Genomic DNA, 223,976 nt, shown 5'->3' on the forward strand with positions numbered 1-223,976 from the left:
CCAGCACAGCCAGTCGATCAGCCGCGACGAAGCCGTTGCGCTCACGGCCAACCTGGCCTGGCGCGGCATCGGTGGCGGCTTCCCGCTCAAAGAGGGCTGAGTTGTCCCCGGTCGTCGTGGCCGTCCCCGGCACGCTCTGCAGTCCGGCGGTCTTCGGCCCGCTCGCACACGCGTGGCCTGGCGTGGTGCACGCGGTCGACTGGATGACCGCGCCCGGGCCGTGGCGCATCGAGGACGTGGCCGCGCGGATCGCTTCCCGCATCGACCGGCCGGCGCTGCTGGCCGGGCACTCGACGGGTGGCTGCATCGCGGCGCACCTCGCGGCCACGCGGCCAGAGCTGGTGGCCGGGCTGCTGCTGGTGAACACCGGCGCCCACATGCGCGGGCACGGCGACGTCGACCGGATCCTCACGACCATCGAGACGGCGTGGGGTCCCCAGCTGCACGCGGCGGTGCTGGACCGCTCGTTCGCTTCGCCGGTGCCGGACTCGTTCCGCGCCGAACTCCTCGCCTACGCCGCGCGCGTGCCGCGGGCTGCCGCGCTGGAGGTGCTGACGAGCCAGCGCGACCTCGACCTCACGCCGGCGCTCGCGTCGATCCGCTGCCCGGTGCGGGTGCTGCACGGTGTCCACGACCGCGCGCGCTCACTGGCGGACGCGCAGTACCTCGCCCGCCACCTGCCGACGGCGGAACTGACCACAGTGGACACCGGGCACACGCCCGTGTGGGAGGACGTGCCGTCGACCGTCGAGGCACTGGAATCCCTTGTCCCGCAACGGCTTTCCTAACGTACGGCCACCCGCAGCAGCGCGCCGATCCGCGCGGCCACCTCACCCGCGCGTTCCTGCGGCAGCATGTGGCCGGCGCCGGGGTAGCGGACGAACTCGGCGTCGGGCAGCTCTTCGGCGATGACCTTCGCGTGCGGGAGCGGGCACAGCCGGTCCTTCTCCCCCACCAGCACCACACCCGGCACGGTGCGCAAGGCCCGCAACGCCAAGCGGCAGTCGTGCACGGAGATCGCGTCCTGGAACTCGCCGACCGAAGCCGGGTGCGCGCACAGCAACTGGTCGGCGACGCTCCGGACGTCGGCCCGCCGCGGTTTGTCCCCGAACACCAGGAACCGCGCACCGCAGCGCACCATCGCCGGGTTCAGCGGCAGCCGCTCGCCCCCGCGGTGGGCCAGCGCTTTCGCCAGCTTCCGCTCGAACCGCGCGCACATCGAGCCGGCGAGCCCCGGCAGGCCCAGCGTGATCCGGTCCATCCGGCCCGACGACGTGGCCACGAACGCAACGCCACGCACACGCTCTTCCACCAGTCGCGGATGCCGTTCGGCGAGCGCCATGATCGTCATCCCGCCCATCGAATGCCCCGCCAGGACAACGGGTCCGGTGGGTACCCGGTCTGCGATGAGCTCCGCGAGGTCGTCCGCGAGGCGCGGGATCGTCGCCGTCCCGCGTCGAGCCGGCGACGATCCCCCGTGGCCGCGCAGGTCGTAGCGCACGACGCGCGGGCCGGGTCCCAGGTGCTCCAGCACGCCGTCCCACGTGCGGTGGTCCTGCGTCCAGCCGTGCACCAGCACGAGCGTCACCGGCGCGTCGGCAGGACCTTGTGATTCCACGTGCAGCGCGGCACCGTCGCCGGCGACGAACCGGTGCTCCCGCGAGGGGTGCCGGCGCCGTTCGAGCGTGGTCACTTGCCCTCCGGCATGAGGAACGACTTCTTCCAGAAATACCGTCCCGGCAGCCCGACCAGACCGGACTCGCGCAGGAACGGCATGATCTTCTCCCCGGCCCACGCGATCGTGGCGCGCCAGTGCGGATTGTTCAGCGCCGCTTCGACACCCTCGCGCGGGCGGATGCCGACGGCCTTGTACACGTTGGGGTTGATGAACGCGCGCGTCACGAAGTACGAGATCAGCGCGAGGATGAACTGCTGGTAGGCGATCTCGTGCTTGCCCAGCTCGGCCATCCCGCGCGTAACCTCTTCGCGGGCGAAGGTCACGTGCCGCGCTTCTTCGAGCACGTGGATGCGGTTGACCATGCGCACCAGCGGCTGCACGTTCTCGTCCACCATCTGCTCGCGCTGCAAGCGGTCCAGCACCTCCTCAGCCACCAGGATCGCGCCGTAACGCGCCGGGCCGTAGGAGATGGTGGGCATGAGCTTCGCGAACTTGCGCAGCGCCGGCACCGGGCCGTAGGCGGGGCAGCCGATGCGCGCGGCCATGCGCGCGAACATCGTGGAGTGGCGGCACTCGTCGGCGATCTCGGTGAGCGCGAACTGCGCGTGCGAGCTCGTCGGGTCCTCGTCGTAGACCTCCTTGAGCAGCATCTGCATCAGGAGGATCTCGAACCACAGGCCGGTCGTGGCGACGCTCGCGACCTCGTGCTTGCCGAGCTCGATGCGCTGCTCGGGCGTGAGCTCGTCCCACAGCTTCGTGCCGTAGAGCGACGAGCGCTCCGGGAGGATGTAGGTCTTGCCTTCGACGAGCGGCGCGTCCCAGTCGATGTCGACGTCGGGGTCGTAGAACTTGTTCGCCGAGGACTTGAGCAGCCGGTCGGCGGTCTTCTCCCGGTCGGTCTCCTTGAGCGTCCGCGTCATCGCTCGCCCCTTCCTGCACTTCGTCTTGAGCTGAAACCCATAACTGTTACCACAGGTAACAGTTACCTCTGGTAGCATGACCGCCGTGATCGAACGTGTCAAGCGCTCCGGCAAGCAGGCCGTGACGGAGGCCGCGACGGGTGATGCCCGGCGGGACCGGTGGCGCAAGCACCGCATCGCGCGGCGCGCGGAGTTCGTGGAGGCCGCGCTGCGGGCGCTCGACACACACGGGCCGGACCTGGGCATGGAGGACGTCGCGGCGGAGGCCGGCGTCACGAAACCCGTGCTGTACCGGCACTTCGAGGACAAGGCCGACCTGTACGTGGCGCTCGGCCGGCGCGGCACGGAGATCCTCTTCGAGCGGCTGATCCCGGCGATCAACGCGGAGCTCGCGCCCGTGCCGCGGATCCGGATGGCGCTCGATGCGTTCTTCACCGTGATCGAGGAGCACCCGAACCTGTACCGCCTGCTCGCGCACGGGGGCCTGCAGGAGAAGGTGGTGGACTCCGACGTCGTCGCGGAGGACAAGGAGGTCATCGCGACCGCGCTGACCGCGCTGCTCGGCGACTACATGCGGATGTTCACCATGGATTCGGGTGCCGCGGAACCGTGGGCACACGGGATCGTCGGCATGGTCCAGAGCACCGGCGAGTGGTGGCTCGACCGCCGGTCCATGAGCCGCGACTCCGTGGTCGAGTACCTCACACAGATCATCTGGGCGGCGATCGACGGGCTGACGCGCCAGCACGGCGTGGTCATCGACCCGAACCTGCCGCTGGAGGAGAACAAGGTCGTGAAGCTCGGCCGCAGCAAAGCGGCCGAGTCCGGCGCGGGTTGAGTTTCGACGTTTCCGACCGTTGCGACCAGGGAGGACCTCTGATGAGCGAGCACGACGAAGACGGCTACGCGGGCCCCGCGACGCTCGTCGTCGACGACGCGGAGCTGGCGGTCGAAGTCGACCTGCGCGGCTACTTCCAGCCCATCGACGGCTACTACCACTGGTACGGGCGCGTCGCGGTGTCCCCGGAGCTGGCTTCGGCGGTCGGCGGGCGCAAGAAGCCCTGCACGATCCGGGTGGGCGCTCTCACGGCCTCCGGTCAACTGTCCGATCCGGACCCGTGGGGCCGCTACCGGATCACGGGCACGTCGACCCCGCCGTTCTCCGTGCCCAAGACCCTGGCCGAGGTCGAAGCGGCGACTGCCTGAGTTCTTCGGGGCGCTGACCTGACGGTGTGGAACGCGAACGGGCCGCTCCGGGGGATCCCCGGGGCGGCCCGTTCGGCGAGCGAGCGTCAGGCGCCGACGCCGAAGCCGACCTTGCGCACGTCCGACGGCGCGATCTCGACGTACGCGATCCGGTCGGCCGGGACGATGTACTTGCGGCCCTTGTCGTCGTTGAGGCGGAAGAGCCCGTCACCGGCGTTGAGGGCCTCGCTGACCAGTTTCTCCACCTCGTCGGCGGTCTGGCCGCTGGACACCACCAGCTCGCGCGGCGTGTCCTTGATGCCGATCTTGACCTCCACGTGGGACCTCCGCTGGAAATTCGTTGTGACTACGCCCGGCAAGGCTAGCCGAAGCTCCGCGCTGCGGTGTCGCGCCACCGCGTGGTGAACGCGCACCTCAGCCCAGCCCGAGCGCCTGCATGCGCTTTGTGTGCCCCTGCTGCAACCGCCGGAACAAGGCACCGATTCCCGACAGGTCGCCCGACCCCGCGACGATGAGTTCGGCCAGGCCATCGCGTTCCGCGACCACGTACTGGGCCTGCGTCAGGGCCTCGCCGAGCAGCCGGCGGCCCCACAGGGCGAGCTTGTCGCGCGTCTTCGGGTCGGCCTTGATGCCCGCGGCGACTTCGCGCTCGGCGAACGCGGAATGACCCGTGTCGGCGAGGACGGTGAGCACCAGGTCCTTGGTCTCGGAGTCGAGCCAGCTCGCGATCTCGCGGTACAGGTCCGCCGCCAGCCCGTCGCCGACATACGCCTTGACCAGGGATTCCAGCCACGACTTGGGCCGCGTGGAGGCGTGCCAGGCGTCGACTTGGGCGACGAAGGGACGCATCGCGTCGTCGACCGACACGCCGTGGGCGGCCAGGTGGGCCGACAGCAGGTCGAAGTGACCGATCTCCGCCGCGGCCATCGAGGCGAGCGCGGCGCGCCCGGCGAGCGTCGGCGCGCTGCGGGCGTCCTCGGCCATCCGGTCGAAGGCCGAGAGCTCGAGGTAGGCGATCACGCCGAGCAGGTCGACGACGCCTTCGGTGATCTCTTTCGGGTCGGTCACGGCGACGAGGGTATCGCCGAACCCGTGGTCGACGTCGTGAAGAGACCGATCCCACGCCGCACCGTCGCGCCCGGTAGTGTTGAAAAACTCCTGACCAGGTACACTGCGGGAGAGATCGATAAAGCTTCCGCACGCCGTCTGGCTGCGGGAACACAGGCGGGCGACCGGTGCCACCAGGGCGGCCGGGGTTCGCCGAAATTGTGCGTGCACGCCTCCAGCGGCATTCCCGGGAGGGCGGCTGCGGCGCCGAGTGGAACCCACGGTGCCCGCCAGATCCCCCGGTCGAGTGTCGAGTGACAACCGGCCTGTGCGCGCTGGTCACGAGAGAGGCGATCACCCTGACCGCAGAACAGTCCACAACCGAAGAGACCACCGCCGCAGTCGCGCTGGAGCACAGCGAAACCGGCCCGGCTGCGCTCGACACCTCGCACCCGCTCCAGGCGGGCGCACCGGTGACGGAGGAGTCGCCGACCTTCGAGTCGTTCGGCGTCAAGCCGGAGATCGTGAAGGCGCTGGCCGAGGCCGGCATCGAGCGGACGTTCGCCATCCAGGCGCTCACATTGCCCCTGGCCATGGCGGGCGACGACCTGATCGGCCAGGCCCGCACCGGCATGGGCAAGACGCTGGGCTTCGGCGTCCCGCTCCTGCACCGGCTGCAGGTCCCCGGCGACGGCACCCCGCAGGTGCTGGTCGTCGTGCCGACGCGCGAGCTGTGCATCCAGGTCGCGAACGACCTGAAGGGTGCCGGCAAGCACCTCGGCATCCGCACGCTCGCCATCTACGGTGGGCGCCCGTACGAGCCGCAGATCGAGGCGCTGCGCAAGGGCGTCGACGTCGTCATCGGCACGCCGGGCCGCCTGCTCGACCTGGCCGAGCAGCAGCACCTCGTGCTGGGCAAGGTCCGCGGGCTCGTGCTCGACGAGGCCGACGAGATGCTCGACCTGGGCTTCCTGCCCGACATCGAGCGCATCCTGCGGATGGTGCCCGACGAGCGCCAGACCATGCTGTTCTCCGCGACGATGCCGGGCCCGATCATCACGCTGGCCCGCACGTTCCTGCGCCGGCCCACGCACATCCGCGCCGAGGAGAACGACGCCGGCGCCGTCCACGAGCGCACCACGCAGTTCGTCTACCGCGCGCACTCGATGGACAAGCCCGAGGTCATCGCCCGGATCCTGCAGGCCGAGGGCCGTGGGCTCACGATGATCTTCAGCCGCACCAAGCGCACCGCGCAGAAGGTGGCCGACGACCTGGTGGAGCGCGGGTTCGCGGCCGCCGCCGTCCACGGTGACCTGGGTCAGGGCGCCCGCGAGCAGGCGCTGCGCGCGTTCCGCTCGGGCAAGGTCGACGTGCTGGTGGCCACCGACGTCGCGGCCCGTGGCATCGACATCGACGATGTCACGCACGTCATCAACTACCAGTGCCCCGAGGACGAGAAGACCTACGTCCACCGCATCGGCCGCACCGGGCGGGCGGGTCGGACCGGGGTCGCGGTCACGCTCGTCGACTGGGACGAGGAACCGCGCTGGAAGCTGATCTCCGACACGCTGGGGCTGGACAAGCCGGAGCCGGTGGAGACGTACTCGTCATCGCCGCACCTGTTCAGCGACCTCGGCATCGCGGAGGGCACCACCGGCCGGCTGCCGCTCGCGAAGCGCACGCGCGCCGGGCTGGCCGCCGAGGAGGAAGAGGACCTGGGCGGCAAGCGCCGCGGCCGTCGTGGCTCCGGCTCCGGCTCCGGTTCGGGCTCCGGTCAGGACGACGCGCCGCGCAAGCGTTCGCGGACCCCGCGCAAGCGCACCCGCGGTGGTGCGCGCTCGGCCGCCGCGATCGAGGCGGCGGATGCCGCTGCCGCCGCGTCGTCCCCGTCCGAGTCCGCACCGGCCGGCGAGGAGCAGCCGCGGTCGCGGTCGCGCCGCCGCACCCGTGGCGGCGGTGGCGAGTCGACCGGTCCCGCCGGCGCAGCGTCCGCGACCGCGTCCGCACCGGGCGAATCCGGTGAAACGGGCGAGCGTCCGGCGCGTCGGCGCCGTCGTCGCCGCCCCTCCGCGACGTCTGATACACCTGCGTCGGCAGACTGAGCGGACCAGCGGAGCCGACGGGCGGGAGTCAGGTACGTGAGCGACCACGAGGACAGCGCACGGCGTGACACACCGTCCGAATCGGACAACCGGGCCGAGGAGCACGGAGTCACGTCGCAGCCGCCCGGCGCCGAGGAACCCGACGAGGTCCCCGCCGGTGCCGGCGGCTCGCGCGCGGCCTCGACCGGTGCCGAAAGTCCGGCCGGCGGCGAGGGCCCGCGTGGGACGGAGACCTCCCGCTCGGCTGAACGCTCGACCGGCACCGAGGCTGCGTCCGCCACCGAAGGTTCAGCGGCCGGTCCTGCCTGGGCCGAGGCTGATCACACGACCGGCGGCACCCCCGACCCTGAGCACTCGACGCACGCTGAAAGTTCGGCTCGCGATGACGTACCGCAGTGGGCGCAGACCCCGGACGCTGGGCGCACGACCGACAGCGGAGCCGCGTCCGGCGGCGAAGGTCCAGCCGACGGTCCTGCGTGGTCCGAGACTGATCACACGACCGGCGGCGCCTCCAGCGCTGAGCACGCGACTGACGCCGAAAATCCGGCTCGCGATGACGTCGAGCAGTGGGCGCCGACCTCGCGCTCGGCTGAACGCACGACCGGTACCGAGGCTGCGTCCGCCACCGAAGGTCCAGCCGACGGTCCTGCGTGGTCCGAGACTGATCACACGACCGGCGCCTCCAGCACTGAGCACGCGACTCACGCCGAAAATCCGGCTCGCGATGATGTCCCGCTTTGGGCGCAGACCGGCACCGCGGCCTCGCACGAGACCGGAATCTCGAGTGGCGCCGGGGAATGGCCCGGGGCTGCGTCGTCGCAGGGAACTGGGCTCTCGCGTGAGGCCGCAGCCGGCGGTGAAGTCTCGCGTGCCGGTGAAGATTCGTACGGTGCCGAAGACGTGCTGGCCTCACCGGGGCCCGTGGCCGCAGCGGGGCATCGCGCTCCGCCTGCGCGGGTGCGGCGGTCGCCGTGGAACCGGGGGCGCGATCGGGTGATCGCCGCGGTGATCGCGGTGGTGGTCGTGGCCGTGGGCCTGGTCATCGCGTTGACCAGCGACAACCTGCACACGAGCCGTGCGCTCGCCGACCCCCCGCCGGCCTTGCCGGCGGCCCCGGCGGCCGTGCCGGGGTCGATGTCGCAGCTGTGGCAGGCACCCAGCTCCGCGACGCCGGTACCGATCGGCGAGGACGACACCGTGACCACGGCCGACGGCGGTGAGGTCGCGGGCCGCGATCCGCTCACCGGCAAAATCCGCTGGCACTACACGCGCGAGAACCTGCAACTGTGCACTGTGGACACCGCGTGGGGACGCGTGAACGCCGTGTACCACAAGTCGATGGGTTGCAGCGAGGTCACGCAGCTCGACCCGTCGACGGGCCACATCACGGCGCAGCGCAACGGCGACGCGGAGCTCGGCACTCAGCTCGTCAGCGACGGCGCGCACGTGACCACCACGGGCAAGCACCTGCTCGACACCTGGCGCGATGACCTGGTGAAGAGCATGGAGTACGGCAAGGTGCCGTTCATCGTCAACCCGAACAAGCAGCCGCGCACCGGCTGCACCTACGGCACGGTCGCCGCGGCCGCCGAGAAGGTCGGCGTCATCGAACGCTGCCCCGGCGACCCCCACGACCGCTTGACCGTGTACCGCGCCACGGCCGAGCACGAGGACCAGCCGGTGGTCGTCTTCAGCACCGTCCTGGCCGGTTCGCGCGCCCGCGTCGTCGCCATGTCGGGGGATTTCACGGCCGTCCTGCTGCCCGACCGGAAACTCCTGGTCATCTACGGCCCGGACGGCTCGGAGAAGTCGGCCTACCCCATGGACCTCCCCGCGTCCGACCTCGCCGCCGACCCCGCGGGCGGCGTGGAGCAGACCAGCCGCACCGACAGCGCCGTCTATTGGTTCACAGGCACCAAGACGATCGCCCTCTCCCGCGACGACCTCACCCCTCGCTGGACCCTGTCCGGCACCCTGGGCCCGGGAATCACGTTCGCGCACCAGCTCGTGGTGCCCATCAAAGGCGGCCTGGCGGTCCTCAACGAATCGGACGGCTCGACGATCCGCACGGTTGGCGTCGACCGGGGCGCGTACGAGGGGGTGGTCCGCCTGACCGCACTGGGCCCCGTACTGCTCGAACAACGCGGTCCGGTTGTCGCCGCACTGCGCTGACGCACGCGGACGCGGGTGACACGCCCGCTGCTCCGGACCAGCCAACCTCGACGAACCGCACGGCAACCGTCACGTCAACGATCGCGTGGCCGGCGTTCAAGCCACTGGTCGGACCATGCCCCGGCGGCTACCTCCGTCAGGGGATCCGCCTGCCCGCGCCTGATTCGAACCGCGAAAGCGCCGCCCACCCGGGACAGTCGACCGCAACCGCCCCAGTCCGCCCCGGCGTCCTTTGCGCATGGGCCCACTCGCGCAGCCCCCACTCTCTCGAGGCAGGGGACCGGCAAAGTTGTTGTGGTGTTTAGGGCCAGAAAGCCGAGCGGGGTGAGTGGGCGGCTGGTGTGTCTAGTCACGTGGCGTATTCCGGCGGCGATGTTGGTCCAGCCGGTGTGGCGGGGTGCGCTGGTGGCGATGTGCCAGGCTGGCCATGACGCGGGGGCGGTGCCGGCGCGGACGGGAGTGGTTTCGGGCAGGTGCCGTCGCGGGTCCAGTGGAGGGTGTTTTCCATGTGCCAGTGGTTGCGGATGTAGCCGCTGATGTGGCGGTGGTGGCGTGCAGGGCGTCGGCGGTGACCACTTACCTGGTCAGATCGAGGGGCCAGGCTCGGGCCACTGAATGGGGTGTGCCGCGCAGGTCTCGCGGATCTCGTACTTGACGAAGGAGTTCACGCGGTCCGTAGCCCATTCCGGATCGGTGTGGGGGTCAGCCGGGGATCACGCACGATTGCGCAGCGGCCACGGCTCTCTCAGACGATCATGGGACTTGGACACTCGCATGATCAATCGCGGCCGTGCCCGCCCAGCAACCAGGCGATAAGACTTGGCCGGAACCCTGCCCTCCTTGGGGGGCGTCTCCGCTCCCATTCTACCGGCCACCACCCACAAAATTCGCACAAGCCGTTGGTTGCCCACAGGCCGGGCCAGTTGTGGACAAGGCGTGTTTCCCTTGGGGGAGAACAACTTCTCAGCGCAAGGAGTTCAGGACCTCGCGCAGTTCGGCGACTTCGGCGTCCGACCACGGCACGTCAGGCGAGCCAGAAGACGGCCAGCACGACGATCGCCACCACCAGCACCGCGGCGCCGGCCAAGCCAGCCGCGCGGCCGTAGCGCCGGTCGGCGAAGCGCTGCAGCAGGAGCGCGACGACGGCCGCCACGGGGTGGCCGATCAGCATCGGCAGGCCGGGACCAGGGGCGTCCGTGACGAGGCAGACGACCTCGACCCCCAAGACGCCGACAGCCAGCACGGCCAAGCTCGCGGCCACCGACCCCGTGAACCCGCGCCACCACCGGCCCCGCGGCTTCTCCGGCGCGACCGTCTCTGCCCGCTCCGGTGTGGCGACCGGGACCGGCTCAGTGGTTGCGTCATCGGCAGCAACCCCGGTCGACAGCGCCGAATTGCCAGCTTCGAACGGCTCGACGGCTGCCGCGCCGCTGGTTGAGGCCGAGTCACGAGCCGGAGGGGCCGGCGAAACGGCTGGGGCGAGTCCGGGTGCGTCGGAAGTCGGCCCGGCCTGCAGCGATGCGGCAGGGGTAAGTCCTCGCTCCGGCGAAGTCCCAAGTGCAGCGAACTCGGCCGGCCCTGGCGCACCGCCAGCGCCCGGCACCGCAGCGGCGGTCGCCGACACCGCACCACCGTCCGCTCCGGCAACCCCAGACACGCCAGGGGTACCAGGCACCTCACTACCGTCTACACCGGCAACCCCAGGCACAGCACACTCATCCGCCCCTGGCGCAATACCGGCGTGCGTCGCCGCCGCCGCAGCGATACCCCGTAACTGACCGCCGTCCACTCTGACAACCCCAGGCACAGCACACTCAACCGCCGCTGGCGCACCGCCTTCCGCCGGCACCGCAGCAGCAGGCCCCAGCACCTGACCACCGTCCACGCCGCCAGCTCCAGACACGCCAGCGACCCTCGGCACCGGCGAAGCGTCAGCTCCGCGAGCCTCAGCCGCAGCCGCCTCCTCCAGCACCTCGCCGACCTCGGTTCCGGCAGCGTCGTCCGCGGGTGGGGCGGGCGGCGGGACGATCGCCAGTTCCTGGGTGTCGGGTGAGGCCACGTGGGGTCCGTCCAATCGTCGTCGGGCGAAGGAGCCTGGGTCAGGGGGCGAGCAGGTCCCAGGGCTGGGCCGCGGGCGCCGCCTGCTGGCCCTCGGCGCAGCTGGGGCGGAAGTCGCACCAGGAGCAGCGGCGCTCGGGGCGGGCGGGGAACAGCGTGTCGCCGTCGGCGCCCGCGTCCAGGGTATCCGTCGCGAGGCGGAGGTCGGCGGCGGTCTCCTCGGCGCGTTGCAGGTGGCGGCGCAAGGAATCCGGCGTGTGCTCGGCCGCGGCGACCGTGCCTGTGGGCAGGTGGTGCAGCTCGACCTTGGTGCACGGCATGCGCAACGTCCGCGCCGACGCCACCGCGTACATCGCCAGCGCTTGCGACGCCCGCGCCTCGAACTCGTCCGGCTCCCGCCGGCCCGTCTTGTAGTCCACGATCACGAGCTCACCGCCGCGGCGGTCGATGCGGTCGGCGCGCCCTTCGATGATCAACGTGGGCGCGCCACCCGTGGTGGAGACCGGCGCGGAGACCCAGCGCTCGAGGCCGATGGGGTCGTCGCTCACGTCGTGGTCCTCGACGTACTCCCCGACCCAGACCTTCGCCCGCGCCCGGTACCGCGCCGCCTGCTCGGCGTCGGCGAACCCGGCGTCCTTCCAGTGCTCACCGACGAGCGCCATCGCGCGCTGCGGCGTGCGCTTCGCGGCCGGCAGGTCGAACAACGCGCGCAACGCGTTGTGCACCACCGCGCCCAGCGTGCTGTGCGCCCACGGCCCGGTGCGCTGCGGGGTCGGCCGGTCGAGGTAGGTCAAGCGGTAGCGACGCGGGCAGTCGTCGAACGTGCTCAGCCGCGCCGGCGACACCTTGGTGAGCCGCTGCGGCTGCTCGGTCCCGAAGTCGAACCCCAGCTGTTCCTTCACGCAACCCCCGTTCGGTCGGCGTCCACGCTACGCACCACCACCGACACTTTCCGGCGCGGGGGCGGCCTAACCGGCGCCGGAGATGAAGCCCTTCACTGAGTTGGCCACTAGCTCCACGGCGATGGCCGCGAGCAGCAGGCCGGCGATCTTCGCGACGAGCGTGATGCCGCTTTCCTTGATCAGCCGGATGACGACGCCGGAGAAGCGCATGCACGTGTAGATCACGAAGTGCACGGCCAGGATCGCAAGCCCCAGCGCGATGTACGCGCCGAGGTGCCCGTCGGCCTGGCGGACGAACACGATGGTCGCCGCGATGGCGCCCGGCCCGGCGAGCAGCGGGGTGCCGAGCGGCACGAGGGCGACGTTGACGTCGTCGGCCGCTTCGGGCTCGGCGCCGCCCTTGCCGGTGAGCAGCTGCAACGCGATCAGCAGGAGCAGCAGACCGCCCGCGCCCTGCAGCGCCGGGATGCCGATGCCCAGGTACGCGAGGATCGCCTGTCCGGCCACGGCGAACAGCGTGATCACCAGCAGCGAAACCAGCACGGCCTGCCGCGCCGCCCGGACGCGCGTGGCCATCGGCTTGCGGCCGACCAGGCTGAGAAAAACGGGCACTGTGCCCGGCGGGTCCATGATCACGATCAACGTGATGGTGGCGCTGATGAACAGCTTGGCGTCGAAGTACTGCGCGATCCCCAACGTCAGCCTTTCACCACTGAGGAACCGGTGGCCCGGGAGATCAGCTCCTCGAGCTGGCCGGGCTCGGTGGTCTCCTGGCCGAGGCCGATGGTCTTGTTCGTGCCGTGGTAGTCGCTCGAGCCCGTGCGGATCAGGCCGAGCTCGTCGGCCAGCTCGCGGGTGCGCACGCGCGTGGCCGGCTCGTGGTTGGGGTGGTCGACCTCCACCCCGGTCAGCCCTCGGCGCGCGAGGTCGCGCAGGGTGTCCTCGCTGATCGTCGCGCCGCGGCTGAAGGCGAACGGGTGCGCGATGACCGTGACGCCACCGGCCGCGACGATCATGTCGATCGCCTCCTCGACGGGCGTGTCGTGGCGCGGCACGTAGTAACCGCGGCGGCTGCCGAGGTACTCGGCGAAGGCCTCGTCGACGCTCGACACCAGGCCGGCGCGCACGAGCGCCTGCGCGAGGTGCGGACGGCCGGCGGGCGAGTCGGCGGGCAGCAGGCCCATGATCTCGTCGGCGTCGACGGGGAGGCCGTCGGCGGCCATGCGGTCGGCCATCGCGCGCAGGCGGGTGCGGCGTTCGGCCCGCAGGCGCGTCTGCTCGGCGACGAGCGCGGGCGCCGCCGGGTCGAACAGGTACGCGAGCAGGTGCACGCTGATCCGCCAGCCCGTGTCCGGGTCGACGGACACCGTGGAGAGCTCGGCTCCGGGGACGAGGGTCAGGCCGGGCGGGACGGCCTCCGCCGCCGGGCCCCATCCGGCGGTGGTGTCGTGGTCGGTGATCGCGACCACGTCGAGACCGGCCCGGACGGCAGCGTCAACCAGCCCGGAGGGGCTGTCGGTGCCGTCGGAGGCGGTGGAGTGGGCGTGCAGGTCGATGCGCATCGGGTCCATTCTCGACGATGCGCTACATCACAGCGATGCCGGTACCTGGCAAAACGCCCGCAGGTCACCCGACGGGCTTCTTGCCCCGCGCGGCCCGCTGCGCCTTGATCATCGAGAAGCGCTCGGCCTGCTTCTGCTTGTCGCCGAACACCAGCTCCGAGATCGTGTCGTAGAACTCCTCGGGTCGCGGCAGGTAGTCGATGCGGTTGAGCGCCTGGATCTGACCGGCCGACTCGACGATCATCGTGCCGTAGCCGAGCAACCGGCCCCAGCCGGGCCGCTCGTAGGTGAGGTCGGTGACCTTCGTGATCGGCATCATCAGCACCTTCGTGGTGATGACGCCCTTCGTCAGCACGAACCGCTTGTCCGTGACGACCAGCCGCTCCACCCACCACTGGACCACCGCGTAGGCGAACCGCAGCACCACCAGCAGCGCGACGTACCAGAGGATGTTCTGAACCACCCACAGCGAGGGCGGCAGCAGGTACGAGACGAGCACGCAGACGGCGAGCAGGGCCGCCGCTTCGAACGTGTCCCAGAGGAGCACTGCCCAGTGGCGGCGGATCCTGATGACCCGCCGCTCGGTGTCGAGGAGGTACTCGTCGGGGTCGCGTGGCGCGAACATGTCTCGACGCTATCCCCCGTCAGCCGTTGAAGACGTTGCTGACGAACGAGACCACCGATTCGGCCGAGCTACGCAGGAACTCGACGATGTTGCCGACGAGACCAGCGGCCTGGTTCGGCTGGGCGATCACGAAGAACAGCACCAACGCGATACCCACGAGACCCGCAAGCTTCTTCGCGTTCACAGCGATCAATCCCGTCTCTAAACGTGGCACCGGAAAACTGACTTTCTACGTTGTACCGCACCAACCACCCCTGCGGCGGGAAAGTCCCGCGCATGGGTCAGCAGGCGGTCCGAAGTGTACCGTATGGCTACTCTCCGTGTACAGCGTGACGGTTTGGGGTTGAGGAGCATGGCTTCCCGGGTGCCCTGCGTGGGCGGCATCGTGTTCGACGACCAGGGCCGACTGCTGCTGATCCAACGCGGCCACGATCCCGGCCGCGGGCTGTGGTCCCTGCCCGGAGGCCGGATAGAACCGGGCGAAACGGACCTTGAGGCGGTGGTTCGGGAACTCCACGAGGAAACCGGCCTCGACGTGACTCCGCACACATTCGTCGGCGCCGTCTCCCGCGGGGTTTACGACATCCGGGACTACACCTGCACAGTCACCAGCGGCACCCTCACCGCCGGCGACGACGCGGCCGACGTCCGCTGGGTCGACTCGGCCGAACTGGTGGAATTGGAGTCTTCGGGGCAGTTGGCGGAACTGCTTTTCGTGACACTGCGTGACTGGGACATGTTGCCGCGAACGTGAATCGAATAACTCGAATTTGCGGATAAGGCGCGCTCGAACGCATCCGGCTTCGAACTTGGTCAATGGCGTTACCCCGTCGCCCGCCGACTGGTGAGCACGGGAAATGCCGGGGTTGAGCGATTTCCTATCAGCAACTGTGCATCGGAACGCGCAGCTGCATTCGGCACCCGGATGGGCGGGTGTGACCGATGGGGTGATTGTGACGTGTGTGACAGAGCGTGGGTGTGCTGCCCGGTGTCCGGCGCGCTCGACGGGTCTGTCCACAGGGCAGCCGAGTTGTGGACAAGTGGGGTCTCCCGGCAGCTTGAGCAGCGGTTTTGTCGGGGGAGGCCGATAGAATGGACGTGGGACGCCCCCTGGGAGGGTGGGGGTCTGCCTGGCCGGGGTCTGCCTGGCCGGGGTCTACCTGGCCGGGGTCTACCTGGCCGGGGTCTACCCGGCGCGGGTCTGCCCGGGTCGTGGACTGCCGAACCGGGTCTGCCGGCCGGAGTCCGACTGGCCGGGTCAGCCCGCCGAAGGTCAACCCAGCGGAAATCTGGCCGGTGGGTCTGCCCGGTCGTGGACTGCCGGACCGGGTCTGTCCAGCCGGAATCCGACTGGCCTGGGCCAGACTGGCGGCCTGCCGGACCGTAGCCCGCGCGACGGGGTTAGCCCGGCGCTTGCCTGCGTGGCCGGGATCGGCCCGGCCTGAATCAAAGTGGCCGGCGTCTGCCTGGCTGGCATGTGCCCGGCGCGGGCCCGCGTGGTCGGGCTCTGCCCGGCCGGGTTTGGTGGACCGAGTTTGCCGGACCGGAGTCTGCGGGGCGGGGATCAGCCCGGTGCTTGCCTGCGTGGCCGGGGTCTGCCCGGGCGGAATCAGACTGGCCGGGTCCGCCTGGCTGGCATGTGCCCGGCGCGGCCGGGGCGGCCGGCGTCTGCCCGGCCATGGTCAGCCCGGCCGTAGTCTGCCCGGCCGTGGTCTGCGCGGCCATGGTCAGCCCGGCCGTAGTCTGCCCGGCCGCAGTCTGCACGGCCGTGGTCTGCACGGCCATGGTCAGCCCGGCCGTAGTCTGCACGGCCGTGGTCTGCCCGGCCGGAGGTCCGCTCGGTGGGTCAGGAGGGCAGCCAGGTCATCCGCTGCCCGTGGGGCGTCGTCCGGGCGAGGACGCGGGCGGTGGGCGCGCCGGAGGACCACGTGACCAGGCCGAGCACGCTCGTGTCCGAGGAGCCCGGGGCGGTGGCCAGGTCGGTGCGGTCCGGGAGGATCACCTTGAGCCCGGCGGCGTAGAAGCCCACCGTGACCCACCACAGCGGACGCGTGGCGGCCAGCGCGCCGAGGGCTTCGACGAAGTCCGCGCGGCGGTCGCCGAAGTAGCCGAGGGCGTGGCTGGTCAGGACGACCAGCGGGAGGTGTTCGGGCAGCGAAGCAGCAGCCGAGGCGAGGTCGTCCACGCCGTCGCCCGTGATGAGGTCCGGGGCGTGCTTGCGCTGTTCCGCGGCGGCCGTGCGCAGGAGGCGGATGCGGTCCGGCTGGTCGGCCCAGACGCAGGCCTCCAGCCAGGCCAGTTCTTCCTCGTCGGAGAGGTCCACGGGGGCGCGGTCCAGGCCAGCGCGGGCGGCGACGGCGACCTTCTTCGGCAGCTTCGGCAGCGTGGCGCCCGGCGCCAGGTCCAGGGCGCAGTGCAGGCCGACGGCCGCCTTGGCGGGGCCCGCGACGAGCTGCTCGCCGCCGTCGCACTGGTAGCGGTAGGAGAAGCGGTCCAGCCCGAGGAGCAGCCCCGCGCTGCAGCCGACCTCCAGCAGGGCGATCTTGCCCCCTGCTTCCTTCGCGGCCGCGGCGATGGCGGGGTAGACCAGCGACGCGCGGCGGACCTCGTTGGTCTGGGTGTAGCGCGACCCGATGATCGCGCGGGCCTTGTCCGCGCGCTCCAGCAGGAACTGCCTGAACAGGGGCCACGTCTGCGCGTCCACGCCGTCGAAGCCGCCGAGGGACGGGTAGTAGCGCGAAAGCGGGTGGATGGGGTCGGCCTGGATGAGGCGGTGGGCGGTGGCCAGCAGCAGCGTGCCGCGGGCCTCGCCGCCGCGCGCGTCGGTCAGCAGGCCCGCCACGTCGTCGTCCTCGGCCGCCTGCGTGGCGAGGTGGTCGTACAGCGGCGAGACGTCGCGGCACTCGACCTCGGCGAACCTGCGCAGCCGCTGCTTGATCTCTTCCAGGGCGATGGCCACCCGCACTCCTCCTCGCACGAACCACCGGCCGGGTAACGCCGCCCGAGCCACTTGCGACACTCACCGGTGGTGAGGAGTACCCTCGACCATTGGTGTTCGTGCGTCAACGCGAGCCCCGTCTCACGATCGCGCCGGCCCGAAGGAGGTGAGGAACGCCTTATGAGTAGTGGCGATAGTCCGCTCCCTAGTAGTCCCAGCGTTCCCACGTCGTCGGCCGGCCGAATCCACTCCTGGTAGGCGACGATCCGAGAACGCCGGTGATGCCGGACGGACGCTGAAGTCCGCCTGGCCGTCGTCTTCGTGTTCCACGACGTCAGCCCAGGAGATCCCATGCCTGCCATCCCTTCGCTCGGAGGCCTTCGCGGTCGCGGCACCAGCCGCACCAAGCCGTCGGTCGAGCGGCCGATCCCGGTGCCCTTGTCGGCGTATGTCGTCGACTGCGCGGTGTACGTCGACGGCAAGCGCCTGCCCGGCCGCTGGACGCACTCCGAAGCCATCAAAGAGGTCCGGAAGCGGCACGCCGGGTTCGTCTGGATCGGCCTGCACGAGCCGGACGCCGAGCAGATCCAGGGCGTGGCGGAGACGTTCGGCCTGCACGAGCTGGCGGTCGAAGACGCGCTGGAGGCGCACCAGCGGCCCAAGCTGGAGCGCTACGACGACACGCTCTTCCTCGTGCTCAAGACCGTCCGCTACGTCGAGCACGAGTCGCCGACCACCGCCAACGAGATCGTCGAGACCGGCGAGCTCATGGTGTTCCTCGGCCGCGACTTCGTGATCACCGTGCGCCACGGCAACCACTCCGGGCTGGCCCGGCTGCGCCGCGACATGGACGACGACCCCGAGCGCCTCGGCCTCGGCCCGGCGGCCGTCGTGCACGCGATCGCCGACCACGTCGTGGACCACTACCTCGAGGTCACGAGCCGCATCGAATCGGACATCGACGAGATCGAGGCGCAGGTGTTCGCGCCGCGCTCGCTGGTGAGCGCCGAGCAGATCTACCTCATGAAGCGGGAAGTGCTCGAACTGCGCCGCGCCGTGCTCCCGCTGGCCACGCCCGTCTCGCGGCTGGCCGAGGGCTACACGCGGCTGGTGCCCGACGAGGTCCGCTCGTACTTCCGCGACGTCGCCGACCACCTCGTGACCGTGTCCGAGCGCGTGGCCGCGTTCGACGAACTGCTGAGCACCCTGGTCGACGCCACTGTCGCCAAGATCTCGCTGCAGCAGAACACCGACATGCGCAAGATCACCGCGTGGGCCGCGATCATCACCGTGCCCACCATGGGCGCGGGGATCTACGGCATGAACTTCGACTACATGCCCGAGCTGCACTGGAAGTTCGGGTACCCGATCGCGGTCACCGTGATCTTCGCGATCTGCCTGCTCCTGTACCGAATATTCCGGAAGAACGGCTGGCTGTAGCCGTCTCGAGGTCCCCTTCCTCCCTCCGGAACCCCTGCAGGAGTACTCCCATGCCTCGTCTGCTGACCAACCTCAAGTTCTGGGCCCTGACGCTCGGGATCGTCTGGATCCTCGGCATCGTCACCGTGATCAGCCTCAACCCGGGCTTTTCGCACGGCCTGAAGTGACCTCACGAGGCCGTACCCTGGGTGCGTGCCGAAAGCGCTGGTGGTGGCCGACGAGGTCGACGAGCGACTGTGGACCGGCGCGGTCCGCTCGCTCGCGGTCGACCTCGACCTTGTCATCGGTGCCGGCGACCTGCCGTACGAGTACCTCGAGTTCCTCGCCGGCGCGCTCGACGTGCCGTGCGTGTTCGTCCCCGGCAACCACGACCCCGACCTGAGCGGCTTCACCCGCTCCGGCGGACTGTCCATGAAGGACGGATTCCCGACGGAGTGGCCGGGCCCCGCGGGCGGGATCAACGCCGACGGGCGCGTGCTCGACGTCGCCGGGATCCGCTTCGCCGGCCTCGGCGGTTCGATCCGCTACACCGACGGGCCGAACCAGTGGACGCAGCGGCAGCAGTCGCGCCGCGCCCGGATGCTGGAACTCCGCGCGAGGTGGCGCCGCCGGCGCGACGGACGCGGCGTCGACGTGCTGCTCACCCACTCCCCGCCGCTGCGCCTCGGGGACCGCGACGACCTACCCCACCGCGGTTTCGCCTGCCTCCACCGCACGATCGCCCAGCTGCGCCCGCAGTGGCTGCTGCACGGCCACATCCACCCGCACGGCGAACCGGTGCCCGACCGCGTGGCCGGCTCCACCCGCGTGCGCAACGTGGTGGGCCACCGGATCATGGAGTTCCCGCGATGACCAGACCCACGGGTTTCCCGCGCGCCGACGCCGAACACGACTTCCTGCGCGCCCGCCGGCGCCAGGTCCTTTCGCGACTGTCCACGTGGCTGCGCCGCGAACCCGACGACGTGAACATCATGCTGCCGTTCCACGAAGTCGTGGACGCACTCGGCTTCGCGGGCGAATCGCGGCTCGGGCTGCGGGTGATCACCTTGGACTCGATCGTGGGCACCGTGGACCGCAGCCGCGACTTCGACCGCCGCTTCCGCCCGACGTCCGGGCGCGTGCGCGAACGCTGGGAACGCCTGGCGCTCGCCGCGCGCCGGGGCGAGGCGATCCCGCCGATCGAGGTGTACCGCGTGGGCGAGCTGCACTTCATCATCGACGGGCACCACCGCGTGTCGGTCGCCCACGCACATGGTCTGTCCACAATAGAGGCTCAGGTCACCGTGGTGCGCACCGAGCTCGACCCGGCCGGGATCCGCTACCGCGGCGACCTGATCGTGAAGGACTACCGGCGGCTGTTCCTCGAACGCGTGCCGCTGACGGGCCACGCGCGGGCGTCGGTGGTCATGTCGGACCCGTGGAACTACGCGCGGCTCGGCGAGCACGTCGAGGCCTGGGGCTTTCGGCTCATGCAGGACGAGGGCCGGTTCATCGACCGGGCGGGGATCGCCCAGCGCTGGTTCGACGAGGAGTTCACGCCCGTCACGGGCATGCTGCGCCAGGCCGACCTGATCGGCGACCGCACCGACGCGGAGGCCTACATCCGGGTCGCGGCCGAACGCTACCGGATCATCCGCACGCACCGCTGGGACGACGACGTGATCGAGGCGCTGCGGGCCCGTCGCCCGTGAGCCGGTCAGGACGGCTCCGACAGTCCGGCGAGCCGGGCCTCAAGCCAGGACGTCGTGCAGCCAGCTGTACACCACACCCGTCCAGACCTGCTGGCCCATACCCGCGCAGTGCCCGTCGACGCCTTCGGTCTCCGTGAGCCGCACGAGGCGGACCGGCGCCTTCATCGCGTCGCGCAGCACTGCGCCGCCGCCGGCGGTGAAGTCGTGTTCCGACTCGATCAGCAGCGTGGGACACCTGATGTTCGCGGCGTCGGCCAGCATCGTGTAGCGGCGCATTTCGGCGAAGTACTCGCGGACCGACGAAATGCCGTGGGCCGCCATGCGGGAACCGAAGAACTCGGCGCGGTTCGGGTTCCGGCGCATCTGCGCGCGCACCAGGGGCACGGCGAAGAGACCGGCCGGGCCGGTGGGCACGCGGGCGCCCAGGTCCGGTTGCGCGGGATCGCAGACGAGCGCGGCGAGGCGGTGTTCGGCCGTCGCGGCGCGCGGCGCGAGGTAACCGGCGAAGGAGCGGCCGAAGAGCACCACCTTGGCCGGGTCCGCTTCCGGACGGGCGAGCAGCCAGTCGAGTACGGGCGAGAGCACGTGCTCGAAGTCCGGCCGCAGGAACCGGCGCTGGGTGTAGAGCGTTTCGCCCTGACCCGGACCGTCGAAGACGAGCGCGTTGCAGCCGCGGGCGATGGCGGCGGGCACGTCGAGCCACCCGGCCTCCGAGGTCGAGTCGTAGCCGCACGGTAGGACGACGGTGGGCTGCGGCGTCCTGGAGGCGTGCGGCGCGAAGAGATAACCGTGCAGAGTCGTGTCCGCATACGGGATCCGCACGGCTTCGGCGGGGTGGTCGAGGAGTTTCGCGGCTTCCGCGAACGCTTCGACGTGGCCGCGGTAGGCCGACTGCAGCCGCGGGTCGTCGAGGTCCGAGCGCAGGAAGAAGTACGCCTGCCGGTGGTACTCGCTCGCCCGCAGGAACGCGTGCCGCGCGCTGACCCGATCTCCCGCGGTCAGCGCGGAACCCGCGGCCGCACGGGCACGATCGGCCGTGGCCGACCACGCGTCGTACCAGCCGACGCCGGTGAGCTTGCCGACGCGGCGCGCGGTCGCGAACGCCTCGCCGAGGTCGGCCGCGTGCACCACGGCCGCGTTGAGCGTGCGCGTGAACTGTCCGTCGTAACCGCGATCGCGGAAGAAGACCTTCGCCGGGTCTGCCATGTCGGGTGAGTCGGGTGGCCCGGACCACTGTTACGGCGGGTGAAAAAGGCAGTCCCTCCCCGGCCGCGCCGGGAAGGGACCGTACACCCCGGTCAGGTGGCTAGACGTGCACCGCCGGCACCACGGCTTCGCCCCGCGGCGCGCCCGGGCGCAGCAGCAGGCCGCTGATCGCCGCGCCGGCCGCGAAGATCGCCGCGGCCCACGCGAACGCGGTGGTGCAGCTGTGCACGGCGGCCTGCGCGGCGAGCTGCGGCGTCGGCGCGCGGCCGGCCAGGAACGACGTCGCGGCGTTGCCGGCCAGTGTGCTCAGCAGCGCGGTGCCGATGGACCCGCCGACCTGCTGCATGGTGTTCACCGTCGCCGACGCGACACCGGCCTCGTGCAGCTGGACGCCGAACGTCGCGACGCTCATCGCGGGCGCCATCGACCGGCCGATGCCCACGCCCATCACCATGAGCGGGCCGAGCACACCGTCGGCGTACGTGCTGCCGAGGTCGATCGCGCTGAGCCACCACAGACCGGCGGCGGCGATCAGCATGCCGGTCGGCACGAGGGGTTTCGGACCGAAGCGCGGCAGCACCACGCTCGTCGCGGTGGTCGCGGCGGCCAGCAGCGTGGCGACCATCGGCAGGAAGCCGAACCCGCTCTGGATCGGTGTGAACTCCAGGTTCTGCTGCACGTAGAACCTGAGGAACAGGAAGATCGAGAACATCCTGATCGCGAGCAGGAACATCGCGAAGCGGATGCCGTACGCGCTGCTGCAGCACGGTGAACGCCACGAGCAGCACCACCCCGCCGCCGAGGAAACCCCACACCGTCACCGATCTCCACGAGTTGTGTTCGGCGTTGGAAAAGCCGTAGACCAGTGCGAACAGACCGGCCGACGCGGTGATCGTGCCGGGCAGGTCGAGTTTCCGGCGCGGGCCGTTCGCCTCCTGGCGGCGCAGCAACAAAGCGCGACCGACGAAGGCGATGACCGCGAACACGATGTTCACGTACGTGCACCAGCGTCAGTCGAGGTATTCGGTAAGCACCCCGCCCAGCAGCAGGCCGATCGCGGCACCGCCACCGCCGATGGCACCGAACACGCCGAACGCGCGGCCGCGTTCCTTCGGCTCGGTGAACGTCGTGGTCAGCAGCGAAAGCGCGGCAGGCGCGAGCAGCGCGCCGAAGATGCCTTGTGCCGCACGGGCGATCAGCAACATCTCGATGCTGCTCGCCGCGCCGCCGACGGTGGACACGGCGGCGAAACCCGCGAGACCGACGAGGAACGCGTTCTTGCGGCCGAACAGGTCCGCGAGCCGTCCGCCGAGCAGCAGCAGGCTGCCGAACGCGAGCGCGTAAGCGGTGACGACCCACTGGCGCGCGTCGTCGGAGACGCCGAGGTCGGCCTGCGCCGATTGCAGCGCGATGTTCACGATGGTGGCGTCGAGCACAGCATCAGCTGCGCGAGCCCGATCATCACGAGGATGGCCCAGCGTCTGAAGTGGTGCGGATTGGCGGCGTGGCTCGGTGCGTCTTCCCCAGGACGCAGGAGCGTGGCCGTGGAGTCGGGCATGGATGTCCCTCACGGTCGGCGGTCGGAGCACTATGTGGAGTAGGTCCCTCCCATTCCGCGAACCACCGCACACAAGAAACGGAGATGGTGCCTCGACTTCTTTTGGTAACCTGGGCGTCATGACACGGGACGCTGCTTCCGCCGCACCGGCGCGGCCGCTGCGGCGCGACGCCGAGCTCAACCGCCGGCGCATCCTCGAATCGGCCCGCGCCGTCTTCGGCCGCCGCGGCCTCGAGGCGACGCTCGACGACGTCGCCCACCACGCCGGCCTCGGCGTCGGCACGGTCTACCGGCGCTTCCCGAGCAAGGAACACCTGGTCGAGGCCTTGTTCGCCGAGCAGCTCGCCGACGTCGCCGACCTCGCCGAGGAAGCGCTCAAGGCCGACGACCCGTGGGACGGCTTCACGCAGTTCGTGTGGCGCACGGTCGAGCTGCACTCCGCGGACCGCGGGCTGCGGGAGATCATGCTGTCCAAGGCGTTCGGGCACGAGCACGTTGCCGAGGTGAAGGCCCGGATGGTGCCGCTCATCACGCAGGTCGTCGAACGGGCCCAGGCCTCCGGTCAGCTGCGCCCCGACGTCGTGCCCACCGATCTGCCGCTGCTGCACCAGATGATCGGCTCGGTGATCGAGTACACGCACGTCGTCGAGCCCGACCTGTGGCGCCGTTACCTCCCCCTGCTGCTCGACGGCCTGCGCGCCCACCCGGGCCGTTCGTCGGACCTGCCGCGGCCCGGCCTGGACCAGGACGAGATCGACCAGGCCATGTGCGCGTGGCGGCAACCGAAGCACCGCACCGAAAACACGTGAAGGGCCCCTCGGCGACCGAGGAGCCCTTCGGCGAAGCCGGTGCCGATCACTCGCTGGGGATGATGGCCCAGAGGATCAGGTAGGCCACGAACTGCGGGCCCGGCAGGAGGCAGGACAGGAGCGCCAGCAGGCGCACCTTCCCCGGCGTCGTGCCGAAGCGGCGGGCCAGACCGGCGCACACGCCGCCGATCATGCGGTCGTGGCGAGGCCGGCTGAGTCTCTGGGCGACTGGTGCGGTCATCGTCTTTCCCCTCCCGTTGGGTGCGTGGCTCCATGGCACCACCAGCGCCGGGCCTGCCGCATCGCGCGGTGGGACGATTCGACCCCCTAAGGGATCAAGAGCCGAAGCCGGGCAGCGGACGCCACGCGCGGGATCCGCCTCGGGGTTCGGTGAGCTGACCTGCGCCAACGAGCACACCCGGTGTGGGATTTCCCTGTCAGGGCTGATTTTTCGCGCGATTCGTGGTGATACTGCACCCCGTGCCTTCCCCACTCGGTCCCCTCTTCGCCGCACTCGCCCTGGTGCTCGCGGGCTGTTCCACTGACCCGGCACCGGCGGCCGCGCCGGCGGCGCCCTCGCCGATGACGGCGTCCTCGGCGCTCGGCGACTTCACGACGCTGGACTACTGCAGCCTGCTGGACGTCTCGCGCCTGCGGGGCGCGACGGCCGACGACCCCGACTCGTCGTTCACCGACTGCCGCACCGACTTCCTGCGCGGCGGGCGCTCGCACACGGTCGCGGTGGGCCCGCTCGCGGCCGACGCCGACCCGAACGTCAAGCCGTACCAGTACTCCGGTCCCGTGCCCGACGGCGTCTCCGTGCAGCAGGCCGGCTTCACGCCCGACAAGACGTGCTCGCGCGCGGTGACGTTCGCCGACGGCATCCGGCTCTCGGTGTCGGTGTCCGACGGCGAAGGCGCCGGCGCGAACGGGGATCGGTGCAGCGATGCCGATGCGGTCGTCGGCGGGGTCCTGGCCGCCGTGAGCGGCGGACGGGTGAAGCACCACGAGTTCCCCGACCGCTCGTGGGGCCGCGTGGACCCGTGCGCGCTGCTGGGCACCCACGACCTCGACGCGATCAGCGGCGCGGGCACCCAGCCGACGGCCGGGTTGTCCGGGCACTCGTGCATCCGGGGCACGGTGAGCATCGACTTCGCCGTGCAGAAGCAGGCCCCCACCGGGGCGACGGAAACCCTCGGCGGCCGCACTGCGCGGCAGGCCACCGACGGCGCGTTCTGCCGCATCACCACCACGCAGCCATCGCCGTCGACCCCGGGGCGCGGTGAGCAGGCCGTGGTGAGCGTCGTGGACACCACGGGCTCGAGCGGCGCCGCCGCGTGCCCGGCCGCCCAGCAGGTGGCGGCACTGGTGTTCGCGAAGATTCCCTGACGACAGCGAAGGTCCCCGCCCGCCGTGAGCGAGCAGGGGCCTCCGTGAACCTGCGCTATTCGCTGTAGGTCAGGTTCCGCCCGTTCGACGGGTCGAACAGCTTGAGCTTGTCGGCGTCGAACCACAGCTCGAGGTCCGCGTTCTCCTGCGCCCGCGACTCGGCCGAGAGGCGGGCCACGATCAGCGATTCGGCACCCGGCACGTCGGCGGAACCGCTGTCCGCGGCCAATTCGGCGAGCTCGGTCGACGTGGCCACCTCGCCTTCCACCGTGAAGTGCGCGAACTTCTCCGAGCCCATCGACTCGAGCACGTCGATGTGCGCGGTGAACGTCGAGCCCGACCCGCGCTGGGCCTGCTCGACGAGTGCGGCGTCCTCGAAGTGCTCCGGGCGGATACCCAGGATCACCTCGCGCGGCGCGTTCGCGGCCTCGGCCATCCGCCGGATCCGGTCGGTGAGCGGCGTGGTGCCCAGCGCGCTGCGCAGCTCGCCGTTCTCCAGCGTCGCCGGGATGAAGTTCATCGACGGCGAGCCGATGAACCCGGCCACGAACAGGTTCGCCGGATTGTCGTAGAGGAACTGCGGCGAGCCGATCTGCTGCACGTACCCGGCCCGCAGCACCACCACGCGGTCGCCCAGCGTCATGGCCTCGGTCTGGTCGTGGGTCACGTACAGCGTGGTCGTGCCCAGCTGCTTCTGGATCTTCGACACCGACGTGCGCATCTGGCCGCGCAGCTTCGCGTCCAAGTTGGACAGCGGTTCGTCCATGAGGAACGCCTTGGGGTTGCGCACGATCGCGCGCCCCATCGCCACGCGCTGCCGCTGCCCGCCGGAGAGGTTCGAAGGCTTGCGGTCGAGGTGCGCGGTGAGGTCGAGGATCTGCGCCGCCTCCTCCACCTTCGCCTTCACCGTCGCGTCGTCGACCTTCGCCAGCCGCAACGGGAACGCCATGTTCTCCCGCACGCTCATGTGCGGGTACAGCGCGTAGGACTGGAACACCATCGCGATGTCCCGGTCCTTCGGCGACTTCTCGTTCACGCGCTGCCCGTCGATGCGCAGCTCACCGGAGGAGATGTCCTCCAAGCCGGCGACCATGTTGAGCGTGGTCGACTTCCCGCAGCCCGACGGGCCGACGAGGATGATGAACTCACCGTCGGCGATCGTGATGTCCACTTCGGACACCGCGAGCGCGCCGTCGGGGTAACGCTTGGAAACCTTGTCGAGGACGATTTCAGCCATGGCTCAGCCCTTCACCGCACCGGACGTCAGCCCCGCCACGATGCGACGCTGGAAGAACAACACGAAGATGATGATGGGGATGGTGATCACGACCGCGGCCGCACTCACCTGCCCCGTCGGGTCCTCGAACTGCGAGGACCCCGTGAAGAACGACAGCGCCGCCGGCACCGTGCGCGACGCCGTGGTGGACGTCAGCGAGATGGCGAACAGGAAGTCGTTCCAGCACAGGATGAACACCAGGATCGCCGTGGTGAACACGCCCGGTGCGGCCAGCGGCGCGATCACCTTGCGAAACGCCTGCGCCGGCGTCGCGCCGTCCATCTTGGCCGCTTTTTCGAGCTCCCACGGGATTTCCCGGAAGAAGGCCGAGAGCGTGTAGATCGACAGCGGCAGCGCGAACGTGATGTAGGGCAGGATCAGGCCCGGCCACGTGTCGAACAGGCCCAGGTTGCGTTCGATGTTGAACAGCGGCGTGACGAGCGAGACCTGCGGGAACATCGCGATCAGCAGCGAGAGCCCCACCAGCAGCCGCTTGCCGGGGAAGTCCAGGCGCGCGACGGCGTAGGCCGCCATCGTGCCGAGCACCACCGCGATCACCGTGGAGATCACCGAGATGCCGATCGAGTTCACCAGCGCCCGCAGGAATTCCGAGGTCTGGAAGATGTCGGCGTAGTTCTTGAGCGTCCACTGCTGGGGCCAGAGGCTGCCGTCGGTGAGCGTGTCCTTCGTCTTGAACGACAGCGAGAGGATCCACAGCACCGGGATGAGCGCGAATGCGATCACCAGGATGTCGAGCACGCCCCACGTGACCTTGCGGCCGGTGGTGGCCGTTGCGGTAGCCATCAGCGTTTACCCCCGTCGTCGCTCCCCGGTGCGGCGGTGCCGAACACCTTGATGAAGATGAACGCGATGATCGCCACCGTGATGAAGATCAGCACGGCCATGGTCGACCCGATCCCGAGGTTCAGGCCCTTCACGAGGTTGTCGTAGGTCATCATGGACACCGATCCGGTGTCCTGCGCGCCGCCCGTGAGCACGTAGATGTTGTCGAAGATGCGGAACGCGTCGAGCGTGCGGAACAGCAGCGCGACGAGGATCGCGGGCTTCATCACCGGCAGCATCACCTTGGTGAAGCGCTGCCACGCCGAAGCCCCGTCCATCGCCGCGGCCTTCAGCAGGTCTTCCGGCACGAGCGCGAGTCCGGCCATCAGCAGCAGCGCCATGAACGGCGTGGTCTTCCACACCTCGGCGAGGATGATGATGAACAGCGACGGCCACTGCTCCGTGAGCGGAGCCGCGCCGGACGCCAGCGCGTTGGCGAGGTACCCGGTGTCCGGCGTCCACGCGAAGTACCACGAGAACGCCGCGACGACCGTGACGATGCCGTACGGGATCAGCGCCACGGTGCGCACGAGCCCGCGGCCCACGAGCGTGCGGTGCATGAGCAGCGCGAGCGCCATGCCGAGCACGAATTCGATCGCCACCGACACCACGGTCAGGAACAGCGTGGTGCCGAACGCCGTCCACCAGTAGGAGTTCGTGAGCACGGCCGCGTAGTTGGCGAAGCCGATGAACTGGTGCTGCGCCGGGAACCTCAGGTCGTAGCGCTGCAACGAGAGCCAGATCGAGTAGACGATCGGGTACCCGGTCACCGCGATCATCACGATGAACGCCGGGGCGCACAACCACAGCCCCAGCCGCCGTTCGGCCTTCTTCCCCTCGCTCAGCGCGGGCTTGGGCTTGCGGTGGCTCACGACCTCGTGGGCGGCCGGTGCGCCGGTTTCGGTTTCGGCCGAGGGGTTCTGCACGGTCACGGGATCACTCCCTTCGACTGGAGCGCGTCATTGAGCTGGTCCCGCAGCGTTTGCGCGGTCTGCTGCGGGTCGATCTCCGACGGCGGCGACAGGACCTTGGAGATCACCGTGGACGCGTTCTGGTACGCCGGCGAAAGCGGCCGCACGGCGGCGGTCTTCAGCGCGTCGAGGATGGTGTCGCGCATCGGGTACTTGATGGCCATGTTCGGGTTGTCGTTCGACGCCGGCTTCGACGGGTCGAGCGGCACGTCGTCGTGGTACACCGACTCGATGGTCGGCGGCACGCCGTCGTTGATGGCCGAGAACTTCTGGTTTTCCGCGCTGCGCAAGCACAACGCCGCTTCGAAGGCCTCGGGCTTGTGCTGCGAGTACGTGCTCACCGCGAGGTCGTAACCGCCGATGGTGGTCTTCGCGGGCATCCCCGCCTTGGCCTCCGGGTAGACCGCCCACTTGAAGTGCGACAGGTCCTGCGGCTTCTCCTCGGCGTAGGAGGCGTAGACGAACGGCCAGTTCAGCTGGAACGCGGCGGCACCACGCTGGAACGCCTGGCGGACGTCGTCCTCCTTCTGGTTGGTCAGCGACGGGTCGGTGATGCCCGCCGACGTGACCTGCTTGAGCAGGTGCAGCGCCTGCACCGCGCCGGCGTCCATCACCACGGACTTGCCGTCGTCGGAGAGGATGTGGCCGCCGAGCGATTCGACCAGCGTGTTGTAGAAGACGACCAGGCCTTCGTACTGGGCGCCGGTGAACACGATGGCGTAGGGCTTCTTCTGCTGTTTGAGCTGCTGCGACATCTGCATCATCTCATCCCACGTCTTCGGCGGGTTCGGGGTGATGCGATCGTCGTACCAGAGCAGCTGCACGTTGGTGTTCTTCGGTGCGGCGTAAAGCTTCCCGTTGTAGGTGGCCGTCTCGAGCGGGCCCTGCAGCACGCCGGCCGAGGCCGCGGCCTTGTTCTGCCCGGTCCACTCCTCGGCCCAGCCGGCCTCGGCGAACTCCGGCACCCACGTCACGTCGAGCCCGAGGACGTCCATCGAGGTGTCGCCCGCGGCGAGGCGGCGCGCCATCTGGATTCGCTGATCGTCGGCACCGCGCTGGAGTTTGTTGTAGACGATTTCGTAGCGCCCGTTCGCCGCTTTGTTGCAGTTGTCGACAACGGTCTGGAAATTGTCCTCGGGCGCGTAGTAGACGTTGATCTTCATCCCGGAGTCCGTGCCGCACGCGGCGAGCAGACCCGTGGTCACCAATCCCGCCGCCAGCAGCGCGCCCGTCCGGGCGGGCGAGCGACCCCGTAGCCTCTTCTTCCCCATCGAACAAAAGCCTCCTCACCCGCGTGCACGCCGGTACCGTGAGGCCCCCAGGCATCACGGCGCGATGAGGCGAGTTCGCGCCAGCACCTCGACGTGCCAGTGCTCGGCCGGGCGCGCCGCAGGACGCGTCCGCCCGACTGGTGTCGGACAACCTATGCCGGGCGATCACACCCCGCAAGCATTATCGGTAACGATTAAGGCCCGTGCAGCGCGAAACGCCGGAATAAACGGGGTGAAGGGGTGCTGCCATTCGGGTGAACTGGCACGAATTCGGGGCGCGCGCGACCGCAATTCGGCCGACAAGGGACCCCCGCCGGTCAGGCCGTGGCGGGCGGCGGCTTCAACGCGAGTTTCGAAAGGAGTTCACGGCCCTGCTCGGCCGTGCGCGGTTGGCACAGCACGTCGTAGCGGCCCGCCACCAGCTGGCTCGCGGACGAGAAGTCGCGCCGGCCACGGGACATGCGGTACCCGATCGCGGAGAACAGCAAACCCGAAAGGACACCCAGCACGAGCCCGGTGAGCAGTTGCAGCGCGAAGCCCTGGTTCACGAACAGTCCCAGCAACAGCCCGGCGAACAACCCGAACCACGCCCCGGACATCGCACCGGCGCCCAGGACGCGGCTCCACGTGAGCCTGCCGATCACGCGCTCCACGAGCATCAGATCGACGCCCACGATCGTCACGTCGGTGACCGCGAAGGCATTCTCCGCGAGGAAGTCCACGGCCCGCTGCGCCTCTTCGTAGGTGCCGTACGACCCGATCGGCCAGCCCGTGGGCGGCGTCGGCAGCCGCGGCGGCCCCGCCGGGCGCCCGCCACCAAAAGGACTGCTCACCATCATCACCTGCACACTCGTCCGGTCCGAGGGGTCCATCTTGTCAAGAACCGGCGAACCGTGCGAACCGCGTACTGGTGAATGCTGTTCACTGCCGGTGGCGGGCGCGGCCAGGCCGCCGGTCGGTCAGACGTCCAGTCCCTTCGCGAACTCCACGACGGCGCCGGCGAAGGCCGCCGGTTCCTCCAAGTGGCCGAAGTGGCCGCTGCGCTCGAAGATCACCAGCCGCGAGCCGGCGATGCCGTCGTGCAGGGCCTCGACCCAGTGGACACCGCAGATGACGTCGTAGCGGCCGACGAGGACGAGGGCCGGCACGGAGATGGTGGCCAGCACCGGGCGGTCGTCGAAGAGTTCCGGGACGCCGGAGGCGGCGTTGCCCGAGATGTAGACGCCGCGGACCTGGTGCTGGAGCGGGCCGAACTCGGCGACGCGGCCGCGGAAGTCCGCGAAGTACGCGGGCAGGATGCCCCGGACGGCACTGGTGACGTCCTCATCCGACGAAGCGAGCCGAGGGATTCGAAGGCCGCGAGCACGGCAGGCAGCCCGGGGTCGCCTTCGCAGCGGCGGACGTACTCCTGCAGCTGCCGCGCGAGCTCGGCGCCGTGCTCCGGGCCGACGACCGGAGCGCTGTCGTAGAGCACGATGCCGGAGATGCGGCCGGGGTGGGTCAGTGCGAGGCGCTGCGCCACGAACCCACCGTGCGAGTGGCCGAGGAACAGCGGCTTCTCGAGCCCGAGGTGGTCGAGCAGCGCGAGCACGGCCCGCACGTACCGGTCGCGCGTGTAGCCGTCCGGGTGCGTCGCGAGCCGGCTGGAGCCGCCGGTGCCGATGGGCTCGACGTACACGACCGTGAGGTGCTCCTCGACGGCCGGCATCCGCAGGTAGTCCCACAGGATGCCGGGGCCGCCGGAGTGGGCCACGCACACCGGGCCGGTGCCGTGGACGTGATAGCGCTGCACGACGCCGTCGAGTTCGACGGTGTGGGTGCCGGGGGTCAGGATCACGGGTGGTTCCTCTCGGGGGAAGGCATGAGAACACCCGCACGATGCGCACCGGCCGCGGTTAGTTCGCCGGGCCTGCCGTGACGGTGGCCACAGGCGCGTGGTGCAGCCGCAGTTCTGTCACGCGCCCCTGGTCGCGCGTCATCAACCACGCGACGCCGGGCGGGCAGTGCGCCGGGTCGTCGGCCGGGTTGATCAGGTCCATTTCCCACACGACGACGTCGCGGCCGGCCAGCACGTGCACGGGCCGCTGGCGCACCCCCGCCGCCAGGTCGCCCTCCATGCCGCGCAGCAGGAAGTCGTGGCCGGCGCCCGTCACGCCCGACGCGGTCAGCACCACGTCGTCGGACCACCGGTCGGCGAGAACCTTCGCGAAGTCGCCGCGTTCGGCCGACGCCAGGGTGTCGAGCGCGTCGAGCCGGCTGGCGGCGGTGAGCGCCCCGGCGTCCGCGTGGGCCGAGGCGGCCGTGGCGCGCAGGGCCTCGGCGAGCTGGGCGCGGCCCTGGCTGAGCCGGCTGCGCACGGTGCCCACCGGGATCCCGCACGCCCGCGCGATCGCCTCGTACGACGTGACGCCCAGCGAGAAGTGCCGCAGCAGCACCACGAGCCGCACGGACGGCGACAGGAGGTCGATTGCCTGCCACACCCAATCGCGCAAGGCGTGGTCGTCCAGGAGCTGCTCGGGTGTCGCGAGCGCCGACGCGGTGAGGTCCCAGCCGTCGGCCACGGGAATGTCGCGTGTGGACCGGAGACGGGCCCGGCACGCGTTGCGCACCACCATCTTCAGCCACGCGCCGACCGCCTCTGGGTCGCGGATGTCGCTGATCCGCCGCACCGCCACGACGGCCGCGTCCTGCACGGCGTCGTCGGCGTCGGGCTGGTAGCCGAGGATCGCCAGCGCCACGGCGCGCATCCCCGCTTCGTGGCGCGCGAGCAGCACGCCGAGCGCTGTGCCGTCGCCGGACTGCGCGGCGCGCGTCAGCTCGGCGTCGGAAAGCTCGCTCACCCGTCCAGAGTACGAGTGGCTCCCGGACGCACCCACGTGAATGCGACCACTCAGGACTTCGCCTTGTATTCGCGCAGGAGCCCGCGGCTGATGATCGTCTTCTGGATCTCGCTCGTGCCCTCCCCGATCAGCAGGAACGGCGCCTCCCGCATCAGCCGCTCGATCTCGAACTCCTTCGAGTAGCCGTAACCACCGTGGATGCGGAACGCGTCCTGCGTGACCTCCGCGCAGTACTCCGACGCGAGCAGCTTCGCCATGCCCGCCCCGACGTCGTTGCGGGTTCCGGAATCCTTGAGCCGGGCCGCGTTGACCATCATCAGGTGCGCCGCCTCGACCTTGGTCGCCATCTCCGCCAGCTTGAACGCGATCGCCTGGTGCTCGGCGATCGGCTTGCCGAACGTCCGGCGCTGCTGCGCGTACTCGATCGCCAGCTCGAAAGCGCGGATCGCGATGCCGCACGCCCGCGCCGCCACGTTCACCCGCCCGACCTCGACACCGTCCATCATGTACGCGAACCCCGCGCCGGGGGTGCCACCGAGGACCGTGCCGGCGCCGATCCGGAACCCGTCGAACACCGCCTCCGTGGTGTCGACGCCCTTGTACCCCATCTTCTCCAGCTTCGCCGGGATCGTCAGGCCGGGCAGCACCTCGCCGTAGCCCTCCGGCTTCTCCACGAGGAACGTCGTCAGGTTCCGATGCGCCTTCTCCGCGCCTTCATCGGTCTTGACCAGGAGCGCGATCAGGTTCGACGTGCCGCCGTTCGTGAGCCACATCTTCGCGCCATCGATCACGTAGCCGTCGCCGTCGCGGCGGGCGCGGGTCTTGATCGCGGCGACGTCCGAGCCCAGATCCGGTTCCGACATCGAAAACGCGCCCCGCACCTCCCCCGTGGCCATTCGCGGCAGGAAGTGCTGCTTCTGCTCGGGTGTGCCGTGCCGGGCGATCATGTGCGCCACGATGAAGTGCGTGTTGATCACCCCCGACACGCTCATCCACCCGCGGGCGATCTCCTCCACCACCAGCGCGTACGTCAGCAGCGACTCGCCCAGCCCGCCGTACTCCTCGGGAATGGTGAGCCCGAACAGGCCCAGCTCCTTCATCCCCTCGACGATCTCCGCCGGGTAAGTGTCCGCGTGCTCCAGTGCCTGCGCGTGCGGGATGATCTCCCGGTCCACGAAAGAACGCACCGTCGACAGGATCTCGGACTGTACGTCGGTCAAGCCGGCGGTCTGGGCGAGGCGGGCCATCGGAGCTCCCTTCCGCGGGTGTTACCGGGGAGTATTCACGGCTGAGCGGGTGCGCGCCTATGAGGGTGCTCACGAATGCGCCGCGTTTCCCCCGTTAAAGTGCGGATCCGGACAACCCGTGGTGGGGAAGGAGCGTGATGAGCGAGGGTTACGAGCACCCGTCGTTCGAGCACCAGCCGTACCCGCCGCAAGGACCGCCGCCCGGCGCGGGCCTCGCGATCGGCTCGCTGGTGTGCTCGATCGCGGGCCTGATCGTGTGCGCGCCCGCCGCGATCGCCGGGATCGTGATGGGCCACATCGCCTACCACCGTTCGCGCCACGGCCGTGCGACGGGCGGTGCGGTGGCGATCGCCGGGTTCGTGATCGGGTACCTCGCACTGGTGGTGTGGGGTATCACGATCCCGCTCGTGGTCCACGAACTCGCCCGCCTCGGCGCGTTCGACTGAGCAGGCGCGCGGTGCACAACCGCCAGAACCGAGGGGGAATCCCATGACCAACCCGTCCGGGCCGCAGGACCGGCCTGCCGACAGCACCGGCGGCACGGCGGGCTACGAACCGCCCGCCACCGCCGAACCCACGGCCGACGAGCCCCCGGCCACGGCCGACCCCACGCCCTACGACCCGCTGCTGACCGACGCGACGGCCTTCAGCTCGCCCGAGGCGGCGACCGAGCCGGGCTCGATCAGCACCACCGGCGGGTCAGGCGACCAGGCCGGGCCGGGTGGTCACACCACTGCGGCGGGCGGCGGATTCGCCGCACCCGGCGGCTCCCCCGGCTTCGCCGCGCCCGGCGCGTCCCCGGACTCCGGCGGTTTCGCCGCGCCCGGCGGTTTCGCCGCGCCCGGCAGCCAGCCGTCCGGTGAGTTCGCGGCGAGCGCGTACCAGCCGCCGGCCTACCCGGGGCAGCCGTACCCGGGCCCGACCGCCTCGTACCCCGGTGCCCCCGGTGTGCTGGGTGTTCCGGCGGCTTCCGGCACCCCCGGAATCCCCGGAGTCCCCGGAGTCCCCGGAGTCCCCGCGCCGATGCCGTACGGCCAGCCGTACCCGCAGGCCCCCTACGGCCGGCCCTACGCCGCCTACGGGCCCAACCAGCAGGCGAGCGGCCTGGCCATCGGCGCGCTGGTCTGCTCGCTCCTGGGCCTGCTGACGTGCCTGATCGCGATCCCCGGCATCGTCATGGGGCACATCGCGCTGGCCAAGGCCAACCGCGGCGAGGCGGGCGGCCGCGGCATCGCGCTGTCGGCCGTGGTGATCGGGTACGTGATCGTCGCGCTGTACGTCGGGTTCTTCGTGACGATCGTCGTCCTCGGGGTCAACGGCTACCTCGACAACTGATCAGCTGATCAGCGCCCACGCGCAGCCCCTCGACGAGCAGGTCGAGCATGCGGGACGCGCGCGTGCGCCAGTCGGACGTCGGGTCGATGCGCCAGAGGAACTCGGTGATGAGCAGGACGTCGTCGGGGTCGAGGCCGGGGCGGACGGTTCCGGCCGCTTCGTTCGCCTCCAGCAGCAGGCGCAACGCGCCGATCACCGGCTCGTGGGTCTCCGCGGCGAGCCCCTCATGGGTCGTGGTCGCCGTGTACAGCGCTTCGCCCAGGCCGGCCTTCGTCATGCCGTGGTGGGCGAGGTTGTCCAGCCACTCGCGCAGCGCGGCGAGCGGCGGCCGCGACGCGAGCAGGCGCTCAGCGGCGGCCGCGACCTGCCGCACCTCGTAGCGGTAGACCTCCAGAACCAGCGCGTCGCGGTTCGGGAAGTGCCGATACAGCGTGCCCGCGCCGACGCCCGCACGTTTGGCGATCGAGTTCAGCTACGCCCCGGGCGATTCCGTGAACGCCGCCACGGCCACGGCCAGGATGCGCTCGCGGTTGCGCACCGCGTCCGCGCGTCCCGCCCGTCACCAAGGAGCCCCGGAACCCCGGTAACCGGCAACCGGAGAACGCTCCGATTGCATTCGCGACGGCTCACTCGGCGAGCGCGTCCCCTTCCCGGCGCGGCTGCGGCGGACCGGCGTGGCCGTTGCCCCCGGGTTCGCCCAGCAACGGCGCCGGCGGCCCCTCGACCAGTGACTCGGAAGGCAAGTCGGACGCCGGCTCGTCGGCTGGTTCGTCAGCGGACCGCTCGGCCCGCTTCGTGTTCGCGTCGAGGAACCGCAGCAGCTCGACCGGGAACGGCAGCACCAGCGTCGAGTTCTTCTCCGCCGACACCTGCACCACCGTCTCCAGCAGGCGCAGCTGCAACGCACCCGGGTGGTCGCTCATCGCCGCCGCGGCCTGCGCGAGCTTGTTCGACGCCTGCAGCTCACCGTCGGCCGAGATCACGCGGGCGCGGCGCTCGCGCTCGGCTTCGGCCTGGCGCGACATCGAGCGCTTCATCGACTCCGGCAGTGCCACGTCCTTGATCTCGACGCGGTCGATGTGGATGCCCCAGTCGATCGCGGGGCTGTCGATCATGATCTCGAGGCCCTGGTTGAGCCGTTCCCGGTTCGACAGCAGGTCGTCGAGGTCGCTCTTGCCGATGATGGACCGCAACGACGTCTGCGCCACCTGCCCGACGGCCGCGCGGTAGTCCTGCACGTTGATCGCCGCCCGCACCGGGTCGACCACGTTGAAGTAGACGACCGCGTCGACCCGCACCGTCACGTTGTCCCGCGTGATGCCGTCCTGACCCGGCACCGGCATGGTGACGATCTGCATGTTCACCTTGTGCATGCGGTCGGCTCCGGGCACCAGCAGCGTCAGCCCCGGTCCGCGCACCTCGGGCCGCACCCGGCCGAAGCGGAACACCAGACCTCGTTCGAACTGCTTCACGACGCGCACGCCCGACGCGAGCCAGACCCCGCCCACGATGACCACAGCACTCAGAATTTCCGCGATCATGGCCGCTCCCAGGATCGAAAACCCCTGGTTATTCACTGTACGCGCGCCTCGCGCCAGGCGAAATGCGCTCGACGGGCCTGCCACGATGGGGATCATGGCCAGACTCGTCGTGCCCGAGCCGTTCGCCACTCGCGCGCCCCGGGTGCTCGGCCCGGAATGCCTGCCGTGGCTGGCGGCGGTGCCCGGCCTCGCCGACCGGTTCGCGCACGAGTGGGACCTCACGCTCGAAGGCCCGGCGTGGCACGGGCTCGTCGGCGTCGCGCAGCCCGTGCGCCGAGCCGACGGCACCCCGGCTGTGCTCAAACTCGGCTGGCAGGACGAGGAAACGCGCGACGAGCCACTCGCACTGTCCACATGGGCCGGTCGCGGGGCGGTGCTGCTGCTGGAGTCGGCACCGGACGAGGGCGTGCTGCTGCTGGAGCGCCTGGACCACACGCGGACGCTGCCGGGCGAGCCGGTGCTCGAGGCTGTCGGCGTCATGAGCGACCTCGCCCGGAGGCTGGCGGTGCCCGCTCCCCCGCAGTTGTCGCGCACGCTGCCGGGTGAAGCCGAACGGCTGCTGGAGGCGCTGCCGAAGAGCTGGCACGACCTCGGCGGCCCGTTCCCGCGCCGGGAACTCGACGCGGCGCTGGAGGTCTGCCGCGACCTCGGCCCGGGCGCCGGGGGACTGCTCGTGAACGAAGACCTGCACTACGAAAACGTGCTCGCCGGCCGGCGTGAACCGTGGCTCGTGATCGACCCGAAACCCCTCGCCGGCGACCTCGAGTACGGCGTGTTCTCCTTGCTGTGGAACCGGTTCGGTGAGTCCACAGTGGAGGACAAGCTCGCGGCCGCCGGATTCGACGCGGACCGCGCGCGGGCGTGGACGCTCGTGCGCGCCGTGCAGAACCGGTTGTGGTTCGAAGCGGATCTCGCCGGCTACGCCGAGCTCGGCGACGAACAGCCCGCCCGCGAGGCTCTGCCCGCTTTGGTCGCCTGGGCCGTGGCATCCTGACTGAGAGAACGCTGGCAAGACACGGATCCGCGGCACGGGCGCCGAGGCCCGCCAGCCGATAGTGTCAGCCCCATGGCTGGCGTGAACAGGGTTTTCGTGGCTCGGCTGGCGGGCCTGCCGGTGTTCGGGCCCGACGGCGAGTCGATCGGCAAGGTCCGCGACGTGGTCGCGGGCTTGCGGCTCGACGCGCAGGCGCCCCGCATCCTCGGCCTCGTGGTCGAGCTCGCGACGCGGCGGCGCGTGTTCGTCCCCATGCTGCGCGTCACCTCCATCGAACCCACGGCCGTGACGCTCGCCACCGGTTCGGTCAACATGCGTCACTTCACGCAGCGTCCGAACGAGGTCCTCGTGTGCGGGCAGTTGCTCGACGCGCACGCGACGCTCATGGGCACCGACAAGCGCGTGACGGTCGTCGACGCCGCCATGGAGCTCACCCGCACCCGCGACTGGGTGCTGGCGAAGCTCGCCATCCGCGAGCGCTCCACGCGCCTGGCCCTCGGCCGCCGGCGCACGCCCATGCAGGTGCTGCCGTGGGACGAGGTGGCCGGGCTCGGCCTCACCGACCTCGCCGGGCGGGAACCCCAAGGCGCGGGCAGGCTGCTGATGCTGTTCGACACGATGCGCGCCGTCGACATCGCGGCCACCGTGCGCGACCTGCCGCTCAAGCGCCGCCACGAGGTGGCCGACGCGATGGACGACGAGCGCCTCGCCGACGTGCTCGAAGAACTGCCCGACGACGACCAGAAGGAGCTGCTCGCGTACCTGTCGGAGGAGCGCGCGGCCGACATCCTCGAGGCGATGAACCCCGACGACGCCGCCGACCTGCTGGCCGAGCTCGCGCCCGCCGACCAGCACCGGCTGCTGGCCCTGATGGAGCCCGAGGAGTCAGCTCCGGTCAGGCGGCTGCTCGCGTACTCGTCGGACACCGCGGGCGGCCTGATGACACCGGAACCGGTGGTCCTGACACCCGACGCGACCGTGGCCGAGGCCCTCGCGCACATCCGCAACGCCGACCTGCCCGCCGCGCTCGCGAGCATGGTGTTCGTCTGCCGGCCGCCGACGGCGACGCCGACCGGCCGGTTCGTGGGCGTCGTGCACTTCCAGCGCCTGCTGCGCGAGCCGCCCGCCGAGCTGATCGGCGGCGTCGTGGACACCGACCTCACTGCACTGCGCCCCGCAGCGTCGCTGGCGGAGGTCACGCGCTACTTCGCCGCGTACAACCTGGCGTGCGGCCCCGTGGTCGACGCCGGGGAGCACCTGCTGGGCGCCGTCACCGTCGACGACGTCCTCGACCACCTGCTGCCCGACGACTGGCGCGAGACCGGCCTGCACGACGTGGCCGACGGCGCCGACGTCCACCCCGAGGAGGCCGGACGTGCCTGAGCTCACCAGCGGTCGCCGGCTCGACCAGCCGCGCGGCCAGAACCGGTTCCGGCTGAACATCGACCCGGACACCTTCGGCCGCTTCACCGAGCGCGTCGCGCGCTTCCTGGGCACTGGGAAGTACCTGTTCTGGCAGACGCTGATCGTCATCGTCTGGATCGCGCTGAACCTCGCGGCGACGACGCTGCGCTGGGACCCGTACCCGTTCATCCTGCTCAACCTGGCCTTCTCGACGCAGGCCGCGTACGCGGCGCCGCTGATCCTGCTCGCGCAGAATCGCCAGGACGACCGCGACCGCGTCTCGCTGGAAGAGGACCGCACGCGGGCCGCGCAGACCAAGGCGGACACCGAGTACCTGGCGCGCGAACTGGCGGCGCTGCGGCTCGCGATCGGCGAGGTCGCGACGCGCGACTACTTGCGCAGCGAGCTCGACCGGCTGCGCGAGGACCTGGCCGGAAGCGGCAAGGCGCGCAAGGTGAAGCAGGCGGCGAAATCGGACGTGCCCACCGGTACGTAACATGGGATGCGTGACGAGTACACAGCAGCTCCCCAGCGTCGAGGACGTCCGCACAGCGCTGAAGGACGTGTACGACCCCGAGATCAAAAAGCCGATCACCGACCTCGGCATGGTGAAGGACGTCGCGGTCGGTGAAGACGCGGTGGTCACCGTCGGCATCTACCTCACGGTCGCGGGCTGTCCGCTCAAGGCGACGCTGACCGAGGACACCACGAAGGCCGTGAAGAAGCTCCCCGGTGTCGCCGACGTGCGGGTCGAGCTCGACGTGATGAGCGACGAGCAGCGCACCGAGCTGCGCAAGTCGCTGCGCGGCGACGCGGCCGAGCCGGTGATCCCGTTCGCGCAGCCCGGGTCCATGACGCGCGTGTACTGCGTGGCGTCGGGCAAGGGCGGGGTCGGCAAGTCGTCGGTGACGGTGAACCTGGCCGTGGCGATGGCCGAACGCGGTCTGTCGGTGGGGGTCGTCGACGCGGACATCTACGGGCACTCGATCCCGCGCATGCTGGGCGCGCGCGAGAAGCCGACCAAGGTCGAGACGATGATCATGCCGCCGCAGGCCCACGGCGTGAAGGTGATCTCCATCGGCATGTTCACGCCGGGCAACGCCCCGGTCGTCTGGCGCGGCCCGATGCTGCACCGCGCGCTGCAGCAGTTCCTCGCCGACGTGTTCTGGGGCGACCTGGACATCCTGCTGCTGGACCTGCCGCCGGGCACCGGCGACATCGCCATCTCGGTGGCGCAGCTGGTCCCGAACGCGGAGATCCTCGTGGTCACCACGCCGCAGCAGGCCGCCGCCGAGGTGGCCGAGCGCGCTGGCGCCATCGCGCTGCAGACGCGCCAGCGCGTGGCCGGCGTCATCGAGAACATGTCGTGGCTCGAGACGCCTTCGGGCGAGCGCATGGAGATCTTCGGCTCCGGCGGCGGCCAGACCGTGGCCGACTCGCTGTCGAAGTCCGTGGGCTCTGCCGTTCCCCTGCTGGGCCAGGTGCCGCTCGACCCGCGGCTGCGGGAACAGGGCGACGAAGGCACCCCGCTCGTCCTGGCCGAGCCGGAGGCCCCGGCGTCGAAGGTGCTCAAGGAAGCGGCGCAGAAGCTCACGGTCCGCGCCCGCGGCCTGGCGGGCATGATGCTGAACGTCAGCCCCGCCGGTCGCTGACCCGGACGCGACCCGGGCCGGGCGGGAACTCCCCGCCCGGCCCGTTTCACGAGGTCCCTACGCGGCGTGCACCGTCACCAGGAGCGTGCCGGCGGTGCCCAGCGTGACCTTGGTGTCACCGGCCTTCGCGACCGTCCAGGCGACGTCCTGGGGGGCGCCCGGGCCGACGTCGGAGGAGGCGTTGGCCATGTCCTGGACGTCGATGGTCTCCTGTTTGTCCGACGTGACGCGGACCTTGACGCGGTCACCGACCTGGACGTCGACGACACCGGCGGGCGGGGTGACCTTGCCGGCGCTGTAGTCGACCGTCACGAGGACGTCGACGTCGGCCTCACCGGTCTGGGCGCCGCGCTTGACGTTGGCCTGGTCACCGGCCGGCGGGGCGCTCGAAGACGGCAGCACCGACGGACCGCCGATCGTCACGGGCGCGGGCACCGAGGTGAACGTGGCCGGAGGCGCGGTGCTCGGCTCGTCGTCGGCGGTGCAGCCGGCGGCGAACAGCGCCGCCGCGGCGATCGTTCCGGCCAGCGCACCCGCACGGCGTGACATGAGAGACCTCCTGGGTCGTTATGGGCGGTTTGCCCGAGGTTACCCAGCAAGATCACTCGTACACACCACGGGCCCGCCACAGCAAACTCGCCGGGCCACCGCGGTGCAACTCGGCACGCGCCTCCCGGGCCAACCGCCGGTGCACGTCACACCCGGACGGGCAACAAGCGGACGGAACCGGCTCAGGTGGCGTCCGGGTCCACCGGCGGGCGCTCGCCCGGCTTCAGCGGATCGGCCTGGGGCGTCACACTTTGCGGCTTGACGCCGTTGGATCCGTTGGAGCCGTTCGTCCCGTTCGAACCGTTCGACGAGAACCCGTTGAGCCCCAACGGATCCGAGTCGCCGTCGAACAGGTGCTGGGTCACCACGCGCTTGGGGTCGAAGTTGCGCAGTCCACGAAGGTCCTCCAGTGGCTTGCGGAGCTGGTCGAACTCCGGACCCATCTCCTCGCGCAGCTGGTCCCGGGCGCCGTTGGCGAACTCCCGGACCTTGCGCACGCTCTTCGCAAGCCACGACGCCGCTTCCGGAAGCCGTTCCGGACCGAGGATGAAGAGACCGGCGACGATGAGCACGAGGATCTCGCCCCAGCCGATACTGTCGAACACCCGTGGACCTCCGCTCGTGCTTCCCCGGTCAGACTACCCGGGCCGCCCCGTGTCCCGGCAGGCCCGAACGCGGAAGCGGGGCTCCTGCGCCATTCGTTCCCCCACCGGCCACAGTCACGGCGGAAACCGTTAGCGCAACGCTGGCCTCCAGTTGGTGTGCGCCTCCTTGTGGCCGCCTCGGGAAGGCCGGTGCCGTCAGTCGGCGCCGAGGGTCACGTCGACCACGAGCAACGCGCCGTCGCGGGCGAGCTGCACGGGCACGACTTCACCGACGTTGTGGTTGCGCACGGCCACGGTCAGCTCCGCGGAATCGCGCACGAGTTGGTCGCCGACCTTCGTGATCACGTCGCCCTCCTTGATCCCGGCCGCGGCGGCGGGACCTCCTGGTTCGACGTTCTTCACCTGCGCGCCCATCGTGGTCGAGCCCGCGACAGTGGTGGAGGCGTTGATGCCGATGTCGGCGTGGGCCACCTTGCCGTCTTTGATCAGCGCCTTCGCGATCTTCATCGCGTAGTCGCTCGGGATGGCGAAGCCGATGCCGATGCTGCCCCCGTCGGCGCTCGACGAGCGGATGGACGAGTTGATGCCCACCAAGGCACCCGTGGAGTCGACGAGCGCGCCGCCGGAGTTGCCGTGGTTGATCGCGGCGTCGGTCTGGATGGCCGCGTACGTCACGGGCGGCTGGCCGCTGTCGCCGCCGGCGGTGATGGGCCGGTTGAGGGCGCTGACGATGCCCGACGTCACGGAGTTCTGCAGCGCCAGCGGCGAACCGACGGCGATCACGGCGTCGCCCACCTGCAGGTCCGACGACTTGCCGATCTGCATCACCACGGGGTTGGTCACGTTGACCTTCACCACGGCGAGGTCGGTCTTCTGGTCGGAGCCGACGATCTTGGCCTCGGTTCGCGTGCCGTCGTTGAAGATCGCGGTGACCTTCACGGTCGGGTCGGCGACGGCGGTCGTGACCACGTGCTCGTTGGTGAGGATGTAGCCCTGCGGGTCGATCATCACGCCGGAGCCCTGCTCACCGGAGTCCGCGCCCGGCTTGAACACCTCCAGCGACACGACCGCGGGTGACACGCGCCGCGCGATGTCCGCGATCGAGCCCGGTGGGCGCTCCTTCGCCGCTTCGGCTTCGGAGATCGTGGCGCTGCCGGTGAGCGCCGAACCGGTGTCGGCGATCCACCAGCCCACGAGCCCGCCGACCGCGCCCACGAGCAGCGCGACGACGCCGAGCAGCGCCAGTGCCCGCGGCTTCACGCGACGGCCGAACAGGACCTCCGGCAGGCTCAGCAGTGCGCCCGACGGCCGGTCACCCGGCTTGTCCTCGTCCTCGGCCGCCACGGCCGGGCCGGCCAGCACCGCGCCGGCGGTGGGGTCGCGCCACGGGTCGCGCGGGTCCGTCCACAGGGGATCCTCGCGCGGGGGCGGCTCACCGGTCGCTTCGCGCGGCCGCTCCAGCACGACGTCCTCGGCACCCGGCGGACGGCGGAAGGCCTCCGCGAGCGATTCGGGCGTCGGCGGCGCGAGTTCGAGGTTGCGGCTGCCGTTGGGTGCCGGGGTGTAGAGCTTGTCGAACGCGCCCTCGACGCCGCTCGGCCGGCCGAACACCGCTTCCTGCGCCGGATCCACCGCCGGGCGGTCGAGCGGCCGGGGACCCAGCCGGTCGTCGCCCGCGGCGGGGGGCTGTGCGGAGTTCGCGTTCGGCTGCTCGGTCATCATTCCCCGGGGCTGAGATCAGGTGGCTGGGCGTGACGATACCCAAGCCTCGACGTCCGAGTGTGCCCAGACGACGGTGAAATGGCTGTTGCCCACCGCGTTCGGGCGTCAACCGAACCGCACCACGGCCTCCCTCTCGCGCCGTGGTGCGGTGGCTCAGCGGGCCGGTGCCGGCGACAGGCGCTCGTCGTCGACCGGCGTGACGGCCGGCCTCGTCGGCTCGGTGGGCGACGTGGACACGGTCGGCTCCGATCGCGGCACGGCCATCTGCGCGGGCAGCAGGTTCGCGTTGGGCTGCGGGACGTTGCCGGAGTCGCCGGCGCCCTCGCCGTTGTCGGCCGACGTGCCGACCAGGGCCAGCGCGCTCAGCACCAGCCCGGACACGACCACGCCGGCGCCCTGGGCCGCGCGCTTACGGGTGAGGGTGAAGCGGCCGCCGCCGAGCACGTGGGGCGAGTGCCCGAGCGGCGTGGACGATCCCAACGGCGGCGGACCTCCGAGCACTCCCGCCTCGCGCAGGCCGGCCACGCGGTCCGGGCGCTGGATGGCGACGAGCTGGCCGTCGGCCGTCACGGCCAGGTTGTCCGGGGCGCCCGGCAGGTCGGTGTGGTCCGGGATCGAGCGCAGGCTGGCCAGGAAACCGTCGGACATCGACGGCGCGCCCGCGTGGCGGACGGCCTCGACGGCTTGCCGCTGGGCGGACACCTCGGCCGCGCACATCCCGCAGCGGGCCAGGTGCGCCGTCGCGCGGTCGTGCGCGCCCGGCGAAAGCTCGCCGTCGACGAGTGCGACCACGACATCCGGCAACAAGTGCGACTCGGAAAGGCCCCAACCTCGCGCAGCGGTCATACCGACACCTTCGCAGTCTCGTCGCGCAGCGCCCGGCGCCGCTCGAGCGAAGCCCGCAAGGCCTGGCGGCCGCGGTGGATGCGGCTGCGGACGGTGCCGAGCTTGACACCGAGCGTCGCGCCGATCTCCTCGTAGGACAAGCCTTCGACGTCGCACAGAACCACGGCGGCCCGGAACTCCGGCGGCAGCTCGTCGAGCGCCGCCTGCAGGTCGGGGTCGAGGTGGGTGTCGCTGTAGACCTGCTCGGGGCTCGGGTCGTCGCCGACGATGCGGTCGGTGTCCTCCGGCAGCCCTTCCATGCGCACGCGCGAACGGCGGCGCGCCATGTCGAGGAACAGGTTCGTGGTGATGCGGTGCAGCCAGCCCTCGAAGGTGCCCGGCTTGTACGACGCGAGCGAGCGGAAGACGCGGATGAACGTCTCCTGCGTGAGGTCCTCGGCGTCGTGGGTGTTACCGGTCAGGCGGTAGGCCAGCCGGTAGACGCGGTCGGCGTGCTCGCGCACGACCTCGTCCCAGGACGGCGGCGTCCAAGCCGCTTCGCCCGAGTCCACGGTGACCGGCTCCGGCTCGGTCGTGTCGGCGTTCTGCATCAGGGGAGCAGGCACCTCCATCAGCGTGTCTCCTCTTCTGCTTCGGCCAACGCTACTCGGGAGCACGGTGTTCCCGTGCGCTCGAGACCCAAGTCTGTCCGGCCTCCTTATGGTTCTGGTGAGACGCGTCTGAGAACAGGCTGAGAAGTTATTTCGGCGGGCTTACCAGGGAGCCTTCGCGGTTTTGTCGACACCCAACGCTAACCTTCGCGCGTGAGTTCCGGGACGCATGCGGCCTCGGCGGCCGAGCCGGTCGGCGCGGAGTACGTCGACGGGTACCTTCCCGACGACGAAGTACTGGCCGCGGCGCGGGCGCGCGCGGCCGATCTGGGCTGCCACCCGCTGGCCGCGGGAGCGGGCGCGACCTTGCGTTTCCTCGCCGCGACGCTGGGCGCGCGGGCCGTGGTCGAGGTCGGTACGGGCGTCGGCGTGAGCGGGCTGCACCTGCTGCGCGGGATGGCCCCCGACGGCGTGCTGACGTCGATCGACCTCGAGCCCGAGTACCAGCGGGCGGCCCGCAAGACGTTCCTCGAGGCCGGCATCCCGCCGGGGCGCACGCGGCTCATCGTCGGCCGTGCGCTCGACGTGCTGCCACGGCTCACGCCCGGCGGCTACGACCTGGTGTTCATCGACGCGACCCGCATCGAGTTCCCCAGCTACTACGAGAAGGGGGTCTCGCTGCTGCGCCGCGGCGGCATCATCGCCTTCCACAACGTGCTGGCCGGCGGCCGGGTCGCCGACCCCTCGCGCCGTGATCCCGAAACGCTGGCCCTGCGGGAGGTCGCGCGGGCCATGCGGGAGGACGAACGCCTGGTCCCGGCCCTGCTGCCGGTGGGCGGCGGGCTGCTGGTCGCGGCGGTCGGCTGATCGCCTTGCCCGTGGTCGTGCCCCGCGGTCAGGAGTGCGCCAGCTCGCGCGGGCGCGCCCGGACCGCGGTGCCGGCCCCGACGGCGACCGCGGCGAGCGTGAGCCACACCGCCACGGCGACGATCAGCCAGGCCCAGCCCGCCGTGCCGTAGATGACCGCGCCGACGGCGCCGCCGATGCTGCTGCCGAGGTAGTAGAGCAGCGTGTAGAGACCGCCGGTCTGACCGCGCGCGTTCTCGGGCGCCTCGGCGGCGGCCCAGCTGTTCGCGATGGCGTGGGTGGCGAAGAACGAACAGGTCAGGAGCACGAAACCCAGGGCGAACAGGAGCACGGAGTCCGGGATCGTCAGCGCTCCCCCGACGGCCATGGCCAGCAGCGCGCCGAGGATCGCCCTCCGGCGGCCGACGCGGGCGCACAGGCGGCTGGCCAGCGCCGAGGAGACGGAGCCCAGCGCGTAGGCGAGGAACACCAGCGACGCGAGGGCTTCGGACAGGTGCAGCTCCCCGGTGAGCCGGAAGCCCGCGGCGTTGTAGAGCGCGACGAACGAGCCCATGGCCAGCAGTGCGACCGCGTACTGGGCGAGCAACACGGGCTTGCGCACGGCGTGGAGCACGCCGACGCAGACGTCGCGCACGTGCTGTCGCGGTTCCTCCGCCGCCCGGTGGCTCGGCGGCAGGGTGACGACCGTGACGATCGCGCAGACCAGCGAGATCCCGGCGACCACGTACAGGGCGCCCCGCCAGCCGAACGGACCGGCGGTGAAGCCCGTCGCGAGCCGGCCGGTCATGCCGCCGATGGAGTTGCCGGCGATCATCGCCCCCACCGCGGCCGCGACGCCGACCTTGCCGAGCCGTTCGACCAGGTAGGCGGTGGCCACGCCCGGGAAGCCCGCGATCGCGACGCCCTGGATCGCGCGCAGCACCAGCATCAGGGAGTACGAGGGGATCAACGGCAGCAGGAGCCCCAGCACGGCCGACACGATGACCGACGTCAGGATCACCGCCCGGCGCCCGACCACTTCCGACAGCGCCGCGATGGGGAGCACGGAGATCGCCAGCGCACCCGTCGCCACGCTCACCGCCAGCGACGCGCCACCCGGGTCGAGGTGGTACTGCTGCGCCAGCTGCGGCAGCACGGCCTGCGGCGCGTAGAGCAGCGCGAACGAGGTGAAGCCGGCCGCCGTGACGGCGACCTTCACACGAGCGGTGGTGGTCACGTACGCCGAAGCTAAGGAACGCTAACCAATACGTCCAATACGGTAGTGCGCGATAATCCATACCGTGCCGTATGAAACTCTGACTTCCCAGCTCGCGCCCCACCTGCAGCTCCTGGCGACGCTGCGGAGCACGAGGAACGTCACACGCACAGCCGAGCTGCTCGGGGTGCCGCAGCCCACAGTCAGCCGGAGGCTCGCGGCGCTGAGTGAGTCGCTGGGGGCGCCGCTGACGGTGCCGGACGGCCGGGGGATCCGGCTGACGCGGGCAGCCGAGTTGCTGGCCGAGGCAGCGGAGCGCGCGCTGATCGCGGTGGACGCCGGCGCGCGGCTCGCGCGGGAAGAGATCGAACCGGACAGCGGGCGGGTGGTGCTGGGGTTCCTGCACCTGCTGGGGCGGTCACTGGTGCCGGCGCTGCTGCGCGACTACCGGGCGGTCGCGCCGAGGGCGCGATTCACGCTGGTGCAGGGATCACGGCAGGAGATGGTGGACCGGCTGGCCGAAGGGCAGCTGGATCTGGCGTTGCTCGCGCCGGTGCCGGACGAGCCCGGGTTCGAGACGGCGGTGCTGGCGAGGCAGCCGATCTTGCTGTCAGTGCCGGCTGGGCACCGGCTGGCCGGCCGGCACGGGGTGCGGATGGAGGAGCTGGCCGGGGAGGAATTCGTGTTGCTGGAGCCCGGGTACGGGTTGCGGCGGATCACGGACGAGTTGTGTGCGGCGGCGGGGTTCGAGCCGAGGATCGCGTTCGAGGGGCAGGAATCGGACACGGTGCGGGGGTTGGTGGCGGCTGGGTTGGGGGTGGCGTTGTTGCCGCATTTCGAGCCGGGGGCGCCGGCTGGGGTGGCGGAGGTGCCGATTGTGCCGCCGGTGGGCAGGACGATCGGGTTGGCTTGGCGGAGGGGGGAGCCGGTGTCGAGGAGTGTGGGGGAGTTTCGGGAGTTTGTGCTGGGGAGGAGTTCGGGGAGGGTGTGAGGGGTTTCGGGTTGGGGGTTTTGGGTTGGGGCCTGGTGTTGTGGTTGGGATGTGGGCCCTCGCGGGGGCGCGTTGGGGGGCGTTGGGGGATGCGGGCCCTCGCGGGGCGTATGCACCCCGAAGCGCGAGTGTGACTACGGGGCTTCGGATCGAGGTGCCGGGCGGGGACTGGGTGCAGGACTATCTGCGTGGTTGGGCGGCGGTTTCGTAGCGCGGTGCGTCGCCTTGGGTGGGTGGTCGTTCGGGAGCCGGGTTGCCTGGCTCGTCGGGTTGGGCTGGGGGGTGTGGTCAGGTGGTGAAGGAGGCGGCTAGTTCGACCAGGGTGCGGGCGGCGAAGCCGGAGGCGCCGGGGACGATGTCGTCGTAGGTTTTGTCGGCGCGGGCGGGGCCGGCGATGTCCAGGTGGGCCCACGGGAGGCCGGCGGTGAACTCGCGGAGGAACAGCGCGGCCATGATGCCGCCGGGGCCGCCGGGGGCCTGGCGGACGTCGCCGAGTTCGCCTTCGACGCCGGTGGCGTAGTCGTCGACCAGCGGCATGCGCCACCAGGCTTCCCCGACGCGCGCGCCGGCTTCGAGGACGCGGGTGGCGAGGGCGTCGTCGGTGGCGAAGAGTCCGCCGGTGCGCAGGCCGAGGGAGACCTTCATGGCGCCGGTCAGGGTGGCGGCGTCGACGACGAAGTCCGGCTTGTGCTTTTCGATACCGTAGGCCAGCGCGTCGGCCATGACCATGCGGCCCTCGGCGTCCGTGTTGCCGACTTCGGTGGTGCGGCCGCCGTAGTGGCGCACGATGTCGCCCCGGCGGTACGAACCACCCGAGACGTGGTTCTCGGCCGCGGGCACCAGCGCGCTGACGCGCACCGGCAGCTTCAACGCGGCGATCGCGCGCACCGCGGAGATCACGGCCGCGCCGCCCGCCATGTCGGTGCGCATGAGGTGCATGCCATCGGCCGGCTTGATCGAGAGGCCGCCCGTGTCGAACGTGATGCCCTTGCCCACGAACAGCACGTGGGTCTTCGCGCCGCGCGGACGGTACTCCAGTTCGATCAGCCGCGGCGGCGACACCGAGCCGCCGCCCACGGCGAGCACGCCGCCGAACCCGTTGTCGGCGAGCCACTTCTCGTCCCGCACGGTCACGGTCACCGCGGCCGAGCCGACGACCTTCGCCGCGGTGTTCGCGAGCCACGCCGGGTTCTTGACGTTCGAGGGCGTGTTGGCCAGATCGCGCGTCAGCGCCGCGGCGGCGGCCAGCTCACGCACGCGCGCGACCTCGTCCGCGTACGCCGGCACCGCCCGCCCGTGCCCGGTCACCAGCCGCACGGTCTGCAGCGCCGGCTTCGGGTCCTCTGTGGTCACCAGGAACCGGTAGCCGCCCAGGAACAGGCCCATCGCCAGCTCGCCGACCTGCGCCGCGGTGACGTCTTCGGGCAGCTCGACCTGCACGGCCTTCGCCGGCTCGTCCACAGAGGTCACTGCCCGCGCCACGGCCGCGCCCGCCCGCCGGAACTCGCGCGGCTCCCCGTCGCCGATCCCGGCGACCCAGCCGCCGGCCGGCACCTGCTGCACGTCGCCGGCCTTGCCGGTCGGCTTCACGCCGCCCAGCTCCAGCTCGGCCGACTTCAGCGTGAGCACCACGTGCGGCGCCGCGCGCCGGAACGATTCGGCGACCTCGATCTCGGGCAGTTTCGTCGGAACAGGCGGTAGCGAGTTACGCACAGTGAGCAACCTTCGGGCGCAGATGAACCGCGACCCCGGCCTCCAGCAGGAGACCGGGGTGCGAATTGGACAGTGGGAGAGCCGGGATCAGCCGGTGACCTCCTGCAGTGCCGCGCCGAGGTCCTTCGCTTCTTCCGCGGAGAGCTCGACGACGAGCCGGCCGCCACCTTCCAGTGGCACCCGCATCACGAGGCCCCGTCCCTCCTTGGTCACTTCGAGGGGACCATCTCCGGTCCGGGGCTTCATGGCCGCCATAGCGTGCTCCCTCCGTCTCAACCGGCGCGCCCGGGTCGCGCACTCCCATGCCAGCCGGGTCTTGACCCCCATTGTCCCTCATCAGCGGCCGGGCGCGAACGCGGACCGATCATTTGCCGCCACATCGGTGCTGGTATGCGCCACGCGGTGCTGAAAGACTCGGCGGAACACCCACGATTACGCCAAGAGGAGCACAAGTGACCACATCCGACGTCCTCCTGACCGCCGACGCCGACGGCGTGCGCACCCTGACCCTGAACCGGCCGGAGGCGTACAACTCGCTGACCGTCGAGCTGAAGGAACGGCTGCTCGCCGAACTGCGGGCCGCGGCCGACGACGCGGACGTGCGCGCGGTCGTGCTCACCGGCGCGGGCAAGGCGTTCTGCGCCGGTCAGGACCTCAAGGAGCACGTGGGCCTGCTCCAGGCGGGAGACCCGGCGCCGCTGCACACGGTGAGCGACCACTACAACCCGATCGTCAAGGCCATCGTCGACATGCCGAAGCCGGTGATCGCCGCCGTCAACGGCACGGCCGCCGGCGCGGGCGCCGCCTTCGCCTACGCCAGCGACCTGCGGATCGCCGCCGAATCGTCGTCGTTCCTGATGGCCTTCGCCAACGTCGGGCTCGGCCCCGACTCGGGCGCGTCGTGGACGCTGCAGCGGCTCATCGGCCTCGGCCGCGCCGCCGAGCTGATGCTGCTGGCCCGCACCGTCGACTCCGCCGAGGCGCAGCGCATCGGCCTGGTCGGGGAGGTCGTGCCCGACGAAGAGCTGGGCGCGCGGGCCCAGGCCGTGGCCGCGAAGCTCGCCGCGGGCCCGACGGTGGCGTACTCGAAGATCAAGCACGTGCTGTCCGTCGCCGCGCAGTCCTCTCTGGACGACGCGCTCGCGGCCGAGGACGAGGCCCAGACCGCGCTCGGCGCGACCGCGGACCACACGGAGGCCGTGGAGGCGTTCGTCGGGAAGCGCAAGCCGAACTTCCGGGGCAAGTAGCCGCGCAGGGCTGCTTCCGGCCGGGCTCAGCCCGCCCGGAAGCAGCCCGCGACGTGATCGTCGACGATGCCGGTTGCCTGCATGAGCGCGTAGCAGGTCGTGGGACCGAGGAAGACGAAGCCGCGCTTCTTGAGCGCCTTCGCCATGGCCTTGGACTCGTCGGTCACCGCCGGCACGTCGGCCATCGTCTTCGGCCGCACGTGCTTCTCGGGGGCGAACGACCACAGCAGCTCGTCGAGCGGCACGTCGAGCTGCGCGATCGCGCGCGCGTTGCCGATGGCCGCGAGGATCTTGGCGCGGTTGCGCACGATGCCGGCGTCGGCCATCAGCCGCTCGACGTCGGCGTCGCCGAAGCGCGCGACCTTCGCCGGCTGGAACTGGCGGAAGGCCTTCCGGAAGTTCTCCCGCTTGCGCAGGATCGTGATCCACGACAGACCCGACTGGAACGACTCGAGGCACAGCCGCTCGTACAGCGCGACCTCGCCGTGCAGCGGCGTGCCCCACTCCTCGTCGTGGTAGGCCGTGTAGTCCACGGTCGAGTTGCCCCACGAACAGCGCGAAACGCCGTCTTCGCCCAGCAGACCCGTCATCGGCCGCCCACCGTGTAGTCCTGGACGAACTTCGCGAACCGCTTCATCGAGTACCGCAGCCCGAGCGAGAACGCCGGGCGCACCACCGGCCAGCCGACGCGCCCGAGAAGGCCGAACGGCAGGTCGAGGTGCTCGGCCCAGACGAACGTGGAGCGGGCCGGCCCGTTGGCCACGACCTGGAACGCCGCGGTGCCGCGCACGAGGCTGCCGACGTGGCGCATCGTCACGCGCAGCGGCGGCTCCCAGGCGGTGACCTCCATGGTGTCGGTGAAGAGCCCGACGCCGGCGATCCCCGTGGTCGCCGCGATCTTCGAGCCGACGCTGCGGCCGTTGCCTTCGAGCACCTCCACCGTGGTGCCGAGGATCCACTCGTGCTGCCGCGGCCAGTCGGTGAGCGCGAGCCACGTCGTCCCGGCCGGGGCGCCGACCTCGACCGACAGCACCAGGTCGCTACTCACCCGCAGGCCTCGGTTCCCGCCCGGCCGCCTCCAGCTCCGCGACGCGGCCGCGCAGCTCGTCGAGCTCCACCCCGAGCCGGCGCATCACCCAGTCCACTTCGGACATCTTGTAGCCGCGCAGCACGAGCTGGTAGCGCACCTGCCGCACGTCTTCACCCGTGATGTCCTCGGCGGGCAGGCGGGTGGGCGAGCTGCCCGGCGGCAGCGGGGCCAGCTCCTCGCCCCGGCCGAACACCACGGCGGCGAGCAGGAACACCACGGCGGCCACCAGCAGCATGACTACGAGGTAGATCAGCGCGGTCGTCACGCCACGATCGTGGCACACCGCGCCATCGAACGTCGCGCGAGCACAACCAGACGCACCGACAGCAGTACGTAGGCCACCATCAGCAACACGCACGGAACGGACAGGAACAACCGCGAAACGTCGACGAAGCCCGTCGCCACCACGAGCGTGAGCACGGACGCGAGGTTGATGCCGACGGCGCCGGCGATGAAGAACCCGCACGTGCGCGCCAGGCGGATCCCGTCGACGCGCCGGCTCAGCCAGCGAGCGCACACCAGCGCGACGAGCCCCACCGCGGGCACCACGAACACCGCGCCGTGCGAGAAGTGCGTGGCGAGGCGGTACCACTCGGGCGTCGGGGTCGACAGGCGCGTCCAGTCGCCGAAGGTGAGGATCCGGGCGAAGTCCCATGAAAGCTGCATCGCGGGCACCCCCAACACGAGCTTCCACAGCGTGCGCACGCCACTGTGCATGGACAGCTCCGCCTGGTAGTCGCCGGCGATCACGTCGACGCCGCCGAAGTCGGCCACCGCGCGGCGCTCGGCTTCGTGGCCGGGCAACCCGCCTTCGCGGTACGCGGCGGCCGCGTCGTGCAGGCCGTCGCGCGCCTCCGCCAGCAGGTCGTCCTTCGTCGACCGGCAGCCCACGAGGCGCCGGTCGAGGTCCGCGAGGTACCCCTCGATCACAGTCATGCCCGCTCCTCCCCCACCCCGCGGTCCGGCGAACCGCGGACCCGCGCTCACGCTCCCGCCTGGAGGACGCCGCCGATCACCGTCGTGAACTCCCGCCACTCGGCCCGCTCAGCGGCGAGCGCCTGCTGCCCGGAGCGGGTGAGCCGGTAGGTGCGGCGCTTGCGCCCGGCCACCACGTCCCACTCGCTGGCCAGGTAGCCGGCCCGCTCCAGCCTGCGCAGCGCCGGGTACACGGTCCCGGTCGGCAGGTCGAGCGCACCGTCGCTGCGCAGCGCGAGCGCCTCGATGATCGCGTAGCCGTGCAGCTTCCGGCCGTCGAGCACAGCCAGCAGCAGCGCGTCCAGGTGCCCGCGCAACGTGTCCGCCTTCATAGGTGGGCAGTCTACTCATGCCAACGCCGGAAGGGTAATCCCCGGTTCAGCGGACGGGATACCGGGGATGACCCTGAGATGACCCGGATCTCATAGATTTCTTTGCTACATGTAGCCGAGCTACGTATAGACTCCGCGGCCATGGACCCACTACCGATCGCGAGACTCCAGTTCGCGACGACTACGTCGTTCCACTTCCTGTTCGTGCTGCTCACCCTGGGTTTGGTGACCGTCGTGGCGATCACCCAGACCCGGGCGACCATCAGCGGCACCCCGCAGCTGCTCCGGATGACCCGGTTCTGGGGCCGCCTCTACGTGATCAATTACGCGCTCGGCATCGCCACCGGAATCGTCATGGAATTCCAGTTCGGGCTGACGTGGACCGGGCTTTCCGCATTCGCCGGTGACGTTTTCGGAGCGCCACTGGCGATCGAGACGCTCGTGGCGTTCTTCCTCGAGTCCACATTCCTGGGCTTGTGGATCTTCGGCTGGGGCCGGCTGAACAAGTGGGTGCACCTGGCCACGATCTGGCTCGTCACGCTCACCGCGTACGCGTCGGCGCTGTTCATCATGGTCGCCAACTCGTTCCTGCAGAACCCGGTCGGCAGCCACCCCGAGAACGGTGTGCTGCGGCTCGACGACTTCGGTGCCCTGCTCACGAACCCGGCGCTCGTCGCGTCGCTGCCGCACGTGCTGGCAGCCGCACTGGCCACCGGCGGCTTCTTCGTGGTCGGCGTGAGCGCCTACCACTTCATCAAGCGCACGCCCGAGGTCGACTTCTTCCGCCGCTCGATGCGAACCGGCGTGGTGACGGCACTGGTCGGCAGCATCCTGGTGATCCAGCAGGGTTTCGCGCAGTTCGGCGAACTGGCCAAGTACCAGCCGCACAAGCTCGACGGCAACAGCACCGGGGTCGCCACGCCACTGGGTGTGATGGTGACCATCGGGTTCGTCATGTTCCTGTGCACGGTGATCGGCACCGTGCTGCTCTACCGCAACTGGCTGATGCGCGCCCGCCCGCTGCTCTACCTGATGGTGCCCGCGATCGCGCTGCCGTTCGGCGCGGCGATCGGCGGCTGGCTCGTGCGGGAAATCGGGCGCCAGCCCTGGCTGGTCTGGGGGAAGCTGCGCACGGCCGACGCGATCTCCGGGGTGAGCGCGGGGAAGATCCTGTTCTCGTTCGTCGCGTTCGGTGTGCTCTTCGCCGCCCTCGCCGTGGCCGACTGGGTGCTTCTGTCGCGGATCGCGCGGCGCGGCCCCGAGCCCGAAGAGGCGCCGGCCGAGCCCGAACTGCCCGTGCTGAGCGGAGTCTGATCATGGTGACGATCTGGTGGTGCGTGCTCGGCCTGCTGCTCGGGGGCTACTTCGCGCTCGCGGGCTACGACTACGGCGTCGGCTTCCTGCTGCCCGGCCTCGGCCGCGACGAACCGCAGCAGCGGCGCGCGCTGGGGGCGCTCGGGCCGTTCTTCCTGGCCAACGAGGTGTGGCTGATCGCCGCGGTGGGCGTGCTGTTCGGCGCGTTCCCGCATCTGGAGGGGCGGGTGTTCGCCGGCGCCTACGTGCTGGTGGTGACGCTGCTGCTCGGGCTCGTCGCGTTCACGGCCTCGGTGCAGCTGCGCAGCCGCCGGCCCGAAGCGCGCCGGGGGCCGTGGACGTTCGGCATCACGGCGGGCGCGCTCGTGACGACGGTGTCGTGGGGCCTGTTCCTCGGCAACCTCGTGCTCGGCCTGCCCGTGGATTCGCGCGGCAACCCGGTCGACGACGTCCTCGCGCTCTTCGACCCGTACGCCGTGCTGTGGGGGCTCGGGTTCGTGGCGCTGTTCGGACTGCAGGCGGCGGTGTTCCTCACCGTGCGCGGTCCGGCGGAGCTCGCGGGGCGCGCGGCGCGGTTCGCCCGGTCCTTCACGGCACCGGCCGGCACGTTCCTGGTGGTGGCCACGGCGTGGGGCGCGCTGGCCGTGCCGGGCGCGTCGTGGCTCGCGATCGTGGTGACGGCCGTGGCGCTGGCCGCGTTCGGCGTTGTCCTGTTCGGACTGCGGACGCGCCGGTTCCGGCTCGCGCTGCCCGCCGCCATGCTGCTGTCGGCGACGCCGGCGCTGCTCGTGGGCGTGCTGCGGTTCCCGACGGTCCTGGTGTCCACTTCGGACCCTTCGTACGCGCTGACCGTTCAGGACGCCGCCACGGCGCCGGAGACGGCCGCGCTGCTGGGCTGGTTCGCGGTGCCCGCGCTCGTGGTGCTGGTCGTCGTGCAGTGGCTGACCTGGCGCGCGAACCGCGGTCCCGTGGACCGGCAGTCGCTGCTGCACTTCTAGAGGGGGAACGGGAATGCCGTCCTTGCCCGGCTTGCGCCGGTACCTGGCCGTGCTCGGGGTGCTCGGCGCGCTGACCGCCGGCGCCGTCCTCGTGCAGGCCGAAGGCCTCGCGAAGCTGCTGACCGGTGGTGGCGTCGGGGTCGCGCTGCTCGTCGCCGTGGCCGCTCGGGTGCTGCTCGCGCTCGCGCAGGGGGTCGTCACCGGCCGCTTCGCGGCGGGCGCGCAGGCCGGGCTGCGGCGCCGGCTGCTCGGCTCGTCCGCCGACGCCGGCGTGGTCACCACGCAGGTCACCAAGGGGGTGGACGCGACCACGGGTTACCTCACCGGGTACCTGCCTGCGCTGGTGCTGTCGGTGCTCGTGCCGGTGGCCGTGGTGGCGCGGCTGTTCACGACGGACCTGACGTCGGCGTTGATCGTGGTCGCGACGCTGCCGCTGATCCCGGTGTTCGCCGCGCTGGTCGGCGCGCGGGCTAAGGCGCGCACCGAACGACAGTGGGCGCTGCTGACCCGACTGGGCGGGCACTTCCTCGACACCGTGCGCGGTCTGCCGACGCTCAAGCTGTTCGGCCGGGCCCGCGCCCAGGCGGACACCGTGCGGACCATGGCCGGCGCCCACGCGGACGCGACGCTCGGCACGCTGCGCGTGGCTTTCCTGTCCTCGCTGGTGCTGGAACTGGTGGCGACGATGTCGATCGCGCTCATCGCCGTGCCGATCGGGTTCCGCCTGCTCGAGGGCTCGCTCGACGCGCACACGGCGATGCTCGTGCTGGTGCTCGCGCCCGAGGCGTACCTGCCGCTGCGCGCGGCCGGGGCGAAGTTCCACTCGGCGGCCGAGGGGCTCACTGCGTTGCGGGAAGCCCTGGCCACGCCGGTGCCGGCTCGGCGAAGTGGCGCGCTCACGCGGCCGGCCGGGCCGCCGGAGCTCGTGGTCGAGGGAGTTTCGGTGCACTACGGCGAAGTGGTGGCACTGTCCGAAGTGGACCTCGTTGTCGGGCGGGGTGAGCACGTGGCTCTCACCGGGCTGAGCGGATCGGGCAAGTCGACGCTGCTGGCGGTGCTGCTCGGTTTCGTCACGCCGACGTCGGGCCGGGTGCTCGTGGACGGCGTCGATCTGCGCTCGCTCGACCACGCGGCCTGGCTGCGCGACACGGCGTGGCTGCCGCAGCGGCCGACGCTGTTCAGCGGCACGGTCGCCGACAACATCGCGCTCGGCTCCGCGTGCGACGTCCCGGCCGCGGCGCGGGCGGCCGCGCTCGACGACGTGATCGCCGGGCTGCCCGCGGGTTACGCGACCCGCATCGGCGAGCTGGGCGCGGGATTGTCCGCGGGGCAACGGCAACGCGTCGGCTTGGCGCGCGCGTTGGCCCGGACCGGCGCGGGGCTCGTGCTGCTCGACGAACCGACGGCGCAGCTGGACCTCAGGACGGAACAGGCGGTGCTCGACGGCACGCGGCGGTTGCTGCGCGGGCGCACGGCCGTGTTCGTCGCCCACCACCCGGCGCTGGCCGACTTGGCCACGCGCACGATCACGGTGGTGGGCGGGCGCGTGCCGGAGGCGGTCCGGTGAACGGCACGCGGCTGATCCGGGCGGCGCTGCTGGCCGCTGGGGCCGAACTGGCCGGGCTGGCGCTCACCGGCACCGCGGCCTGGCTGCTCATGCGCGCGGCCGAACGGCCACCACTCGCCGCGCTGACCGTCGCGATCGTGGCGGTGCGCGTGTTCGCGCTGGCGCGCGGGGGGTTGCGCTACGCCGAACGCCTGGCCGGGCACGAGGTCGTGCTGCGGTACCTCGGTGCGCTGCGGGCACGGGTGTACGAAGCGCTCGTGCCGCGGCGCGTGGCGGAGCACTCGGGGGCAGACCTCGCGACACGACTGGTGTCCGATGTGGACTCCGTGCAGGACGCGGTCCTGCGGTTGGCGCTACCGGCTGTTGTGGCGGGGATCGTCGGAGTGGCGGTGACGGTCACGGTGGGCCTGGTGAGTCTTGCGGCCGCCGCCGTGGTGGTGGCCGGGCTGGCGGTCGCCGGGGTGGTGCTGCCGTGGCTCGCCGCGCGGGTCACGGCGAAGAGCCAGGCGCTGACCTCACCGGCGCGGCAGGAGCTGGCCGAGCGCACGGTGGAACTGGTGACGGGCCGGCGTGAGCTCGTGGCATACGGCGCGGAAGCCGAGGCGACGGCGGCCGCCGGCTCGGTGATCGACGGGATCACCGCGCGGGTGCGCGGAACCTCGGCGTGGCTCGCGGTCCTGACCGCGGCGGGCGCGTTGGTGCAGCTCGCTTCGATGGCGGCGGTGGCGCTGCTGGCCGGCGCGAGCGTCCCCGTCACGGCGGCGCTGACCCTGGTCGTGCTGGCGCTGTTCGAGATCGTCCTGCCCCTCACGGCCGCCGCCCAGCGCGTGCCTGAGCTGAGGGCCTCACTCGGGCGCGTGCGGGAACTGCTGGCGACCACCCCCGCCGAGCCGCCGGAGCGGACCGGGCCCGGGCACCTGCGGCTGACCGGCGTCGGCGTGCGGCACCCCGGCCGCGTCGCGGCTCTCGACGGCGTCGACCTCGACCTGCCGCCGGACACGCGGCTCGGCGTGCTGGGCCCGTCGGGCGCGGGCAAGACGACGCTGCTGCACGTCCTGCTCGGGTTCACGGCGCCGACGTCGGGCCGCGCCACGCTCGACGGCCGGCCGATCGAGGGCCCGAACCCGCGGGTCGTGTCGGGCGCGCTCGCCGATGCGCACGTGTTCGCCACGACCGTCCGCGGGAACCTGCGGCTCGCCGCGCCGGACGCGGGCGAGGAAGAACTGCTCGCCGCGTGCGCCGTCGCCGACCTGGACGTGCCGCTCGACCGCGCCGCCGGCACGCTGTCGGGCGGCCAGCGTCAGCGGCTGGTGCTCGCGCGCGCCGTGCTCGCCGCGCCACCGGTGCTCGTGCTGGACGAACCCGTCGAAGGCCTCGACGAAGCCCACGGCGCCGAGGTCCTCGCGCGCGTGCTCGCGGCCGCGAAGGGGAGCGTCGTGCTCGTGACGCACCGGCCCGAGCACCTCGCCGGTTTCGACCGCGTGCTCAGCCTCGAGGACGGGCGGCCCGCACCTCGCGCATCGGCGGCCGGTCCAGCACCGGGACCTCGGTGACGTCGGGCAGCCACTCCCCCGACACCTGCACGAACTGGGTGAACCGGGCCGCTTCGTCGATCGGCCCGCCGCAGCGGGCCAGTGCCGTACCGAGGATCTGGCGCGCCATCACGCCCAGCTGCAGCAGCGAGCGGTTGCGGTGCTTGCGGACGCCGAGGTTGACCTGGGCGAGCCCGTCGAGGCCATAGCGCTCCTCGGCGTCGAGCAGCAGGCCGATCTCCACGCCGTAGCCGCCTGCGAAGGGCACGGACTCGAAGAACTCGCGCGTGCCCGCGTACTCGCCGCCGAGGGGTTGCACGAGCTCGCCGAGCGCCGGGCGCAGCGCGGAGAGGACCGGGCGGGCAAGGAGTTCGGTGACGCGGCCACCGCCCGTGCTCTCGAGCCGCAGCGGACGGCGGTAGAAGCCCTTGACCAGGTGCACACCGGATTCGGTGAGCAGCGGGCCGAGCAACGCCGGCACGAACGCCGGGTCGGGGTCGACGAGATCGGAATCGAGGAACACCACGACGTCACCGCTGGTGGCCGCGAGCGACCGCCACAGCACCTCACCCTTGCCGGGCCGCGGCGCCACGCCGGGCAGCACGTCCTCGCGGTGCACGACGCGGGCGCCCGCCCGCTCGGCGACCTGAGCTGTCGCGTCGGTGGACCCGGAGTCGACGACCACGAGCTCGTCGACGACCGAGCCCAGCAGCGGGCGCACCGACGCGACGACGGCACCGACCGTCTGCTCCTCGTCCAGCGCCGGAAGCACCACGGAAACCGTGCGGTCACGCTTCGCCGCGAGGATGTCCGCGGGCGTCCACGCGGGTTCCTGCCAGGTGCGATGTTCGAACCAGCTCATCGGGCGATCGTGCCATGCTGGACCCGGCGACCTGTCCACCGGAGGGAGACCCCGTTGCTGCCCCTGCTCGTCCGTTTCGTGCTCGGCCCGCTGGTCCGCGCGCTCTACCGCCCCGAGGTCGAAGGCGTGGAAAACGTGCCGGCCCACGGTCCGGTCCTGCTCGCGGCCAACCACCGGGCAGCGCTGGACACCGGCGTGATCACGTTCACGACGCCGCGCCAGGTGCGGTTCCTCGGCAAGGCGGAGTACTTCACGGGCAAGGGCCTGAAGGGCCGCTTCATCGCCAAGTCGCTCGACGCGCTCGGCTACATCCCCGTCGAGCGGGGCAACGCGTCCGCCGGCCTGGCCGCGCTGGAGGCCGGCCGCCGCGTCCTCGAGGCAGGCGGCACGTTCGCCATCTACCCCGAGGGCACCCGCTCCCTGGACGGGCGCCTGTACCGCGGCCACACGGGCGTCGCCGCATTGGCACTGTCCACCGGCGCCAAGGTCGTCCCCGTCGCCCTCTCCGGCACCGAAGCCATCCAGCCCGGCGGCGCGAAGGTGCCGCGCGTGTGCCCGATCCGCGTCAAGTTCGGCGAACCGCTCGACTTCTCCTGCTACGAAGGCCAGGACTCGTCATCGGCCATCCGCCGCTCCGTGACCGACGAGATCATGTACGCGATCTTGGAGCTGTCGGGGCAGGAGTACGTGGACACCTACCACAAGCGGCCCAGCGAAGGCGCCGCCTGATCAGGACCACTGCTACCTCAAGACCACTTGGGTGGCGCCGGCGGCTCGTACTCCGCGAACCGGTCCAGCAGCGCCGAAACGTCGGCGTCCACCAGGAGCAGGTCGCGGTAGCCGGCGCCCAGGAAGCCCTCCGTGACCATGTGGTCGGCGAAGTCCACCAGGCCGCGGTAGTAACCGGCGACGTCGACGAGGCCGATGGGCTTGCCGTGCAGGCCGAGCTGGGCCCAGGTCCAGACCTCGAACAGCTCCTCCAACGTGCCCGCCCCGCCCGGCAGGGCGAGGAAACCGTCCGACAGGGCGGCCATCTTGGCCTTGCGCTGGTGCATGTCGGCTACGACGTGCAGTTCCGAGAGGCCCCCGTGGGCGATCTCCACGCTGGAGAGCGCCTCCGGGATCACGCCGATCACCTCGCCGCCCGCGGCGAGGGCGGCGTCGGCGACCGCGCCCATCGTGCCGACACTCGCACCGCCGTACACGAGGCCGATCCCGCGTTGCGCGAGCAGCTTGCCCAGCGCCGCGGCGGCCTCGGCGTAAACCGGTGACAGGCCCATGGAGGAGCCGCAGAAGACGCAGACGCGGCGCATCAGTGGGAGTCCTCCCAAGCCTGGTAGGAGTCCTCGACCACGCGCACCGCGTCGTTGATGTCGTCGGTGAGGTGCAGCAGTTCCAGGTCCTTCTCGCCTATCTTGCCGCCCTCGAGCACGGCCTTCGAGATCCAGTCGTAAAGCCCGCCCCAGTACTCGGTGCCGAACAGCACCACCGGGAACTTCGTCACCTTCTTGGTCTGCACCAGCACGAGCGCTTCGAACAGCTCGTCGAGTGTCCCGAAGCCGCCGGGCAGGCAGATGAAGGCCTGCGAGTACTTGATGAACATCGTCTTGCGCGCGAAGAAGTACCGGAAGTTCACGCCCAGGTCGACCCACGGGTTCATGCCCTGCTCGAACGGCAGCTCGATCCCGAGGCCGATCGAGAACCCGCCGGCCTCCGCGGCGCCGCGGTTCACGGCCTCCATCGCGCCCGGGCCGCCGCCGGTGATCACGGCGAAGCCGGCGTCCGCGAGCGCGCCGCCGATGTTGCGGCCGAGCTCGTACTCGGGCTCGTCGCGCTTCGTCCGCGCCGAGCCGAACACAGTCACCGCGCGCGGCACCTCCGCGAGCGCGCCGAAGCCCTCCACGAACTCGGCCTGGATGCGCAGCACCCGCCACGGGTCGGTGTGCACCCAGTCGCTCGGCCCGCGCGAGTCCAGCAGCCTCTGGTCGGTGGTGCTGCCCTGGTCACGCCGGTCGCGCCGCAGCACCACCGGGCCCTTGTGGCGCTCCACCGGGCGCTCGGGGTACTGGCCGTCCGGAAACTCAGACTGTTCGCTCACCACGCAAGCGTACGGGCCGCCGCGACCGGCATTTCCCCAGCGTCCCGCCGCCGGTGACGCCCGGGCGACCCCGTTGTGAACGGTCCCTTGTGGACCCCCGATTCATTGACGACTACTGCGGGTGAAGATATAGTCACTCACCGTTCGATGCGGTGAGTGACGCGGTGTTCGACACCTCCCGCGCGGCCGCCGTCCCACCGGGCCAGCTGACCACAATGGACAGTGTGGTCCGCCCTCGCCGACTACTTATCCAGACCACTCATTCGGTTCATCAAGAGGTACGCCGACAATGGCCGTCTGAGGTGGCTGAACACGCAGTACTACAACGGATCCAGGTACGGCCGCAGCGGCGGCACGTACGACGCCGGGACCGTGCCGGCGTCGTCACCGGGCAGCCCGACATTCTCGTCACGGGCTTGTTGCGCAGGGCATCGCGATCAAGGTCGCCTCGACAAGCAGGTGCCGGGCCTGCCCGCCCAGTCCGGCGCCGGCTGCGGGTACCTGGCACCGAGCCTCGTTTCGCGAGCCTACCGCTCGGTATCGACCTGAAAGGCCCGATGACGTGGTCGCTGAACTGGGACGGCTCGAAGAACCGGACCTTCGGCGACAACGTGAAGTCGTTGCAGGACCGGTGAAATCCGGGGCCCGGGTCCGGGACGCCGGACGCCGGCCCGGAAACTTCCGCAGCGGCGCACCACACCCCGGCTCCATTGACATCGCTGATACCGTGCCCCGACGAAGTCGACCGAAGGAGACGACGTGCTCGGGCGCAAGCTAAGAACAGGACAACGTGGCGGACCCGTCACCTTCAACGCCGAAGCCGGCCTCCTCAGCGTGCGGCTGGGTGACCAGAACGGCCGGCCGCTGGCCGGGGCGCACGTGGTGATCCAGCACAAGCGCACGCAGCGGCAGACCAGCGCCACCTCGGACGACTTCGGCCTGGCGGTGAGCACGTTGACGGCCGGGACCTACACCGTCTCCGTCAGCGCGGGCGGTTACCTGGCGCAGACCCGCACGGTCGAAGTGGCCAGCGGCGACCACACCGCGATCGAGGACCTCCGGCTCGAGCCGGACGGCGACCTCCGGCTGCCCGACCCCGGTGAGTGGGTGCTCGACCCGGACCACACGGGCATCCGGTTCATCGCGCGGCACATCGGGCTCTCGGAGGTGCACGGCCGGTTCACCCGCTTCGACGGCAGCATCAACGTCGGCAGGCGGATCGAGGACTCGACCGTCGAGGTGGTCATCGACGCGGCGAGCATCGACACGGCGGCCGAAAAGCGCGACGCGCACCTGCGGTCGCCGGACTTCCTCGACGTCGAGCGCTTCCCGGCGATCCGGTTCCACGGCACGCGGTTCCGGCGCGCCCCCGGTGACCGGTGGGCCATCGACGGCACCCTAAACCTCCACGGGGCCAGCCGCGGCGTGCAGCTCGACGCCGGTTACCTCGGGTTGCGGACGTGGAACGGCGACCGGCTCGGCGCCGTCGCCACGACGCAACTGCACCGCGAGGACTTCACCATCAACTGGCAGCAGACGCTGGCCAAGGGCCTGGTCATGGTCGGCTCCACGATCGAGATCAAGCTCGACATCCAGGCGGTCCGCGGGGGTGCCTAGACGCGTCAGCCCAGGAACTTCCGCAGCACGTCGGCCACCTGGCGGATCTCCGCGACGCGCACGTGTTCGCCCTGCGTGTGCGCGAGGCTCGGGTTGCCGGGGCCGAAGTTGAGCGCCGGCATGCCCAGCGCGGCGAAGCGGGCGACGTCCGTCCAGCCGAGTTTCGCCGCGGCGCGGCCCCCGGCGGCGGCCACGAGCTCGGCGGTCGCGGGGGCCGACAAGCCCGGCAGGGCGCCGGGCGAGACGTCCGTGAGCGTCACGTCGTGGCCGTCGAAGACCTCGCGCACGTGGGCTTCCGCCTGGGCCGGGCTGCGGTCCGGGGCGAAGCGGTGGTTGACCGTCAGCACGGCGGCGTCGGGCACGACGTTGCCGGCCACACCGCCGGAGACCTTGGTGGCCTGCAGGCCCTCGCGGTAGGTCAGGCCGTCGATGTCGACCACGCGCGGCGAGTACCCGGCGAGCCGGCGCAGCGGCTCGGCCAGCGCGTGGATCGCGTTCTCCCCCATCCACGCGCGTGCGGTGTGCGCGCGGGTCCCGCTCGTGCGGACCTCGACACGCAGCGTGCCCTGGCACCCGGCCTCGATGACACCGTTGGACGGCTCGCCGACGACCGCCAGATCGCCCGCGAGCCACTCCGGCAGCTCGCGCTCGATCCGGCCGAGGCCGTTCTTGACCGCTTCGACCTCTTCGTGGTCGTAGAAGACGAACGTGACGTCGTGCTTCGGCTCCGGCAGGGTCGCGGCGAGGTGCAGGAACACCGCGTCGCCGCCCTTCATGTCGACGGAGCCGAGGCCGTGGATCAGCTCCTCCTCGCCCGAGCCGCTGCGGCGCGAGGGCAGGTTGCCGTTCTCGGGCACGGTGTCGAGGTGCCCCGCGAGCACCACGCGCGAGCCGCGTCGGAGGTTCGTGCGGGCGAGCACCGCGTCGCCGTTGCGGACGACCTCGAGGTGCGGTGCCTGTTCGCGCAGCGCGGCTTCCACGGCGTCCGCGAGTGCCCCCTCCTGCGCGGAGACGCTGAGCACGTCGACGAGGGCGGCGGTCAGGTCGGCGGGGTCGGCACGCAGGTCGAGCGAGGTCATACCCGCACCGTACCGACCCGGCCCGGGGGCTACCGTGAGGACGTGCGCACGCGAAGCTCCCTGGTCGCTCTCGGCGGCGTCGTCCTCACCCTGGTGCTGGCCGGCTGCGGTTCCGAGGCGGGTCCGACGCCCGGCCCGAACCCCGGCACCCCGGGTCTGGACGCCCTGCCGATCAAGCTCGACGCGCTGTCGGCCGACGCTTGCTACGTCAGCCCGCAGACGCAGCTGCCGAAGGGCTGCGAGAAGTACGTCACGGAGGTCGGCGGCACGGCCGCGGCCGTGCACCAGCGCGCGGCCGCCGGCAAGACGCTCGACGTCGCGCTCGACCACGCCGCAGCCGCGCTGGACCAGGGCGTCGGCGCGTTCCGCGGCGCCGGCTGCACCACCGTGCCGAACGCGGGCGGACCGTGCACGGAGTCGCTGATCAGCATTTCGGCGGCGCTCACGTCGGTGAAGAAGCTCGTGGACCAGCAGGCCACCACGGGTTGAGGCGCGTCACTCGACTACCGTGACCGGCGTGAGCGAGCAGACCCCTGACCCCGAAACGACCGGCGCCGTCGGCGTCGGGCTGGCCACCGTCGCCACCGACGGCACGGTGCTGGACACCTGGTACCCGCACCCGAAGCTGACCGGGACCGGTACCGGCGGAACCGAGCGCCTCACGGCCGCTGAGACCGCCGAGCTGCTGGGCGAAGCGGCGGCCGCACTGGTCGGGCCCGACACCGATCGCGGTGTCGAGGTCGTCGCGGTGCGCGTGACCGTCGGCAGCCTGGCCGAAGCCATCGCCGACGCGCACGACGCCTACCTGCGCCTGCACCTGCTGTCGCACCGCCTGGTGCAGCCGCGGGGGCAGAACCTCGACGGCATCTTCGGCAAGCTGGCCAACGTCGTGTGGACGAACCACGGCCCGTGCCCCGTCGAGGGCTTCGAGCAGACCCGGCTGCGGCTGCGCCCGCGCGGCGCGGTGGCCGTGTACGGAGTCGACAAGTTTCCCCGCATGGTCGACTACGTGCTGCCCGGCGGCGTGCGCATCGCCGACGCGGACCGCGTGCGCCTGGGCGCGCACCTCGCGCCGGGCACGACGGTGATGCACGAGGGCTTCGTGAACTACAACGCCGGCACGCTCGGCGCGTCGATGGTCGAGGGCCGCATCTCGGCCGGCGTGGTGGTGGGCGACGGCAGCGACGTCGGCGGCGGCGCGTCGATCATGGGCACGCTCTCGGGCGGTGGCAAGGAGGTCATCTCCATCGGCGAGCGCTGCCTGATCGGCGCGAACGGCGGCGTCGGCATCTCGCTCGGCGACGACTCCGTGATCGAAGCCGGTCTGTACATCACCGCCGGGACCAAGGTCGTCATCGACGGCAAGACCGTGAAGGCGCGGGAGATCTCCGGCGTTTCCGGCGTCCTGTTCCGCCGCAACTCGGCGACCGGCGCGGTCGAGGTCGTGTCGCGCACGGGCGCGGGCATCCAGCTCAACGAGGCGCTGCACGCGAACTGATCCTTTTCCGGCTGTGCCAGGTGCCGACGAGGGCGCGCTCCACGTGGGGCGCGCCCTTTTCGTCACACGGGATTCCCGCACTGCCAGCGAGTTCACTTACCATTCATGTCGTGACCACCGAAGCGGTGCCCTCCTCGACCCGCCGCCGCGCGCCTGAGCCGACGACCCCGGCCGAGCTCGGCCTCCCGGAAAAACCCGCCACGGCGAGCCCCCGGGACCCGGCGGCCACGCACATCCGCGCGAAGCTCGATCACGAGCTGCGCGAGCTGCTGGCCCGCGAAGCCGGCACCCGCAGCGGCGCGGATCCCGAAGACCTGCACCAGATGCGCGTCGCCCTGCGGCGCATGCGCAGCGTGCTGAAGACGTCCGGCTCGCTCATCGGCCCGACGGCCGAGCCGGTGCGCGTGGAGCTCGGCTGGCTCGGCCAGTCGCTCGGCGAGGTGCGCGACTACGACGTGCTGATCGGCCACCTGCGCGAGGTGATCGCCGGGTTCGACGTCCGCGACCAGGCCGCGGGCCGCCGGCTGGTGTCGAAGTTCGTCACCGAACGCAGCGCGGCCCGTCGGCGCCTGACGCGTGCCCTGTCGAGCGCCCGCTATTCGGCCCTGCTGCAGAGCGTCGCCCAGCTGACCCGCACGCCGGACCACGAGATCGACTCGGCGCCGATCGCCTCGGGCGACCTGGCGGCCGACGTGCGCAAGCCCTTCCGGCGCCTCGACAAGGCCGTGCGGACCCTGCCGGCCGACCCGCCGGACGATGACCTGCACACCCTGCGCATCTACGGCAAGAAGCTGCGCTACACCGCCGAACTGGCCCGCTCGTCGGCGAAGAAGAAGCAGGCCCTGCGCCTCGCCGACCTCGTCAAGGCCACCCGCAAACTCCAAACGGTCCTCGGCGACCACCAGGACGCCGTCGTCGCCGCCGACCGGGTCCGCGGCCTGCTCCCCGACGCAGACGGCGAGATCGGCTTCATCGCGGGCCGCATCGCCGAACACGAGCTCGCCAAGCGCGCCGAAGCCCGCGCCGCCTGGCCCGCCGTGTGGTCCCAGGTGGCCAAAACGGCCGACGCCGCCCTCTGACCCACCGGGCGGACCACGGCCCCTCTCTGGCCGACCGGACCGGCTCGTGCCTTCTCCGACCCACGGGGTCCGACCCCCTCGTTCCACCCGCCGGGCGGGCCGAGCCCCGCTGACCTACCGGGCGGGCCGAGTCCCTCTCTGACCGACCGGGCCGGCTCGTGCCTTCTCTGACCGACGAGGCCCAGCCCCTCGTTCCACCCGCCGGGCGGGCCGAGCCCCTCCGACCTACCGGGCGGGCCGAGCCCTCCTCGTTCGACCCGCCCGGTGCTCACACGTCCTCTTGACCGGCCGCGCGCCGCGGCACTTCTTACCCGGCCGCCTGTGCGGCTGCAGTCTTTCCGGTGCTGTCTTGCTCCAACCACTGACCGCTGTCAACCCGGATCAGTCCGACTGGCTCGGCCACTCCGCGGTTCTCGCCGTGCTCGCCTCGGTGCCCTCGTTCCCCAGCCCGGCAGCTCCCTTTGCCCGGCTTCTCACTCCCATGTGGTCGGCCCTCAGCTAAGCCACTCCACGGCTCTACTTCCGGGCCTCTCGCACCCGCGCGATCACGGCCCCGACTCGCCACTCCGCGCTTCTCGCCGTGCTCGCCCCCGTGCTCTCGTGTCCAGCCCGGCGGCCCCCTTTGCCTGGCTTCTCACTCCCGTGTGGTCGGCCCTCAGCCACTCCCCAGCTTTCTTGCCGGCTTCCCAGTCCTGCGTGGTCAGCCCTCAGCTGCGCCACTCCGCAGCTCTACTTTCCGGCCTATCGTTCCCGCGTGATCAGGGCCGCCGGTTCGCCACCCCGTGCCACCCTGGCCGCGTCAATGCGCCCTGGCCCGCTGAGTTCCGGGCGCGGCCTCGCCAGTTCCAACCGGTGCGGGTTTTCGTGCAGGCTGCCACCGCGCCCGCTGAAATAGCCCGCCGCCGTGCGCGCCACGGGCCGGCCACCTGCCATCGACCGCCACGCACGGCCCGCCCTCCCAGGGGGCTGCCCCCGAACCCATTTTATCGGCGGCCACCCACGAAACTGCGGTTCAAGCCCGGCCGAGGACCGAGCTGCCACAAGTCGACGACGGCTGTGGACAAGCCCCGGCGAGCAGCCAAGCCAACCCACCGGACCGGCCAAACCGGCGGAACCAACCCACCGGACCCGACCCGCGGGACCCACCACACCGGCGAAGCCGACACGCCGCCCCGGCCCCAACCGGCGAAGCCAGCCCACCGGCCACACCAGCGAAAGCAGCTCACCAGAGCGGGCCGAGCCCCTCGCTCGACCCGCCGGTGCTCACTCCCCGGTGCTCACTCCCCGGTGTTCACTCCCCGATGTTCACCCCTCAGCTCAGCCGCCCCACCACTCACACCCCCAAGCCCAGCGCTCACCCAGTCCCCCCGCCAGTGATCAGGCCTCCGAGATCGACCACACGTAGCCGTCCGGGCGGATCACCACGCGGCGGCCCGGCGTGGCCTCGTAGGCGGCGAACGCGTGCCCGCCCGCGTCCACCAGGTCGGAGCCCGAGGCGGTGGCACCGACGGGCAGGATCCGGAACCCCGGCATCGAGCCGGCCGGAGAACCGGCCCCGAACACCAGCTCCGTGGCGTGCGGGCCCCGGAACAGCTCGAACAGCCGCACCGCCTTGCCGTTCGCGTCCGCCAGGGGCGCGTCCGGCGCGCGGTCCCCGGCGCGCAGCGCGCCGGCCGAAACGGGGGCGAGCGGTCCGCCCCGGTACCCGACGTCGAGTTGCTTCGTCTCCTCCCCGCGCCGGTGGGCGTCCTCGTCGCCGTCCGCGTACTTCTCCATGATCGCCGTGGAGACGCCGAGCACGCGAGCGGCGACGGCGCGGCGCTCCGCTTCGTAGGAGTCGAGCAGGCAAGGCGAGCCGTCGGCCAGTTTCCAGCCCAGGTTGTACGCGTCCTGCACACCCGTGTTCAGGCCCTGCCCACCCGTCGGCGGGTGGACGTGGGCGGCGTCGCCCGCGAGGAACACGCGGCCCCGGCGGAACGCGGCCGCGAGGCGGACGTTCGGGCGCCAGACGGTGGACCACGCGAGGTCGTGCAGCCGGATCCCGCCGCCGGAGACGGCGTCGAGGCGGGCCTGCAGGGCGGGCAGGGAAGCGGCGGCAGCCTCGTCGCCCAGCGGCGCGCCGAACTGGAAGTGCGGCGTGCCGGCGAGCGGGGTGAAGATGACGCCACTCATCGGGTTTTCGGCGGTCGCGAACCAGTAGGCGGAGTCGTGGGCGAGGCCCTCGGCCTGGACGTCGCCGAGCAGCATGTGGATCGTGTCGTCGGTGGTGCCCTCGAACGGGATCCCCAGCGCCTTGCGCACGAAGCTCTTGCCGCCGTCGGCGCCCACCAGGTACTCGGCGCGCACCGTCTCGCCCGTCGACAGCTGCGCCGTGACCCCTTCGTCGTCCTGCGTCAGCCCGGCCATTGCCGTGCTCAGCTCCACGTGCACGCCGAACTCCGCGAGCCGGTCGCGCAGGATGCCCTCGGTCTGCGACTGGCCCAGGAACCAGGCGTTCGGGTACGGCACGGCCGGCGTCGGCTCCACCGTTTCGGCCATCGTGCGCTCCTGCGCGAACCGGCCCCCGAGGTACACCTTCATCCGGAACGGCGGCGCACCCGCGGCCAGCACCGCGTCGAGCACGCCCAGGTCCTCGAAGACCTCCAGCGTGCGCGGCTGCAGACCGTCACCGCGCGAGCCGGTGAAGTACTCGTTCGCCTTGTCGACCAGCCGCACGGCGACGTCGCGCCGGGCCAGCTCGATCGCCAGCGTCAGCCCGGTCGGCCCCGCGCCGGCGATCAGCACCGTGGTGTCCATGTCCCTCCAGTGAATTGTAATTCAGTGAACCTCAATTCAGCATGTGCGCTGCTAGCGTTCCTGTCAAGGGAGGTGGGGGCATGACGGCGACGAGCCGCAAGGAGAAGGCCGCCGAGACGGAGACCGCGCTCAAGGAGGCGGCCAAGCGCGTGTTCGCCCGGAAGGGCTACCTGAACACGAAGATCACCGACATCACGGCGGAAGCCGGCCGCGCGGCGGGCTCGTTCTACAACCACTTCGCGAGCAAGGAGGAGCTGCTCGAAGCGCTCCTGGGCGACCTGGCCGCGGCGAGCGACGAGGACGCGCTGGCCGAAGACCACCTCACGGATTTCAGCGACCCGGCTGCCGTGCGCTGGCACGTGCGCCAGTACTGGAACTTCTACCGAGCCAACGCGCCGACGATGCAGGCACTGCGACAGGCGGCGATGGTGAACGACGACTTCGCGCGTACGTTCACGAATTTCGGCGTGACGCAGGCGGCCGACCTCGACGGGCACCTGGCCCAGGTCACGGCCGCCGGCTACCGGTTGCCCGCGTCGGCGCAGCTCAGCATCGCGATGATGTACCAGCTGATCGACAGCGCGGCGCAGATGTGGCTGACCGGCCCACAGCCGTCGGACCGGAGCACGCCGGGCGACGACGAGGCGATCGAAGCGCTGACCCGGTTCGTCTACCGCGGGTTCACGGGACGCGACGTCTGAGCGGGCGCGCGAGGCGCCCGCTCAGCGCTCAGGAGCTCAGCCGCTCGACGGCCGCGTCGATGCGCTCGTCCGTCGCGGTGAGGGCGACGCGCACGTGCTTGCCGCCGGCCGGGCCGTAGAACGTGCCCGGGGCGACGAGGATGCCGCGGTCGGCGAGCCAGGCCACGGTGTCCAACGCGGGTTCGCCGCGCGAGGACCACAGGTACAGGCCCGCTTCGGAGTGGGAGATCTCGAAACCGTTGTCCTGCAACGCCTTCCGCAGCACGAGCCGGCGGCGGGCGTAGCGCTCGCGCTGCGCGGCCGCGGCTTCGTCGTCGGTGAGGGCGGCGACCATGGCCTCCTGCACCGGCCGCGGGACGATCATGCCCGCGTGCTTGCGGATCTCCAGCAGCCGCTTGACCAGCTTCGGGTCGCCGGTGATGAACCCGGCGCGGTAGCTGGCGAGGTTCGCCGACTTCGAGAGCGAGTGCAGGGCCAGCAGCCCGTCGAGCCGTCCACGGTGGACGGACGGGTGCAGCACCGACACGGGCTCGGCGTCCCACGCGAGGGAGAGGTAGCACTCGTCGGAGGCGACGATGACGTCGCGCTCACGCGCCCACTCGACGACCTTGCGCAGGTGCTCGACGGGCAGCACCTTGCCGGTCGGGTTCGACGGCGAGTTGAGCCAGATCATCGCCGGGCGCTGCGGGCCGAGCTGCGTGAGCCCGTCGGCGCGCACGACGTCGGCACCCGCCAGGAGCGCGCCCACCTCGTACGTCGGGTACGCGAGCTCGGGGATCACCACCAGGTCACCCGGACCGAAGCCGAGCATCCGCGGCAGCCAGGCCACGGCCTCTTTCGACCCGATGGTCGGCAGCACGGCGTCGGTCTCGAGGCCCGTGACGCCGTACCGCCGGCCGAGCGACTCGACCGCGGCGGCCCGCAGCGCGGGCGTGCCGTGGGTGGCCGGGTACCCCGGGATGTCCGAAACCGAGGCCAGCGCTTCGCGGATTCCGGCCGGAACCGGGTCCACGGGCGTGCCGACGGAGAGGTCGACGATCCCGCCGGGATGCGCCTGCGCGCGGGCTTTGACTTCGGCGAGCGAATCCCAGGGGAAGTCGGGCAGTGCGCGAGTCGTCATTCGCCCTGCGGGGGCAGCGCCTTGATGAAGGCGGGGTCGTGATCGGTCTTGCCCACCTTGGAGGCACCGCCCGGCGAGCCGAGCGTGTCGAAAAAGTCGACGTTCGCCTTGGTGTAGTCGGACCAGTTGTCGGGGACGTCGTCCTCGTAGTAGATGGCCTCGACCGGGCAGACCGGTTCGCAGGCGCCGCAGTCGACGCACTCGTCGGGGTGGATGTACAGCATCCGCTCGCCCTCGTAGATGCAGTCCACGGGGCACTCGTCGATACACGCCTTGTCGAGCACGTCGACGCAGGGCTCGGCGATCACGTAGGTCACTGCGCACTCCTGCTTTTCTCTAGAGCCAGTCCCTCTGGGACATTACGCGCTTGCCGCACCGCAGGTCCTGCTTAGGCAACCCTTAGCCATACCCCCGGTATGGCCCTGAATGCCCCGCTCAGCGGTCCCGTCGCCGGGGCTGCGGAGCATTGCGCGCGTCGCCGGTGATCGTGAAGCCGGGACCGGCGGGCTTCGCGGTGCCGTCCTCGCTCTTCTTCGTTTCCTTGATCGTCCTGGCGAAACCGTCCGCGATCTCGTTGACCAGGTCGTCGTTGTGCCGGTCGTCCTTGCGCGCGTAGCTCATCGGTTCTCCCTGCGAAAATGGGGCCGCGGCCGCGGTGCCGCCTCCGACACAATCTAACCGTGAACGACTCGGAAATGCTCGAACTCGTGTGTGCGCGGGCCTGGCCACCGGTGGTCGACGAACCCCTCGGCGAGTGGCGGCTGCGCTGGGCCGACGGCTTCACCGGGCGCGCGAACAGCGCACTCGCCGTGGGCGACCCCGGCCGTGGCGTGCCCGCCGCGTTGGCGGCCGTCTGTGACTTCGCCCACGATCGGAGGATCCCGCCGGTCGTCCAGGTGATCCAGGACAGCGACCTCGAACGCGCGGTTGCCGCCGCGGGCTGGGCCGAGTGGACCGAACACCCCGCGGGGTACCAGGTGTCGGTGCTCGTCGGGCCGTTGCCAGACGGGCCCGCGGGTGCGGCCGAGGTGCTCGACGAACCGACGTCCGGCTGGTGGGAACTGACGGCCGAGCACCCCGAGCCGGGCGCGGCCGAGCGCCACGTGCTGGCCACGGGGAAGATCGGCTACGGCGTGGTGGACGTCGCTGCGGGCGCCACCGCCGGAGCGGTGCGGGGCGCCGTCGTGGACGAGTGGCTGCACGTCTCGCGGCTGGCCGTGCGGCCGGAGTTCCGCCGCCGCGGGCTCGCGTCGGCGCTGATGAACGCGCTGGCCTCCTGGGGCCGCGAACACGGCGCGGACAAGTGGGTGCTGCAGGTGGCCGTCGGCAACGAGGGCGCGTTGCAGCTCTATTCCGCGCTCGGCTGTACGGAGCACCACAGGTACCGCTACTGGGGTCCGGGACCCGGCGCGTGCGAGGATGCGCAGTCGTGAAGATCGTCGTTCTGGTCGGTGGAGTGGGCGGGGCGCGCTTCCTGCTCGGGGTGAAGACCGCGCTGGGCCTGCCCGCGACGGGCGAGCCGGACGAGCCGTCGCCACACGAGGTCACCGCGCTGGTGAACACCGGTGACGACGTGTGGATGCACGGCCTGCGCATCTGCCCCGACCTCGACACCTGCATGTACACCCTCGGCGGCGGCATCGACACCGAACGCGGCTGGGGCCACGAGGGCGAGACGTGGGTGGTCAAGGAGGAGCTCGCCGCGTACGGCGCAGAGCCGACGTGGTTCGGGCTGGGAGACAAGGACATCGCGACGCACCTGATCCGCTCGCGGATGCTGCGCGCGGGCTACCCGCTCTCGGCCGTCACCGAGGCGCTGTGCGACCGCTGGCGCCCCGGCGTGCGGCTGCTGCCGATGACCGACGACCGCGTGGAGACCCACGTCGTCATCGACGACCCGGACCAGCCGGAGCAGCGGAAGGCGATCCACTTCCAGGAGTGGTGGGTGCGCTACCAGGCCGGCCCGCCGGCGCACTCGATCGTCGCGGTCGGCAACGACGAGGCGAAACCGGGCCCGGGCGTGCTCGAGGCCCTGGCCGAGGCCGACGTGGTGCTGTTCGCGCCGTCGAACCCGGTGGTGAGCGTGGGGACGACGCTGGGGGTGCCGGGCGTGCGCGAAGCACTGCGGAAGTCGCCGGCCAAGGTCGTCGGGGTGTCGCCGATCATCGGCGGCAAGGCGCTGCGCGGCATGGCCGACGCGTGCCTCACCGCGATCGGTGTGGAGACCTCCGCCGAAGCCGTCGGCCGGCACTACGGCGCGCGGTCCGAGGGCGGGGTGCTCGACGGCTGGCTCGTCGCCGAGGAGGACCACGACGTGACGGTGCCGGGCGTGTCCGTGCGCGCGGTGCCGCTGCTGATGTCCGATGTGGACGCGACCGCCGCGATGGTGCGGGCGGCCCTGGATGTTGCGGGAGTACCCGGTGTCTGAGTTCAAGGACCACGCTTCGGCGAAGGTCGAGATCCTGCCCGTGACCGGGCTGCCGGAGTTCCGGCCAGGCGACGACCTGACGGGTGCGCTGGTGGCCGCGGCGCCGTGGCTGCGCTCCGGCGACGTCGTGGTGGTGACCAGCAAGGTCGTGTCGAAGACCGAGGGCAGGCTCGTGCGCGTGCCGAGCGAACCGGAGGCCCGCGACGCCGCGCGGCGTGAGCTGATCGAGCAGGAGACCGTGCGGGTCGTCGCGCGGGTCGCGCGCACGGTGATCACGGAGAACCCGCTGGGGATCGTGCAGGCGGCGTCGGGCATCGACGCGTCGAACGTGCAGGGCGACGAGGTCGCGCTGCTGCCCGCGGATCCGGACGCGTCGGCGCGGGCGCTGCGCGGCGGGCTGCGCGAACGCCTCGGTGTCGAGGTCGCCGTGGTCATCACCGACACCATGGGCCGCGCGTGGCGGATCGGCCAGATCGACGCGGCGATCGGCTCGTCGGGCGTGCGCGTGCTGCACGGCTACGCCGGCCAGGTGGACTCGCAGGGCAACGAACTCGCCGTCACCGAGATCGCGGTGGCCGACGAACTGGCCGCCGCCGCGGACCTCGTGAAGGGCAAGCTCGGCGGGCTGCCGGTCGCGGTCGTGCGCGGGCTGGACATCGCCGACGACGGCTCGACCGCGCGTGACCTGGTGCGGCCCGTCGACGAAGACCTGTTCCGCCTGGGCACCGCCGAAGCCCTGGCGCAGGGCCGGCGCGAGGCGGTGCCGAACCGGCGCTCCGTGCGGGCGTTCTCCGACGAGCCGGTGGATCCTTCGGCACTGCGGCGCGCCGTCGCATCGGCGCTGACCGCGCCCGCGCCGCACCACACGCACCCCGTGCGGTTCGTCTGGTTGCGCGACCACGGCCTGCGCACGAAGCTGCTCGACGCCATGCGCGAGTCGTGGCGCGCGGACCTCTCGGGCGACGAGTTCACGCCGTCGCAGATCGAGAAACGCTTGTCGCGCGGGGACATCCTGTACCGCGCGCCGGAGGTCGTGATCCCGTTCCTCGTGCCCGAGGGCGCCCACACCTACCGCGACGAGCGGCGGAACGCTTGTGAGCACACGATGTTCACCGTCGCCGCCGGTGCGGCGGTGCAGGGTCTGCTGGTGTCCCTGGCGGCCGAGGAGCTGGGCTCGTGCTGGATCGGGTCCACGATCTTCGCGGCGGACCTCGTGCGCTCGACGCTGGGGCTGGACTCGCGCTGGGAGCCGCTCGGCGCCGTCGCGATCGGGCACCCGTTGGAAACGCCGCCGATCCGTGAGCCGGGCTCGCCAGGGGAAGGACTCGTGGAGCTGTGACCTTGCACGCGGACGCCGTCGCGACGCTCACTTCGTGGACGCCCTCGGCGCCTTCACAAGAGTCCCTGCGCCAGGCGTACCTCGGTTTCTTGGCCGCACGGGACGATTCGGTTCAGCGCTCATGCGCGGCCGGGCACCTCACGGCGTCGGCGGTGGTCCTCGACTCGACGGGCACGCAGGTCCTGCTGACGCTCCACCCGCGCGTCGGCCGCTGGCTGCAGCTGGGCGGGCACTGCGAACCGTCCGACCCGTCGCTCGCGGCCGCGGCCCTGCGGGAGGCGACGGAGGAGTCGGGCATTCCGGACCTGACGATCGGTTCCGCGCCCGTCCACCTGGACGTCCACCCGATCACGTGCTCGCTGGGCGTCCCGACCCGACACTTCGACGTGCGCTACGCGGTCACCGCACCGGCCGGCGCCACCCCCGTGCGCAGCTCGGAGTCCGACGACCTCCGCTGGTGGCCGATCGACGCGCTGCCCGCCGGGTCCGAGGATCTGACGGAACTGATCACAGCAGCCACTTCGTCCCGTTAGGGTGGCGGGCGTGTTCCACGAACGCCCGCACCTGCACCTCGGCGACGGCGGCTTCGTGAGCGGCTGGGTCGTCGCCGTCGGATTCGCGCTCGCGTTCGTGCTGGTCGTCGTGGGTGTCGTGGTGAGCCTGCGCCGGAAGCGCCGCAAGTGATCTCTGGAGGTTCCCGGTGACCGTCAGCTACGACAGCGCCTCCCCCGTGCCCCCGTACGAACAAGTCCGGTCGTCCATCGCGGCGCAGATCAACGACGGGACGCTCGCGGTCGGGGCGAAGCTCCCGACGGTCCGCGCCCTCGCCGCCGAGCTGGGCGTCGCGCCGAACACCGTCGCGCGCGCCTACCGCGAACTCGAGGAGGCCGGGCTGCTCGAAACCCGCGGCCGGGCAGGCAGTTTCGTGGGCGCTTCGGGCGACGAGTCCCGCTCACGGGCTCGCCTCGCCGCCGCGGACTACGCCACCGTGACGCGGCAGCTGGGATTGCCGGCGGAGGAAGCGCTGGCCATCGTCGAGGCCGCTCTCCGCTGACGTCGCGCGCACTCCCCTCCGTCCCCCTACGATGACCTTCAGCCCGGGGAGGGAGCTTTCCTGTGTACGCCATTCGACCTTGGCACGTGCTCGTCCTGCTGCTCCTGGCGGGCGTCACCGTGGCGGTCGTGGTGGCCGTGCAGGCGTCGAACAAGCGGAAGCAACCGCCGGTTCCGCCGCCGTGGCAAGGGATGCAGCCGCCGGGATATCCGCCGGGGTATCCACAGCAGCCCGGGTATCCGCGGGGGTATCCACAGCAGGGTTTTCCGCCCGGTCAGCAACCGCCGCCGGGATATCCGCAGCAGCTTGGGCAGCCGCCACAGGATTTCCGCCGGGGCCAGCCGTACGGTACGTACCCCGGGCAACCGCCGATGGCGCCAGGTCAGAACCCGGCGCCGCAGTACGGGCAGTACTCGCCACCGCAGCACTACGGGCAATATGCGCCACCGCAACCGCCGGCGCAGCCGGGCCGGCCGCAGCCGATGCAGCCGGGTCAGGATCCGCCGCAGTCGAACCAGCCGCTCGGCGGCGAGCCGGAGCACCTCCCGGCGCCGGGCGTGTCGGGTCCGCTTGGCTCCGAGAACGGGCAGGAGGCGCCATAACGTGTTGCACCTCTTGATCAGGGTGCTGGTGGTCGCTGCAGTCGTGGCTGGGGTAGTGGCTTTGGTCAAGTACGTCGATCGGAAGCCGAACCAACCACAGCCGCCGTACTACCCGGATCCGCAGCAGTTCCAGCCGCAGGTGTTCCCGACCCAGTAACCGGCACAGGAGCAACCTGGGCAATCCGGGCAGTATCCGGCTCCGCCGTTCTCGATGGCGCCGGGCCAGTACCCAGGGCAGCAACCGATGCCACCGGGCGAGTACCCGCCGCCGCAGTACGGGCAGTAGTCGCTATCGCAACAGCCGACGCGAACGGGCCAGCAGCCGATGCAGCCGGGTCAGGATCCGCCGCGGCCGCCGGCGGGGGCTGACCGCGGCGAACGCCGAAAGGAACCTTCATGAGCATTACCAACCTGATCATCCCGATCGTGCTGGTCGTCGTGCTGGTGGTGATCCTCGTGCTGAAGTTCGCCGTGGGGCGGAAGCCGAACGAGCCGAAGCAGCAATTCCCGGCGCAGCAACAGTACCCGGCGCAGCAGCAGTACCCGCCGATGCAGCAGCCCGGACCGTACCCGCAGCAGCGGGCGGCGCAGGGGTGGCAGCCGAATCCGTCGCAGCAACAGCCGATCCCCGGCCAGTACCCACAGCAGCAGCCGGCGCCGCAGGTGCAGTACCCGCAGCAGCCAAGCCAGGAACCGCAGCAGCCGGCCGCGCAGGACCAGCAGCCGCCGCGGTAAGACCTACATCGCGCGGTAGTCGCGGAGTTCGATGCGGGGCCCGAACCTCGGCGCCCGCGCGCCGCACGCCTCCAGGTAGCGCACGGCGCGTTGGCGTTGCGGGGCGTAGGGCGCGAGCAGCTCCGCCATCTCCTCGTCGTCGATGCGGCGGCCCAGCAGCGTGTGGCCGACCATGTTCGGGATGTTGTAGTCGCCGAAGCTGACCGCGTCCGGGTCGCCCCAGGCGCGCTGGGCGATTTCCGCCGCGGTCCAGACGCCGATGCCCGGGACCTTGCGCAGCAGGGCTCGGCCGGAAGAGCCCCGCAGGGCCACGGCTTCCTCGAGGCGGGGCGCGACGCGGGCGGCGTTGATCAGCGCCGTCCGCCGTTTCAGGTCGACGCCGATGCGGTGCCAGTTCCAGTCCACAATGGAGCGAATCGCCACCGGCGACGGGGGCACGCGCAGAAAGGCCGGCCCCGGACCCGGTGCCCGCGTGCCGAACCACCGGCACAGCTCCGCCCACGAGCGGATCGCCTCCTTGCCGGACACCTTCTGCTCCAGCACGGCCAGCACGAGCGAGTCCCACACGCGCCGCGTCGAGCCGAGGCGCAGGCCGGGGGTTGCTCGGCGCGCCGTGGCGACCGCGGAATGGTGGGCGACAAAACCGGAGTCGTCGTCTTCGGCGCCCAGCAGCGAGGGCACGCCGTCGAGCAGGAAATCGGCGCCGGCGCCCCACGCCTCCGCTTCGACCACACCGTCGGGACGGCGCAGCAGAGCCAGGGTCCCGGCTCCGGAAGGGGTGTTGGCGGCCAGCCACCACACGCCGCGCTCGCCGCGGAAGTTCAGCGAGCCGCGGCCACGGCTGAGCGGACTGAGCACGGCGGCCAAGTCCAGCGCGAAGGACGGGCGCCACTCGATCATGCGTCGCTCGAGAACCGGATGGCGCCGTCGGCGAGGCTGACGCCGGGCCAAACGCGGGCGCCGTCGAGGAGTTCGCAGCCCGCACCGACGGACGCGCCGTCGCCGATCACCACGCCGCGCAGCACCGCGTCGGCGCCGACGCGCGCGCCGCGGCCCAGCACCGAACGCTCCACAATGGCCCCGGCGTCGACCACGGCTTCGTCGAACACGACCGAGCCGTCGACCGTCGCCCCGGCACCGATCACGGCCTTCGCACCGACGGTCGTACCACCCGACAACACCGCCGAGGACGCGACGGAAGCACCGTCCAGCACCAGGGACGAGCCGGTCGGGCCCACGAGCGCGGATGTCGGCGCGATCCCGCGCACCAGGTCCGCGCTCCCCCGCACGAACGCCTCCGGCGTGCCGACGTCGAGCCAGTACGAGGAATCGACGAATCCGTGCAGGTGCGCGCCGTCGGCGAGCAGTCCGGGGAACGTCTCGCGCTCGACCGACACGCGCCGGCCCGCCGGAATGGTCTCGACCACCGAGCGGCGGAAGACGTAGCAGCCGGCGTTGATCTGGTCCGTCGGCGGGTTCGGCGCCTTCTCCAGGAACGCCTGCACGCGCCCGTTCTCGTCGGTGGGCACGGACCCGAAGCGGCTCGGGTCGGGCACCCGCTGCAGGTGCAGGGTGACGTCGGCGCCGGAGTCCACATGGGTCCGCAGCTGTTCGCGCAGGTCGGCGCCGGAGAGGATGTCGCCGTTGAAGATGATCACGTGCTCGGCGCGCAGCTTGTCGTACACGTTGCGGATCGCGCCACCCGTGTCGAGCGGTTCGTCCTCCACCACGTATTCGAGCTCGAGCCCGTGGGCCGACCCGTCGCCGAAGTACTCCTCGAACACCTCCGCGCGGTACGACGTGCCGAGCACGACGTGGCGGATCCCGGCCGCGCGGATTCGCGAGAACAGGTGACTCAAGTACGGAGTGCCGGCCGTCGGCAGCATCGGCTTCGGCGCGGACAGGGTGAGCGGCCGCAGCCGGGTGCCCTTGCCCCCGACCAGCACGACGGCGTCGACCTCGAGCTCGGACGTCACGGAAACTCCTCAAAATTCTGTTGTATCACGCACCGCTGGGCGACAAGCCGCGGGAAACGTGGGCGGCGACGCCCCCGAGGGCCTACCCTAGACACGAAACAGGTGGGCCTTTCCCGAGAGGCCCTGGGTCAGTCGGGAGGCCGAGGGGAAATGGACCCCCGCGATCGCGCGGACGCTTTGCTCGCACGCGCTCGTTCCCGCGGCGCCTTCGTGGTGACGCCGGACAACATGACGTCGCCGATGGACGCCTCCAACACGCAGCAGATCCCCAGAGCCGTGGTCAAGGAGCTCGACCAGCAAGATCCCGACACGACCACGCAGCTGCCGGCGTCGCTGATCGAGGAGAACGACGAGCACCCGCTGGCGAAGCAGACGTCGACGCAGCCGCTCGCGACTCCCGCTCCGCAGGTGACCACGCCGCTCGTGCCGCGACCGCAGGCCGCGCCGGTGGCGAGCCCGCTCAAGGAGCAGGCCGACGAGGAGCTGACCGGGCTGGTCCCGACGATCAAGCAGAACAGCGGCCGGTCGAACCTCTCCCGTCGGCTCGACGGGCTGTGATCAAGCGCCTTCGAGCTTGACGCGCACAGCCAGGCCGAGTTTCACCGCCGCGAGCACGGGCTTCCACCGCAGGCCCGGGTGCCGATCGGCGAGGTAGCGGTAGGCGCTGGCGTGGTGCGCGCGCAGCATTTTCTTCGACACGCGCGCCGTCGACACGCCGCCGATGTGCATGACGCTCGACGAGGGCGCGTAGACGTTCAGCCAGCCGGCCTTGCCCAGGCGGTCGCCGAGGTCGACGTCTTCGAAGTACATGAAGTAGCGCGTGTCGAAGCCGCCGACGGAGTCGAACGCCTCCCGCCGGAACAGCTGGCACGACCCGGACAGCCACTCCGACGTGCGCTCGACCGGCGTCGCGTTCTCCTGGCGGTACTGGCGCGTCCACGGGTTACCCGGCCAGACCTTCGAGAACACGGCGTGGCCGATCCCGCGCCCGAACGACGGCAGCAGCCGCGCGGACGGGTAGACGGTGCCGTCGAGGTCGTGGATCAGCGGCCCGAACGCGCCCCCGCGCGGCCACCGCTTCGCGACCTCCAGCAGCGCGTCGAGCGACCCCGGCTCCCACTCGAGGTCCGGGTTGACCACCACGACCCACCCGTAGCTGTCGTCGAGCGCCGCGACGCCCCGGTTGGCGGCCGTCCCGTACCCCACGTTTTCGCCGATGCTGACCAGCTGCACGTTCTCCCGCCCGGCCGCCTTCTCCGGCGCGCCGTCCGTGGACGCGTTGTCGGCGACCACCACGCGCACGTCCCGGTCGGTCGCCTTGTCGAGCGTGTCGAGGAACTTCTCGAGCGTCTCGCCGGCGAAGTACGTCACGGTCACGACGGCCAGGTTGTCGCCGTAGCTGCGGGGCTCAGTCACCGCGCCATTGTCCCCCGCTCACCCACGGCAACGGAGACCGATCGACCCTGTCACCGAGGGTGACGCAGGAGCCGCGAGAATGATCGGATTTCAGTGCACGCCTTCGTCGACGAATCGCCCCGCAACCGCCAGTTTCTCCTCTGCGCGACCGCCGTCGAACCAGCCGCCTCGGCCTGACGCGGCGCGCGTTGACCGGACTGCTGCTCCGTGGTGCACGCGAACTTCACTTCAAGAAAGAGAAGGACCCGCGGCGAAGGCAACTCATCATCAGATCGCGAAGCTGCCGGTCTCGGTTCGGATATACACCTCGTCGTGCATGCCCAAGACCGAAGAGGCCGTACGCCGGCGATGCCTGCGCCGCGTTGCCGCGGACTTGCTCGATCCGGCGCGCACCGGCTGGTGCCGGACAGCCGTGATCACCGAGACGCACACGATCACCGGACGCCATGGCGAACCCTGGGAGCGAGGCCGTCGAAAACCGAACTGACCTACGAACACCTCGACTCGACGCTGGAACCCATCCTGTGGATCTCCGACGCCGTGGCCTGGTGCTTCGGAGCGGGCGGCGGCTGGGCACAACGCGCCGCGCGGCTGGCGGAAGCGCACATCAAGCCCGGAAAAGGCGAAGAGCCTGCGAGACGACCGTCCGGACGCGTCTCAGGCTCTCATACTCAGTCCTACGGGGACCTCGCATGATCACGCTAGCACGAGTCGTAACAAACCCGGGCCCGGTCAGCGGGTGCGGAGGTGGCGGTCCCAAGCCTTCGCGTATGCCTCCCGGTGCCGTTCCGCCGTGGTGGCCCACGAGAACTCCTTCGCGCGCTCCTGGGCGGCCGCCGAGAGGAACGCGCGGCGGGTGGGGTCGGCGAGGAGTTCGGTGATCGCCGCGGCCACGTCACCGGCGCCGACGCCGCAGTAGGCGACGGCGTCGCCGCCGACCTCGGGCAGCGACAGGCGGCGAGTGGTCAGCACGGCGGCGCCGCAGGCCATGGCTTCGAGCACGGGCAAGCCGAAGCCCTCGCCCAAGGACGGGTAGGCCACGAGTTCAGCCCCGCCGAGGAAACCGGCCAGCGTGCCGAAGGGCAGGTACCCCGCCCGGATCACGCGCAGCCGGTGCGGCACCGCGTCCAGGGCGCGCTCCACCTGCGTGTCCCAGCCCGGCTGGCCGGCCAGCACGAGCGCCGGCGCGTCACGCTGACCGGCGACGGCCCGGGCGTAGCCGCGGATCAGCGCCGGCACGTTCTTGCGGGGCTCGAGTGCCCCGAGGAACGCCAGGTACGGCGTGCGCCCGATGCCGACGGCCGCGCGCGCCGCGGCGATCTCCTCGGGCGACGGCGGGTGAAAACGTTCCGAGTCGACGCCGTGGTGGATGATTTCCAAATCCGCGTGCCGCAGCGGGCTCACGCGGGCCAGCTCCACGGCCGTCGCCTGGCTCGGGACGACGCAGAGCGTCGCGCGGCGCAGGGCGGCCACCGTCCACGCGCGGAAGAAGCGGGCCTTCACCGACGAGTGCAGCACGGGGTCGGTGAAGAACGTCGCGTCGTGCAACGTCACGACCGACGCAGCACCGCTCGCGAGCGGCATCGTGTAGTGCGGCGAGTGCACGACGTCGGCGGCGAGCTTGCGCACCAGGCGCGGCAGCGTCGCTTGTTCCCAGGTCAGGCGGGCTGTCCGGGTCGACGTCGCGGGTGACGCGGGCACCACCCGGGCCCCCGGCGCGAGCCGGTCGTAAAGCGACAGGTCCCGCGGCTGGCACACCACCGTGAGCCGCGCGCCGTCCTGATCGAGCGCCGCGACGAGCGAATCCACGTACCGGCCGACGCCACCCCGGTCCGCGGGCACCGCGGTCGCATCGATCAGCACACGGGGATCACCGGTCACGTGAGCAGAGTACGGCGATCACCCAGCGCGCCGGTGAGGAACTCTCCAATTCCTGCCTCGGCTTGCTCTTTCTGGCTGTGTTATCGGCCTCGGCTGTGTGTTATGGCCTCGGCCGTGCTTACTGCCTCGGCTCCGCCGAGGCGGCGAGATCGCTTCGACCCGGCTTCTTCCCTCCCGATCCCCCCCGGCCCCGGGGGCCGAGGACATCGCTCAGTCCAGAAGCCGGCGCGATCTCGCACGGGGTGCAACGTCGCCGCCAGCTCACGCCGTTCCCAGGGCAAAGCCACCCCCACGTCCGCCGACGGTGAGCGGACCACACCGCTGCCGCCGAGAACGCAGGACCGCTGCGCTTACTGCCTCGGCTCCGCCGAGGCGGCGAGATCGCTTCGACCCGGCTTCTTCCCTCCCTATCCCCCCGGCCCCGGGGGCCGAGGACATCGCTCAGTCCAGAAGCCGGCGCGATCTCGCACGGGGTGCAACGTCGCCGCCAGCTCACGCCGTTGCCAGGGCAAACCACCCCCACACCCGCCGACGGGGAGCGGACCACACCGCTGCCACCGAGAACACAGAACCGCCGCAAGCCGGCGAGATCGCGGCGCACAAAGCCGAGGGCAGCGCTCACACCGAACCCTCCAACACGCGGCCCGCACTAGGCCGGCGCTGACATCACGTCCGCCGCCCGCGGGCAGCCCACACCGCTGCCACCGAAAAGGCAGGACCGCCGCAACCCGACAACATCGCGGCACGCACGGGCGAGGGCGGCACAAGGATCGAGACCTCGAACACACGATCCGCACCGGGCTGGGCCCGACATCACGGACGCCCCCGCTGGGCGAACCACACCGCTGCCACCGAGAAGGCAGAACCGCCGCAAGCCGGCGAGACCGCGGCGCGCGAGGCCGAGGGCGGCATCAGGGTCGAGCGATCCAACGCACGGCGCACCGGGTCGTCGCCGACATCACGTGCGCCGGCGGTGGGCGGACCACACGGCTTCGGCGGCGGCGCGCCAGGTGAACTCGCGCGCCCGTTCGCGGCCGAGGCGCACGAGCTCCGAAGCGCGGTCACGAGATCCCAGCACCTCGCGCAGACCGGCCGCGAGCGCCGTGGCGTCCCCGCGCGGCACGACGACCCCCGCGCCGCCCGCGACCTCGACCAGCGCCGGAACGTCGGTGTGCACCACCGGGACCCCCGACGCCATCGCCTCCAGCAGCGGCAGGCCGAAGCCCTCCGCGAGGCTCGGCACGGCCAGCACGCTCGCGCCCCGCAGCGCGGTCGCCAGCTCGGCGTCGGTGACCTTGCCCAGCACGTGCACGTCGGTCAGCCCGCGCGACGCGGCCAGCCGCACCGGGTCGAGGCCGCCCCAGCCGGGCTGGCCGGCCAGCACCAGTGCCACGTCGCCGACCTCGGCGACGGCGTCGATCAGCACGTCGATGCCCTTGCGCGGCTCGATGGTCCCGACCGCGAGCACGTACTTCGACGGCAGGTCCAGAGGAGCGTCACCCGTCGGCACGGTCACGCCGTGCGGCACGACGCGCACCGGCACCGTCACGTCCACCAGCACGGCCAGCTCGTCGGCCACCGCGCGCGTGGGCACGATCAGCCCCGACGCCCGCCGTGCGGCGCGCGCGATCATCGACCGGTGCCAGCTCACGCCGCGGGTCGTCAGGGTCTCCGGGTGCGTCCACGGCACGGTGTCGTGCACGGTCACCGTCATCGTCTTGCCCGCGGGCGGACGCGGCGGCGCGAACGGCGTGGGCGCGTGCACGGCGTCACCGCCCGGCCACCACGGCAGGCCGAGCTGCCACAACCCCACGAGAACACGCGGCGGAAAGGGCAGCACGTGCGGTCCGTCGACGCCCTCAAGCCGGGCAGCGGACACGTCGCGGTGGCGCGCGACCACGCTCGACACGGTCCACCCGGGTGGCGCGGTGCGCGCCAGCGCGGGCAGCAGCTCGGCGGTGTAGCGGCCCGTCCCACCGGGGACGGGGGCGAGCAGCTGCTCTGCGAGCACGACCAGTTGGGGCACGCCGCTATTGTCACCCAGGTGACCAGCGCGGAACCCGGCACCACCGTCGTCGTGGTCACCTGGCGTGGGGCAGCTCACGTCACGGCCTGCCTCGACGCCCTCGCCGCCCAGACCCGTCCACATCGGACGCTCGTCGTCGACAACGCCTCCGACGACGGCACGGCCGCCCTCCTCGCCGCGCACCCGTCGCGGCCCGAAGTCGTGCGGCTGAGGCGGAACACCGGTTACGCGGGCGCGATGGCCGAAGCCCTCCGCCGCGTCGAGACGCCGCAGATGGCCTGGCTGAACGACGACGCCGCGCCCGAACCGACGTGGCTCGCCGAGCTCGAGGACACCTTCGCCGAGCAACCGCTCGCCGCCGCCGTGACCTCGCACCTGGAGCTGGCCGACGGCACCACGCAGTCCACGGGTGTCCGCCTCACCGCCGACGGCCACGGCGCCGATCTCACCGAACCGGCCGTCGAGGTGTTCGGCTTCTGCGGCGGCGCCGCCCTGCTGCGGACCGAGGCCGTGCGCGCGGTCGGCGGGGTGCCCGCGAGCTTCTTCTGCTACTACGAGGACACCGACACCGCGTGGCGGCTGCGGCTGGCCGGCTGGCACGTCGTGGCGGCGCCGAAGGCCCGCGTCCGCCACCTCCACGGCGCCAGCACGAAGCCCGGCTCGCCGCTGTTCCACCGGTGGAACGAGCGCAACCGCCTCCTCATGCTCCTGCGCTGCGCGCCGGCGGCCGTCGCCGCGCGGGAGGTCCTGCGCTTCGCCGTGATCACGGCCCTGCTGCCCCTGCGCCGCCGCAAGCCCGGCGCGGCCAACTTCCAGGTCGGCCTCCGCGTCCGCGTGCTGGCCGAAGTGCTCACGCGGCTGCCGTCGGCGCTGCGCGAGCGCAAGCGCATCGACGAGGTCACAGCGCTCGGCCGAGGGGCGATCTGGGACGCGTGGGCGGGCCTTTAAGCTGGGCGAGGCCCGACATCACGGACAGGAGCTCGTCTTGGCTCAGGGGGAACCGCTGCCGCTCGTCTCGGTGATCGTCGTGAACTACCGCGGCGCCGAAGACACGATCACCTGCCTGCGGGCGCTGTCCTCCGACCTGGACTACGAGCACGTCGAGCTGATCTGCGTCGACAACGCGTCCGGTGGTGACGACGCGGAGCGCATCCGCGCCGCCGTGCCGGGTGCAACCGTGCTCGAGTCGCCGGTCAACCGCGGCTTCGCCGGCGGTTGCAATTTCGGCGCGCGGCACGCGAACGGCACCGTGCTCGCCTTCCTCAACAACGACGCTCGCCCGGCGCCCGCGTGGGTCTCCGCGGCCGTCGCCCAGCTGCAGGCGCAGCCGACCGTCGCCGCGGTGGCGAGCAAGGTCATCGACTGGGAGGGCACCGGCACCGACTTCGTCGACGCGGGCCTGACCTGGTTCGGCATGGGCTACAAGCGCCACGCGGGCAGCCCGCTGGCCGACGTGCCCGAGGCCGAGCGCGACGTGGCCAAGGACGTGCTCTTCGGCACCGGCTCGGCGATGTTCGTGCGCGCTTCGGTGTTCGCCGAGCTCGGCGGGTTCGACGAGCGGTTCTTCATGTTCTACGAGGACGTCGACCTCGGCTGGCGGCTCAACCTCCGCGGCTGGCGGGTGCGGTACGTACCCGAGTCACTCGCCTACCACCGCCACCACGGCACGATGTCGGCCGTCGACGCGCCGGAGACCGGCCGCGAGACGTTCCTGCTCGAGCGCAACGCGCTGGCCGCGCTGTACAAGAACCTCTCGGACGAATCGCTCGCCAAGGCGCTGCCCGCGGCGCTGGCGCTGGCCGTGCGGCGGGCCACCGCGCGCGGTGGGCTGGACCCCGAGCAGCTCAACCTCGAAAAGGGCGTCGGGCCGGTGGAGACGGACGACGTCGCGGTGCCGCGGACGACGCTGGCGGGCGTGCTGGCGATCGACCGGTTCGTGGAGCTGATGCCGTCGCTGGCCGAGTCGCGCGCCGTCGAGCAGGCGGCGCGCACTCGCTCGGACGCCGACCTGCTTCCGTTGCTGCGCAAGGCTTTGGAGCCCGCGTACCCACTGCCGGACTACCTGCGGGCCCACGAGATCCTCGTCGAAGCGTTCGGCATCGAGGAGGTGTTCGGCCAGCGGCGCCGGATCCTCGTGCTCACCGGTGACTCGATCACCGAGCGCATGGCCGGCCCGGCGATCCGCGCGTGGAACATCGCGGCGACGCTCGCCGCCGAGCACGACGTGCACCTGATCACCACGAACCCGCTGCTGTCGGCGCCGCCCGCGGCGTTCAAGGTCAGCTCGGGCAAGTTCCGCGATCTCGAAGCGCCCGTCGAGTGGGCCGACGTCGTGATCCTGCAGGGCCACGTGCTGGAGCTCGCGCCGACGCTGAAGCGCCGGCACGCGAACAAGATCGTGGTCGCCGACGTCTACGACCCCATGCACCTGGAACTGCTCGAACAGGGCAAGGGCGTGGCCGACGACCAGCGCGCGCTCGACCTCGCAGGCGTCACGAAGGTGCTCGACGCGCAGCTGGAGCGTGCCGACTTCTTCCTCTGCGCGTCGGAGCGGCAGCGCCACTTCTGGCTCGGGCACCTCGCCGCGCTGGGCCGGCTGTCGCCGCGCCTCTACGACGCGGACCCGACCACGCAGTCGCTGCTTGCGGTCGTGCCGTTCGGGTTGTCGCCGCAGGCGCCCGTGCGCACCGGCCCCGGCCTGCGGGCCTCGCTGGGTCTCGGCGAATCGGACAAGGTGGTGCTCTGGGCCGGCGGCGTGTACAGCTGGTTCGACCCGCTGACCCTGATCCGCGCCATGGATCTCATGCGCCGGAACCGGGACGACGCGCGGCTCGTGTTCCTCGGTATGAAGCACCCGAACCCCGAGGTGGCCGAGATGGACATCGGCGCTCGCACCATCCGCCTGTCCGACTCGCTCGGGCTCACCGACAAGCACGTGTTCTTCAACGAGCAGTGGGTGCCCTACGGCGAGCGCCAGAACTGGCTGCTCGACGCGAACTGCGGTGTGACCACGCACTACGAGCACGTCGAGACCACGTTCGCGTTCCGCACGCGCGTGCTCGACTACCTGTGGGCAGGGCTGCCGATCGTCACCACGGACGGTGACGCGTTCGCCGATCTCGTTAGGACAGAGCGGCTCGGGGTAGTCGTGCCGGCCGAGGACGCCGAGGCACTGGCCGCCGCGCTGGAGAAGGCGCTGTACGACGAGGAGTTCTCGGCGGGCTGCGTCGAGCGGATCGCGGAGGTCGCGCGCCGGTACGCGTGGCCGGAGGCGCTGAAGCCGCTGGTGGAGTTCTGCCGCGACCCGCGCCCGGCCGCCGACCGGCTGCCGGGCGGCGCGGACCTCACCACCACGGCGCCGGTGCGCGGCGGCGCGCTGGTCCGCCGCGACCTGGACCTCGTGCGTGAGTACCTCGCACAGGGCGGTCCGGGTGAGCTGGCGCGGCGCGTCGGCGGGCGGGTCGTCAAGGTCGCGCGGAACCGGCTGAACCGTGGCTGACCGACCGCTTCGCGTGCTGCTCGACGGCACCCCGCTCCTCGGCTCCCGCACGGGCATCGGCCGCTACACGGCCGCGCTGAGCGAGGAGCTCGCGTCGATGTCCGAAGTGGATCCCCGCGCGGTCGCGTTCACCTTGCGCGGCTGGCGAAAGCTGCGCGGTGTGCTGCCCCACGGCGCGCGGGCCCGCGGCATGCCCGTGCCCGCGCGGCTACTGCGCCGGGCGTGGCTTCGTTCGCAGCTGCCGCCGGTCGAACTGTTCGCCGGCCCCACCGACGTCGTCCACGGCACCAACTTCGTGCTGCCCGGCCGGTTCCGGGCAGCCGGCGTGCTGACGATCCACGACCTGGCTTTCCTGGACGCGCCGGGGGAACTCGCGCCGTCCGACCGCTCCCTGCCGGAGCTGGTGCGCCGCGGCGCCCACCGCGCCGACGTCATCTGCACCCCGACGGCCGCCGTCGCCGACTCCGTGGCCGAGCGCCTGGACGTCTCCCGCGACAAGATCGTGGTCACCCCGCTGGGCGTCAATCCGGCGTGGTTCACCGCCCGCCCCCCGGACGACGGCCAGCGCGCGAAGCTGCGCCTGCCCGACAAGTACCTGCTCTTCGCCGGCGCCGCCGGCCCGCGCAAGGGCCTCGACTGGCTCGCCCGCGCCCACGCCTCCGCGCCCGACCTGCCACCCCTGGTCTTCGCCGGCCCCGGCCCGTTCCCCCGCCTGCCCCGCTCGGGCCAGACGGGCTACCTGTCCGATGTGGACCTCCGCACCGTCGTCGCCGGCGCCGCCGCCCTGGTCCTGCCGTCCCGCGACGAAGGTTTCGGCCTGCCCGTCCTGGAAGCCATGGCCTCCGACGTCCCGGTCGTCTGCACCGACATCCCCGCCCTGCGCGAGGTCGCCGGCCCCTGCGCCACCCTCATCCCCTACGACGACGTCGACGCCCTCGCCGCCGCCCTCCGCCAGGCTGTCGAAGACCCCCACGCCACCGCCACCTCGACAGCCCGCCGCACCCACGCATCCGGCTTCACCTGGCGCCGCTGCGCCACCCAAACCGTCGAGGCCTACCACCGCGCCGCCAACCGTTAAGCAGACGGCACACAGCGGCACACCGCGCACAGCGCACAACCACACGTCGACGGCCACCGCACCACCACTGCTGCTACTGCACAAACACCGCCAGCGCACCACAGCGCCACACCACCAGCGCACCAACACCGCCACAGCACCAAGGCGAGGGAACCACCCAGCCCCCTCCCTGCACCTCGATCCCCGCCCTCCACACGGCACGGAACCCCTTGTCAAGGTACGTTTTCCCGCCTTGACAAGGGGTTCCGTGCCGTAGTGACAATCAAAGATCGGGGTGTGTCTCCCCAGCCCCCAGCGCAACATCGCCCCAGGGCGACGAGCCGCCCGCGCCCCGACGAACCACCCGCGCCCCAGAGAACATCTCCCCGAGAACGACGAACCCACTCACTCCGCAAAATACGCGGACAACGCCTCCCGCCAATTCCTCAACGGCTTCAACCCCGCCGCCCGCCAGGAAGCATTCGACAACACCGAATACTTCGGCCGAGGCGCCGGCCGCGGAAACTCCTCCGTCGTACAAGCCCCGACCCGCTCCGGATCCGCCCCGATCTCCTCGAAGATCGCCCGCGCGAACCCCCACCACGAAGTCTCCCCAGCCCCGGTGCAATGCAGCACCCGAGACTCCGGCCCCTCCCCCGCAGCAATCCGCCGGGCCAACTCGACCAACCCACCGGCCAGATCAGCAGCCCACGTCGGCGAGCCCACCTGATCGTCCACAACGGTCAGCTGCTCGCGCTCCCCCTCCAGCCGCTGGATCGTCTTCACGAAATTGGCCCCGTGCTTCCCGTAAACCCAGCTGGTCCGCACCACCCAGGCCGACGCCCCCGACCCCAGCACCGCGTCCTCCCCGGCGGCCTTGGTCCGCCCGTACGCGCCCAGCGGCCTCAGCGCATCCGTCGCCTCGTACGGCGAGGAACCATCACCGGGGAACACGTAATCCGTCGAGACGTGCACCAACGGCACCCGCCGCGACGAACAGACCGCGGCCAGCACCCGGGGCCCGTCGGCGTTCACCGCGAACGCACGCACCTCGTCCGCCTCAGCGGCATCAACCGAGGTGTACGCCGACGCGTTCACCACGATCGGAACCGCACCGGAGGCGGCCGCGCGCGAAACCAGCGCGTCCACCGCGACCACCACGGATCCGGCCGACCGCACATCCAGCTCCGCCGAAGCCGGCGCGACCACCTCCAGCTCGGGACCCGCGAGCGCCGCCAGGTCCCGGCCGAGCTGACCGGAACCGCCGGGTACGAGCAGCGCCAGCCGCACCGTCGTCACCTCCACGTGAAAAGACTTCAGGACGTCCCGAGCGAGGCGCGGCCCTTCAGCGGCTCCCACCACGCGCGGTTGTCCGCGTACCAGCGCACCGTACCCGCCAGACCGTCCTCGAAGGACACCCGCGGAGCGTAACCGAGCTCACCGCTGATCTTGGTGATGTCGACGGAGTAGCGCCGGTCGTGGCCCTTGCGGTCGGTCACGGGTTCCACGCGCTCCCAGCCGACCCCGACGGCCTCCAGCAGCCGGCCGGTCAGCTCGCGGTTCGTGAGCTCCGTGCCGCCGCCGATGTTGTAGATCTCGCCGGGCCTGCCGCCGTCGGCGACGAGCTGGATGCCGTGGCAGTGGTCGTCGACGTGGAGCCAGTCGCGCACGTTCAGGCCGTCGCCGTAGAGGGGCACTTTCAGGCCGTCGAGGAGGTTGGTGACGAACAGCGGGATCACCTTCTCCGGGAACTGGTACGGCCCGTAGTTGTTCGAGCACCGCGTGACGCACACGGGCAGCCCGTGCGTGCGGAAGTACGACCGCGCGATCAGGTCTGACGACGCCTTCGAAGCCGAGTACGGCGAATTCGGCTCCAGCACGTGGTCCTCCGACCACGAACCGTCCTCGATGGACCCGTAGACCTCGTCGGTGGACACGTGCACGAACTTGCCCACGCCCGCCTCCAGCGAGGCCTGCAGCAGCGTCTGGGTCCCCAGCACGTTGGTGAGCACGAAGTCGGCCGACCCGAGGATCGAACGGTCCACATGCGACTCAGCGGCGAAGTGCACGACCAGGTCGGCACCGCGCACCAGGTCGGTGACCAGCGGGGCGTCGCAGATGTCACCGCGCACGAAGCGCAGGCGGGGGCTGTCGGCGACCGGCGCGAGGTTGGCCTCGTTGCCCGCGTACGTGAGCTTGTCGAGCACCACCACCTCGGCGTCACCCAGCGTCGGGTAGGCACCCGAAATCACCTGCCGGACGTAGTGCGATCCGATGAACCCCGCACCGCCCGTGACCAGGACCCGCATCCTCTTCCGCCTTCCTGCCCGTCTCCCGTGCCCGACCGGGCAATCAGACCACCAGCCTACGGATGGCTCACACGAGACTCGGTACAGTCTCCAGCAGGCACGCTGGTGCCCAGCGGGGCATGGTCGGGGGAGGAACGCGTGACCGAGTGGCCCGGGTCACCGATACCCGCACAGCGCGGCCGCGTCGTGGTCGTCGCACTGCGCCGCGGTGGCAAGGTCTTCCTGTCCCTCTTGTCGATCGTCATCCTCGCGCTCACGTGGTACGGCTGGCAGTTCATCGGCGATCCGCAGCACGGGTTCACGACCACCGAGATCTTCGACCAGCCGCAGGTGCACGCGAAGCCGCTCGACGGCGCCGTCGACATCCTCCTGGTCGGCCAGGACAGCCGCACCGACGCGCAGGGCAACCCGCTGCCGCGCGAGGTGCTCGACATGCTCCACGCCGGTATCGCCGACGGGGAGAAGCAGACGGACACGATGATCCTCGTGCACATCCCGCAGAAGGGGGAGCACGCGATCGCGATCTCGTTCCCGCGCGACTCCTACGTGGAGATCACCGGCGGCTTCGGCAAGCACAAGCTCAACAGCGCGTACGTGTACGCCTACAACGACACGTTCAAGACGCTGCAGAACCACGGCGACACCGATCTCATGGACGTCGACGAGAAGTCGAAGGTCGCCGGCCGCAAGAACCTCGTGGCCACGCTCGAGAAGTTCATCGGCAAGCCGGGCATGATCGACCGCTACGCCGAGGTGAACCTCGCGAGCTTCTACGAGATCACCAAGGCCATCGGCGGCGTCGACGTGTGCCTCAAGGCGCCGGTGAAGGAGAAGAAGTCCGGCGTGGACCTGCCGGCGGGCCGGCAGACGATCCAGGGCGTGCAGGCGCTCGCGTTCGTGCGTCAGCGCTACGGCCTGCAGGGCGGCGACCTCGACCGCATCGCGCGCCAGCAGGCGTTCCTGTCGGGCCTGGCCCGCAAGGTGCTCTCGAGCGACGTGCTGGCCGACCCGGTAAAGATCGCCCAACTGGTCGACGCGGTGAAGAAGTCCGTGGTGCTGTCGGCGGGCTGGGACCTCACCGAGTTCGCGGAGCAGATGCGCGGGTTGACGGGCGGCAACGTCGAGTTCCACACCATCCCCACGCAAGGCGACGCGGTGATCGGGGGCGCGGACGTGCTGCGCGTCGACCCGGCGCAGGTGCAGGCCGAGGTCGGCCGGCTGACTTCCGACGGGGTGCCCGCTTCGTCAGCCACGCCCACCGCCTCGACGCTGCCCGGCGCGAACGCCGTGACGGTCGAACTGTTCGACGGCAGCGGCACGGGTGTCGCGACGCAGACGCACACCCTGTTGCAAGGCAAGGGTTTCACGCTCACGAACGACACGCGGCTGGCCACCCGCTCGGCCACGGTGCTGCGCTACAACCCGGCCGACGAGAGCGCGCTCGCGCTCGTGCGCCAGGCGCTCGGCGGCGACCTCCAGGCCGAGCCGGACTCCGACGTCGCGGCCGGGCACGTGCGGGTGCTGCTGGGCAAGGACCGCGCCGGGACGAACGCCGGCCCGGGCTCCGCGGTGACAACGACGTCGAACGCGCCGGTTTCGAAGCCGGTCTCGCCGCCGCCGTCGACGGCTCCGCCGATCACGGCCGGCGGAGTGCCCTGCGTCAACTAGAGTCGGGCACTCAGCGTGGTGGCCGGGGGCGGCCTCTAGGCTGGGCACGGGGAGGTACGTGGGGTGGCAGAGCACAGCGACGAGCACCGGGGCGAGCCGGAACGGGAGACCGAGGCCCCCGAGCCGACGTCGGAACCCGAGGTCGACGAGGCAGCCGGCGAGGCTGAGCCGGTCGACGACGAACCAGTCGCCGGCGAAGGTGCGGCCGACGACGAGCCAACCTCGGAACCGGGTACGGACAGTGACGAACCGGGCGAGTGGAAGCCCTCGCCCTACCCCCGGATGGACCTGCCGCAGCCGACCCCGCGCACCGCGGGTGCCCACCGCCGCCCCGGCCGCGCCGGGCGCATCACCCGCCGGATCGCGCTCGGACTGGTGTCGGTGCTCGCGCTGGGCGTCACCGGCTACGCGTGGGCGACGAAGGACCAGCTGCAGAGCAAGGTCCCCACGACCGACGTCCTCATCCCCCGCGCCGGGGAACCGCCCGCGCCGCCGGCCGACGACGGCGCGACCGACATCCTGCTCGTCGGCAGCGACGCGCGCACCGACGCGCAGGGCAACCCGCTGCCGACGAGCGTGCTGAAGTCGCTGCGCACCGAGGAGAAGGCGGGGATCAACACCGACACGATCATCCTGCTGCGCTTCCCCAAGGACGGCGGCAAACCGTCGGGCGTCTCGATCCCGCGCGACAGCTGGGTCACCATCCCCGGCCGCGGCCAAGCCAAGATCAACTCGGCGTACGGCGTGGCGAAGGCCCAGTTCGCGAACGCCGAGCGCGCCAAGGGCGAGCGCGACCAGGCCAAGATCGAGCGCGACTCCGACGCGGAGGGCCGGCGGGTACTGGTCCAGACCGTGCAGGACCTCACGCGGGTCCGCGTGGACCACTACGCCGAGATCAACCTGCTGGGCTTCTACCTGCTCACAGAGGCGCTCGGCGGTGTGCAGGTGTGCCTGAACCACGCGACGTCGGACAAGGACTCGGGCGCCGACTTCCGCCGCGGCGTGCAGAAGGTGTCGGGCGGAGAGGCGCTGTCGTTCGTGCGCCAGCGCAAGAACCTGCCGCACGGCGACCTGGACCGGATCGTGCGGCAGCAGGCTTTCCTTTCCTCGGCGCTGCACCAGGCGCTTTCGGCGGGCACCCTGACCAGCCCGGGGACCATGGGCAACCTGATGGACGCCGTGCACCGCTCGATCGTGCTCGACGACGGACTCGACGTGCTCGACTTCGCGCAGCAGGTGAAGGGCGTCGCGTCGGGCGACCTGTCCTTTTCGACGGTCCCGGTGATCACCGCGAACGGACGCAGCGCCGACGGGCAGAGCATCGTCGAGCTGGATCCCGCCGCGGTGCGCACGTTCGTGGCCGGCCTGGTCGGGCGCGCGCCGGCGGGTGGCGGTGGGGCCGCCGCCGGGGCGCCTGTGCTCCAGCTGCAGTCGGGTATCCCCGGTGTGCCCTGCGTCAACTGACTAGCCTGGCACCATGAGGGAGCTTGCGACCGAATCATCCAACACAGCGTCTTCGGCGCACGGCGCACCGAGCGTCAGCGAGGTGGGCGCATGAGTTTGACCGAAGAGCTGTTGCGGCCTCTGCTGGCGTCACCCGCGAAGCCGCTGGTCACGCACTACGACGACCAGCTCGGCAGCCGGGTCGAACTGTCGGTGGCGACCACGCTGAACTGGGCCGCGAAAACGGCCAACTGGCTCGTCGACGAGTTCGACGTCGAACCGGGAGACGACGTCGCCGTGCGGCTGCCCGCGCACTGGCAGACCGCCGGCGTCCTGCTCGGCGCCTGGTGGGCCGGCGCCCGCGTGGTCGCGGCCGATGACGGCGCCCGCGTGGTCTTCGTCGGCCCGGACGACTCGGTCGACGCGCCCGCCGTCGCCGTCGTCTCGCTCGACCCCATGGGCCGCGGCCTCTCGACGCCCCCGCCCGGCGGCGCCCTGGACTACCTCACCGAGGCCCGCTCGTCGGGCGACCAGTTCACGTCGCTGTCCCCGATCCCCGGTGACACCCCCGCACTGGGTCCGTCCACAGTGGACGAAGTGCTGGCCGAAGCGCGTTCCCGCGCCGAGAAGCTCGGCCTGACCGCCGCGGACCGCGTGCTGTCCACCCTGGACTGGACCGTGCCGGACGGCGTGCTCGACGGGCTGCTCGTACCGCTCGCCGCGAGCGCCCACCTGGTGCAGGTCACGCACGCGGACCCGGAGAAGCTCGCCCGCAAGCGCGAAGCCGAACGCACCACCGCCGACCTGACTTAGGGCGTGTTCGACAAAAGTTGCGGCTGGGGAACGCGGCTGGGTGTGTCGCGGTTCGAGTTGCTGTCGGATGAGCAGTGGGTGTTGATCGAGGACTTGTTGCCGGTTCGCTCGGGTGAGCGTGTTCGCCCGTTCTCCGATGCACGGGCGCGATCTCGGTCGACTCCACGATCGCGCGGGCGCACCGGCACACCACCAACATCACCCGCCGCACAAGAGGATCGAACTACACGGATCCCGCTTGATCATGCGATTGGCCGTCCCGTGGCGGTGGGAGCACGTCCGCGGGAGCAAGGCCTACTGCTCGCGCGCGGTCCGCGGGCACCCAGCCGACAGCGGTGAGCTCGACCCGAGCCCGCCGGCACCCGAGGTCAGGCCGTTCTCAGCGCCCGACCCGCGCCTGCCGCCCGCGCAGTTGCGCCGGAACAGCACGTGGTCGAGCGAGAGACGGCCGCCGTTGAAGCCGAGGGCGAGGGCGGCGAGGCCGAGCACCAGGACGAGCTCGCAGCCGCCCCGTGCCGGTGAGGCCGTGGGGGCGTGGACCGAGATCAGGGCGCCGGCCGTGTGCACGACGTGGCCGAGCACGACGAGCGGCAGCAGGAAGCCGGCGACGAACGCGACGGAGCCGAGCACCTCCAGCACGATCACGAAGACCGCCGCGACGCCGGGCAGAGTGATCGACAGGAACCGCGGAAATACTCACTGTACGCGTCCGGCACCGATGGGTATGGTCCCGAAATCCACGACGGTGAGGAGACCCCGATGCGCCGACAGACCGATCGACCCCAGTTCGGCCTGTCCCCCGCACCGATGGGACCTCACCCGCGTATGCACACCCTGACCCTTGGCATCCTCGCGCACGTCGACGCCGGTAAGACGAGCCTGACCGAGCGCCTGCTCTTCGAGACCGGCGTGATCGATCACCTCGGCAGCGTCGACGGCGGCGACACCCAGACCGATTCGCTGGACCTCGAACACCGCCGCGGCATCACGATCAAGTCCGCTGTGGTCGCCGTGACCACGGACGAGCACCGGCTCACGCTCGTGGACACCCCCGGCCACTCCGACTTCATCGCCGAGGTCGAGCGCGTCCTCGGCGTGCTCGACGGCGCCGTGCTCGTCGTGTCCGCAACCGACGGCGTCCAGGCCCAGACGCGGGTGCTGATGCGCACGCTCAGGCGGCTCGGCATTCCCGTGCTCGTGTTCGTCAACAAGATCGACCGCGCCGGCGCGCAAGAGGCGACGCTGCTGCACGCGCTGCGCACCCGGCTCTCGCCGCGCTGCGTCGCGCTCGACACGGTCACCGGACTCGGCACCCCACAGGCGAAACCCGCGCCCCTGCCACCCGGTCCGGCCCTCGCCGACGCGCTGGCGGACGACGACGAATTCCTGGCCTCCTATGTGGACGGTGGTGAGCCCGACTACCAAGCGGCCCTGGCTCGGCAGGTCGCGCTTGGCGCCGTGCACCGGTGGTCTTCGGCTCCGCGATCACGGGCACCGGCGTCGCTTCGCTGGTTTCCCGGGTGCGTGAACTGTTCCCCGCGCGGGAACGAACCGATGCCGGCCCGCTGTCCGCCACCGTGTTCAAGATCGAACGCGGCCCCGGGAAGATCGCGTACGTCCGCGTGCGATCCGGCGCGCTGGCCGTGAGGCGACCGCTCTCGTACCACCGCCGCACGGCCGAAGGGACCGTCGAGCTGACCGGCCGCGCGTCCGCTGTGCGCGTTTACGAACACGGCGCCCAGCCGGTGGACGACATCGCGTGCGCGGGCGACGTCGCGCGCGTTCGGGGGCTGAAGGACGTCCGCATCGGTGACCGCCTCGGTGCGCCGCCGGACCCGGACGAAGGCTCGGGGTTCTTCGCGCCGACCACCCTGGAAACCCTGGTGCGCCCGAAGAACCCGGACGACAGCATCGCCCTGTACGCGGCACTGGAACGACTGTCCGAACAGGACCCGCTGATCAGCGTCCGCCGGCACTAGCAGGACCTCTCCGTGCAGCTCTACGGCGAAGTGCAGAAGGAAGTCCTCCGCTCGACGCTCGACGAGGAGTTCGGCCTGCGGGCGGTCTTCGAGGAGTCCCGCATCCTGCCGGCCGAGCGCCTGTGCGGCTGCGGCCACGCCGTCCGCCGCCCGGCTCCCGACGAACGCGTCTTCTTCTGGGCGACGGTCGGCCTGCGCGTCGAGCCCGGCCCGCCCGGCTCCGGCGTCGACTACCGGCTAGAGGTCGAACTGGGTTCGCTGCCGCCGGCGTGCCACAAGGCCATCGAGGAGACCGTCCGTGAGGCTCTCCGCCACGGTCCCACGGTCACCCGGTGATCGACTGCGTGGTCACCCTCACCGACACCGCGTTCTACCCGCCGCTGTCCACCGCGAGCGACTTCCGCGGCATGATCCCGCTCGTCCTGCGCGCCGCCCTGCGCCGCGCCGGCACCCGCGTGCACGAGCCGGTGCACCGCTTCGAGGTCGACGCCCCGGCCGGCGCGCTGAGCGGCCTGCTCCGCAAGCTCGTCGACCTCCGCGGTGTCCCCGACGAGCCCACGGTGACGCCCACTTCCTGCACTCTCACGGGCACGATCCCCGCCGCAACCGTGCCCGCGTTCGAGCAGGCGCTGCCCCCGTTGTCCCATGGCGAGGGGGTGTTCTTCAGCGAGTTCACGGAGTACCGCCCGAAGTGACGCTCACCGCCGCTGCGCCCACGCGGCCCCGCCGCAGTACCCGCCGAACGCGGCCAGCCCCAGCGCGACGACCGTCAGCACCACCGGTCCCAGCGGCTGGTCGGCCAAGGTGCGCAGTGCTTTGTCGAGACCGCCGGCCTCGTGGGCGTCGGAGCGCAGGCCCGAGTACGCGAGGAGCGCTGCCACCACCGCGAACACCACACCTTTCGCGAGGTAGCCGCCGGTGCCGAGGCGCGTCACCCACCGCCGCGTCGCCGGCGGCAGCTCGACGATGTTCAGGTCCTCGCGGAACGTCTGCCGCACGCCCTTGACCCCGGACGCGACGGCGACCACGGCGACGCAGATCGCGACGACCACCACGATCGCCGGCCCCGCCGGCAGGGCGAGAAGCCTCGCCGTGACCTCCTGCTGCTTCTGGTTCCCCCCGGCGGTGCCGGCCCCGAGTGCGATGCGGATCGCGCTGTAGCCCAGCGCGAACACGACGATCGCGCGGCCGGCCGAGCCGAGGCGCTTGCGCACCCGCTCGCCACCGCGGGTCCACTCGTACCCCGTTGCGGTCATGAGCACCTGCCACAACCCGAAGGCGATCAGCCCGAGCGCGAGCACCCACAGCACCACGCGGCCGAACGACGTCGAGCCGACCTCCTGCAGGGCGCCGGTCTGGTCCGCGGGCGCGCGGCTGCCGCCGAACGCGATGCGCAGCGCGAGGTAGGCGACGACCAAGTGCACCAGGCCGTAGCAGACCAGCCCGGCGCGGCCGAGCGCCTGTGCCACTTTGCTGCGCCGGGGGTTCTCGACGCGGGGTCTCTCAGCGGGGCCGGCGTGGGGAGCGGGCGAGTTCATCGGGCACCTCCGTGCCCTCGCTCTTACCCGCCCGAACCGGCGGTTATCCGCACGCGGCGGCGAACTGGGCCGTTCGGCGCAAGCCGCTCAGGCCGGTCGGCGGCGCACCGAATCCAGCGCGGCCCAGCCGCCGTGGGTGGCGAGCAGCGTGAGCACCTGCTCGGCGTGCGCGGCGAAGCGCTGCAGGTCCTCGTGGAGTTTCGTCGCGCGGTCCGGGTCCAGGGGTGCGTAGTCGTCCCACCAGAGGCCGATGACGGCGCTCGCGCAGAGCACCAGTCCCTGGATGACGTGCACGAACTCCTCCACCGGATCGGCGCAGGACTGGCGGTAACAGGTCTCGATGTCGTCGCAGGCTTCGAGGAGGTCCCGGAGCTGGTCGACAGCGTCGGCGGGCGTGCCGTTCCACGCGGCGCTCGGCCAGGCGCGATCGCTCAGCTCGAGCCACAGGCGCCAGCCGGCGACCAGCTCGGCGTCGTCGCGCGGCTTCCAGGTGTCAGGGACCGGCCAGAACATGCCGACGACTGTGACACTCGCCGAGCGGCCTGCACAACCGGAATGGCCCAACGGGTCGAAAAGACTTCGCGTTCGTACCCTCTTTCCGCGATCCTCGAAGCGTGCTCATCCGCGACGCGACGGGCGAAGACTGGCCCGCCATCTGGCCGTTCCTGCACGACATCGTCGCCGCCGGCGAGACCTACACGTTGCCGCGCGACCTGCGCGAACAGGACGCGCGAGCCCTCTGGTACCAGAAGCCGCCCGGCCGGACCGTGGTCGCCGTGGCAGAGTCCGGAACCGTGCTCGGCTCGGCGAAGGTGTGCCCGAACCAGCAGGGCCCGGGCGCGCACGTCGCCAATGCCAGCTTCATGGTCGACCCGGCGCGGTCCGGTCAGGGCGTCGGGCGGGCGCTCGGCGCGCGCCACGGGCTACCGCGCGATGCAGTTCAACGCCGTGGTCGAAACCAACACCCACGCGGTGGCCCTGTGGAAGTCACTCGGCTTCACCGTGGTGGGCACGGTGCCCGAAGCGTTCCACCACCCGGTGCACGGCTACGTCGGGTTGCACGTGATGCACCGGTACCTGTAACCGCTGGTCCCACGGGATCAGCTGAGCACCGGCGGCACGAACACGCACTTGGGGGTCCGTGCGTGCGCCGGGTCGAGCGCGTTGAGCACTTCGCGCTGGGCGATCGGGTCGTACGGGATGCCGAGGTGGTCGGTGAAGTCCTGCGCGCAGATGTCCTGCAGCACGATGTTCTCCACGTTCGGCGCCGACTTGAGGAACGCGTTGGTGTAGGGCGTGACGACGTCGTCGAACTTCGTCTGGATCACGGTGTAGGCGATGCCGGGCACGGTGTCGCCACCCGCGTTGAGGTCGGCGAGGAACGCCGAGCCCGTGGACTGCTCGTTGCAGGCCGCGCACGCGACACCCACGAGGTCGCGTGCTGGCGGGATCGCCTGGACGGTGCTCAGCAGGCCGTATAGGCTCGTGCCGTGGTTCGACGGCGAGAGCCCGATGAGCTTGTCGATCTTCGCGGCGCCGCCCAAGTACTTGATCCAGTAGCGCGGGTTCATGCCGCCCTGCGAGTGTCCGACGATGTCGAGCTTCGCCGCGCCGGTTGCCGCGAGCACCTCGTCGCCGAACTGCGCGAGCTGCGCCGCGGTACCTGCGACCGGCCCGACGGTCTGCAGGAAGCTGCCCGGCGAACCGCCGAAGTTGCCGGCGAACACGCAGTAGCCTTCGTCGGCGAGGACCTGCGAGAGGTTCGCCCAGTTCTCGTACGCGTTGGCTGTGGTGCCGTTGGACAGCAGCACCGGGTACGGGTGGTCCACGGTGGGCTTGCAGTTCCAGTCGTTGGCGCCGGGTGGCGCGATGGTCGGCTGGACGACGGAGTAGATCGCCGCCGAGATGATGTTCGGCTGGACGGGACCCGTGGGTTCCTGCACCGCCGCGCCGGCAGTGCCGGTCCCCAGAGCCGCCGCCCCGAGTGCCACCGCGAAGACCACCAGCCGCCGTCCGAACGCGCGCACGCCCATCCCGCTCCACCTCTCTGTGGGAACCCGATGATCACTCAACGGGTCAGCGGGGGAACGGAAACTCGCCCGAGTGGGTTACTTTCCGGCGGCGTTCGCTTCGAGAAACTTCTTCAGGTGCGGGTTCACGTCCGCGGCGTGCGAAAGGCTGAGGAAGTGCGCGCCGCTCACGACCGTCACCAGCGGTTCGGCGTTGGGCAGCGCGGCCACGAGCGTCTCGGCCCTGGCCATCGGGTACTCGCTGTCGCCGCTGCCGTGCAGCACGAGCACGGGCGCCTGGATCTCGCCGGCGCGTTCGAGCACGCTGTCGCGGCTGATGAGCGTCTCCATGATCCGCTGGAAGTGCTCGCCCGAAACCCCGAGCCACTTCTGCTTCCACGCTGAGGCGTCGTAGTCACCGAGGCAGAACACGGCCACGCCGTCGACCAGCGGCTCCGGCCCGGCCTCCAGCCAGGCCGCGATCAGGTGCCGGTAAACGGTGCCGGACCCTTCGGCCTCCGCCTCGGCGGACGTGCCCAGCACCGCCATCGCGGTCACGCGCTCGGGCTCGAGCAACGCCATCCGCAGCGCGATGAAGCCGCCCTGGCTCGTGCCCACGACGGCGGCCCGTTCGATGCCGAGGTGGTCCAGCACGCCGAAGGTGTCGCGGGCGACGTCCCAGTAGTCGAAGTCCGCGTCGGCGGGCGTGCCGCCGTGGCCGCGTTCGTCGACCGCGATCAGCCGGAAGTCCGCGCCGAACGCCTCGACTTGCGGCTCCCACATGTCGAGGTCCATCAGGAAGCTGTGCAGGAGCACGACAACCGGACCGTCGCCGCCGTGGTCGACGAAGTGGACCCGCTGCCCACCGTTCACGGTCACTGTGGCCATCCGCACCTCCGCGTCGCGCGTCGACCGGCATTTTCTCGCACGGGGAGCACGGTTTGGCAAGGGTCGTGGGGCCGGAGCAGAGGTCGGCCTGGCGCCTGGAGACCTGGTCGAGCGCGGCGTCGCCGGCGAGGCCGGGGCTACCTTCCGGCGACGTGCGTGGCGAGGAAACCCTTGGGGTGGGGGTTGACCTGTGCGGCGTGGGTGAGGCTGAGGAAGTGGGCGCCGTCCTCGATCGGCACGAGGGGTTCGGCGTGCGGCAGGCCGGCGACGAGCGCTTCGGCCTGCGCCATCGCGTACGCGCGGTCGGCGGTGCCGTGCAGGACCAGCGTCGGCGCCTGGATCTCGCCGAGCCGGTCGGCCAGGCTGTCGCGGCCGGTCAGGACGTGGATGAGCATGCGGGCGTGGTCGCCCTGCACGCGTTCGCGCCACCGGGCTTTCCAGGGACCCGCACCGGCGAACCCGTCGCCGAAGCAGATCGCGGCCACGCCCTCGATCACGTCGTCGGCTCCACCCTGCGCGAAGACCTCGCCGATCTGCCGGTACACGGCGGCGTACTCCGGGGTTTCGGCGTCGGCGGAGGTCCCCAGCACCGCCAGCGCCGTGATCCGCTCCGGCGCGAGCAGCGCCATGCGCATCCCGATGAACCCGCCCTGGCTGGTGCCGATCACGGCGGTGCGCTCGACGCCGAGGTGGTCGAGCACCGCGAAAGCGTCGCGGGCCACGTCCCAGTAGTCGAACGGCCGGTCGGCCGGGGTTTCGCCGTGGCCGCGCTCGTCGATCGCGATCACGCGGTAGTCGGCGCCGAGGGCCTCGATCTGCGGCTGCCACATCTCGTGGTCCATCAGGAAGCTGTGCAGCATCAAGACAGCCGGGCCGTCGCCGCCGTGGTCGACGTAATGCACCTGTTGTCCGCCCGGCACCGTCACCGAAGTCATGCGTACCTCCACCTGAGACAGACGAAGAATTTGTCTCACGCCGGTCGTGGTTTGGCAAGCCGCGCCCGTTGTCAGCCACAATGCCCGGATGACCGGCTCGCCCTCCACCGACGACGTCGTCCGCGCGGCGACCGAGGCGTACCTGCGCGGCGAGTCGATCGACATGTCGGCACTGGCCGCCGAGCTCGGCCTGAGCCGCGCCACGCTGTACCGGCGCGTCGGCAACCACGAGCAGCTGCTCGGCCGCGTCCTCGCCGACAGCACCGAGCGGACTTACCGCGCGGTCGAGGCCGGCGTGACCGGTCCCCCCGGCCTCGCGACGACGCTGGTGGTCGTCGAGCGTTTCATGCACACCGTCGTCACCCTGACCCCACTGCGGCAGCTCGCGACCCAAGACCCGGCGCTGTTCGCGAAGGTGATCATGGCGCCGGGAGAGGTCGAGACCCGGGCGACGCAGCTGTTCACAGAGCTGCTCGAGCGCAACGGCCTGCGCTTCGACGTGCCGGCCGCGGCGGTCGCGCAGGCCGTGGTCCGCATCGGCGATTCGTTCATGTACTCCCAGCTCCTCGGCGGCGAACCGCGGCTCGACGACGCGGTGCAGGTCATCGGGCTGCTGCTCGCCACCGCGAAGTGATCACCGGCGGCGCAGGCGCTTGTCGAGGATCGCCGGCGTGGGACTGATGTAGAAGTCGCCCGAGTGCACGTCGACCCCCGGGGCCACGATCTCGTCGATCCGGTCGAGCACGGCCTCGTCCAGCACGACGTCGGCGCCGGCCAGGAGGTCGGCCAGCTGCTCGGGCCGGCGCGGCCCGATGAGCACCGACGTGACGGCCGGGTGGGCGCGGACGAACGCGATCGCCAGGTGCGGCAACGAGATCCCCGCGTCGGCGGCGACGCCGGTGAGCTGTTCGACCGCGGCGGCCTTGGCTTGCACGCCGGGCCGGGAGAGGTCGAACATCTGGGCGCCGCGGCCGGCGTTGCGGTGCCCGGTGGTCGGGTCGGCACGGCCGGAGAGCCAGCCGGCGTTGAGCGGGCCGAAGGTCAGGACGCCCATTCCGTAGCGCTGGGCCGTGGGCAGCACGCGCTGCTCGACCCCGCGCGCGAGGATCGAGTACGGCGGCTGCTCGGTGCGGAAGCGGTGGTGGCCGCGGCGCTCGGCCGCCCACTGCGCTTCGACGGTCTCCTCCGGCGAGAAGAACGAGCTGCCGATCGCGCGGACCTTGCCCTGGCGCACGAGGTCGGACAGCGCGCCGAGCGTCTCGTCGATGTCCGTCGCGGGGTCGGGGCGGTGCAGCTGGTAGAGGTCGACGTAGTCGGTGCCGAGGCGGCGGAGGCTGTCCTCCAGCGCCCGCTTGACCCACCTCGGTGAGGCCCCGCGGTGGTTGGGGTCCTCCCCCATCGGCAGGCCGAACTTGGTCGCGAGCACGACGTCGTCGCGCCGGCCGGCGATCGCCTTGCCGACGATCACCTCCGATTCGCCGCCGGAGTAGACGTCGGCCGTGTCGAGGAAGTTGACGCCCGCGTCGAGCGCCGTGTGGATCATGCGGACCGACTCGTCGTGGTCGGTGTTGCCCATGGCGCCGAACATCATGGTGCCGAGCGCGTATTCGCTCACCGAGATGCCGGTGCCGCCGAGAGTTCTGCGTTCCATGGCTTCCAGCGAACACCGGGCGGGCCGGGGCCGGAAGGACCGGCCGTACCGGGGGTCCAGCAGAACCCCTCTCGCGTGCGTGATCGGCTCTACGCTGGACGCATGAGCGAGCAACTCCGCGAGTTCCTGCGCTCCCGGCGGGCGAAGATCACGCCCGAGGAAGCGGGTCTCACTCCACACCCCGGCCCGCGGCGCGTGCCCGGCCTGCGCCGCGAGGAGGTGGCGCAGCTGGCGGGGGTGAGCGTGGACTACTACGTGCGTCTGGAGCGGGGGCGCAACCTCAACGTCTCCGAATCGGTGCTCGACGCCGTCGCGCGGGCCCTGCGGCTGACCGACCTGGAGCGGACGCACCTGTTCACGCTGGCCAAGCCCACGCGGTCGAAACCGCGGGCGCTGCCACCCCAGCGCGTGCGACCGGGGCTGCAGCTGGTGCTGCAGAGCCTGACGCACGTGCCGGCGCTGGTGCTCGGCCGGAAGATGGACGTGCTCGGGTGGAACCACCTGGCGTGCGTGCTCTACACCGATTTCGCCGCACTGCCGGCGCGCTCTCGCAACATGGCGCGCCTGACGTTCCTGGACGAGGGCGTGCGCTCGCTCTACGTCGACTGGGAGGGCGCGGCGCGCGGCATCGTCGCGTCGCTGCACCTCTACGCCGGGCGCTACCCGCACGATCCGGCGCTCGCGGAGCTCGTCGGCGAGCTTTCGGTGCGCGACCAGGACTTTCGCCGCTGGTGGGCCGACCACGACGTGTTCGAGCGCACCCACGGTGTGAAGCACTTCCGCCACCCGCTCGCCGGCGAGCTGGTCCTGGGCTACGAAGCCCTCACCCCCGCCGGCGATCCCGACCAGACGCTGGGAATCTCCACAGTGGAACCGGGCTCACCGTCGGAGGAACGGCTGCAGCTGCTGGCGAGTTGGACGACACAGGCCACTTCGGACAGTCAGGGTTCCTGAGCCGCGTAGTGCGCGTCGAACCCGGCCTGTCCGAGCTTTGCGACCAGCCGGGTCCGCAGTGCTGCCGCTTCGGCGGCGTCGTCCGGGTCGAGGACTTCGCCGCGGGTGCGCAGGGCCGCCTCGGCCTGCACGAGCAGGCGCGCGGCCCCGGCGGGCTCCCCGTCGGTCTCGGCCAGGACCGCTCGGGCGAGCCCGGCGTACGCCAGCAGGTCTCCCAGGTCGTGCTCGGTCGCGTAGTTCCACACGACGCCGAACAACTCACGGGCCTTCTCCGGGTGGCCCGTCCGCAGTTCGAGGTGGCCGAGGTTGAGCTGCTCCCAGACCACGGCCTCGGCCGGCCCCAGCTCGTGCCGCAGCGCGATGCTTTCGACGTACCCGGCCCGCGCCGCGTCGAACTCGCCGGCCATGCGGGCAATGGCCGCGAGGATGTGCACCGGCGACTTCTGCAGCGCCCGGTCGCCGGCACCGCGAGCCAGGTCGAGGGCCTCGGCCGCGAGCGTCCCGCCCCGCGTGAGGTCGCCACCCCGCACGGCCACGCGCGCCAGCATGCACAGCGCATCGACCTGGCCGGCAACGTCGCCGGCCTCCCGCGCGCGGGTGAGCTCGGCCCGGCTCAGCCGGCCCACGCGCTCCGTCTCCCCACGCCGGAAGGCGGCGAACGCCTGCTCTTCGAACGTGGGCAAATCCGGGTGCTCTTGCGACCGGTTCCCGGGGACCTGCGGGTCAGGCTCGAAAATGTCCTCTGAGCTGTTGTCATGCCCCTCGTCAATGCTGGGCAAACCTGGATCTTCTCCGCACTCGACGGCCTGATCTTGTGCATTTGCAAGCGCCCGCGTACGCACCGCCGCCAACCCCATGATCCTTACCGCACCTTGGCACGCAGCGTGGCGTCAACCCGGAACCCCGATCCTGGGCTCGCGCCCACGACTACGTACAGTGCCCGACTCGTCGAGGCTGCCCATGCCGCCTCGACCACCAAAAGGGCGATCACGAGTCACGCGTTGGGTTTCTCTCAGCATAGCGGCCGCCGCGATTATTGCCATCAGCATTACCTGGGGGTCATTTTTTCCGCAACGAACCTCGGGGGCGGCGCCAAGGATTCCTCAGATGAAGCGTCCGACAAATACAACAATTCCGATTTCAACGATTGTTCGCGTTTTGCCGGCCAGAGTTCGAAGCTTCCCCTACAGCCCATCAGGTGACGCCGCACCTACGACAGCAGTGACACCAGTCCGGTAGATCTCACGGCCAGGCGAGAAGGCGCATTGGCTTGACCTGGCGAGCGACGGGCCCTGCGCCCTGGCCGTTCTCGATCGCAATGCCACCTTTGAAGTGCACTACACGCCGCCAGGCCCGGGCGTGAGCCCCGGCTCCGAGACATGCAACCAGGGCAGCTCCGCAAGATCACGCAGGGGCTGTACGCCGTTGCTCAACCAGGGCAGCGCCGAGGACGAGCCGGCATGTCCGCCGACATCGCTGTCAGGCTGCCGCCAGCGGACACATTTCTGGCTCCAGGGCCATGCGATCGGCCGGCCCGGCAAACTGTCCGGAAAGCTTGAGCGGCAACCCACCATTCGAACCGACACGGGGTTCGAGCGGCCTGATCATGTGGAGTACCAGAGCCGCCCGAACCACCGGGTCAAGATCTCTCTAGTGGTCTGTGTTTGAAGTGGTCTGACGGTTGGACTTCTTGAGGATCTCGTCGGCGGTTTTGGTCCAGATGAAGGGGTGGCAGCGTTCGTTCCAGCCGTCGATGAAGGCGCGGATCTTGGCGTTGAGGTCGTGGACGGAGCGGAAGCTGCCGCGGCGGATGGTTTGGCGTTCGATGATGCCGAACCAGACCTCGACCAGGTTGAGCCAGGAGCCTGAGGTCGGGTGAAATGGACGTGGATTCGCGGGTTCGCCGCGAGCCAGTCGCGGATCTCGGGACGCTTGTGCGTGGCGTAGTTGTCCATCACCAGGTGTAGCTCGTCGTCGGGGTAGGCGCGGGCGAGCTGTTTGAGGAATACCAGGAACTCCTGGTGCCGGTGCCGCGGTTTGACTGCGCCAGTGACCTTGCCGGTGGCGATTTCCAGCGCGGCGAACAGGGTGGTGGTGCCGTGCCGGACATAGTCGTGGGTGCGCCGCTCGACCTGTCCAGGTTGCATCGGCAGCATTGGCTGGGTCCGGTCCAACGCTTGGACCTGGGACTTCTCGTCGACACAGAGCACGATCGCGTTCTCCGGCGGCGCCAGATACAACCCCACCACGTCGGTGACCTTGGCGACCAGCTCTGGGTCGGTGGAGAACTTGAACGTCTCGCTCCGCCAAGGCTGCACCCCGTAGTCCCGCCACGCGCGGGCCACCGTGCCGTTGCTGATCCGCAGCCGGGCGGCCAGCAGCCGGCTCGACCAGTGCGTCACGCCGAGCTTCTTCGGCGGCGGCTTCAGCGTGGCCGCAACGATCTCTCGATGGTCCACCAGCCGGGGCCGCCCCGAGCGCGCCTCGTCGTGCAGGCCGTCGATCCCACCACCCTCATAACGTTCCCGCCAGCCGATCACGGTCGGCCGCGACACCCCGACCCGTTCGGCGATCACACTGTTCGCCACACCCTCGGCGGCCAGCAGCACGATCCGCGCCCGCTGCGCCAGGCCCGCCCGCACCGACGAACTCCTGGTCAACGACAGCAACCGCTCACGATCACCATCACGAAGAGACAGCGCGGCAGCCGGTCGATTCGCCATACCGCATTCTGACACCCACCCAACCGTCAAACAACTAACGACACGCGACACTAGCCCTTGAGCAGTGCCCGAGCCATGACCATGCGCTGGATCTGGTTGGTGCCTTCGTAGATCTGGGTGATCTTCGCGTCGCGCATCATGCGTTCGACCGGGAAGTCGCGGGTGTAGCCGGCGCCGCCGAAGAGCTGGACGGCGTCGGTGGTCACGGACATGGCGATGTCGGAGGCGTAGGTCTTCGCGGCCGAGGCCATGAAGCCGGCGCGCTTGTCGCCGCGTTCGGAGGCGGCGGCGGAGGCGTAGACGAGGTGGCGGGCGGCCTCGATCTTGGTGCCCATGTCGGCGAGCATGAACTGCACACCCTGGAAGTCGGCGATGGCCTTGCCGAACTGCTTGCGGTCCTTCACGTAGGCGATGGCCGCGTCCAGCGCACCCTGGGCGATGCCCAGGGCCTGCGCGCCGATGGTCGGGCGGGTGTGGTCCAGCGTCGCCAGCGCCGTCTTCAGCCCGGTGCCCGGTTCCCCGATGATCCGGTCGGCGGGGATGGTGCAGTTCTCGAAGTAGATCTCCCGCGTCGGGGAGCCCTTGATGCCGAGCTTGCGCTCCTTCGGGCCCACGGAGAAGCCCGGGTCGTCCTTGTGGACCACGAACGCGGAGATCCCGTTGGACTTCTTCTCCGCGTCCGGGTCGGACACGGCCATCACGGTGTACCAGGTGGATTCACCCGCGTTGGTGATCCACGCCTTGGTGCCGTTGAGCACCCAGTGGTCCCCGTCGAGCTTGGCGCGGGTGCGCATCGAGGCGGTGTCCGAACCGGCCTCCCGCTCCGAGAGCGCGTAGGAGGCCATCGCCTCGCCCGACGCGATCGAGGGCAGCACCAGCTTCTTCACGTCCTCCGACGCGGACAGGATGATCGGCTGCGTGCCCAGCTTGTTCACCGCCGGGATCAGCGACGCCGACGCGTCGACCCGGGCGACCTCCTCGATCACGATGCACGCGCCCACCGCGTCGGCCCCCTGCCCGTCGTAGGCCTCGGCGATGTGCACCGCGTTGAACCCGGACTTGTTCAGCGCCTCCAGCGCCTCGACCGGGAACCGCTCCTGGTCATCGACCTCCGCCGCGTGCGGGGCGATCTCCTTCTCGGCCAGAGCCCGGACCGCGGCCCGCAGCTCCTCGTGCTCCTCGGCAAGCTGGTACAGGCCCTCGGCCACTTCCGTCACCTCTTCTGCAGCAATGGGGGAGAGTTCCGTCGATGTTAGCGCTCGTTCACGCCGGGCGCGCCAGTCGTTCTTGTGTCCTTGACCGCACTCTTCGTAAGGTCGGGTGATGGCCATCACCGCGTCGACGCCGCCGCCCGGATTGCCCACTTCCCTCGACTACCCCGATGTCCCGGTGGGTTCGATACTCGCCGGATCGGCAGCCCGCTTCGGTGATCGCACGGCGTTCGCCATGGGCGACGAGAGTCTCACCCACAACGAAACGTACGCAGGTGCCCGCAAGTTCGCCAACGCGCTGCTCGCCCGAGGCATCGGCAAGGGCGACGTGGTCGCTGTGCACCTGCCCAACTGCCTCGCCTACCCGGTCGCCTACTACGGGATCCTGCTGGCCGGGGCCACCTTCAGCCCCACGAACCCGCTGCTCCCGCCCGACGACCTGGCCTTCCAGCTGACGGACTGCGAAGCCGCCGCCGTGATCACGTTCGGCCCGGTCGCGGGCGCCGTCGCGGCGGTCGCCGACCGGATCCCGGCGCGGCTGACGATCGTGGTGGCTCCCGGTGAGGACACCGTCCCGGGCTCGGTCGAGTTCCGCGAGTTCTTCACCGACGCGCCGGCGACCCGTCCGGACGTCGACCTCGAGGTGCGGACGGACCTGGCCCACCTCGCCTACACGGGCGGCACGACCGGCCGGTCGAAGGGCGTCGAGCTGACGCACCGCAACATCGTCACCAACACCCTGCAGGCCGCCTGTTGGAACAGCGGCTCCGTCCCCGCGCTCGACGCGAACGGCGACGTCGTCCTCGACCAGATCGGCAGCGAGCAGGAATGGCCCGGCCGCCTCGGCACCGGCACCGCGATCAACCTCACGCCCTGGTTCCACGCGATGGGCGTGATCGCCGGCCTCAACGCCGCCCTGCTCAGCGGCACCACGACGGTGCTGCATCCGCGCTTCGACCCGGCCGCGTACGTCGCCGACGCGGAACGCCTGCACGTGACATCGCTCGGGGGCGCGCCCGCGCTGTTCGCCGCACTACTGGCGACCCCGGCTTTCCACACGGCCGACTTGTCGTCCGTCCGCAGCATCGGCTCCGGTGCGGCGCCGATGAACCACGAGATGATCCGAGCTCTGCACTCGCGGTTCCCCGGGGTGGTGATCAGCGAGGGGTACGGGCTGACGGAGATGACGATGGGCGCGGTGATCGCGCCGTCGTACCGGTCCGGACTCCGGAAGGTCGGGTCGGTCGGCGGGCCGATCTTCGACACCGAGGTGAAGATCGTCGGGGAGGGCTCCGAGGAGCCGCTCGGCGCCGGGGTTGAGGGCGAGGTGTGCCTGCGGGGTCCGCAGATGATGCGGGGGTATCGGAACCGGCCTGAGGAGACTGCTGCGGCGCTGGTGGACGGGTGGTTGCACACCGGGGATATCGGGGTGCTGGATGAGGATGGTTATCTGTCCATTGTGGATCGCAAGAAGGATATGTTGCTGTACAAGGGGTACAACGTGTTTCCCCGGGAGCTGGAGGAGTTGCTGATCGCCCTGCCGGGGGTGTTGAGTGCGGCTGTGGTGGGGCGGGCCCGGGATGATGTCGGGGAGTTGCCGGTGGCGTTCGTGGTGAGGGAGCCGGGGGCGTCGGTGGTGGCTGAGGGGCTGATATCGGCGGTGAATGAGAAGGTGCTGCCGTATAAGCGGATCCGGGAGTTGTACTTCGTGGATGAGATTCCGGTGTCGGCGGCTGGGAAGGTGTTGAAGAGGGAGTTGAGGAGTCAGCTGCCTCGGTTGGTTTGATGCCTTCGGCTCGTTGCGCTGGCGCGCAACATCGCCGGGCATAGGTTGCGAGGGGCACCCCGATCTTTGAGTGTCACCACGGTCTGGACCACGGAGAAGGCGGGGACCGAGGTGCAGGGCCAGGGCTGGGTGCACTGGTGAGTGGCGGAGATAGGCGACGGTTTCAAAGCCTGGGGAAGCTTGGGTTTGTGCCTCACTTTGCAATTGGAATGGCTACCGCACCCGGCAACACCCGGCAATGCCTCTCGACAACCACGCAACCCTCCCGCCGTACGAAAGGTCACCGATACGCCCGACAAGACTTGCACCCAGACTCCGCCCTGCACCTCGATCCGCAGCCCCCACGCGGTCTGGATCACCTTGTCAAGGCACGCTTTCCAGCCTTGACAAGGTGATCCAGACCGTCGTTACCATCATCGGCTTCGGGGTGCAGGACGAGTCCCCAGCGCAACGTCGCGCCCCGAGGCGCGACGAGCCGCCCCGTACGAAACAACCACCCCGGTACTCAACCCGACCCGTACGAAACGCGACCGTCCGCAACCCCACCGGTACGCAACAATCCGCTACTCAACGCAGGTGGTGACGCAACAAACCGGACCAGGACGACAACCGCCCTACTGCCCAGCCTTCTCCTTCAAAGCAGCGTCCTTTTCCAGCACCATCTGCTGCAGCCCCTGGTGGAACTCCTCGAGCTTCGACTGCAACTGCAGATCCGAAGCCGCCAGCATCCGCACCGCCAGCAGGCCGGCGTTCCGCGCCCCGCCGACCGAAACGGTCGCCACCGGAATCCCCGCCGGCATCTGCACGATGGACAGCAGGGAGTCCATCCCGTCCAGGTACTTCAACGGCACGGGGACCCCGATCACCGGCAGCACCGTCGCCGAGGCCACCATCCCCGGCAGGTGTGCGGCTCCTCCGGCGCCGGCGATGATGGCGCGCAGGCCGCGGGAGGCGGCGGACGTCGCGTAGTCCAGCATGCGCTGCGGGGTGCGGTGCGCGGAGTAGACGCCGACCTCGTACTCCACGCCAAACTCCGTCAGGGCGTGGGCGGCGGCCTCCATGACGGGCCAGTCGGAGTCGCTGCCCATGATCACGCCGACCTGCGGTGCCATGTGTTCCCCTTCAGTGGATCTCGTAGCCGTCGAGCCAGACGGCGTGGGACAGCCAGTGCGCCGACAGCAGCGCGCGCTTGCGCAGGTCGTCCATGCGGTCGCCGACGAAGTTGACGTGGCCGAGCTTGCGGCCTGGCCGGTCTTCCTTGCCGTAGAGGTGGATCTTGACCTCCGGGAAGCGCGCGAAGAGGTGGTGCACGCGCTCGTCGGGGCTCATCTGCGGGGCGAGGTCGGCGCCGAGGACGTTGGCCATCACGCACGCGGGCGCGATCAGGTCGGTGCGGCCCAGCGGGTAGTCGAGCACGCCGCGCAGGTGCTGCTCGAACTGCGACGTGCGGGAGCCGTCCATCGTCCAGTGGCCGGAGTTGTGCGGGCGCATGGCGAGTTCGTTCACGAGCAGGCCGGTCTCCGTCTCGAACAGCTCGACGGCCAGCAGCCCGGTGACATCGAGCGTCGAGGCGATGCGCAGCGCCAGGTCCTGCGCCTCGTGCACGCGAGACTCGGGCAGGCCGGGCGCGGGCGCGAGAACCTCCGTGTTGATGCCACCGGTCTGCACGGTTTCGACGACGGGGTACGCGGCCCCCTGGCCGAACGGCGAGCGGGCGACCAGCGCCGCCAGCTCGCGTTTCATCGTCACCTTCTCCTCGACGAGCAGGGCGGTGCCCGCCTCGAGCAGCTCGGGCACCGTCTCGCGCGCCTGCTGCGCCGTGTCGAGCATCCAGACACCGCGGCCGTCGTAACCGCCGCTGGACGCCTTCAGCACCACGGGCCAGCCGTGCTCGCCGCCGAAGGCGACCACATCATCCACAGTGGACACCTCGGTGAACGCGGGCCCGGGCACGCCCATGCCGGCCATCATTTCGCGCATCACGAGCTTGTTCTGGGCGAACCCGAGCGCCGACGGCGCGGGCCGCACCACGACGCCCTCCATCACGAGCGTCAGCAGGTGCTCGCCGGGCACGTGCTCGTGGTCGAACGTGAGCACGTCGACACCACCCGCGAACGAGCGCAGCGCCTCGAGGTCCGTGTGGTGCCCGATGACCACGTCGGACGCCACGAGCGCCGCCGAATCGTCCGCGTTCGCCGAGAGGATCTTCAGCGACTGCCCGAGCGAGATCGCCGCCTGGTGCGTCATGCGGGCCAGCTGCCCGCCACCCACCATGCCGACGACGGGAAGACCGGTTCGTTTGTCCATAGCGCTGCTCAGGTTACTTGGCCAGGCCCGCGCGACCTGCGGGTACCGGCCAACAGGCCGGCTCAGTGAGCTGCGCCACCGGCCCCCGCGCCCAGCCGCACCCGTCCGGTCCGCCCCCGGCCCCGGGCGCGGCTCGGCCGGCGCGAGCGCTCAAGTGCTTCGCGACGTGCTCGGCGTCGCGGCCGGCGCCGCCGACGAGCATCGACGAGAAGGACCACTGGAACGACAGCCCCACGAAGTACAGGCCCGGCGACGTGGTCGCCACGCCGTGCTGCTCGCGCGGCCAGCCCGTCTCGTCCGTGACCGGCGGGTCGATCCACGAGAAGTCCTGGCGGAACCCGGTGCACCACCATCCGCCGGTGCGTCGCGCTGCGGTTCGGCGTCGACCACGTCCGCCGCCGGTGGCCGGGGCCGCCGGCGCTGGTCGAGGTGGGCGCCGGCGCCGGGCTGAACCTGAGGTTCGACCGGTACCGCTACCGGCTGAAGGGGCAACCGCCGGTTCGTCGCCGGTCGTCGTCGCCTGCGAAGTCCGCGGTGAGCTCCCCGCCGCGCCGGCGCCCGGGATCACCACGCAGCTCAGGATCGACCTGAACCCGATCGACCTGACCGATCCCGACGACCGAGCCTGGCTCGCCGCGTTCATCCGGCCGCAACAGGTCGGCGAGCTCGCCACCCTGCGCGCGGCCATCGACGTGGCTTGGGCACTGCCCACGCCCGTGGTGCGGGGCGACGCCGTCACCGACACCGGCCGGATTCTCGCCGAACTCCCCGGCAGCGAGCCGGTTGTCGTGTTCACCGCGTCGCTGCTGGGTTACCTCACGGCCGGCGAACGGGCGGCCTTCCTGCCCAGCTGCGCGCGAGCCGGCGTCCGGTGGCGTGGGGTTTCCGCCGAGACGCCGGGCCTGCTGGCGGCGAGCCTGGCCGTGCCGGCGCCGCTCGCCCGGCGCACCACGAGCCACGTGGTCGCGGCGAGCCTGCCGGACCACGACGAACTGCTCGCCCTCTCCGACCCCTACCTGCGCCGGCTCGCGCCGGCCCGCCACCCCGCGGACGACTTCACCTGGGCGTGACGGGCACGTCGAGCACGCGGGCCAAGCCCAGCACGCTCTCGTCCACCCGCTGCAGGTGCCGCAGCGCGCGGCGCGTCGCGTTGGCGTCCGCGGCGGGCGCGCCGGGACTGACCTGGACCAGCACGCCGGCGCTGCGCGTGACGGCCGCCTTCGAGCCGTCCAGGTGCGCCGCGAGGGCATCGAGGTTGTGGTCGATCCGCGTCGCCTCGGCGGCGAGCCGAGCTTCGGCGGGGACCAGGTCCGCCGTGGCCGCCAGGCTGCGGACGTGGAAGGCCGCCGTCTCGAGCAGGCCCAGCACTGCACGCGCGGTGCGCCGCCTCGAGCGCAACGGGGTGACCGGGACGAGCAAGGGCTGCACCGAAAGCCGCAGGGTGTCGAGGGCGGAGTCGAGGGCGCGGGCGGACGCGACCACATCACCGTGGTCGTCACCCTCGGCCGAGCCGGACAGCCGGGCCACCGACGCGGCCAGCGCCGAGCGCAGCCGGCCGAGGACCGTGCGCAGCTGCTGGTCCGTGCGGTCCCGGGTGCGCACCGGCAGCACGAGCGCGGCGGCGACCAGCCCGGCCGCGACGCCGAGCGCCGTCTCCTCGATGCGGACCACGAGCACACCCGGCGTGAGGACGTGCAGCAGCGTGTACAGCATCCCGATCATCGTCGTGACGAAAAAGGACATCAGCGTGTACGACACCGCCGTCGTGTAGTACATGCCGAAGACGCTGCCGAGCGCGAGCACGAAGGCGAGCCACGGGTCGTCGCCGATCAGCGCCGCCAGGGCGAGACCGGCGACGACACCGGCGACCGTGCCGAGCAGGCGCCGGTAGCCGCGGACGAGGATCTCGCCGGTCGACGTGGTGCTGATGAACATGACCCAGCACGTGAACACGGCCCAGTACCAGCGTTGCGGCGACAGCAGCTCGCCGCCGGCGATGGCGAGGGCGGAACCGAGTGACACCTGCAGCGCGGTCCGCGTGGTGGGCCGGACGCGCGCGGAGGACACCGCGCCGTTCTCCTTTGTGTCCGCCCGCGCCGGCTCGCGCGCACCGCCGGCGGCCAGCCGCAGGCCGAACAACGCGAAGGCGAAGTCGCCGAGGGAGCGGAAGACGTCCTGCAACGCGCGCGAGGCGTCGGGCAGGTCCACGTCGTGGCGGTACCCGAGGAGCCGCTCTCGCAGCTCGTCCGGCGGCGGTGAGCCGAGCGCCGAGCGCACCGCCCGCAGTTCCGCGATCAGGTGCGCCAGCACCGCGGCATCACGATCGTCGACGGCTTCGCGTTCACGCACCGGCAGGTGCCGCGTGAGGGTGTCCACATCGGACCGGCCCAGGCGCAGCACGAGCACCGCCAGCCGTTCCGCGGCCGTTTCGGCTTCCGCGACCCGCCGCTGGATCACGGGCGCGTCCGCCCCGGCGGCACCCAGCCGGTGCTGGATCAGCAAAGCGCTCGCGTGCAAGCGGGCCGCGGCCCGGCGCACGTCGTCGGCGGACCCGCCCTCGGCTACCGCCACCAGTGCGTCGAGCACGAAGCCCAGCCGCACGCGGAACGCGTGCCGCAGCCGCGCCATCGTGCGGGCGGGCGACGGCCGCAGCACGGCGAAGCGCGTGACCGCCGAACTCACGAACGCCACGACCACGGCGGCGGACAACGCGGGCAACTGGGTCACGCGCGTCCCGACGAACTGTGTGACGAAGAAGAGCTGGAAGACGAAGATCCCCAGAGTCGTGGCACGCGGGCCGAACCGCCTGAAGTGGATGGCGCCGAAGATCAGCACCACGAACACCGCGTCGGCCGCGATCCGGTACGGGGTCAGCGCGCTGCCGAGCGCGATCGTGGCCAGCGCGACCGGCACGCCGGCGGCCAGCGTCCGCGCCTGGTCGCGGGGCCGGGATTCGGTCACCGCGACCGTGGTGACCATCGCGGTGAGGGCGCCCGCGACGAGGATCGGGACGCCGGCGTGCGCGGTGGCCAGGACGCCGAGCGTCAGCACCACCGCGAAGACCACGCTGAGCGCGGAGAACAGCCGGAGCAGTCCGGGATCGGAGGCGATCAGCCGGTCCCGGACTTCCGTCAACCCCAGTCGGTAACGCATCGCGGTGGGTCAGGCCGCCGCGAGCTTCGGGAGCGAGGCGAGGAACTCGTCGACGCTGATCACGTTGTGGGAGATCATGTTCAGGCCGCGCATCATCGCCTGGTAGGTCACGAGCCCGCCGGGAGCTGCGATGGCGTCGGTGAAGGTGGTGACGTGGTAGCCGCGCTCCATCGCGGTGCGCGCCGTCGACTCCACGGCCATGATCCCCGAGACGCCGGCGATCGCGAGGTACTCCACGTTCTTCTGGCGCAGCTGGAATTCGAGGTCGGTGTGGGCGAAGACGTCGAGGCTCTTGTGCGGTGCGAGCACCACGTCACCCGGTTTCGGCGCCAGGTCCGCGAAGAACTCGGCGTTCCACGTGCCGGCTTCGAACAGCCGCTTGTCGAACATCTGGCGGTGGATCCCGGACACGTGCTTCCACGACTGGTAGTCGGCATCGGTGAACGCGGTGGAGGAGTAGAAGATCGGCACGTTCTGGTGTTCACGGACGCCGTCGATCAGCCTCTTGAGGTTCTCGATCGTGCCGAGCCGCTCGTACTCGGGCGCGTAGATGGAATACGCCTTGCCGTCTTCCGAGAAGTTCTCGTTCACGAGGTCGATGAGCAGCAGTCCGACGCGACCGTGTTCGTAGCTGGTGTTCGTCATGGCGAGCCTCCGAGGGATTTCCGTTACGTCAGTGAGTTGTAACGTATCCGATCGGGGCGGTAGTCCCCCAGAGCTGAGATCGTGTTCACAGCCTTTCGTTGTGCGCCAACTGGTTTGCGCCCTTGACCGGCCGAGCGGTCCCGGTCAGCGGGAACCGGCTGGGGTCAAACCGACGTCGTGGCGTCGGCACGGTCCGCGGACTCCCCCGAGGCGCGGTTGCGGGCGCGGCGCTGAAGCGCCCAGCGCACGATCAACGCGACGCCGAGCACCACCGGCGTGAGGATGTAGGCGTCGCCGACGACGTTCTGCCACACCTTCCAGTGCAGCTCGACGTTGCGGCCGTTGGGCAGGATCAGCAGCACGCAGCTGACGAACACGAACGCCACGAGCCCCGTGCCGAGCCACCGTTTCCACGCCGTGGCCGGCGTCGTCTTCGGCAGCCGCGACACCAGCAGCACGATCAGCGGCGCGACCCACACCCAGTGGTGCGACCAGGAGATCGGGGACATCAGCAGCGTCCAGAAGGCTGTGACCAGCAGCGCGGCGAGCGCCTGGCCGCGGCGGTGGAAGCGCATGAGCAGCCACAGCGCCGGGATCGCGAGCAGCAGCCCGATTCCCATCGCGGCCTTCGACGCCCACGGCGCGAGGTCCGTGGCGCGGTTCATGAGGGCGGTGAGCGACTGGTTGCCCGCCCAGTGCACGGGCCCGATGCGGCCGGTGTCGGGCAGCGTCGCGGTCCAGTAGCGCCACGCGTCGTGAGCGTTGACCAGGAACATCAGGGCCTGCATGAGCACGAACGTCGCGAGCCCCCGCACTGCGTCCTTGCGGCGGCCGGTGATGAACAGGTGCCCGATGAACACCAGCGGGGTGAGCTTGATCGCGGCCGCGACGCCCACCAGCACGCCGCCCCACCGGCTGCCGCGCGCGCCGAGCACGAGCATGTCCAGCAGAATCATGGCCATCAGGATCAGGTTGATCTGACCGAGGAAGATCGTGCGCCACACCGGTTCCAGACCGAGGAACACGAGGAAGAACACGATCGTCGACCGCGCCGGCGACGCCCACCAGCGCGGCCCGGCCTCGTCCGGCCGCGGCAGCGCGCCGATGGAGATCCGCACGGACAGCGCGAGGGCTCCCAGCGAGACGGCCGTGAGGAAGCCCCACGCCACCTGCGTCGGCACGATCGCGAGCGGCACGAACAGCAGCGCGGCGGTCGGCGGGTAGGTGAAGGGCAGCAGCGCCCACCACGGTTCGGTCTTGAGCGTGTTGGTGTCGTAGAGCGAGTCACCGTGCAGCAGCGTAAGGGCCCCGCCGCGGTACACGGCGCTGTCGACGCCCAGGTTCCACTCGTGCGTCCACCCCCAGATCCCGACGGCGATCGCGACCAGCGGGATCACCGACAGGATCAGCATCGACCGCGGCCGCACGGACAACCGCGCGAGCGACCTGCGCAACGCCAACCTCGGCAACGCCCCGCTCACCGGAACATCGCCCTCGACAGCGGCGGGTACGGTCCTGGTCACCCCACCAGGAAATCATGAACGGCGCGGCGCGGGCCCGATGGGTGGGCCGCGCCCATCGGGGACCTCGGCGGCGGGGTCTTGGCTGATGGCGTGTGGTGGGAGCGGCCGGGCGAGCCGCTGCCGCGCATCCCCCGAGGTGAGATTCGGGTCTCTCCCGGGTCCCGTCACCACTCGATCGAGACGGCCGCAGACCTTCCCGCGCCCTTGTGCCACCACTCCCGGCCCGGCAACACGCCCCCACCCTCCCGAGGGGGGCGTCCCCACGTCCATTCTATCGGCCAGCCCCGACAAAAATGGACCAAACAGACACTGGAGCCGGAGTAGTCCACAACTGCGCGTCCCTGTGGACACCGACCAAGATTCCGGGTGAGTCCAGGCGAAACATCACGCCGAAACTGCCGCTCACCACCGGCGGCAGACCGTTCAACGCAAACCGGCACCGTCCGGGCGAAAACGCCAGCTGCGTCCGACCCGGCCCCACCGCAGACCCGGCCCCCACCACAGACCGCCCGACCGCGGACCGCCCAACCGCAGCCCCAGCCCCAGCCCAGCCGCAAAGAAGCCGGCCTCAGCCCCGCCCCAGGTCGGCCAGCAGGTCGCACGCTCTGTCGTGCGTGGCGGGCAGCCGGACCGCCGATACGCGGGGCTGGTTGACCTCGCGCAGCTGCGCGTCGACCGACAACCGGTCGTTCAGCGCGCGCCGCAGGGCCACCCCGCGGGAGGCCAGCCGGTCGTCCCGCCGGCACAACGCCGCCACCACCGAAGGCCCCAGAGTCGCGTAGCTCTCCCCCGTGTCGAACACCCACCGGACCGCGTCGGCGACCAGGATCATCCCCGTCAGCCGCGGCCATCCGGACACCGTGGTGAGGTCCAGCCCCACCACCAGCAGCACGTGGTCGTCACCCGACCCGGCCCGGTAGACCTCGCCCAGCCGCGTCCGCAGGTACGCGGCCGACGGCAGCCCGGTCAAGGGATCCGTCACCTCCGTGTGCACCAGCTGGTCCGTCGCGACGTCGGCCCACGCCAGGGCGGTCACCCGGAGCAACCGGGCGGGCGTCGCGTCCACGTCGGGGGAGACGAAGCCGTCGACGGACTCAGGGTCGGCCAGCACCGCGTGCAACGCCGCCAAATCGGACAGCGTCTCCCCCAGCCCCGCACCGGCGGCGGCGCGGGCGCGGCCGAGGCCCGCAAGGGCCGTTTCGGCGCCCGTGGGGCCGTGGCGCATGACCGCGGCGCACACGGCGTCCACTTCGGGCAGCGCCCAGTCACTGGGGAAGCGCCACCCCGCGGCGAGACTGGCGGTGCGCCAGCGGGCCCGCAGCGCGCGCAGGGAACCGTCTCGGGTGCGGGGATCCTGCTCGCCGGCGGGACCGGACAGCGCCCCGGTCGCCGGTACGTCCACTGGTCACCGCTCCTTCCCGAGTCGCTGTCGATCTTGTCCTGCTCCACTCAGGGGACGTGATCCGCCCGTCCGCGTGACGGCGTTCCTGCGGCTTTTTCCGGAACCGGTTTCACGATGGCGGGTGAACTCGTTGGGCCGTCGGAGTCAACAGACCGACCACGAGGTGACGGGTATCTCCGCGTCCGTCACACTTGTGCTCGCGTTGGAGAGGTAGATCGTGGCTGGTCCGGTCACGTGTGCCAGAAGAAGGAGCCCCGTGTCCACCGTCCCCGCCGATCTGTCCGGTAAGAGCGACGCCGAGCTGATCGCCGAGGTCCGCGCCGGGAACATCGCCAGCTACGGACCGCTGTACGAACGCCACAGCGGCGCGGCGCACAACCTCGCCCGCCAGCTCGCACGGTCCAGCTCCGAGGCCGACGACCTCGTGTCGGAGGCGTTCTCGAAGGTCCTCGACACGCTGCGCGCCGGCAAGGGCCCCGACTCCGCGTTCCGCGCCTACCTCCTCACCGCGCTGCGCCACACCGCCTACGACAAGACGCGCCGCGATCGCCGCGTCGACCTCAACGAGGACATGAGCGACGTCGGCGGCTCCGTCGGCGAGGCGCTCACCGTGCCGTTCTCCGACACGGCCGTCGCCGGTCTCGAGCGGACGATGGCGGCGAAGGCGTTCGCGCGGCTGCCCGAGCGCTGGCAGGCCGTGCTGTGGCACACGGAGATCGAGCAGCAGAGCCCGGCCGAGGTCGCGCCGCTGCTGGGCCTGACCGCCAACGGCGTGTCCGCGCTCGCCTACCGCGCCCGCGAGGGCCTGCGCCAGGCGTACCTGCAGGTCCACCTGCAGGAGAACGCCGCCGAGCGCTGCCGCGCGACTGCCGACCGGCTCGGCGCGTGGACGCGCGACGGGCTGTCCAAACGCGAACGCGCCCAGGTCGAGAGCCACCTCGACGAGTGCGAGAACTGCCGGGCGCTGGCCGCCGAGCTCGCCGATGTCAACGGCGGCCTGCGCGCGATCATCGCCCCGATCGTCCTGGGTGGTGCCGCGCTGGGTTACCTCGCGACGATCGGCGCCGCGAAGGCGAGCGCGGCCACGGCGGGCGCCACGGCCGCCGGTGCCGGCGCGGCCGCCGCGGGTGGGGCGAAAGCGGGAGCGGCCGCCGCCGCGTCCGCGCCCCGGCAGTTCGTCGGTGTCGCGGCTTCGGGGGCGGCCATCGTGGCGACGGTCGCGGTCGCGCTGGCCGCGGCCGGGTCCCCGCAGGAGATCCCGGTGGCGGCGCCGGTTCCGCCCCCCGCCGCCGCGCCCGCGGTGCCGCCGGCCAAACCCGCACCGCCCGCACCCCCGGCCCCGCCCGCGCCACCGCAAGCCCCGCCGCCCGCACAGCCGGCCCCGCCGCCCGTCCAGCCGCCGCCGGCCCAGCCGCCCGCGGCTCCGCCCACCCAGCCCGCGCCGCCGCAGATGTCGGCGACCACACCGCCGGGCGGGCTCGAGCTACAGCCCGACAACGGGCCGGTGACGCTGCCCATCACGGTCCGCAACGACGGCGGCAGCCCGTCCGACCCGGTCCAGGTGGCGCTGAACCTGCCGCCGGGTGTGTCCGCCGTGCCCGCCGGTGGTGGCGGGGGCGCCGTGGGCGGCTTCGCGCGCCGAGAAGGCCCGCAGGCCGCGAACGACCAGGTCACCGTCGACTGCCCCGGCGGCACCGGCACCGTGACTTGCAAAACGGGCTCGGGCCTGCAACCCGGGCAGTCGGCCGTGCTCACCTTCCGCCTGAAGGCCGACGATTCGGCACAGGGCGGCACCGTCACCGGATCGGTCACCGCGGGCACGAAGATCAAGGTCGCGGTCAGCGTGAAGGTCACTGTGAAGGCGCCGCCGGACGCGCTGCTGCTGCAGGCCGACACCGACGGATTGTCCGCGTTCCCCTGGACGCGCAACCCGCTCGTGTACGTCCGCGTGCGCAACACCGGCAAGACGACGAAGCCCGTGACGGTCACTTTCGACCACGCGCTCTACCAGTCGTGGAGCCTCAGCGGCTTCCCGTGCCACTCGACACCGGCGGGCGCCACCTGCACCACCCGCGGCGCGCTCGCGCCCGACCAGCACGTGAACCTGTGGGTGCGGCTCAGGGGCCGCCCGGCGCACGACGCGCCGGTCACGGTGAGCGCGACGCTCGGCCGGGCGGCTCAGCAGGCCCGGGTGACGTTCGGCTGCTGGATGGAAATCTGCGACGTGCCGTACCCGACGACCGGGGTGCCGACGCCGTCCCCGTCGTCGTCCACTTCGGAGACGTCGCCGGACGATCCGACGCCGAGCTCGACCCGGTGGTCCCCCAAGCCCTCGCGCAAGCACCCGACGCCGTCGAGCACGCCGCCGGCGAAGCCGACGGACCCGGTCACGACCACGTCTCCGAGCACGCCGTCGACGACCACGAGCGCGCCGCCGACCCCGGGATCGGGCGACTCGGGCAAACCCGATCACACCGCCCCGACGCTCGAGCCCCGCGGCTTCTTCGACTGGCTGAGGGAGTAGCGTCCGGCGAGTGCGCGCGTTCCTGGCGAAGCATCGTGAGCTGCTACGGTTCGCCGTGGTCGGCGGCGCGAGCTTCCTCATCACCACGGCTGTCACCTATGTCCTGAAGTTCACCGTGCTGCGGGAGAACCCGGTGACGGCGCTCATCGTGGGCGTGCTGGTCGCGACGATCTTCTCCTACGTCGCCAACCGCGAGTGGTCCTTCCGCACCCGCGGCGGGCGCGAACGGACCCACGAAGCCGCGCTGTTCTTCCTCATCAGCGGCATCGCGCTCGGGCTCAACGCGCTGCCGCAGTGGATCTCGCGTTACGTGCTCGACCTGAGGGAGCCGCACCTGAGCCTGTTCGGCCAGGAAGCGGCCGACTTCGTGAGCGGCATGATCATCGGGACGCTGCTCGGCACGTTGTTCCGCTGGTGGGCGTTCAAGAAGTGGGTGTTCCCTACGGAGGGTGCTCGCCTGCGCGCGGTGAAGGAACCCGACGAACCGAACATTCCGGGCCGCAAGGCCGCCTGAGACCTGCGGTGACCTCGGGTTCTCTAGACTGAATTCCGTGACCGTCGTCGAGACCGTGCTGGCCCGCACACCGGAGCCGCTGCGCTCGGTGCTCATCAAGCACCGGGAGATGCTCAAGTTCGCGATCGTCGGCGGCACGACGTTCCTCGTGGACAACGGCGTCTGGTACCTGCTGAAGCTGTCGGTGCTGGAGCAGAAGCCGACCACGGCCAAGGCCATCGCGATCATCGTCGCGACGATCGTCTCCTACGTCCTCAACCGCGAGTGGTCCTTCCGCACGCGCGGCGGGCGCGAACGGACCCACGAGGCCGCGCTGTTCTTCGTCATCAGCGGCGTGGCCGTGGTGGTGAACCTGATCCCGCTGTACGCCTCGCGGTACGTGCTGCACCTCGAAGTGCCCTACGTCGCCCGCTTCGTGCAGGAGATCGCCGACTTCGCGAGCGGCTCCATCATCGGCATGCTGCTCGCCATGGTGTTCCGCTTCTGGGGCTTCAAGAAGTGGGTCTTCCCCGACGAACTCGGCGAACGCCGCGAACGCCGTCGCGACACGCCGGTCACGCGCCTGCCGCGCTGAAGTGGGTGCTCGCGGACATGTAGTTGTCTAGCGTCATGTTCATCGTTGCCCTTCCTTGAGAGACGCCGCCCGGCTTCGACCGGGACCGGCGGGACGAAGCCGAGGTGATCGCCGAGCGCGAAGAGGACCGGGCCCCGGTGGGCACCGGTTGGCCCCTTTTCCGTCTCGTGCCTGGGCACGTCCGGGGTTGTGCCCTGGTACCCCACGTGCCGTTCTGACCACCGCCCGCGTGCCGTCCCCCGCGCACGTCCGCGTGCGGTTTCGGCCTGATCTCAAGGAGTTCTGGAGTGATCCTCGTTCTCGGCGCCACCGGCAAGGTCGGCTGCGCCCTCGTCCCCGCCCTGCTCGACGCCGGCGCGCCCGTGCGCGCCCTCACGCGCGACCCGCGCCGGCACCTCATCGACCCGCGCGCCGAGGTCGTGCGCGGCGACCTCGACGACACCGCGGCGCTGCCCCGGCTGCTCGACGGCGTGCGCCGCGTCTTCGTCCTCACCCCCGGCCACGGCGGCGACGGCGCGGCCCAGGAGAGCGCGCTCGCGCACGCCGCCGCCCGCACCGGCGTGCGCCACCTCGTCAAGCTGCCCACCACCGGCGTCCACTTCGGACAGACCGATCCCATTACGCGCGCCCACGCCCGCGCCGAGCGGGCGATCCGCGCCACCGGTCCCGCGTGGACGATCCTGCGGCCCGGCACCTTCATGGACAACCGCCGCGCGTGGCTGCAGTCCGCGCGGGCCGCCGGCGCCGTGCACGTGCCCGAAGGCGATCCGGCGTCGGCGCTGATCCACCCGCGCGACATCGCCGCCGTCGCCACGCTCGTGCTCACCACACCCGGCCACGAGGTGCGACCTACTCGCTCACCGGCGGCGAGGCGCTCACCCCCGCCCAGCAGGTCGCCATCCTCGGCGACGCGCTGGGCCGACGGCTCCGGTACGTCGAGGAACCCGAAGTCGCCGCCCGCGCGCGAATGCTCGCGCAGGGCTGGCCCGCCCAGGCGGTCGACGGGTCCGTCGAGCTGAAACGCCAGCCGCCGGCCGCGAAGACGTCGTCTTCGACACGGTGGAACGCCTGCTCGGCCGCAAACCGCTCACGTTCGCCGACTGGGCCCGCGAACTCGGCTAACGCGGCACCGGCTCCGCCGGCCAGCGGACCTCACCCACGTCGTCCGGGCGCGGGACCTTGAGGAACAGGCTGAAGATCGCCGGGCGTTTGTTGGACAGTTCGAGGCGGCCGCCGTCGGCTTCGACGAGGGCGCGGGCCAAGGCGAGGCCGACGCCGGTGGAGCCGCCGCCGGAGAACCCGCGTTCGAAGATGTGCGGGGCGATCTCGTCGGGCACGCCGGAGCCGGTGTCGCCCACCTCGATGACCACCGTGGCGTCGGATTCGCCGCGGCGGGCCGCCAGCGTCACGGTGCCGGCGCCGTGGCGCAGGGCGTTGTCCAGCAGCACGCCGACGACCTCGCGCAGCCGCGCCGGAGTGGCGCGGGCCATGAGCCCGTCGGCGATCTTCAACCGCAGGTTGCGACCCTCGACGCGCAGCAGCTGCCGCCACTCCTCGGCGATCTCGGGCAGCGTCGCGGGCAGGTCCACGGGCTCGGCGTCCACCTCGCGCGCCGCGCGGGCCGCGGCGAGCAGCTCGTCCAGCGCCTCGGCCAGGCGGTCGGCCTGTTCCTGCGCGGCGCGCGACTCCTCGACGACGTCGGGGTCCTCGTGCACGGTCAGCGGTTCCAGCCGCAGCTGCAGCGCGGTGAGCCGGCTGCGCAGCTGGTGCGAGACGTCGCCCACGAGCTGGCGCTCTCGCTGCACGAGCTGAGCCAGCGCCGAAGCCGACGTGTCCAGGGCCTCGGCGACCATGTCCAGCTCGGCCACGCGGTATCGGCCCGGGTCGGGCCGGAAGTCACCGCCGCCGAGGCGCGACGCGCGATCGGCGACGTGCCGCAGCGGCTTCGCGAGCCGCCGCGCGGTCACCGTCGCGACCACCGCGCCGGTGCCGACGGACAGCACCACCAGCAGCACGACGAGCAGCGTCACCTGCGTCTGCTTGGTCCGGACGGGACCGCTCGGGATCGCCAGCACGACCTCGCCGCGCCGGGCCGTCGGCACGCGCTCGACGACGGGATCGGGACCCGGGTCGACGCCGAGGTGCTTTTCGATCAGGCCGTCGCCGCGGACCTCCAGGAAAGCGCCATGCGGCACCCCCACACGGAACTGTTCGATGTCGACCTGCTGGCCGTTGGCCACCTCGGTGTCGACGGTCGCGGCGATGCTGCGCGCGCGTTCGGCGAGGCTCTCGCGGTTGAGGTTCTCCACCAGCCGCCACGCGGTGACGCCCAGCGGGATGCCGAGCACCGCGGCCGTGACCAGCACGGCCAGCAGGATGGCCATCAGAATGCGGCGGCGCATGCTCATCGCCAGACGATTCAGTCGACGTTGAAGCGGAACCCGACACCACGGACGGTCGCGATGCGCCGTTCGCCGTCGGAGTGCGTGGATTTCGCCGGTCGCCCGGCCGCTTCGTCGGCCGCGACGGCGAGTTTGCGGCGCAGCCACGACATGTGCATGTCGAGCGTCTTCGAGGTCTTCGACTCCAGGTCGTTCCACACCTCGGCGAGGATCTCGTCGCGGCTCACGACCTGGCCCGCCCGGCTCATCAGCACGCGCAGGAGCTCGAACTCCTTGTTCGCCAGCTGCACCTCGTGCAGGTCGACGGTCACGAGCCGCGCACCCAGGTCCATGCGGACGCCGCCGGCCTCGAGCACCTCGGGCACCCGCCGGCGCAGCAGCGCGCGGATGCGGGCGAGCAGCTCCGCCAACCGGAACGGCTTGGCCACGTAGTCGTCGGCCCCCGCGTCGAGCCCGACGACGAAGTCGACCTCGTCGGTGCGGGCCGTGAGCATGAGCACCGGCAGCTCCGTGCCGCCCGCCCGCAGGCGGCGGCACACCTCGAGCCCGTCCATGCCGGGCAACCCGAGGTCGAGCACGAGCAGGTCGACGCGGTGGGCGGCCGTCGCGTCCATGACCGCGGGGCCGTCGGTGACGACCTCCACCTCGTACCCCTCTCGCTGCAGCGCCCGGGACAGCGGCTCGGCGATGGTGGGGTCGTCTTCGGCAAGTAGGACCATGCTCACCTGAGCAACCTTACGGCGAACACCCGTGAAACCATCGTGACCGTGCCTGGCTACGAGGATGATCTGACCCTTGCCACCCGGCTGGCTGACGCCGCCGACGCGATCACCACAGCGCGTTTCCGCGCGCTCGACCTTTCGGTGTCCCGCAAACCGGACCGCACCCCGGTGACCGACGCCGACACCGCCGTCGAGGACGCGATCCGTGCGATCCTCGCCACAGAGCGTCCCGGCGACGCCGTCGCGGGCGAGGAGCGCGGTGGGACCGCCGGCGCCACCGGCCGCGCCTGGGTGCTCGACCCCATCGACGGGACCAAGAACTTCCTGCGCGGCGTCCCGGTCTGGGCCACGCTGATCGCACTGGTCGCGGACGGCAACCCGGTCGTCGGCATGATCAGCGCACCCCTGCTCGGCCGCCGCTGGTGGGCGTCGAAGGGCGACGGCGCGCACAGCAGCGACAGCGCCGGCACGCGCGAGCTGTCGGTGTCGTCGGTGGCTTCGCTGGAGGACGCGTACGTGTCCACGACGGACTTGAACACGTGGACCGAGTACCACTCCCGCGAGAAGTACCTCGCGCTCACCGAGACTTGCTGGGAATCCCGCGCCTTCGGTGACTTCTGGCAGCACTGCCTCGTCGCGGAAGGCGCACTCGACCTCGCCGCCGAGTGCATCGTCAACCCGTGGGACGTCGCGGCGGCGCAGGTGATCGTCACCGAAGCCGGCGGGCGCTTCAGCGACCTGGCCGGGGTGGCGACCTACGAAGGCGGCTCGGCGTTGTCCAGCAACGGCTTGGTGCACGACGCCGCGCTGGCGGTGCTCAAGCGCTAGGCAGGTGCTCCTCGGCCCAGTCCGACAGCTGGGCCAGCACCGGCAGCAGCGCCTGCCCGGAATCGGTGAGCCGGTACGACACGGCCACCGGGGGACCTTCGAACACCGTGCGCTGCACCAGACCGGCATCGACGAGGGTCGTCAGCCGCTCGGACAGCACCGAGTCGCTGACCTTCCCGACGGCGCGCGACAGCTGCCGGAACCCCGACGCGCCGCGGCCGAGCTGACCGATCAGCAAACCCGTCCAGCGCATGCCCAGGATCGAGAAGGCGCGGGTCAGCGCAGCGTCGCCACGTACGCAGTCCTCATCCGACACCCGCGGGATCTTACTCGACGCGAGTTGCTTCGCTTTTCGAAGTCGATACTCTTGGCGTAGTCACACATCGGAGGTGTTCGTGAAGATCGGGTTCACGCTGCCGCAAACCGGCGCGGTCGCGAAGCAGGCCAGGCAGGTCGCGCGGTACTCGCGCGAAGCGGAGCAGCTGGGGGCCGCCAGCCTGTGGGTGATCGACCGCGCACTGGCTCCGGTCGAGCCGAAGGTCGGCTACAACGGCGCAGACACGTTCCCCGCGGAGTTCGACGCGATCCTCGACCCGTTCGCGCTGCTGGCGGTCGCCGCGAGCGCGACCGAACGAGTCGCCATCGGGTCCAACATCCTCAACACGCCGTGGTACTCACCGGTCCTGCTCGCCCGGACGCTGACGACCCTCGACCTGCTCAGCGACGGCCGGCTCATCCCTGGCCTGGGCGTCGGCTGGTCGCCGGACGAGTTCGAGGCGATCGGCGTGCCGATGACCGAGCGCGGCGCGCGGTTCGACGAAATCCTCGACGTGCTCGACGAGCTGTGGACCGCCGATCCCGCGGCGCACTCCGGGAAGTTCTGGCAGATCCCCGCCACGCGCTCGGCGTTGAAGCCGGTGCGCAAACCCCCGGTCTACCTCGCGGGCTTCTCGCCGTCGGCGATGCGCCGGGTCGCGCGCCGCGCCGCGGGCTGGCTACCCGCCGTCGTCCCGCCGCACATGACCGACCTCGACTCCGCCGTGACCAAGCCGCTGGCCACGATCCGCGAGCTGGCCGCCGAAGCCGGGCGCGATCCCTCCGAACTGGACGCGATCCTGCGGATCTACCCGACGGAACGCAGCAGCGAGGTCGTCGCGCAGGTCGCCGACACGATCAAGCGCGTCGAGCAGGAAACCGAGGTGCGCCACGTTCTCGTCGACCTCATGTACCAAGCGGACGACGTCGACGACTTGCTCGGGCTCGTCGAAGGCGTGCTGAAAGCTAGTTAGCGCCGGGGAGCACGCCCACCGCGCCGCGGGCGACCTGGGACCACGCTAGGCGGCCGAACAGGTAGTGGCACGCGACCTGTTCGGACGTGAAGCGGGCCCAGTCGTAACGGTTGCCCTGCTCGCGCCAGAAAACCTCCCAGCCCTCGCCGTCGGCGGGCATGAGGCACCAGGCGTTGTCGGTTTCGGCACCGACGGAGACGACTTCCGCGGGGACGCCCAGGCGGTCGAGCCACCGGCGGATCGACTGGGTGTTCAACGCGCCTCCCGCGTGACGTCGGCCAGGAACCCCAAGGTGACCAGCTCGTCGGCGGCCAGGACGGCACGGTACCGGACGCCGCCGCCGGGCTGGCCGAACCACTCCGGCGCGGCCGAACGCCACATCGGCACGGGCTTCACCACGCGGTAGCGCCGGTATCCGGCGTGGCGGGCGGACTCCGGCAGCGAACGGCGCGCGAACGGCGTGCCGTCGGCGGCGAAGAGCCGGCCGTGCTCGTCGCCGAAGCGGTCGATCAGCGCGCCGCCGGGCAGGACCACGGCCGCTTCCTCACTCACCGGCGGCCAGCCCTCCTCGGCGCTTCCCGGTTCGTAGCCGTCGAAGAGCGCGGCCGGCGGCTCGGGGTCGGCGGGTGGCGCGGGCGTGCGCCGGAGGCCGCGGGTGACGTAGTCGAGCGTCTCGGTGTCGTCGAGCAAAGCCGCCTGCGGGTGGTCGAACGGCCCCCGTCCCGGCACCGGCCGCTGCACCGCGGGCCGGTCCGCGGCGACGGGCAGGTGGCCGATCGGAAACATGTGCACGAGGAACAGCGCCAGCACGCTCTCGCGTTCGGTCCGCGGCGCGCCCATGGGAGGCTGCGAAGGAGGCGCCGGCGGCTGCGGCGGCGCGTAGCCGCGGAAAACCGGCGCCGGCGGCACGGGGTTCGCGGGCACGCGGTGCGGAGGGACGGCGCCCGGGGGCACGCGTGTCCCGGTCGGTGGGGTGGGGACGTCGTCGAAGCCGCGGTCGAGGAGGCCACTGTATTGAGCCGGGACGCGGATGGGCCCCGTCGCGGTGTCGACGGCTGGGTCGGAGCCGACCGGATCGGCCTGTTCGGACACGGGCACCCTCTTCTCGGTCGCTCCGTCGTCAGGGAGAGACGTCCGCCGCGCCTCCCGGTTCCGCACAATTCCCCGATAGGGCGAATTTCGACACGGCACCGGACAAGCTGGTGATTTCACCTTATCGGGCGGGAGCGATCTCCCGTCGCACCAACGCCCGCGCCACTCCGCGCTGTTCGACGACCGCGAAACCCGCGCCGGTGAACAAGCCCAGCGTCCCGTGGTAGAGGTCGGCGGGCGACCGGTCCCCGGCCGTCACGGGGTAACCCTCGACGGCGTCGGCGCCGTGGCCCGCGGCGTAGCCCACCGCCGCGGTCAGCAACGCGGCCGCCAGCCCGCGACGACGGCCGCGGCGGTCGACGTAGAAGCACGTCACCGACCACACGTTCCCGGAGAACTCCGAGGCCGCGACCGGAGACCGCGCCAGCCGCGGGTTGTCCGCTCGCGGCGACACCGCGACCCAGCCGAGCGGCTCGCCCTCGACGACGCCCAGCAAACCCAGCGGACGGCCCGCCCGGGCCTCGTCGCGCGTGTGCTCCTTGCGCCCGGTGCGCCCCGCGGCCTTGAACTCCGGTCCGGTGAGCCGGAAGAACGAACACCAGCAGCCGCCCTGCGCCCCGCCCGGGCCGAAGAGCCGCTCGAACAGCGGCCACGACGCGGCATCGAGCGGGACGAACTCAGCCGGCAAGGGCGTTGACCACCCGCGACGGCGACGGCCGCCCCAGCTGCCCGGCCATCCACACGCTCGTCTCGACGAGCCTGCCGAGGTCCACGCCGTGCTCGACGCCCAAGCCCTCCAGCAGCCACACCAGGTCCTCGGTCGCGAGGTTGCCCGTCGCCGACTCCGCGTACGGGCAGCCGCCGAGCCCGCCGGCCGATGAGTCCACAGTAGACACCCCGGCGCGCAGCGCGGCTTCGGTGTTGGCGAGCGCCTGCCCGTAGGTGTCGTGGAAGTGCACTGCCAGCGCCTGGACGTCCACACCGGACTCGCCGAACGCCTCGACCAGGCGCGTGACCTGGCCGGTGGTCGCGACGCCGATCGTGTCGCCCAGCGACAGCTGCGAACAGCCGAAGTCCAGCAGCCGCTTGCCCGCGCGCACGACCTGCTCGGCGGGCACGACGCCCTCCCACGGGTCGCCGAAGCACATCGACAGGTAACCGCGCACCTGAAGGCCCTCGGCGCGGGCGCGCGTGACGACGGGCTCGAACATCGCGAACTGGTCGTCGAGCGTCGAGTTGAGGTTGCGCTTCGCGAAGGTCTCGGTGGCGCTGGCGAAGATCGCGATGTGCTCCACGCCGGCCTCGAGCGCGCGGTCGAGGCCACGCTCGTTGGGCACCAGCACCGGGTAACGCACGCCGTCGCGGCGGTCGAGGCCGGCCAGCAGCTCCTCGGCGTCGGCCAGCTGCGGCACCCACTTCTCGTGCACGAAGCTCGTGGCCTCGAGCGTCCTGAGCCCGGCGCCGGCGAGGCGGTCGAGGAACTCCAGCTTCACCTCGACGGGCACGACCGACTTCTCGTTCTGCAGGCCGTCGCGCGGGCCGACTTCCCAGATCGTCACCCGCTCCGGCAGGCCGGTGACGGCGACCCGTTCGGGCAGGCCGAGTTCACGGGCGCCCACGTCAGCGCCGCCGTCCGCGCGGCGGGTGGTTGCGCGGCAGGGGTTCGGTGCTCTGCGCACCACCCGGCCCCGCACCCGGCTGGCCCTGGTAATCGTCGTAGGGGTTGTCGTTGACCTCGCGGTAGATCACCGTGTGCACGCGCTCGACCTGGGGGATGTCGTCGAACCGCAGCGGCTCGTCCGAAGCCGACTCGATGATCAGCGTGCCGCAGCCGAACACGCGGTCCAGCAGCCCGTGCTCGAACTGGACGCTGTTGATGCGCGACATCGGGATGTCGATGCCCGTGCGCTTCAGCACGCCCTCGCGCGCGATCAGCCGGTCGGTCGTCACGATGAAGTGCGTGGTGCGCCACCGCACGAGCGGTGTCAGGAACAGCCACACCACCAGCACGAGCGCGACGACACCGATGGCGATCATGGCCACGTTGTTCCAGGGCGCCGTCGCGTCCTGCGCCAGCAGCAGGAGCCAGACGGCGGCCGCGATCGTGATGACGAACGCGACGAACGGGAAGATGAGCATCTTGAAGTGCGGGTGGCTGTGCACCACCACTTCCTCGTTCTGGCTGAGCAAATCGTCCGGATAGGCCACGGCGGACGCTCCCCTGGTGTGTGCCGGTGCTGGTGCACTCACCGTACCGGCGCCAGGCGTGCCAGGACCTGCGGACACCAGGTGATTCCACTCAAGCGGGACGCACGTGCACCACATCCCCCGCGGACACGGTCACGCGGCGGCCGTCGGCCGCGTCGACGAGCAGCCGGCCGCTCGAGTCGATGTCGGCGGCGCGGCCGGTGAGGGTGGCGTCGCCGGGCAGCTCCACACGCACGTCCTGGCCCAGGGTCGCGCAGTGGGCGCGGTAGTCGTCGAGCAGGCCGGCGGCGGTGAGGTCACCGGCCGCGGCGCGCCAGCGGCGTTCGAGGTCGTCGAGCCGGGTGAGCAGCGTGAGCGCCACGTGGGTGCGGTCGAGGTCGGCGCCGCCCTGTTCGGCGAGCGACGTCGCGGGCAGGCCGCCGGGGCCGGCCGGCACGTCTTCGCCGAGGGGCAGCACGTTGAGGCCGATGCCGAGGACGACGGCGGGCTCGGGTCCGGTGACGGCCTCGGCGAGGATGCCCGCGCACTTCGCGCGGTCCGGCCCGGCGAGCACGTCGTTGGGCCACTTCAGCACCGCGTCGACCCCCAGTTCGGCGGCGACGCCGCGCACGGCCAGGCCGGCGACCACGGACAGTGAGCCGAGCGCCGCGAACGAGACCCCCGCGGGCCGCAGCGCCACGCTCAGGTACAGCCCGGCGCCCTTCGGCGAACTCCACGAACGGGCCCGCCGCCCGACGCCCGCGGTCTGCTGTTCGGCGAGCAGCACCGTGCGGTCCGCACCGCCGTTTTCGACGGCTTCCCGCAGGTCGGCGTTGGTGGAACCGGTGGTGTCCACCACGTCGACCCGGGTGTACCGGGCGGCGAGTCCATCCCGCAGTCGCGCTGCGTCCATGCCTGACATGTGCCCAGAATATGAGAGTCCCCCTAACGTGCAAGCGACTCGCTCGTTACGCACAGGTGCGCTCTTCTAGATTGGACGCCGTGACGCCGCCGGAACCCGAGCACGACGTCGTGCCCGCCGCCAGGTCGTGGGCGCGCGGCGCCCTCCACCGTGGACTCGTCGCTTTGCCGCTCGTGGCCGGGCTCGTCACCGCGGGCTGGCTCGTGGCGGACCGTGACCAGCCCGCCCCGCCGGCTGCTGTCGCGGCGGCTGCGGTGACCGGTCCTTCGGTGCTGCAAGTGAGCGCACCCGTCCCGGCGCGGGAACCCGGGCAGGGCGCGTCGGGTGCCAGTGGCAAGACGCCGCTGCAGCAGTGGGCCGACTTACTGTCCGGACCGCTCGACATCCCCGCGGCGGCGTTGCTGGGCTACGCCGACGGTGAGCTCGCGCTGCGCTCGGAAGACCCCGGCTGCCACCTGTCCTGGGTGACGCTCGCGGGCGTCGGCGAGGCGAGTTCCGACCACGGCCGCCAGGGGGCGAACCCGCTGGGCCTGTCGTCGGCGATGTGGAAGAAGTACGGCTCGAAGATCCCCGGTGTCGACGAGCCGGCGCTGACCGATGCCGGCTCCGCCTCGGTCGCCGCCGGCCGCGCCCTGTGCGCGAGCGGCGCCGACCTGTCCGAGGGCGCCGGCTGGTGGAAGTCCATCGCGGCGTACGCGAGCAAGGACACCGAGCTGTTCCGCCAGCGCGTGCTGGGCAACGCTCAGCTCTACGCCACGCTCTCGCTGGACCCGGCGAAGGCTTCCTCGCCGGCCGTGCGCGCCACCCGCTTCGCGCTCGGCCAGCTCGGCCTCCCCTACGTCTGGGGTGGCAACGGCCCCGACGCCGGCGCCGCGGGCTTCGACTGCTCAGGCCTGACCAAAGCGTCGTACGACAGCGCCGGCATCGCCCTGCCCCGCACGGCCGACAGCCAATTCCGCGCCACACCCCGGGTCGCCGGCGAACCCCAGCTGGGCGACCTCGTGTTCTACGGCGACCCGGCGACCCGCATCCACCACGTGGGGCTGTACCTGGGCAACGGCCTGATGATCAACGCGCCCACCGAGGGCCAAGCCATCCAGATTCACACCTACCACTCCCCGGGCGACGACTACGCCGGCGCCGGACGCCCCGCCTGATCGGTGTCCCTGCCCGCCTGGTTGCCCGTTTGGGTGCCGGGGTGGTGCCGTGAGCACCTCGGCCCCGAGCCGGCTGCCGGGCTGTTCCGCGAAGTCGGGATGTCTCCGGTCTTCGGCCTCCGGCTGACCGACTGCCCGGAAGTCATGGGCAAAGCCCCCGTCCCGACGACGGCCGGGCCGCGCCCTGCGTGGCGGCGCAGGAGCGGCCGGCCGGACGCGGGTTCCCGTGCGCCCGAGAGCCTGAAAACCGTGCTGACGCAACGAAAAACCATCGCCCCCGAGGTCCAGTAGATACTCGATGCGCACCCTCTTGCCCGGGTCCTGACCCCCGTGCGCGGCATCGGGGTCAGGACCGCCGCCGCATCCTCCTCGCAATCGGCGACGCCTCCTCCTTCAAGTCCTCAGCCCATCTCGCGGCTACGCCGGCATCGCCCCGGTGACCCACCGCTCCGGAAGCAGCATCAAGGGCGAACATCCCGCCCGCACCGGCAACCGACGCCTCAAACGTGCCTTCTTCCTCGCCGCGTTCGCCGCCCTCTCCGACCCCATCAGCGGCACTCAATACGACAAGAAGAAGGCCGAAGGCAAGAAGCACAACGCCGCCCTCATCTGCCCCGCCCGCCGCCGCTGCGACGTGCTGTTCGCCATGCTCCGCAACAAGACCTTCTACCAAGCCCCGAAGCCCCTAGCCGCTTGACAACCAGCAGACGATCAGTCAGCGCGGCATATCGCGGGCGTCTGGATAGCGACGGCGGAACTCGACCAACACTCGTTCGTCGGCGGAGTAGACGTCCCAACTGGTGCTGTCAAAAGCCTCCAGGATGACCACGGGTTCACCGCCAACCCATCCGGTGAACGTGCCATCGATCACCTGAAGATCCGGTGCCGCCAACGCCAGGAGTTCCAGGGTGCCAACCCTGGCCTGAGGTGTCGTCTCAAGCAACTCTGCATACCGCGGGTGCGGCCCTGCCTCATCGATCTGCACCTGCCATCTGAGGTCGAGCCCGAGCCCGCCCAGGCACACCAGCAACTCCGCCAACGGCACATAACGACCGTCTCGCCACGCTGCGAAGGTGAGCGCTCTCATGGCCGCGCGGTCGTGAACCGGTACACCATCCACGTCTTTGCCTCACATCTGCCATTGGTCTGGCCTCGTTCACCGCGCAGCGGTTCAAGCCTTCCCCACGCCACCAAACGTGACCAGTGAATTTGCCGAGTTCCACGGCGCGCACCAGACCACCTCGACGACACAACACAGCGAAACCACCGACCACGCCTACAACGCGGCTTGACACAGGGACCCCCGGACCTGCTCGCCCCAGCAGACCCGCCCGGGCCCGCGCGGGAGCCAGGACGGTGCGAAAGCCGTCGGCACCCCGTTCGTCAGCTTCTTCCGGCCGCAGAGCTGACCACGTTGGCGCGCGTAGCAAGGTTCACCGACGTCCGGCACGTGTCCGGCGCCGGCCTGGCCGAGCGGTACTTCGCGGGCCGGTCCGAGGGGCTGCGGCCGTCCACCGGTGAGGACTTGCCGGTCGCCACGGTCTGACCCGGCACGCAATTCGCCAAGCGGACGAACGTGCTACTCCGCCCACCTGTTGTTCATTTTCCGACCACACGCCGGACTCCAACCGGGCACGCCCCGGCCCGCTCGTCTCCCCATCATGAGTCGCCCTTTCCCCCGAACCAGGAGGACTCATGATCCGCAAGCGGATCGTGGCCGCGCTCGCCGCGGCGACGCTGGCCGCGGCCGGCGTGGTGACAGCGGCCGTGACGAACGCCGGTGGACCGGACGTGGCGACCGCCGCCGCGGCCGTACCGACGTTCGACCACGTCGTGCTGGTGATGTTCGAGAACAAGAAAGCCTCGTCCATCACTTCGTCGGCCGCCCCGTACTTCACGTCCCTGGCCAGCCAAGGCGCGAAGTTCACCAGTTCCTTCGCCATCACCCACCCGAGCCAGCCCAACTACGTCGCGCTGTTCTCCGGCGCCACGCAGGGCGTCACGAGCGACACCTGCCCCGCCAACCTCGGCACCAAGGCCAACCTCGGCCAGCAGCTGATCGGCGCCGGCAAGTCGTTCAAAGGCTACTCCGAGTCGATGCCGTCCGACGGCTACACCGGCTGCTCCAGCGGCACCTACATGCGCAAGCACAACAGCTGGGTGGACTTCTCTAACGTCCCGGCGTCGAGCAACGTCCGCTTCTCCACCTTCCCCAGCGACTACACGCAACTGCCCACCGTGTCCTTCGTGACGCCGAACATGTGCAACGACATGCACGACTGCTCGATCGGCACCGGTGACACCTGGCTGAAGAACAACCTCGACGCCTACGCCCAGTGGGCCAAGACGCACAACAGCCTGCTGATCGTCACGTTCGACGAGGACAGCGGCACCTCGGTCAACCAGATCTTCACCACGTTCGTGGGCGCCCACGTGAAGCCGGGCAGCTACTCCGAATCCATCAACCACTACACGGTCCTGCGCACCATCGAGGCCTCCTACGGCCTGCCGGGGATCGCGGGCGCGGCGAGCAAGTCGCCGATCCTCGACGTCTGGCAGTGATCCACCCCGCGGGCGCGTCCACTGTGGACGCGCCCGCGGCCTGTCGAAGGGTGCGCGCGTGTACCTGTCCACCATCGGCCGGACCGAGCACAAGGTCTCCCGCGGCAAGATCGCCGCGAACGTGCTCGCGCTCGGCACCGTCAGCCTCGTCACCGACATCTCCTCGGAGATGGTCACGGCGGTGCTGCCCATCTACCTCGTGCTCGGCCTGCACCTGAGCCCCGCGATCTACGGCCTGGTCGACGGCCTCTACACCGGCGCGACGGCGCTGCTGCGCCTCGTCGGCGGTTACCTCGCCGACCGCGTGAGCCGGCGCAAGACCATCGCCGGGATCGGCTACGCGCTCTCGGCCGTCGCGAAGCTCGGGCTCGTCGCGGCCGGTTCGTCGGCGGGCGCGATCGGCGCGGTGATCACCGCGGACCGCACCGGCAAGGGCCTGCGGACCGCGCCGCGCGACGCGCTGATCACGCTGTCGGCGCCGCAGGACATGCTCGGGCGCGCCTTCGGCGTGCACCGCGCGATGGACAGCGCGGGCGCGTTCGCCGGTCCGCTCGTGGCGCTCGGAGTGCTCGCGCTGGTCGGCGCTTCGAGCACCGACGCGTTCGACGCGGTCTTCGTCACCAGCTTCTGCATCGCGGCGATCGGCGTGCTGCTGCTCGTGCTGTTCGTGCGCGACAAGCGCACGGCGCGGCCCGCCACGGGCACCGTCTCGCCCCGGGCCGCCGCGGCGCTCCTGCGTTCGGCGCCCGTGCGGCGGCTGCTGATCGCCGCGTGCGTGCTCGGCACCGCGACGATCGGCGACGGCTTCGTCTACCTGCTGCTTCAGCGGCGCGAGGACATCGACACGGGCTGGTTCCCGCTGCTGGCCGTCGGCACGAACCTCGCCTACCTCGTGCTGGCGGCGCCGCTCGGTTCGCTGGCCGACCGCTTCGGCCGGCTGCCCGTGGTGCTGTGCGGGTACGGCACGCTCGTGGTCGTGTACCTGCTGCTGGCCGGGCCGATCTCGGGCTGGCCGCTGGTGGTCCTGTCGCTCGCGTTGTACGGCGCGTTCTACGCCGCGACCGACGGCGTACTGATGGCGCTGGCCGGGCCGGTGCTGCCCGAAGCGCTGCGGACCACCGGGATTTCCCTGGTCCAGACCGGACAAGCGGTGGCGTACTTCGTGTCCTCAGCGCTGTTCGGGCTGGCTTGGCAGGTGTGGGGCATCGGCTGGTCGATGGCCGTGGCGGCCGGTGTGGCCGTGCTGGCGATCGTGGTGACGTTCGGAATGCTGCGGAAGGTGCGATGAAGACTCGGGTGCTGGTGGCCGTCGCGGGGATCGTGGTCCTCGTCGCCGCGGCGGCGGTCTACGTCGGGATGGCGGCGGCGCACAGCCGCGACGACGCGGCGACGGGCACGGTGTCGCTGACGCCCGGGCCGCGGTTGCTCGTGCGCAGCACCGCGGACGGCTCGCGCGGCCACCTCGTCACGGTGTCCGCGGCCGACCCCGGCGGCGCGCGCACGGTGTCGCCGGTGACGTGCGCCCGGGTGTACGCCGCCGGCGGCACGGGGCTGTGCCTGCGCCAGGACGGCGACCTCACGACCTACCAGCTGGCCGTGCTGAACTCCGGGCTCGTCTCGCAGCGCGAGATCCCGCTGGTCGGCCTGCCCAACCGCGCCCGCGTGTCCCCGAGCGGGCGCATGGTGGCCTGGACCGTTTTCGTCACGGGCGATTCCTACAACGGCGGCACGTTCTCCACGCGCGCCGGCATCCTCGACACGCAGACCGGTGAGCTGGCGGCGTCGCTGGAGGACTACGCGGTGACGCTGGCCGGCAAGCCCCATCACGCCGTCGACCTCAACTTCTGGGGCGTGACCTTCGCCCGCGACGATCACACCTTCTACGCCACCATGTCCACGGCGGGCCACCGCTACCTGGTGCGCGGCGACTTCCGCACGCACACGGTGGTGTCGCTGCGGGAGAACGTCGAATGCCCGTCGCTGTCCCCGGACGAGACGCGGATCGCCTTCAAGTCCGCGATCGGCGACGACCCGAACAAGGGCTGGCGGCTCTCGGTCCTGGACCTCGCGTCGGGTCGCGTGACGCCGCTGGCGGAGACCCGCAGCGTCGACGACCAGGCCGCGTGGCTCGACAACCGGTCGGTCGCCTACGGGATCCCGCGGGGCACGCAGCACTCGGACGTCTGGACCGTGCCGGCCGACGGCAGCGGCGTGCCGCGGGTCCTGGTGCCGGACGCGGAGTCGCCGGCCGCGCTTTCGTGAGTCCGCCCGGGCGGCGCCGGCACCCCGGGGAGTGTCAGACTTGTCCGGAACAGCGGATCTGACACCCAGGGAGAGCGATGAGCGCGGAGCCGGCCCCGGCCGACGTGCTCGCCGCCGAGCTGGCGGCCCTGCGCGCGAGCGCAGGCAACCCGTCGTTCCGCAAGATGGCCGAGCGGTCCGGCTGCATCTCGCACACCACCCTCCACGAGGCCGTGAAGGGCACGCGCTTCCCGTCGTGGGAGACCACGCGGGAGTTCGTGAAGGCGTGCGGCGCCGACGAGGGCCCGTGGCGGACACGGTGGGCGCAGCTGAAGGGTGTCCCGCCGGCACCGAACCAGCCCTCTGCGCCGGTCGAAACCGCTCCACTCGAGTCGGCGGCGTTGCCAGGCCCGCCGTCGAACGAGGCCGCCGGACCCGCTCCGGCGAATCCCGGCGAAGCGCCCGCCCAGCTCAGCGAGCCGATCGCCGCCACGACCGGCGACGGCGTCAGCCTCGCCCCACCGCCCCGCGTCCGGCCGCGGCGGCGGACCGCGGTGCTCGTCGCGGCGACCGTGGTGGTCGTGCCGGCGGCGGTGGCCGCGTTCGTCCTGCCCGGCCGGCTGGGCTCGGCGCCGGCCGGCGACAGCACCGCCCGCGTTCCCGGCGACAACACCAAGTTCATCGCCGACGTCACCATCCCCGACGGCACGCCGGTGCGCACCGGCGTCACCGTGCAGAAGGTGTGGGAGATCGAGAACGCCGGGTCCGTCGGGTGGCACGAGCGCTACCTGCAGCGCATGGACCTGCCACCCGCGCCGGGCACGTGCCGCACGCCCGACCGCGTGCTGATCGGCGACCCCGCGCCCGGTGAGCACGTGATGGTGAGCGTGCCCGTCACCGCGTCCGACACGCCCGGCCGCTGCTGGATCGGCTGGAAGATGGTCGACGCGGCGGGCACCGAGTTCTTCACCACACGGCGTCCGGTGTACGTGCTCATCACGGTCGTCCGCTGACGCTGTCAGATTCTGTAAGACCAGCTCAGCCGGGTACCGAACACCCCGGGCTCGCGGCAACGATGGGTCGTGGGCGAAGACGTCCCCCTCGTCTTCGGCAGACCACTGGGGGTCGGTCCGTGGGTGCGTCCGGCATGCACGCGCCCACGGACCGCCGTTTTCACGCCGTGCGGCGGAAGGTGTGGCGGTACGCGCTCGGCGACACCCCGAGCGCGCTCTGCAGGTGCTGGCGCAGCGACGCCGCCGTGCCGAAGCCGCAGTCGGTGGCGATGCGGTCGATCGGCAGGTCCGTCTCTTCAAGCAGCTGCCGAGCCCGTTCCACGCGTTGCTGGGTGAGCCACTGCAGCGCCGACACCCCGACCTCCTCGCGGAAGCGCCGCGTGAACGTGCGCACGCTCATCGACTCCTTCGCCGCCAGGTCGCGCAGCGTCAACGGCCGGTCGAGGTGCTCCAGCGCCCACGCCCGCGCGGCGCTCGTCGACGCGGCCCGCGGCTCGGGCACCGGGCGGCGGATGAACTGGGCCTGCCCGCCCTCGCGGTGGGGGGACACGACGGTGCCGCGCGCGACGTCGTTGGCGACGGCCGCGCCGAAATCGCGGCGGATCATGTGCAGGCACAGGTCGATGCCGGACGCGACGCCGGCGGAGGTGAGGACGTTGCCGTCCTCGGTGTAGAGCACGTCGGGGTCGAGTTTCACCCGCGGGTACTCGAGCTGGAACTCACCCGCCGAGCGCCAATGCGTGGTCGCGCGGCGGCCGTCGAGCAGGCCCGCGGCCGCGAGCACGAACGCGCCGGTGCAGATCGACGCGACGCGGGCGCCGGGGCGGATGAGGCCGACGGCGCGAGCCAGCGACGGCGTGTACTCGCGGCCGGTGGGCTCGTACTCCACCGCCGACGCCGGGATCACGACGGTGTCGGCCTCGGCCAGCGCCTCGGGCCCCTGGGCGACGGGGAGCAGGAGGTCGGAGTCGGTGCGGAGGTCGCCGGGCTCGGGCGTGCAGGTGACGACCTCGTACAGCGGCTCGCCCTCGGCCGAACGCGCCTGGCCGAACAGCCGGTGGACGATGCCGAGCTCCATCACGAGCATGCCGTTGCGCACCAGCACCGCGACGTGGTGCCGATCGGGATGACGGAAAACGGACATGGCCCGATTCTTGCACAGGTTGACCATCGGGCCACTGGTTCGCCGGTCGGGACGGAGCGAACCTGGCGTCATGAACGTCCTCTGGCTCTTCGCCCATCCTGACCCGCACTCCCTCGGCGGCGCCCTGCGCGACGAGGGCCTGGCCACGTTGCGCGCCCTCGGTCACGACGTGTGCGAATCCGACCTCTACGCGATGGGCTGGAACCCCGTCGTCGACGAGATCGCGACCACGCCGCCGGACGTGGAAGCCGAACAGGCCAAGCTGACCTGGGCCGACGCGGTGGTCGTGCAGTTCCCCTTCTGGTGGTACGGCACGCCGGCGATCTTGAAGGGCTGGTTCGACCGCGTGTTCGTGAAGGGCTACGCCTACGACGTGCGCGGCTGCGACGGCCGCACCCTCCGCTACGGCGAAGGCGCGCTCGCGGGCAAACGCGCGCTGGTCGTCGTCACCACCGGCTCGACCGCCCCGGCGCTGGGTCCGCGGGGCGTGAACGGCCCGCTGACCGACCTGCTCTTCGGCCTCCAGCACGGCACGCTCTTCTACACCGGGATGTCCGTGCTGCCGCCCTTCGCCGTATACGACGCGGACCGCATGACCGCGTGCGCCTACGCGTGTGCGGTTTCGGGTTTGCGGGAGCGCCTGCGCGCACTGGGGACGACGACGCCGCTCCCGTTCCGCACCCAGAACGGCGGCGACTACGGGCGGGACCTGGTGTTGCGCCCGGACCTCGCGCCCGGCCGCGAAGGACTCGGTGTCCACCTCGGCTGAGGCCGCTTGATCACCTCGAACGCACCGGCCACCCGCTGTTCGCCGTGGCCACGCTTCGCCGCCACGAGGTGCACCGGCCCGGCAGCGTCGAGACCCACAGTGGACACTTCGGCGCAGTGATCGCCGCTCGCTCGCGACCACCTCCGCCGGCGCCGGGATCGAGGAGCGTTGCGGCGCCGGGGTTTCGAGCAGCTCACGGTGTTCGGCGAACGCGGCTCCCGACCCGCCGCAGCCGCGCCGACGATCGGCACCCATCGCGTTCCGCCGGGGCGTGCTGCCCGGGCACTGACTCAGCCCAGCGCCCGGTTGTACGGCGCGAACCGCCGCTCGGCGAGACCGGGTAAGGCCTTCCCACCGTGCACGAGCCGCGGTGCGGGGCCCACCGGGAGCAGCCCCGACGCGCGGCACCAGTCGGACAGGCCCGCGTGCGCGAAGTCGACGTCCACGCGGATCGGGCCGCCCGTCGCGCGGGCGATGCCGCGGACCAGTGCCTTCGCTTCGTCCTCGGAAGGCGCCACGACGGGGCCGATGACGGTCACGCCGTCGAGCACGGTGCCGAGCGCGAAGCCGTCGTCGGTGACGTGGACGTGTTCGGCTTCGAACAGCAGGCGGTCGAGGAGCGCGCGGCGGGGGAAACCCTGGGCGAGGGCGTCCAGCTCGTAGACGCGAGCGACATCGGCGGGGGTGATCGGGCGCGCGGCCGGGCCGCCGTCGTCGGCCAGCGTGCCGAGGTGGCCTTCGCAGCCGCCGTCGACGACGAAGCCCAGCGATTCGTAGAGCCGTTGGCCCAACGAGCTCGCGTGCAGGAACACGGTCGTGTCGCCCGCGGCCCCGACGGCGTGGGAAGTCACGCGGCCACCGAGCCCCTGCCGCCCGTAGCGCGAAGCGACCACGACCATGGAGATCGACGCGACCGGACCCGTCTCGACGAGGATCGAGGTCGCCGCGAGGCCGTCGCCGTCGGGCGCGTCGATGCCGAAGCCGCGGCCGACGTCGAGGAGGATGGACCACTTGCGGTGCTCCCGCGGCCAGTCGCGGTCGGCTCCGAGGTCGAGGCAGGCGGTCAGGTCGGCGGGCCCGAGCGGGCGGACGGGAGCGTCGGCGAGAAGCACACCGCCACCCTATGCCCGGGGAGGCGTACGCCACACGCGAAGCGACCTGGCGGTAGCTAAGCTCCGCTCCATGAGCAGTGCGACGCAGCCGCTCGGGACTCCGCCCGAGAAAGAACCGGACATCCACACCACGGCCGGCAAGCTCGCGGACCTCTACCGCCGCTACGACGAGGCCGTGCACGCCGGGTCGGCGCGCGCGATCGAGAAGCAGCACGCCAAGGGCAAGAAGACGGCCCGCGAGCGCATCGACCTCCTGCTCGACGAGGGCTCCTTCGTCGAGCTCGACGAGCTGGCGCGGCACCGCTCCACGAACTTCGGGCTGGAGAAGAACCGCCCGTACGGCGACGGCGTGGTCACGGGCTACGGCACCGTCGACGGCCGGCCCGTGTGCGTGTTCTCCCAGGACGTGACGGTGTTCGGCGGTGCGCTCGGCGAGGTCTACGGCGAGAAGATCGTGAAGGTCATGGACCTCGCGCTCAAGACCGGCTGCCCGATCATCGGCATGAACGAGGGCGGCGGCGCACGCATCCAGGAAGGCGTGGTCTCCCTCGGTCTCTACGCCGAGATCTTCCGCCGCAACACCCACGCCTCGGGCGTGATCCCGCAGATCTCGCTGATCATGGGCGCCAACGCGGGCGGGCACGTCTACTCCCCCGCGCTCACCGACTTCGTGGTGATGGTCGACGAGACGTCGCAGATGTTCATCACCGGCCCGGACGTCGTGAAGACCGTGACCGGCGAGGACGTGACGTTCGAGGAACTCGGCGGAGCGCGCACACACAACACTAAGTCGGGCGTCGCGCACTACCTCGGCTCCGACGACGAGGACGCGATCGCCTACGTCAAGGAACTGCTGTCCTACCTGCCGCAGAACAACCTGTCCGAGCCGCCGGTGTTCGAAGCCGGTGAGCCCGCCGGGTTCTTCGAGAACGTCACCGACACCGACCGCGAGCTCGACACGATCATCCCCGACTCGCCGAACACGCCCTACGACATGCACGAGGTCATCACCCGCGTGCTCGACGACGGCGAGTTCCTCGAGGTCCACGAGCTCTTCGCACCGAACATCCTCGTGGGCTTCGGCCGCGTCGACGGCCAGAGCGTGGGCATCGTCGCCAACCAGCCGACGCAGTTCGCCGGCTGCCTCGACATCTCGGCGTCGGAGAAGGCCGCGCGGTTCGTGCGGACGTGCGACGCCTTCAACATCCCGGTGCTCACCTTCGTCGACGTGCCCGGCTTCCTGCCCGGCACCGACCAGGAGTGGAACGGCATCATCCGCCGCGGCGCGAAGCTGATTTACGCGTACGCGGAGGCGACGGTCCCGCTCGTCACCGTCATCACGCGCAAGGCCTACGGCGGCGCGTACGACGTGATGGGGTCCAAGCACCTCGGCGCCGACGTCAACCTCGCCTGGCCGACCGCCGAGGTCGCGGTGATGGGCGCACAGGGCGCGGCGAACATCGTGCACCGCAAGACGCTCGCCACGGCCGCCGCCGAAGGTCGCGACGTCGACGCCCTCCGGGCCGAGCTGATCCAGGAGTACGAGGACACGCTGCTGAACCCGTACGCCGCCGCCGAACGCGGCTACGTCGACTCGGTGATCGTGCCCGCCCACACGCGCGGACACGTCAGCAAGGCGCTGTCCCTGCTGAAGAACAAGCGCGAATCGCTGCCGCCCAAGAAGCACGGCAACATCCCCCTGTGAGGTCTCCCGTGAGCGATCGCCCCCTGCTCCGCGTCGTCCGCGGCAACCCGGACGACGTCGAATTGGCCGCGCTGACCGCCGTCGTCGCGGCCGCCGCGGCGGCTTCGGCTGCCACAGCGCCGGCTCCTGCTCGCCGCGCCTCGTGGTGGAGCGACCGGGCCACCGCGCTGCGCGCCCCCCTGCACCCGGGCGACGGCGCGTGGCGGGCTTCGGCGTTGCCGCGCTGACGTTTTCCGACCGCGGGCCGGCCTTCGTGGTCCGGCCCGTTTTCGTTGCGCCTGCGCCCAGCGCCCACCCAAGCCGTTCCGACCGCGACCAGCCGCAGACGGGCGGAGGGCAGGCAGCGTTGGGGGCTCAGTACTACGGCGCAGGCAGTGAGAACGGCGACCGCATCGACGACCCCTCCGAAGCCGCGCCGTTCATGCTGATCAGCGACCTCTACGACTCGGACAACACCTTCGTAGTCGTCCAACTTGACGAGGATGATCCCGGGTGGTTTGCCTCAGTGGCTGTCCCGGACGAAGGCGGCTACGAGATCGTCCAACGCGACACCACCAGCAACGAGCATCACGTCACCACGTCGACCAGCACCAACGACATCGCCCGCGACCTCACCATCTGGATGGCCGCCCGCCACTTCCCCGAACGGCCGAGCAACCAGACCACCGGCTTCTCGGACACGCGCCCTACCTGATGGCCAAATACACCTGGCCGAGGAACCGGTCGACGAGGTCGTCGGTGAAGCGGCGCGTGACCGGCGCGCCGGTGACCAGCACGCGGTAGTGGATCGGCCCTATCAGCTGCTCGACGGCGCGGTCGAGGTCGGTTCCGGCGGGCAGGTCGCCGCGCGCGACGGCGCGTTCGAAGGGCAGCCGGTCGCGCGCGTGCTGCCCGCGCACGTGCTCGGCGCGCAGCCGCGCGGCCAGCGCGGGGTCGTGCTGGGCCTGGCCGAGCAGGGCGCGGAAGACAGCCCCCGCGTCGGCCGTGGTCAGGAAGGTGGCGACGGCGGCGAGGTGGTCACGCAGATCCCGGCGCAGGTCGCCGTGGTCGGGCGGGACCAGCTCTTCGGCGAGGTCGTCACCGAGCGCGTCCAACAAGATGTCCACTTTGGACGGCCACCAGCGGTAGATGGTCTGCTTCGAAACGCCGGCGGTGGCGGCGATCCGCTCCACCGTCAGCCCGGCGAACCCGTGTTCCACCAGCAGGTCGTCGGCGGCCTCGAGCACGGCGCGGCGCGCGTCTTCGCTCCGGCCGTACCGGTTCCCGTGGTGCCGGCGCGTGTCCGGCGCAGTGACCTCTCCCACGTCGGGAAGCCTAATCGGCTTGTAGACAAGACGCAACGTTGCGTCTAGCGTGACTTCTCGTTCAACGGAATGGGGGGTCTCGAACTCATGTGTTCCGCGTGTGGGGTGCCGACGCACGTGCCGGAGGAGCCTGCGGCGGTCGCCGCGGCGCCGCGCAAGTTCGCCGCGCTGTACAACAAGGATTGCCGCCCGTACCTGTTCGGCGCGGGGCTGGCGATGATGGCCGACAACATCGAGCACGTGATCACGTACTGGGTGCTCTGGGAGAAGTTCCACTCGCCCGCGCTCACCGGTTTCGAAGTGATCAGCCACTGGGTGCCGTTCCTGCTGTTCTCGGTGTACTTCGGCGGGCTCGCCGACCGGCACGACTGCCGGCGGATCATCCAGGCCGCGCAGGCGTTGTTCATGATCGTGTCGGCATTGTGGGGCGTGCTGATCCTCACCGATTCCCTGCAGGTGTGGAGCGCGTGCGTGCTGCTCGTGTTGCACGGCTGCGCCGGCGCGATCTGGGGGCCGGGCGAACAGCTGATGCTGCACGACTTCGTGGGCCCCGCCGAGCTCCCGAGCGCCGTGCGGCTCAACGCGACCTTCCGCAGCCTGGGCATCCTCTTCGGCCCGGTCGTCGGCTCGGCGCTACTGCTCGGACTGGGGCCGGTGGCGGGGATCTTCGTGAACGTCGCGTTCTACCTGCCACTCACGATCTTCTTGTTCCGCACCAAGTTCACCGGCCACACCCGCGACGGCGGCATCATCGCGCGGCCGCGGGTGGGCCTGTTCGACTCCGTGCGCGTGCTCCGCGAAGTCGGCGCCAACCCGACCATGGTCGGCATGATCATCCTGGCCGGGCTCGGCGCGTTCTTCGTGGGTGCCTCGATGCAGAGCTCCATGCCGATCTTCGCCCAGGACCTCGGCGCGGGCAGCGCCGGCACGGCCTACGGGGTGCTGCTGTTCGCCAACGGCGCCGGCGGCGTCCTCGGCGGCATCCTGCTGGAGGCGACGGGGCGCATCAAACCCAACGTGCCCGCCGCCGTGGTCAGCACCGCCGTGTACGGGTTGTCCAGCCTGTTCTTCGCCTGGACCGCCAGCTATCCGCTCGCGGTGGTCCTGCTGCTGATCGGCGGGGTCGCGAACCTCGCGTCGATGTCGATCGGGCAGACGGTGGTGCAGCTGCTGGCCAAACCCGAAGAACGCGGGCGGGTGATCGGCGTCTACAACGTCTCCGCCAACGGTTTGCGCGCCGGCAGCGGGTTCACCGTGGGCTTGCTGGGCTCGGCGGTGGGGGTGCACTGGTCGCTGGGCTTGAGCGCCGCCGCGCTGACCGTGGGGACGGCAACCGCCGGGTGGTACTCGCTGCTGGGCCGACGCGCACGGGCGGCGCGGGAACAGCTGCACCACGTGGCCGACTGACCGACGCGCGCTGCGGCTTCGAGGCCCGGGCCCCAGCCCGGGCCTCGTTGCTGCGCCCGGGTGCGGCTACGCACCGCGACGACCAGTTTTGTCAGACCCTCCGGCTATCGTGGCCGAACAACGCCCAAACCAGGCCATCACCGTCAGCGACAGTGCGTTCACCAGCACAAACCGCACTGGACCACCCGTTGCCCGGCACCGTATAGTCCACGAACCTTATAGTCCACGTGGAATAACCGCACTGGATCACTCGAAAGGATCTAGGACCGATGCCTTCCGTGAAGCTGACCGCTCTGGGGGTGGCCGTGCTGGAGCTGCTGCACGAGAAGCCGATGCACCCCTACGAGATGGCTCAGCTCATGCGCGAGCGGTACGTCGACCGGCGCGTGAAGCTGAAGGCCGGCTCGCTCTACCACACCGTGGAGCGCTTGCAGCGATGCGGTTTCATCGAGGTCGTCGACACCCAGCGGGACGGCAGGCGGCCGGAGCGGACCGTGTACGCGATGACGCCCGCGGGGCAGGACGCGCTCGAACAGCGGGGGCGGGAGCTGCTCGGCGACGTCGCCGAGGAGTACCCCGCGTTCCTCAGCGGGCTGGCCGTGATCGACGAACTCGGGCGCGACACCGCGCTGGTCGAGCTGGAGCACCGGATCACGCTGCTGCGTGCGAGCGTCGCCTCGGACCAGGTGATGCTCGAGCAGGTGCGCGGCGAGGCGGTGCCCGAGGTCTACTGGCTCGACTTCCGCTACGCCGCCGACCACCGGGCCTTCGAGCTCGAGTGGTGCGAGCGCCTCTACGCCGAACTTTCCTCCGGCCGCATTCCTTTCCAGGGCCACAAGCCCGCTTTGAGCCTAGTCACCGAGGAAACCGATGAACGCGAGACAAGCTGACCCGTGGGCCGCGCTCAGCGCGCTGTGCCTGGGGTTCTTCATGATCCTGCTGGACACGACCATCGTGTCCATCGCGGTGCCCAACATGCTGATCAAGCTGGACACCGGCCTCAACTCCGTGGTGTGGGTGATCAGCGTCTACCTGCTGACCTACGCCGTGCCGATGCTCTTCACCAGCCGCCTCGGCGACCGCTTCGGGCCGAAGCGGGTGTTCCTCGCCGGCCTGGTCGTGTTCACGGGCGCGTCGCTGTGGTGCGGCCTGTCCGGCAACGTCGAGCTGCTCATCGCGGCCCGCGCCGTGCAGGGCCTCGGCGCCGCCCTGATGACGCCGCAGACGCTGGCGTTCATCACGCACCTGTTCCCGCCGGCCAAGCGCGGTCCCGCGATGGGGGCGTGGGGCGGTGTCGCCGGCCTGGCCACGATCGCCGGTCCGCTGCTGGGCGGCGTGCTCGTCGACCACCTCGGCTGGGAATGGATCTTCTTCGTCAACGTGCCCATCGGCGCCGTCGCGATCGTGCTGACGCTGCTGCTCGTGCCCGACTGGCAGCCGAGGCACTCGCACTCCTTCGACTTCATCGGCATCTTCCTCTCGGCCGCGGGGCTGTTCTGCCTCGTGTTCGGCGTGCAGAACGGGCAGCAGTACGACTGGGGCACCGTCTTCGGCGGCATCACCGTGTTCGAGTTCATCGGCGCCGGCGTGGTGCTGCTCGTGGCTTTCGTGCTGTGGCAACGGTTCAACCGCCGGGAGCCGCTCGTGCCGCTCGCGGTGTTCGCCAACCGCAACTTCTCCGCGGGCACGGTCACCGCGACCACCGTCGGCTTCACGATGACGGGCATGTTCCTGCCGCTGATCATCTACATCCAGACGGTGCTCGGCCTGACCCCGACGCTGGCCGGCGCGCTGACCGCGCCGATGTCGTTGCTGTCAGGGGTCATCGCGCCATTCGTGGGCCGTGCGTCGGACCGGATCAACGGCAAGTACCTGGTGATGGGCGGCCTGTCGCTGCTGGCGGTCGGCATGGGCATCATCGCGCTGCAGGCGCGGCCGGACACGAGCCCGTGGGCCCTGATCCCCGCGCTGCTCGTCTGCGGCCTCGGCATCGGCTGCATCTTCTCGCCGATGAGCAACCTGACGATGGCGTCGGTCCAGCCGCAGCTCGCCGGCACCGCGTCGGGCATCTTCAACACCGCGCGCCAGGTCGGCGGTGTCCTCGGCAGCGCGGCCATCGGCGTGCTGCTGCAGGCCCGTATCAGCGCCTCGATCACCGACGAGGCGGCGAACGCCGCGGCCCAACTGCCCGAGCAGTACCGCCGGCCGTTCACCGAAGGCATCGCGAAGGCCGCGGCCTCCACGGGCGAGTTCGGCTCGTCCGGCGGCCCCTCGTCGATGCCGGGACTGCCCTCGGACATCGCCGCGCAGGCCGGCCGGCTCGCGACCGAAGCCGTTCACCACGGCCTCACCGACGCCGCCCGCGCCACCCTGATCCTGCCGATCGCCGTGCTGTTGCTCGGAGTCCTGTCCGCGTCGCTGCTGCGCCGCGTCACCCCGCGCCCCCAGGCCCCGGCGAACTCCGCGGAGACGCAAGCGCCGGCCACCGCCTGACCCACGCGCCGTCCCTCGGCCACCGGCGCGGGAACCGGGGCCGAGGGGACGGTGCGCTTACCGCGGGAGAGAAAAGTCGGTGAGCGGTCGTGAGCCGGCGGCGGTCCGCCTCGGCGAAGTGGCCGGTCCTGTGGCGGTGCCACGGCGCACGAGGCCCGCCGGCCCGGTCAGTGAAGTGGTCGTCGCGGCGGTCTCCGCCGCGCGGCCCCACACAGCGAGCACCACCTCGCCGACGTGGCCGGCCGGGGCCGGCGGCGTGCAGCCGATCGCGGGCGAGCCGACCGGCGAACGAGCGAAGCGGTGGCCGGCCGACTCCGCTGAGTAATCGACTCAGCCGCGCCGGTTCGGGCGGCGTGCGATCGGGCAACGGAGGCGAGCACCACGTCCATCACCCGCGCAGCTGCTGGGAGGTCTTGCCGGCCCCGCCGGTGTCCGGGCGCCCCACCTCGCGGTGCTTCGGTGCTCGCAGCCGGGCCCACCAGGGAGAGCGCGACCTGGTCGCAGGCGTGGATTCGGTCACCCTCACGGTCATGCGTTCACCGTCGTCCCTTCCCGGCAGCTGCCCTGCTACCGTCGAGGCCGGTCGTGCCGCGGAGTGCACGCGGGAGGCCCAGGCCGATATGTTGCGAGCAACAACAAACTACTCCGCGATCGAGTGTTGCGGGTCACAATTCGGCAACGCCCGCTACGAGCGGTAACTTTCACCCGTGCGCCTCGTTCTCGCCTCCCAGTCCCCCGCCCGCCTCGCCCTGCTCCGTGCCGCCGGTTTCGATCCGAGCGTCGTGGTGTCCGGGGTCGACGAGGACGCCATCGCGGCGTCGCTCACCGACCCGGAGCCCGAGGAACTCGTCACAGCGCTGGCGAGCGCCAAGGGCAATGCCGTCTTCACCGAGGTGGCCGGCGCGCTGAGCGACGCCGTGATCGTGGCGTGCGACTCGATGCTCAACATCGGCGGCGAGATGGTCGGCAAGCCGGGCACGCCCGAGGTCGCGCGGCGCCGGTGGGCTGCGATGGCCGGCAACTCGGGCGACCTGATCACCGGCCACGCCGTCATCCGTGTCGAAAACGGCCACCGCACCAAGGAAGCCGCCGGCACGCAGCGCACCACCGTCCACTTCGGACACCCCAGCGACGAGGAACTCGAGGCGTACCTCGCCAGCGGCGAACCGCTTCAGGTGGCCGGGGCGTTCACGCTCGACGGGCTCGGCGGCTGGTTCGTCGAAGGCATCGAGGGCGACCCGTCGAGCGTCATCGGGCTCAGCCTCCCGCTTGTGCGGCGCCTGCTGGCCGAGGTCGGCGTGAGTGTCGTGGATTTCTGGACGCCTCCCACATCCTGAGACAACTTTCACTCCACCGAGTGATGGAAGAAAGTTCATGTTCGGCCCGGATCGGGCTGGAACGGGAACTTTCGACCTCTGGGGTGGCTTCGTGTCTTTCCTCCGCGCGTACACCAAACCTCGTGTCTTCGCGGCCGCGGTGATCGGCTCGCTCGTCGTGGGCGCGGCGCTCGGCGTCCTGGCCAGGACGACGGGCGCCACCACGCTCACCGAAGTGCTGCACCAGATCGGCACGATCTTCACGACGCTGCTGCAGATCGCGGTGATCCCGCTGGTCTTCACGGCGATCGTGGTCGGCATCACCAGCCTGCGCGGCCTCGGTGGCGGCCGGAAGGCCGCGCGCCTCGGCGGCCGCACCGTGCTGTGGTTCGCCATCACGTCGTTCATCGCGTCGCTCATCGGCATCGCGATCGGCAAGCTGTTCAACCCAGGCGCGGGCGGCCTCGGGGCCGGCATCGCGGCCACGGCGAAGAACGCCGACAAGGCCGCGAAGAGCGTGAGCAACTGGGGCTCGTGGGACGCCTTCATCGACGGCCTGCTCCCCCGGAACTTCTTCGCCGCCTTCGCCGAGGGCAACACGCTTCAGGTGCTCTTCCTCGCCGTGCTGATCGGTGCCACCGCCTACAGCCTGGGCGACAAGGCGAAGCCGTTCGCCGACTTCACCGCGAGCGTCTTCGAGATCGTGCAACGCTACCTCGGCTGGATCGTGCGCCTCGCCCCGATCGGCATCGCGGGCCTGATCGGCGCGGCCGTCGCCAACTACGGCGACGCGCTGTTCCGCCCGCTGCTCTCGACCACGGTCGCGGTGTACGCCGGTTGCCTGCTGGTGCTGTTCGTCGTCTACCCGATCCTGCTGCAGTTCGTCGCGAAGGTCAGCCCGCTCACGTTCTTCGCCAAGGCCGGCACGGCGATCCAGTTCGCGTTCGCTTCGCAGTCGTCCGCCGCGACGCTGCCGCTCACTCGCCAGGCGGCGGTGAACCTCGGCGTCGAACCGTCCTACGCGGCCTTCGCCACCCCGCTCGCCAGCGCGACCAAAATGGACGGTTGCGCCGCCGTGTTCCCCGCCATCGGCGCCATCTTCATCGCCAACCTGTCCGGGGTTTCGCTGAGCATCGGCCAGTACGCCGGCATCGTCGTGGTCGCCGTGCTCGGCGCGCTCGCCACGGCCGGGACCACCGGCTGGCTCACCGCGCTCACCCTCACCACGGCGTTCATCGGCCTCGACGCCAAGCAGGTGGCGCTCGGCATCGCGCTCATCTACTCCGTGAACCCGATCATGGACATGATGCGCACGGCCACCAACGTCGCCGGCCAGATCGTGGTCCCGGCCGTCGTCGCCCGCGGCGAAGGCCTGCTCGACGACACCGTTCGCGACGCACCGGCCCCGAAGCATGCCACCCCCGTCACGGCCTGATCCCTGACGGCGGCCGGGCGAACCCGCTCAGCCGCCGTCCGGGCACGGCCGCAGTTCCGACGCGCGCACCTCGACCTCCGGCCAGCCCCGCAGGTCCGAGGGCGCCGTCACCTTCTTCGTGCACCCGATCACCGCGCCGCTGAGCTGGTAGGCCTCCGCGAGCACCGGCGCCGCCTGGCACTCAGGCGTGCCGGGTGTCGCATCGGGACACTCGTGGCGCACGACGAGCACGTCCGGGCGCCCGTCGGCCGTCGTGTCGAACAGCGAAAGCGTGCCGGCGTCGGCGAAGTACGGTTTGCCGAAGTCGCGCCACACACCGTCGGACCCGATGAGCAGCTCGCCGTACGCGCCGCCCGCGCCGTCGACCGCACCACCCACGGTGCCGCGCACGAGGCACGCCGAGGTCTTGCCTGCGATGCACCGCAACGACTGCGCGTTCAGCTTCGCGCCCATCGTCGTGATGGCGAGCTCGAACTCCGTGCCCGGCTGCGGTCCGACCTGCACGCGGCCCCAGCCGCCCGACGCGTCGGCCAGCAGCACCACCGGGGTGCCGCCCACCGTCACCGCGGCCAGCTGCCGGCACGGGCCCGGGCCGCAGGTCGTGGTGGTGGGCGCCGCGGGCTCGGGGATCCCGGACACGCCGGGTGCGGCGGCCACGTCGGCGGGCTTCGGCCGCAGTCCGAAGACGACCACGAGCGCCGCCACCGTCACGACGGCGGCGAGCACCGCCGTGAACAGCGCGGATCGCGGGATCCGCAGGGGCGAGGTCCGCATATCCGAGACTGTAGGCGACCTTGCGGACCGTGTCCGTCTATGTTGTCCCCGTGACGAACCCGAACCTGCCCCCGGCCCTGTACCTGCCGACGAGCCCGGTCGCCCCGACCACCGACGGGGGCACCGGCGCGAACATCGAGCTGCGCCACACCCCGGACGGCCGCGTCGCGCTCGTCGCCTTCACCTCACTCGAAAAGCTGGTCGAGTGCTGCGGTGAGCACCAGCCGTGGCTCGTGCTCGACACGGCGCACCTGCCGATGCTCCACCAGGTCAACCCCTACGACGTCATCGTGCTCGACACCGAGCTCCCGGTCGAACTGCGGCACACGGCGCGGGTATAACCGACAACTACCGGGTGGTCCAGCTCTCATCCCAGCGGGTATTGCGGTCCGTAGACTCCCGGACACCAGGCAGTGGAGCGCACCGGACACGGGAGGTTACGGGTGACCGAGCAGGACATCGCGAGCACAGGTGGTCCGGTGACCAAGATCCTCGTCGCCAACCGCGGTGAGATCGCGGTCCGCGTGATCAGGGCGGCCAAGGACGCGGGTCTCACCAGCGTCGCGGTGTACGCCGACCCCGACCGCGACGCACCCCACGTGCGCCTGGCCGACGAAGCATTCGCCCTCGGCGGTTCGACCGCCGCCGAAAGCTACCTGTCCATCGACAAGATCCTCGACGCGGCGAAGCGCTCCGGCGCGGACTCCGTTCACCCGGGATACGGCTTCCTGTCCGAGAACGCCGAATTCGCCCAGGCCGTGCTCGACGCCGGGCTCACGTGGATCGGGCCGAGCCCGCAGTCCATTCGGGACCTCGGCGACAAGGTGACCGCGCGGCACATCGCGATGCGCGCCGGCGCACCGCTCGTGCCCGGCACGAAGGAACCGGTGAAGGACGCCGACGAGATCATCGCGTTCGCCGACGAGCACGGCCTGCCCGTGGCGATCAAGGCGGCGTTCGGCGGCGGCGGCCGCGGCCTCAAGGTCGCCCGCACCCGCGAGGAGATCCCGGAGCTGTTCGAGTCGGCGACGCGCGAAGCGGTGGCCGCGTTCGGGCGCGGCGAGTGCTTCGTGGAGCGCTACCTCGACAAGCCGCGCCACGTCGAAGCGCAGGTGCTGGCCGACCAGCACGGCAACGCGATCGTGGTCGGCACGCGCGACTGCTCGCTGCAGCGCCGGCACCAGAAGCTCGTCGAGGAGGCGCCCGCGCCGTTCCTGTCCGACGACCAGCGCCGGCGCATCCACGAATCGGCCAAGGCGATCTGCAAGGAAGCCGGCTACTACGGCGCCGGCACGGTCGAGTACCTCGTGGCCACCGACGGCACCATCTCCTTCCTCGAGGTGAACACCCGGCTGCAGGTGGAGCACCCCGTGTCGGAGGAGACGACGGGCCTCGACCTCGTGCGCGAGATGTTCCGCATCGCGCGCGGTGAGAAGCTGCGCATCACCGAAGACCCCGAGCCGCGCGGGCACTCGATCGAGTTCCGCATCAACGGCGAGGACGCCGGCCGAGGCTTCCTGCCGGCGCCGGGCACGGTCACGAAGTTCATCTCGCCCAACGGTCCCGGCGTACGCGTCGACTCCGGCGTGGAGTCGGGCAGCGTGATCGGCGGGCAGTTCGACTCGATGCTCGCGAAGCTCATCGTCACCGGTTCCGACCGGAACAACGCGCTCGAGCGCAGCCGCCGCGCGCTGGCCGAGTTCGTGGTCGAGGGCATGGCGACCGTGCTGCCGTTCGACCGCGTGATCGTGGACGACCCGGCGTTCATCGGCGACGAGAACGGGTTCAGCGTGCACACGCGCTGGATCGAGACGGAGTTCGACAACAAGATCGAACCGTTCGACAACAACACTGCGCCCGATGCCGAAGAAGAGGCGCCGCGGCAGAACGTGGTGGTCGAGGTCGGCGGGCGCCGGCTCGAGGTGTCGCTGCCGGGTGGGTTCGCGCTCGAAGGGGCGGGCGGCGGTGCGGCGGCCGCGAAGGCCAAGCCGCGCAAGCGTTCCGGGGGCGCGAAGGCTGCGGTGAGTGGCGACGCGGTCACGGCGCCGATGCAAGGCACGATCGTGAAGATCGCCGTCGAGGACGGCCAGCACGTCGAGGCGGGCGAGCTCATCGTGGTCCTCGAGGCGATGAAGATGGAAAACCCGGTCACGGCGCACAAAGCGGGCACCGTCACGGGTCTTTCGGTCGAGGTCGGCGCCGCGGTGACCCAGGGCACGCAGCTTCTGGAGCTGAAGGACTGAAGTTGTGCCGAATGTCGTGGGTGGACCAGCCCACGGCGGCCTACCATCGACGGTGTGAACGAGGTTCCGTCTCCGCAGCTGCGGATCAGCGACCAGGAACGGGAATCTGCGCTGAATGCGCTCGGTGAGCACATGACCGCAGGACGGATCGACATCGACGAGTACGGCGAGCGCTCGGCTCGCATCACCGCGGCCAAGACGCGGGGCGAGCTGGCCGAGCTGTTCGCCGACCTGCCGGCGCCGCATCCGTCGTACGGGGGTGGGTCGCCCACGCAGCCTCCGGTGCCGGCCCCACCGTCGCCCGCCCCGATCCCGGCTACGGTGCCGCAGACCGCGGTGGCCCGGCCGGACGGCTGGTCGGGTGGCCAGCGCTTCACGGCCGCGGTCGTCCCGCTGGTGTGGATCGCGGCCATCGCGCTGATCGCCACAGGCACGCTGCCCGCGTTTCCCTTGATCCTGGCGCCGATCGTGCTGAGCATCATCGGCCGCGCGCTCTGGGGCCAGGGTGGGGACCTCGAACACCGCCACCGCGAACACCGGCTCGAGCACCGCGAGATGCGGCGCGAGATGCGCGACGAATTCCGTCGCCGCCGCTGGGACCGCTGAGGCCCTTCCGTGTCCGACATGCGTCTCAGCGACGCCGAACGCCAGGACGCGCTCGACGTCCTCTCCGAACACGTCCGCACCGGCCGGCTCGACGTCGACGAGTACGGCACGCGGTCGGCGAAGGTCACGGCCGCCAAGGTGGTCAGCGACCTGGTGCCGTTGTTCGACGACCTGCCGTCACCGCGGCCGAGCGCGCTGCTGGCCGTGTCCCGCGAAGCCGCTCCGGAGCCTGCCCCGGCCCAGTCCGCTGACGGTGCGTTGCTGCGCTTCGCCACCCGCCACGCCGTGGCGATCTCCGTGGTCATCGCGATCGTGGTGCTCGTGCTTTCCCGCGGACGGCTGATGCTGGTGTTCGCACTGCCCATCGCGGTCCTCCTGATCACGGGCTGGCGCCGCCGCTGATCCACCGATCGGTGGACCCCCGCGTCGAAACGGTGGAGCCCCATCCCCGTCCGCGGCTGCGAGAATCGCGTCCATGATGGGTGTGGTGCCGGGTGCCGTGCACCCGCGCGCGGAACGGCTGTCGGGGCCGCGGTTCGCCGCGATCGGGCTGGCGGCGCTCGTCGCGTGCACGATCTGGGCGGCGTGATCCGCCCACGGCAGCCCCGCGCGGTGGCGGAACACGCTGGTCGTCGCCGCGGTGACGGCCGCGTGGCTGGTGCTGCTCGTGCCGCTGTTCCCGCGACGGGGCCGGCATCCGTGGCTCGCTGTCGGGTACTTCGCCGGCCTGCTCGCCGTGGGTGCGGCGCCGGCGACGCTCGTCGACGCGTTCACGTCGATCGGCTACCCCCTCGCGTTCGTGCTCTTCCCCGCGCGCTGGAGCATCTTCGCCGTCACCGCGACAGCGGCGATTCCCTTGCTGGCCAAGGAGATCTGGGGCACGCACAGGCCGACGCCGGCCTGGGTGTTCGTGGTGTCGGTCTCCGGGCCGGTGCTGTACGCCGCGTGGTTCGTCGGGGCGGAGAACGAGAAGCGCCGCCGCACCAACGCCGCGCTGGCCGAAGCCAACGCGCGCCTCGAAACCGCGCTCGAGGAGAGCGCCGCGCTCCACGCGCAGCTGCTCACGCAGGTGCGCGAGGCCGGCGTCCACGACGAGCGCCGGCGCATGGCCCGCGAAATCCACGACACGCTCGCGCAGGGCCTCACCGGCATCGTCACGCAGCTGCAGGCCGCCGACCGCGCGTCATCGGAGGACTCCCGGCAGCGCCACCTCGGGCAGGTCCATGCGCTCGCCAAGGACAGTCTCACGGAAGCCCACCGGGCCGTGCAGGCCCTGCGCCCGGAACCGCTCGCCGACTCGCACCTGCCCGGCGCGCTGGCGGATCTCGCCCGGCGCGTCACGGACACCTCCGGCGTCGCGGTGACGGCGGAGACCACCGGCGAACCGGTGCCGCTGCTGCCGGAGCTGGAGGTGACGCTGTACCGGATGGCGCAGGAAGCGTTGGCCAACGCGGAAAAGCACGCCCGAGCGAGCCGCATCGCCCTCACGCTCACCTACGCCGGCGGCGTGGTGCTCCTCGACGTCCGCGACGACGGTGCCGGCTTCGACCCCGCCTCGCCGGCTCGCGGTGACGGCACGGGCTTCGGCCTGGAGGCGATGCGCCAGCGCGTGCGGCGGGTCGCCGGGACGCTCACGCTCGAATCCGCGCCCGGCGACGGCACGGCGGTCAACGTGCAGCTCCCCGCGATCGCCGTGAGCGGGGCGGACCGGTGATCCGCGTCCTGCTGACCGACGACCACCCGTCGTCCGCGACGGCCTGCGCGGTGCGTTCACCGGCTGCGGCGACATCGAAGTCGTCGGCGAAGCGGCCACCGGGACCGAAGCGCTGGCCTTCGTCGCCCGTCACCGGCCGGACGTCGTGCTGATGGACCTGCGCATGCCCGAACTCGACCGGCGTCGGCGCGATCCGGCGGCTGACGGCCGAGCACATACCCGGCCGCGTCCTGGTCCTCACCACCTACGACTCCGACGCCGACGTCCTGCCCGCGATCGAAGCCGGCGCCACCGGTTACCTCCTCAAGGATGCCCCGGTCGCCGACCTGCAGCACGCCGTCCGCGCCGCCGCGCGCGGCGAGCCGGTGCTCGCACCCAGCGTCGCCGCGCGGCTGATGGCGCCGCTGCGCCGCCCCGCCCCGGGCATGCTGACGCCCCGCGAGCTCGACGTCCTGCGCCTCGTCGCCGGCGGCGCCACCAACCGCGCGGCGCCGAACCAGCTGTTCATCAGCGAGGCGAGCATCAAAAGCACCTGCTGCACGTCTACGCCAAGCTCGGCGTGCCCGACCGGGCGGCCGCCATCGCGGAGACCTACCGGCGCGGGTTGCTCTGTCCTTCATCCGGCTTCTCGAGAACACCGGCGTATTCCTGTTGGCCGGCAACGGCTCCCCTCGTGACGGTCCCGGCCACGCCGGTACCCGGGTCATCGCGCCGACAGCTGCCGCAGCGACGGGCCGCACGGCGAGGGTGGTGTGCCCGTCATCCGGCAGCGCTGACGGGCGCCGCCTGGTTACCCTCGTGACGTGGAACCCGTGGAGATCAACGCGGGCGCGTACTACCTGCGCCAGCTGCGCGCGGACCGGCACCTCGACGACCGGGCCGCGTTGATGGAGGCGTTCGCGGATCCGGATCACCGGCGGTACGTGCTGAACTACCGGCTGCGCAACGTCGACGAAGCCACCGAGTACATCGCGCTGCGGGCGGCGCAGTGGGCGGGCGACGAGCGCTGCTCGTGGGCCGTCGCGGAGCCGACGACGGGGCGGCTGCTCGGTGAGGTCGGGCTGCGTGACCTGGACTTCACGTTCGGCCTGGCCGAGGCGTCGGTCTGGACACACCCCACCGAGCGCGGCCGGGGCATCGCGAGCACGGCGCTCGCCGCGGCCCTGCGCTACGGCTTCGGCGGCCTCGGCCTGCGAGAGATCAGCTACCGCCACGAGGAGAGCAACGCGGTCTCCGCGTCGGTCGCCGCGCGGTGCGGGTTCACGCACGTCGGGGCCGAGCGGGCCCCGGCGCCGACCGGCGAGCCGTTGATCCGCTGGGTCCGCAAGGCGTGACGGGCGCCCCGGGGCCGGGCCCCGGGGCGCCCTGAAAAATTCAGCTGACCGGCTCGATGATCCCGGAGCGGGCCTCCGGCGCGGCCGCCCGCAGCGCGTCGGCCGACTCGTCCGTCGGCTGCGACTGCGACTCGCGCTCGGCCTCCACGCGTGCGGTGTAGACATCCACTTCGCGCTTGATCGTCTCGGCCGACCAGCCCAGCACCTCACCGACCAGCCGCGCGACCTGGTCGGCGCAGTCGACGCCGCGGTGGGCGTACTCGATCGAGATGCGCGTGCGCCGGGCGAGCACGTCCTCCAGGTGCAGCGCGCCTTCGTGGCTCGCGGCGTACACGACCTCGACACCGAGGTAGTCGGGCGCCGACTCGATCGGCTTGAGCAGCTCCGGCTTGCCGTCGGCCAGCGCGAGGACCTCGTGGACGAGCGAGCCGTAGCGGTCGAGCAGGTGCCGCACGCGGTACGGGTGCAGCCCGTGCTCCGCGGCCAGGTGGTCGGCCTGGTTGACCAGCGCGTGGTAACCGTCGGCGCCGAGCAGCGGCACCTTGTCCGTGATGGACGACGGCGGCCGGCCGGGCAGGTCGACCACGGCGGCGTCGACGGCGTCGGCCGCCATCACGCGGTACGTCGTGTACTTGCCGCCCGCGATCGCGACCAGACCCGGCGCCACCCGTGCGACGGCGTGCTCGCGCGAGAGCTTCGACGTCTCCTCGCTCTCGCCCGCCAGCAGCGGGCGCAGGCCCGCGTACACGCCTTCGATGTCGTCGTGCGTGAGCGGCGTCGCGAGCACCGAGTTCACGTGCTCGAGGAGGTAGTCGATGTCGTGCTTCGTCGCGGCCGGGTGGGCCAGGTCGAGGTGCCAGTCGGTGTCAGTGGTCCCGACGATCCAGTGGTTGCGCCACGGGACGACGAACAGGACGGATTTTTCAGTGCGCAGGATCAGTCCCGATTCCGAAACGATCCGGTCACGCGGCACCACGATGTGCACACCCTTGCTCGCGCGCACCCGGAACCGGCCGCGCCCGCCGGACAGGCGCTGCAGCTCGTCGGTCCACACGCCTGTGCAGTTGATCACCGCACCGGCCTGGACCTCCGTCTCACGCCCGTCCTCCACGTCGCGCACGCGCACGCCCGAGATGCGGTCGGCCTCGCGCAGGAACCCGACCACCTGCGTCGACATCCGCACGACCGCGCCGTAGTGCGCAGCGGTGCGGGCGACGGTCATGGTGTGGCGGGCGTCGTCGGACTGGGCGTCGTAGTACCGGATGCCCCCGATGAGCGCCGACCTTTTCAACGCGGGCACCATCCGCAATGCACCCGCACGGGTGAGGTGCTTCTGCCCGGGCACGGACCGCGCGCCGCCCATCGTGTCGTACATCAGCAGGCCCGTCGCGGTGTACGGGCGTTCCCAGACCCGGTGGGTCAGCGGGTACAGGAAGCTCACCGGTTTGACCAGGTGCGGCGCGATCGTGGTCAGCATCAGCTCTCGCTCGTGGAGCGCTTCGCGCACGAGCCCGAACTCGAGCTGCTCCAGGTAGCGAAGCCCGCCGTGGAAGAGTTTGCTCGACCGGCTCGACGTGCCGGACGCCAGGTCACGGGCCTCGATGAGCGCGACGCGCAGGCCACGTGTCGACGCGTCGAGCGCGGTCCCGGCGCCCACGACGCCGCCGCCGATGACGACCAGGTCGAAAGTCTCCTTGCCGAGGCGCTCCCAGGCTTCCTCACGCGCCGCCGGCCCCAGTTTCGCTTCCGTCACAGCGGCTGCCCTCCTTGCGACTCGCTGTTGTGCACACCCCCAGCATCGCACGAGGACCGAGCGGTCCGCCCGGCCGGAAACTTGTCCGTTCCGGCGAGGCGGCGCAGCATGGTAGATCTCGGCGCAAGGAAGCGTCGAATTGAGAGGGGCAGCGATGAGCGAACAAAACTCTCAAAGGTCAACCGCCTTGAGCCGGTTGCGCTCGAACATCGGCGGCGAGATGCTCGCCGAGTTCCTGGGGACCGCCATCATCATCCTGCTCGGCTGCGGCTCGGTCGCGGTCGCAGTGGTGGGCTTGCCCGGTTCCGGTCGGCAGTCAGTCGCGTTCGGTGCGGGTAACTGGCTGATCATCGCCTTCGGCTGGGGCTTCGCCGTGATGTTCGCGGTCTACGTGTCCGCCGGCGTCAGCGGCGCGCACCTGAACCCGGCCGTCACGCTGGCGTTCGCCGTCCGGCGGAAGTTCGAGTGGGCGAAGGTGGTGCCGTACTGGTTCGCCCAGGTCGTCGGCGCACTGGCCGGGGCCGCGGTGGTCTACGCGGTGTACCACGACGCCATCAACGTCTTCAACGCCACGCAGACCCCACCACTGTCCCGACCGGACTCATTGGCCACGTTCTCCATCTTCGCGACCTTCCCGGCGGAGTACTTCGGCGGCGGGGTGTGGGGACCGCTGCTCGACCAGATCGTCGGTACGGCGATCCTCGTCGGGCTCATCGCCGGTTTGATCGACTCCCGGAACAACGCACCCCAGAGCAACACGGGGCCGTTCCTGATCGGCTTCGTGGTGGTGGGGATCGGGCTTTCCTACGGGACCAACGCGGGTTACGCCATCAACCCGGCGCGTGACCTCGGACCGAGGCTGATGACCCTGTTCGAAGGGTGGGGGAACAAGGCGTTCCCCGGCAACGGAGCCTGGTTCAGCAACTACTGGTGGATCCCGATTGCCGGTCCGCTCATCGGTGGCGTGGTCGGCATCCTGATCTACGACCTGCTCGTCGGCCAGGTCCTCACGGCCCGCGAAAAGGCGGGTGAATTCCTGCCGGAGCCGGGCCGGGTCCCGGAACGGGAGTCGGCGGAGAGCCAGCGGACGGCCGCGGAATGAACCGCAAGATCACCGTTTCGGCGTATTTCGCCAGAGCGAGGGGATGACCATGACCTCTTACGTCGCCGCCATCGATCAGGGCACCACGTCGACGCGATGCATGATCTTCGACCATTCGGGCCGCGTCGTGGCCTCGGACCAGCGCGAGCACGAGCAGATCTTCCCGAAGGCCGGCTGGGTCGAGCACAACGCCGAAGAGATCTGGGAGAACACCCGCGCGGTCGCCGCGGGTGCGCTCGCGAAGGCGGATCTGCACACGCGCGACGTCGTCGCCGTCGGCATCACCAACCAGCGCGAGACGACGCTGGTGTGGGACAAGAACACCGGCAAGCCGGTGTACAACGCGATCGTCTGGCAGGACACGCGCACCGACCGGATCATCGCCGACCTCGGCGCGCTCGGCGGTGGGCAGGAGCGCTACCGCGCGAAAACCGGCCTCCCGCTAGCGACGTACTTCTCCGGCCCGAAGATCAAGTGGATCCTCGACAACGTCGACGGCGCCCGCGCCAAGGCCGAGGCCGGTGACCTGCTGTTCGGGAACATGGACACCTGGGTGCTGTGGAACGTGACAGGCGGCGCCGACGGCGGCGTGCACGTCACCGACCCGACCAACGCGTCGCGCACCCTGCTCATGGACCTCGACACGCTGCACTGGGACGAGGGGATCGCCTCGGACATGGGCATCCCGGTGTCGATGCTGCCCGAGATCCGCTCGTCGTCGGAGGTGTACGGCAAGGTCCGGGAGAAGGGCGCGCTCGCGGACGTGCCCATCGCGGGCATCCTGGGCGACCAGCAGGCCGCGACGTTCGGGCAGGCGTGCCTGTCCCCGGGCGAGGCCAAGAACACCTACGGCACCGGCAACTTCGTGCTGCTGAACACCGGCACGGAGAAGGTGATGTCGGAGAACGGCCTCCTGACCACCGTCTGCTACAAGATCGGCTCCAACGACACGGTGTACGCGCTCGAAGGCTCGATCGCCGTCACGGGTTCACTCGTGCAGTGGCTGCGCGACAACCTGGGCATGATCTCGTCGGCCGCGGAGATCGAAGAGCACGCCCGCCAGGTCGAGGACAACGGCGGTGCGTACTTCGTGCCGGCGTTCTCGGGTCTGTTCGCGCCCTACTGGCGCTCCGACGCCCGTGGCGCGATCGTGGGCCTGACGCGGTTCGTCAACAAGGGACACCTGGCCCGCGCGGTGCTCGAGGCGACGGCGTTCCAGTCGCGTGAGGTCATCGACGCGATGAACGCCGACTCCGGCGTGCCGCTGAAGTCGCTGAAGGTCGACGGCGGCATGGTCGTGAACGAGCTGCTCATGCAGTTCCAGGCGGACATCCTCGGTGTGCCGGTGATCCGGCCGGTGGTGGCCGAGACCACGGCACTGGGCGCCGCCTACGCCGCCGGCCTGGCCGTCGGGTTCTGGAAGTCCGAGGAAGACATCCGCACCAACTGGGCGCAGGACAAGCAGTGGGATCCGAACATGGACGAGGCCCGCCGCGAGGCCGAGTACCGCAACTGGAAGAAGGCGGTGACGAAGACCTTCGACTGGGTCACCGACTGAGCCCGGTTTTCCGGTTCGGCCCCGCTCGGACACTCCGGGCGGGGCCGTTCGCATTTCCGAACAATGGTGCGGGGTTTCGGAGTAATGTCGGTTTTACATTCAGTATCGTGAATGGATGTTCACTCATGTGACACTTTCCGTGGGTTGACTCGAAAATCGTCGCCGAGGTCTTGACCTTCTTGGTTCAGACCACACACACTGTGCTCGCCAGAACCTCCTCCGTCCCCAAACTGGAGAACCATGCCCACCATTCGTGTGGCGCGGGCTGTCGCCTGCTCGGTCGCGCTGGGAACAGCTGTCTGCCAAGGCGTGCCGGCGTCCGCGGCGGCCGCGCTGGAACCCGGTGCGCCGCCCGGGTCGAACTTCGACCTCTCGGTGTGGGAACTGCAGGAACCCACGGGTTCCCCCGGCAGCCCCACCACGATCTCCCCGTCGCGTCTCGAGGGCGGTTACACGGACAAGTACTTCTACACCGACTCCGGCGACGGTTCCATGACCTTCTGGGACCCCGAAAACGGTGTCACCACCCCGAACTCCAGCTACTCGCGCTCCGAACTGCGCGAGATGACGTCCTCGGGCAAGGCCGCCGCCTGGGCCGTGTCCGGCACGCACAAGCTGACCGCGAGCGTGAAGGTCACCGAGGTCCCCGACCACGTCTGCGTCGGCCAGATCCACCTCGCCGAAGGCAGCGGTTCGACGAAGCCACTGGTGGAGCTGTACTACTACAGCAACGGTGACATCAAGGCCGGAATCGAGAACTCACCCAGCGGCGGGCAGACGCAGCATTCCCTCGCCAACGTGCCGTTGAACACGAAATGGTCTTACACGATCAGCCTCACCGGCGGGAACACGATCGGGGTGACGGTGAACGGGAAGACGTCGTCGTTCCCGATGCCGTCGTCGTTCAAGAGTTATCCGATGTACTTCAAGGCCGGGGATTACGACCAGTCGAGCGGGAGCAGTTCGACGGTGGGGGCTCGGGTGCACTTCTATTCGTTGGCTGTTTCGCACGGCTGAAATGTGAATTTCAGACGGGGCAGCATCCCGAAGCCCGAGCGTCAGGAAGGCTTCGTATCGGGATGCGGGGTGGGGGGGTGGCTGCTTCCCTCGGTGAGGTCACCACGCCATGGGCTTGCCGCCGAGAGGTGTCTGCTCACCGGGTCCGTGCCGGCCCGCCCGGCCGGCCGACGCGTGTCCAGCCGGGCGGGAAGCCATGCCTGCACCCCGGATTCCTGGTGGCCGAAACCGGCTCCGTCTCAGGCGCCCCAGCCCTCCTGCGTGCCCGACTGTTCGTTGGGTGCCATCAGCTGGAAGCCGGCGCCCTGGTTGTCCTTCGCCATGAGCATGCGGCCGAAGGGCGTGTCGACGGGGGCCGAGACGACCGTGCCGCCCAGTTCGGGGATGCGGGCGGCGGCCGCGTCGGCGTCGGCGGTCCAGAAGTAGAGCATCCAGCCGGGCTCGTAGTCGGTGCCGGTGGCTTGGCCGAGGCCGCCGACCGGGCGGCCGTCGACGTCCAGCGTGGCGTAGGTGAACTCCTCGTTGGACATATCGCCGAAGGAGTAGCCGAAGACGTCGCCGTAGAAGGCCTTCGCGGTGGCGTAGTCGCGGGACATGCACTCGTTCCACGCCAGCGCGCCGGGCGCCAGGGTGACCTGGGTGCCGAAGTGGCGGCCGGCCTGCCACAGGCCGAAGGCGGCGCCCGTCGGGTCGGTGGCGATGGCCATGCGGCCTTCCTCCATGACGTCCATCGGCGGCGCCACGATCCGGCCGCCCGCCTCGATGATCGCGGCCACCGCTTTGTCCACATCGGACACGCCGAGGTACGTGGTCCACACGGCCGGCATGCCCTTCTGTCCAGGCGGGGTCTCCCCCACCCCGGCCACCGGCCGCCCGGCCAGCTGCGCCATCCCGTAGAACCCGGTTTCGGCGCCGCCGAACTGGATGTCCCAGCCCAGCAGCGACTGGTAGAACTGCGCTGCCGCGGTGCGGTCGGGCACCATCAGGTCGACCCAGCACGGCGTGCCATCGGGCCAGCGTTCGTCGCGGAACAACATCTGCGCTCCCCATCGTCGGTTGTGTCAGCGGTCACAGTCTTGCACCGGCCACCGACAAAACCGCGAACTACCACGAAGGGGCCGCGATCAGTGACCGTCCGCGACGAGCCGCGCGTAAACGATCACGTTGTCCAGGTAGTTGTGGGCCGACCGGTCGAACGCGCCACCGCACGTGATCAACCGCAGCTCTGCGTCCGACGTGTCGCCGTAGACCGCGTCGCTCGGGAACACGTCCTTCGGCACCTGGTCCACCTTGGTCACCTCGAACCGCGCCGTGGTGCCGTCCGCCCGGGCCACGGACACATCGTCGCCCGGCGCCAGTTCCTTGAGGCGGTAGAAGATCCCCTTCTGTTTGTTGCCGTCAACGTGCCCGAGCACCACGGCGGGCCCGCGCTCACCCGGCGTCGGCGAATACTCGTACCAGCCGGCCTGCAACGGAGTGCTGACCGGCGGCACCTGCACGGTGTGATCGGCATTGAGCCCCAGCGGCATGAGCGTCGAGTGCGCACCGATCTTCGGGATGTCCAGCGAAACCGGCTTCGACTTCGGCATCGCGCTCGACGCCGGCGCCGGCAGCACCACGGAGTGCGGCGGCGCGGACTGCGCAACGTCCGCCGGCGTGGCACAACCCCCGAGTACCGCCGCAGCGGCGAGCGCCCCCACGGCGAGCGTCTTCCTGATCACGACTCCCCCTTCGAGTCCCGGGGTGGCCTCCACCCAACCAGGTGACGGACCGCGGTCGCCGGAGGGACCGCCGAGCCCCTCCGGCGGTTCCCGTCAGCCGCGCACGCGCCGCCGCACCAGCACGGCCCTGGCCCCGCCCGCGGCGAGGACGCCATCGCACCCGCGGCCGGCCCGGGCCCGGACGACGAGTCGTCGACGGGACCGTCCGTGCCACCCGTCTGCGGCGCCCCCACCCGGCACCTTCGAGACCTGCTTCGCCGGCGCCGCGACTGCGGCCTTGGGCGGCAGCACCGTGAAGCTTTGCGTGGCCTTCACCTCACCGCAGACGAACCTGACCGCGTACGGCTTCGAGCTCTTGTTCACGTGGCCCAGCGCCTGGTGCCCGGGGCCCTCCGGACAGCCACCGACGGCTCAGCGCTTACCCGAATCCAGCACCGATGTCCACTCCTGCCCGACCTGGTCCACAGTCCCCGGGCAGTTGTGGACAGTTCGGCCACCACCTGCGCATCTCGCCGAATTTGTCGGGGCTGGCCGATAGAATGGACGCGGGGACGCCCCCCTTGGGAGGGCGGGGGCTTGTCCGGCGAAGGCATGTCCAGCGAAGGCTGGGGCGTGCACAGGACCCGGCCCGATTCGGAATCCAACGCCCGCAGTGAACGGCCGGCGCAGTAGCCGATGGACGCCATGCGGCGCACGCGGGGACCGTTCGGACGGTGCGGCGGAGACGGCGCTCCCACAGCCCCCGCGTGCGCCCCGTCTCCGCGGTCCCGATGAGCGCGCCACCAAGCCTGCGCAGGGCACCGGCGAGGTAACGATCGAGACACAGCGGGAGCTCGCTCACTCGCACACGAAAAAGCCGCCGGGAACGATTCCCGCGGCTTGTAATCATGATCGTGTTCGCCGGCGCTATTCGGCGAGGCTTCCGTCCCCGGCTTTCGCCGCGCCCGAGGGCACTTCGGCCACTTGGGCTGCGGGCACGGAGAACGTGGTGCTGTAGGTCTTCCCGCCGCACGACACCGTGAGCGGGTACGCGCCCGCAGCCGTGCCCGGCGCCAGTTCGGCGCGGGCGCTCACCGTCGCCTGGACGCCGATGAACGGGCCGAAGTCGTAGCTGGCGAACGTCAACACGGGCGAGCTGAACGTGGTCGAACCGGCCTTGGCGCCCGGACAGTCGGCGAGCGCGACGTTCGCTTCGCCGCGCTGGTACTTGTCGACCATGCCGTGCAGCACCGCCGTGTCCTGGTTCAGCTGAACGGTCACGGCCGGGGCCGGCTGCGCCGGCGCGGCGGCCGGGCCGCCGGTCGCCGCCACCGCTTGACCGGCCACCGCGACCGTCCCGATCGCCACCGCCGCAACGAAAACCGCCCTCTTGCGCACCCTCGGCCCCTTGTCCCGCGTCGCCATCAGCCTGTCACCGCACAAGACGCGGCGCACCGCACCGGGTTGCGCGGAAAGGGAAAATCAGTCCAGATCGTCGTGCCGCATGAGCTGCCGGCCCGCTTCGGTGATCGAGCCGCTCAGCGACGGGTACACCGAGAACGTCAGCGCCAGGTGGTCCACCGTCAGCTGGTTCTGCACCGCGAGCGCGATCGGCAGGATCAGCTCGCTCGCGGATGGCGCCACTACGACCCCGCCGACCACCACACCGGTGGCGGGGCGGCAGAAGAGCTTCACGAAACCGCGGCGCAGGCCCTCCATCTTGGCGCGCGCGTTGGTGGCCAGCGGCAGCATGATCGTGCGCGCGGGCACCTCGCCGGAGTCGATGGCGTGCTGGCTGATGCCCACCGTCGCGATCTCCGGGTGCGTGAACACGTTGGCGGCCACGGTTTTCAGCTTGATCGGCGCGACGCCCTCACCCAGCGCGTGCCACATCGCGATGCGGCCCTGCATGCTGGCCACGGACGCGAGCATCAGCACGCCGGTGCAGTCACCCGCCGCGTAGACGCCGGGGACGGTCGTGCGTGAAACGCGGTCGACGGTGATGAACCCGCCGGGGCCGGGCTCGATGCCCACGCGGTCGAGCCCGATGTCGGAGGTGTTCGGAATGGACCCGACGGTCATCAGCGCGTGGCTGGCCTCGATCACGCGGCCGTCGGTCAGGTGGACCGCCACGCCCTTCTCGGTGCGCTCCACCCGCTCGGCGCGCGCGTGCTTCGCGACGGTGGTGCCGCGCTGCGAGAAAACCTCCTCGAGCACCGCGGCGGCGTCGGCGTCCTCGTGGGGAAGCACGCGGTCGCGGCTGGACACCACGGTGACCTTCACGCCCATCTCGGTGTACGCGGAGGCGAACTCCGCGCCCGTGACCCCCGAGCCGATCACGGCCAGGTGCTCGGGCAGCTCGGTGAGGTCGTAGAGCTGGCGCCAGTCGAGGATGCGCTCGCCGTCGGGCACGGCGCCGGGCAGCACGCGCGGGGTGGCGCCGGTGGAGATGAGGACGACGTCGGCCTGCAGCGCTTCCGTGGTGCCGTCGACGTGGGCGACGGCGACCTTGTGGGTGGCCAGGCCCGGCTCGTCGTCGCAGAAGCGGGCTGTGCCGTTGATCACGCGCACGCCCTCGCGCTGCACCCGTGCGCGGATGTCGGCCGACTGCGCGAGCGCGAGGCCCTTCACGCGGCCGTGGACGGTTGGCAGGTCGACGCTCGTGTCGGCGAGGTCCGTGTTGATGCCCAGCTCACCGAGGTCGTGCATCTTGGCCAGCGCGCCGGAGGAGGCGATGAACGTCTTCGAGGGGACGCAGTCGTAGAGGACACACGCACCGCCGAGGCCGTCGCGTTCGACGATCGTCACGTCGGCGCCATGCTGCGCGGCGACCAAGGCGGCTTCGTAACCCGCCGGGCCCCCGCCCATGATCACGATCCTGGTCACCTGAGGTCCTCCTCGATACGCCTGTGGCCGGTGGGTCCAACGGTACGCGGCGGGAGTCCGGCGGAATTCACTGACGGGCTTTGTCCCCGGAGTGGGCATGTGCATCCGCTCGTGCGGCGAGAGGTCGCTAGGCTGTCCGAGTGCCGTTGTATGCCGCTTACGGATCGAACATGGAGCCCGCCCAGATGCTGGAGCGCGCTCCGCACTCACCGATGGCCGGCACTGGCTGGCTGGAGGGCTGGCGCCTGACCTTCGGCGGCGAGGACCTCGGCTGGGAAGGCGCCCTGGCCACGATCGTCGAAGACGCGGGCTCACGCGTGTTCGTCGTGCTCTACGACGTGACCCCCCTGGACGAGACCGGCCTCGACCGCTGGGAAGGCGGCGAGCTCGGCATCCACACCAAGATCCGCCTGCGCGTCCAGACCATGGACGGGTCCGTGCTGGCCTGGCTGTACGTCCTCGACGCCTACGAGGGCGGGCTCCCCTCCGCGCGCTACCTCGGCGTGCTGGCGGACGCGGCCGAAGCGGCGGGCGCCCCGGCCGACTACGTGGACGACCTGCGCACCCGCCCCTGCTCCGGCATCACCGGCTGAACTTACCCACAGATGCCTCGCGCCCTGTGGACAACTCCGCGGATCCGCCCGTCCACCAGGGGAACGTGAACGAAGTTCAGCATCGTTTGGTAAAGCGCTGACAGCGGTTCACGTATTACCGCGTGAGACGTTTTGTTCTGCCCTGGTACGCGACTTGTCGAACGTGCTTATAGGCATACGAAAACCGTTGGGACGCAAGGCAAAACGGCGTTATTTTCGGCGCCGGACCCAGTGGGGAAATGACCTCGTGCTCACCGCGGGTGAATAATCCAGCCCACGCTTCAGCCCGGGGTAACAAGACCGGGTGAATCGACGCTCGGACCTGCTTCGCAGGGTCGAAAACCACCCGCCTGAGTTGTCCACAGCGCATGAGAACCTGTGGATAACTCAGGCGGGATGGGATGGTCTGACCGGCCTCCGGCGCGCAGCCGTGGGTGCGCCGGACGCTCCCGGCGCACCTGGCTCAAGCGAGCGTCGCCAGCGCCGTGTGCACCAGGGTCCGGACGCCGACCAGCAGAGCCCGCTCGTCGAGCGTGAAGGTCGCGCGGTGGATGTCCGCCTGGGCCGCGGGCGGGCCGGGCCAGACGCCGAGGCGCGCGAAGCCACCCGGCACGTGCTCGAGGTACCAGCCGAAGTCCTCGCCGCCCGAGGACTGCTCCGTGGCGGCCAGGCCCGCTTCGCCGACAGCGGCCTCGACGCCGGCGCGCATAAGCGCTGTCGACTCCGGGTCGGAAACGACCGGGGGCACCCCGCGGCGGTAGTCGAGGGAGAAGCCGACCCCGGTCGGGGCCAGCAGCGATTCGACGGACGCCGCGACCAGCGGTTCGAGGGACTTCCAGACCTCATGGTCGGCCGTGCGCAGCGTGCCGCGCAGGACGCCGTCCTGGGGCACGGCGTTGGCGGCCTGGCCGGCGTGCACGGCGCCCCACACCAGGACCGTGCCGGAGCGCGGATCGATGCGGCGCGACAGCACCGACGGCAGCGACGTGATGACCGTGCCCAGCGCGTACACCAGGTCCGCGGTGAGGTGCGGCCGCGACGTGTGGCCACCGGGTGAGGTCAGGCGCAGCTCGATGAGGTCCGCGGCCGACGTCAGGGCGCCCACGCGCATGCCGACCTTGCCGACCTCCAGCCGCGGGTCGCAGTGGAGGCCGTAGATCCGCTCGACGCCCTCGAGAGCGCCCGCCGCGATCATGTCCAGCGCGCCGCCAGGCATGACCTCCTCGGCGGGCTGGAAGATGAGCCGCACGCGGCCGGGCAGCTCCGGCGCGCCGGCCAGCGCGCGGGCGGCGCCCAGCAGGATCGCGGTGTGGGCGTCGTGCCCGCACATGTGGGCCGCGCCCTCCGTGGTCGAGGCGTACGGGAGACCCGTGTCCTCCGTGAGCGGCAGGGCGTCCATGTCGGCCCGCAGCGCGACGCAGCGCTCACCCTGGCCGATGTCGCACACCACGCCCGTGCCGCCGGGCAGTACCCATGGCTTGAGGCCGACGGTGCGCAGCACCGACACGACCAGCTCCGTCGTCGCGAACTCGTGCCGCGACAGCTCCGGGTGGGCGTGGATGTGCCGGCGCCACGCCAGCACGTCGGTGGCATTGGCGCGCAGCCAATCGTCCAGCCAGAACGGGCCGCGGCCCGCACCGAGATCCTCCACAGGAGCCATGCTGACGCCGGCTTCGGTGATCAGCGAGGCAGGCGCCTCGATCGGGTTGGCGAGGCGACCGTCGGGGTCGCCGGGAACGTCCGGTCGTGAATCCAGCACCGTCACGCCGCACCTCCTCCCGCAACACGGGTGGCCCGAGCAGCGCAGGGGGTCACGCAACGTGCCGTTCGATCTGTCGTACGCATTTGCAGATGATCGTGCACCATGCAGGTGGCAACCCGCTCGCCGCGGACCGGGACCCGAGACGGCCGGTACCGGATCTGCGTTGAACGGCCGTGGTGACTTCAGCCAGGGTGAACGGTACCCGCTCAGTCGCCCTTGTTGCGCTTTGAACGCGCCCGGCGGCCGAAGAACACGATGGCCAGCAGCACGACGGCGATCCCGCCCGCGATCAGCTTGTTGCGGCTCTTCTCGGCGTTGGCCTTGTCCGTCTGCGTCGGGTCGAGCACCGGCCCGGGTTGCGTCTGCCGCGGCGCCGGGAGCAGCGCCTCCGCGGGCGCGATCACCCCCGCGACCTGCGCCGCAGCGGGCGCCCCGGCCGTTTCGACGACGGCCGCCTGCGCCGGCGCCGCCCACAGCAGCAGCATTCCCAGCAGGCCGGCCAGCAGCAGTCCCCGCACCTTCGCCATGACATCCCTTCTACGGCACTGGCCAGCATTCTGCCCGCCGAACCCCCGCCCCGTCAGCCGCCACGCGGTGTTTCACGTCCCGCTCGCCCCGCTACAACGCCCGCCGATCGCACCTTCACACGGTGACCGGTCGTAACTGAGCGTGGAGCGGTCATGAGGTCAGACCAAAGTCACTTCGGGGACCGTTCGTCAGCCGAACGGGGTGAGCGGTCAACCGTCGGTAGCTCGCCGGCACGGTGGGCGGTCAGCCGTCGGTCGGTTCCGCCGGTTCCGAGAACGCCGTGAGGATCCGCTCGGCGCCCAGCGTCGCGGTCAGGGAACCCTCGCGGACCGCGCGTTCGACGTCGGCCACCTGAGCCCGCACGGACGGGTGGGCGGTCAGCCGGTCGAGGAGCTGTTCGCGGACCATGGCCCACGTCCAGTCCACCTGCTGCTGCCGGCGGCGGGCCGAGAGCTCCCCCGATTCCTGCATGAGGGCGCGGTGCCGTTCGATCTCCGACCACACTTGGTCGAGGCCGACGGCCTCCAGTGCGCTGCACGTCAGCACCGGCGGCGTCCACGGCGCGTCCTTGCCGTAGATCATCCGCAGGGCGCCCGACAGCTCGCGGGCCGCGCGCGCGGCGTCGCGCGCGTGCGGTCCGTCGGCCTTGTTGACGGCGATGACGTCCGCCAGCTCCAGCACACCCTTCTTGATGCCCTGCAGCTGGTCGCCGGTGCGGGCGAGCGTCAGGAGGAGGAAGCAGTCCACCATGTTGGCCACCGTGACCTCGGACTGCCCGACGCCCACGGTCTCCACCAGCACGACGTCGAAGCCGGCCGCCTCCATCAGCACGATCGTCTCGCGCGTCGCCCGCGCGACGCCGCCCAGCGTCCCCGACGTGGGCGACGGGCGGATGAACGCGCGCTCGTCCACGGCCAGCCGAGCCATGCGGGTCTTGTCGCCGAGGATGGAGCCGCCCGTGCGGGTCGACGACGGGTCCACGGCGAGCACGGCGACGCGGTGGCCCGCCGTCGTCAGGTCCGTGCCCAGCTGGTCGATGAACGTCGACTTACCGACTCCGGGCACCCCTGTGATGCCGACGCGCTGGGCGCCACCGGCGTGCGGCAGCAGCTCGACCAGCAGTTCCTGCGCCTGGGCCCGGTGGTCGGCCCGGTGCGACTCGACCAGCGTGATCGCCTTCGACAGGGTGCCGCGGTCGCCCGCGAGCACCCCCTTCGCGTAGGCGGCGACGTCGATCTTGCGCGGCAAGGCTCAGGACTCCTGGTGCACGAGCTGCTCGAGCAGGCCGATCGCGGCGTCGGCGATGACCGTGCCCGGGCCGAAGATCGCGGCCGCACCGGCGGCGCGCAGCTCGTCGTAGTCCTGCGGCGGGATGACGCCGCCCACCACGACCATGATGTCCGACCGGCCCAGCTCCGCCAGCTCATGGCGCAGCGCCGGCACGAGCGACAGGTGCCCGGCGGCCAGCGACGACACGCCGATCACGTGCACGTCGGCCTCCGAAGCCTGCCGCGCGACCTCACCCGGCGTGGAGAACAGCGGGCCGACGTCGACGTCGAAGCCCAGGTCGGCGAAGCCGGTGGCGATCACCTTCTGGCCGCGGTCGTGGCCGTCCTGGCCCATCTTGGCGATCAGGATGCGCGGCCGGCGCCCTTCGTCCTCGGCGAACTTCTCGACGAGCGCACGCGCCTTCTCGACGTTGTCCGACTTCCCCACCTCTTCCCGGTACACGCCGGAGATCGTGCGGATCTGCCCGGAGTGGCGGCCCCAGATCTTCTCCAGCGCGTCGGAGATCTCGCCGACCGTGGCCTTCGCGCGCGCCGCGTCGATGGCCAGCGCGAGCAGGTTCCCGCCGTTCTGGGCACCTTCGGTCAGCCGGCGCAACGCGTCCTCGGTCGCCTGTCCGTCGCGCTCGGCGCGCAGCCGGCTCAGCTTTTCGAGCTGTTGCGCGCGCACGCCCGCGTTGTCGACCTTGAGCACGTCGATCTGCTCGTCGTCGGTCACGCGGTACTTGTTCACGCCGATCACCGGCTGGCGGCCGGAGTCGATGCGCGCCTGCGTGCGCGCGGCGGCCTCCTCGATGCGCAGCTTCGGGATGCCCTGATCGATCGCGCGCGCCATGCCGCCCGCGCTCTCGACCTCCGTGATGTGCGCCCACGCCTTGCGCGCCAGGTCGTAGGTCAGCTTCTCCACGAACGCGCTGCCGCCCCACGGGTCGATCACGCGCGTGGTGCCGGACTCCTGCTGCAGCAGCAGCTGGGTGTTGCGGGCGATGCGCGCGGAGAAGTCCGTGGGCAGCGCCAGCGCCTCGTCGAGCGCGTTGGTGTGCAGCGACTGCGTGTGCCCCTGCGTCGCGGCCATCGCCTCGACGCAGGTGCGCGTGACGTTGTTGTAGACGTCCTGCGCGGTCAGCGACCAGCCCGACGTCTGCGAGTGCGTGCGCAGTGAAAGGGACTTCTCGTTCTTCGGGTCGAACTGCTTCACCAGCTTCGCCCACAGCAGCCGCGCCGCGCGCAGCTTCGCGACCTCCATGAAGAAGTTCATGCCGATGGCCCAGAAGAACGACAGCCGCGGCGCGAACTTGTCCACGCCCAGTCCCGCGTCGACGCCCGCGCGGAGGTACTCGACGCCGTCGGCCAGCGTGTACGCCAGCTCCAGATCGGCGGTCGCCCCGGCTTCCTGCATGTGGTAGCCGGAGATGGAGATCGAGTTGTACTTCGGCATGTGCTGCGAGGTGAACGCGAAGATGTCCGAAATGATCCGCATCGACGGCTGCGGCGGGTAGATGTAGGTGTTGCGGACCATGAACTCCTTGAGAATGTCGTTCTGGATGGTCCCCGCGAGCTGCTCCGGCTTCACCCCCTGCTCCTCCGCCGCAACCACGTACAGCGCGAGCACCGGCAGCACGGCGCCGTTCATCGTCATCGACACGCTCATCTTGTCGAGCGGGATGCCGTCGAAGAGCCGGCGCATGTCGTAGATCGAGTCGATCGCCACGCCCGCCATGCCGACGTCGCCGGACACGCGCGGGTGGTCGGAGTCGTAGCCGCGGTGGGTGGCCAGGTCGAACGCCACCGACAGGCCCTTCTGGCCGGCCGCGAGGTTGCGGCGGTAGAAGGCGTTGGACTCATCGGCGGTGGAGAACCCCGCGTACTGGCGGATCGTCCAGGGCTGGTTCACGTACATCGTGGGGTACGGCCCGCGCAGGAACGGTGCGATGCCCGGGTAGGTGCCGAGGAAGTCCACAGCGGACAGGTCCGCGGCGGTGTACACGGGCTTGATGCCGATGCCCTCCGGCGTCTCCCACGCCAGTGCGTCGGGCCCCTTGCCGGTGGCGTCCTGCACGGCTTGCGCCCACGCGGCGCGGTCCCCCGCCTCGGGAGTGCCGAGCGGGACGTCGGCGAAGTTCGGGATGCTCATGCCGCCGCCTCCACGAGGAGTTGCCCGCGGGCTGGCCCGGAGGCGCCGGCAGGAATATCGATGATTCGCTTGCAAGCTGCGCTCATGCGGACACTCCCAGCTGTGCGTGGATGCCGGTCAGGACTTCGAGGGCGTCGCAGCCCGCATAGACGTTGCCGCTCACGCCCGGGTAGCTCGCCTTGCCCGCGAGCAGCACGGTTTCGGCGCCGAGGGCGCCGGCCACCTGGGCCGCCTGCTCCTCGTACGCGGCGTCGGTGCCGCACAGGCACGCGATGCGCGCGCCGCTCTCGCGGAACGCGCCGGGCAGGTCGTCGGTGGCGCCCGGGTTCACGGCTTCGAGGCCACCGGCCTGGAACAGGTTCGCGGCGAAGCCCGCGCGCGTGGTGTGCGCGGCGACCGGGCCGAGCGTGGCGAGGAAGACCTTCGGCCGTTCGCCGTGTTCCGCCAGGTACGCGTCGGAGGCGTCGCGCAGCTTCTCGAAGGCTTCGGCGTAGCGGTGGCGCGGCAGGCCACCTTCCGAAGTGGACTGTTCGACGGGTTCGCGCGCCACCGGCTTCTCGGCCAGGTTCGGGAACTCGCTCACACCCGTGATCGGGTCGCGCCGCGTGGCCAGGCGCTTCGCGCGCTTGTCCCAGGTCTGGGCCAGCCGCGCGGCGAGCGCACCCGAAGCCAGCTCGGCTTCGACGCCACCCGCGCCGTCGATCGCGGTGAACTCGGCCCACGCAGCCTTGGCCAGCTCGTCGGTCAGCTGCTCGACGTACCAGGAGCCGCCCGCCGGGTCGATCACGCTGCCGAGCTTCGACTCCTCGAGCAGGATCGCGTTGGTGTTGCGGGCGATGCGCGCGGCGAACGCGTCGGGCACGCCGATCGCGGCGTCGAACGGCAGCACGGTCACCGCGTCCGCGCCGCCGACGCCCGCGGCGAAGCACGCGACGGTGGTGCGCAGCATGTTCACCCACGGATCGCGCTGCGTCAGCATCGCGGGCGAAGTCACGGCGTGCTGGTGCATACCACGCACGCCGGCGGGCGCACCGGAAACTTCGAGCACGCGGTCCCACAGCCGGCGCGCGGCGCGGAACTTGGCGATGGTCGTGAACTGGTCGGCCGTCGCGGCCAGGCGGAACTCCAGCTGCGCGGCCGCGGCGGCGACGTCCAGACCGGCTTCGACCAGCGCCCGCAGGTACGCGACGCCGACGGCGATCGCCGCACCCAGCTCCTGCGCGTCCGACCCACCAGCCTCGTGGAACGGCAGGCCGTCCGCGACGAGCGTGCGCACCTTCGGGTACTTCGCGGCGACGCGCGCGGCCAGCTCGGCGGCCGGGGCGACGGGCAGCGCCACACCCGTGCGCGCGCGGACGCCGACCGGGTCCGCGCCGAGCACCGCGCGCGCCTCACTGGACGGAATTTCGCGCTCTGCCAGAACTTCCAGCAGCGCGGTGGCCGCGGCTTCGTAACCGGCGCCCGCGTCGAGGACGACGGGCGCGAGGTCGAGGTAGACCTCGTTGAGCGCGTCGGCCAGCGCTTCGGGCCGCAGCGCGCCTTCGCCGACGCGCAGCCAGACGGACGTCGCGCCGCCTTCGAGGTCGGCGAGGATCGCGGTGTTGGCGGCCTTCGCGTCGGCGCGGTCGTGGCGCACGCGCACGTCCCACCCGGTGCCGATCACGCCTTCGGGCCGCCCGCCGCGCACGAACGGCGGCAGGCCGGGGAAACCGAGCTCGCCGGCCGCGTCGGCGGCGGTGTAGAGCGGCTGGATGTCGAAACCGTCGTACGTGTGGGTGACGAGCTTGCTCTCGGGCGCGCCCGTGAAGTCCTCGGGCAGGCGGCCGCTCTTGCGCAGCACCCCCGCCACGAGCTCCTGCCACCGGGCCCGGTCAGCGGCCGGGAACTCCGCCGCCAGCGCGAGCTCGGGTTCGGAGATCGGCACCGATTCCGGACCAGCCGTGTTCGTCATACCCATGGATGGTAGAGCCACGCCAGTGCCGCCACCTGTGACTCCGGTCGCCCCTGCGGACACTTCCGGGGTACCTGCAAACCAGGGTGAGCGGGGAGTTGCACACTGAGTCGAAGGGTGTCGGTGCCTTACGACACAATCAGGGGGTGTCCTCCTCGAGCGAAGAGTCGTCGAGCGCAGCCGAAGAGCCGTCCCGTGTGGTCGCCGGGCGGTACCGGCTGCGATCCGTTCTCGGTTCGGGCTCGATGGGCACGGTGTGGTCGGCCTACGACGAGTTCCTGCACCGGCCGGTGGCCGTCAAGGAGATGAAGCTGCCGCCCGGCGTGCCGGCGTCGCAGGCGGACGAGCTGCGGGAGCGGACGCTGCGGGAGGCGCGCGCAATCGCGGTGCTGTCCCACCCGAACGTGATCATCCTGCACGACGTCGCGCGCGACAACGACGAACCGTTCGTGGTCATGGAGCTGCTGCCCTCGCGCAGCCTCGCGCACATCCTGCGCGACCACGGACCGCTGACCGTCGAGCAGGCGGCGGCCGTCGGCATCGCGGTCGCCGCCGCGCTCGAAGCGGCGCACGACGCGGGCATCACCCACCGCGATGTGAAGCCGGGCAATGTGCTCGTCGCCGGCGACGGGCGGATCAAGCTCACCGACTTCGGCATCGCGCGCAACGTCTCCGAAGCGACGATGACGCGCACCGGGATCATGCTCGGCTCTCCCGCTTACATCGCGCCGGAAGTCGCCTCCGGCGGCGCGGTCACGCCTGCTGCCGACCTGTGGGGGCTGGGCGCGACGCTGTTCGCCGCCGTCGAGGGTGCTCCGCCCTACGACGCCGACGGGGATCCGCTGGAGACCGTCGGCAAGGTCGTGAACGGCTCGGTGCCCAAGCCGAAGCCGGGCCCGCTCGCCGACGTGATCGCGGCGCTGATGAAGAAGGAGCCCGAGAAGCGGATCTCGCTGCGCGAGGTGCGCCACCGGCTGTACCCGTTGCAGGGCAAGACGGCGCTGGACCTGTTCGGGCCTGAGCTGTTCCGCACGCCGGACGGGAAGAAGACGTCGGCGCAGCTGGACGCCACGGACACGCAGGTGCTGAAGACGGTCGCGCCGGTGTCCGGCGTGCCCCCGGTGGAGGCGAAAGCCGAGGCCAGCTCCGAGCTGGCGGCCGATCCCGGGCCGTTGCCGTTCCTGCGGTCCTCGACGCCGGCGCCAGTCCCGGCTCCGGTCGTGGCGCGGCGCAGCTCGCGAGCGTCGGCGCTGCTGGCGCTGGCGGCGGTGGTGCTGTTCCTCGTCGCGGGTGCCGGCGGGTTCGCGCTGGCGCGCCTGATCAGCGGCCAACCCCTCGTGCCGCCCGCGGGCGGCGCGGCCCCGGCCGGTTCCGCCGAGTCCACGGGCCCGCCGGCGCCGTTGAAGCTGGTGCCGCAGCAAGGCAACGCGAGCGACACGGCCAACGTCTCGCGCGACAGCCAGTACGAGATCTCGGTGCCCGAAGGCTGGCAGCGGTTCATCGCCACCCGCGAGTCCAGCACGCTCGGCTCGTCCGTCGTCGTCCAGTACGTGTCGCCCGACGGCCACTGGTCCCTGCGCATCGAGCGGTACGCCGGTTACCTCCCCGACCACGACGTGGGCGACTACGAGCGGAGCCTGCGCGCCGGCACCGACCGCGACTCGTTCAACTTCGCCCAGCCGCCGATCAAAACGACGGCCGGCGTCGAGATGGCGTACCGCACGGTGGAGCACAGCCAGCCGGCGAAGGGCAACCACTCCGACGCCGGGATCACCCGCGCGACCTTCGCGGTGCTGAAGACCTCGAACAACGCGCTCTGGGCCATCTCCCTCACGGTGCCCGCGGAGATCGAAGACAGCGCGGTGACCACCTGGGACCAGATCAAGCAGACGGTGGCGTTCTCAGGCGAACAGTGACCGGAATTCGGTTGCCACGCGGGTGAAGATCGGCACATGGACCAGCCCACGTTGCGCACCCGGCGGCTGACCCTCGTCCCGCTGGCCGACGAGCACCTCGAACTCGAGGTCCGACTGGACTCCGATCCCGAGGTGATGCGCTACCTCATCGGCCGCGCCGCGTCTCGAGCCGAGGTCGAGCGCGCCCACCGTCGCCGGCTGGCGGCCGCGCGCGAAGTGCCCGGTCTGGGCTTCTGGGCCGGTTTCGCCGCGGCCGGGTTCGTCGGCTGGTGGATCCTGCAACCCCCGCACGGCCCGGACCAGGTCAAAACGCCGGGCGAAGCCGACCTCGGCTACCGCCTGTTGCGCAGCCGCTGGCGCCAGGGCTACGCCACGGAAGGCGCGTGCGAACTCCTCCGTTACGCCTTCGAAGACGTCGGTCTCGACCGCGTCTTCGCCCCGACCATGGCCGTCAACACCGCCTCCCGGGCGACCATGAGCGCCGCCGGCCTCACGTTCGCCCGCGCGTTCACCTCGGCCGCGGACGACGATCCGATCCCAGGCGCCGAGCACGGCGAAGTGGAGTACGAGCTGAGCCGGGCCGCGTGGCTGGCTCAGCGCAACCCGTCCGGGTAGCGCCGCCCGGATTCGGCGGCCTGGGCGAGGCGGCGCAGGCCCGCGAAGAGTCGATCGCCGAGGACGGTGCCGACCACGGCGGCCTCGACGATGCGGTCGAGCGACGGCTGGGCGGCCAGGGTGTCCAGGTCGGTGACGGCGATGCGGTCGGCGAGATCCGCGTAATCGTCGAGGCGGTCGAGCAGGGCGGGGTGCCCCAGGGCGCGCAGGGCGCACAGCGTCGAGACCAGGCTGGGCGCCGCCGGGTGGTCGGGACCGAACTTCCAGCCGTGCGCGGCGGCGAGTGAGCTCAGCCGGTCCAGCGCCCACGCGCGGGCCTCGTCGTCGGTTTCGGCCGGGCCGCCCACGAGCGCGCGCTGCGTGACGCCCAGGACCTCGTGCGTCGGCTCGCCCGCGTCGATCGCGGCCAGGACGTCGCCGACGGTGGCCACGGACAGGCCGCCGATGTCGAGCAGCGCGCGGATGAGCTTGAGCCGCTGCACGTGCTCCTCGCCGTAGCGCGCCTGGTTGGGGCTGGTGCGCTCGCCGGGGTGCAGGAGCCCTTCGCGCAGGTAGTACTTGATCGTCGCGACCGGCATCCCGGACGCGACGCTCAGCTCGGCCATCCGCACCGTCGAACCACTCCCATCTCGGGGAAAAACCCTGAGGACCTCTCAGCATGGATAGTCTAGCTTCCCATAACGGATACTCGAACTATCCATTATGGGAGGACCTGATGTTGCAGAGAACGCGCTCCTGGCACCGCCCGTCCACGACGTTCGCGCTGGCCCTGGCCGTGACGGCGGTGGTCTGCGTAGTCGCGATGGTCGTGGACCAGCGGACCGTGCTGGGCGCACCCGTATGGGACAAGCTGTTCAAGTTCGCCGTCTCGGGCGCGCTGTACTTCTTGACCTGGGGCTGGCTCGTGTCGCTGCTGCCCCGCTTCCAGCGCACCGCCCGGATCGCCACGGACGTCGTGATCGTGCTGTTCGCCGGCGAGTACGTGGTGATGGTGGGCCAGGCCGCCCGCGCTCGCCCGAGCCACTTCAACAACGCGACACCCCTCGACAAGACGCTGTTCACCGCCATGGGCGGTATGGTCGCCGGCATCTGGGTCGCGACGCTCGTGCTCACCGTCCTGCTGATGTTCACGCGCCTCGAAGACCGCGCCACGCACTGGGCCGTCCGCACCGGCGCGGTCATCTCCCTCACCGGCATCGGCCTCGGCGCTCTCATGCTCGGGCCGACAGCGCAGCAGCGCGCGCGGCTCAAGGCCACGGGCGCGTCGGACCTGATCGGCGCACACAGCGTCGGCGTTCCCGACGGCGGTGCCGGCCTGCCGATCCTCGGCTGGAGCACCACCGGCGGCGACCTGCGGATCCCCCACTTCACCGGCATGCACGCGTTGCAGCTGCTGCCGTTGCTCGCCCTCGGGCTCGGCCTGCTCGCCACCCGGTTCCCGCGCCTGCGCGACAGCGCCGTGCGCGTGCGGCTGGTGTGGGTCGGCTCGCTCGGCTACGCGGGCCTCGTCGCCCTCGTCACCTGGCAGGCAGTGCGCGGCGAACCCCTGGTCCACCCGAGCGCGGCCACGCTCACGGCCGCCGGGACGCTCGTCGCCACCGTCGCGCTGGGCGCCGCGGCTTCCGTCCGCCGCCCGCAGCGGGTGCTCGTGCGATGACCGGCCAGCTCTTCACCTGGGCGTTCCCCATCGCCGTCCCGTTCTGGGCGCTGATGATCTTCCTGCCGACGTGGCGCGGCACCCGCCGCATCGTGGCGTCGCCGTGGGTGCCGCTGCTGCCGCTGCTGTGCTACTTCGCGCTCGCCGTGGCGCACTTCGGCGAGCTGTGGCAGGCGGTCAGCCGCCCGGACTTGGCGCAGCTGCAAGCGTTTGCGGGCGCTCCCGCAGGGGCCGCGATCATCTGGGCGCACCTGATCGCGTTCGACCTGTTCCTCGGGCGGTGGATGTTCTTCGAGGCGCGGGACCGCGGGATCCCGTGGTGGCTGGTCAGCCCGGTCCTCGTGCTGACGATTTTCCTGTCCCCGTTCGGGCTGGTGGTGTTCCTGGTCGTCCGCACTGTCCGGATACGCTCGGCGCCATGACCAACCACGAGGAAGCGGCCGCGGCCGCCATCGCCGAGCGCACCGGCGTCGAGAAGCACGACATCGCCGTGGTGCTGGGCTCGGGCTGGCGCCCGGCCGCGGACGTGATCGGGACGGCCGACGCGGAGATCCCGTTCGGCGACCTGCCCGGTTTCACCACCCCGGGTGCCGTGGGGCACCGCGGGACCGTTCGTTCGCTGCAGGTGGGCGACAAGCGCGCCCTCGTGCTGCTGGGCCGCACGCACTTCTACGAGGGCAAGGGCATCGACCAGGTCGTGCACAACGTGCGCACGGCCGCCGCGGCCGGCGCCCGGACGGTGCTGCTCACCAACGCGGCCGGCGGCCTGCGCGAGGGCTTCCACGTCGGGCAGCCCGTGCTGATCTCCGACCACCTCAACCTCACGGCCCGCTCGCCGATCGTCGGCGCGAACTTCGTCGATCTCACCGACCTCTACTCCCCCCGCCTGCGCGGCCTCGCGAAGGAGATCGACGGGACGCTCGAAGAAGGCGTGTACGCCGGCTTGCCCGGCCCGCACTTCGAGACGCCCGCCGAAATCCGCATGCTGCGCACGATGGGCGCGGACCTCGTCGGCATGTCGACCGTGCTCGAGGCCATCGCGGCCCGCGCGGCCGGGATCGAGGTGTTCGGCCTGTCGCTCGTCACGAACCTCGCCGCGGGCATGACGGGCGAACCGCTCGACCACGAAGAAGTCCTCGAAGCGGGCCGCCAAGCGGCGACGCGCATGGGCTCGCTCCTGAAGGACCTCATCAGCAGGGCATGACGCGCTCCGTGCCGGGCCTCCCGCGAGAGGCCCGGCACGGCTCAGGCGTAATCGGGCAGCTGTGCCGCGACCTCTTCGGGCGAGGGCATTCCCGCCACCTCGGCGGCGAGCCCGCGCACGGCGTCGGCCACGGCCGGGTCCGCGAGCAGCCGGCGAGCCTTCTCCCGCACGGCCTCGGCCGTCACCTCGTCGCCCAGCAGGCGTTCGCCGACGCCGGCCGTCACCACGGCCTCGGCGTTCGTGAACTGGTCCGCGCCCTGCGGCAGCACGAGCTGCGGCGCGCCGGCGGCGAACGCGCCCATCGTCGTGCCACTGCCGCCGTGGTGCACCACGAGGTCCACGTGCGGCAGCAACTCCGACTGCGGCACCCACGCCTCCAGCCGGACGTTCGCCGGTACCTCGCCGAGAGCCGCGACGTCCACCGCCGGCCCGGTCGCCACCAGCACGTCGGCGTCGAGCGCGGCCAGCCCGGTGATCGCCGCGGTGAGCACGTGCGACTGGCTCATCGGCGTGGTACCCAGCGTCAGGTAGACCAGCGGACGGCTCCGGTCGCGGTTCGCGACGCCCGCGGGCAGGTCGGCGGGCTCGCTCCAGCCGACCGGCCGCAGCGGCAGCCGCCGGGCGCGCGCGAGGAACTCGGGCGACTGCACCGACGGCGGGCAGATGTCGACGAACGGGTTGCCCCACGACGGCCGATCACCGCCGGTGATGCCGAGTTCGGCAGCGTAGTCGTCGAGCGCTCCGTGGATCTCCATCATCAGCCCGTCGGCCGACACCCGGCCGAAGCCGTGGCCCATGGCCGGCAGGCCGGCCTTCCTCGCGGCGAACGCGCCGCCGGAGTTGCCGACCTCGTAGACGACGAGGTCCGGCCGGTCCTGCTCGAAGAGCGCGCCGAGGTCGGCGAGGAACCGCTCGGGCAGCACGCGGCCGAAGACCCTGCCGATCGTCTCGTTCAGGACCTCCTCCGGCACCTCGCGCCGCCGCCGTCCGGGGTCACCGGAGAACTGCGAGGCGAAGGCTTCGTGGATCGTCAGGCCGGCCTTGGCGGGCTCCAGCCCGGCCTTCTCGAGCACCGGGTGGAAGTCCTCCGCCGTCGCGAAGACGACGTGGTGCCCGGCGGCGCGCGCGGCGACCGCCAGGGGCATCAGCGGATAGAGGTGGCCGTGGGACGCGAGGGAGGTGAAGACAAGTCGCACCAGCCCGACGTTAGCGACTCCGCTGCCGGCCGTCAGGCGATTTCGGCGAGAACCCGGCTGGTTCTTTCTTGCTCCGCAACGGATCCGTAAGGCGCGGCCCAAAACTCGGTCACGCCGGCGTCGTGCAGCCGTTTCAGCTGCCCGGCCACGGCGTCCTCGTCGCCGACGACCGCGACGTCTCCCGCGCCCGCCACGCCTTCGCGGTCGAACCCCGCCCGGTACTCGTTCGCGATCGCGGCCATCGCGAAGGTTTCGGCGATCCGCGCCCGGACGCCGGCCTCGTCGGCGGTGACGCACACCGGCAGCCCGGCGATCACGCGCTTCCCGTCCCCGAGTCGCGGCACGATGTGCCCGGCGAGCGTGCGCGGCCCGGTCAGCCACGTCACCGTGCCGTCGGCGAGCTCACGCGCCACCCGCAGCATCGCCGGCCCCAGCGCCGCCACGACCACCGACGGCGCCCGCGCCCCGGGCACCGCCACCGACCCGACGGCCGTGAGCGTTTCCCCTTGGTGCACAACACTTTCCCCGCGCAGCAACGGGTTCAACAGGGTGAGGTACTCGCGCATCCGCCGCGCCGGCCGGTCGGTGGCCAACCCGAACACCGGCCCCACCATCGCCCCGATGCCCGCACCGACACCGAGCGTCAGGCGGTTGCCCGTCACGGCCTGCACGCTCAGCGCCTGGCCCGCCAGCACCAGCGGGTGCCGCTGCGGTACGGGCACCACGGCCGTCCCGAACCGGAGGCCTTCGACGTGCCCCACGGCGGCCAGCGCCACCATCGCGTCCCAGCCGAACCCCTGGCTCACCCACGCCGTCGCGAACCCGGCCGCCGCCGCTTCCCGCGCCTGGTGGAGCAGCTCAGCCGCCCCGGCCGGGCCGCGCAGGTCCCCGATCGCGATCCCGATCTGCACTCGGTCCTCCTAAGCGGGGTGCCACCCCAGTTGTGTCCGGCTACGATACGGAGGGCCACCCCACTTCCGCAACCATGGAGGAAAAGCCGATGCGAGCCGACGCCCGCCGCAACTACGAGCGGGTGCTCGCGACGGCCGTCGAGGTCGTCGCGGACCAGGGAGCGGAGGCGTCGCTGGAGGAGATCGCGCGGCGCGCGGGCGTCGGGTCGGCGACTCTGCACCGCCACTTCCCGGGCCGGGCCGCACTCCTGGAGGCGGTGTTCCACGAACGCGTCGAAGGCTTGTGCGCGCGAGCCGCGGAGCTGGAAACCGCCGCACAGCCGGGAGAAGCGCTGGTCACGTGGCTGCGCGCGGTCGTCGCGCACGCGGCGGAGGCCCGCGGCCTCGGAGCGGCCCTGCTGATCGGCGCCAAGGAGGGCCGCGAGTACCACGCGAAGATCCGCGACGCCGGCCACCGGCTGCTCACGCGCGCCCAGCGAGCCGGCGAGGCGAACGAAGCCGGCATCGACGACCTGCTCCTGCTCGTCAACGCCATCTCCCTCGCGACCGAGGACGACGCCGCGCGCGCCGAAGCGCTGCTCGGCCTCGTGGTCGAGGGCATCCGGCGCGAGCACCCGTAACCTGATCCGGTGCCGACCACCCTGAACTCCGAACTGCGCGATGCCACCTTCCGTTGGATCGCCGAAGACCCCGACCCCGAGACGCGCGACGAGTTGCAGCGCGTGCTCGCCCGCGCGCTGGGCCAGGAGCCCGGCGCGGCGGACGAGGTCGCCGACCGCATGGCGGGACCGCTCGAGTTCGGCACGGCCGGGCTGCGCGGGCCGGTGCGGGCGGGGCCCAACGGGATGAACGTCGCGGTCGTCACGCGGACCACGGCGGGCGTCGCGCAGTGGCTGAAGGTCAAGGGCCACGAGGGGGGCGTGGTCGTGGTCGGGCGGGACGCGCGGCACGGATCGGAGGCGTTCGCACAGGCGACCGCCGAGGTGCTGACCGCCGCGGGCTTCGCCGTGAAGGTCCTGCCGCAGCCGTTGCCGACGCCGCTGCTCGCGTACTCCGTGAAGCACTACGGCGCGGTCGCCGGGGTCCAGATCACCGCGTCGCACAACCCGCCCGCGGACAACGGCTACAAGCTCTACGACGGCACCGGCGGACAGATCGTGCCACCGTCGGACGGGGAGATCGAGCGGCTCATCCAGGCCGCGCCCGCCGCGATCGGCGTCGAACGCGCGCCCGGCGCCGAGGTCGTCGATCCGCGCCCGGCCTACCTCGCCGATGTCGCGGCCCTTCCCCGCGGAGCTGCGCGCGAGCTGCGCATCGCGGCGACCGCGCTACACGGCGTGGGAGCCGAAACTCTCGAACAGGCACTCGCGCAGGCCGGGTTCACCGACGTCCACTTCGTCGCCGCGCAGTCGCAGCCCGACGCGGACTTCCCCACCGTCTCGTTCCCCAACCCGGAGGAACCCGGCGCCACCGACCTGCTCCTGGCGCTCGCGTCCGAAGTGGACGCCGACCTCGCCGTGGCGCTCGATCCCGACGCCGACCGCTGCGCCCTCGGCGTGCGCGGCCGCGACGGCGTGTGGCGCATGCTCCGCGGCGACGAGACGGGCGTGCTGCTCGGCTCGCACCTGCTGTCCACAACGGACAACACCGATCCCCTCGTGGCCACGACGATCGTGTCGTCGTCACTCCTCGGCGAGCTGGCGAAAGCCGCGGGCGCGCGCTACGCCGAGACGCTGACGGGCTTCAAGTGGCTCGTGCGTGCCGGCGAAGGGCTGATCTTCGCGTACGAAGAAGCGCTCGGGGTGTGCGTGAATCCCGGCTTCGTGCGGGACAAGGACGGCATCGCTGCGTCGGTCTTCGCGGCCGGGTTCGCCGCGGCGCTCAAGGCCGAGGGCCGCACGCCGCTCGACGTGCTCGACGACATCGCGACGCGCCACGGCGTGCACCTCACCGACCAGGTTTCGCTGCGGGTCACCGATCTCGCCGTGCGCAGCGAGCTCGTGGCCGGCCTGCGCGCGCAGCCACCCGCGACGCTGGGCGGCATCGCCGTGACGCTGGAGGACCTGCTGCCCGGCGCCGACGTGCTGCGGCTGCGCGGGGAAGATCTGCGCGTGGTGATCCGCCCGTCGGGCACCGAGCCGAAGCTGAAAGCCTACCTGCAGGTCGTGGCGCAGGTCGAAGGTGACCTCGAAGCGGCTCGCGCCAGCGCGTCGGACCGCCTCAGCGCGGTGCGCCGGGACATCGACACGCTGCTGAGCTGACCGGCGCCGGGACCCCGCGTCCGGGGCCCGGTCCAGCAGGCTCGGTCCGAACAGGCCGGCGACGTCGACCACCAGCAGCACCACGAACGCGGCGATGAACTCCCGTCGCCGCAACGCGATCGCCGGCGCCAGGCCGGCGGGCGCGAGCCACGGACACAGTTCGTCCAGCCCACCGGACCACGGATCGCTGAAGCGGAAGATCGCGCTGACGAACGCTTCGATGAGCGTCACGAGCGTGCCGACGAGCCGGCCACGCCGAGTACCACCAGCGCGGACACGGCGAGCGCCGGCCGCAGTCTGTCGCCCCCCCCACCGGCCCCAGCCTGCCCCGCGCGCACGCCCGCACAAGTGGCAGGCTGCGGGCATGGCCACGTTGCTGATCGTGCACCACACGCCGTCGCCGTCGACGCAGGCGATGTTCGAAGCCGTGCTCGCGGGCGCGAAGCACCCGGACATCGAGGGCGTCGACGTCGTCCGCCGCCCCGCGCTCGGCGCGACCGCCGCGGACGTGCTCGCCGCCGACGGCTATCTGCTCGGCACGCCCGCGAACCTCGGCAGCATGAGCGGTGCGCTCAAGCACTTCTTCGACACCGTCTACTACCCGTGTCTCGACTCGACGCGCGGCCGCCCGTTCGGCGCGTACGTGCACGGCAACAACGACACGTCGGGCACGGTGCGCCAGCTGGATTCCATCACGACGGGGCTGGGCTGGACGCAGGTCGCGGGCCCCGTGCTGGTCACGGGCGAACCGGACAAAGCAGCGCTGGAAGCTTTGCAGGAGCTGGGTGCGACCGTGGCCGCCACGCTCATGGCCTGAATGGACCCCGGAGAATAAGGGGCCTGTCACCGGAAGCCCTGGGGGTCGACCTCCGGCAACAGGCCAGATCAAGGGTTCGCAACGAAGGCGATCAACCTTGACGCCGTCAAGCGTACTACAAACGGCTGATCATGACGAGCCGGGCGCAGGACAAGATCCCGCTCCGGGTTCCGGACACTCCCGGGGCACGGACGTCCGGAGCGGGACGCGGCCACGGTAAACCACTGCATACAGGACCTGTCAACAGATGCGTACAGTAGAGGCGGCGTTACGATCCGGCTGAACGGCGAAGGGGGCGGGCATGCCACGGCAACGCACCTTCGCGCAGAAGCTGAGCGCGTTGATCGAGGCGTCCCGCGCGGACGGCCGGGCTCCGCACAGCTACCGGGAGATGTCGGCGGCGATCGAGCGCGCGGGCGGTCCCGCGATGTCCCCCGCGTACCTGCAGCAGCTGGCCACGGGCAAGCGGATCAACCCGAAGATCCACTACGTCGAGGCGCTGGCGAAGCTGTTCGGCGTGCCCGTCACGTACTTCTTCGACGACGAGGCCGGCCAGCTCACCGACGACGGGCCCGCGGTCGAGGCCAAGCTGATGGCCATGCGCGCGCAGGAGCTCTCGCCGCAAGGCCGGCGGCAGGTGATGGATCTGCTCGACCTCGTCGAACGCTACGAACGCGCCGAACGGGAAGGCCGGAGCGGACCGTGAAGGAACGCGAACTGCGCAGGCGCTGCCGCCGGTCGCTGACGGACCTCGACCTCAGCCCGCCGCTCGACGTCGGGTTGTTGTGCGAGCGCCTCGGCGAGAGCCGCGGGCGGCTGATCCGGCTGATGCCGTACGCGTTGGAGGTGCCCGGTCCGTTCGGCTGCCGGATCGCGACCGCGGCCGCGGACTACCTCTTCTTCCAGCAGGAGACGACCGAAGCGCACCAGGACCACATCATCCTGCACGAGCTGGGCCACCTGCTCGCCGACCACGAACCCCGCGGCGACGCGCAGCCGGCCGCTTTCCTGCGCGGACCGGCGCCCGACCTGGAGGACATCGACGGTGACGCGGTGCGCCACGCGCTGCGCCGCACCTCCTACGACGAGGCCCACGAGTGGGGGGCGGAGACCGTCGCCACGATCATCCTCGAATGGGCGTCGGTGCTGAACTACACGACCCCGCGCAGCGCGGCCGACCGCGACCTGCGCCGCATCCAGGGCACGGTCGGAGACCGTGGCGCACCTACCAGCTCGTGCTCTCGCCGCGGCTGCCGAACTGGGCCGTGACGGTGACCATCGCGGCGTTCGCGCTGGCGTTCCTGTGGCAGCAACGCGGCATCTCCGCGTGGTTCGACGGCGTGACCACGCCGGGTGGTGCGCGGCTGGCGGTCAACGTGCTGCTGTCGTGCGGGGTCTGCTCACTGCTGATCTTCTTCCTCGGCTCCGCGCTCGGCCCGCCCCGGGCGCGGCGCGTCGCGCTGGAGTTCGTGCCGCTGGGCGCGGCGATCGCGGTGCTGACCGTCGGCACGGCCGTGACGCCGGTGCCGCTGCGGGGCGCGGCCCTCGGCCCGGCCACGGTGCACGAACCCGGGATCGCGCTGTTCTACCTCGGCGGCGGGCTGTACCTGATCTACGCGATCACGGCGTGTGCCGTGTGGATCGTGCGCTACCAGCGTGTGGCCGACCCGCACCTGCGCACGGGGCTGCGGATCGGTGCGGCGAGCCTGGCGGCGGCCGCCGCGGGGAGCGTGTTCCGGGCGCTGTACACGGTCTTCGCATTGTTCGGCGCGGTGGTGCCGGTACTGCTCTGGCCGGGGATCCCGCTGGTGATCGTCGGCAGTTTGCTCTTCCTCGCCGGCATCACCTACCCGGGGGTGCGGGCGCGCTTCGCCGCGCTGGCCCAGCGGCGGCGCCACCGGTCCGACCACGCGCGGCCGGCTCCACTGTGGACGTTTCTGGTCAAGGCGTACCCCAGCATCGTGCTGCGGACGCCACCCGGGCACCCGTGGCGCGAGCGGTTCGTCGTGCACCGGCGCTACTACCGGCGCGTGATCGAAATCCGCGACGGGCTGGTGCAGCTGAGCCCGTACCTGGAAGCGGATCCGGCGTCGCTCGCCGCCGACGAGCCGGCTGCCGCGGCGGCGGCGCTGCGTTCGGCGCTCGCGCGGCACGCAGCCGGCGAGGCGAGCGACGGGCGGGCCAAGCTCGTGCTGCCCGGCGGCAGCGACCTCGAATCGGACGTGCGGCCGCCGCTGTCGCTCGCGGCTTCGCTGTCTTCCGCGCCAGGAAGGGAAAACTGACCCGTGGACACGCTCATCACGGCGGCGCGCGTACTGGCGCGCCCCTCGGACCCGATCGACGGTGGCGCCGTCCTCGTGCGCGACGGTGTGCTCGCCGCCGTCGGCCACCGCGGCGACGTGGCCGCGGCGGCCGTCGACCCGGTGGTGCGAGACTTCCCGGACGCGACGGTGCTGCCGGGCCTGTTCAACGTCCACGTGCACCTGTCCTTCGACGCGACGCGCGAGATGCTGCCGGCGTTCCTGGCGAGCGACGACGCTTCGCTCGCCCGGGCCGCCGAAGACCACCTCGGGCAACTGCTGCGCAGCGGCGTCACGACCGTGCGCGACCTGGGCGGCCGGACGGTGCTGAAGCCCACGGGCGGCCCGCGCGTGCTCGCGTCGGGCCCGCCGCTGACCGTCCCGGATGGACACTGCCACTTCTTCGGCGGCGCGGTCTCCTCGGACGCCGAGATCCGCACCCTCGTGGACGCCAACGCAGCCGCGGGCGCCGACGTGATCAAGGTCATGGCCGGCGGCGGCCAGATCACCGAGGGCGGCGCCGAGATGTGGGAATCCCAGTTCTCCCAGCGGCAGCTGGAGATCGTCGTCGCGCAGGCCGCCCGCCACGGCCTGCCGGTCGCCGCCCACGCCCACGGCGCCGACGCCATCGCCGCGTCCGCCGAAGCCGGCGTCTCCACGATCGAACACTGCACCTTCATGTCCGGCCCCGGCCGGACCGACCTCCGCCCCGCGGTGGCCCGGTGGATGGCCGCCGCCGGAATCTCCGCGTGCTCCACCAGCAGCCGCAACTGGCGGCTGATGGCCGAGCGCATGGGCGAGGAGGTGGCGCGCCGCGTTTACGGCCGCCTCCCCTGGCTCGAAGAACACGGCGTGCGGTTGTTGTCCGGCACCGACGCCGGCCTCCCGGGCTCGACGTTCGACGATCGGATCCGCCGCCGGGAGAAGCCCAGCCACTCGTAGAGCTCCAGCGCGCCCACGGGACCTGTCGTCGGTGACGGGCCGGCTGGCCGCCGGGTTGTCGGCCGACGTGCTCGTCGTGAACGGGGATCCGCTGACCGAGCTGTCGGCGCTGCGGAAGCCGCTGCTGGTGCTGGCGCAGGGGGTTGTGGCTTCCAGAGCCCACGGCGCGCTGACCAGCACGTCGCCGCTGGTTGAGCCGTTCTCGATCAAGGTTGTTGACCTTGATCACGGCCCCTTTCGATACATGTGCGTATTGAGTACGCTCGTGTATCGAAAGCGGGAGGTCCCCATGAGTGAGCCGGCGGCGCAGCGCGTGCCGCGGCGGCGGGCGGAGACCCGGCGGCGCCTGCTCGAGGCAGCGCTCCCGGTGTTCGCGGAAGAGGGTTTCGGGAAGTCCACTGTGGAGCAGGTCTGCGAGCGCGCCGGGTACACGCGGGGTGCGTTCTACTCGAACTTCGCCTCGCTCGACGAGTTGTTCCTGGCCATGTGGGAGCACCGGTCGGCGGAGATGATCGCCGCCGTGCGGGAGAAGTTCGACGGGCTGGGCGAGATCGAGCTGCCCGACGTGCGGTCCGTGGTGGAGTTCGTGCTGCCCGCGATTCCCGTGGACGACGCGTGGTTCCGCGTGAGCGCGGAGTTCACTGCCCACGCCCTGCGCAACCCGGGCCTGCGACGCGTGATGACGGCCCGCGAAGAGGCGATCGCCGACGCCCTGCTGCCGCTGGTGGTGCAGCTGCTCGCGCGCGCCGGCCGCACGGTGCCCGACCGGGCCGCGCTGGCGCAGGCGCTCGTCGCGATGCACGACGGCACGAGTGCGCAGTGCCTGATGGACCCGGACAACCCGCGGGTGTGGGAGCGCCGCTCCGAGCTGTGCGAACGCGTGGTTCTGGCCTACACGGAGGAGCTGGCGTGAGATCGTTCGAACCGGACGCGCTGGTCATCGGCGCGGGGCTGGCCGGGCTCGTCGCGACGCACGAGCTGGTGAAGGCCGGCCGCCGCGTGCTCGCGGTGGAGCAGGAAAACCGCGCGAACCTCGGCGGCCAGGCGTTCTGGTCGCTCGGCGGGCTGCTGTTCGTCGACAGTCCCGAGCAACGCCGCCTCGGCATCAAGGACTCCTACGAGCTCGCGCTGCGCGATTGGCTCGACTCCGCCGGCTTCGACCGCGAAGACGAAGATTTGTGGGCCCGCCGCTGGGCCGAGGCGTACGTGCGCTTCGCGACCTTCGAGAAACGCCGGTACCTGTACGACCTCGGCCTGCGCGTGACGCCGCTCGTCGGCTGGGCCGAACGGGGCGGCGGCATCGCCGGCGGGCACGGCAACTCCGTGCCGCGCTTCCACCTCACGTGGGGCACCGGCCCCGAGGTCGTGCGTGTGTTCGCCGAGCCCGTGCTCACCGCCGAAAGCCGTGGCCAGGTGCGGTTCGCGTTTCGCCACCAGGTCGACGAGCTCGTGGTCACCGACGGTGCTGTCACCGGCGTGCGCGGCACGATCCTCGAGCCGAGCGGCGAACCGCGCGGGGTGAAGTCGACGCGCGACAAGGCCGGCGAGTTCGAGCTGTCGGCGAAAGCCGTGCTCGTCAGCTCCGGCGGCATCGGCCACAACCACGAACTGGTGCGCCGCAACTGGCCCGTCGAACGCCTCGGCCCGGCGCCGCGGACGATGATCCCCGGCGTGCCGGCGCATGTGGACGGCCGGATGATCGGCATCAGCGAAACCGCCGGCGCGCGTGTGGTCAACCGCGACCGCATGTGGCACTACGTCGAGGGCATCCACAACTGGGACCCGATCTGGCCCGACCACGCGATCCGGATCATCCCCGGGCCGTCGTCGCTGTGGTTCGACGCGACCGGGCACCGGCTGCCCGCCCCCAACTTCCCCGGGTTCGACACCAACAGCACGCTCAAGGCCGTGCTCTCGACCGGCTACGACTACTCGTGGTTCGTGCTCACGCAGACGATCCTCGAGAAGGAGTTCATGCTGTCGGGCTCGGAGCAGAACCCGGACCTCACGGCGAAGAGCCTCAAACAGACGCTCGCCGCCCGGGCGAGCAAGGGCGCGCCGGGACCGGTCGACGCGTTCAAACGCCACGGCGTGGACTTCGTCGTCGCCGACGACTTGCCCGCGCTCGTCGAGGGCATGAACAAGATCGCCCGCGGCCCGGCACTCGACGTTTCCGCGCTGGAGCGGCAGATCGTGGCGCGCGACCTGGAGGTCGGCAACCGCTACTCGAAGGACCTGCAGCTGATGGCCATCGCCAACGCCCGGCGGTTCGTCGGGGACCGCGTGGCGCGCGTCGCCAAGCCACACCGGATCCTCGACCCGGCGCACGGACCGCTGATCGCCGTGCGGCTGAACATCCTGACCCGCAAGACGCTCGGCGGCGTGCAGACGGATCTCGACTCGCGCGTGCTGCGGGCCGACGGGTCACCGCTGCCCGGCCTGTACGCGGCGGGCGAAGTCGCCGGCTTCGGCGGCGGCGGGGTGCACGGCTACAACGCGCTGGAGGGCACGTTCCTCGGCGGCTGCATCTTCTCGGGCCGCGCCGCCGGCCGGGCGATGGCCCGGGTGGTGCCGTGACCCGCCGCGTGACCGGCACCGTCGTGGACGTCGACGGGATCGCCCTCCACCTGTGCGAAGACGGTCCGGCCGACGCCCCCGCCGTGCTGCTCGTCCACGGCTTCAGCGGCTCACTGCACTCCTGGGACCGCCTCACGCCGCTGCTGTCCGGCCGCCACCGCGTGCTGCGCGCCGACCTGCGCGGCCACGGCTGCACGGGCGGCCACACCGGTCTCGACGCGCGCTCGCAGGCGACGACCCTCGCGGCCGCGCTGAAGCTCGCCGGCGCCGGCCGCGTGACGGCCGTCGGGCACTCGTTCGGCGCGGACGTCGTGCTGGAACTGGCCGCGCTGTCCGCGATCGTCGACCGGATCGTCCTCATCGGACAGGCGCCGGACTACAGCCTCGCCACCTTCCCGCCGGGCAACGGGTTGCTGGCGGTGCCGTTCGTCGGCCGCCTGCTGCACCGCCTGGCGGGTGCCGCGCCCGTCGAACTGGCGCTGCGACCCACCCGCCTGCGCCAGGCCCACGCCGACTTCTGCGTCACGAGCCCGGCCATGGCGCAGGCCGTGCTGATCGAACGGCGCCGGCTGCTGACCACGCGCCCGCTCGACGCGCAGGTCGCCGCGCTCGGCCTGCCCACGCTGGCCATCCTCGGCCGCCGCGACCGCCTCTACGACCAGGCGTCCGCGGCTGTCCGTTACCGGGCCGCCGGCGCGCGCGTCGAGGTGCTGGACGCCGGCCACACCCCCTTCACCGACCGGCCGGACGAGGTCGCCGCGCTGGTCGAGCACTTCGCGCGCGAAGGCTGAACCGGCCCCGCCGAGGGGGCGGGGCCGTTTGCGGCCACCTGCGCGCGAGAACGGGAACAGCCCCGCCGGATCGCTCCGGCGGGGCTGTTCCGCGTTGCTCGGTCGGTGGCTGGGTCAGGCGGGGTTCGCCGGCGTCACCAGCGCGTTCACCGTCGCCGCGACCTCGGCCAGCGCGACCTGCTGTTGCTCACGCGTGGCCAGGCTGCGGACGGTCACGTTGCCGCCGTCCCAGTCCTCCTGGCCGACGATCACCACGGCCGACGCCCCGGCCTTGTCGGCGCGGGTGAGTTCCTTGCCGAGCTTGCGGTGCTCCAGGGGCGTCGACGTGCGCAGGCCCGAGGCACGCAGCCTGGCCGCGACCTGGCGGGCCGCGTCGGCGAGCTCCTCGGTGACGGGGATGACCATCACGTCGACCTCGTTGCGCGGACTCGGGGTGAGGCCGTGGGTGTCGAGGAAGTCGATGAGCGTGACGTCGCCCATGCCGAAGCCGATGCCCGGGATGCGCTCCTTGGTGAACAGCGACGCGAGGTCGGCGTAGCGGCCGCCCCCGAACAGCGCGCGGCGGTTCTTCGGCGACGTGTCGAAGACCTCGAACACGGTCGACGTGTAGTACGCCAGCCCGCGCACGATCATCGGCTCGAACTTCACGAGGCTCGCGGCCGAGCTGGACAGCACCCGGACCAGGTTGGACTGCTCCTTGACGTCGGCGGGCAGCTCGTCGAGCAGCGCTTCGCCCGCACCCAGCAACTCGGTGAGCTTCTCGAACTGCTTGTCCGCCAGGCCGATCTCCTCGGCGGTCGCCGCGTGCTCCTCGTGCGACGACTTCTCCCAGCGGTCCACGAGCCCGAAGACGGCCGGCAGGTGCTCCGGCGCCACACCCACGACGTCGGTGAGCGCCGACGTCAGCAGGTTCCGGTCGTTCACGCGCACGGCGAACATGTCCGGCGTCGCGCCGACGGAACCCATCAGGTCGTGGATGAGCTCGAACATCTCGATCTCGCAGTTCGCGCTCTCGGAACCGAAGATGTCCGCGTTGATCTGCCAGTGCTCGCGCACGCGGCCGCGCTGCGGGCGTTCGTAGCGGAAGCAGTTCGGGTGGCTGTACCAGCGCACCGGGAACGACAGCGACTTCGCGTTGCCCGCGATCATCCGCGCGACCGACGGCGTCATCTCCGGGCGCAGCGCCAGCCGCTCCCCGCCGCGTGTGGTCAGCGTGTACAGCTGCTGGTCCGCGATCTCCTGCCCCGACTTCCGCTCGTAGATCTCGGCGGGCTCGAGGACGGGTCCGTCGTAGCGCAGGAAGCCGTAGCGCTCCAGCACTTCGTAGAGATGGCCGAACACCTGCGTGCGGACGGACATTTCGGCGGGGAGGAAGTCTCGGGTCCCCTTGACAGGCGCGGTCGACAGGTATTCAGGCACGTCATCAAGCTTAACGACCGCGTCGTGCGGTCACCCGAACGCACCCCATAGGCGGTGACCAGCAGCGCCGCGCCCAGCAGCGCCGCGCCCGCGGTGGTGATCGACATGCCGGCGCGCGTGCGCAGCATGGCGAGGAAGAAGCCGCCGGACTGCGCGAGCACGCCGAAGAGCAGCAGGAAGCAGACGACCCATCGCGTGGTGTCGCCCAGGGCCGTCCGGTCGAGGACCTGCAGCACGACCAGCGCGAGCACCAGCAGCACGCCCGCGTGCGCGTGGCCGGCGCGGAACAGGCCGCGCTGCCCGTCGGTGAGCTGCCCGCGCCTGAGCACGCCCATCAGCGCGTAACCCCCGTACATCACGGTGGGCAGCGACACGAGCGCGATGACGGTGAAGAGCTGAACGAGGTCGTGCAGGGCCTTCTCCTCCCAGGGGTTACAGGTGAGCATGACACTGTTTTAAAACGCTGTCACACTACGGGCGAATGGCCGCGTGCCAGCCCGTGATGTCGTGGTCGAGCTGGTGGTCTCACGGTGAGCCGAACTCGCTCTTCGGGGCCGTACAGTCGATCGATGACTTCCCCGCCGTCCACCGAGCAGTTCCTGCGCACCTTCCACGACCACCACCCCGGCAAGCAGAGCGAGAGCATCCGCGACGTCCTGACACCCGGTGGCCGGACCGCCTACGAGACGTTCGCCGACCACGTCGGCAGCGCCGAGCGGGTGCTCGACCTCGGGTGCGCGGACGGGGAGCTGCTCTCGATCTTCGCCGCTCGCGGAGCGCATCGGTTGGCGGGAATCGATCTTTCGCTGAACGAACTCGCGTTCGCGCGCAGGCGGCCGGAGCTGGCGAACGCGGAGCTGCGACTGGGCCGGGCGCAGGAGCTGCCGTGGGACGCCGGGGCGTTCGACGCGGTCGTCTCGCACATGGCGTTCATGGTGATGAGCGACCCGGAGGCAGTTGCGGCCGAGGCGGCGCGGGTGCTCGCCCCCGGCGGGCGGTTCGCGGTTGCCGTGGGAAGCGGTGGTGCCGAGGCCGGTGATGCGATCGAGTTGTTCCGGTCGCTCGCTGTGCCGCTCTTCCGCGCGGCTCGCGCCAAGGGGTTGCTACCGAAGTTCGGTGATCGGCGGCCCCGGACGAGGGAAGGGCTCGACGAGATCCTCGGGCCGGCGGGGTTCGCGCCGATGGCGTGGGAGCGGATCACCATCCGGCACCGTGGCACTCCGGCGAGGGTGTGGCAGGACAACGTGGCGACGTTCTACGAGATGTCGTCGGTGCCGGCGGATGAGGTTGCCCGGCTGCGGGAGAGGTTCCTGGCGGAGGCCGAAAAGCTTGCGGTGGACGGGGTGGTGCCGTGGGCGATGGGGATCGACGTTGCCACCACCCGGCTCGTGGGGGCCGGCGCGTAGTGCGGGGCGCGACGGTGCGCCCGGTGGAACGCCGACACCCCGCCGCCCCGGGCCCCGCCGCTGTTCGGTGGTGTCGGCGGCGGGGTTTCTCGCCGCACCGGGTCAGAAGCCGTCGCAGGAGGCGGTGGCGAACTGGCCGGTCGCGGTCGCGGTCTTCGACTCCTGGCCGTCGACGACGACCTTGCAGGTAGCGCTTCCGCCGTCGGCACCGGTCGTGACGGTGAGCGTGCCGCCCTTCAGCAGGCCCTGGGCGGTGACGTCCTTCGACCACGGCAGCTTGGCCTGTTCCTGGTTGGTGGACAGGTCGCTGCCGGACATCGTGGAGTAGGTGATCGTGGCGTCCTTCGCGGAGCCGGTCACCTCGTAGTGGACCGTGACGCTGCGGTTGGCCTCGGTGTTCAGGTCGTTGACGGCCTTGGTGGTCGTCGCGGCCCACACGATGCAGATGATCAGGCCGATCACGGACAGGACCAGGCCGGTGATCGTGAGGCCCTTGTTCGTCGCACGGTGCTTGCGGATCCGGCCGAGCCCGACGGCGGCGAAGATGATGCCGAGGATGACCAGAGGCCAGGCGACCAGCCCGATGATCGGGATGAAGGAGAAGATCAGGCCGATCAGCCCCAGCACGAATCCGGCGGTACCGAGCCCGTTCTTCGGGGCGGGCGGCACGGGCGCGGCCTGCTGGGGGAAGGACTGCTGCGGGTAAGGCTGGCTCAAGGTTTCGTTCTGCTTTCGGTGTCGGGGTTTTCGTGGTGAAGACGGCAAGCCTCAGGCATGTCGGCGCCCGCACCCTTTCGGTTACGCGCCACAGCAAGGTGTTATGTCCGTGTTATCTCGGCTCGCCGCGTTCGCGCGCGTCGTCCGGTGCAGGCGCCAGGCCCGTCCTGTCCGGGGAAGTCGCGGTGTCTACGCCTACGGCTGCGCTCGGGTGAACCGCAACGTGAAAGTCGCCCCCGCGCCGGGCACGCCGGCGGCCGCGATGGTGCCGCCGTGGCCGGTGACGACTTCGTGGACCAGGGCGAGCCCCAGGCCGAAGCGGCGGCCTTCGCCGGAGGAGCCGTGGGAGAAGCGTTCGAACAGGCGCTCGGCGTCTTTCTGCGGGAAGCCCGTGCCGGTGTCGGCGACGCGGAGTTCGACGTGGCGGTCGTCCGGGTTGGCGAGGGTCACCTCGATCGAGCCGCCGGGTGGGGTGTGGCCGAGGGCGTTGTCCAGCAACGCGGAGAGGACGCGGCGAAGCGCGGCGGGGACACCGGGCACCACATCGGCGAGGTCGGGTGAGCGCGACACCGAGATCCGGACCCGCCGGTCGCCCGCTCGCACCGACTCCGCCTCGACGGCCTGCTCCGCGAGCAACCCCAGCCGGACCGGCTCCAGGGACGGCCGTTCGTTGCAAGCCTGGGTGGCCAGCAAGAGATCCTCGACGACCTCGCCCAGTTCGCGAGTGCCGAACGCCAGCTGATCCAGCTCAGCGGACGGCACCGGCGACGAACGCGCGCGCCGGGCCAGCAGTTGCGCCCGCGTGTGCAGCCGGGTCAGCGGTGCCCGGAGTTCGTGCGACGCGTCGGCCACGAAGGTCCGTTGCCGGCGCAGGGCCTCGCCCAGGGGACGGATCGCGCGACCCGCCAGCACGAAACCGCTCGCCACTGACACCACCAGCACCACCAGTTCGGCCACGACCAGCCCGACGACGAGCTGCTGACGGTCGGCGATCAAGTAGTGCTCGTCCACGAAGACCTGCCACAGCTGCCCGTTCCGGCTGACCGTGCGGACGGTGTAGGTCGAACCGCCCAGCGAAAGCTCGGTGGTCCCCACCGCACCGGCGGGCGGTGGCACGAACGGCAACGCGGCGGGCACGTGGCCCGTGGGCGTCACCAGGAAAACGCACCCCGGCGGTGTGGCCGACAGCCCCTGCGCCAGCGTGTGGTCGATCTGCCGCGAGATCTCCACGCGCTGGCCGTGCACCAGCACGAAGTATGCGATCACCCCGGCGGCGAGCACGACCAGCGTGATCACCACGGCGATCTGGCTCGCGATCGTCCGCCGCGCGCGCCGGAGGGCGAGCGCGTCCGGGTCGACGACCGCCGTCACATGGCTCCGATCTGGTAGCCGAGGCCGTGGACGGTCTTCACGACGTCGCGGCCGAGTTTGCGTCTCAGGTAGTAGACGTAGGTGTCCACAATGGATTCACCGGTCGAGTCGGAGAACACGTGGGTGCGCAGGGAAGCGCGCGGGTGGATGGCCTTCGGCCGCTGCGCGAGCGTGCGCAGGAGCTCGAACTCGCGGCCGGACAGCGTCACGCGTTCGCCGCGCGCGAGTACGACTTCGCGGCGCTGCAGGTCGAGCGCGGCCGTCCCCAGCGGGAGGCACTCGGCGCCTTCCCAGTCCCGGCGGCACAACGCGCGCAGCCGGGCCAGCAGTTCGTCGGTCTCGAACGGTTTCACCAGGTAGTCGTCAGCACCCGCGTCGAGGCCGTGGACGCGGTCGGCCAGCTCACCCAGCGCCGAGAGCACCAGCACGCGCGCGGTCACGGCGCGGCGCCGCAATCCGGCCAGCACCGCCAGCCCGTCCATCACCGGCAGGCGGCGGTCGAGGACGATCACGTCGAAGCGCCCGGTGAGGCCGAGGTGCAGGCCGCGCTGGCCGTCGTGGGCAAGCTCGACGTGGTAGCCGGATTCGGTGAACAGCTCGGCGAGCATTCCGGCCAGCTCACGATCGTCCTCCACCAGGAGCACCCGGGCTGCGGTTCCTGCCTCATCGTGCACGTGTCCATACTCGCAGTCAGCAGCGCGATTGAGCCCTCAACTTTCGTAGGTAATCGATCATTTTCCGGCCGGCTGCGCCGAAAGGAGGAACTCCGGCAGCTGTTCGCCGGAGTACTTCCGCCGGTCGCGCCGGTCGAGCCAGCCGAGCACGGGCGAGGTCATGATCGTGGTGACCAACGCGACGAGCACCAGCACCGTGAACAACGCCGGCGACACGATCCCCGCCGCCAGCCCCACGTTCAACGCGATCAGCTGCATCAGCCCCCGAGCGTTCACGAGCACCCCGACGCGCAGCGCGATCGGCTGCGACTCCCCCACCAGCCGCGCCGCGCCCCACGACGCACCCAGCTTGCCGACCACTGCCACCACCACGCACACGACCGCGAACAGCAGCAGGTTCGGATCGGCGAGCAGCGCGAACCGCGTGTTCAGACCGGAGTAGGTGAAGAACAGCGGCAGGAACACGACCTGCCCGAGCGGCATGATCTTCGCGAGCACCTGGTCCGCCGCCTCGCCGCGCGGGAACGCGATCCCGATCACGAACGCGCCGAACACCGCGTAGAGCCCGATGGTGTCGGTGAACCACGCCGCCGCGAAGGGGATCATCGCCGTCACGAGCAGGCGCTGGTCCACCGTCACCCGCGGGCTCTCCATCGTCTTCACCAGCACCCGCCGCACGACGAGCCACACGAGCAGCGCGAACAGCAGTCCGCCGCCGACGGCGGTGGCGACCGGTCCCGCCGAGCCGGCGTGCAGGCCGAGCACCACGGCGAGCAGGATCCACGCCAGCACGTCGTCGAGCGCCCCGCACGCGAGCGCGAGCGATCCGAACCGCGTCGAGGCGATGCCGCGTTCGGTGATGATCCGCGTGAGCATCGGGAACGCTGTGATCGCGATCGCCACCCCGACGAACGCCGCCGACACCACCGGCGACACCCCTGGCTTGAGGATGTCGACCCAGCCGGCGCCGAGCACGCTGACCCCGACACCCAGCGCGAGCGGCACCACCGTGCCCGCGGAGGAAACGGCGGTCACCGTCTTCACGGAGCTCTTGACCGTCGCGACGCGGAACTCGTACCCGGCGCCGAACATGTAGATCACGAGCCCGATCTGGCCGCCCAGGTACAGCAGTTTCCGCACGTCGTCGGGGAACAGCCACTCCTGCGCGTCCGGCAGCAGCAGCCCGAGCAGCGACGGCCCGAGCAGCACACCCGCCACCATCTCCCCCACCACCGGCGGCTGGCCGAGCTTGACCGCGAGCGCGGTCACCAGCCGGACCACCGCCAGGATCACCACCACAGCCAGGAAGAACGCCGGTGCGGCTTCCGTCGCGGACATCATTCGCCTCCGTGATTCGCGAAGTATGCGACGCACAAGCGTTTCCGCCGCGCGTCGAGCACCATGTACGTGCCGAACACGAGCTGGGCCAGGCTCCGCCACACGTCCTCCCACCGGTCGCGCACGGCGAGGTACGCGAGGGTGCCGCGTGTCGACCGAGTCGAACCGCGCGGGGTGAGGAAAACGGGGCCGCGGTTGGGGATCGAGCGGGTGTGCGCAGCCGACGACGACACCGCGAAGCGGCGCAGGAACTCCCGCGTCACCACCCGCATCGTGATCGGCGCGAGCCCGCGGGCCGGGCACGCGCGGTTCTGTGTGACGCCGAACGGCAGGAAGTTCACGTCCTTCTTCAGGGGCGCTGCGTGGACTGGGCACCCCGTGGGCGGCTCCCAGCGCGACGGGTCGAACTCCTCGGGCCGCTCGAACCCGGCGTGGTGGAAATCGGGATAGCTGAACAGCAGCACGGTGCCGGCGTCGATCTTCTTGTCGTCGAGCTCGATGTCGGCGGTCGTGATGCGGTGCGCGATGCCGAACAGCGGGTACGTGCGCAACCCTTCGTCGATCACGCGGTCCAGGTACGCGTCGTCGTACGGGTTCTCGACGAGCCGCCGCTGCACGTCCGGGTGCTGCGCGATGATCATCAGCAGGTGGGCCATCGCCTCGGACATCTGCACCACGGCCGTGTTGAAGAACGTGCCTTGCAGGTAGAACACCTGCTCCTGGGGCGAAAGCCTTGACGGCAACGCGTGCGGCACGTCGGCGAGGCGCCGCCGCAGGTACTGGGTGAGCTTCGCGCGGCGGCGCATGTTCCGCGGCCGCACGCACTTCAGCGCCGAGACGACGTCGTCGGCGTGGCCGACGATGAGGTCGCGCGCCTCGGGCGGGCACGGTTCGCCGAACACGAGCTCGTAGTACAGCTCGGCCCAGATCGGCATCATCTCGTCGCGCAGCCGGATCAACCGGCCCTCCCCGACCTCCAGCTCGTCGAGCACGTGCGCCGCGACGCGCCGGGTCAGCTCTTCCGACTCCGCGCGCGGTTTCACGAGGATGTGCCGCGTGGTCTTGGCGACCTCGTCGTAGCGCGGGCCGGCTTCGAGGTGCTCCTGGTGCACTTCGGGGCCGGGCGCGAGCCAGTACCAGAACAGGTCCGACAGCGCCGCGCCCTTGCTGCGCCCCATCGCCGCCGGGTCGGCGTAGAGGCGGCGGAAGTCCTCGACCGGCACCGGCAGGCCTTCGTCGCCGTTGACCATCGCGAAGATCGTCACCCGCAGCGCGACCACCCGGCCGGGCAGCCACTTCGGCAGGGACCCGACGAGCGCGGCGGCCAGCGCGGCCGGCAGCAGGCGCCTCATCGGACGAGGTCCGCGGTCAGCTCGCCCGGCGCGGCGGCGCCGCACAGCGCCAGCGCGGTGTCCAGCTCCTCCCGCAGGCGTTCCAGCACTTCCGTCACTCCTTTCTCACCGGCCGCCGCGAGGCCCCACAGCACGGGCCGCCCGACGCCGACGGCGGTGGCGCCCAGCGCGAGCGCCTTCACCACGTCGGTGCCCCGCCGCACGCCGCCGTCGAGCACGAGCGGGATCGCGCCCGCCACGGCCTCGGCCACCGCGGGGAGGGCGTCCACAGTGGACACGGCGGCGTCGAGCTGGCGGCCGCCGTGGTTCGACACCAGCAGCCCGTCGACGCCGGCCGCCACTGCGAGCCGCGCGTCCGCCGGGTGCAGCACGCCCTTGAGCAGCACCGGGAGCGCCGTCGTGCGCTTGAGCCACGCGACGTGCTCCCATGACAGCTCGGCCGACATCTCGATGTCCCGCACTTCCCCGGAGCCGTCGCGCAGGTTCTCCACGACCAGCCCCGGCGGCAGGTCGTGGAAGCCGTTGCGGTGGTCGCGCTCGCGCCGGCCGAACACCGGCGAGTCCACGGTCACCACGAACGCCCGGACGCCCGCGCGCTCGGCCCGGCGCACCACCGACTCCGTGAACTCCAGGTCCGGCTGCAGGTACAGCTGGAACCAGAGCGTGGCCCCGGTGTCGGCGATGGCCTCCACGGCCGTGGTCGCGGCCATGCTCACCACCAGCACCGTGCCCGCCTTCGCGACCGCCCGGGCCGTCGCGCGCTCGCCCTCGTCGTGCGCGAGCCGGTGAAACGCCGTCGGCGACACCAGGACCGGCATCGACAACGGCGAGCCCACCAGTTCCGTCGCGAGGTCGCGTTTTCCCGCGCCCCGCAGGACCCGCGGCACGAGCACCCTTCGCGAGAAGGCTTCTTCGTTGGCCCGCAGCGTCAGCTCGTCACCGGCCGCACCCGCGTAGAAGTCGTAGTGCGCCGGGTCGAGCTTGTCGCGCGCCGCGGCCGCCAGCTCCGCGATCGTGCGCACGGTCAGGCCAGCTGCCGGCTGACGAACTCCGTGAGCGCCTCCACGTGCACGGGCCGGTTCCACTCGTTCTCGAGGTTCTCCGTCACGTGGTGCGTGGCGACGAGCTCACCGCGCCGGTAGTGCCGGACGATCGGGTGCAGGTAGTGGCCCTCGCCGCTGTCGTTGGCGACGTCCTGGCTCGCGCGCTTCACCGTGAAGTCGAAGGGGTCGACCTTGTCGTGGTCCGGCCCGTAGTCGAGGGTGATCAGGAACGCGTGCTCGGCCTCGCTGAGCGGGGTGTCGGCGAAGCGGTCCACCGGCACCTCTTCGAGGTAGCGCGCCTGGTCACCGTCGACGGTCAGCACGTCGGCGAGGAACCCGAACTGCTGGAACAGCCCGGACGTCCGGTTGATCCGCCGGAGCACGGCGTCGACGAGGTCGGCGGTCTCGGCCTTCAGCACGGTCTGCGGCCACTCACGGTCGTGGTAGCGCTCGTCGAGCACCTTCGACAGGGCGCGCACGCCGTAGCGGAAGCCGTGGATGAACGCGCTGGTGGCCTTCTTGAAGTCGCGTGCCTGCGTGATGGTGCCGGCGAAGTAGAGATCGGGCACGTTCACCGACTCCCACGACGACGTCTGCGCCGGGAAGCGGCCGTTGATCGTGAGCTCCGGCCGGCAGTCCTCGTCGAACAGTGACGCGTCGAAGCGGAAACCGGTGGCGGCGACCACGTAGTCGTAGCGCAGTTCCTTCACGATTTCGTCGGCGCGGGCGAAGGCGAACTTCACGTGGTAGCCGTCTTCGTCCTTGCGGATCTCGCGCACGTCGCCGTCGAGGATCGCGTGCTGCAGCTTGAGCTGGTACATGTCGAGCACACCCGCGTTGTACGCGCGCAGGTGACCGACGAAGTGCGTGCGCCAGGCCAGCTTCACCGGCCGCGGGCCCGCGACGTGCAGCACAGCGGCGTACGCGTTGACACTGTCGGCCGTCTCGAACGCCGAGTTGCCCTTGCCCAGCACGAGCACGCGCTTGTTGGTGAACCGCGCCGGGTCGGTGTCGAAGTCGGCGTACTGCTCGACCAGCTCCATGCCGGGAACGTCGGGGATGTACGGCTTGCTCACGCCCGTCGCCATCACGAGCCGCCGCGTGGTGAAGGTGTTCCCGTGGCTGTCCGTGGCGGTGAAGAGAGCGCTTTTCGGATCACGGCTGATCCGCGTCACCCGGGTGCCGTAGCGGATGGCGACACCGTGCTTCGCCGCGTAGTCGGCGGTGTAGCGCAGGAACGCGTCAGCGGGCGGGAACAGCTCCGCGCTGTAGTCGGTGAACAACACGGGATCGGGGCCGTCGTCGAGCAGGGAGTTCCAGTCGACGCGCAGGTTCAGCTCCGGGTCGGTCCAGCCCGTGTGCTTCTTGTTGACCGAGATCAGCGTGCGGTGGCGCGGGAACCGTGTGAAGAACGTGGCCGGCACGCTGCCGGCTTCCAGTACGAGGTAGCGGTGACCCGCCTGTTCGAGCTGCCGGCCGAGCTGCAGGCCCGCGGGCCCCGCACCGACCACCAGATAGTCCAGAACGTCGTCAACCACACCGGCCTCCAGGCTCGATCGTCTTCGTCCGACGGCCGACAGCCTGATCCGGAGATCTCAGAAAAGCTTCAGAGCGTCCCGATCAGTGAAATCGGGGGGTGACCCGGCGACGGCCCCCCGCGGCAGAGCCGCGAGGGGCCGTCGGTCGCACGCGTCAGCGCGAGACCAGTTTCATCGCCGCATCCGAGTACCGGGCACCGGCGACGCCGTCCAGCGGCACCGCGGTCTCGATGGCCGCGAGGTCCTCTTCGGACAGTTCGACCGCGACGGCACCGACGTTCTCTTCGAGGTACGTGCGCCGCTTCGTCCCGGGGATCGGGACGACGTCGTCGCCGCGCGCCTGGACCCAGGCCAGCGCGAGCTGCCCCGTCGTCACGCCCTTGGCCTCGGCGAGCGCCCGCAGGGACTCGACCATCGCGGCGTTCTTTTCGAAGTTGCCGTCCGCGAAGCGGGGCTGGGTCTGCCGGCGGAAGTCGTCGGCGCGCAGGTCGGTCTCGGACTTGAAGCGGCCGGTGAGGAACCCGCGGCCCAGCGGCGAGTACGGCACGAGCCCGATGCCGAGCTCACGGCACGCCGGCACCACGGCGTCCTCGATGTCGCGCGACCACAGCGACCACTCCGTCTGCACGGCGCTGATCGGGTGCACGGCGTGCGCGCGGCGGATCGTCTCCGCGCCGGCTTCCGAGAGGCCGAGGTGGCGTACCTTGCCGTCGCGCACCAGCTCGGCCATGGCCCCCACCGTCTCCTCGATCGGCACGTCCGGGTCCACGCGGTGCTGGTAGTAGAGGTCGATGTGGTCGATCCCGAGCCGCCGCAGCGAGTTCTCCACGGCTTCGCGCACATACGCCGCGTCGCCGCGAACGCCCCGCTTGGCCGGATCGTCCTTGTCACGCACGAACCCGAACTTCGTCGCCAGCACGACCTGGTCACGCCGGTCCGCGATCGCGCGGCCGACGAGCTCCTCGTTGGCACCGAAGCCGTACATGTCGGCGGTGTCCAGCAACGTCACGCCGAGGTCCAGAGCGCGGTGGATGGTGGCGATCGACTCGCTGTCGTCACCCTCGCCGTAGAACTCGCTCATGCCCATGCAGCCGAGCCCTTGCGCGCTGACCTCGAGCGCACCGAGCCGGCGGACGGGCAGCGTCGATCCGCTCATGAGCTCCCCCGTCACTTGCCGGCCGCGCGGGCGAGCCGCTCGGGGTAGCGCGCCCCAGCGACAGCGTCCTTCGGCGAGGCCGCTTCGATCGCGGCGATGTCCTCTTCGGACAGTTCGAGCTGCGCGGCCGCGAGGTTCTCCTCGAGGTACTTGCGCCGCTTCGTCCCCGGGATCGGCACGACGTCCGCGCCCTTGGCCTGCACCCACGCGAGGGCCAGCTGCCCGGCGGTCACGCCCTTCGTTTCGGCGAGCGCTCGCAGCGCGTCGACGATCGCCAGGTTGCGCTCGAAGTTCCCCTCCTCGAACCGCGGCATCCCGCGGCGCAGGTCGTCCTCGGGCAGGTCCTTCACCGACGTCACCGAGCCCGTGAGCAGGCCACGGCCGAGCGGCGAGAACGGCACCAGGCCGATGCCGAGCTCCCGGCAGGTGCCGAGAACCTCGTCCTCGATGCCGCGCGTCCACAGCGACCACTCGCTCTGCAGCGCCGTCACCGGGTGCACGGCGTGGGCGCGGCGGATGGTCTCGGCGCTCGCCTCCGAAATCCCGGCGTACCGGATCTTCCCGGCCTGCACGAGCTCGGCCAGCGCGCCCCACGTCTCCTCGACGGGGACGTTCGGGTCCACGCGGTGCTGGTAGTAGAGGTCGATGTGGTCCACGCCGAGCCGGTGCAGCGACTCGTCGCAGCACTGCTTCACGTACGCCGCGTCGCCGCGCGCGCCCATGCCCTCATCAGTCCACACGATGCCGAACTTCGTGGCCAGCACGACCTGGTCGCGGCGGTCGGCGATCGCGCGGCCGACCAGCTTCTCGTTCTCCCCCGATCCGTACACGTTGGCCGTGTCGAGCAGGGTCACCCCCAGCTCCAGCGCCCGGTGGATGGTCGCGACGGACTCGTTGTCGTCGTCGCGCACCCCGTAGGCCTGGCTCATCCCCATGCAGCCGAGCCCCTGGGCACCGACTGCCAGTTCACCGAGTTTCCTCGTACCGATCACGCGGAGATCTCCTCCATGGCGGGCGCGTGGCCGTGCAGCTTGCGCTCCACCTGGTCGTAGTTGTCGATCTTGTAGTCGAGCACGTCGAGGCAGGCCTGCAACTCGGTGATCCGGTCGGCCACCGACTGCCGCTGCTCGACGAGGATCGCCTTGCGGCGCCCGGCGCTCGCGACGCCGTGGCGGCGCAGGGCGGCGTACTCCCGCATGCTCTTGATGGGCATGCCGGTGAGCCGCAGCTTGGTGAGGAACCCGAGCCAGGTGAGGTCGTCGTCGGAGTACGCGCGCCGTCCCGCCGCGTCACGGGCCGGCGGTTCGAGCAGCTTGATCCGCTCGTAGTACCGAAGGGTGTCGATCGACAGGCCGCTACGTCGTGCGGCTTCCGCTATCGAGTAGCTCATGCGGTCGACAGTACGACCTGGAGTGCGCTCCAGGTCAAATCCCGACCGGCCCGGGTGACGAGCCCGAATCGCACTGGTCAGCCAGTGGGCCTCATCCGGTCAGCGCAGCGGAGATCCGAGCCAGCTCCTCGACGGCGTCGGCGAGCGGCGCCCGGTCCGGGGTGGCACACCAGTCCTGCAGAAGGCCGTTGACCGCGCCGAGGTACGCGCTCGCGGCCAGCCGGTAGTCGCGGTCGGGCACCTCGCCTGCCGCGGCGCCGGCCCGCATGAGCTCGCGGATCAACCCGGCCCACCGCGCACGCGTGGCCATGCGGTGCTCCTCGACACCCGCGTTGACCCCGACGATCTCCACGTACGCGACCTTCGCGCGACGCAGGTCCGTCGCCGTGCTGAGCGCGTACGCCGTGAGCGCGGCCTTGATCCGTTCCGCGAGCGGTTGCCCGGCCGAGTTTTTCACCGCCTCGGCCACGGCGGCCTGTGCTTCGGCGTTCACCTGGTCGTAGACGGCGATCAGCAGCGCCTCCCGTCCGGCGAACTCCTCGTAGTACTGCCGGGTGGACAGGTTCGCCGCCCGGCAGATCTGCCCGACGGTCGAGGCCGCGTACCCGGCTGTGCCGAACAGCTCCAGCCCCGCCGTCATCAGGCGCTCGCGCCGCTCGGCTCGACGGTCGGCGGCGCTGCGGCCGCCGTAGCGGCCCCGCGGTCCGGGCTGGGTCACGGCATCACCCTATTCGCCCTATTCGCCCGTGCGCCGCGAAATCGCGTTGTCGCTGCCGAACCCCTCGACGGCCTCGCCGACCTGGCCAAGGCGTTCCCCGCGGCGAAGCGCTGGTGGGGAGCCGCGTGCGCGGCGTGCGCGGACCAGGTCGCCGGGTCTTCGGTGGTGCGGGCCGTGAACGACGGGCCGATCGCGCAGCCCGGCGTCGCGTACCCGGTGATCGAAACCCGCATCGAATGGGTGGTGACGCCGGCCGGTTCGGCCGCGTTCATCGACGAGCATGGCGTGAACAACCTGTGGGTGCAGGACACGTGCCCGTTCGACTTCACCGGCCACGGCAGCCTGAGCTACTCGAAAACCGTCTACGGACTCACGCTCGACGCGCTCGACCCGGCCCACGCGCGGCAGGTCCACTGCTGAGCAGGGTCGCGATACGTAACACCGTTGCGTTACGCTGAGCGCATGCCCCGTCCCCGAACGCACGACGAAGCCCTCCGGCTGAAGCTGCTGGACCGGGCCGGCGAGCTGATCTCCGCCGACGGCCCGAAGGCCCTGTCCCTGCGCAAACTCGCGACCGACGTCGGCACGTCCACCACGGCCGTGTACTCCCTGTTCGGCAGCAAGCCGGACCTGGTCAACGCGCTGTACGTGGAGGGCTTCCGGCGCTTCGGCGAGCGGCTTCGGGCCGTGGAGCGCACCGGTGACGCCGTGGCGGACCTCGTCCGTCTCGGCGTCGCCTACCGCGAAAGCGCCCAGGCCGATCCGCACCTGTACGCGATCATGTTCACGAGATCCGTGCCCGGCTTCGAACCCAACGCCGAAGCCGACCGCATCGCCCGCACCACGCTCGAACCGCTCGAAGAGGTCATCCGCGAAGGGATCTCCTCGGGTCAGTTCGCCGACGTCGAACCCGCGGTGATCGTCGTCAGCTCGTGGGGGCTCGTGCACGGGCTCGTCTCCCTCGAGCTGTCGGGGAACCTCCCGCCGGAGTTCAGCGTGAGCGGTGCGTACGAGCAGGCGTTGCGCGCCAACGCATCCGGGTGGCTCACTTCAGCGGCACGTAACCGTTGAACAGGGAAACCCCCTCCCCGGTGTCGACGTCCACCCAGACCGTGCCGTCAGCGGGGTCGTCGACCTCGTCACCGGGCTGAAGCCAGCGCGCGAAGGTGCCCGCGACCACCGGGACGTCGACCGGACGGGATTTGCCGAAGTTCGAGATCATCTTCGCCGCGGACGAGGGCACGAGCCCGACGAACGGCACCTTGCCCCCGACGGCGGGCACCGAAAGCCGCCGCACGGGGATCGACTGACCGATGAAGGCGTCCCGCACCAGCTTGTAGGTGCCGGCCTCCTTCGTGCAGGCGAGCAGGTGCCCTGGCGCACGGCCGAGGGCCACGGAGTTCTCGCCGTCTTCGAGCAGGGCGCCCGGCTCGTACGCGGCTTGGTCGGCGGGTGCGTCGGGGACCCGGCCCAGGCAGTCGCCGAGCGCCCGGCCCGCCTTCGACGAGCGGTCGGCCGCGCGGTCGACCACGGTGAACAGCGGAGGCGGCGCCGGCGGCAGCGCCGCCCGCGGGTAGAGGCGCGTCTCCTGGCCGGGTTTCGCGCGGCCGATCCAGAGACCCGTGCCGTCGGTGCCGGTGAAGGCGGCGAACTGGCCGGTGCGGTGGTCGGCCCCGGTCACGACCACCCCCAGACCGTCCGGTTCGGACAGTTCCACCTGCTGCCACGCCGGATCGGTCACACCGGCGACCAGCCCGCTCGCGGTCGTCAGCAGCACGCCCGCGGCCTGGCCCGGCGGGCGCGCGGGCACCGCGGCCGGATCCGACATCGTCACCGTGCTGGGGGTGACTTCGCAGAACGCCGGCTTGTCGTCGGCGGTGAACGCGACCACGACGTCGTCGCCCTGGGCGTGGACCGAGGCGACGACCCACCGCGTGCGGTCGGGCAACCCGGTGACGTGCTCCTGCTGAGCGGCGGCCCAGCAACGGTCGAGGTTCCGGTTCGCCGAGCCGGCCGGCGCTTGCACCGGTCCGGGCACCACCTGCGTCACGGCCACGACCCCGCCGGCCAGCGCGACGACCGTCGCCGCGACCGCCCACCCGGATTTCCTGCTCTTCGCGTCGGCGCGGGTTCCTTCGGCAACGCGCACGCGGATGCGGTCACGCACCTCGGGCGGCAGCTCGCGCCTCGGCGGGAGGTTGTCGATCACTGGTCCTCCAGTGGCTTCTCGTCGAGAAGGGCGCGCAGGTGCGCCCGCGCCCGCGACAGGTGCGAGCGGACGGTGACCTCCGCGACTTCCAGCAGCGCGGCCGCGTCGGCGACAAGCAGGTCACCGAGCAGGCACAGCTCCACGACCTGCCGCTGCGCTCTCGGCAACCCGCGCACGGCCTCCAGTACTGCCCTCAGCCGCGCCTGTCCGTCCACTTGCTCGGCGACGGCCTCCGCGTGATCGGGAACGGGCGCGGCCCCGGGGATCCGGGTCAGCAGCCGCAGCCGCCGGCGCGCACCCCGGTGCTCCGTCCGCGCGAGGTTCCCCGCCACGGTGTACAGCCACGGCAACGCGCTGTCCCTGACCAACTTCACCTCCGCGCGTTTGCGCCACGCGATCAGGAACGTGTTCGACGCCAGGTCCTCGGCGGCCGCCCACGACCCCGTCAGCCGGTACGCGTGGTTCCACACCGCCTGCACGTGGCGCTCGAACAGCTCGCCGAAGGCCCGCTCGTCCCCGCCCGCCGAGCGGACGAAGAGATCCGCGTCCACGGACACCCCCTGGATGGTCACACCGGGAAGTGTCCGGCCGGAGGGGAAGTGTTGTGACCGGGTTGCCGAAATTTCCGCTGCTCTGGCGAAAAACCAGTGGAGCGGCGCCGCCGGGCGCGATTACCGTGTCGCCGAACCGAGCCGGCTGGACGAGGACGTGCCGTTGTACACCCTGTGAGACCTCCCGAGCGCTGATCTGTCACGCGTCGCGCCTGTGCGCCGCGTTCCTCCTTGCTGCGGACTTCTCACTGAAACCGGCGTACATCCATGCTCACAACCCGGGTGGTCATGCCCACCTGCCTGCCGCTCGTTCGCCGCCATTGCCACGCGTGCGCGTGCGAGCGCTTCCGGGCGAGCGGCAATTTTCACGTCAACGCCAACCACAAGCTCCTCGGCGCCTGGCTCGTCGTGCGCTGCACCGCGTGCGGGGACACGGCGAAGCTCACCGTCCTGGAGCGGACGAACATTCGCTCGATCCGGCCCGAGCTGCTCGACCGGCTTCATGACAACGACCTCGGCCTGACCGCCGAACTGCTCCAGGATCCGGTCCTGCAGCACGGCAATCGCATCGCCCTCGACTGGGACGACGCCTGGCGCCTCGACACCGGCGGCTCGGCTCACCTGGACCGCGAGGTGATCGACGTGGCGGTGCGCTTTGCGGCCCGGATCCCGGTGAGACCGGTGCGGCTGATCGCCGAAGGGTGCGTTCTTGCGCGGGCCGAGGTCGCGAGGCTGCTCTCGGACGGGAAGCTCGTTTCGGCGGTCCGGCTGAGCGGCAAGCGCTCCGGCGACTTCGCCTTCACGCTCAAGCGCTGAGCCCTGCCGGGACTGGGGCCTGTCCGGCGTGTTCGGCCGGACAGGCCCTACACCGCGCCGTACTGGCGGTCGCCGGCATCGCCGAGGCCGGGGACGATGAAGCCGGAATCGTTGAGGCGCTCGTCGATGCTGGCGGTGACCACGCGGACCGGCAGGCCGGTCTGCTCCAAGTGCTTCAGACCTTCCGGCGCGGCCAGCGCGCAGATGGCCGTGACGTCCGTGGCGCCGCGATCGGTGAGCAGCCGGATGGTGTACTCCATCGAGCCGCCGGTGGCGAGCATCGGGTCGAGCACCATCACGGGCCGGTCGGCGAGCGACTCCGGCAGCGATTCGAGGTACGGCGTCGGCTTGAGCGTCTCCTCGTCGCGCGCCAGGCCGACGAACCCCATCTGCGCGTCGGGAATCATCTTGTGCGCCTCGTCGGCCATGCCCAGCCCGGCGCGCAGCACGGGGACCAGCAGCGGCGGGTTGGTCAGCCGGTAGGCCTCCGTGCGGGCGACGGGCGTGTGGATCCGCTCGGTGCGCACCGGCACGTCGCGCGTGGCTTCGTACACGAGCATCACGGTCAGCTCGTGCAGCGCGGCCCGGAACGCCGCGCTGTCCGTCCGCGCGTCACGCATCGTGGAGAGGCGGGCCTTGGCCAGCGGGTGGTCGACGACGTGCACATCCATGCCGCCTAACTTAGCTGCCGCGCCCCGTCCGCGTCGCGGCTCATCTCGTAGTAGTTCACCGCCTCGAAGAAATGCCCCACCACGGGCGCGAGCTTGTCGAACGGCCACTCCGGCACATCCGCCGCCGTTGCATCATCCGGCGGCTCGATGCACACGATGATCCTCCAGTTGGCGTACGATCCACTGATCCGCCACGACTGGCGCATGGTTTTCCTCCTCCGCGAGAACACGAGCCCCACGTTCCCGCCTTGCCGGAAGCGCATGCAACCTACCTTCAGGTGAGCGATCTTTCGTGCCACCCTGGCAAGAGGACAAAGTGTGCGCATGAGCAAACAAAAAGGCACTTCGGTGCGTCAGCGCCGGGTCTCGGCAGAACTGCGCGCACTTCGCGTCAAAAGGCAACTGACCTGCAGAGACGTGGCGCTCGGCGTCGATTTCTCGGAGAGCAAAATCTCCCGCATGGAGACCGGCGACCGCGGCCTGTACGCCGACGACGTCGCGGCGATCCTCGGTTTTCTGCGCGCGCCTTCGGGTTTGCGGCAAGAACTCATGGCTCTCGTGAGGGAGGGAGAGGAGCGCAACTGGCATGAGATCCACGGGAAGCTGCCGCCCAACTGGAAGGACCTCATCCGCATCGAGGATGAGGCAACGGCCATCAAGAACTTCGAGCCGCTGCTCATCCCTGGGCTGGCTCAGGTGCCAGAGTACTCGCGCGCGCTTCTGCACGCGGTGAAACCCGAACTCACCGAATCCGAACTCGAAACCCTCATCTCCGCCCAGCTCAGCCGGCAACTGGTGCTGAGCCGCCACAATGCGCCGACAGTTCACCTCATAATCGAGGAGATGGTCCTGCGGCGAGTGGTGGGAAATCCCGATGTCATGCGCGCTCAGTTGCGAAACCTGCAGACCATGACCAACCGCTCGAACGTCACCATCCAAATCATCCCGTTCGCTGCCGGCGGACACATCGGCTTGACCGGTCCTTTCGTGCTCCTCGACTTCGCCGACAACCCGACTCTCGCCTATGTCGAGAGTTATGGCACGAGCAGCTTCATCGAGGAGGAATCGGGGGTCGCCCGTGCTAAGGTTGCCTGGAGCAGCCTTCGTGCCATCGCATTGTCACGCGAGGAATCCGCTCGGCAACTTGCCAAACTCATTGGCGAACTCCACCCACCCGAGGAGCCGCGAAGATGATCGCCCCGGATGCCGACCTCGCCGCCACTTGGCGCAAGAGCTCCTACAGCAGCGACCAGGCCAACTGCATCGAGGTCGGCGCATGGCGCAAGAGCTCCTACAGCAGCAACCAGGCCAACTGCGTGGAAGTTGCCGCTGCGCCGGACCTTGCCAGCGCCAGTGTCATGGTCGGCATCCGGGACACCAAGGACCGTGCGGCCGGCCACCTCAGCGTGCCGGCCGCTGGTTGGGTTGCCTTTCTCCAGGCAACTCGCCACTGAGGCAACTGTCTTGCCATCCCAGCGGCGCCTTGCCATCCCAGCGGCGCCTTGCCATCCCAGCGGCGCCTTGCCATCCCAGCGGCGCCTTGCCATCCCAGCGGCGCCTTGCCATCCCAGCGGCGCCTTGCCATCCCAGCGGCGCCTTGCCATCCCAGCGGCGCCTTGCCATCCCAGCGGCGCCTTGCCATCCCAGCGGCGCCTTGCCGTGGCAAGCGGCGCGGGTTACGGCAACTTGCCGCTGAACCAGGCAACCCACCACTCTTGCCACCTCATCTCCACGGCGCGGCGGGAGTGGTGTTGCCGTACCCAGGCGATTGCCTCTCGCGGTGGCAAGCCGGCGCACGTGGCGAGGCAGGCGAGGACCGTCCCGGTGCGGCCGACGCCGCCGTAGCAGGCCACTTCCACCGGGTCGCCGGCGAGGGCGCGGGAATGCAGCCCCAGGATCTTGCCGCGGGCATCCGCCCAGTCGAGGGGCAGGCGGAAGTCGGGCCAGCGGATCCAGTCGTGGGGCCACGTCAAGGTCGCGTCGTGCTTGGTGCGCAGGCGGGCGGAGCCCAGGTACAGACCGTAGGCCGGGAGTGGGCCGTCCGGGGCTGGGCGGTCGAGGCCGCGGCCGCGCACCACGGCGCCGTCGGGCAGCGCGATGGTCCCCACCAGTGCCGAAGCCATCGGGCCATCGTGCCCCTATCCGTCGTTCGATGGACGCCGGGCGCCACTCGATCGGGCTAGGCTGCCCCGGGTGAGTGACGACGCAGCCGTTCCGCCCGACGAGATGCGGGCCTCCGACGCCGACCGCGAACAGGTCGCGCAGGTCCTGCACCAGGCCCTGTCCGAGGGTCGCATCACGATGACCGAACTCGAGGAGCGGCTCTCCACCGTGTACGCGGCGAAGACCGTCGGTGAGCTGAAGCCCGTGACGCGCGACCTGCCGGTGGGCAACCCGACCCCCACAACGCTCCAGCCGGCCACCAGCCGCGCCCTCGGCATGCCCGACAACCGCATCGGCGGCCACCCGGGGTCGAACGTCTCCGTCGGCGTCCTCTCCGGTGCCATCCGCAAGGGCAGTTGGGTCCTCCCGCCGCAGCACACCAGCGTCGCGTTCTGGGGCGGCACGCAGATCGACCTGCGCAGCGCCCGCTTCGCCGACAAGCAGTCGACCATCACCGCCGTCGCCGTCATGGGCGGCATCGAGATCACGGTCCCCGACGACATCAACGTCGACGTCACCGGGATCGGCTTCATGGGCGGCTTCGTCCTCGAGGACAAATCCGGGGCCCCGCCCGCCTCTCCCACCGCCCCCACCGTGACCATCAACGGCCTCGCCTTCTGGGGCGGCGTGGTCGTGTACCGCAAGAAGGCGAAGAAGGACAGCAACCCGCAGATCGAGTCCTGAGCCGCGTCGACGAGCATCGAGGACGGGGGCACAGCAGCCGCTCGGCGGCCGGCCGAGCTGGGTTGCCGCGAAAATCGCGCCGGGGTTGACAGATGCCGAGTTCGCCCAGACCGCGGAGGAATACGGTTTCGAGTTCGCCGGCGACCATCGGGCGTTCCTGGCGGCAGGGTTGCCGATGAACAAGCCTGTTGTCCCGGAGCCGGGGACCTCGACCGCCCGGCAGAAACCGTGGCCTGAATGGCGTGACGCCGACGAACTGGGCAAGCAGGTCGGCCGGATGGTCCAGTGCATGCTTTGGTACGTCGAGGACGGCACATGCCGGCACCCGGCCTGAGGCCTCCGGCCGGACCCGCCCGAGACAGCCGGGCAAGCGGCCCGCCTGGCGCCGGCGGACGCACCCAGGCTGGTGCCTGTCTGCGGGCACCGGTTCCTCCGCGCCGGACGTGGTACGTCCGGACACCCCGTGCGGTCCGTGCCGGAGACGGACGCCATCTCCTACGGCACCGAGCTGGTCGACTACATCGACCGGGAGTCCGCAGAACCCCCCGCCCGAGCGTCCGGACGACTGGTCGCTCCTGGCCACGGTGCCGCTCTGGCACGACTACTCTGCCGCGCGGTCCGACGGCCCCGCAACCACGTGATCCGAATCTGTGGACAACCACGCCTCCCCGACGAGTAATCCACAGATTCCCGCGAGTGACCCGGCACAGCCGGTCGCCCACATACACTCACCGGTATGGCAACTACCACCAGCCCGGAAGCGGCACCGGACACCCCGGCGCCGCTGGCGGACGTGACTCGCGACGAGGCGAGCCTGCGGCGGTTCCTGCACGGGCTGCCCGGCGTCGACCAAGTCGGGGTCGAGCAGCGCGCGGCGGCACTGGGCACCCGCAGCATCAAGAAGGACGCCAAGCGCTGGGCGATCGACACGGCGATCTCGATGGTCGACCTGACCACGCTCGAAGGCGCCGACACCCGCGGCAAGGTCCGCGGCCTCGCGGCCAAGGCGCAACGGCCGGACCCGGAACGGCAGGACTGCCCGCGCGTGGCGGCGGTCTGCGTCTACCCCGACCTGGTCGGGGCGGCGGTCGAGGCGCTCAAGGGCAGCGGCGTCCACGTGGCGAGCGTCGCGACCGGGTTCCCGTCCGGGCGCACGAGCCGCGACGTCAAGCTGGCCGACACGCGCCTCGCGGTCGAGTACGGCGCCGATGAGGTCGACATGGTGATCGACCGCGGCGCGTTCCTCGAAGGCCGCTACATGGACGTGTTCGACGAGATCCGCGCGATCAAGGAGGCCAGCGGCGAAGCCCACCTTAAGGTCATCCTCGAAACGGGCGAGCTGGCGACGTACGACAACGTCCGCCGCGCGTCGTGGCTGGCGTTGCTGGCCGGCGGTGACTTCATCAAGACGTCCACCGGCAAGGTCTCCCCCGCCGCGACGCTGCCCGTCACGCACGTGATGCTGCAGGCGGTGCGCGACTGGCACGTCCAGACCGGCCAGCTGCGCGGCGTGAAGCCCGCGGGCGGTATCCGCACGGCGAAGGACGCGATCAAGTACCTCGTCGCCGTGCACGAGGTCGCCGGCGAGCAGTGGCTGACCCCGGATCTGTTCCGGTTCGGCGCGTCCAGCCTGCTCAACGACCTGCTGCTGCAGCGGCGCACCCAGGTGGACGGCCACTACAGCGGCCCCGACTACGTGACGGTGGACTGACCATGGGCATCTTCGAATACGCCCCCGCGCCCGAATCGCGCGACATCGCGAACCTCAAGGACCACTACCGGCCGTTCATCGGCGGCGAGTTCGTCGACGGCTCCGGTGAGCCGCTGAAGACGGTGAACCCGGCGACCGAGGAGATCCTCGCGGAGGTCGGCACCGCATCGGTGTCCGATGTGGACGCCGCGGTGCGGGCGGCGCGGGCCGCCTATGAATCCGTGTGGTCCAAGATGCCCGGCCGCGAACGGGCGAAGTACCTGTTCCGCATCGCGCGGCTGATCCAGGAGCGTTCGCGCGAGCTGGCGGTGCTGGAGTCGCTCGACAACGGCAAGCCGATCAAGGAATCGCGCGACTCCGACATCCCGACGGCCGCCGCGCACTTCTTCTACCACGCGGGCTGGGCCGACAAGCTCGAGTACGCCGGTTACGGGCCGGACCCGAAGCCGCTGGGTGTCGCGGGCCAGGTGATCCCGTGGAACTTCCCGCTGCTGATGCTCGCGTGGAAGATCGCGCCGGCACTGGCCACCGGCAACACGGTCGTGCTCAAGCCCGCGGAGACCACCCCGCTCACCGCACTGGTGTTCGCCGAGATCTGCCAGCAGGCCGAGCTGCCGCCGGGCGTCGTGAACATCCTGCCGGGTGCGGGAGACGTCGGCGCGGCCGTGGTGGAGCACGGTGACGTCGACAAGATCGCGTTCACCGGTTCGACCGAGGTCGGCAAGCTGATCCAGCGCACGGTGGCGGGCACGCGCAAGAAGCTCACACTGGAGCTGGGCGGCAAGGCGGCGAACGTCGTGTTCGACGACGCGCCGCTCGACCAGGCCGTGGAGGGGATCGTCAACGGGATCTTCTTCAACCAGGGCCACGTGTGCTGCGCGGGCTCCCGGTTGCTGGTGCAGGAATCCGTCGCCGAAGAGGTGCTGGAGAAGCTGCGCTACCGCGTCTCGACCCTGCGCCTGGGCGACCCGCTCGACAAGAACACCGACATCGGCGCCATCAACTCCGCCGAGCAGCTCGCGAAGATCCGCGGGCTCGTGGAATCGGGCGACGCGGAGGGCGCGCAGCGCTGGACGAGCCCGTGCCCCGTGCCCGACCGCGGGTTCTTCTTCGCTCCCACGGTGTTCTCCGACGTGCACCAGTCGATGCGGATCGCGCGCGAGGAGATCTTCGGCCCGGTGCTGTCGGTGCTCACGTTCCGCACGCCCGACGAAGCCGTGGCGAAGGCCAACAACACGCCGTACGGGCTGTCGGCCGGCATCTGGACGGAGAAGGGGTCGCGCATCCTGTGGATGGCGAACAAGCTCCGCGCCGGCGTCGTCTGGGCCAACACGTTCAACCGCTTCGACCCCGCCGCGCCATTCGGCGGCTACCAGGAGTCCGGGTTCGGCCGCGAAGGCGGGCGCACCGGCTTGGAGGCATACCTCGATGTCTGAGTCAACACAGGCCGGTCGGATCTCCGTCGCCAAGACGTACAAGCTCTACATCGGCGGCGCCTTCCCGCGGTCGGAGTCGGGCCGGGTGTACCCGGTCACCGATCCGCAGGGGAAGTTCCTGGCCAACGCGGCGCACGCGTCGCGCAAGGACGTGCGTGACGCCGTGGTGGCCGCGCGCAAGGCGTTCGCCGGCTGGTCGGGCGCCACGGCGTACAACCGCGGGCAGGTGCTCTACCGGGTCGCCGAAATGCTGGAGGGCCGGCGCGAGCAGTTCGTGAGCGAGGTCGCCGCGTCGGAGGGGCTCGCGCCGAGCCAGGCGGAGTCCCTTGTGGACGCTTCGATCGACCGCTGGGTGTGGTACGCCGGGTGGACCGACAAGATCGCGTCGGTGCTCGGGGCGGCGAATCCCGTTGCGGGACCGTACTTCTCGTTCACCGTGCCCGAGCCGACCGGAGTCGTGGGTGTGCTCGCGCCGCAGGAGTCGTCGCTGCTCGGCCTGGTGAGCGTGCTGGCGCCGGTGCTGGCGAGCGGGTCGACGGCCGTGGTGGTGTCGAGCGCGAACCGGCCGCTGCCGGCGATCACGTTGTCGGAAGTACTCGCGACGTCCGACCTGCCCGGCGGGGTCGCGAACGTGCTGACCGGCCGCGCGGCCGAGCTGGGCCCGTGGCTCGCCTCCCACGCCGACGTCAATGCCCTCGACCCGACGGGCGCGACGCCGGAAGACCGCGTCACGCTGGCACGCGAGGCGGCGGGCACCGTGAAGCGCGTGCTCACCGTGCCGGACAGGGAGCCTGATTGGACGGTGACGCCGGATCTTTCGCGGCTGCGGCGGTACTTGGAGGCGAAGACGGTCTGGCACCCGCTGGGCGTCTGACGAGCAAAGGGGCGGGCGGCACCCGCTGGTGCCACCCGCCCCCGGTCCCCACGGTCCGGGGTGTACCCGCACAGCGCGGTGGGTGCCGTGGTGTGCCCGAACGCCGCCGGGATCGAGTGCGTGTGCTCACCCCAGTACTGCGAGCACTGGAAATCGATGGCCGCGGCTGCCGTGCCGGCCTGCGCTCGCCTCGGCGGTGTCGTCGCAGCGGCGTCGCCCTGCTCTGCTTCGGTCGTGCCGGGGCCGAGGTCGATCTGGTCGATCCCGGTCACGCTGACGACGTCGGGGGCCAGCGGCGCCGGCACCGGGAACCCGCCCACGACGCCCGGCAGGCGGATCGTGGACGTTCCGGTTTTGGGGTCTGTGGTCGTCGTGTCGAATTCGCTGACCTGCGTGTCGAACGCGGCGTCGGCTTGCGCCACGGTCGCACTGACAGCGAGGTAGTGCGGGGTGCGCGCGGTGATCGTCATGCCCTGACCTCTGAGCCACGTCGTGACGGCGGCGACCTGTGCCGCGGTGGCACCGTACTGCTGGGCAGCCCGGGCGGGCGTGAGGAAGTGCGCGTACTCGGGATTCGCCGGATCGGAGACCGCCTGCGCGGCCGCCGCCAATCCGGGCCGAGCGGCCAGCTACACCCGCAGGTCCAGCTCTCGGGCCGGGTCGAGGGGCTGCGGAGTGCCGGTGATGGTGCCCTGGTTCGGACTGGGCAGTTGCACGCGCGACGGAGTGTCCGCGGCGGCCGGCAAGGCGGTGGCGATACTCAACACCAGCGCGGCCGAACCGGCCAGGACACCACCTCGGCGGAACCTCGTTTGTGTCTTCACATCCGGTTGTTGGCGCCACGGGAGCGAACCGTTCAGAAAATGCCCCCGGTGCACTCGGTCGACCCGGCCCGCCTGTGCACAGTGGACAGTCGAACCGGGGCGAAGCACCGACGCCGAGGCTGTTGCGCCCATAGAACCTCCTCCGAGGACGCACACGAGAAGGGCGGGCAGCACCCCCTGGTGCGCCGCCCGCCCCTGTCTCGTCAGGCCGAAGCCGTCACGCGGTCGGCGCGAGGCCCTGGGTCACGGGGCCGACGTCGATCGTGTGGCTGACCGAATCGGCGTCGACGGCGCCCAGCGTCCAGTCCATGAACACGGACGGGTCGATGTAGTCACCGCGCTGGTTCGAGTCCGACGGGGCCGCGACGCTGATGCCGTTGGGCGTCTGCTGGTTGTCGGACGGCTCGATGCCGGTCCAGTGCAGCGGCACGTATGCCGAGGAGCCGTCGACGATCGCGACGGACGGCGCGTCGGCCGGGATCTGGTAGTCGACGAGCACGTTGTGGGCGCCCGTGAGGGTCACCGGCAGCTGCGGCGTGAGCGAGCAGCGCTCGCCGGGGTTGGCGGTGAGCTGGATGGCGCCGTAGCGGTTGCCCGCGCCCGCACCGCCGTAGACCAGTTTCGTGGTGAACTGGTTCGAGGTGCACGGCTGCACGCTCGACGCCGGGTCCGCGCTCGCCGTGCCGGCCGCCAGAGCCGTCACCCCGGCCGCGACACCGGCAACGGCGACAGCGGCGATCGCCCGGCTGAAGATCTTGCGAGTGGTCATGTCGGACACTCCTCCCTGTGGTGGCCGGGCAGCCTCTCCGCCCGGTCGGAGCGATCCCCTCCGGTGATTCATTCACCTCGATCGCTCTCACCCGGGAAGACGCCCACCGTCGGCTCGGGATGCCCCGGTGTGGGATCGCCCGCAACCACGCAACCCCGGCCGGCCCGAGACGTCGGAAAGAGTTGAAGGCGCGCGCGGCCGCGCGCAGGTTACCGAGGGCTCACAGAAAACCCGCGCCACGTGTCGCAGCCCGCCCACACCCGGAGGTCGCGGGTTCGAAGCCCCGGAGCCCGGCACCGGCGACACGCAGGTTGCCGCTGGCCGAATCACCGGCCGCCGGCGCCTGATCAACGCTGATCAGTGCCGATCAGTGGATGTCGTGCCTGCTCAACGGCCGGCCCGGCAACGGCGTCCCCGGCCGGGCCCGCAACCCGTCGATCATGATCGTGATGCTGCGAGCCGTGGACATCTGCGCGATCTCCGGCGACGAGGACTCCAGCTGACGCAGCAGCAGGGCGAACAGCATCGCCACGTCGCCTTCCGCGACGTCCGGGCGCAGCGTGCCCTCGCGCTGAGCGCCGCGCACGAGGACTTCCAGCTCGGACAGCAGCGATTCGCGCAGAGCGGCGATGGCGGGATCCTCCTTGAGGATCTCCAGCGCCTTCTTCGACACCATCGCCAGCTGCACCGACAGGTGCAGTTCCACCGACTGGTAGATCAGCCGGACCAGCGCCTGCCACGCAGTGGGCTCCTCCGCGGCGGCCTGACGGGCGTCGTCGAGGACACGGGAGAAGTTGTCGACGGCGACGGCCCTGATCAGGGCTTCGCGGTCGGGGAAGCGGCGGTAGAGGGTGCCCACGCCGACGCCGGCCGCGCGAGCGATCTCCTCCATCGGCACCTCCGGGCCGTACTCGGCGAAGATGGTCCGCGCCGCGGCGATGATCTGGTCGCGGTTGCGCCGCGCATCGGCCCGCAGCGGGACCTGGGGGTCTGCGCTCATGGCCCACCTTCCGCTCGCCGGGAACTCGTTACGAGCGCAAATTCTCGCATGGTCAACGTCCGGCGGGCTGAACACACGAGCGGTCACCCTTTGCTATTGGACGGAGATCCTCCGCTTCGGTACCGTGGGTATTGAACCGGAATGTAATCCTCCACATACATACAGTACCGGATCAGCCGGATCAACGGCGCAAATCCACCAAGGGGGCTCCACCATGACCGAAGTTGCCGAACCCGAGCTCGCCAGCTTCCCGATGACCCGCACCTGCCCGTTCGCTCCACCACCGGAGTACGAACGCTTCGAGGACGAACGGGCGAAGTTCGTCCAGCTCGACTCCGGCCAGCACGCCTGGGTGTTCACGAAGCACGAAGACGTGCGCGCGATGCTGAACGACCCCCGGTTCAGCTCCAACCGCTTCAACCCCGGCTTCCCGATCCTGTTCCGCGACGGCGCGCCGCGGCGCGAGCGCAAGCTCAACCCGTCGCTGATCAACATGGACGCGCCGGAGCACGGGCCCGCGCGGCGCGAGGTCGTCGGCGAGTTCACCGTGAAGCGGATGAAGGCGCTACAGCCGCGCATCCAGGAGATCGTCGACGAGCACGTGGACGCGATGCTGGCCGGGGACCAGCCCGCGGACCTCGTCTCGGCCCTGTCGCTGCCGGTCCCCTCGCTCGTGATCTGCGAGCAGCTCGGCGT

At 71.1% G+C, this 223,976-nt stretch carries 230 protein-coding genes and 12 pseudogenes (2 of these 242 only partly in view); 120 read left to right on the top strand and 122 right to left on the bottom strand.

Annotation, left to right across the window (positions count from 1 at the left end):
* Both I6J71_RS38545 and I6J71_RS38550 read left to right on the top strand, forming a co-directional pair.
* Nucleotides 1-100, top strand: the 3' end of a protein-coding gene (locus I6J71_RS38545; RefSeq protein ID WP_204091360.1) for a TetR/AcrR family transcriptional regulator. Its footprint begins 527 nt before the window's first position; only the last 100 of its 627 coding nucleotides appear in the window; its start codon lies off the left edge, out of view; the stop codon is at nt 98-100.
* A gap of 1 nt (nt 101) precedes the next feature.
* Nucleotides 102-788 (top strand): alpha/beta fold hydrolase, encoded by a 687-nt coding sequence (locus I6J71_RS38550; protein ID WP_204091361.1) that lies wholly within the window; start codon nt 102-104, stop codon nt 786-788.
* Here I6J71_RS38550 and I6J71_RS38555 read toward each other — a convergent pair.
* Both I6J71_RS38555 and I6J71_RS38560 read right to left on the bottom strand, forming a co-directional pair.
* Complete coding sequence (locus I6J71_RS38555; protein ID WP_204091362.1) at nt 785-1,693, bottom strand: alpha/beta fold hydrolase; 909 nt, start codon at nt 1,691-1,693, stop codon at nt 785-787. The two genes, I6J71_RS38550 and I6J71_RS38555, sit on opposite strands and share 4 nt — an antisense overlap.
* Entirely contained in the window at nt 1,690-2,598 is a 909-nt protein-coding gene (locus I6J71_RS38560; RefSeq protein ID WP_204091363.1) for a diiron oxygenase, read from the bottom strand. Before I6J71_RS38560 ends, I6J71_RS38555 begins: the two co-directional genes overlap by 4 nt.
* A 76-nt stretch (nt 2,599-2,674) precedes the next feature.
* Here I6J71_RS38560 and I6J71_RS38565 point away from each other — a divergent pair, with 76 nt between their 5' ends.
* Both I6J71_RS38565 and I6J71_RS38570 read left to right on the top strand, forming a co-directional pair.
* Nucleotides 2,675-3,436, top strand: a complete 762-nt coding sequence (locus I6J71_RS38565) for a TetR/AcrR family transcriptional regulator (RefSeq protein ID WP_204091364.1) — start codon at nt 2,675-2,677, stop codon at nt 3,434-3,436.
* A 41-nt stretch (nt 3,437-3,477) separates the two neighbouring features.
* Nucleotides 3,478-3,804 (top strand): DUF4873 domain-containing protein, encoded by a 327-nt coding sequence (locus I6J71_RS38570; RefSeq protein WP_204091365.1) that lies wholly within the window; start codon nt 3,478-3,480, stop codon nt 3,802-3,804.
* Between the two features lie 86 nt (nt 3,805-3,890).
* On the opposite strand, the gene I6J71_RS38575 is transcribed toward I6J71_RS38570, so the two are convergent.
* Together I6J71_RS38575 and I6J71_RS38580 are read right to left on the bottom strand one after the other, a co-directional pair.
* Nucleotides 3,891-4,121: a DUF3107 domain-containing protein gene (locus I6J71_RS38575; protein ID WP_204091366.1), complete on the bottom strand. Its 231-nt coding sequence runs from the start codon at nt 4,119-4,121 to the stop codon at nt 3,891-3,893.
* Between the two features lie 97 nt (nt 4,122-4,218).
* On the bottom strand, nt 4,219-4,872 hold the full coding sequence (locus tag I6J71_RS38580) for a ferritin-like fold-containing protein (protein ID WP_204091367.1): 654 nt from the start codon (nt 4,870-4,872) through the stop codon (nt 4,219-4,221).
* A gap of 452 nt (nt 4,873-5,324) precedes the next feature.
* Here I6J71_RS38580 and I6J71_RS38585 point away from each other — a divergent pair, with 452 nt between their 5' ends.
* Complete coding sequence (locus I6J71_RS38585) at nt 5,325-6,953, top strand: DEAD/DEAH box helicase (RefSeq protein WP_239155546.1); 1,629 nt, start codon at nt 5,325-5,327, stop codon at nt 6,951-6,953.
* Nucleotides 6,954-7,853: 900 nt separating this feature from the next.
* Complete coding sequence (locus I6J71_RS38590; protein WP_204091369.1) at nt 7,854-9,125, top strand: hypothetical protein; 1,272 nt, start codon at nt 7,854-7,856, stop codon at nt 9,123-9,125.
* Between the two features lie 1,024 nt (nt 9,126-10,149).
* On the opposite strand, the gene I6J71_RS38595 is transcribed toward I6J71_RS38590, so the two are convergent.
* The 6 genes from I6J71_RS38595 to I6J71_RS38620 all read right to left on the bottom strand — a co-directional run bounded on the left by I6J71_RS38595 (nt 10,150) and on the right by I6J71_RS38620 (nt 14,456).
* Nucleotides 10,150-10,386, bottom strand: coding sequence for a hypothetical protein (locus I6J71_RS38595; protein WP_370542031.1), 237 nt, complete (start codon nt 10,384-10,386; stop codon nt 10,150-10,152).
* An 838-nt stretch (nt 10,387-11,224) separates the two neighbouring features.
* A complete protein-coding gene (locus tag I6J71_RS38600; protein ID WP_204091370.1) occupies nt 11,225-12,085 on the bottom strand; it encodes a PD-(D/E)XK nuclease family protein in 861 nt (286 codons plus the stop codon).
* Between the two features lie 66 nt (nt 12,086-12,151).
* The gene (locus tag I6J71_RS38605) at nt 12,152-12,715 is read right to left on the bottom strand and encodes a MarC family protein (protein ID WP_370542246.1); all 564 of its coding nucleotides are present in this window, start codon (nt 12,713-12,715) and stop codon (nt 12,152-12,154) included.
* A 68-nt stretch (nt 12,716-12,783) separates the two neighbouring features.
* Entirely contained in the window at nt 12,784-13,647 is an 864-nt protein-coding gene (locus I6J71_RS38610) for a PHP domain-containing protein (RefSeq protein ID WP_370542032.1), read from the bottom strand.
* A gap of 64 nt (nt 13,648-13,711) precedes the next feature.
* Complete coding sequence (locus I6J71_RS38615) at nt 13,712-14,272, bottom strand: PH domain-containing protein (RefSeq protein ID WP_204091373.1); 561 nt, start codon at nt 14,270-14,272, stop codon at nt 13,712-13,714.
* Nucleotides 14,273-14,291: 19 nt separating this feature from the next.
* Nucleotides 14,292-14,456 (bottom strand): hypothetical protein, encoded by a 165-nt coding sequence (locus tag I6J71_RS38620; protein WP_204091374.1) that lies wholly within the window; start codon nt 14,454-14,456, stop codon nt 14,292-14,294.
* Between the two features lie 168 nt (nt 14,457-14,624).
* Here I6J71_RS38620 and I6J71_RS38625 point away from each other — a divergent pair, with 168 nt between their 5' ends.
* A complete protein-coding gene (locus I6J71_RS38625; protein WP_239154156.1) occupies nt 14,625-15,026 on the top strand; it encodes an NUDIX hydrolase in 402 nt (133 codons plus the stop codon).
* Between the two features lie 1,092 nt (nt 15,027-16,118).
* Here the strand turns inward: I6J71_RS38625 and I6J71_RS38630 are convergent.
* Nucleotides 16,119-17,231, bottom strand: a complete 1,113-nt coding sequence (locus tag I6J71_RS38630; RefSeq protein WP_204091376.1) for a DUF2332 domain-containing protein — start codon at nt 17,229-17,231, stop codon at nt 16,119-16,121.
* A gap of 330 nt (nt 17,232-17,561) precedes the next feature.
* Between I6J71_RS38630 and corA the strand changes: the two genes are divergently transcribed.
* From corA to I6J71_RS38645, 3 genes are all read left to right on the top strand, one after another.
* On the top strand, nt 17,562-18,650 hold the full coding sequence (corA, locus tag I6J71_RS38635) for a magnesium/cobalt transporter CorA (RefSeq protein ID WP_204091377.1): 1,089 nt from the start codon (nt 17,562-17,564) through the stop codon (nt 18,648-18,650).
* 192 nt (nt 18,651-18,842) lie between these two features.
* Complete coding sequence (locus tag I6J71_RS38640; RefSeq protein WP_204091378.1) at nt 18,843-19,502, top strand: metallophosphoesterase; 660 nt, start codon at nt 18,843-18,845, stop codon at nt 19,500-19,502.
* Nucleotides 19,499-20,341, top strand: coding sequence for a chromosome partitioning protein ParB (locus tag I6J71_RS38645; RefSeq protein ID WP_204091379.1), 843 nt, complete (start codon nt 19,499-19,501; stop codon nt 20,339-20,341). The genes I6J71_RS38640 and I6J71_RS38645 overlap by 4 nt, the downstream gene beginning before the upstream one ends.
* 39 nt (nt 20,342-20,380) lie before the next feature.
* On the opposite strand, the gene I6J71_RS38650 is transcribed toward I6J71_RS38645, so the two are convergent.
* Both I6J71_RS38650 and I6J71_RS38655 read right to left on the bottom strand, forming a co-directional pair.
* On the bottom strand, nt 20,381-21,547 hold the full coding sequence (locus I6J71_RS38650; protein WP_204091380.1) for a S9 family peptidase: 1,167 nt from the start codon (nt 21,545-21,547) through the stop codon (nt 20,381-20,383).
* Nucleotides 21,548-21,647: 100 nt separating this feature from the next.
* A pseudogene (locus I6J71_RS38655) lies at nt 21,648-23,105 on the bottom strand (MFS transporter).
* Between the two features lie 119 nt (nt 23,106-23,224).
* On the opposite strand from I6J71_RS38655, the gene I6J71_RS38660 reads away from it, so the two are divergent.
* On the top strand, nt 23,225-23,914 hold the full coding sequence (locus I6J71_RS38660; protein ID WP_204091381.1) for a TetR/AcrR family transcriptional regulator: 690 nt from the start codon (nt 23,225-23,227) through the stop codon (nt 23,912-23,914).
* Between the two features lie 46 nt (nt 23,915-23,960).
* Here I6J71_RS38660 and I6J71_RS38665 read toward each other — a convergent pair whose 3' ends face one another.
* On the bottom strand, nt 23,961-24,155 hold the full coding sequence (locus I6J71_RS38665; RefSeq protein WP_204091382.1) for a PspC domain-containing protein: 195 nt from the start codon (nt 24,153-24,155) through the stop codon (nt 23,961-23,963).
* 239 nt (nt 24,156-24,394) lie between these two features.
* Between I6J71_RS38665 and I6J71_RS38670 the strand changes: the two genes are divergently transcribed.
* Nucleotides 24,395-25,303 carry a hypothetical protein gene (locus I6J71_RS38670; RefSeq protein ID WP_204091383.1) on the top strand — a complete coding sequence of 303 codons (909 nt, stop codon included), beginning with the start codon at nt 24,395-24,397 and terminating at the stop codon, nt 25,301-25,303.
* 55 nt (nt 25,304-25,358) lie between these two features.
* Here the strand turns inward: I6J71_RS38670 and I6J71_RS38675 are convergent, their stop codons facing one another.
* The 9 genes from I6J71_RS38675 to I6J71_RS38715 all read right to left on the bottom strand — a co-directional run bounded on the left by I6J71_RS38675 (nt 25,359) and on the right by I6J71_RS38715 (nt 33,751).
* Nucleotides 25,359-26,540 (bottom strand): ABC transporter ATP-binding protein, encoded by a 1,182-nt coding sequence (locus I6J71_RS38675; protein ID WP_204091384.1) that lies wholly within the window; start codon nt 26,538-26,540, stop codon nt 25,359-25,361.
* A gap of 3 nt (nt 26,541-26,543) precedes the next feature.
* Nucleotides 26,544-27,383, bottom strand: coding sequence for a carbohydrate ABC transporter permease (locus I6J71_RS38680; RefSeq protein ID WP_204091385.1), 840 nt, complete (start codon nt 27,381-27,383; stop codon nt 26,544-26,546).
* Complete coding sequence (locus I6J71_RS38685) at nt 27,383-28,294, bottom strand: carbohydrate ABC transporter permease (protein WP_204097449.1); 912 nt, start codon at nt 28,292-28,294, stop codon at nt 27,383-27,385. Before I6J71_RS38685 ends, I6J71_RS38680 begins: the two co-directional genes overlap by 1 nt.
* 56 nt (nt 28,295-28,350) lie before the next feature.
* Nucleotides 28,351-29,664, bottom strand: a complete 1,314-nt coding sequence (locus I6J71_RS38690) for an ABC transporter substrate-binding protein (protein ID WP_204091386.1) — start codon at nt 29,662-29,664, stop codon at nt 28,351-28,353.
* A gap of 317 nt (nt 29,665-29,981) precedes the next feature.
* Entirely contained in the window at nt 29,982-30,503 is a 522-nt protein-coding gene (locus tag I6J71_RS38695) for a general stress protein (RefSeq protein ID WP_204097450.1), read from the bottom strand.
* Between the two features lie 120 nt (nt 30,504-30,623).
* Entirely contained in the window at nt 30,624-30,776 is a 153-nt protein-coding gene (locus I6J71_RS51400) for an alpha/beta fold hydrolase (RefSeq protein WP_370542247.1), read from the bottom strand.
* On the bottom strand, nt 30,716-31,501 hold the full coding sequence (locus I6J71_RS38700) for an alpha/beta fold hydrolase (protein ID WP_239154157.1): 786 nt from the start codon (nt 31,499-31,501) through the stop codon (nt 30,716-30,718). Before I6J71_RS38700 ends, I6J71_RS51400 begins: the two co-directional genes overlap by 61 nt.
* A gap of 58 nt (nt 31,502-31,559) precedes the next feature.
* Nucleotides 31,560-32,504 (bottom strand): RNA polymerase sigma factor, encoded by a 945-nt coding sequence (locus tag I6J71_RS49400; protein ID WP_239154158.1) that lies wholly within the window; start codon nt 32,502-32,504, stop codon nt 31,560-31,562.
* 50 nt (nt 32,505-32,554) lie between these two features.
* Complete coding sequence (locus tag I6J71_RS38715) at nt 32,555-33,751, bottom strand: acyl-CoA dehydrogenase family protein (RefSeq protein ID WP_204091387.1); 1,197 nt, start codon at nt 33,749-33,751, stop codon at nt 32,555-32,557.
* Between the two features lie 137 nt (nt 33,752-33,888).
* Here I6J71_RS38715 and I6J71_RS38720 point away from each other — a divergent pair, with 137 nt between their 5' ends.
* Together I6J71_RS38720 and I6J71_RS50215 are read left to right on the top strand one after the other, a co-directional pair.
* Entirely contained in the window at nt 33,889-34,197 is a 309-nt protein-coding gene (locus I6J71_RS38720; protein WP_204091388.1) for a DUF4190 domain-containing protein, read from the top strand.
* Between the two features lie 43 nt (nt 34,198-34,240).
* Entirely contained in the window at nt 34,241-35,086 is an 846-nt protein-coding gene (locus tag I6J71_RS50215; protein WP_204091389.1) for a DUF4190 domain-containing protein, read from the top strand.
* Here the strand turns inward: I6J71_RS50215 and I6J71_RS38730 are convergent.
* From I6J71_RS38730 to I6J71_RS38735, 3 genes and pseudogenes are all read right to left on the bottom strand, one after another.
* The gene (locus tag I6J71_RS38730) at nt 35,064-35,459 is read right to left on the bottom strand and encodes a hypothetical protein (RefSeq protein ID WP_239154159.1); all 396 of its coding nucleotides are present in this window, start codon (nt 35,457-35,459) and stop codon (nt 35,064-35,066) included. The two genes, I6J71_RS50215 and I6J71_RS38730, sit on opposite strands and share 23 nt — an antisense overlap.
* Nucleotides 35,460-35,507: 48 nt before the next feature.
* A pseudogene (locus tag I6J71_RS51405) lies at nt 35,508-35,558 on the bottom strand (hypothetical protein); the annotation flags it as partial.
* Nucleotides 35,559-35,712: 154 nt separating this feature from the next.
* Nucleotides 35,713-36,627 (bottom strand): slipin family protein, encoded by a 915-nt coding sequence (locus tag I6J71_RS38735; protein ID WP_204091390.1) that lies wholly within the window; start codon nt 36,625-36,627, stop codon nt 35,713-35,715.
* 94 nt (nt 36,628-36,721) lie between these two features.
* Here I6J71_RS38735 and I6J71_RS38740 point away from each other — a divergent pair, with 94 nt between their 5' ends.
* The 4 genes from I6J71_RS38740 to I6J71_RS38755 all read left to right on the top strand — a co-directional run bounded on the left by I6J71_RS38740 (nt 36,722) and on the right by I6J71_RS38755 (nt 40,677).
* Complete coding sequence (locus I6J71_RS38740; protein ID WP_204091391.1) at nt 36,722-37,621, top strand: aminoglycoside phosphotransferase family protein; 900 nt, start codon at nt 36,722-36,724, stop codon at nt 37,619-37,621.
* Nucleotides 37,622-37,693: 72 nt separating this feature from the next.
* Nucleotides 37,694-39,004: a magnesium transporter MgtE N-terminal domain-containing protein gene (locus tag I6J71_RS38745; RefSeq protein WP_204091392.1), complete on the top strand. Its 1,311-nt coding sequence runs from the start codon at nt 37,694-37,696 to the stop codon at nt 39,002-39,004.
* Complete coding sequence (locus tag I6J71_RS38750; RefSeq protein WP_204091393.1) at nt 38,997-39,521, top strand: DUF1003 domain-containing protein; 525 nt, start codon at nt 38,997-38,999, stop codon at nt 39,519-39,521. The genes I6J71_RS38745 and I6J71_RS38750 overlap by 8 nt, the downstream gene beginning before the upstream one ends.
* Before the next feature lie 10 nt (nt 39,522-39,531).
* Nucleotides 39,532-40,677: an Mrp/NBP35 family ATP-binding protein gene (locus I6J71_RS38755; RefSeq protein WP_204091394.1), complete on the top strand. Its 1,146-nt coding sequence runs from the start codon at nt 39,532-39,534 to the stop codon at nt 40,675-40,677.
* 57 nt (nt 40,678-40,734) lie between these two features.
* On the opposite strand, the gene I6J71_RS38760 is transcribed toward I6J71_RS38755, so the two are convergent.
* From I6J71_RS38760 to sigE, 5 genes are all read right to left on the bottom strand, one after another.
* A complete protein-coding gene (locus I6J71_RS38760) occupies nt 40,735-41,226 on the bottom strand; it encodes a hypothetical protein (RefSeq protein ID WP_204091395.1) in 492 nt (163 codons plus the stop codon).
* Nucleotides 41,227-41,408: 182 nt separating this feature from the next.
* Nucleotides 41,409-41,831: a Sec-independent protein translocase protein TatB gene (gene tatB, locus I6J71_RS38765; protein ID WP_204091396.1), complete on the bottom strand. Its 423-nt coding sequence runs from the start codon at nt 41,829-41,831 to the stop codon at nt 41,409-41,411.
* 195 nt (nt 41,832-42,026) lie between these two features.
* Entirely contained in the window at nt 42,027-43,550 is a 1,524-nt protein-coding gene (locus tag I6J71_RS38770; RefSeq protein ID WP_204091397.1) for a S1C family serine protease, read from the bottom strand.
* A gap of 156 nt (nt 43,551-43,706) precedes the next feature.
* Nucleotides 43,707-44,399 carry an anti-sigma factor gene (locus tag I6J71_RS38775; protein WP_239154160.1) on the bottom strand — a complete coding sequence of 231 codons (693 nt, stop codon included), beginning with the start codon at nt 44,397-44,399 and terminating at the stop codon, nt 43,707-43,709.
* Complete coding sequence (gene sigE / locus I6J71_RS38780; protein ID WP_204091398.1) at nt 44,396-45,010, bottom strand: RNA polymerase sigma factor SigE; 615 nt, start codon at nt 45,008-45,010, stop codon at nt 44,396-44,398. Before sigE ends, I6J71_RS38775 begins: the two co-directional genes overlap by 4 nt.
* A 192-nt stretch (nt 45,011-45,202) precedes the next feature.
* On the opposite strand from sigE, the gene I6J71_RS38785 reads away from it, so the two are divergent.
* Nucleotides 45,203-45,856 (top strand): O-methyltransferase, encoded by a 654-nt coding sequence (locus tag I6J71_RS38785; protein ID WP_204091399.1) that lies wholly within the window; start codon nt 45,203-45,205, stop codon nt 45,854-45,856.
* Between the two features lie 28 nt (nt 45,857-45,884).
* Here I6J71_RS38785 and I6J71_RS38790 read toward each other — a convergent pair whose 3' ends face one another.
* Entirely contained in the window at nt 45,885-47,072 is a 1,188-nt protein-coding gene (locus I6J71_RS38790) for an MFS transporter (protein ID WP_239154161.1), read from the bottom strand.
* A gap of 79 nt (nt 47,073-47,151) precedes the next feature.
* On the opposite strand from I6J71_RS38790, the gene I6J71_RS38795 reads away from it, so the two are divergent.
* Nucleotides 47,152-48,042 carry a LysR family transcriptional regulator gene (locus tag I6J71_RS38795; RefSeq protein WP_370542248.1) on the top strand — a complete coding sequence of 297 codons (891 nt, stop codon included), beginning with the start codon at nt 47,152-47,154 and terminating at the stop codon, nt 48,040-48,042.
* Nucleotides 48,043-48,330: 288 nt separating this feature from the next.
* On the opposite strand, the gene I6J71_RS38800 is transcribed toward I6J71_RS38795, so the two are convergent.
* Together I6J71_RS38800 and I6J71_RS38805 are read right to left on the bottom strand one after the other, a co-directional pair.
* Nucleotides 48,331-49,755 carry a M17 family metallopeptidase gene (locus tag I6J71_RS38800; RefSeq protein WP_204091401.1) on the bottom strand — a complete coding sequence of 475 codons (1,425 nt, stop codon included), beginning with the start codon at nt 49,753-49,755 and terminating at the stop codon, nt 48,331-48,333.
* A gap of 87 nt (nt 49,756-49,842) precedes the next feature.
* Nucleotides 49,843-50,010: a DUF3117 domain-containing protein gene (locus I6J71_RS38805; RefSeq protein ID WP_005155393.1), complete on the bottom strand. Its 168-nt coding sequence runs from the start codon at nt 50,008-50,010 to the stop codon at nt 49,843-49,845.
* Nucleotides 50,011-50,207: 197 nt separating this feature from the next.
* Here I6J71_RS38805 and I6J71_RS38810 point away from each other — a divergent pair, with 197 nt between their 5' ends.
* Nucleotides 50,208-51,002 carry an enoyl-CoA hydratase-related protein gene (locus tag I6J71_RS38810; RefSeq protein WP_204091402.1) on the top strand — a complete coding sequence of 265 codons (795 nt, stop codon included), beginning with the start codon at nt 50,208-50,210 and terminating at the stop codon, nt 51,000-51,002.
* 26 nt (nt 51,003-51,028) lie between these two features.
* On the opposite strand, the gene I6J71_RS38815 is transcribed toward I6J71_RS38810, so the two are convergent.
* The 5 genes from I6J71_RS38815 to I6J71_RS38835 are packed head-to-tail and all read right to left on the bottom strand — an operon-like array spanning nt 51,029 to nt 53,399.
* Entirely contained in the window at nt 51,029-51,592 is a 564-nt protein-coding gene (locus I6J71_RS38815; protein WP_204091403.1) for a DNA-3-methyladenine glycosylase I, read from the bottom strand.
* A complete protein-coding gene (locus I6J71_RS38820; RefSeq protein ID WP_204091404.1) occupies nt 51,589-52,050 on the bottom strand; it encodes an SRPBCC family protein in 462 nt (153 codons plus the stop codon). Before I6J71_RS38820 ends, I6J71_RS38815 begins: the two co-directional genes overlap by 4 nt.
* Nucleotides 52,043-52,357 (bottom strand): DivIVA domain-containing protein, encoded by a 315-nt coding sequence (locus I6J71_RS38825; RefSeq protein WP_204091405.1) that lies wholly within the window; start codon nt 52,355-52,357, stop codon nt 52,043-52,045. The genes I6J71_RS38820 and I6J71_RS38825 overlap by 8 nt, the downstream gene beginning before the upstream one ends.
* On the bottom strand, nt 52,354-53,028 hold the full coding sequence (locus I6J71_RS38830; RefSeq protein WP_204091406.1) for a permease prefix domain 1-containing protein: 675 nt from the start codon (nt 53,026-53,028) through the stop codon (nt 52,354-52,356). Before I6J71_RS38830 ends, I6J71_RS38825 begins: the two co-directional genes overlap by 4 nt.
* 47 nt (nt 53,029-53,075) lie before the next feature.
* Nucleotides 53,076-53,399: a helix-turn-helix transcriptional regulator gene (locus I6J71_RS38835; protein ID WP_204091407.1), complete on the bottom strand. Its 324-nt coding sequence runs from the start codon at nt 53,397-53,399 to the stop codon at nt 53,076-53,078.
* A gap of 141 nt (nt 53,400-53,540) precedes the next feature.
* Between I6J71_RS38835 and I6J71_RS38840 the strand changes: the two genes are divergently transcribed.
* From I6J71_RS38840 to cydC, 4 genes are read left to right on the top strand one after another with little or no spacing between them, the layout of a single operon-like run.
* Nucleotides 53,541-54,713 carry a cytochrome ubiquinol oxidase subunit I gene (locus I6J71_RS38840; RefSeq protein ID WP_204091408.1) on the top strand — a complete coding sequence of 391 codons (1,173 nt, stop codon included), beginning with the start codon at nt 53,541-53,543 and terminating at the stop codon, nt 54,711-54,713.
* 2 nt (nt 54,714-54,715) lie between these two features.
* Nucleotides 54,716-55,711: a cytochrome d ubiquinol oxidase subunit II gene (locus I6J71_RS38845; RefSeq protein WP_204091409.1), complete on the top strand. Its 996-nt coding sequence runs from the start codon at nt 54,716-54,718 to the stop codon at nt 55,709-55,711.
* Between the two features lie 13 nt (nt 55,712-55,724).
* The gene (gene cydD, locus I6J71_RS38850; protein WP_204091410.1) at nt 55,725-57,278 is read left to right on the top strand and encodes a thiol reductant ABC exporter subunit CydD; all 1,554 of its coding nucleotides are present in this window, start codon (nt 55,725-55,727) and stop codon (nt 57,276-57,278) included.
* On the top strand, nt 57,275-58,831 hold the full coding sequence (cydC, locus tag I6J71_RS38855) for a thiol reductant ABC exporter subunit CydC (protein ID WP_204091411.1): 1,557 nt from the start codon (nt 57,275-57,277) through the stop codon (nt 58,829-58,831). Before cydD ends, cydC begins: the two co-directional genes overlap by 4 nt.
* Here cydC and I6J71_RS38860 read toward each other — a convergent pair.
* Nucleotides 58,764-59,672, bottom strand: coding sequence for a glucosyl-3-phosphoglycerate synthase (locus I6J71_RS38860; RefSeq protein WP_204091412.1), 909 nt, complete (start codon nt 59,670-59,672; stop codon nt 58,764-58,766). The genes cydC and I6J71_RS38860 overlap by 68 nt on opposite strands.
* Before the next feature lie 54 nt (nt 59,673-59,726).
* On the opposite strand from I6J71_RS38860, the gene I6J71_RS38865 reads away from it, so the two are divergent.
* On the top strand, nt 59,727-60,401 hold the full coding sequence (locus I6J71_RS38865; RefSeq protein WP_204091413.1) for a 1-acyl-sn-glycerol-3-phosphate acyltransferase: 675 nt from the start codon (nt 59,727-59,729) through the stop codon (nt 60,399-60,401).
* A 17-nt stretch (nt 60,402-60,418) separates the two neighbouring features.
* Here I6J71_RS38865 and I6J71_RS38870 read toward each other — a convergent pair whose 3' ends face one another.
* Together I6J71_RS38870 and I6J71_RS38875 are read right to left on the bottom strand one after the other, a co-directional pair.
* Complete coding sequence (locus I6J71_RS38870; RefSeq protein WP_204091414.1) at nt 60,419-60,985, bottom strand: TIGR00730 family Rossman fold protein; 567 nt, start codon at nt 60,983-60,985, stop codon at nt 60,419-60,421.
* Nucleotides 60,985-61,770, bottom strand: a complete 786-nt coding sequence (locus I6J71_RS38875; RefSeq protein ID WP_204091415.1) for a TIGR00730 family Rossman fold protein — start codon at nt 61,768-61,770, stop codon at nt 60,985-60,987. The genes I6J71_RS38870 and I6J71_RS38875 overlap by 1 nt, the downstream gene beginning before the upstream one ends.
* Before the next feature lie 270 nt (nt 61,771-62,040).
* Here I6J71_RS38875 and I6J71_RS51410 point away from each other — a divergent pair.
* The 3 genes and pseudogenes from I6J71_RS51410 to I6J71_RS38880 all read left to right on the top strand — a co-directional run.
* Nucleotides 62,041-62,149: pseudogene (locus I6J71_RS51410) on the top strand (chitinase); the annotation flags it as partial.
* A gap of 68 nt (nt 62,150-62,217) precedes the next feature.
* Nucleotides 62,218-62,405: pseudogene (locus I6J71_RS51415) on the top strand (chitinase); the annotation flags it as partial.
* Between the two features lie 124 nt (nt 62,406-62,529).
* Nucleotides 62,530-63,387: a YceI family protein gene (locus tag I6J71_RS38880; protein WP_204091416.1), complete on the top strand. Its 858-nt coding sequence runs from the start codon at nt 62,530-62,532 to the stop codon at nt 63,385-63,387.
* Nucleotides 63,388-63,392: 5 nt separating this feature from the next.
* On the opposite strand, the gene dapE is transcribed toward I6J71_RS38880, so the two are convergent.
* On the bottom strand, nt 63,393-64,466 hold the full coding sequence (gene dapE, locus I6J71_RS38885) for a succinyl-diaminopimelate desuccinylase (protein ID WP_204091417.1): 1,074 nt from the start codon (nt 64,464-64,466) through the stop codon (nt 63,393-63,395).
* A 42-nt stretch (nt 64,467-64,508) separates the two neighbouring features.
* Here dapE and I6J71_RS38890 point away from each other — a divergent pair, with 42 nt between their 5' ends.
* From I6J71_RS38890 to I6J71_RS38900, 3 genes are all read left to right on the top strand, one after another.
* Entirely contained in the window at nt 64,509-64,955 is a 447-nt protein-coding gene (locus I6J71_RS38890; RefSeq protein WP_204091418.1) for a hypothetical protein, read from the top strand.
* A 28-nt stretch (nt 64,956-64,983) separates the two neighbouring features.
* On the top strand, nt 64,984-65,964 hold the full coding sequence (dapD, locus tag I6J71_RS38895) for a 2,3,4,5-tetrahydropyridine-2,6-dicarboxylate N-succinyltransferase (protein WP_204091419.1): 981 nt from the start codon (nt 64,984-64,986) through the stop codon (nt 65,962-65,964).
* Nucleotides 65,965-66,074: 110 nt separating this feature from the next.
* On the top strand, nt 66,075-67,043 hold the full coding sequence (locus I6J71_RS38900) for a CHAD domain-containing protein (RefSeq protein WP_204091420.1): 969 nt from the start codon (nt 66,075-66,077) through the stop codon (nt 67,041-67,043).
* Nucleotides 67,044-68,420: 1,377 nt separating this feature from the next.
* Here I6J71_RS38900 and I6J71_RS38905 read toward each other — a convergent pair.
* Nucleotides 68,421-69,839: an FAD-dependent monooxygenase gene (locus I6J71_RS38905; RefSeq protein WP_204091421.1), complete on the bottom strand. Its 1,419-nt coding sequence runs from the start codon at nt 69,837-69,839 to the stop codon at nt 68,421-68,423.
* Nucleotides 69,840-69,919: 80 nt separating this feature from the next.
* On the opposite strand from I6J71_RS38905, the gene I6J71_RS38910 reads away from it, so the two are divergent.
* Nucleotides 69,920-70,540, top strand: coding sequence for a TetR/AcrR family transcriptional regulator (locus tag I6J71_RS38910; protein ID WP_204091422.1), 621 nt, complete (start codon nt 69,920-69,922; stop codon nt 70,538-70,540).
* Between the two features lie 28 nt (nt 70,541-70,568).
* On the opposite strand, the gene dapC is transcribed toward I6J71_RS38910, so the two are convergent.
* The 3 genes from dapC to I6J71_RS38925 all read right to left on the bottom strand — a co-directional run bounded on the left by dapC (nt 70,569) and on the right by I6J71_RS38925 (nt 72,281).
* Complete coding sequence (gene dapC / locus I6J71_RS38915; RefSeq protein WP_204091423.1) at nt 70,569-71,660, bottom strand: succinyldiaminopimelate transaminase; 1,092 nt, start codon at nt 71,658-71,660, stop codon at nt 70,569-70,571.
* Nucleotides 71,657-71,977 (bottom strand): ferredoxin, encoded by a 321-nt coding sequence (fdxA, locus tag I6J71_RS38920; RefSeq protein WP_204091424.1) that lies wholly within the window; start codon nt 71,975-71,977, stop codon nt 71,657-71,659. Before fdxA ends, dapC begins: the two co-directional genes overlap by 4 nt.
* A gap of 118 nt (nt 71,978-72,095) precedes the next feature.
* A complete protein-coding gene (locus tag I6J71_RS38925; RefSeq protein ID WP_204091425.1) occupies nt 72,096-72,281 on the bottom strand; it encodes a hypothetical protein in 186 nt (61 codons plus the stop codon).
* Between the two features lie 59 nt (nt 72,282-72,340).
* On the opposite strand from I6J71_RS38925, the gene I6J71_RS38930 reads away from it, so the two are divergent.
* From I6J71_RS38930 to I6J71_RS38965, 8 genes are all read left to right on the top strand, one after another.
* Entirely contained in the window at nt 72,341-73,093 is a 753-nt protein-coding gene (locus I6J71_RS38930) for an N-acetyltransferase (RefSeq protein ID WP_239154162.1), read from the top strand.
* Nucleotides 73,090-74,088 carry a 2-phospho-L-lactate transferase gene (cofD, locus tag I6J71_RS38935; RefSeq protein WP_204091426.1) on the top strand — a complete coding sequence of 333 codons (999 nt, stop codon included), beginning with the start codon at nt 73,090-73,092 and terminating at the stop codon, nt 74,086-74,088. The genes I6J71_RS38930 and cofD overlap by 4 nt, the downstream gene beginning before the upstream one ends.
* Nucleotides 74,063-75,427 carry a coenzyme F420-0:L-glutamate ligase gene (locus tag I6J71_RS38940; RefSeq protein WP_204091427.1) on the top strand — a complete coding sequence of 455 codons (1,365 nt, stop codon included), beginning with the start codon at nt 74,063-74,065 and terminating at the stop codon, nt 75,425-75,427. The genes cofD and I6J71_RS38940 overlap by 26 nt, the downstream gene beginning before the upstream one ends.
* Nucleotides 75,424-75,960, top strand: coding sequence for an NUDIX hydrolase (locus I6J71_RS38945; protein WP_204091428.1), 537 nt, complete (start codon nt 75,424-75,426; stop codon nt 75,958-75,960). Before I6J71_RS38940 ends, I6J71_RS38945 begins: the two co-directional genes overlap by 4 nt.
* Nucleotides 75,961-75,970: 10 nt before the next feature.
* Nucleotides 75,971-76,111 (top strand): hypothetical protein, encoded by a 141-nt coding sequence (locus tag I6J71_RS38950; RefSeq protein WP_204091429.1) that lies wholly within the window; start codon nt 75,971-75,973, stop codon nt 76,109-76,111.
* Nucleotides 76,112-76,127: 16 nt separating this feature from the next.
* The gene (locus I6J71_RS38955) at nt 76,128-76,481 is read left to right on the top strand and encodes a GntR family transcriptional regulator (RefSeq protein WP_204091430.1); all 354 of its coding nucleotides are present in this window, start codon (nt 76,128-76,130) and stop codon (nt 76,479-76,481) included.
* A gap of 62 nt (nt 76,482-76,543) precedes the next feature.
* Nucleotides 76,544-77,083, top strand: a complete 540-nt coding sequence (locus I6J71_RS38960) for a hypothetical protein (RefSeq protein WP_204091431.1) — start codon at nt 76,544-76,546, stop codon at nt 77,081-77,083.
* 396 nt (nt 77,084-77,479) lie between these two features.
* Complete coding sequence (locus I6J71_RS38965) at nt 77,480-77,818, top strand: hypothetical protein (protein ID WP_204091432.1); 339 nt, start codon at nt 77,480-77,482, stop codon at nt 77,816-77,818.
* Nucleotides 77,819-77,821: 3 nt separating this feature from the next.
* Here I6J71_RS38965 and I6J71_RS38970 read toward each other — a convergent pair whose 3' ends face one another.
* Together I6J71_RS38970 and I6J71_RS38975 are read right to left on the bottom strand one after the other, a co-directional pair.
* Nucleotides 77,822-78,715, bottom strand: coding sequence for a DNA-3-methyladenine glycosylase (locus I6J71_RS38970; RefSeq protein ID WP_204097454.1), 894 nt, complete (start codon nt 78,713-78,715; stop codon nt 77,822-77,824).
* On the bottom strand, nt 78,715-79,794 hold the full coding sequence (locus tag I6J71_RS38975) for a sugar phosphate nucleotidyltransferase (RefSeq protein WP_204091433.1): 1,080 nt from the start codon (nt 79,792-79,794) through the stop codon (nt 78,715-78,717). Before I6J71_RS38975 ends, I6J71_RS38970 begins: the two co-directional genes overlap by 1 nt.
* Nucleotides 79,795-79,944: 150 nt before the next feature.
* Here I6J71_RS38975 and I6J71_RS38980 point away from each other — a divergent pair, with 150 nt between their 5' ends.
* Nucleotides 79,945-80,352, top strand: a complete 408-nt coding sequence (locus I6J71_RS38980; RefSeq protein ID WP_204091434.1) for a hypothetical protein — start codon at nt 79,945-79,947, stop codon at nt 80,350-80,352.
* Here the strand turns inward: I6J71_RS38980 and I6J71_RS38985 are convergent, their stop codons facing one another.
* Complete coding sequence (locus tag I6J71_RS38985; RefSeq protein WP_204091435.1) at nt 80,353-81,210, bottom strand: glycosyltransferase family 2 protein; 858 nt, start codon at nt 81,208-81,210, stop codon at nt 80,353-80,355.
* 316 nt (nt 81,211-81,526) lie between these two features.
* On the opposite strand from I6J71_RS38985, the gene I6J71_RS38990 reads away from it, so the two are divergent.
* On the top strand, nt 81,527-81,697 hold the full coding sequence (locus I6J71_RS38990; protein WP_204091436.1) for a hypothetical protein: 171 nt from the start codon (nt 81,527-81,529) through the stop codon (nt 81,695-81,697).
* A gap of 245 nt (nt 81,698-81,942) precedes the next feature.
* Here the strand turns inward: I6J71_RS38990 and I6J71_RS38995 are convergent, their stop codons facing one another.
* A complete protein-coding gene (locus I6J71_RS38995; RefSeq protein ID WP_204097455.1) occupies nt 81,943-83,073 on the bottom strand; it encodes a glycosyltransferase family 1 protein in 1,131 nt (376 codons plus the stop codon).
* 976 nt (nt 83,074-84,049) lie between these two features.
* Nucleotides 84,050-85,117: a glycosyltransferase family 1 protein gene (locus tag I6J71_RS39000; RefSeq protein WP_204091437.1), complete on the bottom strand. Its 1,068-nt coding sequence runs from the start codon at nt 85,115-85,117 to the stop codon at nt 84,050-84,052.
* Nucleotides 85,118-85,135: 18 nt separating this feature from the next.
* Between I6J71_RS39000 and I6J71_RS39005 the strand changes: the two genes are divergently transcribed.
* Genes I6J71_RS39005 through I6J71_RS39015 form a run of 3 tightly spaced genes read left to right on the top strand, consistent with a single transcriptional unit; the run spans nt 85,136 to nt 89,694 of the window.
* On the top strand, nt 85,136-86,065 hold the full coding sequence (locus I6J71_RS39005) for a glycosyltransferase family 2 protein (RefSeq protein WP_204091438.1): 930 nt from the start codon (nt 85,136-85,138) through the stop codon (nt 86,063-86,065).
* A gap of 37 nt (nt 86,066-86,102) precedes the next feature.
* A complete protein-coding gene (locus tag I6J71_RS39010; protein ID WP_204091439.1) occupies nt 86,103-88,616 on the top strand; it encodes a glycosyltransferase in 2,514 nt (837 codons plus the stop codon).
* Complete coding sequence (locus I6J71_RS39015; protein ID WP_204091440.1) at nt 88,609-89,694, top strand: glycosyltransferase family 1 protein; 1,086 nt, start codon at nt 88,609-88,611, stop codon at nt 89,692-89,694. The genes I6J71_RS39010 and I6J71_RS39015 overlap by 8 nt, the downstream gene beginning before the upstream one ends.
* Nucleotides 89,695-90,078: 384 nt before the next feature.
* Here the strand turns inward: I6J71_RS39015 and rfbD are convergent, their stop codons facing one another.
* Both rfbD and rfbB read right to left on the bottom strand, forming a co-directional pair.
* On the bottom strand, nt 90,079-90,963 hold the full coding sequence (rfbD, locus tag I6J71_RS39020) for a dTDP-4-dehydrorhamnose reductase (protein WP_204097456.1): 885 nt from the start codon (nt 90,961-90,963) through the stop codon (nt 90,079-90,081).
* Between the two features lie 26 nt (nt 90,964-90,989).
* A complete protein-coding gene (gene rfbB, locus I6J71_RS39025; RefSeq protein WP_204091441.1) occupies nt 90,990-91,982 on the bottom strand; it encodes a dTDP-glucose 4,6-dehydratase in 993 nt (330 codons plus the stop codon).
* Nucleotides 91,983-92,120: 138 nt separating this feature from the next.
* On the opposite strand from rfbB, the gene I6J71_RS39030 reads away from it, so the two are divergent.
* The 3 genes from I6J71_RS39030 to I6J71_RS39040 all read left to right on the top strand — a co-directional run bounded on the left by I6J71_RS39030 (nt 92,121) and on the right by I6J71_RS39040 (nt 95,906).
* Nucleotides 92,121-93,650 carry an LCP family protein gene (locus I6J71_RS39030; RefSeq protein WP_204091442.1) on the top strand — a complete coding sequence of 510 codons (1,530 nt, stop codon included), beginning with the start codon at nt 92,121-92,123 and terminating at the stop codon, nt 93,648-93,650.
* 282 nt (nt 93,651-93,932) lie between these two features.
* Nucleotides 93,933-95,114, top strand: a complete 1,182-nt coding sequence (locus I6J71_RS39035; protein WP_204097457.1) for an LCP family protein — start codon at nt 93,933-93,935, stop codon at nt 95,112-95,114.
* A gap of 90 nt (nt 95,115-95,204) precedes the next feature.
* Nucleotides 95,205-95,906, top strand: coding sequence for a TIGR03089 family protein (locus I6J71_RS39040; RefSeq protein WP_204091443.1), 702 nt, complete (start codon nt 95,205-95,207; stop codon nt 95,904-95,906).
* A 294-nt stretch (nt 95,907-96,200) separates the two neighbouring features.
* Here the strand turns inward: I6J71_RS39040 and I6J71_RS39045 are convergent, their stop codons facing one another.
* The gene (locus I6J71_RS39045; protein ID WP_204091444.1) at nt 96,201-96,551 is read right to left on the bottom strand and encodes a DoxX family protein; all 351 of its coding nucleotides are present in this window, start codon (nt 96,549-96,551) and stop codon (nt 96,201-96,203) included.
* Nucleotides 96,552-96,665: 114 nt separating this feature from the next.
* On the opposite strand from I6J71_RS39045, the gene I6J71_RS51420 reads away from it, so the two are divergent.
* From I6J71_RS51420 to I6J71_RS51435, 4 genes and pseudogenes are all read left to right on the top strand, one after another.
* Nucleotides 96,666-97,553, top strand: a complete 888-nt coding sequence (locus tag I6J71_RS51420; RefSeq protein WP_370542033.1) for a GTP-binding protein — start codon at nt 96,666-96,668, stop codon at nt 97,551-97,553.
* Nucleotides 97,550-97,885 (top strand): hypothetical protein, encoded by a 336-nt coding sequence (locus I6J71_RS51425; protein ID WP_370542034.1) that lies wholly within the window; start codon nt 97,550-97,552, stop codon nt 97,883-97,885. Before I6J71_RS51420 ends, I6J71_RS51425 begins: the two co-directional genes overlap by 4 nt.
* A 30-nt stretch (nt 97,886-97,915) precedes the next feature.
* Nucleotides 97,916-98,271 (top strand): annotated as a pseudogene (locus I6J71_RS51430) (GTP-binding protein); the annotation flags it as partial.
* Between the two features lie 21 nt (nt 98,272-98,292).
* Nucleotides 98,293-98,580, top strand: a complete 288-nt coding sequence (locus tag I6J71_RS51435; protein WP_370542249.1) for a hypothetical protein — start codon at nt 98,293-98,295, stop codon at nt 98,578-98,580.
* Between the two features lie 3 nt (nt 98,581-98,583).
* Here the strand turns inward: I6J71_RS51435 and I6J71_RS39055 are convergent, their stop codons facing one another.
* Both I6J71_RS39055 and I6J71_RS39060 read right to left on the bottom strand, forming a co-directional pair.
* Nucleotides 98,584-99,423 carry a DUF1206 domain-containing protein gene (locus I6J71_RS39055; protein WP_204091445.1) on the bottom strand — a complete coding sequence of 280 codons (840 nt, stop codon included), beginning with the start codon at nt 99,421-99,423 and terminating at the stop codon, nt 98,584-98,586.
* Nucleotides 99,424-99,510: 87 nt separating this feature from the next.
* Nucleotides 99,511-99,936, bottom strand: a complete 426-nt coding sequence (locus I6J71_RS39060; protein ID WP_204091446.1) for a hypothetical protein — start codon at nt 99,934-99,936, stop codon at nt 99,511-99,513.
* A 254-nt stretch (nt 99,937-100,190) separates the two neighbouring features.
* Between I6J71_RS39060 and I6J71_RS51440 the strand changes: the two are divergent.
* Together I6J71_RS51440 and I6J71_RS51445 are read left to right on the top strand one after the other, a co-directional pair.
* Nucleotides 100,191-100,271 (top strand): annotated as a pseudogene (locus tag I6J71_RS51440) (GNAT family N-acetyltransferase); the annotation flags it as partial.
* A 4-nt stretch (nt 100,272-100,275) separates the two neighbouring features.
* Nucleotides 100,276-100,506: an N-acetyltransferase family protein gene (locus I6J71_RS51445; RefSeq protein WP_370542035.1), complete on the top strand. Its 231-nt coding sequence runs from the start codon at nt 100,276-100,278 to the stop codon at nt 100,504-100,506.
* Nucleotides 100,507-100,523: 17 nt separating this feature from the next.
* On the opposite strand, the gene I6J71_RS39070 is transcribed toward I6J71_RS51445, so the two are convergent.
* The 3 genes from I6J71_RS39070 to I6J71_RS39080 form a co-directional block, all read right to left on the bottom strand.
* Entirely contained in the window at nt 100,524-101,456 is a 933-nt protein-coding gene (locus I6J71_RS39070) for a triacylglycerol lipase (RefSeq protein ID WP_204091447.1), read from the bottom strand.
* Nucleotides 101,457-101,531: 75 nt separating this feature from the next.
* Nucleotides 101,532-102,320, bottom strand: a complete 789-nt coding sequence (locus tag I6J71_RS39075; protein ID WP_204091448.1) for an alpha/beta fold hydrolase — start codon at nt 102,318-102,320, stop codon at nt 101,532-101,534.
* Between the two features lie 137 nt (nt 102,321-102,457).
* Complete coding sequence (locus I6J71_RS39080; RefSeq protein ID WP_204091449.1) at nt 102,458-103,255, bottom strand: alpha/beta fold hydrolase; 798 nt, start codon at nt 103,253-103,255, stop codon at nt 102,458-102,460.
* A gap of 88 nt (nt 103,256-103,343) precedes the next feature.
* Between I6J71_RS39080 and I6J71_RS39085 the strand changes: the two genes are divergently transcribed.
* On the top strand, nt 103,344-103,889 hold the full coding sequence (locus tag I6J71_RS39085) for a QsdR family transcriptional regulator (RefSeq protein WP_204091450.1): 546 nt from the start codon (nt 103,344-103,346) through the stop codon (nt 103,887-103,889).
* Here I6J71_RS39085 and I6J71_RS39090 read toward each other — a convergent pair whose 3' ends face one another.
* Nucleotides 103,890-104,906: an aldo/keto reductase gene (locus I6J71_RS39090; RefSeq protein WP_204091451.1), complete on the bottom strand. Its 1,017-nt coding sequence runs from the start codon at nt 104,904-104,906 to the stop codon at nt 103,890-103,892. It lies immediately after the preceding gene.
* Nucleotides 104,907-105,008: 102 nt separating this feature from the next.
* On the opposite strand from I6J71_RS39090, the gene I6J71_RS39095 reads away from it, so the two are divergent.
* A complete protein-coding gene (locus I6J71_RS39095; protein WP_204091452.1) occupies nt 105,009-105,860 on the top strand; it encodes a helix-turn-helix domain-containing protein in 852 nt (283 codons plus the stop codon).
* Here I6J71_RS39095 and I6J71_RS39100 read toward each other — a convergent pair.
* A complete protein-coding gene (locus I6J71_RS39100; protein WP_204091453.1) occupies nt 105,848-106,543 on the bottom strand; it encodes a hypothetical protein in 696 nt (231 codons plus the stop codon). The genes I6J71_RS39095 and I6J71_RS39100 overlap by 13 nt on opposite strands.
* Nucleotides 106,544-106,615: 72 nt before the next feature.
* Here I6J71_RS39100 and I6J71_RS39105 point away from each other — a divergent pair, with 72 nt between their 5' ends.
* Entirely contained in the window at nt 106,616-107,062 is a 447-nt protein-coding gene (locus tag I6J71_RS39105) for a hypothetical protein (RefSeq protein ID WP_204091454.1), read from the top strand.
* A 448-nt stretch (nt 107,063-107,510) separates the two neighbouring features.
* On the opposite strand, the pseudogene I6J71_RS39110 reads toward I6J71_RS39105, so the two are convergent.
* Both I6J71_RS39110 and I6J71_RS39115 read right to left on the bottom strand, forming a co-directional pair.
* Nucleotides 107,511-108,583 (bottom strand): annotated as a pseudogene (locus I6J71_RS39110) (IS630 family transposase).
* A 50-nt stretch (nt 108,584-108,633) separates the two neighbouring features.
* On the bottom strand, nt 108,634-109,791 hold the full coding sequence (locus I6J71_RS39115; protein ID WP_370542036.1) for an acyl-CoA dehydrogenase family protein: 1,158 nt from the start codon (nt 109,789-109,791) through the stop codon (nt 108,634-108,636).
* Nucleotides 109,792-109,906: 115 nt separating this feature from the next.
* Between I6J71_RS39115 and I6J71_RS39120 the strand changes: the two genes are divergently transcribed.
* Nucleotides 109,907-111,580 (top strand): class I adenylate-forming enzyme family protein, encoded by a 1,674-nt coding sequence (locus I6J71_RS39120; RefSeq protein WP_204091456.1) that lies wholly within the window; start codon nt 109,907-109,909, stop codon nt 111,578-111,580.
* Between the two features lie 614 nt (nt 111,581-112,194).
* On the opposite strand, the gene purE is transcribed toward I6J71_RS39120, so the two are convergent.
* Genes purE through I6J71_RS39135 form a run of 3 tightly spaced genes read right to left on the bottom strand, consistent with a single transcriptional unit; the run spans nt 112,195 to nt 114,152 of the window.
* Nucleotides 112,195-112,692 carry a 5-(carboxyamino)imidazole ribonucleotide mutase gene (gene purE, locus I6J71_RS39125; protein WP_204091457.1) on the bottom strand — a complete coding sequence of 166 codons (498 nt, stop codon included), beginning with the start codon at nt 112,690-112,692 and terminating at the stop codon, nt 112,195-112,197.
* Nucleotides 112,693-112,702: 10 nt separating this feature from the next.
* The gene (locus I6J71_RS39130) at nt 112,703-113,887 is read right to left on the bottom strand and encodes a 5-(carboxyamino)imidazole ribonucleotide synthase (protein ID WP_204091458.1); all 1,185 of its coding nucleotides are present in this window, start codon (nt 113,885-113,887) and stop codon (nt 112,703-112,705) included.
* A gap of 13 nt (nt 113,888-113,900) precedes the next feature.
* Entirely contained in the window at nt 113,901-114,152 is a 252-nt protein-coding gene (locus I6J71_RS39135) for a hypothetical protein (RefSeq protein WP_204091459.1), read from the bottom strand.
* A 104-nt stretch (nt 114,153-114,256) separates the two neighbouring features.
* Here I6J71_RS39135 and I6J71_RS39140 point away from each other — a divergent pair.
* A pseudogene (locus tag I6J71_RS39140) lies at nt 114,257-114,957 on the top strand (DUF2332 family protein).
* Here I6J71_RS39140 and I6J71_RS39145 read toward each other — a convergent pair.
* The 4 genes from I6J71_RS39145 to I6J71_RS39160 form a co-directional block, all read right to left on the bottom strand.
* Nucleotides 114,944-117,022, bottom strand: coding sequence for an FUSC family protein (locus tag I6J71_RS39145; RefSeq protein WP_204091461.1), 2,079 nt, complete (start codon nt 117,020-117,022; stop codon nt 114,944-114,946). The pseudogene I6J71_RS39140 and the gene I6J71_RS39145 overlap by 14 nt on opposite strands.
* Before the next feature lie 27 nt (nt 117,023-117,049).
* The gene (locus tag I6J71_RS39150) at nt 117,050-117,685 is read right to left on the bottom strand and encodes a cysteine hydrolase family protein (protein WP_204091462.1); all 636 of its coding nucleotides are present in this window, start codon (nt 117,683-117,685) and stop codon (nt 117,050-117,052) included.
* 164 nt (nt 117,686-117,849) lie between these two features.
* Entirely contained in the window at nt 117,850-119,208 is a 1,359-nt protein-coding gene (locus tag I6J71_RS39155; RefSeq protein ID WP_204091463.1) for a glycosyltransferase 87 family protein, read from the bottom strand.
* A gap of 568 nt (nt 119,209-119,776) precedes the next feature.
* The gene (locus I6J71_RS39160) at nt 119,777-120,610 is read right to left on the bottom strand and encodes a GGDEF domain-containing protein (RefSeq protein ID WP_204091464.1); all 834 of its coding nucleotides are present in this window, start codon (nt 120,608-120,610) and stop codon (nt 119,777-119,779) included.
* A gap of 256 nt (nt 120,611-120,866) precedes the next feature.
* Here I6J71_RS39160 and I6J71_RS39165 point away from each other — a divergent pair, with 256 nt between their 5' ends.
* The 4 genes from I6J71_RS39165 (at nt 120,867) to I6J71_RS39180 (ending at nt 125,241) form a co-directional block, all read left to right on the top strand.
* Entirely contained in the window at nt 120,867-123,134 is a 2,268-nt protein-coding gene (locus I6J71_RS39165; RefSeq protein ID WP_204091465.1) for a sigma-70 family RNA polymerase sigma factor, read from the top strand.
* A 10-nt stretch (nt 123,135-123,144) separates the two neighbouring features.
* Nucleotides 123,145-123,648, top strand: a complete 504-nt coding sequence (locus I6J71_RS39170) for a GtrA family protein (RefSeq protein WP_204091466.1) — start codon at nt 123,145-123,147, stop codon at nt 123,646-123,648.
* A 37-nt stretch (nt 123,649-123,685) separates the two neighbouring features.
* Nucleotides 123,686-124,222, top strand: a complete 537-nt coding sequence (locus I6J71_RS39175; RefSeq protein ID WP_204091467.1) for a GtrA family protein — start codon at nt 123,686-123,688, stop codon at nt 124,220-124,222.
* Between the two features lie 287 nt (nt 124,223-124,509).
* Nucleotides 124,510-125,241, top strand: a complete 732-nt coding sequence (locus I6J71_RS39180; RefSeq protein ID WP_239154163.1) for an SDR family oxidoreductase — start codon at nt 124,510-124,512, stop codon at nt 125,239-125,241.
* 99 nt (nt 125,242-125,340) lie between these two features.
* Here the strand turns inward: I6J71_RS39180 and I6J71_RS39185 are convergent, their stop codons facing one another.
* Nucleotides 125,341-126,624, bottom strand: a complete 1,284-nt coding sequence (locus tag I6J71_RS39185) for an ATP-binding protein (RefSeq protein ID WP_204097458.1) — start codon at nt 126,622-126,624, stop codon at nt 125,341-125,343.
* A gap of 17 nt (nt 126,625-126,641) precedes the next feature.
* Nucleotides 126,642-127,343: a response regulator transcription factor gene (locus I6J71_RS39190; RefSeq protein WP_204097459.1), complete on the bottom strand. Its 702-nt coding sequence runs from the start codon at nt 127,341-127,343 to the stop codon at nt 126,642-126,644.
* Nucleotides 127,344-127,385: 42 nt separating this feature from the next.
* Here I6J71_RS39190 and hisN point away from each other — a divergent pair, with 42 nt between their 5' ends.
* Complete coding sequence (gene hisN / locus I6J71_RS39195) at nt 127,386-128,174, top strand: histidinol-phosphatase (protein WP_204091468.1); 789 nt, start codon at nt 127,386-127,388, stop codon at nt 128,172-128,174.
* Here the strand turns inward: hisN and I6J71_RS39200 are convergent.
* Nucleotides 128,164-128,490: a helix-turn-helix domain-containing protein gene (locus I6J71_RS39200; RefSeq protein WP_239154164.1), complete on the bottom strand. Its 327-nt coding sequence runs from the start codon at nt 128,488-128,490 to the stop codon at nt 128,164-128,166. The two genes, hisN and I6J71_RS39200, sit on opposite strands and share 11 nt — an antisense overlap.
* A gap of 79 nt (nt 128,491-128,569) precedes the next feature.
* On the opposite strand from I6J71_RS39200, the gene I6J71_RS39205 reads away from it, so the two are divergent.
* Nucleotides 128,570-129,463, top strand: a complete 894-nt coding sequence (locus tag I6J71_RS39205; protein ID WP_204091469.1) for a TIGR03619 family F420-dependent LLM class oxidoreductase — start codon at nt 128,570-128,572, stop codon at nt 129,461-129,463.
* Here I6J71_RS39205 and I6J71_RS39210 read toward each other — a convergent pair.
* From I6J71_RS39210 to I6J71_RS39235, 6 genes are all read right to left on the bottom strand, one after another.
* A complete protein-coding gene (locus I6J71_RS39210; protein WP_204091470.1) occupies nt 129,456-129,719 on the bottom strand; it encodes a hypothetical protein in 264 nt (87 codons plus the stop codon). The genes I6J71_RS39205 and I6J71_RS39210 overlap by 8 nt on opposite strands.
* A complete protein-coding gene (locus tag I6J71_RS39215) occupies nt 129,716-130,555 on the bottom strand; it encodes a TNT domain-containing protein (protein ID WP_204091471.1) in 840 nt (279 codons plus the stop codon). Before I6J71_RS39215 ends, I6J71_RS39210 begins: the two co-directional genes overlap by 4 nt.
* Nucleotides 130,556-130,676: 121 nt before the next feature.
* The gene (locus I6J71_RS39220; RefSeq protein WP_204091472.1) at nt 130,677-131,243 is read right to left on the bottom strand and encodes a GNAT family N-acetyltransferase; all 567 of its coding nucleotides are present in this window, start codon (nt 131,241-131,243) and stop codon (nt 130,677-130,679) included.
* Nucleotides 131,233-132,174, bottom strand: coding sequence for a hydroxymethylglutaryl-CoA lyase (locus I6J71_RS39225; protein WP_204091473.1), 942 nt, complete (start codon nt 132,172-132,174; stop codon nt 131,233-131,235). The genes I6J71_RS39220 and I6J71_RS39225 overlap by 11 nt, the downstream gene beginning before the upstream one ends.
* Before the next feature lies 1 nt (nt 132,175).
* The gene (locus I6J71_RS39230; protein ID WP_204091474.1) at nt 132,176-132,763 is read right to left on the bottom strand and encodes a PH domain-containing protein; all 588 of its coding nucleotides are present in this window, start codon (nt 132,761-132,763) and stop codon (nt 132,176-132,178) included.
* Nucleotides 132,764-132,854: 91 nt separating this feature from the next.
* Complete coding sequence (locus I6J71_RS39235) at nt 132,855-133,664, bottom strand: biotin--[acetyl-CoA-carboxylase] ligase (RefSeq protein ID WP_204091475.1); 810 nt, start codon at nt 133,662-133,664, stop codon at nt 132,855-132,857.
* 80 nt (nt 133,665-133,744) lie between these two features.
* Here I6J71_RS39235 and I6J71_RS39240 point away from each other — a divergent pair, with 80 nt between their 5' ends.
* Together I6J71_RS39240 and I6J71_RS39245 are read left to right on the top strand one after the other, a co-directional pair.
* Nucleotides 133,745-134,821, top strand: a complete 1,077-nt coding sequence (locus tag I6J71_RS39240; RefSeq protein ID WP_239154165.1) for a C40 family peptidase — start codon at nt 133,745-133,747, stop codon at nt 134,819-134,821.
* Between the two features lie 234 nt (nt 134,822-135,055).
* A pseudogene (locus tag I6J71_RS39245) lies at nt 135,056-135,518 on the top strand (transposase); the annotation flags it as partial.
* Nucleotides 135,519-135,536: 18 nt separating this feature from the next.
* Here I6J71_RS39245 and I6J71_RS39250 read toward each other — a convergent pair.
* Nucleotides 135,537-135,908 carry a hypothetical protein gene (locus tag I6J71_RS39250; RefSeq protein ID WP_204091477.1) on the bottom strand — a complete coding sequence of 124 codons (372 nt, stop codon included), beginning with the start codon at nt 135,906-135,908 and terminating at the stop codon, nt 135,537-135,539.
* A gap of 327 nt (nt 135,909-136,235) precedes the next feature.
* On the opposite strand from I6J71_RS39250, the gene I6J71_RS50050 reads away from it, so the two are divergent.
* The 5 genes from I6J71_RS50050 (at nt 136,236) to I6J71_RS39270 (ending at nt 140,637) form a co-directional block, all read left to right on the top strand.
* The gene (locus tag I6J71_RS50050) at nt 136,236-136,367 is read left to right on the top strand and encodes a hypothetical protein (RefSeq protein WP_255570627.1); all 132 of its coding nucleotides are present in this window, start codon (nt 136,236-136,238) and stop codon (nt 136,365-136,367) included.
* 149 nt (nt 136,368-136,516) lie between these two features.
* Complete coding sequence (locus tag I6J71_RS39255; RefSeq protein ID WP_204091478.1) at nt 136,517-137,383, top strand: alkaline phosphatase family protein; 867 nt, start codon at nt 136,517-136,519, stop codon at nt 137,381-137,383.
* A gap of 58 nt (nt 137,384-137,441) precedes the next feature.
* Complete coding sequence (locus tag I6J71_RS39260) at nt 137,442-138,671, top strand: MFS transporter (protein ID WP_204091479.1); 1,230 nt, start codon at nt 137,442-137,444, stop codon at nt 138,669-138,671.
* Entirely contained in the window at nt 138,668-139,645 is a 978-nt protein-coding gene (locus I6J71_RS39265; RefSeq protein WP_204091480.1) for a hypothetical protein, read from the top strand. The genes I6J71_RS39260 and I6J71_RS39265 overlap by 4 nt, the downstream gene beginning before the upstream one ends.
* A 77-nt stretch (nt 139,646-139,722) precedes the next feature.
* Nucleotides 139,723-140,637, top strand: coding sequence for an NBR1-Ig-like domain-containing protein (locus tag I6J71_RS39270; protein WP_204091481.1), 915 nt, complete (start codon nt 139,723-139,725; stop codon nt 140,635-140,637).
* Nucleotides 140,638-140,797: 160 nt separating this feature from the next.
* Here the strand turns inward: I6J71_RS39270 and I6J71_RS39275 are convergent, their stop codons facing one another.
* Entirely contained in the window at nt 140,798-141,781 is a 984-nt protein-coding gene (locus I6J71_RS39275; protein WP_239154166.1) for a GlxA family transcriptional regulator, read from the bottom strand.
* A 70-nt stretch (nt 141,782-141,851) separates the two neighbouring features.
* Between I6J71_RS39275 and I6J71_RS39280 the strand changes: the two genes are divergently transcribed.
* Complete coding sequence (locus I6J71_RS39280) at nt 141,852-142,550, top strand: NAD(P)H-dependent oxidoreductase (RefSeq protein ID WP_204091483.1); 699 nt, start codon at nt 141,852-141,854, stop codon at nt 142,548-142,550.
* 290 nt (nt 142,551-142,840) lie between these two features.
* Here the strand turns inward: I6J71_RS39280 and I6J71_RS39285 are convergent, their stop codons facing one another.
* A complete protein-coding gene (locus I6J71_RS39285) occupies nt 142,841-143,662 on the bottom strand; it encodes a GNAT family N-acetyltransferase (protein ID WP_204091484.1) in 822 nt (273 codons plus the stop codon).
* A 70-nt stretch (nt 143,663-143,732) separates the two neighbouring features.
* Here I6J71_RS39285 and I6J71_RS39290 point away from each other — a divergent pair, with 70 nt between their 5' ends.
* From I6J71_RS39290 to I6J71_RS39300, 3 genes are read left to right on the top strand one after another with little or no spacing between them, the layout of a single operon-like run.
* Nucleotides 143,733-145,367 carry an acyl-CoA carboxylase subunit beta gene (locus tag I6J71_RS39290; RefSeq protein ID WP_204091485.1) on the top strand — a complete coding sequence of 545 codons (1,635 nt, stop codon included), beginning with the start codon at nt 143,733-143,735 and terminating at the stop codon, nt 145,365-145,367.
* Nucleotides 145,368-145,375: 8 nt separating this feature from the next.
* Nucleotides 145,376-145,594, top strand: a complete 219-nt coding sequence (locus I6J71_RS39295) for an acyl-CoA carboxylase epsilon subunit (RefSeq protein ID WP_204091486.1) — start codon at nt 145,376-145,378, stop codon at nt 145,592-145,594.
* On the top strand, nt 145,567-146,061 hold the full coding sequence (locus I6J71_RS39300) for a hypothetical protein (protein ID WP_204091487.1): 495 nt from the start codon (nt 145,567-145,569) through the stop codon (nt 146,059-146,061). The genes I6J71_RS39295 and I6J71_RS39300 overlap by 28 nt, the downstream gene beginning before the upstream one ends.
* Here I6J71_RS39300 and I6J71_RS39305 read toward each other — a convergent pair.
* The gene (locus I6J71_RS39305) at nt 146,054-146,671 is read right to left on the bottom strand and encodes a TetR/AcrR family transcriptional regulator (RefSeq protein ID WP_204091488.1); all 618 of its coding nucleotides are present in this window, start codon (nt 146,669-146,671) and stop codon (nt 146,054-146,056) included. The two genes, I6J71_RS39300 and I6J71_RS39305, sit on opposite strands and share 8 nt — an antisense overlap.
* A gap of 117 nt (nt 146,672-146,788) precedes the next feature.
* Between I6J71_RS39305 and I6J71_RS39310 the strand changes: the two genes are divergently transcribed.
* The 3 genes from I6J71_RS39310 (at nt 146,789) to I6J71_RS39320 (ending at nt 150,571) form a co-directional block, all read left to right on the top strand.
* Complete coding sequence (locus I6J71_RS39310) at nt 146,789-148,078, top strand: MFS transporter (RefSeq protein ID WP_239154167.1); 1,290 nt, start codon at nt 146,789-146,791, stop codon at nt 148,076-148,078.
* Between the two features lie 269 nt (nt 148,079-148,347).
* A complete protein-coding gene (locus I6J71_RS39315; protein ID WP_204091490.1) occupies nt 148,348-148,968 on the top strand; it encodes a PadR family transcriptional regulator in 621 nt (206 codons plus the stop codon).
* The gene (locus tag I6J71_RS39320; RefSeq protein ID WP_204091491.1) at nt 148,949-150,571 is read left to right on the top strand and encodes a DHA2 family efflux MFS transporter permease subunit; all 1,623 of its coding nucleotides are present in this window, start codon (nt 148,949-148,951) and stop codon (nt 150,569-150,571) included. The genes I6J71_RS39315 and I6J71_RS39320 overlap by 20 nt, the downstream gene beginning before the upstream one ends.
* A gap of 388 nt (nt 150,572-150,959) precedes the next feature.
* Here I6J71_RS39320 and I6J71_RS39325 read toward each other — a convergent pair whose 3' ends face one another.
* Nucleotides 150,960-151,103, bottom strand: coding sequence for a hypothetical protein (locus I6J71_RS39325; RefSeq protein ID WP_204091492.1), 144 nt, complete (start codon nt 151,101-151,103; stop codon nt 150,960-150,962).
* Between the two features lie 175 nt (nt 151,104-151,278).
* Here I6J71_RS39325 and I6J71_RS39330 point away from each other — a divergent pair, with 175 nt between their 5' ends.
* Nucleotides 151,279-151,908, top strand: a complete 630-nt coding sequence (locus I6J71_RS39330; protein ID WP_204091493.1) for a nucleoside triphosphate pyrophosphatase — start codon at nt 151,279-151,281, stop codon at nt 151,906-151,908.
* Between the two features lie 91 nt (nt 151,909-151,999).
* Entirely contained in the window at nt 152,000-153,322 is a 1,323-nt protein-coding gene (locus I6J71_RS39335; protein ID WP_204091494.1) for a dicarboxylate/amino acid:cation symporter, read from the top strand.
* Between the two features lie 27 nt (nt 153,323-153,349).
* Here the strand turns inward: I6J71_RS39335 and I6J71_RS39340 are convergent, their stop codons facing one another.
* The gene (locus tag I6J71_RS39340) at nt 153,350-154,096 is read right to left on the bottom strand and encodes a hypothetical protein (RefSeq protein WP_204091495.1); all 747 of its coding nucleotides are present in this window, start codon (nt 154,094-154,096) and stop codon (nt 153,350-153,352) included.
* A gap of 50 nt (nt 154,097-154,146) precedes the next feature.
* On the opposite strand from I6J71_RS39340, the gene I6J71_RS39345 reads away from it, so the two are divergent.
* The 7 genes and pseudogenes from I6J71_RS39345 (at nt 154,147) to I6J71_RS39375 (ending at nt 159,993) form a co-directional block, all read left to right on the top strand.
* Nucleotides 154,147-154,437: an SAV_915 family protein gene (locus I6J71_RS39345; RefSeq protein WP_204091496.1), complete on the top strand. Its 291-nt coding sequence runs from the start codon at nt 154,147-154,149 to the stop codon at nt 154,435-154,437.
* A gap of 102 nt (nt 154,438-154,539) precedes the next feature.
* Nucleotides 154,540-156,339 carry an acetyl/propionyl/methylcrotonyl-CoA carboxylase subunit alpha gene (locus I6J71_RS39350; RefSeq protein WP_204097461.1) on the top strand — a complete coding sequence of 600 codons (1,800 nt, stop codon included), beginning with the start codon at nt 154,540-154,542 and terminating at the stop codon, nt 156,337-156,339.
* Nucleotides 156,340-156,393: 54 nt separating this feature from the next.
* Nucleotides 156,394-156,945: a DUF1707 domain-containing protein gene (locus I6J71_RS39355; RefSeq protein WP_204091497.1), complete on the top strand. Its 552-nt coding sequence runs from the start codon at nt 156,394-156,396 to the stop codon at nt 156,943-156,945.
* Between the two features lie 18 nt (nt 156,946-156,963).
* Entirely contained in the window at nt 156,964-157,347 is a 384-nt protein-coding gene (locus I6J71_RS39360; protein ID WP_204091498.1) for a DUF1707 domain-containing protein, read from the top strand.
* A gap of 238 nt (nt 157,348-157,585) precedes the next feature.
* Nucleotides 157,586-158,659 (top strand): sensor histidine kinase, encoded by a 1,074-nt coding sequence (locus I6J71_RS39365; RefSeq protein ID WP_204091499.1) that lies wholly within the window; start codon nt 157,586-157,588, stop codon nt 158,657-158,659.
* Nucleotides 158,656-159,269: pseudogene (locus I6J71_RS39370) on the top strand (response regulator); the annotation flags it as partial. The gene I6J71_RS39365 and the pseudogene I6J71_RS39370, both read left to right, overlap by 4 nt.
* Before the next feature lie 193 nt (nt 159,270-159,462).
* On the top strand, nt 159,463-159,993 hold the full coding sequence (locus I6J71_RS39375) for a GNAT family N-acetyltransferase (RefSeq protein WP_204091500.1): 531 nt from the start codon (nt 159,463-159,465) through the stop codon (nt 159,991-159,993).
* Nucleotides 159,994-160,033: 40 nt separating this feature from the next.
* On the opposite strand, the gene I6J71_RS39380 is transcribed toward I6J71_RS39375, so the two are convergent.
* A complete protein-coding gene (locus tag I6J71_RS39380) occupies nt 160,034-161,746 on the bottom strand; it encodes a glycerol-3-phosphate dehydrogenase/oxidase (RefSeq protein ID WP_204091501.1) in 1,713 nt (570 codons plus the stop codon).
* A 154-nt stretch (nt 161,747-161,900) separates the two neighbouring features.
* Here I6J71_RS39380 and I6J71_RS39385 point away from each other — a divergent pair, with 154 nt between their 5' ends.
* The 3 genes from I6J71_RS39385 to I6J71_RS39395 all read left to right on the top strand — a co-directional run bounded on the left by I6J71_RS39385 (nt 161,901) and on the right by I6J71_RS39395 (nt 165,423).
* The gene (locus tag I6J71_RS39385) at nt 161,901-162,848 is read left to right on the top strand and encodes an MIP/aquaporin family protein (RefSeq protein WP_204091502.1); all 948 of its coding nucleotides are present in this window, start codon (nt 161,901-161,903) and stop codon (nt 162,846-162,848) included.
* 49 nt (nt 162,849-162,897) lie between these two features.
* Nucleotides 162,898-164,406: a glycerol kinase GlpK gene (gene glpK, locus I6J71_RS39390; protein WP_204091503.1), complete on the top strand. Its 1,509-nt coding sequence runs from the start codon at nt 162,898-162,900 to the stop codon at nt 164,404-164,406.
* Between the two features lie 240 nt (nt 164,407-164,646).
* Complete coding sequence (locus I6J71_RS39395) at nt 164,647-165,423, top strand: polysaccharide lyase family 7 protein (RefSeq protein WP_204091504.1); 777 nt, start codon at nt 164,647-164,649, stop codon at nt 165,421-165,423.
* 239 nt (nt 165,424-165,662) lie between these two features.
* On the opposite strand, the gene I6J71_RS39400 is transcribed toward I6J71_RS39395, so the two are convergent.
* The 5 genes from I6J71_RS39400 to I6J71_RS39420 all read right to left on the bottom strand — a co-directional run bounded on the left by I6J71_RS39400 (nt 165,663) and on the right by I6J71_RS39420 (nt 170,009).
* Nucleotides 165,663-166,460 carry a VOC family protein gene (locus I6J71_RS39400; protein ID WP_204091505.1) on the bottom strand — a complete coding sequence of 266 codons (798 nt, stop codon included), beginning with the start codon at nt 166,458-166,460 and terminating at the stop codon, nt 165,663-165,665.
* 87 nt (nt 166,461-166,547) lie between these two features.
* Nucleotides 166,548-167,144 carry a class F sortase gene (locus tag I6J71_RS39405; RefSeq protein ID WP_204091506.1) on the bottom strand — a complete coding sequence of 199 codons (597 nt, stop codon included), beginning with the start codon at nt 167,142-167,144 and terminating at the stop codon, nt 166,548-166,550.
* 93 nt (nt 167,145-167,237) lie between these two features.
* The gene (locus I6J71_RS39410) at nt 167,238-167,507 is read right to left on the bottom strand and encodes a hypothetical protein (protein WP_204091507.1); all 270 of its coding nucleotides are present in this window, start codon (nt 167,505-167,507) and stop codon (nt 167,238-167,240) included.
* Between the two features lie 543 nt (nt 167,508-168,050).
* Nucleotides 168,051-168,521, bottom strand: a complete 471-nt coding sequence (locus tag I6J71_RS39415; protein ID WP_204091508.1) for a hypothetical protein — start codon at nt 168,519-168,521, stop codon at nt 168,051-168,053.
* Between the two features lie 84 nt (nt 168,522-168,605).
* The gene (locus tag I6J71_RS39420) at nt 168,606-170,009 is read right to left on the bottom strand and encodes an NAD(P)H-quinone dehydrogenase (protein WP_204091509.1); all 1,404 of its coding nucleotides are present in this window, start codon (nt 170,007-170,009) and stop codon (nt 168,606-168,608) included.
* A gap of 140 nt (nt 170,010-170,149) precedes the next feature.
* Here I6J71_RS39420 and I6J71_RS39425 point away from each other — a divergent pair, with 140 nt between their 5' ends.
* Nucleotides 170,150-170,602, top strand: coding sequence for a gamma-glutamylcyclotransferase (locus I6J71_RS39425; RefSeq protein ID WP_204091510.1), 453 nt, complete (start codon nt 170,150-170,152; stop codon nt 170,600-170,602).
* Nucleotides 170,603-171,065: 463 nt separating this feature from the next.
* On the opposite strand, the gene I6J71_RS39430 is transcribed toward I6J71_RS39425, so the two are convergent.
* From I6J71_RS39430 to I6J71_RS39450, 5 genes are all read right to left on the bottom strand, one after another.
* Nucleotides 171,066-172,367: an amidohydrolase gene (locus I6J71_RS39430; protein ID WP_204091511.1), complete on the bottom strand. Its 1,302-nt coding sequence runs from the start codon at nt 172,365-172,367 to the stop codon at nt 171,066-171,068.
* Nucleotides 172,368-172,570: 203 nt separating this feature from the next.
* Nucleotides 172,571-172,891 (bottom strand): hypothetical protein, encoded by a 321-nt coding sequence (locus tag I6J71_RS39435; protein WP_204091512.1) that lies wholly within the window; start codon nt 172,889-172,891, stop codon nt 172,571-172,573.
* A 244-nt stretch (nt 172,892-173,135) separates the two neighbouring features.
* On the bottom strand, nt 173,136-174,140 hold the full coding sequence (meaB, locus tag I6J71_RS39440) for a methylmalonyl Co-A mutase-associated GTPase MeaB (protein ID WP_204091513.1): 1,005 nt from the start codon (nt 174,138-174,140) through the stop codon (nt 173,136-173,138).
* Between the two features lie 3 nt (nt 174,141-174,143).
* Nucleotides 174,144-176,312 (bottom strand): methylmalonyl-CoA mutase, encoded by a 2,169-nt coding sequence (gene scpA, locus I6J71_RS39445; RefSeq protein WP_204091514.1) that lies wholly within the window; start codon nt 176,310-176,312, stop codon nt 174,144-174,146.
* 82 nt (nt 176,313-176,394) lie between these two features.
* The gene (locus I6J71_RS39450) at nt 176,395-178,263 is read right to left on the bottom strand and encodes a methylmalonyl-CoA mutase subunit beta (protein ID WP_204091515.1); all 1,869 of its coding nucleotides are present in this window, start codon (nt 178,261-178,263) and stop codon (nt 176,395-176,397) included.
* Nucleotides 178,264-178,409: 146 nt separating this feature from the next.
* Here I6J71_RS39450 and I6J71_RS39455 point away from each other — a divergent pair, with 146 nt between their 5' ends.
* Both I6J71_RS39455 and I6J71_RS39460 read left to right on the top strand, forming a co-directional pair.
* Nucleotides 178,410-180,179, top strand: a complete 1,770-nt coding sequence (locus tag I6J71_RS39455; RefSeq protein WP_370542037.1) for a serine/threonine-protein kinase — start codon at nt 178,410-178,412, stop codon at nt 180,177-180,179.
* Nucleotides 180,180-180,215: 36 nt separating this feature from the next.
* Nucleotides 180,216-180,794: a GNAT family N-acetyltransferase gene (locus I6J71_RS39460; protein ID WP_204091516.1), complete on the top strand. Its 579-nt coding sequence runs from the start codon at nt 180,216-180,218 to the stop codon at nt 180,792-180,794.
* On the opposite strand, the gene I6J71_RS39465 is transcribed toward I6J71_RS39460, so the two are convergent.
* Nucleotides 180,773-181,399: a MerR family transcriptional regulator gene (locus tag I6J71_RS39465; RefSeq protein ID WP_239154169.1), complete on the bottom strand. Its 627-nt coding sequence runs from the start codon at nt 181,397-181,399 to the stop codon at nt 180,773-180,775. The two genes, I6J71_RS39460 and I6J71_RS39465, sit on opposite strands and share 22 nt — an antisense overlap.
* Nucleotides 181,400-181,509: 110 nt before the next feature.
* On the opposite strand from I6J71_RS39465, the gene I6J71_RS39470 reads away from it, so the two are divergent.
* The 3 genes from I6J71_RS39470 to I6J71_RS39480 are packed head-to-tail and all read left to right on the top strand — an operon-like array spanning nt 181,510 to nt 183,655.
* Nucleotides 181,510-182,451, top strand: a complete 942-nt coding sequence (locus I6J71_RS39470; RefSeq protein WP_204091518.1) for a hypothetical protein — start codon at nt 181,510-181,512, stop codon at nt 182,449-182,451.
* A complete protein-coding gene (locus tag I6J71_RS39475) occupies nt 182,448-182,873 on the top strand; it encodes an ABA4-like family protein (protein ID WP_204091519.1) in 426 nt (141 codons plus the stop codon). The genes I6J71_RS39470 and I6J71_RS39475 overlap by 4 nt, the downstream gene beginning before the upstream one ends.
* Nucleotides 182,870-183,655 (top strand): purine-nucleoside phosphorylase, encoded by a 786-nt coding sequence (locus tag I6J71_RS39480; RefSeq protein WP_204091520.1) that lies wholly within the window; start codon nt 182,870-182,872, stop codon nt 183,653-183,655. The genes I6J71_RS39475 and I6J71_RS39480 overlap by 4 nt, the downstream gene beginning before the upstream one ends.
* Before the next feature lie 41 nt (nt 183,656-183,696).
* On the opposite strand, the gene I6J71_RS39485 is transcribed toward I6J71_RS39480, so the two are convergent.
* Entirely contained in the window at nt 183,697-184,851 is a 1,155-nt protein-coding gene (locus I6J71_RS39485; RefSeq protein WP_204091521.1) for a glycosyltransferase, read from the bottom strand.
* Nucleotides 184,852-184,883: 32 nt separating this feature from the next.
* Nucleotides 184,884-185,762: a TIGR03564 family F420-dependent LLM class oxidoreductase gene (locus I6J71_RS39490; RefSeq protein WP_204091522.1), complete on the bottom strand. Its 879-nt coding sequence runs from the start codon at nt 185,760-185,762 to the stop codon at nt 184,884-184,886.
* An 89-nt stretch (nt 185,763-185,851) separates the two neighbouring features.
* Between I6J71_RS39490 and I6J71_RS39495 the strand changes: the two genes are divergently transcribed.
* From I6J71_RS39495 to I6J71_RS39540, 10 genes are all read left to right on the top strand, one after another.
* Nucleotides 185,852-186,382 carry a TetR/AcrR family transcriptional regulator gene (locus tag I6J71_RS39495; RefSeq protein ID WP_239154170.1) on the top strand — a complete coding sequence of 177 codons (531 nt, stop codon included), beginning with the start codon at nt 185,852-185,854 and terminating at the stop codon, nt 186,380-186,382.
* 9 nt (nt 186,383-186,391) lie between these two features.
* On the top strand, nt 186,392-188,023 hold the full coding sequence (locus tag I6J71_RS39500; protein WP_204091524.1) for a phospho-sugar mutase: 1,632 nt from the start codon (nt 186,392-186,394) through the stop codon (nt 188,021-188,023).
* Nucleotides 188,024-188,387: 364 nt separating this feature from the next.
* Nucleotides 188,388-188,840, top strand: a complete 453-nt coding sequence (locus I6J71_RS39505) for a flavodoxin family protein (RefSeq protein ID WP_204091525.1) — start codon at nt 188,388-188,390, stop codon at nt 188,838-188,840.
* A gap of 301 nt (nt 188,841-189,141) precedes the next feature.
* On the top strand, nt 189,142-189,546 hold the full coding sequence (locus I6J71_RS39510; RefSeq protein WP_204091526.1) for a helix-turn-helix transcriptional regulator: 405 nt from the start codon (nt 189,142-189,144) through the stop codon (nt 189,544-189,546).
* Nucleotides 189,543-190,109, top strand: coding sequence for a hypothetical protein (locus I6J71_RS39515; protein WP_204091527.1), 567 nt, complete (start codon nt 189,543-189,545; stop codon nt 190,107-190,109). The genes I6J71_RS39510 and I6J71_RS39515 overlap by 4 nt, the downstream gene beginning before the upstream one ends.
* On the top strand, nt 190,076-191,122 hold the full coding sequence (locus I6J71_RS39520; RefSeq protein ID WP_204091528.1) for an MAB_1171c family putative transporter: 1,047 nt from the start codon (nt 190,076-190,078) through the stop codon (nt 191,120-191,122). The genes I6J71_RS39515 and I6J71_RS39520 overlap by 34 nt, the downstream gene beginning before the upstream one ends.
* 3 nt (nt 191,123-191,125) lie before the next feature.
* A complete protein-coding gene (locus I6J71_RS39525; RefSeq protein ID WP_239154171.1) occupies nt 191,126-192,082 on the top strand; it encodes an amidohydrolase family protein in 957 nt (318 codons plus the stop codon).
* A 289-nt stretch (nt 192,083-192,371) separates the two neighbouring features.
* Nucleotides 192,372-192,995, top strand: coding sequence for a TetR/AcrR family transcriptional regulator (locus I6J71_RS39530; protein ID WP_239154172.1), 624 nt, complete (start codon nt 192,372-192,374; stop codon nt 192,993-192,995).
* Entirely contained in the window at nt 192,992-194,659 is a 1,668-nt protein-coding gene (locus I6J71_RS39535; RefSeq protein ID WP_204091529.1) for an FAD-binding dehydrogenase, read from the top strand. The genes I6J71_RS39530 and I6J71_RS39535 overlap by 4 nt, the downstream gene beginning before the upstream one ends.
* Complete coding sequence (locus I6J71_RS39540; protein ID WP_204091530.1) at nt 194,656-195,450, top strand: alpha/beta fold hydrolase; 795 nt, start codon at nt 194,656-194,658, stop codon at nt 195,448-195,450. The genes I6J71_RS39535 and I6J71_RS39540 overlap by 4 nt, the downstream gene beginning before the upstream one ends.
* A gap of 114 nt (nt 195,451-195,564) precedes the next feature.
* Here the strand turns inward: I6J71_RS39540 and hisS are convergent, their stop codons facing one another.
* Both hisS and I6J71_RS39550 read right to left on the bottom strand, forming a co-directional pair.
* The gene (gene hisS, locus I6J71_RS39545; protein WP_204091531.1) at nt 195,565-196,869 is read right to left on the bottom strand and encodes a histidine--tRNA ligase; all 1,305 of its coding nucleotides are present in this window, start codon (nt 196,867-196,869) and stop codon (nt 195,565-195,567) included.
* A 41-nt stretch (nt 196,870-196,910) separates the two neighbouring features.
* Nucleotides 196,911-197,315: pseudogene (locus tag I6J71_RS39550) on the bottom strand (hypothetical protein); the annotation flags it as partial.
* A gap of 123 nt (nt 197,316-197,438) precedes the next feature.
* Here I6J71_RS39550 and I6J71_RS39555 point away from each other — a divergent pair.
* Nucleotides 197,439-198,275, top strand: a complete 837-nt coding sequence (locus I6J71_RS39555; RefSeq protein WP_204091532.1) for a bifunctional 2-polyprenyl-6-hydroxyphenol methylase/3-demethylubiquinol 3-O-methyltransferase UbiG — start codon at nt 197,439-197,441, stop codon at nt 198,273-198,275.
* A 102-nt stretch (nt 198,276-198,377) separates the two neighbouring features.
* Here the strand turns inward: I6J71_RS39555 and I6J71_RS39560 are convergent, their stop codons facing one another.
* From I6J71_RS39560 to I6J71_RS39610, 11 genes are all read right to left on the bottom strand, one after another.
* Entirely contained in the window at nt 198,378-198,992 is a 615-nt protein-coding gene (locus tag I6J71_RS39560) for an MmpS family transport accessory protein (RefSeq protein WP_204091533.1), read from the bottom strand.
* Between the two features lie 195 nt (nt 198,993-199,187).
* On the bottom strand, nt 199,188-200,363 hold the full coding sequence (locus I6J71_RS39565; RefSeq protein ID WP_204091534.1) for a cell wall metabolism sensor histidine kinase WalK: 1,176 nt from the start codon (nt 200,361-200,363) through the stop codon (nt 199,188-199,190).
* Nucleotides 200,360-201,007, bottom strand: a complete 648-nt coding sequence (locus tag I6J71_RS39570) for a response regulator transcription factor (protein WP_204091535.1) — start codon at nt 201,005-201,007, stop codon at nt 200,360-200,362. The genes I6J71_RS39565 and I6J71_RS39570 overlap by 4 nt, the downstream gene beginning before the upstream one ends.
* Nucleotides 201,008-201,094: 87 nt before the next feature.
* Entirely contained in the window at nt 201,095-202,375 is a 1,281-nt protein-coding gene (locus I6J71_RS39575; protein ID WP_204091536.1) for a cation:proton antiporter, read from the bottom strand.
* A complete protein-coding gene (locus I6J71_RS39580) occupies nt 202,375-203,727 on the bottom strand; it encodes a cytochrome P450 (protein WP_239154173.1) in 1,353 nt (450 codons plus the stop codon). Before I6J71_RS39580 ends, I6J71_RS39575 begins: the two co-directional genes overlap by 1 nt.
* Nucleotides 203,724-204,749, bottom strand: a complete 1,026-nt coding sequence (locus tag I6J71_RS39585; protein ID WP_204091537.1) for an alpha-hydroxy acid oxidase — start codon at nt 204,747-204,749, stop codon at nt 203,724-203,726. The genes I6J71_RS39580 and I6J71_RS39585 overlap by 4 nt, the downstream gene beginning before the upstream one ends.
* 2 nt (nt 204,750-204,751) lie before the next feature.
* Nucleotides 204,752-206,308 (bottom strand): NAD(P)-binding domain-containing protein, encoded by a 1,557-nt coding sequence (locus I6J71_RS39590; RefSeq protein ID WP_204091538.1) that lies wholly within the window; start codon nt 206,306-206,308, stop codon nt 204,752-204,754.
* A 154-nt stretch (nt 206,309-206,462) separates the two neighbouring features.
* Nucleotides 206,463-207,464: an aldo/keto reductase gene (locus I6J71_RS39595; RefSeq protein WP_204091539.1), complete on the bottom strand. Its 1,002-nt coding sequence runs from the start codon at nt 207,462-207,464 to the stop codon at nt 206,463-206,465.
* Between the two features lie 11 nt (nt 207,465-207,475).
* Complete coding sequence (locus I6J71_RS39600; protein ID WP_204091540.1) at nt 207,476-208,456, bottom strand: aldo/keto reductase; 981 nt, start codon at nt 208,454-208,456, stop codon at nt 207,476-207,478.
* A complete protein-coding gene (locus tag I6J71_RS39605) occupies nt 208,453-208,854 on the bottom strand; it encodes a MerR family transcriptional regulator (RefSeq protein WP_204091541.1) in 402 nt (133 codons plus the stop codon). Before I6J71_RS39605 ends, I6J71_RS39600 begins: the two co-directional genes overlap by 4 nt.
* A 91-nt stretch (nt 208,855-208,945) precedes the next feature.
* Nucleotides 208,946-209,572 (bottom strand): TetR/AcrR family transcriptional regulator, encoded by a 627-nt coding sequence (locus I6J71_RS39610; RefSeq protein ID WP_239154174.1) that lies wholly within the window; start codon nt 209,570-209,572, stop codon nt 208,946-208,948.
* Between the two features lie 174 nt (nt 209,573-209,746).
* On the opposite strand from I6J71_RS39610, the gene I6J71_RS39615 reads away from it, so the two are divergent.
* Together I6J71_RS39615 and I6J71_RS39620 are read left to right on the top strand one after the other, a co-directional pair.
* Nucleotides 209,747-209,992 carry a hypothetical protein gene (locus I6J71_RS39615; RefSeq protein ID WP_204091542.1) on the top strand — a complete coding sequence of 82 codons (246 nt, stop codon included), beginning with the start codon at nt 209,747-209,749 and terminating at the stop codon, nt 209,990-209,992.
* Nucleotides 209,993-210,034: 42 nt separating this feature from the next.
* Nucleotides 210,035-210,643, top strand: coding sequence for a TetR/AcrR family transcriptional regulator (locus I6J71_RS39620; RefSeq protein WP_204091543.1), 609 nt, complete (start codon nt 210,035-210,037; stop codon nt 210,641-210,643).
* On the opposite strand, the gene I6J71_RS39625 is transcribed toward I6J71_RS39620, so the two are convergent.
* Together I6J71_RS39625 and I6J71_RS39630 are read right to left on the bottom strand one after the other, a co-directional pair.
* Complete coding sequence (locus tag I6J71_RS39625) at nt 210,618-211,781, bottom strand: hypothetical protein (RefSeq protein ID WP_204091544.1); 1,164 nt, start codon at nt 211,779-211,781, stop codon at nt 210,618-210,620. The two genes, I6J71_RS39620 and I6J71_RS39625, sit on opposite strands and share 26 nt — an antisense overlap.
* On the bottom strand, nt 211,778-212,353 hold the full coding sequence (locus tag I6J71_RS39630) for an RNA polymerase sigma factor (RefSeq protein ID WP_239154175.1): 576 nt from the start codon (nt 212,351-212,353) through the stop codon (nt 211,778-211,780). Before I6J71_RS39630 ends, I6J71_RS39625 begins: the two co-directional genes overlap by 4 nt.
* 246 nt (nt 212,354-212,599) lie before the next feature.
* On the opposite strand from I6J71_RS39630, the gene I6J71_RS39635 reads away from it, so the two are divergent.
* A complete protein-coding gene (locus tag I6J71_RS39635) occupies nt 212,600-213,148 on the top strand; it encodes a DUF1062 domain-containing protein (protein ID WP_204091545.1) in 549 nt (182 codons plus the stop codon).
* 47 nt (nt 213,149-213,195) lie between these two features.
* On the opposite strand, the gene upp is transcribed toward I6J71_RS39635, so the two are convergent.
* Complete coding sequence (gene upp / locus I6J71_RS39640) at nt 213,196-213,819, bottom strand: uracil phosphoribosyltransferase (RefSeq protein ID WP_204091546.1); 624 nt, start codon at nt 213,817-213,819, stop codon at nt 213,196-213,198.
* A gap of 5 nt (nt 213,820-213,824) precedes the next feature.
* On the bottom strand, nt 213,825-214,025 hold the full coding sequence (locus tag I6J71_RS39645; protein ID WP_204091547.1) for a hypothetical protein: 201 nt from the start codon (nt 214,023-214,025) through the stop codon (nt 213,825-213,827).
* 118 nt (nt 214,026-214,143) lie between these two features.
* Here I6J71_RS39645 and I6J71_RS39650 point away from each other — a divergent pair, with 118 nt between their 5' ends.
* Both I6J71_RS39650 and I6J71_RS39655 read left to right on the top strand, forming a co-directional pair.
* The gene (locus I6J71_RS39650; RefSeq protein ID WP_204091548.1) at nt 214,144-215,013 is read left to right on the top strand and encodes a helix-turn-helix transcriptional regulator; all 870 of its coding nucleotides are present in this window, start codon (nt 214,144-214,146) and stop codon (nt 215,011-215,013) included.
* The gene (locus I6J71_RS39655; protein WP_204091549.1) at nt 215,010-215,273 is read left to right on the top strand and encodes a DUF397 domain-containing protein; all 264 of its coding nucleotides are present in this window, start codon (nt 215,010-215,012) and stop codon (nt 215,271-215,273) included. The genes I6J71_RS39650 and I6J71_RS39655 overlap by 4 nt, the downstream gene beginning before the upstream one ends.
* Before the next feature lie 222 nt (nt 215,274-215,495).
* Here I6J71_RS39655 and I6J71_RS39660 read toward each other — a convergent pair whose 3' ends face one another.
* Nucleotides 215,496-215,942, bottom strand: a complete 447-nt coding sequence (locus I6J71_RS39660; RefSeq protein ID WP_204091550.1) for a protein tyrosine phosphatase — start codon at nt 215,940-215,942, stop codon at nt 215,496-215,498.
* Between the two features lie 103 nt (nt 215,943-216,045).
* Here I6J71_RS39660 and I6J71_RS39665 point away from each other — a divergent pair, with 103 nt between their 5' ends.
* The 5 genes from I6J71_RS39665 to I6J71_RS39685 all read left to right on the top strand — a co-directional run bounded on the left by I6J71_RS39665 (nt 216,046) and on the right by I6J71_RS39685 (nt 220,687).
* Nucleotides 216,046-216,666: a DUF1707 domain-containing protein gene (locus I6J71_RS39665; protein WP_204097467.1), complete on the top strand. Its 621-nt coding sequence runs from the start codon at nt 216,046-216,048 to the stop codon at nt 216,664-216,666.
* Between the two features lie 85 nt (nt 216,667-216,751).
* Complete coding sequence (locus tag I6J71_RS49410; RefSeq protein WP_239154176.1) at nt 216,752-217,000, top strand: hypothetical protein; 249 nt, start codon at nt 216,752-216,754, stop codon at nt 216,998-217,000.
* Between the two features lie 402 nt (nt 217,001-217,402).
* The gene (deoC, locus tag I6J71_RS39675; RefSeq protein WP_204091551.1) at nt 217,403-218,377 is read left to right on the top strand and encodes a deoxyribose-phosphate aldolase; all 975 of its coding nucleotides are present in this window, start codon (nt 217,403-217,405) and stop codon (nt 218,375-218,377) included.
* 2 nt (nt 218,378-218,379) lie between these two features.
* On the top strand, nt 218,380-219,813 hold the full coding sequence (locus tag I6J71_RS39680) for an aldehyde dehydrogenase family protein (RefSeq protein WP_204091552.1): 1,434 nt from the start codon (nt 218,380-218,382) through the stop codon (nt 219,811-219,813).
* On the top strand, nt 219,806-220,687 hold the full coding sequence (locus I6J71_RS39685) for an aldehyde dehydrogenase family protein (RefSeq protein ID WP_204091553.1): 882 nt from the start codon (nt 219,806-219,808) through the stop codon (nt 220,685-220,687). Before I6J71_RS39680 ends, I6J71_RS39685 begins: the two co-directional genes overlap by 8 nt.
* A gap of 317 nt (nt 220,688-221,004) precedes the next feature.
* Here I6J71_RS39685 and I6J71_RS51450 read toward each other — a convergent pair.
* The 4 genes and pseudogenes from I6J71_RS51450 to I6J71_RS39705 form a co-directional block, all read right to left on the bottom strand.
* A pseudogene (locus I6J71_RS51450) lies at nt 221,005-221,298 on the bottom strand (protease pro-enzyme activation domain-containing protein); the annotation flags it as partial.
* An 18-nt stretch (nt 221,299-221,316) separates the two neighbouring features.
* Entirely contained in the window at nt 221,317-221,511 is a 195-nt protein-coding gene (locus tag I6J71_RS39695) for a hypothetical protein (protein ID WP_204091554.1), read from the bottom strand.
* Between the two features lie 217 nt (nt 221,512-221,728).
* On the bottom strand, nt 221,729-222,280 hold the full coding sequence (locus I6J71_RS39700) for a DUF4232 domain-containing protein (protein WP_204091555.1): 552 nt from the start codon (nt 222,278-222,280) through the stop codon (nt 221,729-221,731).
* Between the two features lie 367 nt (nt 222,281-222,647).
* On the bottom strand, nt 222,648-223,280 hold the full coding sequence (locus I6J71_RS39705; RefSeq protein WP_204091556.1) for a TetR/AcrR family transcriptional regulator: 633 nt from the start codon (nt 223,278-223,280) through the stop codon (nt 222,648-222,650).
* A 214-nt stretch (nt 223,281-223,494) separates the two neighbouring features.
* Here I6J71_RS39705 and I6J71_RS39710 point away from each other — a divergent pair, with 214 nt between their 5' ends.
* Nucleotides 223,495-223,976 carry the start of a cytochrome P450 gene (locus I6J71_RS39710; protein WP_204091557.1) on the top strand. The gene runs 730 nt beyond the window's last position, so 482 of the gene's 1,212 nt are visible here — the first part of the coding sequence; it begins with the start codon at nt 223,495-223,497; its stop codon lies beyond the right edge, outside the window.

It is taken from the genome of Amycolatopsis sp. FDAARGOS 1241, from assembly GCF_016889705.1.
GTDB lineage: Bacteria > Actinomycetota > Actinomycetes > Mycobacteriales > Pseudonocardiaceae > Amycolatopsis.

Bases quoted from the DNA above. Each gene is read 5' to 3' on its own strand.
- I6J71_RS39580 (WP_239154173.1), bottom strand. From the start codon at position 203,727: ATGAGGCGCCTGCTGCCGGCCGCGCTGGCCGCCGCGCTCGTCGGGTCC.
- I6J71_RS39510 (WP_204091526.1), top strand. From the start codon at position 189,142: ATGCCACGGCAACGCACCTTCGCGCAGAAGCTGAGCGCGTTGATCGAG.
- cydD (WP_204091410.1), top strand. From the start codon at position 55,725: ATGCCGTCCTTGCCCGGCTTGCGCCGGTACCTGGCCGTGCTCGGGGTG.
- I6J71_RS38720 (WP_204091388.1), top strand. From the start codon at position 33,889: ATGAGCGAGGGTTACGAGCACCCGTCGTTCGAGCACCAGCCGTACCCG.
- I6J71_RS39130 (WP_204091458.1), bottom strand. From the start codon at position 113,887: ATGGACAAACGAACCGGTCTTCCCGTCGTCGGCATGGTGGGTGGCGGG.
- I6J71_RS39320 (WP_204091491.1), top strand. From the start codon at position 148,949: ATGAACGCGAGACAAGCTGACCCGTGGGCCGCGCTCAGCGCGCTGTGC.
- I6J71_RS38980 (WP_204091434.1), top strand. From the start codon at position 79,945: ATGGACCCCCGCGATCGCGCGGACGCTTTGCTCGCACGCGCTCGTTCC.
- I6J71_RS39325 (WP_204091492.1), bottom strand. From the start codon at position 151,103: ATGACCGTGAGGGTGACCGAATCCACGCCTGCGACCAGGTCGCGCTCT.
- I6J71_RS39655 (WP_204091549.1), top strand. From the start codon at position 215,010: ATGATCGCCCCGGATGCCGACCTCGCCGCCACTTGGCGCAAGAGCTCC.
- scpA (WP_204091514.1), bottom strand. From the start codon at position 176,312: ATGAGCATCCCGAACTTCGCCGACGTCCCGCTCGGCACTCCCGAGGCG.
- I6J71_RS39090 (WP_204091451.1), bottom strand. From the start codon at position 104,906: ATGGAACGCAGAACTCTCGGCGGCACCGGCATCTCGGTGAGCGAATAC.
- I6J71_RS39080 (WP_204091449.1), bottom strand. From the start codon at position 103,255: ATGACTTCGGTGACGGTGCCGGGCGGACAACAGGTGCATTACGTCGAC.
- I6J71_RS39460 (WP_204091516.1), top strand. From the start codon at position 180,216: ATGGACCAGCCCACGTTGCGCACCCGGCGGCTGACCCTCGTCCCGCTG.
- I6J71_RS38650 (WP_204091380.1), bottom strand. From the start codon at position 21,547: ATGGCAGACCCGGCGAAGGTCTTCTTCCGCGATCGCGGTTACGACGGA.
- I6J71_RS39040 (WP_204091443.1), top strand. From the start codon at position 95,205: ATGAGTTTGACCGAAGAGCTGTTGCGGCCTCTGCTGGCGTCACCCGCG.
- upp (WP_204091546.1), bottom strand. From the start codon at position 213,819: ATGGATGTGCACGTCGTCGACCACCCGCTGGCCAAGGCCCGCCTCTCC.
- sigE (WP_204091398.1), bottom strand. From the start codon at position 45,010: ATGGAGGTGCCTGCTCCCCTGATGCAGAACGCCGACACGACCGAGCCG.
- I6J71_RS39075 (WP_204091448.1), bottom strand. From the start codon at position 102,320: ATGGCCACAGTGACCGTGAACGGTGGGCAGCGGGTCCACTTCGTCGAC.
- I6J71_RS39060 (WP_204091446.1), bottom strand. From the start codon at position 99,936: ATGTTCTGGCCGGTCCCTGACACCTGGAAGCCGCGCGACGACGCCGAG.
- I6J71_RS39105 (WP_204091454.1), top strand. From the start codon at position 106,616: ATGCCCCTCGTCAATGCTGGGCAAACCTGGATCTTCTCCGCACTCGAC.
- I6J71_RS39450 (WP_204091515.1), bottom strand. From the start codon at position 178,263: ATGACGAACACGGCTGGTCCGGAATCGGTGCCGATCTCCGAACCCGAG.
- I6J71_RS39705 (WP_204091556.1), bottom strand. From the start codon at position 223,280: ATGAGCGCAGACCCCCAGGTCCCGCTGCGGGCCGATGCGCGGCGCAAC.
- I6J71_RS38660 (WP_204091381.1), top strand. From the start codon at position 23,225: ATGACACGGGACGCTGCTTCCGCCGCACCGGCGCGGCCGCTGCGGCGC.
- I6J71_RS38860 (WP_204091412.1), bottom strand. From the start codon at position 59,672: ATGAGCTGGTTCGAACATCGCACCTGGCAGGAACCCGCGTGGACGCCC.
- I6J71_RS39465 (WP_239154169.1), bottom strand. From the start codon at position 181,399: ATGGCCGAGCTGAGCGTCGCGTCCGGGATGCCGGTCGCGACGATCAAG.
- I6J71_RS38965 (WP_204091432.1), top strand. From the start codon at position 77,480: ATGAGCATTACCAACCTGATCATCCCGATCGTGCTGGTCGTCGTGCTG.
- I6J71_RS39250 (WP_204091477.1), bottom strand. From the start codon at position 135,908: ATGAGAGCGCTCACCTTCGCAGCGTGGCGAGACGGTCGTTATGTGCCG.
- I6J71_RS38695 (WP_204097450.1), bottom strand. From the start codon at position 30,503: ATGATGGTGAGCAGTCCTTTTGGTGGCGGGCGCCCGGCGGGGCCGCCG.
- I6J71_RS39265 (WP_204091480.1), top strand. From the start codon at position 138,668: ATGAAGACTCGGGTGCTGGTGGCCGTCGCGGGGATCGTGGTCCTCGTC.
- I6J71_RS39700 (WP_204091555.1), bottom strand. From the start codon at position 222,280: ATGACCACTCGCAAGATCTTCAGCCGGGCGATCGCCGCTGTCGCCGTT.
- rfbB (WP_204091441.1), bottom strand. From the start codon at position 91,982: ATGCGGGTCCTGGTCACGGGCGGTGCGGGGTTCATCGGATCGCACTAC.
- I6J71_RS39620 (WP_204091543.1), top strand. From the start codon at position 210,035: ATGCCCCGTCCCCGAACGCACGACGAAGCCCTCCGGCTGAAGCTGCTG.
- I6J71_RS39085 (WP_204091450.1), top strand. From the start codon at position 103,344: ATGACCGGCTCGCCCTCCACCGACGACGTCGTCCGCGCGGCGACCGAG.
- I6J71_RS39280 (WP_204091483.1), top strand. From the start codon at position 141,852: ATGAACGTCCTCTGGCTCTTCGCCCATCCTGACCCGCACTCCCTCGGC.
- I6J71_RS38775 (WP_239154160.1), bottom strand. From the start codon at position 44,399: ATGACCGCTGCGCGAGGTTGGGGCCTTTCCGAGTCGCACTTGTTGCCG.
- I6J71_RS39470 (WP_204091518.1), top strand. From the start codon at position 181,510: ATGTTGCAGAGAACGCGCTCCTGGCACCGCCCGTCCACGACGTTCGCG.
- I6J71_RS39315 (WP_204091490.1), top strand. From the start codon at position 148,348: ATGCCTTCCGTGAAGCTGACCGCTCTGGGGGTGGCCGTGCTGGAGCTG.
- deoC (WP_204091551.1), top strand. From the start codon at position 217,403: ATGGCAACTACCACCAGCCCGGAAGCGGCACCGGACACCCCGGCGCCG.
- I6J71_RS38805 (WP_005155393.1), bottom strand. From the start codon at position 50,010: ATGGCGGCCATGAAGCCCCGGACCGGAGATGGTCCCCTCGAAGTGACC.
- dapE (WP_204091417.1), bottom strand. From the start codon at position 64,466: ATGACCTCGCTCGACCTGCGTGCCGACCCCGCCGACCTGACCGCCGCC.
- I6J71_RS38745 (WP_204091392.1), top strand. From the start codon at position 37,694: ATGGCTGGCGTGAACAGGGTTTTCGTGGCTCGGCTGGCGGGCCTGCCG.
- I6J71_RS51420 (WP_370542033.1), top strand. From the start codon at position 96,666: ATGCGCCGACAGACCGATCGACCCCAGTTCGGCCTGTCCCCCGCACCG.
- I6J71_RS38770 (WP_204091397.1), bottom strand. From the start codon at position 43,550: ATGACCGAGCAGCCGAACGCGAACTCCGCACAGCCCCCCGCCGCGGGC.
- I6J71_RS39270 (WP_204091481.1), top strand. From the start codon at position 139,723: ATGAGCGCGGAGCCGGCCCCGGCCGACGTGCTCGCCGCCGAGCTGGCG.
- I6J71_RS38830 (WP_204091406.1), bottom strand. From the start codon at position 53,028: ATGACTGTGATCGAGGGGTACCTCGCGGACCTCGACCGGCGCCTCGTG.
- I6J71_RS39185 (WP_204097458.1), bottom strand. From the start codon at position 126,624: ATGCGCCGCCGCATTCTGATGGCCATCCTGCTGGCCGTGCTGGTCACG.
- I6J71_RS39435 (WP_204091512.1), bottom strand. From the start codon at position 172,891: ATGGCGAAGGTGCGGGGACTGCTGCTGGCCGGCCTGCTGGGAATGCTG.
- dapC (WP_204091423.1), bottom strand. From the start codon at position 71,660: ATGACGACTCGCGCACTGCCCGACTTCCCCTGGGATTCGCTCGCCGAA.
- I6J71_RS39035 (WP_204097457.1), top strand. From the start codon at position 93,933: ATGGACCTGCCGCAGCCGACCCCGCGCACCGCGGGTGCCCACCGCCGC.
- I6J71_RS39400 (WP_204091505.1), bottom strand. From the start codon at position 166,460: ATGTTGTTCCGCGACGAACGCTGGCCCGATGGCACGCCGTGCTGGGTC.
- I6J71_RS39665 (WP_204097467.1), top strand. From the start codon at position 216,046: ATGCGGGCCTCCGACGCCGACCGCGAACAGGTCGCGCAGGTCCTGCAC.
- I6J71_RS38815 (WP_204091403.1), bottom strand. From the start codon at position 51,592: ATGACGGGTCTGCTGGGCGAAGACGGCGTTTCGCGCTGTTCGTGGGGC.
- I6J71_RS38925 (WP_204091425.1), bottom strand. From the start codon at position 72,281: ATGAGCTACGCGCGCAAGGACGACCGGCACAACGACGACCTGGTCAAC.
- I6J71_RS39685 (WP_204091553.1), top strand. From the start codon at position 219,806: ATGTCTGAGTCAACACAGGCCGGTCGGATCTCCGTCGCCAAGACGTAC.
- I6J71_RS39645 (WP_204091547.1), bottom strand. From the start codon at position 214,025: ATGCGCCAGTCGTGGCGGATCAGTGGATCGTACGCCAACTGGAGGATC.
- I6J71_RS38845 (WP_204091409.1), top strand. From the start codon at position 54,716: ATGGTGACGATCTGGTGGTGCGTGCTCGGCCTGCTGCTCGGGGGCTAC.
- I6J71_RS39255 (WP_204091478.1), top strand. From the start codon at position 136,517: ATGATCCGCAAGCGGATCGTGGCCGCGCTCGCCGCGGCGACGCTGGCC.
- I6J71_RS39095 (WP_204091452.1), top strand. From the start codon at position 105,009: ATGAGCGAGCAACTCCGCGAGTTCCTGCGCTCCCGGCGGGCGAAGATC.
- I6J71_RS38940 (WP_204091427.1), top strand. From the start codon at position 74,063: ATGTTGCGGGAGTACCCGGTGTCTGAGTTCAAGGACCACGCTTCGGCG.
- I6J71_RS39650 (WP_204091548.1), top strand. From the start codon at position 214,144: ATGAGCAAACAAAAAGGCACTTCGGTGCGTCAGCGCCGGGTCTCGGCA.
- I6J71_RS39595 (WP_204091539.1), bottom strand. From the start codon at position 207,464: ATGAGCGGATCGACGCTGCCCGTCCGCCGGCTCGGTGCGCTCGAGGTC.
- I6J71_RS38565 (WP_204091364.1), top strand. From the start codon at position 2,675: ATGACCGCCGTGATCGAACGTGTCAAGCGCTCCGGCAAGCAGGCCGTG.
- I6J71_RS39150 (WP_204091462.1), bottom strand. From the start codon at position 117,685: ATGACGAACACCAGCTACGAACACGGTCGCGTCGGACTGCTGCTCATC.
- I6J71_RS39360 (WP_204091498.1), top strand. From the start codon at position 156,964: ATGCGTCTCAGCGACGCCGAACGCCAGGACGCGCTCGACGTCCTCTCC.
- I6J71_RS39530 (WP_239154172.1), top strand. From the start codon at position 192,372: ATGAGTGAGCCGGCGGCGCAGCGCGTGCCGCGGCGGCGGGCGGAGACC.
- I6J71_RS38740 (WP_204091391.1), top strand. From the start codon at position 36,722: ATGGCCAGACTCGTCGTGCCCGAGCCGTTCGCCACTCGCGCGCCCCGG.
- I6J71_RS39385 (WP_204091502.1), top strand. From the start codon at position 161,901: ATGAGCGAACAAAACTCTCAAAGGTCAACCGCCTTGAGCCGGTTGCGC.
- I6J71_RS51445 (WP_370542035.1), top strand. From the start codon at position 100,276: ATGCCAGCTTCATGGTCGACCCGGCGCGGTCCGGTCAGGGCGTCGGGC.
- I6J71_RS38610 (WP_370542032.1), bottom strand. From the start codon at position 13,647: ATGCGCATCGACCTGCACGCCCACTCCACCGCCTCCGACGGCACCGAC.
- I6J71_RS39575 (WP_204091536.1), bottom strand. From the start codon at position 202,375: ATGTCCGCGACGGAAGCCGCACCGGCGTTCTTCCTGGCTGTGGTGGTG.
- I6J71_RS38905 (WP_204091421.1), bottom strand. From the start codon at position 69,839: ATGGACACCACGGTGCTGATCGCCGGCGCGGGGCCGACCGGGCTGACG.
- I6J71_RS38605 (WP_370542246.1), bottom strand. From the start codon at position 12,715: ATGGACCCGCCGGGCACAGTGCCCGTTTTTCTCAGCCTGGTCGGCCGC.
- I6J71_RS38625 (WP_239154156.1), top strand. From the start codon at position 14,625: ATGGCTTCCCGGGTGCCCTGCGTGGGCGGCATCGTGTTCGACGACCAG.
- I6J71_RS38675 (WP_204091384.1), bottom strand. From the start codon at position 26,540: ATGGCTGAAATCGTCCTCGACAAGGTTTCCAAGCGTTACCCCGACGGC.
- I6J71_RS39555 (WP_204091532.1), top strand. From the start codon at position 197,439: ATGACTTCCCCGCCGTCCACCGAGCAGTTCCTGCGCACCTTCCACGAC.
- I6J71_RS39635 (WP_204091545.1), top strand. From the start codon at position 212,600: ATGCTCACAACCCGGGTGGTCATGCCCACCTGCCTGCCGCTCGTTCGC.
- I6J71_RS39480 (WP_204091520.1), top strand. From the start codon at position 182,870: ATGACCAACCACGAGGAAGCGGCCGCGGCCGCCATCGCCGAGCGCACC.
- I6J71_RS39190 (WP_204097459.1), bottom strand. From the start codon at position 127,343: ATGGTCCTACTTGCCGAAGACGACCCCACCATCGCCGAGCCGCTGTCC.
- I6J71_RS39660 (WP_204091550.1), bottom strand. From the start codon at position 215,942: ATGGCTTCGGCACTGGTGGGGACCATCGCGCTGCCCGACGGCGCCGTG.
- purE (WP_204091457.1), bottom strand. From the start codon at position 112,692: ATGGCACCGCAGGTCGGCGTGATCATGGGCAGCGACTCCGACTGGCCC.
- I6J71_RS39070 (WP_204091447.1), bottom strand. From the start codon at position 101,456: ATGGGCGTGCGCGCGTTCGGACGGCGGCTGGTGGTCTTCGCGGTGGCA.
- I6J71_RS38560 (WP_204091363.1), bottom strand. From the start codon at position 2,598: ATGACGCGGACGCTCAAGGAGACCGACCGGGAGAAGACCGCCGACCGG.
- I6J71_RS39120 (WP_204091456.1), top strand. From the start codon at position 109,907: ATGGCCATCACCGCGTCGACGCCGCCGCCCGGATTGCCCACTTCCCTC.
- I6J71_RS38870 (WP_204091414.1), bottom strand. From the start codon at position 60,985: ATGCGCCGCGTCTGCGTCTTCTGCGGCTCCTCCATGGGCCTGTCACCG.
- I6J71_RS38990 (WP_204091436.1), top strand. From the start codon at position 81,527: ATGCCCAAGACCGAAGAGGCCGTACGCCGGCGATGCCTGCGCCGCGTT.
- I6J71_RS50215 (WP_204091389.1), top strand. From the start codon at position 34,241: ATGACCAACCCGTCCGGGCCGCAGGACCGGCCTGCCGACAGCACCGGC.
- I6J71_RS39290 (WP_204091485.1), top strand. From the start codon at position 143,733: ATGAGCAGTGCGACGCAGCCGCTCGGGACTCCGCCCGAGAAAGAACCG.
- I6J71_RS39605 (WP_204091541.1), bottom strand. From the start codon at position 208,854: ATGAGCTACTCGATAGCGGAAGCCGCACGACGTAGCGGCCTGTCGATC.
- I6J71_RS39275 (WP_239154166.1), bottom strand. From the start codon at position 141,781: ATGTCCGTTTTCCGTCATCCCGATCGGCACCACGTCGCGGTGCTGGTG.
- I6J71_RS39395 (WP_204091504.1), top strand. From the start codon at position 164,647: ATGCCCACCATTCGTGTGGCGCGGGCTGTCGCCTGCTCGGTCGCGCTG.
- I6J71_RS38910 (WP_204091422.1), top strand. From the start codon at position 69,920: ATGACGGCGACGAGCCGCAAGGAGAAGGCCGCCGAGACGGAGACCGCG.
- I6J71_RS38690 (WP_204091386.1), bottom strand. From the start codon at position 29,664: ATGGGGAAGAAGAGGCTACGGGGTCGCTCGCCCGCCCGGACGGGCGCG.
- I6J71_RS39055 (WP_204091445.1), bottom strand. From the start codon at position 99,423: ATGAACTCGCCCGCTCCCCACGCCGGCCCCGCTGAGAGACCCCGCGTC.
- glpK (WP_204091503.1), top strand. From the start codon at position 162,898: ATGACCTCTTACGTCGCCGCCATCGATCAGGGCACCACGTCGACGCGA.
- I6J71_RS38615 (WP_204091373.1), bottom strand. From the start codon at position 14,272: ATGTTCGCGCCACGCGACCCCGACGAGTACCTCCTCGACACCGAGCGG.
- corA (WP_204091377.1), top strand. From the start codon at position 17,562: ATGCCTGCCATCCCTTCGCTCGGAGGCCTTCGCGGTCGCGGCACCAGC.
- I6J71_RS38735 (WP_204091390.1), bottom strand. From the start codon at position 36,627: ATGATCGCGGAAATTCTGAGTGCTGTGGTCATCGTGGGCGGGGTCTGG.
- I6J71_RS38835 (WP_204091407.1), bottom strand. From the start codon at position 53,399: ATGAAGGCGGACACGTTGCGCGGGCACCTGGACGCGCTGCTGCTGGCT.
- I6J71_RS39475 (WP_204091519.1), top strand. From the start codon at position 182,448: ATGACCGGCCAGCTCTTCACCTGGGCGTTCCCCATCGCCGTCCCGTTC.
- I6J71_RS38570 (WP_204091365.1), top strand. From the start codon at position 3,478: ATGAGCGAGCACGACGAAGACGGCTACGCGGGCCCCGCGACGCTCGTC.
- I6J71_RS39235 (WP_204091475.1), bottom strand. From the start codon at position 133,664: ATGTCAGGCATGGACGCAGCGCGACTGCGGGATGGACTCGCCGCCCGG.
- I6J71_RS38840 (WP_204091408.1), top strand. From the start codon at position 53,541: ATGGACCCACTACCGATCGCGAGACTCCAGTTCGCGACGACTACGTCG.
- I6J71_RS39340 (WP_204091495.1), bottom strand. From the start codon at position 154,096: ATGCGGACCTCGCCCCTGCGGATCCCGCGATCCGCGCTGTTCACGGCG.
- I6J71_RS38715 (WP_204091387.1), bottom strand. From the start codon at position 33,751: ATGGCCCGCCTCGCCCAGACCGCCGGCTTGACCGACGTACAGTCCGAG.
- I6J71_RS39680 (WP_204091552.1), top strand. From the start codon at position 218,380: ATGGGCATCTTCGAATACGCCCCCGCGCCCGAATCGCGCGACATCGCG.
- I6J71_RS51435 (WP_370542249.1), top strand. From the start codon at position 98,293: ATGATCCCGCTCGTCCTGCGCGCCGCCCTGCGCCGCGCCGGCACCCGC.
- I6J71_RS38645 (WP_204091379.1), top strand. From the start codon at position 19,499: ATGACCAGACCCACGGGTTTCCCGCGCGCCGACGCCGAACACGACTTC.
- I6J71_RS38680 (WP_204091385.1), bottom strand. From the start codon at position 27,383: ATGGCTACCGCAACGGCCACCACCGGCCGCAAGGTCACGTGGGGCGTG.
- I6J71_RS38760 (WP_204091395.1), bottom strand. From the start codon at position 41,226: ATGTCACGCCGTGCGGGTGCGCTGGCCGGAACGATCGCCGCGGCGGCG.
- I6J71_RS39505 (WP_204091525.1), top strand. From the start codon at position 188,388: ATGGCCACGTTGCTGATCGTGCACCACACGCCGTCGCCGTCGACGCAG.
- I6J71_RS38665 (WP_204091382.1), bottom strand. From the start codon at position 24,155: ATGACCGCACCAGTCGCCCAGAGACTCAGCCGGCCTCGCCACGACCGC.
- I6J71_RS39495 (WP_239154170.1), top strand. From the start codon at position 185,852: ATGCGAGCCGACGCCCGCCGCAACTACGAGCGGGTGCTCGCGACGGCC.